The organism is Pseudomonas sp. NFXW11, from assembly GCF_049887815.1.
Lineage (GTDB): Bacteria > Pseudomonadota > Gammaproteobacteria > Pseudomonadales > Pseudomonadaceae > Aquipseudomonas.
In genome coordinates, this window is sequence record NZ_JAGEKI010000015.1 from 1 (window position 1) to 196,302 (window position 196,302).

At 63.8% G+C, this 196,302-nt stretch carries 183 protein-coding genes and 3 tRNA genes; 94 read left to right on the forward strand and 92 right to left on the reverse strand.

Annotated features, from left to right (window positions below; all coding sequences use genetic code 11):
- Positions 1-146: 146 nt before the first annotated feature.
- From J4P02_RS21475 to rpoE, 4 genes are all read right to left on the reverse strand, one after another.
- The gene (locus J4P02_RS21475) at positions 147-1,577 is read right to left on the reverse strand and encodes a DegQ family serine endoprotease (RefSeq protein ID WP_426193985.1); all 1,431 of its coding nucleotides are present in this window, start codon (positions 1,575-1,577) and stop codon (positions 147-149) included.
- 223 nt (positions 1,578-1,800) lie between these two features.
- On the reverse strand, positions 1,801-2,757 hold the full coding sequence (locus J4P02_RS21480) for a MucB/RseB C-terminal domain-containing protein (RefSeq protein WP_426193987.1): 957 nt from the start codon (positions 2,755-2,757) through the stop codon (positions 1,801-1,803).
- A gap of 8 nt (positions 2,758-2,765) precedes the next feature.
- Positions 2,766-3,353, reverse strand: coding sequence for a sigma-E factor negative regulatory protein (locus J4P02_RS21485; RefSeq protein ID WP_426193989.1), 588 nt, complete (start codon positions 3,351-3,353; stop codon positions 2,766-2,768).
- A gap of 31 nt (positions 3,354-3,384) precedes the next feature.
- Positions 3,385-3,966, reverse strand: a complete 582-nt coding sequence (rpoE, locus tag J4P02_RS21490) for an RNA polymerase sigma factor RpoE (protein WP_007930230.1) — start codon at positions 3,964-3,966, stop codon at positions 3,385-3,387.
- A 559-nt stretch (positions 3,967-4,525) separates the two neighbouring features.
- Between rpoE and nadB the strand changes: the two genes are divergently transcribed.
- Positions 4,526-6,139 (forward strand): L-aspartate oxidase, encoded by a 1,614-nt coding sequence (gene nadB, locus J4P02_RS21495; protein ID WP_426193992.1) that lies wholly within the window; start codon positions 4,526-4,528, stop codon positions 6,137-6,139.
- On the opposite strand, the gene J4P02_RS21500 is transcribed toward nadB, so the two are convergent.
- Positions 6,108-6,560, reverse strand: coding sequence for a protein YgfX (locus J4P02_RS21500; RefSeq protein ID WP_426193994.1), 453 nt, complete (start codon positions 6,558-6,560; stop codon positions 6,108-6,110). The genes nadB and J4P02_RS21500 overlap by 32 nt on opposite strands.
- Complete coding sequence (locus tag J4P02_RS21505) at positions 6,544-6,798, reverse strand: succinate dehydrogenase assembly factor 2 (protein WP_426193996.1); 255 nt, start codon at positions 6,796-6,798, stop codon at positions 6,544-6,546. The genes J4P02_RS21500 and J4P02_RS21505 overlap by 17 nt, the downstream gene beginning before the upstream one ends.
- Positions 6,799-6,947: 149 nt before the next feature.
- Between J4P02_RS21505 and J4P02_RS21510 the strand changes: the two genes are divergently transcribed.
- Both J4P02_RS21510 and J4P02_RS21515 read left to right on the forward strand, forming a co-directional pair.
- Positions 6,948-7,889, forward strand: coding sequence for a YgfZ/GcvT domain-containing protein (locus tag J4P02_RS21510; protein ID WP_426193998.1), 942 nt, complete (start codon positions 6,948-6,950; stop codon positions 7,887-7,889).
- A 37-nt stretch (positions 7,890-7,926) separates the two neighbouring features.
- Entirely contained in the window at positions 7,927-8,748 is an 822-nt protein-coding gene (locus J4P02_RS21515; protein ID WP_426194000.1) for an HDOD domain-containing protein, read from the forward strand.
- 4 nt (positions 8,749-8,752) lie between these two features.
- On the opposite strand, the gene J4P02_RS21520 is transcribed toward J4P02_RS21515, so the two are convergent.
- Both J4P02_RS21520 and J4P02_RS21525 read right to left on the reverse strand, forming a co-directional pair.
- Positions 8,753-10,138: a sensor histidine kinase gene (locus J4P02_RS21520; RefSeq protein WP_426194002.1), complete on the reverse strand. Its 1,386-nt coding sequence runs from the start codon at positions 10,136-10,138 to the stop codon at positions 8,753-8,755.
- Positions 10,131-10,802 (reverse strand): response regulator, encoded by a 672-nt coding sequence (locus tag J4P02_RS21525; RefSeq protein ID WP_346634912.1) that lies wholly within the window; start codon positions 10,800-10,802, stop codon positions 10,131-10,133. The genes J4P02_RS21520 and J4P02_RS21525 overlap by 8 nt, the downstream gene beginning before the upstream one ends.
- A gap of 234 nt (positions 10,803-11,036) precedes the next feature.
- Between J4P02_RS21525 and J4P02_RS21530 the strand changes: the two genes are divergently transcribed.
- The 5 genes from J4P02_RS21530 to J4P02_RS21550 all read left to right on the forward strand — a co-directional run bounded on the left by J4P02_RS21530 (position 11,037) and on the right by J4P02_RS21550 (position 16,436).
- Complete coding sequence (locus tag J4P02_RS21530; protein WP_426194005.1) at positions 11,037-12,329, forward strand: OprD family porin; 1,293 nt, start codon at positions 11,037-11,039, stop codon at positions 12,327-12,329.
- A gap of 69 nt (positions 12,330-12,398) precedes the next feature.
- Positions 12,399-13,385 (forward strand): Bug family tripartite tricarboxylate transporter substrate binding protein, encoded by a 987-nt coding sequence (locus tag J4P02_RS21535; protein WP_426194007.1) that lies wholly within the window; start codon positions 12,399-12,401, stop codon positions 13,383-13,385.
- 58 nt (positions 13,386-13,443) lie between these two features.
- Positions 13,444-13,902, forward strand: coding sequence for a tripartite tricarboxylate transporter TctB family protein (locus tag J4P02_RS21540; protein ID WP_426194009.1), 459 nt, complete (start codon positions 13,444-13,446; stop codon positions 13,900-13,902).
- A gap of 1 nt (position 13,903) precedes the next feature.
- On the forward strand, positions 13,904-15,418 hold the full coding sequence (locus J4P02_RS21545) for a tripartite tricarboxylate transporter permease (protein ID WP_426194011.1): 1,515 nt from the start codon (positions 13,904-13,906) through the stop codon (positions 15,416-15,418).
- The gene (locus tag J4P02_RS21550) at positions 15,411-16,436 is read left to right on the forward strand and encodes an AbrB family transcriptional regulator (RefSeq protein WP_426194013.1); all 1,026 of its coding nucleotides are present in this window, start codon (positions 15,411-15,413) and stop codon (positions 16,434-16,436) included. The genes J4P02_RS21545 and J4P02_RS21550 overlap by 8 nt, the downstream gene beginning before the upstream one ends.
- Before the next feature lie 37 nt (positions 16,437-16,473).
- On the opposite strand, the gene ung is transcribed toward J4P02_RS21550, so the two are convergent.
- Positions 16,474-17,166 carry a uracil-DNA glycosylase gene (gene ung, locus J4P02_RS21555; protein ID WP_426194015.1) on the reverse strand — a complete coding sequence of 231 codons (693 nt, stop codon included), beginning with the start codon at positions 17,164-17,166 and terminating at the stop codon, positions 16,474-16,476.
- A 132-nt stretch (positions 17,167-17,298) separates the two neighbouring features.
- On the opposite strand from ung, the gene J4P02_RS21560 reads away from it, so the two are divergent.
- Entirely contained in the window at positions 17,299-18,411 is a 1,113-nt protein-coding gene (locus J4P02_RS21560; RefSeq protein ID WP_426194017.1) for an enoyl-CoA hydratase/isomerase family protein, read from the forward strand.
- 70 nt (positions 18,412-18,481) lie between these two features.
- On the opposite strand, the gene J4P02_RS21565 is transcribed toward J4P02_RS21560, so the two are convergent.
- Positions 18,482-18,877, reverse strand: a complete 396-nt coding sequence (locus tag J4P02_RS21565) for a hypothetical protein (RefSeq protein WP_426194019.1) — start codon at positions 18,875-18,877, stop codon at positions 18,482-18,484.
- 335 nt (positions 18,878-19,212) lie between these two features.
- Here J4P02_RS21565 and J4P02_RS21570 point away from each other — a divergent pair, with 335 nt between their 5' ends.
- From J4P02_RS21570 to J4P02_RS21585, 4 genes are all read left to right on the forward strand, one after another.
- Positions 19,213-19,431: a cysteine-rich CWC family protein gene (locus J4P02_RS21570; RefSeq protein ID WP_426194021.1), complete on the forward strand. Its 219-nt coding sequence runs from the start codon at positions 19,213-19,215 to the stop codon at positions 19,429-19,431.
- A gap of 17 nt (positions 19,432-19,448) precedes the next feature.
- On the forward strand, positions 19,449-20,141 hold the full coding sequence (locus J4P02_RS21575) for a pseudouridine synthase (protein WP_426194023.1): 693 nt from the start codon (positions 19,449-19,451) through the stop codon (positions 20,139-20,141).
- Positions 20,142-20,467: 326 nt separating this feature from the next.
- Positions 20,468-21,352: an alpha/beta fold hydrolase gene (locus tag J4P02_RS21580; protein ID WP_426194025.1), complete on the forward strand. Its 885-nt coding sequence runs from the start codon at positions 20,468-20,470 to the stop codon at positions 21,350-21,352.
- A gap of 155 nt (positions 21,353-21,507) precedes the next feature.
- A tRNA-Gly gene (locus tag J4P02_RS21585) sits at positions 21,508-21,581 on the forward strand.
- Positions 21,582-21,676: 95 nt separating this feature from the next.
- On the opposite strand, the gene J4P02_RS21590 is transcribed toward J4P02_RS21585, so the two are convergent.
- Positions 21,677-22,771, reverse strand: a complete 1,095-nt coding sequence (locus J4P02_RS21590; RefSeq protein WP_426194027.1) for an alpha/beta hydrolase family protein — start codon at positions 22,769-22,771, stop codon at positions 21,677-21,679.
- 316 nt (positions 22,772-23,087) lie between these two features.
- Here J4P02_RS21590 and J4P02_RS21595 point away from each other — a divergent pair, with 316 nt between their 5' ends.
- A complete protein-coding gene (locus tag J4P02_RS21595; RefSeq protein WP_426194029.1) occupies positions 23,088-23,816 on the forward strand; it encodes a class I SAM-dependent methyltransferase in 729 nt (242 codons plus the stop codon).
- Positions 23,817-23,852: 36 nt separating this feature from the next.
- On the opposite strand, the gene J4P02_RS21600 is transcribed toward J4P02_RS21595, so the two are convergent.
- A complete protein-coding gene (locus J4P02_RS21600) occupies positions 23,853-25,631 on the reverse strand; it encodes an EAL domain-containing protein (protein ID WP_426194031.1) in 1,779 nt (592 codons plus the stop codon).
- A gap of 295 nt (positions 25,632-25,926) precedes the next feature.
- Between J4P02_RS21600 and J4P02_RS21605 the strand changes: the two genes are divergently transcribed.
- From J4P02_RS21605 to J4P02_RS21620, 4 genes are all read left to right on the forward strand, one after another.
- Positions 25,927-27,465, forward strand: a complete 1,539-nt coding sequence (locus J4P02_RS21605) for a DUF1800 domain-containing protein (protein ID WP_426194033.1) — start codon at positions 25,927-25,929, stop codon at positions 27,463-27,465.
- A 43-nt stretch (positions 27,466-27,508) separates the two neighbouring features.
- The gene (locus tag J4P02_RS21610; RefSeq protein ID WP_426194035.1) at positions 27,509-28,705 is read left to right on the forward strand and encodes a DUF1501 domain-containing protein; all 1,197 of its coding nucleotides are present in this window, start codon (positions 27,509-27,511) and stop codon (positions 28,703-28,705) included.
- 288 nt (positions 28,706-28,993) lie between these two features.
- Positions 28,994-29,281: a hypothetical protein gene (locus J4P02_RS21615; protein ID WP_426194037.1), complete on the forward strand. Its 288-nt coding sequence runs from the start codon at positions 28,994-28,996 to the stop codon at positions 29,279-29,281.
- 232 nt (positions 29,282-29,513) lie between these two features.
- Positions 29,514-29,888 carry a hypothetical protein gene (locus tag J4P02_RS21620; protein WP_426194039.1) on the forward strand — a complete coding sequence of 125 codons (375 nt, stop codon included), beginning with the start codon at positions 29,514-29,516 and terminating at the stop codon, positions 29,886-29,888.
- Between the two features lie 51 nt (positions 29,889-29,939).
- Here the strand turns inward: J4P02_RS21620 and J4P02_RS21625 are convergent, their stop codons facing one another.
- Positions 29,940-30,476: a GNAT family N-acetyltransferase gene (locus tag J4P02_RS21625; RefSeq protein WP_426194041.1), complete on the reverse strand. Its 537-nt coding sequence runs from the start codon at positions 30,474-30,476 to the stop codon at positions 29,940-29,942.
- Between the two features lie 215 nt (positions 30,477-30,691).
- Between J4P02_RS21625 and J4P02_RS21630 the strand changes: the two genes are divergently transcribed.
- Positions 30,692-32,869: a TonB-dependent receptor gene (locus J4P02_RS21630; RefSeq protein ID WP_426194044.1), complete on the forward strand. Its 2,178-nt coding sequence runs from the start codon at positions 30,692-30,694 to the stop codon at positions 32,867-32,869.
- 47 nt (positions 32,870-32,916) lie between these two features.
- Here the strand turns inward: J4P02_RS21630 and J4P02_RS21635 are convergent, their stop codons facing one another.
- The 4 genes from J4P02_RS21635 to J4P02_RS21650 all read right to left on the reverse strand — a co-directional run bounded on the left by J4P02_RS21635 (position 32,917) and on the right by J4P02_RS21650 (position 38,243).
- The gene (locus J4P02_RS21635; RefSeq protein WP_426194046.1) at positions 32,917-33,927 is read right to left on the reverse strand and encodes an Ldh family oxidoreductase; all 1,011 of its coding nucleotides are present in this window, start codon (positions 33,925-33,927) and stop codon (positions 32,917-32,919) included.
- Between the two features lie 77 nt (positions 33,928-34,004).
- Positions 34,005-35,579: an aldehyde dehydrogenase (NADP(+)) gene (locus J4P02_RS21640; protein WP_426194048.1), complete on the reverse strand. Its 1,575-nt coding sequence runs from the start codon at positions 35,577-35,579 to the stop codon at positions 34,005-34,007.
- Positions 35,569-37,182: an APC family permease gene (locus J4P02_RS21645; RefSeq protein ID WP_426194050.1), complete on the reverse strand. Its 1,614-nt coding sequence runs from the start codon at positions 37,180-37,182 to the stop codon at positions 35,569-35,571. Before J4P02_RS21645 ends, J4P02_RS21640 begins: the two co-directional genes overlap by 11 nt.
- A 140-nt stretch (positions 37,183-37,322) precedes the next feature.
- Positions 37,323-38,243 (reverse strand): dihydrodipicolinate synthase family protein, encoded by a 921-nt coding sequence (locus J4P02_RS21650; protein WP_426194052.1) that lies wholly within the window; start codon positions 38,241-38,243, stop codon positions 37,323-37,325.
- Positions 38,244-38,448: 205 nt separating this feature from the next.
- On the opposite strand from J4P02_RS21650, the gene J4P02_RS21655 reads away from it, so the two are divergent.
- The 5 genes from J4P02_RS21655 to J4P02_RS21675 all read left to right on the forward strand — a co-directional run bounded on the left by J4P02_RS21655 (position 38,449) and on the right by J4P02_RS21675 (position 42,849).
- A complete protein-coding gene (locus J4P02_RS21655; protein WP_426194054.1) occupies positions 38,449-39,381 on the forward strand; it encodes a 4-hydroxyproline epimerase in 933 nt (310 codons plus the stop codon).
- Positions 39,378-40,499 (forward strand): NAD(P)/FAD-dependent oxidoreductase, encoded by a 1,122-nt coding sequence (locus J4P02_RS21660; RefSeq protein WP_426194056.1) that lies wholly within the window; start codon positions 39,378-39,380, stop codon positions 40,497-40,499. The genes J4P02_RS21655 and J4P02_RS21660 overlap by 4 nt, the downstream gene beginning before the upstream one ends.
- Positions 40,496-40,729: a (2Fe-2S)-binding protein gene (locus J4P02_RS21665; RefSeq protein WP_426194058.1), complete on the forward strand. Its 234-nt coding sequence runs from the start codon at positions 40,496-40,498 to the stop codon at positions 40,727-40,729. Before J4P02_RS21660 ends, J4P02_RS21665 begins: the two co-directional genes overlap by 4 nt.
- Complete coding sequence (locus tag J4P02_RS21670) at positions 40,726-41,994, forward strand: FAD-dependent oxidoreductase (protein ID WP_426194060.1); 1,269 nt, start codon at positions 40,726-40,728, stop codon at positions 41,992-41,994. Before J4P02_RS21665 ends, J4P02_RS21670 begins: the two co-directional genes overlap by 4 nt.
- 78 nt (positions 41,995-42,072) lie before the next feature.
- Positions 42,073-42,849, forward strand: a complete 777-nt coding sequence (locus J4P02_RS21675) for a helix-turn-helix domain-containing protein (RefSeq protein ID WP_426194062.1) — start codon at positions 42,073-42,075, stop codon at positions 42,847-42,849.
- A gap of 24 nt (positions 42,850-42,873) precedes the next feature.
- Here J4P02_RS21675 and J4P02_RS21680 read toward each other — a convergent pair whose 3' ends face one another.
- The 7 genes from J4P02_RS21680 to J4P02_RS21710 all read right to left on the reverse strand — a co-directional run bounded on the left by J4P02_RS21680 (position 42,874) and on the right by J4P02_RS21710 (position 49,198).
- Positions 42,874-43,641: a GNAT family N-acetyltransferase gene (locus tag J4P02_RS21680; protein WP_426194064.1), complete on the reverse strand. Its 768-nt coding sequence runs from the start codon at positions 43,639-43,641 to the stop codon at positions 42,874-42,876.
- Between the two features lie 194 nt (positions 43,642-43,835).
- Positions 43,836-44,921, reverse strand: a complete 1,086-nt coding sequence (locus tag J4P02_RS21685; protein WP_426194066.1) for a type I restriction endonuclease — start codon at positions 44,919-44,921, stop codon at positions 43,836-43,838.
- Positions 44,922-45,179: 258 nt separating this feature from the next.
- Positions 45,180-45,692 carry a DUF4142 domain-containing protein gene (locus J4P02_RS21690; protein WP_426194068.1) on the reverse strand — a complete coding sequence of 171 codons (513 nt, stop codon included), beginning with the start codon at positions 45,690-45,692 and terminating at the stop codon, positions 45,180-45,182.
- Between the two features lie 131 nt (positions 45,693-45,823).
- Positions 45,824-47,173 carry a diguanylate cyclase domain-containing protein gene (locus J4P02_RS21695; protein WP_426194070.1) on the reverse strand — a complete coding sequence of 450 codons (1,350 nt, stop codon included), beginning with the start codon at positions 47,171-47,173 and terminating at the stop codon, positions 45,824-45,826.
- Between the two features lie 103 nt (positions 47,174-47,276).
- A complete protein-coding gene (locus tag J4P02_RS21700; protein ID WP_426194072.1) occupies positions 47,277-47,918 on the reverse strand; it encodes a LysE family translocator in 642 nt (213 codons plus the stop codon).
- Between the two features lie 125 nt (positions 47,919-48,043).
- Positions 48,044-48,460, reverse strand: coding sequence for a fosfomycin resistance glutathione transferase (gene fos, locus J4P02_RS21705; protein WP_426194074.1), 417 nt, complete (start codon positions 48,458-48,460; stop codon positions 48,044-48,046).
- A gap of 3 nt (positions 48,461-48,463) precedes the next feature.
- On the reverse strand, positions 48,464-49,198 hold the full coding sequence (locus tag J4P02_RS21710) for a hypothetical protein (protein WP_426194076.1): 735 nt from the start codon (positions 49,196-49,198) through the stop codon (positions 48,464-48,466).
- Between the two features lie 202 nt (positions 49,199-49,400).
- On the opposite strand from J4P02_RS21710, the gene J4P02_RS21715 reads away from it, so the two are divergent.
- Positions 49,401-49,640, forward strand: a complete 240-nt coding sequence (locus tag J4P02_RS21715) for a CopG family ribbon-helix-helix protein (RefSeq protein ID WP_426194078.1) — start codon at positions 49,401-49,403, stop codon at positions 49,638-49,640.
- Entirely contained in the window at positions 49,630-49,914 is a 285-nt protein-coding gene (locus J4P02_RS21720) for a type II toxin-antitoxin system RelE/ParE family toxin (protein ID WP_426194080.1), read from the forward strand. The genes J4P02_RS21715 and J4P02_RS21720 overlap by 11 nt, the downstream gene beginning before the upstream one ends.
- 18 nt (positions 49,915-49,932) lie before the next feature.
- On the opposite strand, the gene yiaY is transcribed toward J4P02_RS21720, so the two are convergent.
- Positions 49,933-51,081 carry an L-threonine dehydrogenase gene (gene yiaY / locus J4P02_RS21725; protein WP_426194082.1) on the reverse strand — a complete coding sequence of 383 codons (1,149 nt, stop codon included), beginning with the start codon at positions 51,079-51,081 and terminating at the stop codon, positions 49,933-49,935.
- Positions 51,082-51,238: 157 nt separating this feature from the next.
- Between yiaY and J4P02_RS21730 the strand changes: the two genes are divergently transcribed.
- Positions 51,239-52,258: a DUF4917 family protein gene (locus tag J4P02_RS21730; RefSeq protein WP_426194336.1), complete on the forward strand. Its 1,020-nt coding sequence runs from the start codon at positions 51,239-51,241 to the stop codon at positions 52,256-52,258.
- A gap of 30 nt (positions 52,259-52,288) precedes the next feature.
- Here J4P02_RS21730 and J4P02_RS21735 read toward each other — a convergent pair whose 3' ends face one another.
- Positions 52,289-52,831: a helix-turn-helix domain-containing protein gene (locus J4P02_RS21735; RefSeq protein ID WP_426194084.1), complete on the reverse strand. Its 543-nt coding sequence runs from the start codon at positions 52,829-52,831 to the stop codon at positions 52,289-52,291.
- Positions 52,832-52,992: 161 nt separating this feature from the next.
- Here J4P02_RS21735 and J4P02_RS21740 point away from each other — a divergent pair, with 161 nt between their 5' ends.
- Both J4P02_RS21740 and J4P02_RS21745 read left to right on the forward strand, forming a co-directional pair.
- Positions 52,993-53,775, forward strand: a complete 783-nt coding sequence (locus tag J4P02_RS21740; RefSeq protein WP_426194085.1) for an aldolase — start codon at positions 52,993-52,995, stop codon at positions 53,773-53,775.
- Positions 53,776-53,808: 33 nt separating this feature from the next.
- Complete coding sequence (locus J4P02_RS21745) at positions 53,809-54,696, forward strand: dihydrodipicolinate synthase family protein (RefSeq protein ID WP_426194087.1); 888 nt, start codon at positions 53,809-53,811, stop codon at positions 54,694-54,696.
- Between the two features lie 68 nt (positions 54,697-54,764).
- Here J4P02_RS21745 and J4P02_RS21750 read toward each other — a convergent pair whose 3' ends face one another.
- The 10 genes from J4P02_RS21750 to J4P02_RS21795 form a co-directional block, all read right to left on the reverse strand.
- Positions 54,765-55,298, reverse strand: coding sequence for a hypothetical protein (locus J4P02_RS21750; RefSeq protein ID WP_426194089.1), 534 nt, complete (start codon positions 55,296-55,298; stop codon positions 54,765-54,767).
- On the reverse strand, positions 55,298-55,942 hold the full coding sequence (locus tag J4P02_RS21755; protein ID WP_426194091.1) for a hypothetical protein: 645 nt from the start codon (positions 55,940-55,942) through the stop codon (positions 55,298-55,300). The genes J4P02_RS21750 and J4P02_RS21755 overlap by 1 nt, the downstream gene beginning before the upstream one ends.
- 272 nt (positions 55,943-56,214) lie before the next feature.
- Positions 56,215-56,553: a YegP family protein gene (locus J4P02_RS21760; protein WP_426194092.1), complete on the reverse strand. Its 339-nt coding sequence runs from the start codon at positions 56,551-56,553 to the stop codon at positions 56,215-56,217.
- A 63-nt stretch (positions 56,554-56,616) separates the two neighbouring features.
- The gene (locus J4P02_RS21765) at positions 56,617-57,969 is read right to left on the reverse strand and encodes an LLM class flavin-dependent oxidoreductase (RefSeq protein WP_426194094.1); all 1,353 of its coding nucleotides are present in this window, start codon (positions 57,967-57,969) and stop codon (positions 56,617-56,619) included.
- Positions 57,962-59,389, reverse strand: a complete 1,428-nt coding sequence (locus tag J4P02_RS21770; RefSeq protein WP_426194096.1) for an MFS transporter — start codon at positions 59,387-59,389, stop codon at positions 57,962-57,964. The genes J4P02_RS21765 and J4P02_RS21770 overlap by 8 nt, the downstream gene beginning before the upstream one ends.
- A gap of 45 nt (positions 59,390-59,434) precedes the next feature.
- The gene (locus J4P02_RS21775) at positions 59,435-60,184 is read right to left on the reverse strand and encodes a tRNA-dependent cyclodipeptide synthase (protein ID WP_426194098.1); all 750 of its coding nucleotides are present in this window, start codon (positions 60,182-60,184) and stop codon (positions 59,435-59,437) included.
- Between the two features lie 4 nt (positions 60,185-60,188).
- Positions 60,189-60,965, reverse strand: a complete 777-nt coding sequence (locus J4P02_RS21780) for a 2OG-Fe(II) oxygenase (RefSeq protein WP_426194100.1) — start codon at positions 60,963-60,965, stop codon at positions 60,189-60,191.
- A gap of 377 nt (positions 60,966-61,342) precedes the next feature.
- Complete coding sequence (locus J4P02_RS21785; RefSeq protein ID WP_426194102.1) at positions 61,343-63,811, reverse strand: TonB-dependent receptor plug domain-containing protein; 2,469 nt, start codon at positions 63,809-63,811, stop codon at positions 61,343-61,345.
- A gap of 25 nt (positions 63,812-63,836) precedes the next feature.
- Complete coding sequence (locus J4P02_RS21790) at positions 63,837-64,334, reverse strand: RidA family protein (protein WP_426194104.1); 498 nt, start codon at positions 64,332-64,334, stop codon at positions 63,837-63,839.
- 75 nt (positions 64,335-64,409) lie between these two features.
- Positions 64,410-65,987, reverse strand: coding sequence for a flavin monoamine oxidase family protein (locus J4P02_RS21795; protein ID WP_426194106.1), 1,578 nt, complete (start codon positions 65,985-65,987; stop codon positions 64,410-64,412).
- Between the two features lie 266 nt (positions 65,988-66,253).
- On the opposite strand from J4P02_RS21795, the gene J4P02_RS21800 reads away from it, so the two are divergent.
- Both J4P02_RS21800 and J4P02_RS21805 read left to right on the forward strand, forming a co-directional pair.
- Positions 66,254-67,330: a hypothetical protein gene (locus J4P02_RS21800; RefSeq protein WP_426194108.1), complete on the forward strand. Its 1,077-nt coding sequence runs from the start codon at positions 66,254-66,256 to the stop codon at positions 67,328-67,330.
- On the forward strand, positions 67,324-68,082 hold the full coding sequence (locus J4P02_RS21805; protein ID WP_426194110.1) for a hypothetical protein: 759 nt from the start codon (positions 67,324-67,326) through the stop codon (positions 68,080-68,082). The genes J4P02_RS21800 and J4P02_RS21805 overlap by 7 nt, the downstream gene beginning before the upstream one ends.
- Positions 68,083-68,091: 9 nt before the next feature.
- Here the strand turns inward: J4P02_RS21805 and J4P02_RS21810 are convergent, their stop codons facing one another.
- From J4P02_RS21810 to J4P02_RS21835, 6 genes are all read right to left on the reverse strand, one after another.
- Positions 68,092-69,285: a dipeptidase gene (locus J4P02_RS21810; protein WP_426194112.1), complete on the reverse strand. Its 1,194-nt coding sequence runs from the start codon at positions 69,283-69,285 to the stop codon at positions 68,092-68,094.
- A gap of 164 nt (positions 69,286-69,449) precedes the next feature.
- Complete coding sequence (locus tag J4P02_RS21815) at positions 69,450-70,412, reverse strand: ABC transporter substrate-binding protein (RefSeq protein WP_426194113.1); 963 nt, start codon at positions 70,410-70,412, stop codon at positions 69,450-69,452.
- Positions 70,413-70,424: 12 nt separating this feature from the next.
- A complete protein-coding gene (locus J4P02_RS21820) occupies positions 70,425-71,234 on the reverse strand; it encodes a class II aldolase/adducin family protein (RefSeq protein ID WP_426194115.1) in 810 nt (269 codons plus the stop codon).
- Between the two features lie 45 nt (positions 71,235-71,279).
- Complete coding sequence (locus J4P02_RS21825) at positions 71,280-72,218, reverse strand: D-isomer specific 2-hydroxyacid dehydrogenase family protein (protein WP_426194117.1); 939 nt, start codon at positions 72,216-72,218, stop codon at positions 71,280-71,282.
- Positions 72,215-73,420 (reverse strand): acyl-CoA dehydrogenase family protein, encoded by a 1,206-nt coding sequence (locus J4P02_RS21830; protein WP_426194119.1) that lies wholly within the window; start codon positions 73,418-73,420, stop codon positions 72,215-72,217. Before J4P02_RS21830 ends, J4P02_RS21825 begins: the two co-directional genes overlap by 4 nt.
- Before the next feature lie 309 nt (positions 73,421-73,729).
- Complete coding sequence (locus tag J4P02_RS21835) at positions 73,730-74,617, reverse strand: LysR family transcriptional regulator (protein ID WP_426194121.1); 888 nt, start codon at positions 74,615-74,617, stop codon at positions 73,730-73,732.
- Between the two features lie 106 nt (positions 74,618-74,723).
- Here J4P02_RS21835 and J4P02_RS21840 point away from each other — a divergent pair, with 106 nt between their 5' ends.
- The 7 genes from J4P02_RS21840 (at position 74,724) to J4P02_RS21870 (ending at position 82,452) form a co-directional block, all read left to right on the forward strand.
- Complete coding sequence (locus tag J4P02_RS21840) at positions 74,724-75,353, forward strand: cysteine dioxygenase (protein ID WP_426194123.1); 630 nt, start codon at positions 74,724-74,726, stop codon at positions 75,351-75,353.
- Positions 75,350-76,933 carry a rhodanese-related sulfurtransferase gene (locus tag J4P02_RS21845; protein ID WP_426194125.1) on the forward strand — a complete coding sequence of 528 codons (1,584 nt, stop codon included), beginning with the start codon at positions 75,350-75,352 and terminating at the stop codon, positions 76,931-76,933. Before J4P02_RS21840 ends, J4P02_RS21845 begins: the two co-directional genes overlap by 4 nt.
- A gap of 177 nt (positions 76,934-77,110) precedes the next feature.
- Positions 77,111-77,659 carry an RNA polymerase sigma factor gene (locus J4P02_RS21850; RefSeq protein WP_426194127.1) on the forward strand — a complete coding sequence of 183 codons (549 nt, stop codon included), beginning with the start codon at positions 77,111-77,113 and terminating at the stop codon, positions 77,657-77,659.
- A complete protein-coding gene (locus J4P02_RS21855) occupies positions 77,656-78,624 on the forward strand; it encodes a FecR family protein (protein ID WP_426194129.1) in 969 nt (322 codons plus the stop codon). The genes J4P02_RS21850 and J4P02_RS21855 overlap by 4 nt, the downstream gene beginning before the upstream one ends.
- Positions 78,625-78,745: 121 nt before the next feature.
- Positions 78,746-81,307: a TonB-dependent hemoglobin/transferrin/lactoferrin family receptor gene (locus J4P02_RS21860; RefSeq protein WP_426194131.1), complete on the forward strand. Its 2,562-nt coding sequence runs from the start codon at positions 78,746-78,748 to the stop codon at positions 81,305-81,307.
- Positions 81,308-81,531: 224 nt separating this feature from the next.
- A complete protein-coding gene (locus J4P02_RS21865; RefSeq protein ID WP_426194133.1) occupies positions 81,532-81,822 on the forward strand; it encodes a hypothetical protein in 291 nt (96 codons plus the stop codon).
- A gap of 9 nt (positions 81,823-81,831) precedes the next feature.
- Positions 81,832-82,452: a hypothetical protein gene (locus J4P02_RS21870; RefSeq protein ID WP_426194135.1), complete on the forward strand. Its 621-nt coding sequence runs from the start codon at positions 81,832-81,834 to the stop codon at positions 82,450-82,452.
- Between the two features lie 18 nt (positions 82,453-82,470).
- Here J4P02_RS21870 and J4P02_RS21875 read toward each other — a convergent pair whose 3' ends face one another.
- From J4P02_RS21875 to J4P02_RS21905, 7 genes are all read right to left on the reverse strand, one after another.
- On the reverse strand, positions 82,471-82,776 hold the full coding sequence (locus tag J4P02_RS21875) for a ribbon-helix-helix domain-containing protein (RefSeq protein ID WP_426194137.1): 306 nt from the start codon (positions 82,774-82,776) through the stop codon (positions 82,471-82,473).
- 14 nt (positions 82,777-82,790) lie between these two features.
- A complete protein-coding gene (locus J4P02_RS21880) occupies positions 82,791-83,372 on the reverse strand; it encodes a DJ-1/PfpI family protein (protein WP_426194139.1) in 582 nt (193 codons plus the stop codon).
- A 160-nt stretch (positions 83,373-83,532) separates the two neighbouring features.
- Positions 83,533-84,747 carry a class I SAM-dependent methyltransferase gene (locus J4P02_RS21885; protein ID WP_426194141.1) on the reverse strand — a complete coding sequence of 405 codons (1,215 nt, stop codon included), beginning with the start codon at positions 84,745-84,747 and terminating at the stop codon, positions 83,533-83,535.
- Between the two features lie 237 nt (positions 84,748-84,984).
- Entirely contained in the window at positions 84,985-85,602 is a 618-nt protein-coding gene (locus J4P02_RS21890) for a TPM domain-containing protein (RefSeq protein ID WP_426194143.1), read from the reverse strand.
- Positions 85,603-85,631: 29 nt separating this feature from the next.
- Positions 85,632-86,378 (reverse strand): TPM domain-containing protein, encoded by a 747-nt coding sequence (locus J4P02_RS21895; RefSeq protein WP_426194145.1) that lies wholly within the window; start codon positions 86,376-86,378, stop codon positions 85,632-85,634.
- A 33-nt stretch (positions 86,379-86,411) separates the two neighbouring features.
- The gene (locus J4P02_RS21900; protein ID WP_426194147.1) at positions 86,412-87,341 is read right to left on the reverse strand and encodes a TPM domain-containing protein; all 930 of its coding nucleotides are present in this window, start codon (positions 87,339-87,341) and stop codon (positions 86,412-86,414) included.
- Positions 87,341-87,949: a LemA family protein gene (locus J4P02_RS21905; RefSeq protein ID WP_426194149.1), complete on the reverse strand. Its 609-nt coding sequence runs from the start codon at positions 87,947-87,949 to the stop codon at positions 87,341-87,343. The genes J4P02_RS21900 and J4P02_RS21905 overlap by 1 nt, the downstream gene beginning before the upstream one ends.
- Positions 87,950-88,188: 239 nt before the next feature.
- Between J4P02_RS21905 and bglX the strand changes: the two genes are divergently transcribed.
- Positions 88,189-90,480 carry a beta-glucosidase BglX gene (bglX, locus tag J4P02_RS21910; RefSeq protein WP_426194151.1) on the forward strand — a complete coding sequence of 764 codons (2,292 nt, stop codon included), beginning with the start codon at positions 88,189-88,191 and terminating at the stop codon, positions 90,478-90,480.
- Positions 90,481-90,540: 60 nt separating this feature from the next.
- On the opposite strand, the gene J4P02_RS21915 is transcribed toward bglX, so the two are convergent.
- The 9 genes from J4P02_RS21915 to J4P02_RS21955 all read right to left on the reverse strand — a co-directional run bounded on the left by J4P02_RS21915 (position 90,541) and on the right by J4P02_RS21955 (position 99,950).
- A complete protein-coding gene (locus J4P02_RS21915) occupies positions 90,541-91,698 on the reverse strand; it encodes a phospholipase D-like domain-containing protein (RefSeq protein ID WP_426194153.1) in 1,158 nt (385 codons plus the stop codon).
- Position 91,699: 1 nt separating this feature from the next.
- A complete protein-coding gene (locus J4P02_RS21920) occupies positions 91,700-92,281 on the reverse strand; it encodes a YceI family protein (protein ID WP_426194155.1) in 582 nt (193 codons plus the stop codon).
- Positions 92,282-92,444: 163 nt separating this feature from the next.
- Positions 92,445-93,215, reverse strand: a complete 771-nt coding sequence (locus tag J4P02_RS21925) for an IclR family transcriptional regulator (protein WP_426194157.1) — start codon at positions 93,213-93,215, stop codon at positions 92,445-92,447.
- A gap of 84 nt (positions 93,216-93,299) precedes the next feature.
- Positions 93,300-94,763: an amidase gene (locus tag J4P02_RS21930; protein WP_426194159.1), complete on the reverse strand. Its 1,464-nt coding sequence runs from the start codon at positions 94,761-94,763 to the stop codon at positions 93,300-93,302.
- A complete protein-coding gene (locus tag J4P02_RS21935; protein ID WP_426194161.1) occupies positions 94,760-96,070 on the reverse strand; it encodes an MFS transporter in 1,311 nt (436 codons plus the stop codon). The genes J4P02_RS21930 and J4P02_RS21935 overlap by 4 nt, the downstream gene beginning before the upstream one ends.
- A gap of 97 nt (positions 96,071-96,167) precedes the next feature.
- Positions 96,168-97,343, reverse strand: a complete 1,176-nt coding sequence (locus tag J4P02_RS21940) for a M20 aminoacylase family protein (protein WP_426194163.1) — start codon at positions 97,341-97,343, stop codon at positions 96,168-96,170.
- Between the two features lie 161 nt (positions 97,344-97,504).
- Positions 97,505-97,834, reverse strand: coding sequence for an amidase (locus J4P02_RS21945; RefSeq protein WP_426194165.1), 330 nt, complete (start codon positions 97,832-97,834; stop codon positions 97,505-97,507).
- The gene (locus tag J4P02_RS21950; RefSeq protein WP_426194167.1) at positions 97,831-98,928 is read right to left on the reverse strand and encodes a serine hydrolase domain-containing protein; all 1,098 of its coding nucleotides are present in this window, start codon (positions 98,926-98,928) and stop codon (positions 97,831-97,833) included. Before J4P02_RS21950 ends, J4P02_RS21945 begins: the two co-directional genes overlap by 4 nt.
- Positions 98,929-99,071: 143 nt before the next feature.
- On the reverse strand, positions 99,072-99,950 hold the full coding sequence (locus tag J4P02_RS21955) for an acyl-CoA dehydrogenase (protein WP_426194169.1): 879 nt from the start codon (positions 99,948-99,950) through the stop codon (positions 99,072-99,074).
- Between the two features lie 140 nt (positions 99,951-100,090).
- Here J4P02_RS21955 and olsB point away from each other — a divergent pair, with 140 nt between their 5' ends.
- Positions 100,091-100,846, forward strand: coding sequence for an L-ornithine N(alpha)-acyltransferase (gene olsB, locus J4P02_RS21960; protein ID WP_426194171.1), 756 nt, complete (start codon positions 100,091-100,093; stop codon positions 100,844-100,846).
- Positions 100,846-101,640 (forward strand): lysophospholipid acyltransferase family protein, encoded by a 795-nt coding sequence (locus J4P02_RS21965; RefSeq protein WP_426194173.1) that lies wholly within the window; start codon positions 100,846-100,848, stop codon positions 101,638-101,640. Before olsB ends, J4P02_RS21965 begins: the two co-directional genes overlap by 1 nt.
- 219 nt (positions 101,641-101,859) lie before the next feature.
- Here J4P02_RS21965 and J4P02_RS21970 read toward each other — a convergent pair whose 3' ends face one another.
- Positions 101,860-102,450 (reverse strand): ACP phosphodiesterase, encoded by a 591-nt coding sequence (locus J4P02_RS21970; RefSeq protein ID WP_426194174.1) that lies wholly within the window; start codon positions 102,448-102,450, stop codon positions 101,860-101,862.
- 153 nt (positions 102,451-102,603) lie between these two features.
- Between J4P02_RS21970 and J4P02_RS21975 the strand changes: the two genes are divergently transcribed.
- Genes J4P02_RS21975 through J4P02_RS21985 form a run of 3 tightly spaced genes read left to right on the forward strand, consistent with a single transcriptional unit; the run spans position 102,604 to position 105,176 of the window.
- Complete coding sequence (locus tag J4P02_RS21975; protein WP_426194176.1) at positions 102,604-102,906, forward strand: ArsR/SmtB family transcription factor; 303 nt, start codon at positions 102,604-102,606, stop codon at positions 102,904-102,906.
- Positions 102,907-102,924: 18 nt separating this feature from the next.
- On the forward strand, positions 102,925-104,091 hold the full coding sequence (locus J4P02_RS21980) for an MFS transporter (RefSeq protein ID WP_426194178.1): 1,167 nt from the start codon (positions 102,925-102,927) through the stop codon (positions 104,089-104,091).
- A 35-nt stretch (positions 104,092-104,126) separates the two neighbouring features.
- Positions 104,127-105,176, forward strand: coding sequence for an alkene reductase (locus J4P02_RS21985; RefSeq protein ID WP_426194180.1), 1,050 nt, complete (start codon positions 104,127-104,129; stop codon positions 105,174-105,176).
- 311 nt (positions 105,177-105,487) lie between these two features.
- Here the strand turns inward: J4P02_RS21985 and emhR are convergent, their stop codons facing one another.
- A complete protein-coding gene (gene emhR, locus J4P02_RS21990; protein ID WP_426194182.1) occupies positions 105,488-106,120 on the reverse strand; it encodes an efflux system transcriptional repressor EmhR in 633 nt (210 codons plus the stop codon).
- A 265-nt stretch (positions 106,121-106,385) separates the two neighbouring features.
- Here emhR and emhA point away from each other — a divergent pair, with 265 nt between their 5' ends.
- The 4 genes from emhA to J4P02_RS22010 all read left to right on the forward strand — a co-directional run bounded on the left by emhA (position 106,386) and on the right by J4P02_RS22010 (position 113,709).
- A complete protein-coding gene (emhA, locus tag J4P02_RS21995) occupies positions 106,386-107,543 on the forward strand; it encodes an efflux RND transporter periplasmic adaptor subunit EmhA (RefSeq protein ID WP_426194184.1) in 1,158 nt (385 codons plus the stop codon).
- Between the two features lie 3 nt (positions 107,544-107,546).
- Positions 107,547-110,690, forward strand: a complete 3,144-nt coding sequence (locus J4P02_RS22000; protein WP_426194186.1) for an efflux RND transporter permease subunit — start codon at positions 107,547-107,549, stop codon at positions 110,688-110,690.
- Complete coding sequence (gene adeC, locus J4P02_RS22005) at positions 110,687-112,147, forward strand: AdeC/AdeK/OprM family multidrug efflux complex outer membrane factor (protein ID WP_426194188.1); 1,461 nt, start codon at positions 110,687-110,689, stop codon at positions 112,145-112,147. The genes J4P02_RS22000 and adeC overlap by 4 nt, the downstream gene beginning before the upstream one ends.
- A 299-nt stretch (positions 112,148-112,446) precedes the next feature.
- A complete protein-coding gene (locus J4P02_RS22010) occupies positions 112,447-113,709 on the forward strand; it encodes an OprD family porin (RefSeq protein WP_426194190.1) in 1,263 nt (420 codons plus the stop codon).
- 102 nt (positions 113,710-113,811) lie between these two features.
- Here the strand turns inward: J4P02_RS22010 and pcaC are convergent, their stop codons facing one another.
- From pcaC to pcaR, 9 genes are all read right to left on the reverse strand, one after another.
- Positions 113,812-114,204: a 4-carboxymuconolactone decarboxylase gene (gene pcaC / locus J4P02_RS22015; RefSeq protein WP_426194192.1), complete on the reverse strand. Its 393-nt coding sequence runs from the start codon at positions 114,202-114,204 to the stop codon at positions 113,812-113,814.
- A 23-nt stretch (positions 114,205-114,227) separates the two neighbouring features.
- A complete protein-coding gene (pcaD, locus tag J4P02_RS22020) occupies positions 114,228-115,016 on the reverse strand; it encodes a 3-oxoadipate enol-lactonase (protein ID WP_426194194.1) in 789 nt (262 codons plus the stop codon).
- Positions 115,017-115,027: 11 nt separating this feature from the next.
- On the reverse strand, positions 115,028-116,392 hold the full coding sequence (locus tag J4P02_RS22025) for a 3-carboxy-cis,cis-muconate cycloisomerase (RefSeq protein ID WP_426194196.1): 1,365 nt from the start codon (positions 116,390-116,392) through the stop codon (positions 115,028-115,030).
- A 48-nt stretch (positions 116,393-116,440) separates the two neighbouring features.
- Entirely contained in the window at positions 116,441-117,736 is a 1,296-nt protein-coding gene (locus J4P02_RS22030; protein ID WP_426194198.1) for an MFS family transporter, read from the reverse strand.
- Between the two features lie 115 nt (positions 117,737-117,851).
- The gene (gene pcaF / locus J4P02_RS22035) at positions 117,852-119,057 is read right to left on the reverse strand and encodes a 3-oxoadipyl-CoA thiolase (RefSeq protein ID WP_426194338.1); all 1,206 of its coding nucleotides are present in this window, start codon (positions 119,055-119,057) and stop codon (positions 117,852-117,854) included.
- Entirely contained in the window at positions 119,054-119,833 is a 780-nt protein-coding gene (locus J4P02_RS22040; protein WP_426194200.1) for a CoA-transferase subunit beta, read from the reverse strand. Before J4P02_RS22040 ends, pcaF begins: the two co-directional genes overlap by 4 nt.
- Positions 119,833-120,690, reverse strand: a complete 858-nt coding sequence (locus J4P02_RS22045; RefSeq protein WP_426194202.1) for a CoA transferase subunit A — start codon at positions 120,688-120,690, stop codon at positions 119,833-119,835. The genes J4P02_RS22040 and J4P02_RS22045 overlap by 1 nt, the downstream gene beginning before the upstream one ends.
- A 231-nt stretch (positions 120,691-120,921) precedes the next feature.
- A complete protein-coding gene (locus tag J4P02_RS22050) occupies positions 120,922-122,268 on the reverse strand; it encodes an MFS transporter (RefSeq protein ID WP_426194204.1) in 1,347 nt (448 codons plus the stop codon).
- A 288-nt stretch (positions 122,269-122,556) separates the two neighbouring features.
- Positions 122,557-123,399 (reverse strand): pca regulon transcriptional regulator PcaR, encoded by an 843-nt coding sequence (pcaR, locus tag J4P02_RS22055; RefSeq protein WP_426194206.1) that lies wholly within the window; start codon positions 123,397-123,399, stop codon positions 122,557-122,559.
- Positions 123,400-124,069: 670 nt separating this feature from the next.
- Between pcaR and J4P02_RS22060 the strand changes: the two genes are divergently transcribed.
- Together J4P02_RS22060 and J4P02_RS22065 are read left to right on the forward strand one after the other, a co-directional pair.
- Positions 124,070-124,276 (forward strand): hypothetical protein, encoded by a 207-nt coding sequence (locus tag J4P02_RS22060; protein WP_426194208.1) that lies wholly within the window; start codon positions 124,070-124,072, stop codon positions 124,274-124,276.
- A gap of 370 nt (positions 124,277-124,646) precedes the next feature.
- Positions 124,647-126,122: an inorganic phosphate transporter gene (locus tag J4P02_RS22065; protein ID WP_426194210.1), complete on the forward strand. Its 1,476-nt coding sequence runs from the start codon at positions 124,647-124,649 to the stop codon at positions 126,120-126,122.
- Between the two features lie 135 nt (positions 126,123-126,257).
- Here the strand turns inward: J4P02_RS22065 and ccoM are convergent, their stop codons facing one another.
- Together ccoM and J4P02_RS22075 are read right to left on the reverse strand one after the other, a co-directional pair.
- Positions 126,258-126,374, reverse strand: coding sequence for a cytochrome c oxidase subunit CcoM (gene ccoM / locus J4P02_RS22070; RefSeq protein WP_015634423.1), 117 nt, complete (start codon positions 126,372-126,374; stop codon positions 126,258-126,260).
- Between the two features lie 144 nt (positions 126,375-126,518).
- Positions 126,519-126,680, reverse strand: coding sequence for a hypothetical protein (locus tag J4P02_RS22075; RefSeq protein WP_426194212.1), 162 nt, complete (start codon positions 126,678-126,680; stop codon positions 126,519-126,521).
- 182 nt (positions 126,681-126,862) lie between these two features.
- Between J4P02_RS22075 and J4P02_RS22080 the strand changes: the two genes are divergently transcribed.
- The 3 genes from J4P02_RS22080 (at position 126,863) to J4P02_RS22090 (ending at position 129,485) form a co-directional block, all read left to right on the forward strand.
- Positions 126,863-127,735, forward strand: a complete 873-nt coding sequence (locus tag J4P02_RS22080; protein ID WP_426194214.1) for a LysR substrate-binding domain-containing protein — start codon at positions 126,863-126,865, stop codon at positions 127,733-127,735.
- 89 nt (positions 127,736-127,824) lie between these two features.
- The gene (locus J4P02_RS22085) at positions 127,825-128,295 is read left to right on the forward strand and encodes a RidA family protein (protein WP_426194216.1); all 471 of its coding nucleotides are present in this window, start codon (positions 127,825-127,827) and stop codon (positions 128,293-128,295) included.
- Entirely contained in the window at positions 128,292-129,485 is a 1,194-nt protein-coding gene (locus tag J4P02_RS22090; protein ID WP_426194218.1) for an aminotransferase class V-fold PLP-dependent enzyme, read from the forward strand. Before J4P02_RS22085 ends, J4P02_RS22090 begins: the two co-directional genes overlap by 4 nt.
- Before the next feature lie 9 nt (positions 129,486-129,494).
- Here the strand turns inward: J4P02_RS22090 and J4P02_RS22095 are convergent, their stop codons facing one another.
- Complete coding sequence (locus J4P02_RS22095; RefSeq protein WP_426194220.1) at positions 129,495-129,836, reverse strand: aspartate-semialdehyde dehydrogenase; 342 nt, start codon at positions 129,834-129,836, stop codon at positions 129,495-129,497.
- Between the two features lie 219 nt (positions 129,837-130,055).
- Here J4P02_RS22095 and rapA point away from each other — a divergent pair, with 219 nt between their 5' ends.
- The gene (gene rapA, locus J4P02_RS22100) at positions 130,056-132,905 is read left to right on the forward strand and encodes an RNA polymerase-associated protein RapA (protein WP_426194222.1); all 2,850 of its coding nucleotides are present in this window, start codon (positions 130,056-130,058) and stop codon (positions 132,903-132,905) included.
- Positions 132,906-132,986: 81 nt separating this feature from the next.
- On the opposite strand, the gene J4P02_RS22105 is transcribed toward rapA, so the two are convergent.
- Complete coding sequence (locus J4P02_RS22105) at positions 132,987-134,333, reverse strand: spinster family MFS transporter (RefSeq protein ID WP_426194225.1); 1,347 nt, start codon at positions 134,331-134,333, stop codon at positions 132,987-132,989.
- 312 nt (positions 134,334-134,645) lie between these two features.
- Between J4P02_RS22105 and J4P02_RS22110 the strand changes: the two genes are divergently transcribed.
- Together J4P02_RS22110 and J4P02_RS22115 are read left to right on the forward strand one after the other, a co-directional pair.
- On the forward strand, positions 134,646-135,014 hold the full coding sequence (locus tag J4P02_RS22110) for a YkgJ family cysteine cluster protein (RefSeq protein ID WP_426194227.1): 369 nt from the start codon (positions 134,646-134,648) through the stop codon (positions 135,012-135,014).
- Between the two features lie 142 nt (positions 135,015-135,156).
- Positions 135,157-137,439, forward strand: coding sequence for a putative bifunctional diguanylate cyclase/phosphodiesterase (locus J4P02_RS22115; RefSeq protein WP_426194229.1), 2,283 nt, complete (start codon positions 135,157-135,159; stop codon positions 137,437-137,439).
- On the opposite strand, the gene J4P02_RS22120 is transcribed toward J4P02_RS22115, so the two are convergent.
- Positions 137,330-138,226: an NAD(P)-dependent oxidoreductase gene (locus tag J4P02_RS22120; protein WP_426194231.1), complete on the reverse strand. Its 897-nt coding sequence runs from the start codon at positions 138,224-138,226 to the stop codon at positions 137,330-137,332. The genes J4P02_RS22115 and J4P02_RS22120 overlap by 110 nt on opposite strands.
- Positions 138,227-138,424: 198 nt before the next feature.
- Between J4P02_RS22120 and J4P02_RS22125 the strand changes: the two genes are divergently transcribed.
- Positions 138,425-140,608: a hypothetical protein gene (locus tag J4P02_RS22125; RefSeq protein WP_426194233.1), complete on the forward strand. Its 2,184-nt coding sequence runs from the start codon at positions 138,425-138,427 to the stop codon at positions 140,606-140,608.
- A gap of 275 nt (positions 140,609-140,883) precedes the next feature.
- Here J4P02_RS22125 and J4P02_RS22130 read toward each other — a convergent pair whose 3' ends face one another.
- A complete protein-coding gene (locus J4P02_RS22130) occupies positions 140,884-141,189 on the reverse strand; it encodes a DUF2288 domain-containing protein (protein WP_041116319.1) in 306 nt (101 codons plus the stop codon).
- Positions 141,190-141,527: 338 nt separating this feature from the next.
- Here J4P02_RS22130 and J4P02_RS22135 point away from each other — a divergent pair, with 338 nt between their 5' ends.
- From J4P02_RS22135 to J4P02_RS22175, 9 genes are all read left to right on the forward strand, one after another.
- The gene (locus J4P02_RS22135; RefSeq protein WP_426194235.1) at positions 141,528-142,655 is read left to right on the forward strand and encodes a branched-chain amino acid ABC transporter substrate-binding protein; all 1,128 of its coding nucleotides are present in this window, start codon (positions 141,528-141,530) and stop codon (positions 142,653-142,655) included.
- A 230-nt stretch (positions 142,656-142,885) separates the two neighbouring features.
- A complete protein-coding gene (gene livH, locus J4P02_RS22140; protein WP_426194237.1) occupies positions 142,886-143,809 on the forward strand; it encodes a high-affinity branched-chain amino acid ABC transporter permease LivH in 924 nt (307 codons plus the stop codon).
- Positions 143,806-145,062, forward strand: a complete 1,257-nt coding sequence (locus J4P02_RS22145) for a high-affinity branched-chain amino acid ABC transporter permease LivM (protein WP_426194239.1) — start codon at positions 143,806-143,808, stop codon at positions 145,060-145,062. The genes livH and J4P02_RS22145 overlap by 4 nt, the downstream gene beginning before the upstream one ends.
- A complete protein-coding gene (livG, locus tag J4P02_RS22150; RefSeq protein ID WP_426194241.1) occupies positions 145,059-145,826 on the forward strand; it encodes a high-affinity branched-chain amino acid ABC transporter ATP-binding protein LivG in 768 nt (255 codons plus the stop codon). Before J4P02_RS22145 ends, livG begins: the two co-directional genes overlap by 4 nt.
- Positions 145,827-146,528 (forward strand): ABC transporter ATP-binding protein, encoded by a 702-nt coding sequence (locus J4P02_RS22155; RefSeq protein WP_426194243.1) that lies wholly within the window; start codon positions 145,827-145,829, stop codon positions 146,526-146,528. It begins immediately after the preceding gene.
- 341 nt (positions 146,529-146,869) lie between these two features.
- On the forward strand, positions 146,870-147,172 hold the full coding sequence (locus tag J4P02_RS22160) for a DUF2282 domain-containing protein (RefSeq protein ID WP_426194245.1): 303 nt from the start codon (positions 146,870-146,872) through the stop codon (positions 147,170-147,172).
- A 25-nt stretch (positions 147,173-147,197) separates the two neighbouring features.
- A complete protein-coding gene (locus J4P02_RS22165; protein ID WP_426194247.1) occupies positions 147,198-148,085 on the forward strand; it encodes a DUF692 domain-containing protein in 888 nt (295 codons plus the stop codon).
- Positions 148,082-148,852 carry a putative DNA-binding domain-containing protein gene (locus tag J4P02_RS22170; protein ID WP_426194249.1) on the forward strand — a complete coding sequence of 257 codons (771 nt, stop codon included), beginning with the start codon at positions 148,082-148,084 and terminating at the stop codon, positions 148,850-148,852. The genes J4P02_RS22165 and J4P02_RS22170 overlap by 4 nt, the downstream gene beginning before the upstream one ends.
- A 2-nt stretch (positions 148,853-148,854) precedes the next feature.
- Entirely contained in the window at positions 148,855-149,355 is a 501-nt protein-coding gene (locus J4P02_RS22175) for a DoxX family protein (protein ID WP_426194251.1), read from the forward strand.
- Positions 149,356-149,359: 4 nt separating this feature from the next.
- Here the strand turns inward: J4P02_RS22175 and J4P02_RS22180 are convergent, their stop codons facing one another.
- The gene (locus J4P02_RS22180) at positions 149,360-150,268 is read right to left on the reverse strand and encodes a LysR family transcriptional regulator (RefSeq protein WP_426194253.1); all 909 of its coding nucleotides are present in this window, start codon (positions 150,266-150,268) and stop codon (positions 149,360-149,362) included.
- A gap of 106 nt (positions 150,269-150,374) precedes the next feature.
- On the opposite strand from J4P02_RS22180, the gene J4P02_RS22185 reads away from it, so the two are divergent.
- The 3 genes from J4P02_RS22185 (at position 150,375) to J4P02_RS22195 (ending at position 153,520) form a co-directional block, all read left to right on the forward strand.
- A complete protein-coding gene (locus tag J4P02_RS22185; protein ID WP_426194256.1) occupies positions 150,375-150,974 on the forward strand; it encodes a short chain dehydrogenase in 600 nt (199 codons plus the stop codon).
- Between the two features lie 151 nt (positions 150,975-151,125).
- A complete protein-coding gene (locus J4P02_RS22190) occupies positions 151,126-151,794 on the forward strand; it encodes a COG3650 family protein (RefSeq protein WP_426194257.1) in 669 nt (222 codons plus the stop codon).
- 112 nt (positions 151,795-151,906) lie between these two features.
- Positions 151,907-153,520 (forward strand): NAD(P)/FAD-dependent oxidoreductase, encoded by a 1,614-nt coding sequence (locus tag J4P02_RS22195; protein WP_426194259.1) that lies wholly within the window; start codon positions 151,907-151,909, stop codon positions 153,518-153,520.
- Between the two features lie 119 nt (positions 153,521-153,639).
- Here J4P02_RS22195 and J4P02_RS22200 read toward each other — a convergent pair whose 3' ends face one another.
- Positions 153,640-154,734, reverse strand: coding sequence for a PLP-dependent cysteine synthase family protein (locus J4P02_RS22200; RefSeq protein ID WP_426194262.1), 1,095 nt, complete (start codon positions 154,732-154,734; stop codon positions 153,640-153,642).
- A 293-nt stretch (positions 154,735-155,027) separates the two neighbouring features.
- Between J4P02_RS22200 and nhaA the strand changes: the two genes are divergently transcribed.
- The gene (nhaA, locus tag J4P02_RS22205; protein WP_426194264.1) at positions 155,028-156,215 is read left to right on the forward strand and encodes a Na+/H+ antiporter NhaA; all 1,188 of its coding nucleotides are present in this window, start codon (positions 155,028-155,030) and stop codon (positions 156,213-156,215) included.
- 76 nt (positions 156,216-156,291) lie between these two features.
- Here nhaA and J4P02_RS22210 read toward each other — a convergent pair whose 3' ends face one another.
- Positions 156,292-156,756, reverse strand: coding sequence for a glycine zipper 2TM domain-containing protein (locus tag J4P02_RS22210; RefSeq protein ID WP_426194266.1), 465 nt, complete (start codon positions 156,754-156,756; stop codon positions 156,292-156,294).
- Between the two features lie 174 nt (positions 156,757-156,930).
- Here J4P02_RS22210 and J4P02_RS22215 point away from each other — a divergent pair, with 174 nt between their 5' ends.
- The gene (locus tag J4P02_RS22215) at positions 156,931-157,167 is read left to right on the forward strand and encodes a hypothetical protein (RefSeq protein ID WP_426194268.1); all 237 of its coding nucleotides are present in this window, start codon (positions 156,931-156,933) and stop codon (positions 157,165-157,167) included.
- A gap of 10 nt (positions 157,168-157,177) precedes the next feature.
- On the opposite strand, the gene pdxH is transcribed toward J4P02_RS22215, so the two are convergent.
- The 5 genes from pdxH to dinG all read right to left on the reverse strand — a co-directional run bounded on the left by pdxH (position 157,178) and on the right by dinG (position 165,129).
- Positions 157,178-157,825, reverse strand: a complete 648-nt coding sequence (pdxH, locus tag J4P02_RS22220; protein ID WP_426194270.1) for a pyridoxamine 5'-phosphate oxidase — start codon at positions 157,823-157,825, stop codon at positions 157,178-157,180.
- A gap of 24 nt (positions 157,826-157,849) precedes the next feature.
- Complete coding sequence (locus tag J4P02_RS22225; RefSeq protein WP_426194272.1) at positions 157,850-159,112, reverse strand: OmpA family protein; 1,263 nt, start codon at positions 159,110-159,112, stop codon at positions 157,850-157,852.
- Between the two features lie 141 nt (positions 159,113-159,253).
- On the reverse strand, positions 159,254-160,399 hold the full coding sequence (locus tag J4P02_RS22230; RefSeq protein WP_426194274.1) for a serine hydrolase domain-containing protein: 1,146 nt from the start codon (positions 160,397-160,399) through the stop codon (positions 159,254-159,256).
- A gap of 112 nt (positions 160,400-160,511) precedes the next feature.
- Complete coding sequence (locus J4P02_RS22235; RefSeq protein WP_426194276.1) at positions 160,512-162,890, reverse strand: beta-galactosidase; 2,379 nt, start codon at positions 162,888-162,890, stop codon at positions 160,512-160,514.
- Between the two features lie 94 nt (positions 162,891-162,984).
- Positions 162,985-165,129, reverse strand: a complete 2,145-nt coding sequence (gene dinG, locus J4P02_RS22240; RefSeq protein ID WP_426194278.1) for an ATP-dependent DNA helicase DinG — start codon at positions 165,127-165,129, stop codon at positions 162,985-162,987.
- Between the two features lie 98 nt (positions 165,130-165,227).
- On the opposite strand from dinG, the gene J4P02_RS22245 reads away from it, so the two are divergent.
- Positions 165,228-165,692, forward strand: coding sequence for a CopD family protein (locus tag J4P02_RS22245; RefSeq protein ID WP_426194280.1), 465 nt, complete (start codon positions 165,228-165,230; stop codon positions 165,690-165,692).
- Positions 165,693-165,752: 60 nt separating this feature from the next.
- Here the strand turns inward: J4P02_RS22245 and J4P02_RS22250 are convergent, their stop codons facing one another.
- From J4P02_RS22250 to J4P02_RS22260, 3 genes are all read right to left on the reverse strand, one after another.
- Positions 165,753-166,511, reverse strand: a complete 759-nt coding sequence (locus J4P02_RS22250) for a collagen-like protein (protein WP_426194282.1) — start codon at positions 166,509-166,511, stop codon at positions 165,753-165,755.
- Positions 166,504-166,782: a DUF1145 domain-containing protein gene (locus tag J4P02_RS22255; protein ID WP_426194284.1), complete on the reverse strand. Its 279-nt coding sequence runs from the start codon at positions 166,780-166,782 to the stop codon at positions 166,504-166,506. The genes J4P02_RS22250 and J4P02_RS22255 overlap by 8 nt, the downstream gene beginning before the upstream one ends.
- Before the next feature lie 190 nt (positions 166,783-166,972).
- Positions 166,973-167,662: an OmpA family protein gene (locus J4P02_RS22260; protein WP_426194286.1), complete on the reverse strand. Its 690-nt coding sequence runs from the start codon at positions 167,660-167,662 to the stop codon at positions 166,973-166,975.
- A 190-nt stretch (positions 167,663-167,852) separates the two neighbouring features.
- On the opposite strand from J4P02_RS22260, the gene J4P02_RS22265 reads away from it, so the two are divergent.
- The 4 genes from J4P02_RS22265 (at position 167,853) to J4P02_RS22280 (ending at position 169,589) form a co-directional block, all read left to right on the forward strand.
- On the forward strand, positions 167,853-168,350 hold the full coding sequence (locus tag J4P02_RS22265) for a DUF6231 family protein (protein WP_426194288.1): 498 nt from the start codon (positions 167,853-167,855) through the stop codon (positions 168,348-168,350).
- 4 nt (positions 168,351-168,354) lie between these two features.
- Positions 168,355-168,831, forward strand: a complete 477-nt coding sequence (locus J4P02_RS22270) for a YchJ family protein (protein WP_426194290.1) — start codon at positions 168,355-168,357, stop codon at positions 168,829-168,831.
- 65 nt (positions 168,832-168,896) lie between these two features.
- Positions 168,897-169,382: an LEA type 2 family protein gene (locus J4P02_RS22275; protein WP_426194292.1), complete on the forward strand. Its 486-nt coding sequence runs from the start codon at positions 168,897-168,899 to the stop codon at positions 169,380-169,382.
- 6 nt (positions 169,383-169,388) lie between these two features.
- Entirely contained in the window at positions 169,389-169,589 is a 201-nt protein-coding gene (locus tag J4P02_RS22280; RefSeq protein WP_426194294.1) for an SEC-C metal-binding domain-containing protein, read from the forward strand.
- Positions 169,590-169,616: 27 nt separating this feature from the next.
- Here the strand turns inward: J4P02_RS22280 and J4P02_RS22285 are convergent, their stop codons facing one another.
- Positions 169,617-170,189 (reverse strand): cysteine hydrolase family protein, encoded by a 573-nt coding sequence (locus tag J4P02_RS22285; RefSeq protein WP_426194296.1) that lies wholly within the window; start codon positions 170,187-170,189, stop codon positions 169,617-169,619.
- Positions 170,190-170,334: 145 nt separating this feature from the next.
- On the opposite strand from J4P02_RS22285, the gene J4P02_RS22290 reads away from it, so the two are divergent.
- The 7 genes from J4P02_RS22290 (at position 170,335) to J4P02_RS22320 (ending at position 178,187) form a co-directional block, all read left to right on the forward strand.
- Complete coding sequence (locus J4P02_RS22290; RefSeq protein ID WP_426194298.1) at positions 170,335-170,976, forward strand: glutathione binding-like protein; 642 nt, start codon at positions 170,335-170,337, stop codon at positions 170,974-170,976.
- A 258-nt stretch (positions 170,977-171,234) separates the two neighbouring features.
- Entirely contained in the window at positions 171,235-173,664 is a 2,430-nt protein-coding gene (locus J4P02_RS22295; RefSeq protein WP_426194300.1) for a penicillin acylase family protein, read from the forward strand.
- A gap of 330 nt (positions 173,665-173,994) precedes the next feature.
- Positions 173,995-174,777 carry a transporter substrate-binding domain-containing protein gene (locus J4P02_RS22300; protein ID WP_426194302.1) on the forward strand — a complete coding sequence of 261 codons (783 nt, stop codon included), beginning with the start codon at positions 173,995-173,997 and terminating at the stop codon, positions 174,775-174,777.
- A 56-nt stretch (positions 174,778-174,833) separates the two neighbouring features.
- Positions 174,834-175,562: an ABC transporter permease gene (locus tag J4P02_RS22305; RefSeq protein WP_426194304.1), complete on the forward strand. Its 729-nt coding sequence runs from the start codon at positions 174,834-174,836 to the stop codon at positions 175,560-175,562.
- Positions 175,559-176,269: an ABC transporter permease gene (locus J4P02_RS22310; protein WP_426194306.1), complete on the forward strand. Its 711-nt coding sequence runs from the start codon at positions 175,559-175,561 to the stop codon at positions 176,267-176,269. The genes J4P02_RS22305 and J4P02_RS22310 overlap by 4 nt, the downstream gene beginning before the upstream one ends.
- Before the next feature lie 21 nt (positions 176,270-176,290).
- Entirely contained in the window at positions 176,291-177,409 is a 1,119-nt protein-coding gene (locus J4P02_RS22315) for a succinylglutamate desuccinylase/aspartoacylase family protein (RefSeq protein WP_426194308.1), read from the forward strand.
- A 13-nt stretch (positions 177,410-177,422) separates the two neighbouring features.
- Positions 177,423-178,187 carry an ABC transporter ATP-binding protein gene (locus tag J4P02_RS22320; RefSeq protein WP_426194310.1) on the forward strand — a complete coding sequence of 255 codons (765 nt, stop codon included), beginning with the start codon at positions 177,423-177,425 and terminating at the stop codon, positions 178,185-178,187.
- 55 nt (positions 178,188-178,242) lie between these two features.
- Here J4P02_RS22320 and J4P02_RS22325 read toward each other — a convergent pair whose 3' ends face one another.
- Positions 178,243-178,455: a hypothetical protein gene (locus tag J4P02_RS22325; RefSeq protein WP_426194312.1), complete on the reverse strand. Its 213-nt coding sequence runs from the start codon at positions 178,453-178,455 to the stop codon at positions 178,243-178,245.
- Positions 178,456-178,561: 106 nt separating this feature from the next.
- The gene (gene dcd / locus J4P02_RS22330) at positions 178,562-179,128 is read right to left on the reverse strand and encodes a dCTP deaminase (protein ID WP_426194314.1); all 567 of its coding nucleotides are present in this window, start codon (positions 179,126-179,128) and stop codon (positions 178,562-178,564) included.
- Between the two features lie 351 nt (positions 179,129-179,479).
- On the opposite strand from dcd, the gene J4P02_RS22335 reads away from it, so the two are divergent.
- Entirely contained in the window at positions 179,480-179,689 is a 210-nt protein-coding gene (locus J4P02_RS22335; RefSeq protein WP_010445013.1) for a cold-shock protein, read from the forward strand.
- An 89-nt stretch (positions 179,690-179,778) separates the two neighbouring features.
- On the opposite strand, the gene J4P02_RS22340 is transcribed toward J4P02_RS22335, so the two are convergent.
- The gene (locus tag J4P02_RS22340; RefSeq protein ID WP_426194316.1) at positions 179,779-180,786 is read right to left on the reverse strand and encodes a DUF481 domain-containing protein; all 1,008 of its coding nucleotides are present in this window, start codon (positions 180,784-180,786) and stop codon (positions 179,779-179,781) included.
- A 158-nt stretch (positions 180,787-180,944) separates the two neighbouring features.
- On the opposite strand from J4P02_RS22340, the gene J4P02_RS22345 reads away from it, so the two are divergent.
- From J4P02_RS22345 to J4P02_RS22360, 4 genes are all read left to right on the forward strand, one after another.
- On the forward strand, positions 180,945-181,298 hold the full coding sequence (locus tag J4P02_RS22345) for an MGMT family protein (protein WP_426194318.1): 354 nt from the start codon (positions 180,945-180,947) through the stop codon (positions 181,296-181,298).
- Between the two features lie 44 nt (positions 181,299-181,342).
- Positions 181,343-182,908, forward strand: coding sequence for an AmpG family muropeptide MFS transporter (locus tag J4P02_RS22350; RefSeq protein ID WP_426194320.1), 1,566 nt, complete (start codon positions 181,343-181,345; stop codon positions 182,906-182,908).
- Between the two features lie 129 nt (positions 182,909-183,037).
- Complete coding sequence (locus tag J4P02_RS22355) at positions 183,038-184,753, forward strand: proline--tRNA ligase (protein WP_426194322.1); 1,716 nt, start codon at positions 183,038-183,040, stop codon at positions 184,751-184,753.
- A gap of 17 nt (positions 184,754-184,770) precedes the next feature.
- Complete coding sequence (locus J4P02_RS22360; RefSeq protein WP_426194324.1) at positions 184,771-185,715, forward strand: hypothetical protein; 945 nt, start codon at positions 184,771-184,773, stop codon at positions 185,713-185,715.
- 76 nt (positions 185,716-185,791) lie between these two features.
- Here J4P02_RS22360 and dinB read toward each other — a convergent pair whose 3' ends face one another.
- On the reverse strand, positions 185,792-186,859 hold the full coding sequence (gene dinB / locus J4P02_RS22365; protein ID WP_426194326.1) for a DNA polymerase IV: 1,068 nt from the start codon (positions 186,857-186,859) through the stop codon (positions 185,792-185,794).
- Positions 186,860-187,155: 296 nt separating this feature from the next.
- On the opposite strand from dinB, the gene J4P02_RS22370 reads away from it, so the two are divergent.
- The 5 genes from J4P02_RS22370 to J4P02_RS22390 all read left to right on the forward strand — a co-directional run bounded on the left by J4P02_RS22370 (position 187,156) and on the right by J4P02_RS22390 (position 192,442).
- Positions 187,156-187,232: transfer RNA gene (locus tag J4P02_RS22370), tRNA-Met, on the forward strand.
- 200 nt (positions 187,233-187,432) lie between these two features.
- Positions 187,433-187,509, forward strand: a tRNA-Met gene (locus J4P02_RS22375).
- Between the two features lie 277 nt (positions 187,510-187,786).
- Positions 187,787-190,429, forward strand: a complete 2,643-nt coding sequence (gene mprF, locus J4P02_RS22380; protein WP_426194328.1) for a bifunctional lysylphosphatidylglycerol flippase/synthetase MprF — start codon at positions 187,787-187,789, stop codon at positions 190,427-190,429.
- Complete coding sequence (locus J4P02_RS22385; RefSeq protein WP_426194330.1) at positions 190,429-191,727, forward strand: virulence factor family protein; 1,299 nt, start codon at positions 190,429-190,431, stop codon at positions 191,725-191,727. Before mprF ends, J4P02_RS22385 begins: the two co-directional genes overlap by 1 nt.
- A gap of 439 nt (positions 191,728-192,166) precedes the next feature.
- Entirely contained in the window at positions 192,167-192,442 is a 276-nt protein-coding gene (locus J4P02_RS22390; RefSeq protein WP_426194332.1) for a DUF3077 domain-containing protein, read from the forward strand.
- A gap of 168 nt (positions 192,443-192,610) precedes the next feature.
- On the opposite strand, the gene J4P02_RS22395 is transcribed toward J4P02_RS22390, so the two are convergent.
- Positions 192,611-194,452 (reverse strand): potassium transporter Kup, encoded by a 1,842-nt coding sequence (locus J4P02_RS22395; RefSeq protein WP_426194340.1) that lies wholly within the window; start codon positions 194,450-194,452, stop codon positions 192,611-192,613.
- Between the two features lie 380 nt (positions 194,453-194,832).
- Here J4P02_RS22395 and rimO point away from each other — a divergent pair, with 380 nt between their 5' ends.
- The gene (gene rimO / locus J4P02_RS22400; RefSeq protein WP_426194334.1) at positions 194,833-196,170 is read left to right on the forward strand and encodes a 30S ribosomal protein S12 methylthiotransferase RimO; all 1,338 of its coding nucleotides are present in this window, start codon (positions 194,833-194,835) and stop codon (positions 196,168-196,170) included.
- Positions 196,171-196,302 lie beyond the last annotated feature (132 nt).

Genomic DNA, 196,302 nt, shown 5'->3' on the forward strand with positions numbered 1-196,302 from the left:
TGCAAATCTACAACACGGAGCGGCCTCACATGGCCCTGAAAAACAAAACGCCCGATGCGGTGCATCGGGCGTTTTGAGGCCTACTGGCCTACCTGTATAGGTGTAAACCTATTTCAGGACTAGACACGTGACTCGCGCCCGACGTATTACTCCGCCAGCTTGAAGGTGATGAAGCTGGCGCGCCCTTGACGCAGTACGCGCATGGACACCGAGCGATTCTTCGGCAGAGCCTTGGCAATTTCAGTGAACTCCTTGGCCGAGGTGATGGCCTGGTTGTTCAGGTGGGTGATCACGTCACCCGACTGCAGGCCGATCAGCGCCGCTGGGCCGTCCTGGACTTCCTTGATGACCACGCCGCCCTTGAGATCGAAGGCTTTCTTCTGCTCATCGTTGAGTTCGACCACGGCCACGCCAAGACGATTGCTGCTGCGCTCGACACCGGACTTGGGCAGTACGCTCAGGTCCTTGTCTTCCTCGGGAATGGCACCCACGGTCAGCTCGACGTTCTTGCGCTTGCCGTCGCGGATCACTTCCAGATTGGCCTTGGCGCCGGCTTTCAGCGCGCCCACCAGGTGCGGCAGGTCGGCGGACATGACAATCGGCTGGCCGTTGAGGCTCAGAATCACGTCACCCACTTGCAAGCCACCCTTGGCCGCAGGACCGTCATCCTGAATCTGCGCCACCAGGGCACCGGCCGGTTTTTCCAGGCCGAAGGATTCAGCCAGGTCCTTGTTGACCTCCTGGATCACCACGCCCAGCCAGCCGCGACTGACCTTGCCACCGGCCTTGAGCTGGCTGGAGACATCCATGGCCACGTCGATCGGGATCGCGAAGGACACCCCCATGAAGCCGCCGGAACGGGTGTAGATCTGCGAGTTGATACCCACCACTTCGCCGGCCAGGTTGAACAGCGGGCCACCGGAGTTGCCCGGGTTGATCGGCACGTCGGTCTGGATGAACGGCACGTAGTTCTCGTTCGGCAGGCTGCGGCCGATGGCACTGACGATGCCCTGGGTCACGGTGTGGTCAAAGCCGAACGGCGAGCCTATGGCCACCACCCATTGCCCGGCCTTGAGATCCTGGGACTTGCCCAGCTTCAGCACAGGCAGGTCCTTGCCGTCGATCTTCAGCAGCGCCACGTCGGAACGTGGGTCGGTGCCGATCAGCTTGGCCTTCAGTTCACTGCGGTCGGCCAGGCGCACGAGGATCTCGTCCGCATCGGCGATCACGTGGTTGTTGGTGAGGATGTAGCCATCCGGGGAAATGATGAAGCCCGAGCCCAGGGATTGCGCTTCGCGCTGGCGATCCCCACGCGGCGAGCGCTGCTGGGGCATGCCGCGTTCGAAGAACTCCCGCAGCATCGGCGGCAGGCCTTCCAGGTCGGGCATCTGTGCCGAGTTGGAAACTCGGCGATCAGGCAGTTTCTGCGTGGTACTGATGTTCACCACCGCGGGCGAGGCCTGCTCGACCAGTTGGGTGAAATCCGGCAACTCGGCCGCCTGGGCAGAGACAGCCTGCCCAAGCACCAGCACAGTGGCAAGAATGGTGAAGTAAGGCTTCAAGCGTGGTATCGACATACGGCTCCCGTTACGACGAGCGTGGTTAAGCGATATGGAGCAGGCAGCACCGAAACGACAGGGGCAGCACTGCTGTTCCAGGAACGACAAATAAGGTCAGAACCGAGGGGTTCTGACCTATAGAAAAACTCTGGAAATTTTGCAAATGAAATTGCTCACCAAACATTTCATCTTCTCGATTGCGCAGCAGCCTTTGGCAAACGCCTGCACAACCGACAAAGGCTCATTGCTTGACGACAGCATCAGACCGCATCGACAGCGCAATACGCTCTGCGGTGCCTATGGGAATCTCGCCAACCACGGTGACCATCATCTCGCCTTCGGGGGTGGTCAAGCGGCGTGATACCGCGACCGTCGGCCCCAACTGCGAACGGGTATCGGTGACTGTCTCACCGTTGAGCGGTTCGAGAAATACCGAAAACCGTGCCAAGCCGTCGTCATACAGCAGGCTGTTGACCAGTGTTTTGGTTTGCGGGTCTTTGCGGGCACTGCTACTGGTCAGCTCAAAACCCGGCGGCAGCCAGTCGGAATGCCAGGCCTGGGCGGACTTGACGGCCGAAGCCTTGTTGCTATCCAGGTTCACCGGCTTGCACTCGGCGCTGGGACGTAACTCCGCATCTCCCGGGACATCTGCCGTGTCCAGGCGAGTGAACTGGAAACGCTCCAGCAACTGGCCCTTCTCATTGAGCAGCAGGGATTTGAGCGGCAGACCGGTTTGCTGGTCCAGGTGCAATTCGAAGCCGTAGCGATGCTGATCTCGAGGCGTGACCGACACTATCACCGCCTGGCGCCCGGCCACACGGGAGTTGCCAATCACGGCAAGGTCATACCAGTTCTTGAGCTTTTGCGGGTCCAGGGCACGGGCTGCAGAATCCGGGGAGTCTCCCAGGCCTGCCACCAGCGTGCCGCTGACGCATTGGGTGCGACCATCGACGCGCACTACCTCTTGAGCGGAGCCATCTAGCTGGACCAGACGCTCACGGACATTGCCACCCTCAACTCGATGCCAGATGTTGTGGGTAGAAAAGCTGCCGTTACGTTCGTAGACGAAAGTACCCTGAAAGCTTTGCTGCTGTTCCGCTTGCCCAAGACGCTGCAACCAGTCCTGGGCTTCATCGGCATGGGCTGGAACCACAAACCAGCCACTGAGCAGAAGCGAGAGTAGAGGTATGGCGCGCATGATCCTCCTTAGCGGTTTTCCAAGCTTGCCGCACGGGCATAAGGCAATGCGCTTTCGGTGCCTTTGAGTGCAGCCTGCTGAGCATGTTGACGCAGATAGCTAGGCAGACGCTGGTCATGCCAGCCAGGCTGCCCTTGCAATACGCCATTGGCCATGGGGCCTGTGGCTTCCGAGCTTTCATTGTAGCCGGCCAATACCGCTGGCCCCTTGACTTGTGGCGTTGCCAGGGTTGGCTGGCCAGCCTGCTGGGCCAACTCGACACCAGCGATCTCGTCGTGGTTGTACAGACGTACACCGGCCAGCACGGCCACGGTCACCGAGGCGGCTACCGCCAGGCGGCCCAGGCTGCGCCAAGGTCCACGTGCGGCCTTGGCCGGCACGGCCTCGTCGGCCAGAGCTGCAGAAACCGCAGCGGCAATGTCCAGACGCGGAAGCAGCAACTCCTTGTGCATGGCTGCCCGGGCAATTTGATAACGAGCCCAAGTCTCACGGGTTTCTACTTCGTCGACGGCATTCAATACCCGACGCAGTTCCAATTCGTCCGCTTCGTTATCCATCACCGCGGACAGCGATTCCTGCAGGGCTTCACGACTCATGACGGTTCCTCTCTTGGCTGTCGCCGCTGTCTCAGGTTTCCTGCAACAACGGCTGCAGGGCTTTATCGATGGCTTCCCGAGCGCGGAAAATCCGGGAGCGCACGGTACCCACCGGACACTGCATGACGCTGGCAATGTCCTCGTAACTCAGACCATCGAATTCACGTAAAGTTAAGGCCGTACGCAAATCTTCCGGCAGTTGCTGAATGGTTCGATGGACAGTGCCTTCGATCTCATCCCGCAGCAATGCACGCTCCGGTGATTCCAGATCCTTCAGGCCATGATCGCCGTCATAGAACTCTGCATCCTCGGAACTGACATCGCTATCCGGCGGCCGACGGCCGCGTGAAACCAGATAGTTTTTCGCCGTGTTGATGGCGATACGGTACAACCAGGTGTAGAACGCACTGTCACCGCGAAAATTACCTAGTGCACGATAAGCCTTGATAAAGGCTTCTTGTGCGACATCCTGGGCTTCATGGGTGTCGTGCACGAAACGCACGATCAACCCGAGAATTTTGTGCTGGTATTTCAGCACGAGCAGATCGAACGCTCGCTTGTCGCCACGCTGTACGCGCTCGACCAGCTGCTGATCCTCTTCCTGGGTTAGCATGAACACTCCTCGATAAGCTCGGAGGAGGCTTGCATCACTAACCGATCAGGCTTGCAAACATAGACTCGGGCTTTTCGCAAAAGTTCTCCCCCTCCAAGCAAGTTTCCTGCGGGCTCTGATCCGGCACGCACGAAAAACGCAGCGCGGGCAAAAGCCGGCCGCGTGAATAATACTGTCGTCGTTTCCTGCCACAAGGGATGCACTGCAAACCTTGGATAGAGCCGACGCTGTCCCTTATTACAGGCAACCTTCTATTGAGTTTGGGGCCTTGGCAAAAGTTCCCAATCTTTATAGCTGTGCCGGACGAAGTTTGTGTAACGGTTGAAGAGAAAAACGGCCTGCATCTTCGATCGGCCCTTCCGGGGCCTGGACCGGCCCGAACCGCGGGCTGACCGAGAGCAAAGCCTTTGCCCAGCCGAAGTCGCACAATGCCATGAAAGCGCGACTATTGTGCCGATCCCCCCCTCTATATACTAGTGGGCTGTGTGGCTGCTTTGACTTGCCGATTCAGGCGTCTTGCGCCAACCCCTCCCGGGTCGCTTTGAGCGGAATCCTTCAAATGAGCCAACAGTTTCAACACGATGTTCTGGTGATTGGCAGCGGCGCCGCCGGCTTGAGCCTGGCCCTGATCCTGCCCGACCACCTGCGTATTGCCGTTCTGAGCAAAGGCAACCTGGCCAACGGCTCGACCTTCAGGGCCCAGGGTGGTGTCGCCGCCGTGCTGGACGATACCGACACCATCGAATCCCACGTCGACGACACCCTCAACGCCGGTGGCGGCCTGTGCCACGAAGATGCCGTGCGCTTCACCGTGGAGCACAGCCGCGAGGCCATCCAGTGGCTGATCGACCAGGGCGTACCCTTCACCCGCGACGATGGCACCAGCAACGAAGACGGCTTCAAGTTCCATCTGACCCGCGAAGGCGGCCACAGCCACCGACGGATCATCCACGCCGCAGACGCCACCGGCGCCGCCATCTTCAATACCTTGCTGGCCCAGGCTCGCCAGCACCCGAACATCGAGCTGCTGGAACAGCGGGTGGCCGTCGACCTGATCACCGAAAGACGCCTGGGCCTGGAAGGCGATCGCTGCCTGGGCGCCTACGTGCTCAACCGTGACAGCGGCGAAGTCGACACCTTCGGCGCGCGTTTCGTGATCCTCGCCACCGGCGGCGCGGCCAAGGTCTACCTCTATACCAGCAACCCCGACAGTGCCTGTGGCGACGGCATCGCCATGGCCTGGCGTTCGGGCTGCCGGGTGGCCAACCTGGAGTTCAACCAGTTCCACCCCACCTGCCTGTACCACCCGCAGGCCAAGAACTTCCTGGTCACCGAGGCCCTGCGTGGCGAAGGCGCCCACCTCAAGCTGCCCAACGGCGAACGCTTCATGCAGCGCTTCGACCCACGGGCCGAACTGGCGCCCCGGGACATAGTCGCCCGCGCCATCGACCACGAAATGAAGCGCCTGGGCATCGACTGCGTCTACCTGGACATCAGCCACAAGCCGGAAGCCTTCATCAAGAGCCACTTCCCGACCGTCTATGAGCGCTGCCTGGAGTTTTCCATCGACATCACCCGGCAGCCGATCCCGGTGGTGCCGGCAGCGCATTACACCTGTGGCGGGGTAATGGTCGACCAACACGGCCACACCGATGTGCCGGGCCTGTACGCCATCGGCGAAACCAGCTTCACCGGCCTGCACGGGGCCAATCGCATGGCCAGCAACTCGCTGCTGGAGTGTTTCGTCTACGCCCGTTCCGCAGCCACCGACATTCTCCGCCAACTGCCCCAGGTCTCGATCCCCATCGCCCTGCCCGCCTGGGACGCCAGCCAGGTCACCGACTCCGATGAAGACGTGATCATTGCCCACAACTGGGACGAACTGCGGCGCTTCATGTGGGACTACGTGGGCATAGTGCGCACCAACAAGCGCCTGCAACGGGCCCAGCACCGAGTGCGCCTGCTGCTGGACGAGATCGACGAGTTCTACAGCAACTACAAGGTCAGCCGCGATCTGATCGAGCTGCGCAACCTGGCCCAGGTCGCCGAGCTGATGATCCTCTCGGCCATGGCACGCAAGGAAAGCCGGGGCCTGCACTACACCCTCGACTACCCGCAGATGCTGCCCGAGGCGCGGGACACTATTCTGCTGCCGCCCACCTACGCCGGCTGAACTTGAGCCGCACCCGCAGGCGCCGATGCTCATCGGCGGCCTGCCCATCCCGCGGCACGCACAGCGAACGCACCCAGGGCTCGCCGCGCAGGCGAAAGCGCAAGATCACGATCAGCGGCAGCGCCAGGCTGTCGGGCCGCAGCTGCACGGCCTGCCAGCCCGCCGCACGGCTCCACAACTGCCAGCCCGCGGAGGAATGCCGCAAGCGCTGAAAGGCCCGGGGATGGCTCAGGAGAATCTGCCGTGGCAACACCCATGCGCCATGCAGCAGGCACGTCAAAGCCCCCAAGGCCTGGGCCGCAGGTGGAATCTGCAACAGGAAAACGGCACCCAGGGCGAATGCCTGGGCCAGCAGGTAGGCCGCCAGCAGGTGCCGTGAGGCATGCCAGCGGCTTTCGAACAGGCTACTTGGGTTGGACACGATCCAGAATCATGCGAACCATGCGCTGCAGCTCAGGGTCCTCGGATTCGCTACGCTCCATGAACCAGCCGAACATGTCCTGATCCTCGCACTCGAGCAGTTTGCGGTAGCACTCGCGATCCGTCTCGTTGAGATGCGCATACACCTCCTTGACGAACGGCACCAGCAACACGTCCAGCTCGAGCATGCCGCGACGGCTGTGCCAGTAGAGGCGATTCAGTTCAACGTCTTCAACCATGGAGCGCTCCTCAAATAGAGCGCAAGTATACAGCCCGAGGCACCCGAGAACAGTCGGCTTTGGTCGGTCACCGCCTATCCTTTGTGAACTATCCATTTCAGAGGCGCCCCCTTATCATGTGCCCCAGACTTTTTACCCTGCGATGAACCATGGCTGACTCCGCTTTTTTCTGCCCCCTGTCCCACGAAGGCGTACTCGCCGTCCGCGGCCCCGATGCCAGCAAGTTCCTGCAGGGGCAGTTGACCTGCAACCTCAACTACCTCAGCGACAGCCAATCCAGCCTGGGCGCCCGTTGCAACCAGAAAGGCCGTATGCAATCGAGTTTCCGCATTCTCCTGGAGGCCGACGGTTGCCTGCTGGCCATGGCCAGCGAACTGCTCGAACCGCAACTGGCAGACCTGAAGAAGTACGCGGTGTTCTCCAAGGCCAAGCTCAGCGACGACAGCGCCAACTGGGTGCGTTTCGGCCTTGAACAAGGCGATGCCGCACTGCGCAGCCTGGGCCTGGAACTGCCCGAGCAGGACGGCGCTGTAGCCCGTGCCGACGGCCTGATTGGCGTGCGCGTTTCCAGCCAGCGCGCCGAACTCTGGGTGCCGGCCGAACGGGCCCAGCAACTGAGCCAGCAACTGGCGGCGGCACTGCCCCAGGGCGAGCTGAACCAGTGGTTGCTGGGGCAGATCCGCGCCGGCCTGGGCCAGGTCATGGCGCAAACCCGCGAACTGTTCATCCCGCAGATGCTCAACCTGCAGGCCGTGGGCGGCGTCAGTTTCAAGAAAGGCTGCTACACCGGTCAGGAAATCGTCGCCCGCATGCAATACCTGGGCAAGCTCAAGCGACGCCTGTACCGCCTGGCATTGCCTGCCGGCGAACTTCCCGCCCCGGGCACCCCGCTGTTTTCACCAACCCACAACAGCTCGATAGGCGAAGTGGTGCTGGCTGCCCAGGCGCAAGATCAGGTGGAACTGCTGGCGGTGCTGCAGGCCGAGGCCGTGGAAGACGGCAACCTGCACCTGGGCGAACTACAAGGGCCGGCCCTGCAACTGCTGGACCTGCCGTACCAGCTGGACCGCGATCGCGAAATCCAACACTGATCACCCGCACTTTTTGGCAACACCCTAGAGAAATGAAATGACTGAGCTGGCGGATAAGGTCCAAGAGGATTTGGTGGAGGCCATCGACAACGATGACCTGGTTCTACCAACCCTGCCGGAGGTGGCCATGCAGATTCGCCAGGCCGCCGAAGACCCGGAAATCAGCGTCAGCACCCTGAGCAAAGTGATAGGCCGCGACACCGCCCTCTCGGCGCGGCTGATCAAGGTGGTCAACAGCCCATTGCTGCGGGCCACCCAAGAAGTCACCGACCTGCACACCGCGATCACCCGCCTGGGGGTCAACTACAGCAGCAACCTGGCCATCGGCCTGGTGATGGAGCAGATCTTCAACGCCCGCTCCGACGTGGTGGAACAGAAAATGCGCGATGTCTGGCGCCGCAGCCTGGAAGTGGCCGGGGTCAGCTACGCGCTGTGCCGCAGCTATACCCAGCTCAAGCCAGACCAGGCGGCCCTCGGCGGCCTGGTGCATCAGATTGGCGTGCTGCCGATCCTCACCTACGCCGAAGACCACTACGAACTGCTGTCCGATCCGGTCAGCCTCAACCATGTGATCGAGCGCATTCATCCGCTGCTGGGCGACAAGCTGCTGCGGGTCTGGGAATTCCCCGAGCAACTGCTGGAGATCCCCGGGGAGTACCTGAACTTCAAGCGCCAGTCCGCGGGCATCGACTACGTCGACCTGGTCCAGGTGGCGACCCTGTACTGCCACAAGGACACCGACCACCCGCTCTCGCGCATCGATGCCTTCAGCGTACCGGCCTTCAAGAAACTGGGTATCGACCCGGAAAACCAGGCCATGTGCAGCGATCTGCTGGCATCGCGCAGCATGCTCTACTAAAGCCTCAACCGCCGATAAAGCTCACCCGCACCTTGAGCCCCGAGGGCGCGCCGTCGTGCAGGCTGATCTGCGCCAGATGGGCGCGGCAGATTTCACCGACAATCGCCAGCCCCAGCCCCGAACCGGCCACCTGCTGATTGCGCCGGTAGAAACGCTCGAACACCCGATCGCGGTCCTCCAGGGGAATGCCCGGGCCGTCGTCCTCCACCTCCAGCACCCCCGGCGGCGTAACCCGCAACACCACATTGCCCCCCGGCGGCGTATGCGCCAGGGCATTGTCCACCAGGTTGCTCAGCAGCTCGTTGAGCAGGGTCGGCTCGCCCTTGAGCCACACAGGTTCGTCTGCCTCCAAGGCCAACGCCACACCCCGGGCGTGGGCCAGAGGCGCCATGGCCATGCCCAGTTCCCGGGCCAGCTGGCTCAGATCGAGCAATTGCGCGCCGCCTTCGGCAATCGCCCGGGCGCCGTTTTCCACCCGCGCCAGGGACAGCAACTGATTGGCCAGGTGCGTCAGGCGATCAGTGCCCTGGGCCGCGCTGTCCAGGGTCGAGCGCCAGTCCTGCGGCTCGCTGGAACGCAAGCCCAGCTCCAGGCGCGCCTTGAGGGCGGCCAATGGCGTGCGCAGTTCGTGGGCGGCTTCGGCGATAAACTGCGCCTGGCGCTCGAACTGGCCCCGCAGGCGCTCGGTAAAATGATTCAGCGCCCGTACCAGCGGCCATAGTTCGCGCTGCACCGCCACCAGCGGCAGCGGCCGCAGGTCATCCGGTTGGCGCTCTTCCACTGCGCTGCGCAAACGCTCCAGCGGACGCAGCGCGGCACTCACCGCGAACCACACCAGCAGCAGCGCACCGATTGCCAGCATGCCCAGGCGCAACAGGGTATCGGCCATCAGGCTGCGGGCCATGGCCACCCGCGCCTCATCAGTCTCGGCCACGCGGATTTCCGCCATGCCGTTCATGTTTGGCTCGCTGACCGCCTTGAGCAAGCTCACCACCCGCACGTTCTGCCCCTGGTACTGGGCGTCGTAGAACCGTGCCAAAGCCGGGTAATCGTCGGTGCGCGGGGTGCCCGGGGGCGGGCCCGGGAGGTTTTCGTAACCGGAAATCAGCTGCTGGTGGATATCGTTGACCTGGTAGTAGATACGCCCGGCACTGTCGTAGGCGAAGGTGTCCAGGGCCACATAAGGCACATTGGCGCTGAGGCTGCCGTCGCGCTGCGAGAGGCCGGCGGCAATGGTCCGCGCCGAGGCCAGCAGGGTCCGGTCATAGGCTGTATCGGCGGCCTCACGGCCGTTCCAGTAGGCACTCAGGCCGCTGGCCAGCATCAGCACCACCAGCAACAGCGCGAGGTTCCACAGCAATCGCCAGCGCAGGCTGCTGGGCTTATGCATCGCGGCTTTCCAGCAGGTAGCCCAGGCCGCGGAAGGTGACAATGGCCACCGCATGGCCGTCGAGCTTCTTGCGCAGGCGATGCACGTAGATCTCGATGGCGTCGGGGCTGGCTTCCTCGTCCAGGCCAAACACCTGGGACGCCAGCTGCTCTTTGCTCATGACCCGACCCGGGCGGGCAATCAGCGCCTCCAGCACCGCCTGCTCGCGGGAGGTCAGGGTCAGCAGTTCCTCGCCCAGGGTGAAGCGCCGGGTATCCAGGTCATAGGCCAGCACCCCGCAACGCTGCTGACGCTCGCCACCCAGCACGCTGCGCCGCAACAGGGCCTTGACCCGGGCTTCCAGCTCGGTCAGCTCGAAGGGCTTGGCCAGGTAATCGTCGGCCCCCAGGTTCAGGCCGTGCACCCGGTCCTTGACGTCGCTGCGGGCCGTGAGCATCAGCACCGGCAGGTTCTTGCCACGGGCGCGCAGGCGTGCCAGCACCTCGAAACCGTCCATACGCGGCAGGCCGACATCGAGGATCGCCATGGCGTATTCCTCACTGCCCAGGGCCAGGTCGGCAGCCACCCCATCGTGCAGCACATCCACGGTCAGGCCGGTGCTCTTGAGCGCCTGGGCGACGCTTTCGGCCAGTTGCAGATGGTCTTCGACAAGCAGCACGCGCATGGATGATTACCTCGTTGCAGGGGGATCGACGCCTCTCTTCGGCGCGGAGTGTACCGCCGCAACCGCCGCTGTGAAGCCCGAAAATCGTCAAAACACACTGAAAGGTTAGCGAAAGGTTGGGCCATTAGAGTCCTCTTACGGACAGCCTCGACTGCCCTGGCCACACAGGCCGCCGATACGCAAAACGCCTCGAAGCGTTTTCGAACAATAAGAACAATAACGGAGTACCCCAGGATGCCTTTCACGCACCCTCAGGCCGTCCAGCCTGCGCGTCTTTCCCGTCTTACCCCATGTGCACTGGCCGGTGTCAGCGCCTTGGCCTGTATGTCCCCGCCCAGCCAGGCGGCCTTCCTCGAAGACAGCAGCGGCACCTTCGAAACCCGCAACATGTACTTCAACCGCGACTTTCGCGACGGCACCAGCGCCCAGCAATCCAAGCGCGACGAATGGGCCCAGGGCTTCATGCTCAACCTGCAATCGGGTTACACCGAAGGCACCGTGGGCTTCGGCCTGGATGCCCTGGGCATGCTCGGGGTCAAGCTCGACTCCAGCCCCGACCGCACCGGCACCGGCCTGCTGCCAACCCATGATGACGGACGCGCAGCCAACCAGTACTCCAAGCTCGGCCTGACCGGCAAAGTGAAGATCTCCGCCACCGAGTTGAAGATCGGCAGCCTGATTCCCGAACTGCCAATCCTCAAGCCCAACGACGGGCGCATCCTGCCGCAGACCTTCGAAGGCGGCTTGCTGACCTCCAAGGAGATCAAGAACCTGACCTTCACCGGCGGCCGCCTGGACAAGGCCAAGGACCGCGACGACAGCAACTACGAAGACATCCGCCTCAACAACAAGAACAGCCGTTTCGCCGGCACCGTGGCCGGCAAGCACTTCAACTTCGGTGGCCTGGACTACAAGTTCACCGACAAAATCACCGGCAGCTACCACTTCGCCCAACTGGACGACGTCTACAACCAGCACTTCCTCGGCCTGGTGGCTGCCCGGCCGATGGGCCCGGGTACCTTCGCCGCCGACCTGCGCCTGGCCATCAGCGACGACCAGGGCCAGGCCCGCGGTGGCAAGATCGACAACCGCTCCCTCAATGGCCTGGTGAGCTATGCCCTCAATGGCCATAAACTCAGCGCCGGCTACCAGCATATGTCCGGTGACAGCGCCTTCCCCTACGTGGATGGCAGCGACCCCTACCTGGTGAACTTCGTGCAGATCAACGATTTCGCCGGGGCCGAGGAACGCTCCTGGCAGGCCCGCTACGACTACGACTTCGCCAAGCTCGGGGTGCCCGGCCTGAGCTTCATGACCCGCTACATCAGCGGCGACAATATCGCCCTGAAAAACGGCGACACCGGCAAGGAATGGGAACGCAACACCGAGATCAAGTACGTGGTGCAAAGCGGCACCTTCAAGGACGTCGCCGTGCGCCTGCGCAACGCCACCTACCGCTCCAACTATTCGGCCCGTGACGCCGACGAAGTGCGCCTGCTGGTGAGCTACGCCGTGGCCCTGTGGTAGCCCTCAGCCCCTTGAATACCGGGCCGGGACGGCCCGGACATACCGATAACAACTCCTGTGGAGACACTCATGGACCTTTCACTGCGTAAACTAGCCCTCGCCGCTGGCTGCCTGCTGTTCGCCGGCCAGTTGCTGGCGGCCTCAGCCGAGCCCAAGCGCCCGGAATGCATCGCCCCGGCCTCCCCTGGCGGCGGCTTCGACCTGACCTGCAAGCTGGCGCAAAGCGCCCTGGTCAACGAGAAAATCCTGACCAAGCCAATGCGCGTGACCTACATGCCCGGCGGCGTTGGCGCCGTGGCCTACAACGCGGTGGTGGCCCAGCGCCCGGCCGATGCCGGCACCCTGGTGGCCTGGTCCAGCGGCTCGTTGTTGAACCTGGCCCAGGGCAAGTTCGGTCGCTTCGATGAAAGCGCGGTGCGCTGGCTGGCGGCAGTGGGCACCAGCTACGGTGCCATCGCGGTGAAAAGCGATTCGCCCTACAAGACCCTGGACGACCTGGTCCAGGCGCTGAAGAAAGACCCGAGCAAGGTGGTGATAGGTTCCGGCGGCACCGTCGGCAGCCAGGACTGGATGCAGACCGCGCTGATCGCCAAGGCCGCCGGGATCAACCCGCGGGACCTGCGCTACGTGGCCCTGGAAGGCGGCGGCGAGATCGCCACTGCGTTGCTGGGCGGGCATATCCAGGTCGGCAGTACCGACATTTCCGACTCCATGCCGCACATCCTGGCCGGCGACATGCGGCTCTTGGCGGTGTTCTCCGAGCAGCGTCTGGACGAGCCGGAAATGAAGGACATCCCCACCGCCAAAGAACAGGGCTACGACATCGTCTGGCCGGTGGTGCGCGGTTTCTACCTGGGGCCGAAAGTCAGCGATGCAGAGTACGCCTGGTGGAAGGACGCCTTCGACAAGCTGCTGGCTTCCGACGAGTTCGCCAAGCTGCGCGATCAGCGCGAGCTGTTCCCCTTCGCCATGACCGGCACTGAGCTGGACACCTACGTGAAGAAACAGGTGGCCGACTACAAGACCCTGGCCAAAGAGTTCGGCCTGATCCAGTGACCGCCCCTTGCTGACGGCCCGGCCCTCGCGCATCGGGGGCCGCGCCCGGGAGTTAGCCATGCTCGTTCAACGTCTCTTCGCCGCGGTGTTGCTGCTGGCCTGTGCCGGTCTGGCACTGATGGCCTGGCCTTACCAGGCGGCCTTTTCCTACGAACCGGTGGGCCCGCGGGCCTTCCCTTTGCTGATGCTTGGGCTGATGGGCCTGGCCCTGGCGTACATGCTGTGGCGCCCGGCGCCCATCAAGCACAGCGAAGACGAACCGCCCCTGGACCGCGAGACCCTGCGCAAGATCGCCATCTGCGTGGTCCTGCTGCTGGTGTTCGCCGGCACCTTCGAACCCTTGGGCTTCATCCTCGCCAGCGCCTTGATCGGCGTGCCCATGGCGCGTTTGTACGGTGGCCGCTGGCTACCCAGCCTGATCGTCGTCAGCCTGATCAGCATCGGCCTGTACTGGCTGTTCGACCGGGTCATGGACGTGCCCCTGCCCCTTGGCCTGCTCGACGTTCTGGAGAATTGATATGGATACCCTGAGTTATCTGGGCCAGGGCTTCGGCGTTGCGCTGAGCCCCTACAACCTGGTCACCGCCCTGTCCGGCACCCTGATCGGCACCGTGGTCGGCCTGCTGCCGGGCCTGGGGCCGATCAACGGCGTGGCGCTGCTGATCCCCATCGCCTTCGCTCTGGGGCTGCCACCGGAGTCGGCGTTGATCCTGTTGGCCGCGGTGTACCTGGGTTGCGAATACGGCGGCCGCATCAGCTCGATCCTGCTGAACATTCCCGGCGAAGCCTCCACCGTGATGACTACCCTCGATGGCTACCCCATGGCACGCAAGGGCCTGGCGGGCGTGGCCCTGTCACTGTCGGCCTGGAGCTCGTTCATCGGTGCGTTGATCGCCACCTGCGGCATGGTGCTGTTCGCCCCGCTGCTGGCCAAATGGGCGATTGCCTTCGGCCCGGCGGAGTACTTCGTGCTGATGGTATTCGCCATTGTCTGCCTCGGCGGCATGGCCGGCGACCGACCACTGAAGACTTTTATCGCGGCGCTGATCGGGCTGTTCCTGTCGGCGGTCGGCATCGATGCCAACAGTGGCGTGTACCGCTTTACCGGGGACAACATCCACCTTACCGACGGCATCCAGTTCGTGGTGCTGGTGCTGGGCCTGTTCTCCATCAGCGAGATCCTCCTGCTGCTGGAAAAGACCCATCGCGGCCAGGAAGCGGTGAAGGCCACCGGACGCATGATGTTCAACCTCAAGGAAGCGGCCTCGGTGTTCGCGGTGAACATTCGCTGCGGCCTGCTGGGTTTCATCATGGGCGTACTGCCCGGTGCCGGCGCGACCCTGGCCAGCGCCGTGGCCTACATGACAGAAAAACGCATCGCCGGCGCCAGCGGCACCTTCGGCGAAGGCGACAAACGTGGCCTGGCGGCCCCGGAAACCGCCATCGGTGCCTCGGCCTGCGGCGCCCTGGTGCCCATGTTGACCCTGGGCGTGCCCGGTTCCGGCACTACCGCGGTGATGATCGGCGCCCTGTCGCTGTACAACATCACCCCCGGCCCGCTGTTGTTCCAGCAGCAGCCGGACATTGTCTGGGGCCTGATCGCCTCGCTGTTTATCGCCAACATCATGCTGGTGATCCTCAACATCCCGATGATCCGCGTGTTCACCCGCATCCTGGCGGTGCCGAACTGGGCCCTGGTGCCGGTAATCGCGATCATTACCGGGATCGGCGTCTACGCGGTGCATGCCACCACCTTCGACCTGTTCCTGATGGTTGGCATTGGCATCTTCGGCTACATCCTGCGCAAGCTGGACTTCCCGCTGTCGCCGGTGCTGCTGGGCTTCATTCTCGGCGGGCTGATGGAGCAGAACCTGCGCCGGGCGCTGTCGATTTCCAATGGCGCGATGGAGATCCTCTGGTCGAGCCCGATCACCGTCGGCGTCTGGGTGCTGACGGTGATCATGCTGCTGATGCCGCTGCTGCGTATCTGGCGCAAGCGTGCCGCCCAGCAGCGCGCCGTGGCCGATGTCTGAGGCCAGCCTCAAACACTGGTGGGGCACGCCCCTGGTAGGCCTGGCTGGCGGTTACCTGGCCAGCCAGGTCGGCTGGCCGCTGCCGTGGATGGTCGGCTCGTTGCTGGCGATCATCCTGGTGCGCTGCCTTTCGCCCTGGCAACTGGCGGAAATTCCCGGTGGGCGCAAATGCGGGCAATGGGTGGTGGGCATCGGCATCGGCCTGCACTTCACCCCGCAGGTGATGGAACAGGTCATGAGCCACTTCGGCCTGATCTTCTGCGGGGCCCTGGTCACCAGCCTGTCCAGTGTGGTGGGGGTCTGGATGTTGCGGCGCACCGGCGAGGACCGGGCCACCGCGTTCTTCTCCAGCATGCCCGGCGGCTCCGGGGAGATGGTCAACCTCGGCGCGCGCAACGGCGCGGTGCTCAGCCGCGTGGCAGCCGGCCAGAGCCTGCGGGTGCTGACGGTGGTGCTCTGTGTGCCGGCGGCGTTCAAGTACCTGCTGGGGGAAGGCAGCCCGGCCCTGCATGCCACCAGCGTCGACTGGCCATGGCTGGCCCTGCTGTTTCCGGCCGGGGCCCTGCTGGCCTGGCTCTGGCAACGGCTGCGGCAACCCAACCCCTGGCTGTTCGGCCCCTTGCTGCTCAGCGCCACGGCGAGCATCGCCTGGGACCTGCATACCGGCCTGCCCGATGGCGCCAGCCAACTGGGCCAGTGGCTGATCGGCAGCGGCCTGGGCTGTCACTTCAACCGGCAGTTCTTTCGTCGGGCGCCTTCATTCATGGGCCGGACCTTGATCGGTACGGCCCTGTGCATGCTGATCGCCGGCCTCGCGGCCCTGGCCCTGAGCCTGTTGACGCACCTGGACCTGCGCTCGCTGACCCTGGGCATGATGCCCGGCGGTATCGCGGAAATGAGCCTGACGGCCGAGGTCCTGCAGCTGTCGGTGCCGCTGGTAACGGCCATGCAGGTGATGCGGCTGTTGTTCGTGCTGTTCCTGGCGGAGCCGTTGTTTCGGTATTGGAACAGGGATTGAAAGCCGGTTCGCCGGCAAGCCGGCGAACCGGCTCGGATCAAACCGGCGGCAGGCGCCACTCGATGGGCGTTTCGCCGTTCTGTTCCAGGTACTTGTTGGTGCGGCTGAAATGCCCGCAGCCGAGAAAGCCGCGGTAGGCCGACAAGGGCGAAGGGTGCACCGAGGTCAGCACCAGATGCTTGGTGGCGTCGATCAGCTTCTGCTTGCTCTGGGCATGGGCGCCCCACAGCAGGAACACCAGGTGCGGCTGATGGGCACTGACCACCTCGATGATCCGGTCGGTGAAGAACTGCCAGCCCTTGCCCGCATGCGACGCGGCGTTGGCCCGCTCCACGGTCATGGTGGTGTTGAGCATCAGCACGCCCTGGTCGGCCCAGCTTTGCAGGTAGCCATGGTTGGGGATGTCGATGTTCAGGTCGCGCTTGAGCTCTTTATAGATGTTCACCAGCGACGGCGGCGCTGGCACCCCGGGTTGTACCGAGAAGCACAAACCGTGGGCCTGGCCCGGCCCGTGGTACGGGTCCTGACCGAGAATCACCACCTTGACCTGGTCCAGCGGGGTGGAATTCAAGGCATTGAAGATCATCGGGCCCGGTGGATAGATTTCCTTGCCGGCGGCGTGTTCCTGGCGCAGGAACTCCCGCAGCTCGGACATGTAGGGCTGCTCGAATTCGGCACGCAGCGCCTCCTTCCAGCTCGGTTCGAGTTTGATACGATCGTCAGCAGTCATGGCCATGCCCGTGAAAAAACAATGGCCGCACCCTAGGAAAGCCGACTTCGCTTGTCAATTGATCTGACACAGAACCGGCATTTTCCCTACCGACGATCATACTGATCGCTCATATTCTCCCACGAGGTCACGATGAACCTGCACGTCGAAGAACTCACCGGCACCGATGGCGCACGCATCGCCATCGCCACCCTGGATGCGGAAAAATCCCTCAACGCCCTGTCCCTGCCGATGATCCAGCAGTTGAGCGAGCGTCTCGAGGCCTGGGCCAAGGACCCACAGGTGGTCTGCGTACTGCTGCGAGGCCAGGGCGCCAAAGCCTTCTGTGCCGGGGGTGAAGTGCGCAGCCTGGCCCAGGCCTGCCTGGCGCAGCCCGGGGAAGTGCCGCCCCTGGCCGGGCACTTCTTCGCCGCGGAATACCGTCTCGACTATCGCTTGCACACCTACCCCAAGCCGCTGATCTGCTGGGGCCATGGTTATGTGCTCGGGGGCGGCATGGGCCTGTTGCAGGGCGCCGGTATCCGCATCGTCACCCCCAGCAGCCGCCTGGCGATGCCGGAAATCAGCATCGGCCTGTACCCCGATGTGGGCGCCAGCTGGTTCCTCTCGCGCATGCCGGGCAAGCTCGGGCTGTTCCTCGGCCTGACCGGCGCTCATATCAATGGTCGCGATGCCCTGGACCTGGACCTCGCCGACCGCTTCCTGCTGGATGAACAGCAAGAGGCGCTGATCGACGGCCTGTTGCAGTTGAACTGGCAGGAACAGACACCGCGACAACTCAACAGCCTGCTCAAGGCCCTGCAGCATGAAGCCCTGGCACAGTTGCCGGCGGCCCAGTGGCTGCCACGCCGGCAGCAGATCGACGAATGGCTGGATGTCAGTGACGTGACCTGCGCCTGGCGGGCCATCAGCCAATTGCACAATCACCCCGATGTTCTGTTTAGCCGGGCCGCCAAGACCCTGAGCCAAGGCTGCCCGCTGACTGCGCACCTGGTCTGGGAGCAGATTCGCCGGGCCCGCTACCTGTCCCTGGCCGAAGTGTTCCAGATGGAATACAGCCTGAGCCTGAACTGCTGCCGCTATCCGGAGTTCGCCGAAGGGGTGCGGGCGCGGCTGATCGACAAGGACAATCAGCCGCACTGGCACTGGGCGGATATCAACAGCGTGCCGGAAGCGGTGGTGGAGGCGCACTTCCACAAGGCCTGGGAAGGCCGCCACCCCCTGGCAGACCTGAGCGACTACTAAGAAAACGCCAGCCGCTGCTTCCCTCGCGGGGCAGCGGCTGGCGCCATGGATCAGGCCTGGAAGCTATCCATCAATGGCCGCGACCATCGCGACCGCGGTCACCACGGTTATGATCGCCCCGCCCGCCATGACCGCCCCAATCCCTGCCCCCATTGTTGTTCCAGTTGTTATTGCCCCAGTTGCCACGCCGCTCATGTCCGCCCCAGCCCTGGTTCGGGTACGAGCGATACACCGCCCGCGGCTGGTAGTAACGTGGCGCCGGTTGGTAGTAGCGCGGCGCTGGCTGGTAGTAGCGTGGTGAGTAATAGCCACCACCGGAATAATAGGAAGAGCCGCCGCCGTAGTAGATCGGTGCAGGGGAGCTATAAACCTCGGAGCTGTAATAGCTGGAACCTCCATCGTAATAAGGGACGCACGCAGAAAGACTCAAACCCAGCAATGCAAGAAGCAGAAGTCGACGGTACATGGCGGCCTCCTGGACCGCGAAGAAGCCACGCCAGCGACGCTGGCGGGCGGCAGTCGGCAATGGGCCGGCTGACGGAATATCTGACCGCGAAAACCCCCACTGGTGCGATTTTCGTAATACATTGATACAACTACCTCGAGCCTGGATCAGCCGTTCGCCGCGCCGTGCTGAAAAAGCACCGCCACGGCGCCGGGAGCGGGCTCGCACCAGGGCCGAAACATGAAATCCGTCGATATCGGCTTGACCACAAGGCGCGTGGAAGACACCCTGCCCGCCTCTGTGAAACCATGCCGAGCAGGCCCATCGCCCCCCTGTGGAAATAGCTCACTCCAGCCATGAATAAAGCTGACCTCTGTCCCGCCTGCGGTGCCCGCAACAACTGCACCCTGGCCGACCCGCGAACGGCGGACCGCGCCTGCTGGTGCTACAGCGTCAGCATCGACCCGGCCATTATCCAAGACCTGCCCGCGGAACTGCGCAACAGCGCCTGCCTGTGCCCGCGCTGCGCCGGGGTCGATGCGCAACTGCGTGCCGGTAACCGGCCGGACTCTTGAGAAGCACACTGACCACCATGCGCATCGATCGTTTTCTCAGCAACCTGCCACGCTTCAACCGCCAACAGGTGCGCCTGTTGCTGGCGCAGCGACGCATCCGCATCGACGGCCAGGCGGTGAGCGATCCCAAGGCCGAAGTCCGCGAATTCAGCCATGTACAGTTGGATGACGAAGTGCTGCAAGCCGGCAAGCCCGCGCGCTATTTCATGCTGCACAAACCCATGGGCTGCGTCAGTGCCACCCGCGATCCGCAACACAGGACCGTGCTCGACCTGCTGGACGAACCGCAGCCGCAAGACCTGCATATCGCCGGGCGCCTGGACTACAACACCACCGGCCTGATGCTGATCACCAACGACGGCAGCTGGTCACGACGCCTGACCCAGCCGCAGACCAAGTTGCCCAAGATCTATTACGTGGAGACCGAGCAACCGATCGGCCCCGAGTACATCGAGACCTTTGCCCGCGGCCTGTATTTCGCCTTCGAGGACCTCACCACCCTGCCCGCCCAGTTGGAGATCCTCGGTCCCCGCAGTGCCCGGCTGAGCATCGTCGAAGGCCGCTATCACCAGGTCAAGCGCATGTTCGGCCACTTCAACAACAAGGTGCTGCGCCTGCACCGTGAAAGCATGGGACCGCTGACGCTGGACCCAAGCCTGGCGCCCGGGGAATACCGGCCTCTGTCTGACAGCGAACTCAGCTTGATCTGAAGATATTCCCTGCTAGACGACCGCCTGGCAGAAGCTGTCGAACAATTTGTCCAATGCACTTGCAGGTTCGGGGATGCCCTGCTTGAATCAGTCCGTCGGCCGAAATGTGACCGACCAGTCACCAACAGACATCTAAGAAACCTTTTGCCGGACTGAGCCCTGCCTGCTCTGCATTCTTTCGGCGAATCGCCCGCCTAATAACAACAACCCGTCGACCTGCATTACTGGATCGACATGGGCTCCAATTCCAGGCGTATGCCTACCTGTCACATAGCACGTGCACACTCAATGTTGCGCGCATACCCGCTTGCCAGGAGTCTTATGACATGAGGCCAGAAATCGCTGTGCTGGATATACAAGGTCAGTATCGGGTTTACACGGAGTTCTATCGCGCAGATGCCGCAGACAAGACCATCATTCTGGTCAACGGCTCAATGGCCACCACTGCGTCATTTGCCCAGACCGTGCGAAATCTTCACCCGCAGTTCAACGTGGTGCTCTACGACCAGCCCTATGCGGGGCGCTCCAAGGCCCACAACAAACACGAGCGGATGCTCACCAAGGAAGTCGAGGGGCAGATCCTCCTGGAGCTGATCGAGCACTTCGCCGCCGAACATGTGCTGTCGTTCTCCTGGGGCGGCGCGGCAACGCTGCAAGCCTTGTCCCATGGGCCGCGACGCATCGAAAAGGCGGTGATCAGTTCCTTCTCGCCAGTGGTCAACGAACCGATGCGCGACTACCTGGAGCGCGGCGTCGACTACCTCGGCAACCTCGATCGCCATCGTGTCGGCCACCTGGTCAACGACACCATCGGCAAGCACCTGCCATCGCTGTTCAAGCGTTTCAACTATCGCCATGTCAGCAGCCTGGCGGAGCACGAATACGGGCAGATGCACTTCCATATCAGCCACGTGCTCAACGGCGACCGCCAGTGCTATATCAAGGCCGCGAAAAACATCCAGGTACCGGTGCTGTTCATCAATGGTGAATGGGACGAGTACACCTCGGCCAACGATGCCCGGCTGTTCGCCAACCATGTGCAGCACGCAAGCTTCAGTACCATCCAGGCCACTGGGCACTTTCTCGACATGGAGCACAAGGCAGCCTGCCAGGACTCGCGCCAGGCACTGCTGAAGTTCCTCAAGCCGGGTCAGTACGACAGCCGCACGCGATCCAGCCACCTCCCGGAGCAGCATGCACGAGCCATCTGAAAGTACCTCGCCACAGGCCGCCACCCGCCCATGAAAAACCGATTTTTCCTGGCGGGTGGCGCACCTGCGTGCGACAACCGCAGCACGCAAATGCAGGTCAGATAAAGAAAAACTTCAAATCCCCAAGCAGATCTGGTACAAAGTCAGCCGTTCGAGCGGGTGTCGTATAATGGCATTACTCCAGCTTCCCAAGCTGATAACGAGGGTTCGATTCCCTTCACCCGCTCCAAGTATTCAAGCCATCGACGTCAATCCAACCTGACGCGATAAGCAACAAGAAACCGGCCCGCAGGCCGGTTTTTTTGTGCTCGCCATTCGCTGCGGCTAGATGCGCCGCGCCACGTATCGGGCAAAGAACCCGCCAAGCTCCAGGCGCAATGTGCGCAATGCCAGATCCCGGTCGATAGGGCCGAACTGATCGCCCATGGCCTCCAGCGCCTTGGCCGAGAGTACCCAGCGGCCATCGGTGAAGTCATGATGACCGGCTTGTTTCAGCACCTTGCGTACACCCGGGCCCTGATGGGCCTGCCACAACTGCTCCATGCTCGGGTCCTGGGGATCGTTGCCCGCCGCATACAGCAGCAACGGTTTGACCCAGGGCCCCGCCAGGTCGCCCTGGATGCTGCCATCCAGATTCGCCGCCGCCCGCAGGCGCGAGTCCACCCGTGTGGCCTGCAACGCCGCCGAACCGCCAAAGGAATGCCCCAGGGCGCCGACGCGCGTCAGGTCCAGGTGCCCTTGCAGCAAGTGGCCCGGTTCCTGGTGGCGTTGCTGCAGCCAGTCGAGGGTCGAGCGCAGGTCGTCCACCACCACCTGGGCGGCGCTTGCAGTCAGGCGGTCATCGCTCTCCAGGGCCTTGAGCAGCGGAATCACTCGCCCACCCGGCAATACCGTCATCCCGGAGATATGCGGGTGATTGATCGCCACCACCACATAGCCGCGGCTGGCCAGGTCCTCCAGCAGGCCACTGTAGAACTCGGCCACCGCCCCCAGCCCGGGAGAAAACAGCAGCACCGGGTACTGGCGATTTTTTTCCATGGGCGCATCCCGCAGTGAGTGACTGGCGATGTGCACCTTGCCGTCGATCTCCTGCAACGCAGCCAGGGCCTCGGGCTCGGCGTATTCGGCGCGGGTCAGGCCCTGGCCGGGGTTGGCCACTGGATACCAGATCTTCAACGCCAGTTCCCGACGAGCCTCGGGCTCGGAAGCGAACGACTCGCGCCGTGCCGGGTCGAGCAGGACAAACCCGGCCTTGCCCACGCACCGGCTGCCACCTGGTGCGGGCAACTGCCGGACCTGTGGACCCAGCGGCGGCCACTCACAACTTCTCCCAGCCTGCGCTGGCAGCGTGGCATGGCTGGCACCGGCCAGGCCCAACATCAGCACGGCACCACTGGCCATGGCTTTGGCGGATTTCATCATGGGCAATCCCTTGAGCAATCTGATGGTAAGCGCAGCGGCACTAGCGCCACGCGCTGCAGATTCCAGCCTAAGCAGCAGTGCCAGGCAGCGTCGTCACTAAGTGTTCGGATTTTGTATAGAAAGGTTAAAGCTCGCGCCCGCAGCGAACAGCAGGCGGCAGACTCGCTAGAATCACTGGCGCATCCGCCTTTTTATCCTGCCCGGCCATCGACGATACCTGCGTCGTGCCCTCCGAGGGAGAAGCCCCTCAGCCGTTTCGCCTCACAAGTCCTGGCCCCAAGGACCCTACACGAACCAGCAAGAGCCTCCTCACATGACCCAGAACATCTACGACGACCCGACCTTTTTCCAGGCCTACAGCCAGATGGGCCGCTCCCTCGGTGGCCTCGCTGCGGCGCCGGAATGGCCGGCCCTGCAAGCCCTGCTACCGGCCATGAACGGCCTCAAGGTGGTGGACCTGGGCTGCGGCTACGGCTGGTTCAGCCGCTGGGCCAGCGAACAGGGGGCCCAGCAAGTGCTGGGCCTGGATGTTTCGGAAAAGATGCTGGCCACCGCCCGCGCCAGCACGTCGGCCAGCAATATCGACTATCAACGGGCCGACCTGGAACACCTGAGCCTGCCCAGCTGCAGTTTCGGCCTGGCCTACAGCTCCCTGGCCCTGCACTACATCAAGGACCTGCGCGGCCTGTTCGCCCAGGTCTACGCCGCCCTGGTGCCCGGGGCACGCCTGGTGTTCTCCATCGAGCACCCGATCTTCATGGCGCCGCGCAACCCCGGCTGGCGAGTGGACGCCGAGGGTCGCAAGTCCTGGCCGCTGGACAGCTACCAGCAGGAAGGCGAGCGCGTGACCCATTGGCTGGCCGAAGGGGTGATCAAGCAACACCGCACCCTCGGCACCCTGCTCAACAGCCTGATCGATACCGGCTTCACTATTCGCCATGTCGAGGAATGGGGGCCGACAGCCCAGCAAGTGCTAGAGCTACCGGCCCTGGAGGAAGAACAGGAACGACCGATGATGTTGCTGGTATCCGCTCAACGCTGAGCCCCACCGCCGCCCCGACAGGCGCGGCGGCCACCGCTAGAACCCCTGCTGCAAGGGAAAGCGCCCGGCTTCGCTGCGGGCCAGGAACTTTTCCTGGGCCATGGGCCGGGCCAGGAAATAGCCCTGGGCCTCGTCGCAGCCAAAGGTGCGCAACAGCTGCAGGCATTTGAAGCTCTCGATGCCCTCGGCCACGGTGCGGTACCCCAGTTCCCGGGCCAGGGCGATCACCGAACGGGTGATCTTCTGGTGCTGGGTGCTGCTCTCAAGGTCGGTGACCATGGACTTGTCGAGCTTCACCACATTGGCCGGAATCTGGTGCAGGTAGGCGAAGTTGCTGTAGCCGGTACCGAAATCGTCAATGGCCACATCCATGCCCAGGGCGCGGATCTTGCTCAACTGGTCCAGCACCCGGGGATTGGAGCGCAGCCAGGCGCCCTCGGTGATTTCTACCTCCAGGCGCCGGGGCTCGATGCCATGACGTCGGCAAGCGTCGCCGAGCACATCGGCGATGTCCTGGTCCTCGAAATCCTGGGGCGACAGGTTGATCGACAAGCGCCGCACATCGCTGGCACTCCAACTGCCCAGCCGATGCAGCACGGCATCTATCACCCAATGGGTCACCCGGTGGATCAAGGCATTGCGCTCCATCACCGGAATGAATTCCGCCGGGGAAATCGGCCCCAGCCAGGGATGATCCCAGCGAATCAGTGCCTCGGCGCTGACCTGGGCGCCGTCGGGCAGGGCGAAGCGCGGCTGGAACATCAGGTAGATCTGCCCCGTGTCGAGGGCTTCGCTGATGTCCGAGGCCAGGTTGAAGGCGCGCCGGTAGGCCTGGTCCCGTACCACGTCGTAGGGCGCCCAGGTGCTGCGTTCCAGGGCCGCCAGTTCCAGGGCGAACATGGCCTTGCGCAGCACGTCCGGCACGGCATCACGGTCCGTGGAGAACTCCACCGTGCCCGCGCATACGCCAGGAATCATCGGCAGTTCCAGGCCCGGTGGCTGGCGTCGCAAGCGCCGTACCAAACCTTCCAGAAAACGCTCGATGCCCGGCGCGGCAGGCAGCAGGAAGCCGAAACGCTTGACCGACACGTGATAGATCCGCACATGCCGTCCCAGGTAGGCCAGTAGTTGCTGGGCGAGAAAGCGCACTATGGTTTCGAACGGCGCCATGCCCATGGCCAGGGTCAACTCGTGGGCCACGCTCATGTCCACGGCGTCCACCAGCACCAACACCCGTCTCTCCCCTGGATGCTGCTCGGCCAGGTCGTACAGGTCGCTCTGAAACTGCTCGCGATTGGCCAGGCTACTGACCGGGTCGCGCCGGGTCAGGCGCTGGCGTTGCTCGATCTGATCCATCACCAGGGACGCCAGGTCGCGCAGTTGCTGACGTTCGGTGGCATTCAGCGACTGCGGCTGCTTGTCGATGACACACAGGCTGCCGATGGCATGCCCGGAGGAGGTGATCAGCGGCGCACCGGCATAGAAACCTATGCAGGGGTCATCGCCAGAAACCAGCGGATTGTGGTGGAAACGCACGTCCTGGCGGGCATTCTCCACCTCGAATACGTCGCTGGACTGGATCGTGTAGGCACAGAAGGACTGATCGATGGGGGTCTGCTCGGCAACGAAGCCCACCCGCGACTTGAACCACTGCCGATCCCGATCCACCAGGGTGATCAGCGCCGTGGGCACCTTGAAATACTCGGCGGCCAGGCGGCAAATGCGATCGAAACGCTCGCAACGGGCCGTGTCCAGCAATTCCAGGGCATACAGGGCAGCCAGACGCTGCTCCTCGGCCAACGCCTTATCGGGCATGCCGTGCCTCAGCCAGGATCAACACACTCATCAATAACCTATCTCGCCATCGCAGGGGGAAAACACCACCGGGGAAATGGGCCATGCCCAAGGTAGTGGCATTACGACATCCGTCGACAGCATGACGTACTGACTGGTGCTTGCCAATTCCATCCGTCGGACGAACGGTCGACGGCAACTGCTTCAAGGTTAAGTTGAAAGGCTTGATCCAGAGCGCTTTTCACCGATAGATAGGAAGATTGCGCGGTGGCCTGCGACGCAATGGCGCTGCCCCTTCCCCCCTGGAACTTTGCCCATGCAATGGTTTGACTCATGCAAACAGCACCTGCTCCTGAGCAGCCTTGTGCTGCTGTGCTTGCCGATACTGGCCCATGCCGCGGCGCCCACGCCCCTTGATACCGCGGATATTGCCTGGCTGCGCCGCGACGGTTTCGACCTGGACGCCGCCCAACTCCAGCGCCTGCGTACTCTGGGCCGCTCGGGGCTGCTGGACGCGCAACTGGCGGATCGGCTGAACGCACCATTGCCGCCAGCCATCGACGCCCTGCTACGCAGCTCCCCGGCGCTGAACAACTCGGCCCAGCGCTTGTTGGAGGATTTTCATCAGCGCCAACTGCAGATCAAGGCGATGCCCGACGGCGACGCCAGGAACGACGCCCGGAAGGCGGCCCGCCAGCAGGCCAAGGCCTACCTCGAGCAGACCCAGGCCAGCGTCCTGTTGCATGCCCTGTACGGCCCCAACCAGCTCAAGGAGCAACTGGTCCTGTTCTGGCTCAATCATTTCAGCGTGTTCCAGGGCAAGGGCCGGGTACGGCTGCTGGCCGCCGACTACGTGGAGAACGCCATCCGTCCCCACGCCCTGGGCCAGTTCAAGGACCTGTTGCTGGCCACCCTGAAAAGCCCGGCCATGCTCGAATACCTGGACAACGCGCACAATGCCAAGGGCCAGGTCAACGAGAACTACGCCCGCGAGCTGATGGAGTTGCACAGCCTCGGCGTCGGCGCCGGCTACAGCCAGGAAGATGTGCAACAACTGGCGCTGATTCTGACCGGAGCCGGCCTGGCACCTGTGGATGGACGACAGCAACGCTTTCCTCGAGCGCAGCAAGCGCTGGTGGTGGAACAGGGGCTGTTCCAGTTCAACCCCAAGCGCCACGACTTCAGCGATAAACAACTGCTGGGCCAGAGCATTCGCGGCAGTGGTTTCGACGAGATCACCCAGGCCGTCGAGCTCATCACCCGCCAACCGGCCTGCGCCCAGTTCATCTCCCGCAAGCTGGCCGAGTATTTCGTTGCCGACCACCCGCCACCAGCGCTTGTAGCACGCATGGCCAAGACCTTCAGCGACACGGATGGCGATATCGCCCAGGTGATGGGCACCCTGATGCGTTCGCCGGAACTGCTGCAAGGCGCCGCAGGCAAGTTCAAGGACCCGCAGCAGTTCGTGATCTCGGCCCTGCGCCTGGCCTACGACGGCAAGCCCCTGGCCAACCCGCGACCGCCGCTCAACTGGCTCAACCAGATGGGCCAGCCGCTGTTCGGCCGCATCACCCCGGACGGCTGGCCCTTGCAGTCCAGCGGCTGGTCCAGCTCCGGGCAGATGGCCAAGCGCTTCGAGATCGCCCGGGCCATCGGCCGTGGCGACAACCGCCTGTTCATTGCCGAAGGCAGCACCTTGCCAGGCCCGGGGTTCCCGCTGATCACCACGCCACTGTTCTACCAGGCCATTGCCCCGAAGCTTGCCGCCGCCACCCGCAATGCCCTGGAGCAGGCCGCCTCGCCCCAGGAATGGAACACCTACCTGCTGTCTTCGCCAGACTTCAACAACCGCTGAATCATTCCAGGAAGGCCGCCATGCCCTTGGCCCAGGAGTTGTCATGAATCGTCGTCAAGTGTTGCTGGCCGGCATGGCCGCTGCGCTCCTACCCAGCCTGAGTTTCTCCGCCCGGCTGTTCGCCGCCCCCGCCTCGGCCCCGCCTACCCTGCTGGTGTTCCTGCGCGGCGGTTATGACTGCAACAACCTGCTGGTGCCCTACACCAGTGATTTGTACTACGAGTCGCGGCCAACCCTGGCCATTGCTCGCCCCGATCCGCGTGACCCGCACAGCGCCATCGCCCTGGACAGCCACTGGGGCCTGAACCCGGTGTTGAAGGATTCGCTGTACCCGCTGTGGCAGCGCAAGCAGATCGCCTTTGTGCCGTTTGCCGGCACCGACGATCTGTCCCGCAGCCATTTCCAGACCCAGGACAATATCGAATCCGGCCAGCCGAGCCAGCAGCGCAGGCACTCTGCTTCCGGCTTCCTGGCGCGCCTGGCGCAGCAGGTACCCGGCAGCCAGCCAATTGCCTTCACCGACGCCCTGCCCCTGTGCTTCCAGGGCGGCCAGGACATTCCCAACCTGTCCCTGCGCGGTGCCGGCAAGGCCGCCTTCGACGAACGCCAGTCGGCCATCTTGTCCTCCATGTACCAGCACACCCCTCAAGCGGCAGCGGCCAGCGATGGCCTGGCCCTGCGCCGCAACGTCGCCAGGGACTTGCAGGATGAAATGCTCGCGGCCAATCGCGGCGCCGCCAATGCGCAGAATTTCGCCGCCCAGACCCGGCGCATGGCCAGCCTGATGCGCGAACAATATCGCTTGGGCTTTGTCGATGTCGGCGGCTGGGACACCCATATCAATCAGGGCAGCACCCAGGGCCAGTTGGCCAACAACCTGAGCAACCTCGGGCAGGGGCTGGCGGCCTTTGCCGAGGCCATGGGCGAACAGTGGAAGGACAGCCTGGTGATAGTGGTGTCGGAGTTCGGCCGGACCTTTCGCGAGAATGGCGCCAAGGGTACCGATCACGGCCACGGCACCGTGTATTGGGTCATGGGCGGACGGGTACAGGGCGGTCGCGTGGCGGGCGAGCAAGTGCCGGTCAACGCCCGGAACCTGCTGCAGGATCGCGACTATCCGGTACTCAACAACTACCGTGATCTGCTGGGCGGCCTGCTCCTCAACAGTTGGGGGCTGTCCGGCGCTCAGGTGCAGGCCGTGTTTCCCGGTTCCTGGCCCAATGCCCTGGGCCTGGTCTGAACAAGCGGCAAAAAAAAGAGCGATCCGCGGATCGCTCTTCAGGGTCACAACCTGCCTGAATGCCCGTGGCCTCGGTGGCCAAAGGGAAGCTGCTGTGACCATTGCCCCCTGTACAACACCCGGCTCCTACCGGGCGCCGATCTTTTTAACAGCCCGCGACTGTCAGTTGGCTGAACCAGGTCAAACCGCTCTCGACGCTCCCGAACCAGCCGCATCCGCAGCCAACCCTTGCCAAACCGAAGCAAACCCTGAACCATGCGCCGCCTTGTCCACGGAAGGCGCCCTGCCATGAAAAAACTCATCCTGCTGCTGGTCCTCGGCGTGCTGGTGGTCCTCAACGTCGGCTACTACACCGAGCTGGAAGAAGCCGAGACCCACACCCGCTGGTTTATCAAGAAGTCCCCGAGCCTGCGCCTGGAGTTCTTCAATATCCACGCCAACGACGGTGATTACCGGCGCGTGGAAAAGCTCACCAGCGAACAGCGGCAAATGATCATCGACTACTGCAAGTACCGCCTGGGCATCGAGACCCAGGTCACTACCCAGGCCGATGTGGAGCGCTGCGCGAAGCTCTGAGCGGCAGGCTTTGGTACCCGTCCCATTTTCGCGTCCACCGGGCTCGGCTAGAGTCGCAAGCACATTCCACACCATTGCGGGCCCGAGCACGTCTCCTCGGGCCCCGCAGTGCCCTGCGCCCTCTCCTGACTTCGGGGTGTTATGGTGGTCGGCTGCCCTGGATGCCGGGGCTCACTGGAGGAGCATCAGGCACAAGCCTGGTCGCGACGCTTGAGGAGGTCACTGAATAGCTATGTGCAACGCCAAAGATATTTACACCGCGGGTTGGATCCTGGTGGTCATGTCCGGGTTGGTGTCCCTGGTGATCCAGGTTTACCTGGGCTACTTCAAGATCGACGAGATGGTCAGGCACCTGGCCCGCTGCCGGGTCATCGCCATTCGCCTGCCGCTGTTGGGCAAGGACCCCTTGAGCCGCCTGTTCATGCTGGTGAGCATCGGTAGCCTGTTCGCCATGCCCCATCTCTTCCTGCGCAATGGCGGCATGGATGTGCGCGACTACAAGAACTTCCCCCTGGGCCTGAAATGGCTGATCAACCTGTTCCAGCTCTCCGCCCTGGCGGCGCTGATCGCCTTCCTGGTGCTGTGGTGGGTCAGCCGTCACCTCTAAGGCCTGAACTGCGGAGCGCCGGACAACGGCGCCCCGCTCCTTCACCCGGGTTCAGTCCGCCGCTTGCTGGCGCTGGAAATCCTCGCGGGTGATCTCGAAGAACCGGCTCGGCAAACCTTCGAACAAGGCATCGTGAGTAACCCGCAAACCAATCTTGCGCGCCACTGAAAGAGACGCGGCATTCTCGACATGGGCGTCGGCGATGACCCGCTGCACCTGCGGGTCGGCAAAGGCATGCTGGACAATCCGCCGCGCCGCCTCGGAGGCAATCCCCTTCCCCCAGGCCCGCCGCACCAGGCGCCAGCCCATCTCCAGCTCGGGCCCTACGGCATCGAAGGGAATGAACGAGACCCAACCCAGCAGCTCATCCGGAGCCGCCTTGGCAAAAATCGCCCAGTAGCCGCAACGCGGGCCGAAGTCCTGGGTCATGCGCGAACGCAGAAAGTCCCGGTGCCACTGGCCGCCGTCCCAGGTGCCCGGAATAAAGCGCGTGACCTCGGGGTCCTGGTCCATCTGCAGGCAGGCATCGAAGTGCTCCAGGGTGCGTGGGCGCAGCAACAGGCGAGGGGTTTCCAGGTGCAGGTTCATCCATGATCTCCAAGGGTGGTGGTCGCCCATGAAACAGCAGCCACCGGCAAAAGAAAACGCCTGGCAGAGAATAAGGTTTCCTGGAAATCACCCAGACCGTGGATTGCCTGACAGCGCCTATACACTTTCTGACGCACTTGTTCAGATAGCTCCGATTGAATGACATAAATTCGCAGATGAGAATCGCTTCCAAATAAAACGGAGGCTCTATCTCAATGTCCAGTCCTGCTCGTCCACAACCCTGGAAGTTGTGGTCCACCTCCCTCGGCCTGATGGCGCTCAGCGAAGCCAGCCTGGGAGCCACAGCCGAAGACACCGAACGCCGCCAGGCGGTGCCCGTCACCCTGGCCCCGACCCAGGTGCAGGGCGAACACCGGCCCGGCTACAAGCGCGATGTCTCCGACTCGGTGAAATTCACCGCACCGCTGCGGGAGACGCCAAAGTCGGTGACCATCATCACCGAGACGCTGATGCAGGAGCGCGCGGCATCGACCCTGGTGGACGCCCTGCGCACCACCCCGGGCATCACCTTCGGTGCCGGGGAAGGCGGCACGCCGCTGGGTGACAGGCCTTTTATCCGTGGCTTCGAGGCCAGCACCGACATCATGATCGACGGCATCCGCGACGTTGGCCGCATGACCCATGAAGCCTTCAACGTCGAGCAGATCGAAATCGTCAAAGGCCCGGGTTCGGTCTATTCCGGGCGCGGCTCCACTGGCGGTACCATCAACCTGGTGAGCAAGACCCCGAAGCAGGAAAGCTACGCCGCCGGCAGCCTGAGCCTGGGCAGCGATCAACTGCGCCGCACCACCCTCGACCTCAACCAGTACCTGCCGCAGCAGAACCTGGCCCTGCGCCTCAACGCCATGCAGCACGAAGCCGACACCCCGGGCCGGGATCAGGTCGAGGTGAGCCGCTGGGGCCTGGCGCCGAGCATTGCCTTCGGCGTGAACACCGACACCCGCGCCACCTTGAGCTACTACCACATGCAGACCGACGACATCCCCGACCAGGGGCACCCGGTATCGGCCATCAGCGGCAAGCCGGTGAAGGTCGATCGCGACAACTCCTATGGCTTTGCCAAGCGCGACTTCCGCAAGACCTCGGCCGACCTGGCCACCCTGCAACTGGAACATGACGTCAACGATCACCTGACCCTGCGCAACACCACCCGCCAGGGCCGCAGCATGCAGGACTACCTGATGAGCCGGCCGACCTTCGGCGCCGACCCGGCCAGCGTCAACAACGAGCTGGCCGGGGTGGTGCTGCGCGGCGCGGCGCGAGGGCGCAACGTGGTCAACAACTCACTGATCAACCAGAGCGACATCTTCGGCAAGTTCCACACCGGCAGCATCGGCCACAGCTACAGCGCGGGCCTGGAGTTCTCCCGCGAGCGCATCGAGGTGAAGAACCGCTATGCCCCGAAAAACAGCGAGACCGACCCGGCCGACCTGTATCACCCCAACCCCAAGGCCCCTTACGCTGCCGTACCACGGGGCAACGGCCAGCATGAGGTAACCCGGCACAACAACCGCGCACTCTATGTCATGGACACCCTGGCCCTGCACGAGCAATGGGACCTGAACCTGGGCACGCGCTTCGACAACTACCACGTACGCGACTCGGCGCAGAGCAACCGCAACAATATCTGGACCTACCAGGCCGGCCTGGTCTTCAAGCCCCTGCCCTACGGCAGCCTCTACCTGTCCTACGGCACCTCCTTCAACCCTTCGGGAGAAACCGCCGGGCAATCCGGTGGTGCCGATGGCGCCGCTGGCGGTCGGCTGATCAGCAACCTGGACCCGGAAAAGAGCCGCAGCCTGGAACTGGGCACCAAGTGGGACCTGCTCGATGAACGCCTGGCCTTGACCGCGGCGCTGTTCAAGACCGAGAAAAGCAATGCTCGCACCTACGACCCGATCAGCAACGAAGTGACCCTGGACGGCGAAGTCGAGGTCAAGGGCTTCGAGATGGGCGCCAGCGGGCACCTCAATGACCGCTGGGAAGTCATGGCCGGCTACACCTACCTGGATGCCCGCACGGTGAAGTACGCCTCCGGCAAGAACACCCGGTTCGACGGCAACCGCGCCAAGTTCATCGCCGCCAACAGCGGTTCGCTGTGGAACACCTACCTGCTCACTGACCGCCTGAAAGTCGGCGCCGGGGCCAACTACGTAGGCAAGCGCTACACCAACGATGCCAACAGCCGCAGCCTGGATGCCTACTGGCGCTACGACGCGATGCTGGCCTACCGGGTCAACAGCAACCTGGACCTGCAGCTCAACGTCCTCAACCTGACCGACCAGACCTACTACGACGCCTCCCACGTGGGGATGTTCGCCATCGTCGCTCCAGGCCGCTCCGCCGAACTGGCGGCCAGCCTGCGCTTCTGATCGGCCCCGGCGAGCCGGCTGCTACCACCGCAGCCGGCTCGCGGTGTCTAGAGCAAGCGCCGAATTTCCTCCAGCAACTCCCGCGGCACCTGTACCCCTTGCGCCAGGCTCCGCGCCCGCGCCTCGAAACGTCGCTGGGACGGCAACCGCGCGCCCTGCCGGGCGATCCCCCCGAACAACCGTTCCGCCCGCTCCAGCCCCGCCTGATAACCCTGCCCCAGAAACACCTTGGGGTCGAAGGCCAGCACCAGCTCGCCATGACAAGGCGTGGCCCCAACCCCCTCGTCAAAGGCCATGGATTCGACACTGGTCAGGTCACCGATCAGCGCCCCGGCCAGCAGTTCGATCATCGCCGCCAGGGCCGAGCCCTTGTGCCCGCCAAAGGTCTGCATGGCGCCTTGCAGTGCAGCCCGGGGGTCAGTGGTGGGCTGGCCCTCAGCATCGATCGCCCAATGCTCGGGAATCGGCGTACCCTGGCGCGCATGCAGCTCGATATCGCCCCGGGCAATGGCGCTGGTGGCGAAGTCGAAGACAAAGGGCTGGCCCTGCGGCCGAGGCCAGGCGAATGCCAGGGGGTTGGTGCCGAACACCGGGTGCCGGCCACCATGGGGCGCCACCCAGCTGTGGCTGGGGTTCATCGCCAGGCCCACCAGGCCCTTGGCGGCAATCGCCTCGACCTCGGGCCACAGCGCGGAAAAGTGGAAGCAGCGCTTGATCACCATCGCCGCCAGCCCCTGGCCCCGGGCCTTTTCCGCCAGCACCGGCAAGCCGCTGTAGAACCCCTGCAGGGAGTAGCCGTAATGCGCGTCCACCTCCAGTATTCCGGGGGAAACATGCCGCAGGCTGGGCTCGGCCCGAGGGTCGATCTTGCCCTCGCGCACCGAGCGCACGCAGCCCAGCAAGCGGTACAGGCCATGGGAGTGACACTCGTCGCGCTGGCCCTGGGTGATGACCTCGGCGATGGCCCGGGCATGGGCATCGGACAGGCCATGCCGGGTCAGGACCTGGAACGACAGCTTGTGCACTTCGTCCAGTGACAGGGTGATGGAAGTGGACATGGATAAGCCTCTTTATCAGGTGCAGGAATCACTCCTGTGGATGGCTGAAACACTACTCACGGCAGAGTACGGGCCCTTCAGCTCGGCCCCCAGCCGTCGATGGTTTGCGGGATGTGCAACGGATTGCCGTCGCGCAGTTCCTCGGGCAACAGCGCCTCGGGCAGGTCCTGGTAGCACACCGGACGCAGGAAACGCTGGATCGCCAGGCTGCCCACCGAGGTGCTGCGGCTGTCGCAAGTGGCCGGAAACGGCCCGCCATGGACCATGGCATGAGCCACCTCGACGCCGGTGCCAAAACCATTCACCAACAGGCGCCCGGCCTTGCGCTCCAACAACGGCAGCAGTTGCCGGGCCAGGGGCAGATCAGCGTCCCCCAGGTGCAGGGCCAGGGTCAGTTGGCCGTCCAGCCCACGCAGCAACAGCTCGAGGATTTCGCGGTCCGGACAACGGACGATCAGCGCCGCCGCACCGAAGACTTCCTCGTGCAAATCGGGAGCCTGCATAAAGGCCGCCGCCGAGGTGGCGAACAGCGCGCTCTGGGCCTGATTGCCCGCCCCAGGCCGGCCTCGAGCCAAGGTCTCGACCCGCGGATGGGCCGCCAGGGCGGCAACCCCCTGGCCATAGCGGCGGCCAATCTCCGGGGTCAGCATGGTCTGCGCCGCCGCCTGCCCCAGGGCCGTGGCGGCGGCACGCTCGAAGCGCTGCAAGGCCGCGCCGTCCACAGCCAGGATCAGCCCCGGATTGGTACAGAACTGCCCGGCGCCCAGGGTCAGGGAAGCGATAAAGGCCTGGGCGATGGCTTCCGCCCGTTCCTCCAGGGCCCCGGGCAACAGCAGCACCGGGTTGATCGCACTCATCTCGGCATACACCGGAATCGGTTCGGCCCGCGCGGCGGCGATCCGCAGCAACGCCAGGCCGCCACTGCGCGAGCCGGTAAAGCCCACCGCCTTGATCCGCGGATCGGCCACCAGCCCCTGGCCGATGGCATGGCCGCTGTCGAACAGCAGGGCAAACACCCCTTCGGGCATGCCCTGGCTGTGCGCCGCCCGGACAATCGCCTGGGCCACCAGCTCCGAGGTTCCGGGGTGCGCCGGGTGCGCCTTGACGATCACCGGGCAACCCGCCGCCAGGGCCGAGGCGGTATCGCCGCCGGCCACGGAAAACGCCAGGGGAAAGTTCGACGCACCAAACACCGCCACCGGCCCCAGGCCGATGTGCCTGAGACGCAGATCGGCCCTGGGCAGGGGCTGGCGCGCCGGTTGCGCCGGGTCGATGCGCACCCCGAGAAAGCCCCCCTCAGAGATCAGCTCGGCGAACCGCCGCAACTGGCCAACGGTGCGCCCACGCTCGTTTTCCAGGCGCCCCCGGGGCAAGCCGGTTTCCAGCTGGCAGCGCTCGATCAGCTCATCCCCCAGTTGCAGGATGTTGTCGGCAATGTTCAGCAAAAAGGCCGCCCGCTGTGCCAGCGGCAATTGCCGATAAGGCTCGAACGCGGCCTGGGCCAGGGCACAGGCCCGCTGCAGATCGGCACTACTGGCGCCACCGAATGCCGGCTGCAAGACCTCGCCGCTGGCTGCATCGATGCCATACAACCGGCCCTGGCTGCCGAACAGCCCCCGGCCACCGATCAGCATCCGTCCACTAAGGCTCATGAATCATCTCCCCTGCGGCAATCGCGCTCGGCTCTTCCACCTCGTCGCCATCGAGCACCAGCTTGGCGCTGCTGACCCCGGTATGGGCGCCCCAGTAGTAGATGCACAGGGCCATGCCACTGACGCTCAAGGTGTCGTAGGGATGCGCCAGCGCGCCAATGCCGCCAAAGCTGCCTAGGTAGGAAATACCGATGGTCAGGGCATAGAAGGCGATCAGCCACAGCGACGAGCGCACCTGTTGCCCCAGGCTCAGGTGCGCGGTGGGCACCAGGCGCTTGCACAGCAGGTAGATCACGAACATCAGGATTTGCAGCCCCAGCAGCCAGGACACCGTGCTCCAGCCGGACCAGTAGACAATCAGCGCGGCAATCACGAAGGACAGCGGCCCGAGCACGGCAAAGGCACTGACCCGGAATGGCCGCACCAGCTGCGGCGCGCTCTTGCGCAGCGCCGCGACACTGATCGGCGCCACCGCATAGCTCAGCACCAGCGCCGCCGAAACCACGTTAATCAGGGCTTCCCAGGAGGGGAACGGCAAGGTCCAGAACACCGACAGGCCGAAGGTCAGCCACAGGGCCGGACGCGGAATGCCGGAAGCCTCGTCGATCCGCGTGAACACCTTGAAGAAGGTCCCGGTACGGGCCCAGCCATAGACCACCCGGGGCGTGGCGTTCATGTAGATGTTGCCGCAGCCGCTGGGGGAGATCACCGCATCGGCCACCACCAGGTAGGCCAGCCAGCCGACCCCCAGGGTCAGGGCGATATCCCGGTAGGGCAGGGAGAATTCCTTGCTGATGCCGCTCCAGCCGTTGGCCAGCATCTCGGTGGGAATGCTGCCCAGGAAGGCCAGTTGCAGCAGGCCGTAGATCAGGGTCGAGAGCAGCACCGAGAGAATCAGCGCAATGGGGATGGTGCGCTGCGGATTGCGCACCTCGCTGGCCACGGAAATGATCGGCGTCAGCCCCAGGTAGGCGAAGATGATGCCCCCCGCGGAAACCGCCATCTCGATCCCCGACAGGCCGAACGGGGCAAAGCCCTGGACATGGAAGTTCTCGGGCTTGAAGAAGATGAACAGCACCGCGATCACCAGCAGCGGCACGATGAACTTGAACAGGCTGATGAAGTTGTTGGATTTGGCGAAGGTCTTGACGCTGTAGTAGTTGAGCCAGAAGAACAGGCACAGCAAGCCGAACTGCACCAGCCAGCCGAGCAGGGTCGGATTGCTGGAGCCTGCCTGGGTCAGGCTCGGGAACCAGGCCGCGGCGTATTGCCGGGCCGCCACCACCTCGATCGCCACCAGGCTGGAAAAGGCGATCAGGGTGATGAAGCCCATCAGGTAGCCCAGCAGCGGGCCATGGGAAAACACCGGATAGCGCACCACCCCGCCGGCCCGTGGCAGGGCCGCCCCCAGCTCGCAGTAGACGATGCCCAGCAACAGCACGGCAAAGCCGCCCAGCAGCCAGGAAAAGATCCCCGCAGGCCCGGCGATCGCCGCCACATGGCTGGCGGCGAACAGCCAGCCGGAACCGAAGATTGCACCCAGACCGATAAAGGTCAGGTCCACCAGAGAGAGTTGTTGCTTGAATTTGCCTTTGCCTGACATGGGGCTGCGCCTTTTTTTAGGTTATTGGAATAGGCAGATCGAATGTCACGCCGACGGGGCCGTCCGACGCTTGCAGCACTGCACCTGTGGGTGCCTGGGCAGGGTTGGGAACCGGGCGTCCCCCGACGCCCGGCGCGACCTCAGAGGCCCACGTCCGGCAACTGCGGCCGCGTGGCCAGGGCCTTGGCGACAATCGCCTGGACTTCGGCCAGGGTTTCCCCCTGCAAGGCCAGGCGCGGCGGCCGGGTGATGGACGAACCGCGCCCTACCAGTTCCTCGCAGAGCTTGATGCACTGCACCAGGTCCGGCCGAGCGTCCAGGTGCAGCAGCGGCATGAACCAGCGATACAGCGCCAGGGCCTCGTCGAAACGCCGCTGCCGGGCCAGGCGGAACAGGGTCTCGCCCTCCCGGGGGAAGGCCACCGACATGCCCGAGACCCAGCCTTCGGCGCCCACTGCGACACTTTCCAGCACCACGTCATCGAGGCCGGCGAACAGCACGAAGCGATCGCCCACTGCATTGCGCAGGTCGATAAAGCGCCGGGTGTCGCCGGAGGAATCCTTGAAGCAAACGATGTTCTCGCAGTCTTGCAGGGCGATCAGCACCTCGGGGGTGACATCGTTGCGGTAGATCGGCGGGTTGTTATAGACCATCACCGGCAAGTCGGTGCCGGTGGCCACGGCGCGAAAATGCGCGGCGGTTTCATGGGGCTTGGCCGAGTACACCAGGGCCGGCATCACCATCACCCCGTCGGCGCCAGCCCTGGCCGCCTCGCGCACGGTGTTGCGGGCAAACTCGGTGGTGAACTCCGCCACCCCGGCAATCACCGGCACCCGGCCGCCAGCGGCGTCCTTGGCGACCTCGATCACCGCCAGCTTCTCGGCCGTGCTCAGGGAGGTGTTCTCGCCCACGGTGCCGCACACCACCAGGCCCGAGACCCCATCGTCCACCAGCTTGCGCATGACCTGGTGGGTGGCCTGGGCATCGAGGGAAAAGTCGGCTTTGAACTGGGTGGTCACGGCGGGAAACACACCGCTCCACTGGATGTTTCTACGGCTCATGCTCGGGTCCTTGTAGGAAGTGGCTGACACTGACCAGAGTCGCCCTTTATCCCCGCCGCAGCTTGAAGCTTTTCACCCCGGGAAGAGACGAAATCGGCACATTGGCCACCCTGTGCCGATTTCGTCATTCGCACCGGCGAAAACCCACAAGCCGTGGCATCCACTGCGCGCCACTCTGTAGCGCCCTGCCCTTCAAGGTGCCGCCATGAACACAATCACCGTGATCGATTCCCATACCGGAGGCGAACCCACGCGCCTGGTCATCGACGGTTTTCCCGACCTGGGCCGGGGCTCCATGGCCGACCGCCTGGAACTGCTCCGGCGCGAGCACGACCACTGGCGCCGCGCCTGCGTGCTCGAACCCCGAGGCAGCGATGTGCTGGTGGGCGCCCTGCTGTGCCAGCCCCAGGCCAGCGATGCCTGTGCCGGGGTGATCTTCTTCAACAACAGTGGCTACCTGGGCATGTGCGGCCACGGCATCATCGGCCTGGTGCGCTCGCTTCACCACCTGGGTCGCATCGGCTGCGGCGTGCATCGCATCGAGACCCCGGTGGGCACGGTGACAGCCACCCTGCACGACGACCTTTCGGTGAGCGTGCGCAACGTCGAGGCCTATCGCTATCGCGCCCAGGTGGCGCTGCCAGTACCGGGGCACGGCACACTGCACGGCGATATCGCCTGGGGCGGCAACTGGTTCTTCCTGATCAGCGAGCACGGCCAGCGCATCGCCCTGGATAACGTCGAGGCCCTGACCCACTTCAGCTGGAGCGTGCGCCAAGCCCTGGAAAGCGCCGGCATCACCGGCACCGGGGGCGCGCTCATCGACCATATCGAGCTGTTCGCCGACGACCCGCACGCCGACAGCCGCAACTTCGTGCTCTGCCCGGGCAAGGCCTACGACCGCTCGCCCTGCGGCACCGGCACCAGCGCCAAGCTGGCCTGCCTGGCGGCGGACGGCAAGCTCGCCCCGGGCCAGGTCTGGCGCCAGGCCAGCGTTATCGGCAGCCAGTTCAGCGCTCACTACGAACTGGCCGGCGAGCGGATCATCCCCATCCTGCGCGGCAGCGCCCATATCAGCGCTGAAGCCACCCTGCTGCTGGACAGCAGCGACCCCTTCGCCTGGGGCATAGATTCATGAAGCCAGAGGCTGGGGCCGACGTGCTGGTGGTGGGTGCCGGGATCATCGGCGCCGCCTGCGCCCATGAGCTGGCGCGCCGCGGCCTGCGGGTGCAGGTGCTGGACGACGGCCATGGCGGCGCCACCGCGGCCGGCATGGGGCACCTGGTGGCGATGGACGACAACCCCGCGGAACTGGCCCTGAGTCACTACTCCATCGGCCTCTGGCGGCAGTTGCGCGAACACCTGCCCGAGGCCTGTGCCTACCGCAATTGCGGCACCCTGTGGCTGGCCGCCAACCCGGACGAAATGGACCTGGCGCGAGCCAAGCAGCACAACCTGGCGGTGCACGGCGTGGCCGGCGAACTGCTCGACGGCGCGACGCTGGCGGCCCTGGAACCTATGCTGCGGCCGAACCTGGGCGGTGCCCTGAAAATCCCCGGGGACGGCATTCTCTATGCCCCGGCCACTGCCCGCTGGCTGCTTGCCGAGAATGCCCTGATCAGCCACCGGAACGCCCGGGTGCGACACCTGGCCAGCGACCGCCTGGAACTCGACGACGGCCGTACCCTGCGCGCGCAACAGGTACTGCTGGCCAGCGGCCTGGGCGCCCGGGAATTGCTGCCCGAGCTGCCCCTGCGGGCGAAAAAGGGCCACCTGCTGATCACCGATCGCTATCCGCAGCGGGTCAGCCATCAGTTGGTGGAACTGGGCTATGCCGCCAGCGCCCACGCCAACCACGGCACCTCGCTGGCCTTCAATGTCCAGCCCAGGCCCACCGGCCAGTTGCTGATAGGGTCGTCGCGGCAGTTCGATACCTTGGAGCCCCAGGTCGAAACCGCGGTGCTGGCGCCCATGTTGCGCCGCGCAGTGGAGTATCTGCCGGAGCTGGCGCAGCTCAACGGCATCCGCGCCTGGACCGGCTTTCGCGCCGCCACCCCGGACGGCCTGCCGATCCTCGGCGAGCACCCGCAACAGCCGGGGCTGTGGCTGGCAGTCGGGCATGAGGGCCTGGGCGTGACCACCGCCCCCGGCAGCGCGCGGCTGCTGGTGGACCTGATGCTCGGCGAGCGCCCGGCCATCGACCCGCAGCCCTACCAACCCGGGCGTTTCCCCGGTTTGCAGAGAAGCCCGGCATGATCATCTACCTCGACCGCCAGCCCCTTCAGGTCCGCAGCGGCATCACTGTGGCCGCCGCCGTGGCCGCCAGCGGCGAGCCGCGCACCCGCACCTCCTGCAGTGGCCAGCCGCGATCGCCCTTGTGCGGCATGGGCATCTGCCAGGAGTGCCGGATGACCATCGATGGCCGCCGCCAACTGGCCTGCCAGACCCTGTGCCAGGACGGCATGCAGGTGGAGCGCGGCCCATGAGCCAACAATCGCTGCACTATCAGCTGGTGATTGTCGGCAGCGGCCCGGCCGGGCTGGCCGCTGCCCGGGCCGCCAGCCACAGCGCCCGCTCGATCCTGCTGATCGACGACAACCCGCGCCCCGGCGGGCAGATCTGGCGCCACGGTCCCGGGCACCCGCCCACGGCGGCCCTGAGCCAGGCCCTGGAGGTTCTCCGCCACCCGGCCGTGCGCTACCTCAGTGGCACGCGCATCCTCGGTGCTCTGGGCCCGCAATGCCTGCTGCTGGAAGATGACCGGCATGCCTGGCAGCTGCACTTCGAACAACTGATCCTGTGCTGCGGCGCCCAGGAACTGCTGCTGCCCTTTCCCGGCTGGACCCTGCCCGGGGTCACCGGCGCCGGTGGTCTGCAGGCCCTGCTGAAGAACGGCTTGCAGGTCAGCGGCAAATCCCTGGTGATCGCCGGCAGCGGCCCCCTGCTGCTGGCCAGCGCCGCCAGCGCGCGCCAGGCCGGGGCACGGGTGCTGCGGGTGCTGGAACAGGCACCGCTGAGCTCGCTGCTGGGGTTCGCCGGGCAGCTCTGGCGCTGGCCCGACAAGCTGGCCCAGGCCCTGCAACTGGCGACCACCGCCTACCGCTGCAATGCCCATGTGCTGGAGGCCCTGGGCCAACAGCAGGTGGAAGCGGTGCGTATCCGCCAGGGCCGGCGCACCGAGGAAATTCCCTGCGACCTGCTGGCCTGCGGCTTTGGCCTGGTGCCCAACAGCCGCCTGGCCAACCACCTGGGTTGCCGCCTGGAGCACGGCGCCATCGTCGTCGACTCAGAGCAGCGCAGCAGCCTGCCCCAGGTCTATGCCGCGGGCGAATGCACGGGCATTGGCGGCCGTGAGCTGGCCGAGATCGAAGGGCAAATTGCCGGCTTCGCCGCCAGCGGGCAACTGCAACGGGCCAGCGCGCTGATCCGTCAGCGCCGCCACTGGCAGGGTTTCGCCGCCCGCCTGCAGCGGCATTTCGAGCTGCAAGCGTCCGTGCTGCAACTGGCTCGGGCCGATACCCTGCTGTGCCGCTGCGAAGATGTCGCCTACGGCGCCGTGGCCAGCGCCGCCAACTGGACCACGGCCAAGCTGCAGCAGCGTTGCGGCATGGGTGCCTGCCAGGGGCGGGTCTGCGCCAACGCCGCGCAACGCCTGTTCGGCTGGGAACCGGCGCCACCGCGCCTGCCGCTGGTGCCGGCGCGAATCGCCAGCCTGATGCTCGACGGCGCCCCGCCTGACACCGCAGACTGACCCCAGCGTTCGCCCGCACGGCGCGGTTACGCCGATTAGCTTCATCATCCCCCAAGCCCCCGCAGAGAGAGGCCGACGATGATCAATAGCGCACAGTTGCACCACTTGCCCAGGGTCTTGGCCGCCCAGTTCCCCGGTGACCTCGACGGCCTGCTAGCCAACATGGCGCCCCTCGCGCCGCTGCTGGACTGCATTCCCAGTGCAGTGTTCTTTATCAAGGACCTGCAGGCACGCTACCTGATCGCCAACCTGACCCTGGCCCAGCGCTGTGGCTTCAAGAGCGTGCGGCCGCTGCTGGGCAAAACCTCCGCCGAGGTCTTTCCGGCGCTGCTGGGCCCGGTCTACACCGAGCAGGACCAGCGCGTGCTACGCCAGGGCATCAGCATCAAGGGCCAGCTGGAATTGCACCTGTACGGCAGCCGCGAACCGGGCTGGTGCCTGACCCACAAACTGCCGTTGTACGGCGGCGACGGGCAGATCATCGGCATGGCCGGCATCTCCCTCGACCTGCAGGCCGCCCACGACACCCACCCGGCCTATGAACGCCTGGCCGCAGTGGACCGGCATATTCGCGAGCACTACAACGAGGCCATCCGCCTGGAGGACCTGACCCGCATCGCTCATCTGTCCACGGCCCAGCTGGAACGCTACTGCAAGCGCATCTTCCACCTCACCCCACGCCAGATGATCCACAAGGCACGCCTGGAACAGGCCTCGCGGCTGCTGCTGACCCAGGAGCCGATCACCGAGGTGGCGCTGCAATGCGGCTACACCGATCACAGCGCCTTCAGCCGCCAGTTCAAGGCGCTGACCGGGCTCAGCCCGAGCCAGTTCCGGCAGAACGCCTCGGCCTAGGCAGGCTCACTCCTGGCAGCCGGCTCAGGCCTGACAAAAGGTGCGGTAGTCAAACAGTGCGGTGAAGCCGATCTTGCGGTAGATCGACAGCCCTTCGAGGGAGGCCTCCAGAACGCAGAGCTGCGCTCCCTGGCCCTGGGCAGAACTCAGCGCGGCCTGGATCAGGGTCGTGGCATAACCCCGGCCCTGGCAGCCCTGCACCGTGCCGATATCATCCAGGCGCGCCACCCCGGGGCCCAGGGACAGGGTCAGGGCGCTCACCGGGCGCTGCTCGACATACAGGGTGAAATGCCGCAACGCTCGACCGGCCTGCAGCGCGGCCCGATGCCGCGCCAGGTACTGCTCTATCCCTCCCCCCGCCGACTCGAAGGCACTCTCCACCGGCAGCCCCCAATCCTCCAGGCGCTGATCGGTGCAGCGCACATCGGCCAAGGGCGTCGGCACCGCGGCATGGCTCTGCAGATCGAGGAACATGCAAGTGGTCTTGTCCGCCACCAGCAACTGCCGCTCCTGCAACAACGGGCTGACCCGCACCACCTGACTCTCCGGCACCACCACGCAGAACGGCATCCCGGTGCGTTGCAGGAACGCCACACCCTCGGCCAGTGGCTCGGCGTAGTCGCCAGCACTGTCGCGCAGCATCAACAGATTTAGGCTGCTGGCCTCGACCCCGGTGCAATAGGCACTCAAATCACGGCCAAAACGGCGGTAGAACTGGGAAATGGAAACGAAGAAATAGTCTTCTGCCTGGTGATACCGCTCGATCAGCGAAGCGCTGGGTGCCTGCGCCATATACGGCCTCCTTGAACTTCAGGGCATCCTGCGGGACGCCCGACCCCGGCCACGTTAAGCCCGGGATCGCCGAGGTTCCAGCACAATCCTGTTTAATTCTGCGAAGCAATGTACCGCTCTGTAAGCAACCCGCCCCTACCGCAAGAAACCACTGTGGCGAGGGAGCTCGCTCCCTCGCCACAGCATCAAGGACCTTAGGCGTAGTAGCCCACGGTTTGCTTCAACTGCTCGGAGTATTCGTAAATCTCGTCGACAGAACCGATCGGATGCCGAGTCTCGACCTTGTCCTGATCGAAAATGCCGATGTACTTCTGGGCTCGATTGAAATGCAGGCGGCAAATGGGCTTGCGATTGTTATCGTCGAGCAAAATACCGAAATAGCTCTGGGTATCGCGCTGGACGATACGCTTGGCATCGACCACCGAACGCACCACCGCGCGCACAATGTGATACCCCTCGATCTCTTCCAGTGTGGTGAATATCTTGTCGTCCTGATCCTCCTTCTCGGGAGACTCCGAATCATCGTTGATCGCTGTCGGATGCTGATTGACCAGTACCTGACTGGCACCGCTCATGGCCGACTTGAGACGATCATTGATCTGGTCATTGAGAAACTGCCCGATCGCCTTACGAGTCAGCTCATAAAACTGATCCCGTACCTTCTGGGTAATCACCCCCTCATAGACTCGAGAGGCAAACACCTTCACAAAGTCGTCATCCGGTTTGCTGACCTGGGAGGCGATTACCTTCTTGATCTGGCTGAGGTATTTCAACTCACCTGCAGCACTCAGAACCGAGTCGACGTCAAATGCCGACTTGGTCAACTTGATCAACTCCGGAACCGAGTACTCGTCAATATCCAACAGATCGAGCTCAAGGAAAGGCTTCTCATCCATCTTGTTCGGCGCATCCAGGTCGGTGAAGAACTTGTAGACCTGGCCATTGGTGAGAATGGAAATCCGTGCGCTGGTGACATGAAAGTAACGGAACAACTGAGACGCATGATTGAGATGCAGTGGCTCACCGATTTTCTTGCACTCGATCAGCATCTGCACCTCACCGTCCTTGACGATCGCGTAATCGATTTTCTCGCCTTTCTTGGTCCCCACGTCGCAGATGAACTCCGGGGTTACCTCCATAGGATCGAAAACGTCATATCCCAGGACCGTGCTGATGAAGGGCATGACGAAAGCATTTTTCGTCGCCTCTTCAGTTTGGATGGCCGCTCCTTGCAAACGCACCTTGGCAGCGAGACTGGTTAGTTTTTCGAGAAATTCCATGGGTGACCTCTGACTGATTCCGATCCGTGAAAAACGCGTACTGGCACTTTGAACGCCATTGATACTAGTCACAAACGGTCACAAAGAAAGGTCATGCCCAAACAACGCGGAGGGTTCGGCCCGTCATGGCAGAGGCCGGAACCTGTATTTGCCAGGGGGGCGTAGCGAGGGAGCTCGCTCCCGCTGGGCCGCAACGCGGCCCCCAGAATCGGTCGTCGAGCTTAGCCAAGCACAGGTTGCAATGGCTGCCGCGAGCCCTCAGCCGTCCAGGCGTCCGGCCTGCAGGGCCCTGGCCATCTGCAAGTGCTGCTCCAGCTTGGGCAGGGTTTCCTCGGCAAAGGCCTTGAACTCCGGCAGCTCGCTGGCTTGCGCCTGTTGCCGGATTTGCTGGATGGCCGCTGCGCTGGCCTGGATCTGGCTGGCGGCGTAAGCGCGATCGAAATCCGCGCCCCGGGCCAGTTGCGGCATGCGCGCTCTGGCTTGCGCCAGCAAGCGTTCCCGAGGCGTCACCGGCAGGCCCAGGCGCTTGGCGATCCTGGCCAGGTGCTGATTGGCCGTGGTGCGGTCGTTGATCACCTGGATGCTGAATTCCTTGACCGCCTGCGACGAGGTCTGCTGGTGCGCCAGGCGGCTGGTCTCGATATCGGCCATGCCCTTGGCCGAGGCATCGTCGATAAAGGCTGCTGGGGACTGGGCCAGGGCGTTGCCGGCGCCCAGGCCCAGCAGCAGCGCCAGGCCGGCGCGGCCGATGACAGTGGCCAGTGGGTTCATAGAGGTTTCTCCCATTGCAAGTGAGTCCGGCGAGAGCCGCAGCTTCCGCCTGCATAGGGAAACCCCAGGGCCGCAAAGGTTTAGAAAAACCACCGCCAGCACGACGAACGGGCCGTCGCTGGCCCCGGGACTCAAGCGTTGGAGGGACTTCTACGGGCCCGCTTGGCGGCGTACATGGCCTCGTCGGCGTGCTTGAACAATTGCTGCTCCTCCAGGCCGTGCTCGGGGTACAGGCCAATGCCGATGCTCGGCATGATGCTCAACGAATGGCCGTCCAGGCGCAGCGGCTCGCCCAGTGCTGCGCGGATCTTGTCTGCCACGCGCTGGGCATCCTCGGTGTGCTGCACGTTCTCCAGCAAGATCACGAACTCGTCGCCGCCGATGCGCGCCACGGTGTCGCTTTCCCGCACGCTGCCCTTGAGACGGTTGGCCACCGCCTGCAGCAGCATGTCGCCCACCGCGTGCCCGCAGGTATCGTTGACCTCCTTGAACTTGTCCAGGTCGACATACAACAACGCCATGCGCCCCGACTCGCGCCGGGCCCGGGCCAGCGCCGAACGCAGGCGCTCGCGCAACAGCTCACGGTTGGGCAGATGGGTCAGCTGGTCGTATTCGGCCATATAGTGCAGCCGCGCATGCAACTGCTTGCGCTCGATGGCGGTGGCCAGCTGCGCACTGACGTACTGCAGCAGTTCCTGGTCCTGTTCGCTGTAGCCCAGGGCCCCCGGCGCACTCTTGACCATCAGCACGCCGATGGTGCCCTTCTGCGAATTGAGCGGCACCCCCAGCCAGCAGCGCGGTCCCTGGAGCGCCGCGAACTCGCTCCAGATCGCCTGGTTCACCGGGCACTCGGGCGCCAGCAACAAGGGTTGGCCCCGTTGCAGCACCTCGACGCAAAAGCGTTCGATCAGGGTGCCGGACTGCTCCGGGCTGCCTTCGCAATCATCCACATGGTAGGGAAAGCTCAGGCTGTTGCTGCGCTCGTCGTACAGCGCCAGGGAACAGTTCAGGGCCGGCAGCCACTCGCCGATGATCCGGTGCACATGCTTGAACAGTGCCAGCAGGTCCTCGGTGGCATGGGCCGCTTCGGAAATGGCATACAGTGCCGCCTGGCGGGATTCGGCCTGCTTGCGCTCGGTGATGTCGCGGGCCACGGCGATGCGCAACTGGTCGACCTCCGACCAGCGCGCCGACCAGAGGATGTGCGCCACTCGCCCATCCTTGCGCAGGTAGCGGTTCTCGAAATTCGGCTTGGGCACCCCGCCCATGATTTCCCGGGCGGCTTGCAGGGTGCGTTCGCGGTCGGCCGGGTGCACCAGGTCGATCATCGGGCGACCGATCAGCTCGTCGGCGGTATAGCCGAAGACCCGCTCGCAGGCAGCGCTGACGAAGACGAAGCGACCCTGCTCATCCACTGCGCACACGGCGTCCAGGAGCAGATCGATAAAACTGGCCAGAGGCGCGGAGTACTTGCTTGCCATCAGAGAGAGCTGCTACCCATGAAAAATGCCTTGAGTACCCATCCCTGAGCCCGATCCGGCGACCTCGGCCACCGGTTGCACACCGTCGCGATCCGCGCGGCGCTTACCCCTTGTTGTTGCCGACCAGCCCCGGTACCGAATGCAGCAGGGCATTGATCGCGAAACCGATGAACATCACCCCGCACACCCGGGTGATCGCCAGCTCGTGGCGCTGATACCAGTTGCGCACCTGACGCGCGCCAACAACGCCGATGAGAATAGCGTATGCCGCCACCCCGCCAAGGAAACTCAAGCCGATCAGCCCGGGCAACATCGACCAGCTGAGCAGCTCGGCACGGTTGGACAGCAGCGCGGTGAAGGTCGCCACCGCCACCGGGTAGGCCTTGGGATTGGTCAGGCCGAACAGCACGCCGTGCCAGAACGGGTTGCGCGCCGGGCCCTGGGGCAGGTCGCCGTTGCTGCCGCGACTGCGGATCGCCCGCAGCCCCAGCCAGAACAGGTACAGGCCACTGAGCAGGCCAAGGATGTTGAAGGCCTCACTGCCGATCACCCGGGCACCGACAATCGCGATCAGCGCGGTGCTGCACCAGACCACGTCGCCCAGCATATGCCCGCAGAGAAACCCGGCGCCGGCCTGACGACCACGGGCCGCACCAATACCGAACACCGCCAGGACCCCGGGCCCCGGGGTGATGGCGTAAATGAAACCCGAGGCGATAACGGCCAGCCACAGCGATGAGGTCATCAGGCAACTCCAGGACGATGTACCTCGGACAACCGCCAGGCACAGGAAAATTCTGACGGATTCTGCCCGATCCGATCCCCCGTCCACCAGCGACTTTCGTCAGTTGTGGAACAGCTCGCAGCGGCTCAATCCGGGGAGTGGAAGCGCATCCCCCCATAGGGACGCTGGCGACAGGCCAGTAATCGCGAGGCCAGGTCGCCGACATGGGCTTCGAGGCGGTGCCCGTCGGGGTCGAGAAAATACAGCGAATCGCCTTCGCTGCGGTTGTCCCGCCATTCGCCCACCCCGGCCTCGCGCAGGCGCTGGACGAAGGCGGCAAAATCGCCACGGCCGATGCTGAAGGCGTAATGGGTGTAGTCGGCCTGCACCGGTGCCTGGCGCTGTGGGTCCAGGGACAGGCACAGCCACAAGCCCGGCAGCGACAGGTAGGCCCCGGCATCCCAGCTGGCCTCCAGGCGCAGTTGCAGCAGCGAGTGATAGAAATCCAGGCTGCGGGGCAGATCGCTGACCGCCAGGGTCAGGTGGTTGAGGCCGGTCAGCATGCTTCAGGCTCCTTTCAGCGACTTGGGCAGGGGGTAACGCCGACCGTCGTAGTGCAACGTCACCGCACTGTTGTTCGGTGCCAGCTCGCGACTGTCACAGCCCTCGGGGCCCTTGAAATGCTCGGTGCGCACTTCCCGGGTGCGCACAATCAGGTCGGCGAATCCCTGGCCCTGGCCGCGACCGATCTCCAGGGTCCGATGCAGGCTCCGGGAATGGCCGACGCACTCGCCGCCCCAACCGAACTCGCCGGCGCGTTCATCCACCAGCAAGCCCTCGAGCAACACCAGCACTTCCTTGTCGCGCTGGCGGTACAGGTTGAGCACGGTCTTTTCATAGGGAATGGCGCTGGAGCTGTGCTGATATTGCACCCGCAGGCCGAAGGCCCACTGCTCCTGGTTCAAGCGATAACGCGCGGTATCGATCTGCAATCCCTGCAGGGCCACGGCATCGGAAAACAGCGCCGAATCCTGGTAGTTGCTGGCCAGGGTCCAGCCGTTCTCGATGTCTTGCAACGACACATCCAGGCTGTAGCTGTCGACGCCATCGGCACGGCTCCCGGGCATCGGCGTGGCCCGGGCGCTGATGCTCAACTCAGGTTGCGCCGGCCAGGCTTTGCAGACGTAAAGTTCCCCGGGGATGGCCGTAGGGTTATCGCACAGGGCCAGGGCCGGGGCGGCAAGGCCCAGCGACAACCCCAGGCCGCCCAGCAGCGCGACCAGGAGAGAGGGACGAATCATGCACGCATCCTTGTGACGAGGCGGGATCAGGGCCGCAACTATCCTCTGCATCGCCCAGGCTTTCAACGCTGCTATGCCTTGCCGGTGCTCGGGCGAAACGGCTCTTGGCCAAGCAGCAGTCCGAGCCTGACCAATGGCCTGTCCCGAGCCAACGCATGACGAGGTAGTATGTTGTATTACACATCACTACAGCGAGCTAACCATGTCTGTCATGTCCCTGCGCTTGCCCGATGAACTCGCAGCAACCCTCACCCTGCTGGCGAAGGCCACCGGACGCAGCAAATCCTTTCTGGCGGTGGACGCGCTGCGCGAATACCTGGCCCGGGAAGCCTGGCAAATCGAGGAAATACAGAAGGCACTGCAAGAGGCCGATGCCGGAGATTTCGCCAGCGCTGAAGACGTCGCGGCGGTCACCGACAAATGGCTGAACCATGCAGGTTGAATGGCTGCGTACAGCCCTGAAAAACCTTGATGAGCAAGCGCGCTACCTGGCGCAGGACAACCCCCGGGCGGCAGGGGATTTCGTCAGGGCGATACTGGCCAGTGTCGAACAACTGGCGCAGTTTCCCGCCAGTGGCCGCGTAGGTCGCCTGCCCGGCACCCGGGAATGGCCGGTGCCCGGGCAGCCTTACCTGATCCCTTACCGAGTGCGTGGCCAGCGGCTGCAGATCTTGCGTATATTCCACACCCGCCGCCAGCCCCCGCAGGGTGGGTGATGCCTAGCGGCCTGTGGCTCAGAAGGCGTTGCGGAAAATCTCCTCGATCTGCCGCTGCTCCGCCGGGCGCGGGTTGGTGAAACCGCAGGCGTCCTTCAGGGCATTGGCCGCCAGCACCGGGATGTCCTGCAACTTGGCTCCCAGCTCACGCAGCCCGGCGGGAATCTCCACATCCCGAGCCAGGGCACGAATCGCCGCGATCGCCGCCTGGGCCCCCTCTTCCGGGCTGAAACCACGGATATCCGCCCCCAGGGCGTGGGCCACGTCGGTCAGGCGCTGGGCGCAGACACTGGCGTTGAAGCTCTGCACATGGGGCAGCAACACGGCGTTGCACACGCCATGGGGCAGGTCATAGAAACCGCCCAGCTGGTGAGCCATGGCATGCACATAGCCCAAGGAAGCGTTGTTGAACGCCATGCCGGCGAGGAACTGGGCGTAGGCCATGTTCTCCCGCGCCACCAGATCCTGGCCGTCGTGCACCGCCTGGCGCAGATTGGCGCTGATCATCTCCATCGCTTTCAGCGCGCAGGCATCGGTGATCGGATTGGCAGCGGTAGAGACATAGGCCTCGATCGCATGCGTCAGGGCATCCATGCCGGTGGCCGCGGTCAGGCCCTTGGGCATGGCCGCCATCAGCGCCGGGTCGTTGACCGACAGCAACGGGGTGACGTTGCGATCGACAATGGCCATTTTCACGTGGCGCGACTCGTCGGTGATGATGCAGAAGCGGGTCATCTCGCTGGCGGTGCCGGCGGTGGTGTTGATGGCGATCAGCGGCAGTTGCGGCTTGCTTGAACGGTCGACTCCTTCGTAATCGCCGATCTGCCCGCCATTGGTGGCGCACAGGGCAATGCCCTTGGCGCAGTCATGGGGCGAACCGCCGCCCAGGGAAATCACGCAGTCGCACTGGGCCGCCTGCAACTGGGCCAGCCCCTGCTCGACATTGGTGATGCTCGGGTTGGGCTTGGCGCCGTCGAAGATCACCGAGTCGATGTCCTGCATGGCCAGTTTCTCGGCAATCATGCCGGCCACCCCAGCCTTGGCCAGGCCGCTGTCGGTGACGATCAGTGCCTTGCGAAAACCATGGTTGCGGATGGCGTTCATGGCCTCGTCCAGGCAGTCGATGCCCATGATGTTGACGGCGGGAATAAAGAAGGTGCTGCTCATCAGGAGGTCTCCAGGCGGATGCCGAATGCAGGGTGTCGATTCAGTGTTTGTCCAACAGGATCGACCCATAGGTCACGGGCGATCTTGATCTGGCTCAAGGGTCGGTCGTGATAAAGTCGCCGCCCTGTCCCCCTTCGCCTTGAGAGCCATGACCGCAATGACGGATTTCCAGGAATTTGACGCCGCCCTTGAAGACTGGAACGCCCTGGGCACAAGCCTGCCTTTTAGTGGCCTGCTGATCGGCAATGGCGCCAGTCGCGCCGTGTGGGAGGATTTCGCCTACGACTCGCTGTTCGAAAACGCCCGCACTGTGGAAGAAAAGCCCCTGGGCGCCTCCGAGCTCAGTGTGTTCGACGCCCTGCAAACCCGCAGCTTCGAACAGGTGCTGGGGGCCCTGAAGACCACCAGCCGGGTCAACAAGGCCCTGGCGGTCAGCTCGGCGGCGCCGCGCAACCGCTACTACGCCATCAAGGAAGCGCTGATCAACAGCGTGCACGCGCTGCATATCCCCTGGCGCCTGGTGCAGGCCCAGAGCCTGGCGACCATCAACCAGGAGCTGCGGCGCTACCCCACGGTGTTCACCAGCAACTACGACCTGCTCAACTACTGGGCGATACAACACGCCCCTGAAGGCCTCGACGACCTGTTCCAGGGTGCCGAACCGGCCTTCGACCTCGGCGCCGCGCGCACCTCACGGACCCGCATCCTCTACCTGCACGGCGGCCTGCACCTGGTGCGCAACCTGGATGGCAGCGCGCGCAAGATGACCTCCACCGAAGGCACCCTGCTGGGCAACTTCGCCATCAACAACACCCTGAAGACCCTGGACGACGTACCGCTGTTCGTCAGCGAAGGGCCGGTGGCGGAAAAGCTCAAGACCATCCGCAGCTCGGACTACCTGTCGTTCTGCTACCAGCAATTGCTCGATCACCAGGGTGCCCTGTGCATCTTCGGCCACAACCTCGGCCCCCAGGACCAGCACCTGGTGCAAGCGATTCGCCAATCGGCGAGCAGTACCCTGGCGATCTCCATCTACCCGCGCAGCGCGGCGTTTATCCAGCACCAGAAACGCCACTACGCCAAGCTGTTCGACGGCCTGGACCTGGAGCTGCGCTTCTTCGATGCCAAGACCCACGCCCTGGGCCAACCGGCGCTGGCGGTGCCGGTGGAGCGTTGATCACCCCCGGAGAATGAGCGCGCCCGGCGCTCACTCCTCGGCGCTGTGCACCACCACCAGCAACTGCGCCTGCTGATCCCCCAGGGAACGGATGCGGTGAGGCTTCTGCGCATTGAAATGCAGCGCATCGCCGCGGTTGAGAATCACCCGCTCGTTCATGAAGTCCACCTCCACCTGCCCCTCGTGGACAAACAGGAACTCCTCCCCCAGGTGCTCCTTGAAGGTCTTGTCGCTGAACTCCCTGGCCGGGTAGATGATGAACGGCAGCAGGTGGCGCTCGCTGACCTGATGGGCCAGCACCGCGTAACCCGGTACCTGGTCATTGGCCGCCAGCGACTGGCGCTCGTCACTGCGCACCAGGCTGTAGCTGTCGAGGCTGATGCTGTCCTCGGCGAACAGTTCCTCGACCTTGACGTTCAATGCCTTGGCCAGTTTCAGCGCTGCGGCGATCGATGGCGTGTTCAAGCCGCGCTCGACCTTCGACAGATAACTCTTGGTCATCGCGGATTTCTCGGCCAGCGCCTCCAGGCTCAAACCGAGTTTTTTTCTCAGTAATTTCAAACGGATAGACATGTAGAACGATTGATCCATGCAGGAGACAACGATTGGCGCTTGCCAATGACACAAAGTGTCATATAGCATCTTTAGTGTCATTAGCATTCACCGGGCAACCTCGCAAGCAGCCGGTGAAACGCAGATCCGACATCCCTTGCACCTTCACCAAGGACACCGATATGGCCAAGACATTAGCATTGCCCAAGGAGCAACTGGTCAAGCAGGCGCTGACCCAGATGCAAAATACTCTGGCGGATAATACGTGGACCGTGCGGCAAAAGCTGGCCCTGACCTGCCGCATTCTGTTCGAGCACGGCCACGACTCGGGCCTGGCCGGGCAGATCACCGCCCGCGGCCCCGAGCCGGGCACCTACTACACCCAGCAACTGGGCCTGGGCTTCGATGAAATCAGCGCCGGCAACCTGTTGCTGGTCAACGAGGACCTGGAAGTGCTCGAAGGCCACGGCATGCCCAACCCGGCCAACCGTTTCCACAGTTGGGTGTACCGCGCCCGTCCCGATGTGAACTGCATCATCCACACCCACCCGACCCACGTCGCCGCGCTGTCGATGCTCGAAGTGCCGCTTCAGGTGTCGCATATGGACCTCTGCCCGCTGTACGAAGACTGCGCGTTCCTCGAGGCCTGGCCCGGGGTGCCAGTGGGCAACGAGGAAGGTGAAACCATCTCCGCGGCCCTGGGCGACAAGCGCGCCATCCTGCTCTCCCACCACGGCCAGCTGTCCACCGGGGCGAATATCGAGGAAGCCTGCGTGATCGCCCAGCTGATCGAGCGCGCGGCCAAGCTGCAACTGCTGGCCATGGCCGCCGGCCACATCAAGCCGATCCTCCCGGAGCTGGGCCGCGAAGCCCACGACTGGATCTCCAAGCCCAAGCGCCATGGCGCCGCCTTCAACTACTACGCTCGGCAAATTCTCAAACAACACGCCGACTGCCTGAACTGATCCACCCCCTTTTTGCCTTGCAGGAGTTGCAGCATGTCCACACCCAAGATCCACGGCATCATCGGCTACACCGTCACCCCCTTCGGCCCCCGGGGCGAAGGCCTGGACCTGGACGCCCTCGGGCGCTCCATCGACCGCATGCTCGACTCCGGCGTGCACGCCATCGCGCCCCTGGGCAGCACCGGTGAAGGCGCCTACCTCAGCGATGCGGAGTGGGACCAGGTCGCCGAATTCAGCATCCAGCGCGTGGCCCGCCGCGTGCCGACCATCGTCAGCGTCTCCGACCTGACCACCGCCAAGGCCATTCGCCGCGCGCGCTTTGCCGAAGCCCAGGGCGCCGACGTGGTGATGGTGCTGCCCGCCTCCTACTGGAAGCTCAGCGAAGCCGAGATCCTCGCCCACTACCAGGCCATTGGGGACAGCATCGGCGTGCCGATCATGCTCTACAACAACCCGGCCACCAGCGGCACCGATATGTCGGTGGAGCTGATCCTGAAGATCTTCCACAGCGTGGAGAACGTCACCCTGGTCAAGGAAAGCACCGGCGATATCCAGCGCATGCACAAGCTGCAGCTGTTGGGCGAAGGCCAGGTGCCGTTCTACAACGGCTGCAACCCCCTGGCCCTGGAGGCCTTCGCCGCCGGTGCCAGCGGCTGGTGCACAGCGGCGGCGAACCTGATCCCGCAGCTCAACCTCGAGCTCTACCAGGCCGTGCTGAACAACGACCTGCAAGGAGCCCGGGAGCTGTTCTACCGCCAGCTGCCGCTGCTGGATTTCATCCTCAAGGGCGGCTTGCCGGCCACGGTCAAGGCCGGGCTGGAGCTGGGCGGACTGGCCAGCGGCGAGCCGCGTCGGCCGGTGTTCCCCTTGAGTGAAGCCGGGCGCAGCCAACTGCAGGCGTTGCTGCATAGCCTGGGTTGAGCCCCCAATGAAAAAGCCCGGGCAGATCACACTGTCCGGGCTTTGACGGGTTCATGCGGCGCTATCGTTCAGTGCTCGCTCAAGGCCGCCGGGGCCTTGGCCTGGAACTGCGGATCGCGCAGCATCTGCGCGATAAAGTCGTCGGTGATGAGCTGCACATGCTGGTACTGACCACCATCGAGGTTGACCCAGCCGCGCCAGGAACGGGTGTGATTGCTGACCCGGTACTTGGCCACAGGCTGGTCACCGCGGCTGACATGGAACATCACCTGGCTGTCCCAGGTGGCCCGGGCCGGCACGATGAAAAAGGTCAGCGCGCTGAGCAGCCCCATGGGAATGTTCTGCCAGCCGAAATAATCACTGTCAGCCATCACGATCACGTTGTAGCCATCGGCACTGAAGCCCTGCTGTACCTGCTCGAAAGTACCTCGACGGCGCAGTTCGTTACGGATCAGGGCGCCGGGAATAGGCCCCATGGTACTCACGCTGATGGCCGGCAACGCCTGCTGGTAATCCACCTCGGCCGGTTTGAGACTATGGCTGGTCTGGCAGCCGCCAAGCGCCAGCATCAGCACCAGCGATAACCAGAATCGAGCACGCATCAGAGTTCTCCCGAGAGCATGGCCTTGAGCATCGACGCCTTGGGCCCCTGCTCCTTGACGATCAATGGCGTCAACTCTTCCATCTTCTCCAGGTCGACCCGCTGTAGGCTCGGCACCTGCGGGTACTTGGCACGCACCAGGGCGGCGTCGCGCTCCAGGTGGTCACTGTGCAGAAACACGCATTTGGCCCCGCTCGCCGACAGGCAGCCCGCGCGGAAATCACCGAGGTAATAGGCCTTGCCGGCTTCCAGTTCCAGGGGGATGGAGAAGTCTTCGCGGCTCCAGGAGGTGGCGTTGCCGCGATCGAAATGCAGGTTGTAGATCTCGTAGCGCCCGGGCTTGAGCGGCATCACGAACAGGCTGCCGATGCCGTGCCAGGTCTCGCGCACGTCCCGCGGAGTACGGCCGTAGATCTCGTTGTACAAACGTGCCGAGGCGAACCCGTCACCGCCCCGTGGGCGAATCATCAGCATCTGTTCCTTGGCGGTGTGCACTGCCTTGGGCCAGATACCGACCACGCCCACGACATAGGCCACCCCCGACTGGGGGTCGGGGCTCATGCTCTCGGCAATTTTCGTGGAAGACAGGCTGTAGCAACCGCTCAGGGCCAGCAGCGCGGCGAGTAATACGAGAGGGCGAATCATGAGGTCGCAGATCCCTTGGACAATGATCGATAACGTCAATCAGAGCGCCAGGCATGCCAGCCGCCCTGTGACGGGCGCGGAGGTTAATACAAACGATGGCATTTCGCCATAATAGCGTCGCCAATCGACTGGCACCTGCAAGCGCATCGAACCAGGGCTCGCCGCCCGGCCTCTGGGGCAAGTGCTTGGTGCTTGCGCAACAACCGCTGAACGCACAAAGCCCGAACGCCGCCATGGCGTTCGGGCTTTGTGCTGTAGAGGTTTTGCCGAGCCTAAAGGGCGCTCAGGTCCTTGATATTGTGGCTCGGGCCATTGGCCTTGACGCTGGCGATGCCCTTGTCCCGGGCGGCTTCCGAGGAATAGGTCTCGCTGCTGCCGATGGTCTGCCCATTGGCCGCCTTGAGGTTGAAATAGGGTTTGCCGTCCTTGGCGCTCTTGCGCTCGTAGCGTCCGTCCAGCGGGCTGTTGACCTGCACCGAGGCGATGCCGCTCTCGGCCGACGCGCGGCTGCTGTAGTGCTCGCTGCTGAGAATGACCTCGGCATTGGCCGCCTTGAGCACGAAATGAAACTGGCCGCTGCTGTTTTTCTTCAACTCATACCATCCGGACATACTCTTGCTCCTTGCATTGGTCGATGGGCATTGCGCCTTGAGAGTTAAGCCTGTTTCGGCGATTCAACCATGGCTGCGCTGGCTGAAAAACCGATTCTCCACCCGTGCCAGCCCCAGGTGCTCCCGCAAGCTATGCCCGCTGTAGCGCTGGCGAAATAACCCCCGGCGTTGGAGCTCGGGGGTGATCCATTGCACGAAATCCTCGATGGCCCCCGGCAAATGAGTGAACAGCACATTGAAGCCATCGGCGGCGTATTCCTCATACCAGGTGGCCAACTCGTCGACTATCTGCCCCGGCGTGCCCACCAGCACCTTGTGCCCGCTGGCCGACAGGCTGCGCAGCAATTGCGCCAGGGTCGGCCGCTCCCGGCGGACCAATTCCACCACCAGTTGCCGACGGCTCTTGTGGCGCTCGGTGGGCGCCTCGTCCGCCAGCAGCGGTACCCGGGCATCCAGGGGCAGGCTCGACAGGTCGATGCCCAGGTCCAGCAGGTAGGACAGAGCCTTGAGCTGGGCTTGCGGGTCCTGCAACTCCTGCAACTGCTGGTACTTCTCTTCGGCCTCGTTCAGGGTTCGGCCCACCGTGGGGGCTATTCCCGGGAAGATCTTCAACTGCCCGGCGTGCCGGCCGTAATGGGGAAGTTGTTCCTTGAGCCCGGCGTAGAAGTCCTTGGCCTGCTGCAAGTCGCTCTGGGCGGTGAACACCAGTTCGGCGCAGCGCGCCGCCAGCGCCTGCCCCGGCCCTGATGAGCCGGCCTGGGCAATCACCGGCCAGCCCTGCAGCGGCCGCGGCGCATTCAACGGCCCCTGCACCTGGAAATGCCGGCCCCGGTGCTGCAACAGGTGCATGCGTTCCGGGCGCAGCCACTGGCCACTGGCCGGGTCCCGGGGGAAAGCATCGTCGGCCCAGCTGTCCCACAGGCCGCTGACCACATCGAAGCACTCCTCGGCCCGGGCATAGCGTTCGGCATGGCTGGGGGGCTGGAGGTGATTGAAATTTTCGCCGCCAATCAACCCGGTCACCAGGTTCCAACCGGCCCGCCCGCCACTCAGGTGATCCAGTGACGCGAATTTGCGCGCCAGGTGGTAAGGCTCGTTGTAGGAAGTGCTGGCGGTGGCGATCAGGCCGATATGCCGGGTCACCACCGCGAGCGCCGGCAGCAGGGTCAGCGGGTCCCAGCGCAGGCTGTAGCTACTGTGGGCCAGCACCCGGGGGTCGAGGTCCCCCACCGCCAGGTTGTCATTGAGAAACAGCGCATCGAAACAGCCCCGCTCCAGGGTCTGCGCATAGTGCTGGTAACGCTGGAAATTCAGTGAAGCATCGGCGTCCGCCCGAGGATGGCGCCAACTGCCGCCGTGGGCACCGGAGCCGGAAAGAAAGGCCCCCAGCCCCATCTGCCCACCGCGCTCAGCCATGGCTGGGGCCCTCTTCGGTCGTCGCCAGGGCCGCCGGCACGGCACGCAGCAGCAGGCTTACGGCGGCCCACACCAGCAAGGTCGTCAGCGCCAGAAAGCCCATCACGGCTTGGTAGCCATTGAGAAATGCGCCCTGGGCATCGTCCAGCGGCGTGGCGGAAAAGTGATGGAACAACCCCACCCCCACCGCCAGCCCGATACCACCGCCGACATTGTGCAGGGTCATCAGCGAACCCATGGCCACCGAGCCCACCTCCTGGGGCACCGAGGAAATCCCCAGCACCGTCGAGGGCCCGAGAATGCTTGCCCAGCCCAGGCCCATGATGACGAAGGCGCTCAGCAGATAGGCCAGTGATGTCTGGCGTTCGAAGCCGGCCTGCAACAGCGCCGAGAGCACGAACAACAGCAACCCGGCCTTGACCAGCAGCGCCGGGCCCTTGCGGTCCACCAGCCGCCCTACCAGTGGCGACAGCACGGCCACCCCGAGGGTGGTGGGCAGCAGCAAAAGGCCGCTGGCCTGCAGGCTTTCCCCGCGGATCTGCGCCAGGTACAGCGGCATCACGAAGAACGCCACGCAATAGAACAGCGCCAGGCCGAAGCTGGCGGCCACCGCGGCAACAAAGCGTCGGTTGGCGAACAGCCCAAGGTCGATGATCGGCGCCGCCACCCGCTTCTCCAGCACCAGGAAGGCTCCCAATGCCAGCAGCGCCACAGCCAGCAGGCCCAAGGTCAGGCCCGAACCCCAGCCCCAGCTCGCGCCCTGGACAATCACCAGCACCAGGCTCGGCAGGCCGATCAGCAGCAGCAAGGCGCCCCCTGCATCCAGCCGCGTCCCGGCCTCGGCCCCGCGGGATTCCTTCACGCTGAAACTGCAGATGCCCAGGCTCAGGAGCACGAAAGGCACATTGATCAGGAAGATCCACTGCCAGCCGAAGGCACTGGTAATCAGCCCGCCGAGCACTGGCCCCACCGCCAGCCCCACGCCATTGACCCCGAACAGCACGCCAAAGGCGCGACCCTGCTCGTGGCTGTCGAAGGTGCTGGAGACAATCGCCCCCGAGGCGGTGTAGAGCACCGCGCAGGCCAGGCCCTGGAGCACCCGGGCAGCGATCAGGGTATCGATCTCTGTCGCCAGCCCGGCCGCCAGGGAAGCCAGGCCAAACACCGCCAGGCCGATGAACAGCACCCGCTTGCGGCCATGCAGGTCGGCCAGCCGCCCCACCAGCACCATGAAACTCGACAGCGCCAGGATAAAGCCGTTGATCACCCATTGCAGGCCATCCACCGAGGCCCCCAGATCGGCCTGCAGGGCCGGTAGCGCAGTGTTGACGATGGTGAAGTCCACACAGCCGAGAAAACTGGCGATGCTCACCCCGAGCAATGCCCACCACTTGCGTTGCTGTTGCGCAAAAACGCTCATGGAAACTCCTTGTCAGTGATAGAAACCGCCCCGCAGGGCGGGGCATCAGATGGCAATCGCGCCACTGGTCCAGTTCGGGTGCACGGCACCGGGCAAGGTGAAGGGAATCGGAATCCCGCGCTTCTTGAACTTCAGCGGCAGCCAGCGCACCCGGTCCGGGCTGTGGGGCTCGATCAGCAGCTCGCGACTGGTGGCCATGGCCGTGGTCATCTGCTGCGGATAGAGCACGTAGTGGTAACCCTCGTCGGCCCACAGCGGCAGGATGATCGGGATTTCCTCGAGGATGTATTCCCGGCACTGGGCCGCCGCCCGCTCGATGTCCGCGTGCTCGTCACGCAGGCGCAGGCGCTCGGTGAACACGCCAATGGTGCTGTCGATGGCCTCGCGCAACTCGCTGCGCTGCTGGTACACCTGGTTCAGCTGCTGGCGCAGCTCGGCGTAGCGGTCGCTGGCCAGTTCCTGGTTCCAGCGGGTGATGTGATAAGGCACCCGCAAGCCATCGAGAATGCTCTGGTTGCGCGCCAGCCAGGCATCGCCTTCGCGGATCGCCGCCGACAGCGCCTCCCCCGGCGACTTGCCGTGCTTGTTGTGGCGTTGCAGGGTGTCGGCCACCACCACCTTGACGTGGCGAAAGCCCGACTGGTTGATCAGGTGGATGGTGGAACGCAGCTTCTGGTCTTCGTGATATTCCTGACCGACGCTGACCGCCAGGACCACGCGCTTGCCGTCGAATTCGTGCTCCTCGCCGCCCTTGTTGAAATAGGCCTTGAGGTTGATTTCCTGCACCTGGCTCATGGGTTCAGCTCCAGTAGGTCAAAGGCTGGTGTGGGCCGTGGTAGCCGATAAACACCCCGAGGGTGACCCGGGTGCTGCTGGCCGAAGGACGCACCGCGTGGATCAGCCGCGGGTTGAGCAGAATCAGGTCGCCGGGCTCGGGCTTGACCACAAAATCCGGCGGCGGCAGCAGATGGCGCTCGATGCCGTAGGCCCGCTCGCCGCGCAGGCGGTTGTACTCCTGCTCATCCGGCTCGATGCCCCAGATCTCCAGTTCGCCACCGTCCTCGGGGATCTCCAGGTAGATATTGGTCGACAGCTGGGTCAGCAGTTGCGGGCTGTGGCCCTCGGGCGCGTTGCGTTCGAGCTTGTCGGTGTGGGGAGTGAGATCGACCCCCGAACCCTGAAAGCGGGCGATGCCGACAAAGCACTTCTGCCCGTCCACCTGCAGCAGGTGCGCACCCTGGGGCCAGACTTCATCCAGCAGCAGGCGCAGCTCGTCGATGGGCGAGGCCAGGGGCCGGAACAGGTTGCGGATCTTGCGGATGTTAGGCAGGGCCAGGGCGTGGTATTCGGCCCGGCTCTGCTCATCCTGGATCTCGATATAGGCCTTGCCGATGCGGACGAACTCCTGCTGCTGGCTGAAGGCACTGCGCAGTTCCTGGCGGTACAGATGATCCCGCGCCACCTGCAGGGTATCCGGCAGGCAGAACCCCTTGAGCTGGACCCCGTAAGAGCGTTTTTCCACAACATCGATAATGTGCCGTGCTTCAAGTTTGTCGGCAGTAGTGACTGTAAACATGCAAGCTCCCTTATTCCCTGGAAGTAGCGCTGAAGTGCATCTCGGGGACAACGTAATAATTTGTTTCAAGGCCACCTTAGGCAGTGGCCAATGCCTTGTGAAATACCCTTTTTCTCTAATCTCCTAACTTAAAAATGTATCGAAAATCAGGCAAATAGCGGCCACCACAGACACTTTCAACAGTGCTGCGCAGAATGATTAAATTTACTGACATTCAACTTAAAAGATGCACATCTTGAATAAACCGCTTATTCGATCCTCCCCAGTCTTGTTAATTAAAATGCCATATTCCATGCAACTTCTTTGCAGGCTGCATGCATAAAACCGAGCACCGGCGGGCCTACCCACCCCGCCGCTACCGGCACCCCGCCTGCCCCTCAGAACGCCAGGCTGACGCGGCTGTAGTAGTAGCCGCCGCCCAGGCCATAGGGCGAGAACATCCCGTATTCATAGGTGCCGGCCCAGGCCTTGAGGCCGATCTTGTCCGGGTACACATCGAACAGGTTGTTAGCCCCCACCGCCACGGTGAGGTTCTGGGTCACGTCATAGGCCACGTCCAGGTCGGTGATCCACTTGGCGCTGTAAGTGCGGTCGTTGGCCGGAAGGTTCGAGCCTTCGGTGTATTCGCCAAAGCGGGTCAGCTGCAAGTTGGTGGTCCAGGCGCCGACCTTGTAGTTGCTGGAGAGAATCCACTTGTCCTTGGGCGTGGAGCGGGTCAGGTCGATCTGCTGCTGGCGATCAAACAGCACATAACCGGCCCCCAGGCGCGACAGGGCTGCGGGGGTGTCCGCCAGGTCGCGGATGGTGGTCTTGTTGTGGTTGTAGGCCAGGCTCCATTTCGCCGTACCGTATTCGCCGAACGACTGGCTGTAGTCCGCCACCAGGTCCACGCCCTTGGTCCGGGTATCGGCCGCGTTGGTGTAGTACTGCCCGGCCAGGTTCGGCGACAGGCCGTTCTCCACCAAAATCTGCGACACCGCCGGGCCCTTGAGGACGCCGGTCTGGAGGATGCGCTTGTCGATGTCGATCAGGTAGAAGTCGGCGGTCAGGCGCAAGCGTTCGGCCGGTTCGGCGGTGAACCCCAGGCTGTAGTTGCGCGAGGTTTCCGGCTCCAGGTCCCGGGCCCCCAGGGCGATGGCTTCCGGCGAGTTGGGACGCATCTGCTTGGTGCGCACCGAGGCGGTGGTGCCGCCGGCGCCGAACTGGGTCACGGTGCTGGTGGTGGAAAACACGCTCTGGGCCAGGGACGGCGCGCGAAAGCCATTGCTCACCGAGGCTCGCACCGCGTAGCCGGGCAGGAACTCATAGCGGGTGCTGAGCTTGCCGCTGGTGGTGTCGCCCACCCCGAGGTTGTATTTCTCATAGCGTGCCGCCGCGCCCACATACCAGTTGGGGGTGATATTCAGGCCGAAGTCGACATAGGCCGCCTCGCTATGACGCTTGAGGCTGTAGGCATCTTCCGGGGTGGTGCCGTTGACCGAGAACAGCCCCGGGTCCGGCACCACGCCGGCAAAGGGGCCGGTGGCGGGGATATAGCTGCCCTGGTTGTAGGAGTTGCCCTCGCCTTCCTCCAGCGCGTACTTCTCCCAGCGGTATTCCAGGCCGAAGGAGGTTTCCAGCGGGCTGCTCCAGCCGATGTCCAGGGCCCGGGAAAAGTCCAGGTTGTTGGTCCACTGGTCGAACACCAGGTTGCCCAGGTGGAAGTCGTGCTGGCCGTAGGGGCCATTGGAGATGTTCAGGTTGTTGGCGGTGTCCAGCACCCCGCGATCCTTGCCGTAGGTGCTCGACAGGTCCCAGTCCCAGCCACCGAGCAGGCCCTTGGCGCCGCCGGCGACCTGGAAATCGGTCTCGCGGATCTCCCGCCGGGCCTGGCCGCCATTGGGGTACGGGGCATTGGGCACTCCCGCCAGGCTGGTGATGTCGGTGGGCTTGCGGTGCCCCAGGTTCTTGTTGCTGTTGCGGTAGCTCAGGGTCGAAAACGAATACAGCTTGAGCCCGTCGTCCAGGGGCAACTCGGCGTTGTAGGCCAGGCTGGTGGTGCGGTCGCGGCCCAGGCCGTACTCGGTGCCCCAGCCCTGGCGGTTGCCTTCCCGCGGGTCGGGGGAGCCGTCGGGCTGGTTGAAATACAGCTGGCCGCTGGCGGCGCTGGAACGCTCGTAGGGCTCCTGCAGCTTGGCGTCCCAGGACAGGTTGATAAAGCCACCGTTGTCCCCCAGTTTGTTGCCCCAGTTGAAGGCTTCATGGCCCGTGGTGCCGTCGCCGTCGTAGTACTGGCCCAGGGTGGTGTCCGAGGTCAGGCCCTCGGCATTGCGCTTGAGGATGATATTGATCACCCCGGCAATGGCGTCCGAACCGTACTGCGCCGCCGCGCCGTCGCGCAGCACTTCGATACGCTCGATGGCGGCGGTGGGAATCAGGTCCAGGTCCACCGGCACCGAGGCATTGCCGACCCGCGCACCGTTGTTGATCAGCGCCGAGTTGTGCCGGCGCTTGCCATTGATCAGCACCAGCACCTGGTCACCACCGAGGCCACGCATGCTCACCCCGCGCACCAGGAAGGCGGTGCCGCCGCCGTTGATGGTGGGCACGTTGAACGACGGCAGCAGGCGCCCGAGCATTTCTTTCAAGCCGTTCTGGCCGATGCTGCGCAGCTGCTCGCTGTCGATCACATCGATAGGGGCCGGGCTGTCGGTGACGGTGCGCTGCTGGCTGCCGCGCACCCCGGTGACCACCACGGTGCCCAGGGTTTCATCGGCGGCCTGCACCTCCAGAGGGGCTGCCAGGCTCAGCAGGCCCAGGCTCAGGGGCGCGGCGCCGAGGACGATTCTATGCAAGGAAACACTCATGACTGCAGATCCTTCAAAGGGGCGCTCAGCGCGTGCGGGCAGCGACGGTTTCGACTTCGATCAGGGCGCCGGGCAATACCAGCCCCGCCACCTGTACCGTGGTGCGAGCCGGTTTCAGCGGTTGTTGCGCGGTGCCGAAGAATTCGCGGAAGGCCACTTGCAGGCCATCGAAATCCAGCTTGCCGCCCAGGGCCGGGTCCCCCACCAGGTAGATCCGCAGTTGCACCACATCCCCCAGGCTCAGGCCCTGGCTGGCGAGGATCGTCTGCACCTTGCCCAGCACCGCCCGGGCCTGGGTCTCGGTGTTGCCCACGGCGTGGATCTGCGCCTTGGGCGCCTTGGGGTCCAGCGGGTCCGGCAGCAGGCCGGAGAGGTAGGTCAGCTCGCTGTTGGCGGGCAGGGTCACCGATTGCAGGATCGGCGAATTGGGGTAGCTGGACGGTACCCGCTGGATTCCCGCGGCCCAGCTGCTGCCGGCGGCGAACAGCAGCCCCAGCCCCACGACGGTATTTTTCAAAGACATGCAAAGACGCTCCCAAGGTTATGAGTGCCAGCCTCGGAGGTCCGCTACCCGGCTTTTTATGATTGAACGGCCGGCTCAGGCCGTTTGTTGCAGCGTTGCGCCTTGCGCTCGCTGGAAAAGTTGCCGCACCACCCGCCGCGCCGCGCCGGCGGCCGCTTCCTGCCAGATGCCCACGCCGCTGTGGGCCAGGCCGTCGCTGGTCAGGTAGACCCGGCCCTGGGGCTGGTTGAGCAGGCCATAGTCGGGCTCGGCCACTTCGTGGCTGATCCAGGGGCCGAAGTTGTAGGGAATCCGGTTCCAGGCGATCACCAGCGGGTGGCGCAGTTCATGGCCATGGCCGGGGTGCAGCAGCTCCACCGCCTGGCGGGAAATCTCGATCTGCTGGGCCTGGCTCTTCTCGGCAAAGCGGCGTGCGGTCTCGCCATTGTTGTAGGCCGCCACCAGCACCCCTTCGGCCTGGTTGAACCCGCCGCTGGGGTACCACAGCCCCGAGGCTTCCTGGTTGATAAAGGACAGCCCGCCATAGATCTGGTACTGGCTTTCCCAGAAGCGCCGGGACTGCCAGGCCACCTTGTTGGCGTAACCGAACTGCACCGCGCCCAGGGCCTGGCGCACCGGGGCGCTGAAGTTGTTCTCGACCCTGGCCAACAGCGGCAGCGGCAGGGAACTGATCAGGTAGTCGGCCTTGAGGCTGTGGCTCTGGCCGCTGCGCCGATCCAGGTAGAGCACCTCGACCCTGTCGTTGTGGTTGCTGATGGAACGCACTTCGCTGTGCAGGCGCAACTGCCCCTGCAGATGCCGGGCAAAGGCCTGGGGAATGCGGTCCATGCCGCCCACCGGCTGGAACATGGTGGGCGAGAACTCCGGGTATTCATCGATCATCAGCGCCGTGGTCAGCGCCGGGTTGAGCAGGGTCTGCAAGGGCAGCGGGTCGTTCTTCTGCGCCAGCTGGTCGCCGGCGCCGGGCCAGACCTTGTAGCCGGAACGGGCCGAACCCAGGTACTCCAGCTTGTCCGAAAGATCGCCCCAGGTTTTCAGAAAGCGCAGCAGGTTGCTGCGATCCTCGGCGCTCAGCTCCTGGTCCAGGGCATGGCGATTGACCGCCTTGGCCAGCAGTGCGGAGAAATGCCCGCGGCTGTCGTTGACTGCCTGGCGGATCTGCAACGCCGGCTGGTTCAGGTCCGGGCGCACCAGGGCGTTGCGGCTGGTATTGACCAGCACCTCCAGCTCCACCCCCAGCTCGCGGCAGTAGCCGAGCATCAACTGGTGATGGCTGGGCAGGCGCCCGGCCCCGGCATTGAGATAGAAGCCCTGGTCAAAACGGGCGATCTGCACATTGCCATCGCTGTGCTCCACCCGATCGCCACCGCGCACCGTCCAGTTGCGCCCGCCCACCCGGTCCCGGGCTTCCAGCAGGGTCACCTTGAACCCGGCCTTGTGCAGCTCGTAGGCACTGACCAGGCCACCGATCCCGGCGCCTATCACCACCACCGAGGCGCCCTTGCCGACGGCCGCGGTGGGCAGCGAGGCATAGTTCTCCTCATAGGCCTCGGCATTGCCGACGGCGCCGAACAGGCCCATGACCGCACTCGCCGCCTGGACCCCGCCGACGGCGGCGATACGGGCGATCAATTGTCTTCTGGTCAGTGACATGCCAGCGCTCCCTGCTGCGGATGGATAGTGCATTCGGTTATAGCCCGGCGACTTATGCAGTCACTTGGGTCTATGTGAAGCCATCCTAGGGGCGCTTATTTAATAAGAGAAATACATTTTAAGCATATGCAAATATTACTTTGTTTCATATTCAAGCAAGCAGATGCTGCGTAACACGCATACAGACGACAACCGCTGCACAGTGAGTTTTCAACGACAGCTAGAGACAGGTTTCAAGCCATTAAAATACAGCTATAACGTATTTATTGAACGATAACATCACCGATGATACCGTTCTTAAATCATGTTATTCGAGCCCCCTCATGAATCCCGAACTGCATCGAGTGGAACAGTATCTACCTGGGCTGGCCTCTTATATCGAGACCGTGCTCGGTGACATCCCGTCCTTCAGCGCCTGGGAGCAGACTTCCAGCCTGCCCTATTACCTCAACAACACCTATTGCCTGCTGCAGATGACCCTGCTGGGACAGACCTGCCTGGTGCTGATGGAAAACCCGCAACGTTCGGTCAGCCTCCCCGATGTGAAAAAGCATATGGACACGCTGCGCAAACTCACCCAGATGCCCATGCTGTTTGTGACCGCAACCCTGGCCTCCTATGAGCGCAAGCGACTGATTGAAAAAGGCATCCAGTTCATCGTCCCGGGCAACCAATTGTTCATCCCGGAACTTGGCCTCGATCTACGGGAGTATTTCCGCGCTCGCCAGGAAACAGTCGAGTTCATCAGCCCGGCAACCCAGGCCATGCTGATTCACCTGCTGATGAATGACTGGAAGCACTCCTTGCAACTGTCCCAGGCGACGCTGGGCCAGCATTTCACCTACTCGAAAATGACCATTTCGCGTGCGGTCAAAGAGCTCAAGGGGCTGGGATTGATCGCCCTGGGCGCAGATAGGCAGCAACAGATCGAAATCCGCACTTCAGCGCGACAGCTCTGGCAGAACGCCAGGAAGCACATGCGCTCGCCGTTGAAGAAGAGCCTGTGGTTAAACGCAGTTCCCCTGCTCGATGGCAACCCACTGCTGCTGGCCGGAGAGTCGGCCCTGGCCCAACAAACCCTGCTGAGCGAGCCCCGGCTGCCGGTCTATGCCTGCTCGAGCGAAACCCTGAGCGCGCTTCTTCTGCAAGCATCGGACTTCCTCAGCGAAGTGGCTGCCGAAGATGCCGCCTGCGAATTGCAGATCTGGACCTACGACCCCTGCGTCTATGCTTCAGTGGTTCCCTATGTCGATCCTTTTTCGCTGATCCTGAGCTTGCAGGACAGCAAGGATGAACGGATCCAGATCGGCTTGAGCCAGCTGGAAGGAGACCTGAAATGGTAAAGGGGCTGGACCGCTTCCGTGACTACTTTGCCGACTACACCGACCGCTACGTGATGATCGGGGGTGTGGCCGCCTTCCTGAGCATGGAAGACGCCGGCCTGCCATTCAGGGCGACCAGGGATCTGGATATAGTCCTGATCATCGAAGCCCTGGACAGTTCGTTTGCCGGCCGATTCTGGGAGTTCATACAGGCGGGTGGCTACCAGATCAGGCAACGCACCAACCAACAGCCAATCTTCTACCGTTTCACCTCCCCCACAGATACCCGCTTCCCTGCACAGATCGAGCTCTTCTCCCGCAGCCCCGAGGGCATTGAACTGGTTGCAGGCGCGACCCTGGCCCCTATTCCCATCGACGAAGCCGTTTCCAGCCTGTCGGCGATCTTGCTCGACGATGACTACTACGATTTCTTGATCGCCGGCATGCAGCAGATCGACTCCATTACCCACATCGGGGCAGATCGGTTGATTCCACTAAAAGCCCACGCATGGCTGAATCTGAACGAACGACAAGACAAGGGGGAACAGATCGACAGCAAGAACATACGCAAACACCGCGATGACATATTGAGGCTCTCGGTTCTACTCACACCAAACTCAACCACTCTGTCCCAACAAATAGCCGAAGACCTGCAACTGTTCCTGGACCGCTTGATCGAACAACAGATGGACCCCACGACCATTGGCCTGACAGAGGACCTGCAACAGCTGGTGTCGCGTATCCGAGAAGCCTTCCATCTCGCCTCAAGCTGACACGCCTCTCTACGGAACAGCCCCAGCCTGAGCCGCCGCCAACACCCGCAGCAGATTACCGCCCCAGATCTTCTCCAGGTCCACTTCGCCATAACCCGCCGCCAGCAGGCGTTCGGTGATGCGCGGCAGTTGCGTCACGTCCTCCAGCCCCTGCACCCCGCCGCCGCCGTCCCAGTCGGCGCCTATGCCCACATGCTCGGGGCCCACCACCTCAAGGATATGCAGCAGGTGGCGCATATAGTCGTCCAGGGTCGCTTGCGCTTGCGGGTAGCGGGCCTCCGTTTGGCGAATGCGTTCGGCCAGGTCTGCCACTTGCGCTGGGCTCAAGCTGGCGGCCAGGCGGAACTCGCGGTACAGCGGCGCCAGGGCCTTGGCGCGCTCGGGGTTGGGTGGGTTGTCCAGCAGGTCGCTGGCAAAGCTGTTGACCTGCACCACCCCGCCCCTGGCCGCCAGCGCCCGCAGGCGTCGGTCGTCGAGGTTGCGCGGGTGCCGGGTGATGGCCCGGCTGCTGGAGTGGGAGGCGATGATCGGCGCCCGGGACAGCGCCAGCACCTGGTCGAACACCTGGTCCGAGGCGTGGGACACATCCAGCAGGATGCCCAGGCGATTGGCTTCCACCACCAGCTCGCGGCCCGCCGGGCTCAGGCCTTGCCACTGCGGCAAGGCCGTGGCCGAGTCGGCGAAGGCGTTGTTGGCCGAGTGCACCAGCCCGAGCATGCGCAGGCCCTGGCGGTAATAGGTATGCAGGCGCCCGGGGTCGGCGGCCAGGGGCTCGGCATTTTCCATGCTGATCAACACCACCCGCTGGCCACGACTGACGATGGCCGGCACATCGGCGGCGCTCAGGGCCAGGGCGAAGTCCTGGGGGTGGGCGGCGATCAGGTCGCGGATCCGCGCCAGTACCGCCAGGCCATGTTCGCTGGCCAGGGTGCGACCTTCTGCGGTGAGTGGCCCCTGGGGGGTGAAGATGGCCCAGAAGCCACCGTCCAGGCCGCCCTCCTTCATCCGTGGCAGGTCCACCTGGGACAGATCGTCCTGATAGCGATGGCGCTGGCGGATGTCCCAGCCGGGGCGGGCCAGTTGCATGGGGGTATCCAGATGGCTGTCGAGCACCGTGAGGCGCTGGTGCAGGTCTGCGCCAGCGCTGGCGGCGACGGCCCAGGGGCTGGCCAGTGCCAGTAGCAATAAGGTGCGAGTGAACATTCAGGCCTCCATGGCCGATCAACTACTGTGGCGAGGGAGCTTGCTCCCGCTGGGTGGTGCAACCACCCCAATGGCAGCCATCACCCACCACTGGGAAATTGTGGGGTGTAGCGGTTGCCGGCACGGCCAAGCGGGAGCAAGCTCCCTCGCCACGACAGCGCTAGTCAGCCCCAGTGGAAGCTGCGGTCCCAGAGCCCGGAAACATCCAGCTGCTGGGGCAGCACTCCGGCTTCATAGAACAGGTCGGCAACATCCTGCTGGGACTTCACCGCCGCCTCGTCCACCGGCTGCAACAAGCGCGGACCGCTCTGGGCGCGGTACTGGGCAAGGAACACCTCGCGCGGCATGCCGAGAATCTGCGCGCTCTTGGTCGCCCATTCCTCGGGGTGGCTGGCGATCCACTGCCAGGAGCGGTACTCGCGCAGGATGTAGTCGGTGATCGCCGCATGCTTGAGCGGATCGGCAATGCTCTGCTGGTTGGCGGCGATCACATAGTTGCCGGACAAGTAGCCCTGGCCGGTCTTCAGCACCCGGGCTCCGGCCCGCAACTGCGCCAGCTGGATGAAGTAGCCGAAGCTCACCCAGGCATCCAGGGCGCCGTGCTGCAAGGCGGCGAAACCGTCCTGGGGGGTCAGCGCCATGGGCACTATGTCGGCAAAGCCCAGGCCCTGCTCCTTCAGCACCTTGAGCAAGAAGTAGTGGGAACTGGTGGAGCGGATATAGCCAATGCGCTTGCCCTTGAGCTCGGCCAGCGACTGCACCTCGGAGCCCTTGGGCAGAACGAAGGCCTGGTTGTTGACATCGCCGGTGAGCACCGCGATCAGCCTCACCGGGGCCTGGTTCTTGATGCCGAAGATCGGTGGTATCTCGCTCATCGGCGAAATATCCAGGGTGCCGCTGACCAGGGCCTCGTAGCTCAGGTTGCCGCCGGTGAACTCGGCGTAGCGCACCTTGTAAGGCGGTGGTTCGATACCCGCCTCGGCAAAGAAGCCCGGGGCCGCGCCCTTGTAGGTGGCGACATTCAGGGTGACCTCGGACAGTTCCGGCACGGCGCCCAGGCCCAGTCGTGGCAGGGCACCGGCCAGGCCGGCCAAGGCGGACAGTTGCAGAAAGCGACGACGCTGCATGATGGCGGGTCCTTATTCGAGAAAATCGGCTTCTTCGCGCAGCACCCGTTCGCGGTAGGGCTGGAAACTGAACCAGCCGCCAAACTCGGTGCCAACCTGGCGCGCCGTATGCCGCGCCACTTCATGGGGAATCGGTCGTGGGGTGCCGGCCGCTTCTGCCAGCAATTGCGCCTGGGCGGCATTGTCCATGGCGATAAAACGCCAGGCCGCGGCCTCCACGGTGGCGCCCACGGTGAGCAGGCCATGGTTCTGCAGAATCAGCGCCTGATGGCCCTGCAACGCGGCGGCGATCCGTGCGCCCTCACTGGCCTCCAGCACCACCCCGGAAAAGTTGTCGAACAGCCCGTGCTTCTCATAGAAGGCGCAGGCGTCCTGGGTCAGCGGGTCGAGCAGGCGACCCAGGGTCGACCAGGCCTTGCCATGCAGCGAATGGGCGTGGGCCGCGGCCACCACCCGGGGATGGGCCTCATGCAGCGCCGCATGGATGGCGAAAGCCGCCAGGTTCAAGGCGCCCTGCCCTTCGACTATGGCGCCCTCGGGGTTGACCAGCAGCAGGTCGGAAACCCGCACATGGCCGAAATACACCCCCACCGGATTGACCCAGAAATGGTCCGTGCGCTCGGGGTCGCGCACCGTGATATGCCCGGCGCCGCCCATATCGAAACCCAGCCGGGCAAACACCCGGAACGCCGCCGCCAGGCTCTGCTTACGCTGCAAGCGTTCCAGCTCGACACTGGCCTGCTGCGGCGGCTGCTGCCAGCGCAGCACGGTGTGGCCGTCCCGGGGCAAGTCATACACCGCGGGGCGAAAATGCGCCGTCATGGTGGCTCTCCTTCTATAGGTTGTGAGTTGCGGCACTGCTCGCCGCTAATGACCAGGCTCGATCGCCACTGGGTTTTCCAGTGGCCGCCCGGCCTGCCAGCGCTGCAGATTGCGCTCCAGCAAACGGGCGACATTCAGATACACCCGGGGCGAATTGGCCGAGGTATGGGGCGACAGGCGAATGCGCGGATGGCGGTAGAACGGGTGGCCATCGGGCAAGGGTTCGGGGTCGGCCACATCCAGGCTGGCCAGGCTCAGTTGCCCACTGTCCAGGGCCTGCAACAGGGCCGGCTGATGGATCAGGCCGCCCCGGGCGATATTGATCAGGTGCAGCCCGGGCTTGGCCGCGGCCAACACGTGGGCGTCGATGATGTGCCGGGTTTGCGCGGTCAACGGCGCCGCCAGCAGCAGATGATCGGCCCGGGCGAACAGCTCCTGCAGATCAGCCGCCGGCAACACACCGGGCACCTCGAAGGGCGTTGCCGAACGCCGCAGCGCCAGCACCTGCATGCCCAGGGCCTGGGCCTTGGGTGCCAGCTCGCGGGCGATATGGCCAAAGCCGAACAGCCCCAGGGTGCTGCCGGCCACCGCGCCCAGCGGCCGCTGTCGCCAATGCTCGGCGCCATCGATCCACAACTCCGGCAGATGCTTGGCGGCGGCAAAGATCGCCGCCAGGGCGAACTCGGCGATGCTCTCGGCGGTGCAACCCCGGGCACTGGCCACCGGCAAGCGCTCGAACAGCCAGGGCGGGAAGTAATCCAGGCCCGAGCTCACCAGTTGCACGAACCCCAGGCCAAAGGGCCAGCCGGCAGGCGGCTCGGGGGCATCGCGAAAATCGGCGTGAGGCGCTGCCAGCAACACCCGCACATCTTGCGGCAGATCCACCGGCAGGCCCCGCGGCAGGCTCAGCACCTCGACCCCGGGCAGCCACTGGCGCAATTGCCGGTTGAAGCCCGCGTCGAGCTGGCTGGCGATCCGCGTCACACCTGGGCTCCCCGACTGGGCAAGGCAAAGGCGGCGCGGCCCACGGCGCCGAGAATCGCATCGTTCTGCGGCGTATGAATGCGGCTGCACAGCACATCGCGGTAATGCCGCTCGATGGGGTTGCCCCGGGCCAGCGCCGGGTTGCCGATGGCCTCGAGCCCCAGCTCCACGGCGCTGATGGCATTGCTGGTGACCAGGTACTTGACCTGGGTCGCCTCGCCGGGAGCGATGCGCCCTTCGGCAGCGGCATCCAGCAGTACTCTATTGCTCAGCAGCAAGGCATCGATACGCCCGATCAATTCCTGGAAGCGCGGCAAGCTCGACAGTGGCGCCCCCAGGTTGGCCGGGGTGCGCTGGGCCAGCCAGCCCAGCAGCCAGTCGCGAGCGGCCCGGGCCACCCCGTCGTAGATCGCCGACAACAGCACGGCAAGCCAGAGCACGCCCTTGCTGTCCAGCTCCGAGGGGCGCGGGACATCGGCCGGTTGGATATCCACCGCCTGCTCCAGGGGCACCCATACCTGGTCGAAGATCACGTCGTGGCTGCCGGTGGCGCGCATGCCCAGGTGATCCCAGGTTTCCTCGATGCGGATGCCCGGGCTGTCGCGATGCACCAGCCAGGTGCCGACCCGAGGCTCGGGCTCGTCGCTACGGGCCCAGACCGCCAGCCAGGTGAGCCCTGGAATGCCGGTGGAATAGATCTTGCGCCCGCTGAGCAGCCAGCCGTTATCCACCCGCTGTGCAACTGTCGCCGGCAAGCCGCCACGAGCCGGAGTGCCCAGCTCCGGCTCGACCCGCAAGGCATTGATCAGCGCGCCCTGCGCCACTGCTTCGCGAGCCAGTTGCTGGCGCAGGTGCAGGGGCCAGGCCTGATTCTGTTGCAGGCGGCTGTGTTGCAGGTACTGCATCACCAGCACCAGCGCGGTGGAAGGCTCGCCCCGGGCCACGGCGCCAATCACCCGCCGCGCCTGGGCCAGGGTCGCCTCGCTGCCGCCCAGGGCCCGGGGCACCGTCAGCGCCAACAGGCCATGCTCATGCAGGCGCCGCAGATTGGCATGGGGAAACTCGCTGTGGCGATCGTAATGGGCCGCCGTGGCGGCGAACTCCTCGCTCAGTTGCTGCAACAGATCGGCGAACTCGGCGGATTCCGGATCGAGCGCGCCACGCGTTGTGGCGCCAGGCGCCTGCACTGTGGAAAGGCTCATGGGCGGGCCGCCTGGTTCAAGGGGCGACCAACAAGGTTCGACGCAAGGCCGTGGAAAAACAGGTTCAGCAGGGCGTGCGCAGGCATTTCAATGTCCCTATTTCAGCGCGTTGAAGCCCATGCTAACTGCATGAAAAACGTCCGTGAAATTCGTTTTTCTTCTAACTTAATATACAAAAATTGCATTCAAGCAAATGCATTAAATGCAAAACAATGATTAAAAAGGTAGAAGCCGGCTTGCCGGCGAACTGACCCGCATGCCTGCTCTCCCCCCTCAATCACACCTAGACATGACGCCTGCTCTCCCGACCTAGCCGACCCGGGCCGCGACCATTTCGCCGAACAGGCTGACCGGTTCCTGCAGGTTGCCGAGAAAGCGCGGGTGGATCAGCCACAGGTCGATCACCGGTTTGAAATCACTGACCGGGACTATCTCCAGCTTGTCACGGTGGCTGCTGTTCTCCAGCAAGGGCAGCGGCACCAGGCCATAACCCAGGCCGTTGGCGATCAGCCCCAGCTGCAGCTCGGTGCCGAAGGTTTCCAGGTTGATCTGCAACGACAGGCCCTGGGCGCTCAGGGCCCGTTGCAGGCCGGCGCGGAAACCGCAGCCGTCGGGGTTGAGCACCCAGCCGCGCTGGTAACAATCGGCCAGCTTGCAGGAACGCTTGCGCACCTCGCCACGGGCCGCCACCACCACCAGGTTCATGCTGCCCAGGGAGCGCCCCACCACACCTTCGGGAAACACCTTGCCGGAGGGAAACAGCGCCGCCACCACATCCAGCTCGCCATTCTCGACCTTGCTCAGCAGGTGGCTGCCCCAGCCGGTGGCCACCGAGGTCTGCAACTGCGGGTAGAGGTTCTTCAACTGGCTCAGGGCGTCGAGCAGTACCACATCGCCGATGGTCTGCGGCACGCCGATGCGCAGGGCGCCGCTGGGGGCGCCGTCATTGGCCACCAGCTCGTTGAGGGCATCGATGCTGCGTAGCACTTCCAGGCACTGGCCATACACCCGCAAGCCCATGCTGGTGGGCTTGAGCGGCTTGGTGTTGCGGTCCAGCAATTCCACCCCCAGGGCTTCCTCGAAATTCTGCACGCGACGGGTGATGGCCGGCTGGGTCAGTTGCAGGGCATCGGCGGCCTGGCTGATGGTCTGGCAGCGGATCACGGCCACGAAGGCATTCAGATCATCTATCTTCATTCTTTTTTCGCATAATGAATGACTGGAAAAATGTTCGATAAGAATAATATCTTTTAGCTCGGCCGTGTAGTTCGCGGCGTTTTTCCTGTGTCCACGGAGGGAGCCCATGCCCCACAACGCCCCAAGCCCAGCCATCGAATCGCCTAACTTCGCCCGCCTGCGGGACTTTATCGCCGCCCTGGCCGAGCTGCTCGACAGCCACCCCGACGAGGCCCGAGTCCTGGATCAGGGGGCCACGCTGCTACAGCGCCTGGTGACCCAGGACGACTGGCTGCCCGCAGCCTTCGCCCAGCCCGACCCGCAGCGCTATCAGCAATTTCTGCTGCATGCCGACTCGCGCCAGCGCTTCTCCATCGTCAGCTTTGTCTGGGGCCCGGGGCAGCGCACGCCGATCCACGATCACCGGGTCTGGGGGCTGATCGGCATGCTCCGCGGCGCCGAGGATTCCCAGGGCTTCGAGCGCCTGGCCGACGGTCGCCTGCAGCCTGCGGGGGCGCCGATACGCTTGGTGCCGGGGCAGGTGGAAGCGGTGTCGCCGCGCATTGGCGATATCCACCAGGTGAGCAATGCCCACAGCGATCGGGTGTCGGTCAGCATCCATGTCTATGGCGCCAATATCGGTGCGGTACGGCGTGCGGTATATGACCCGGACGGCCATGAAAAACCCTTTGTCTCCGGTTACTCCAACCCTTTATTGCCCAACCTCTGGGACCTGTCGAAGGAGCCCCTGCAATGACCGACTTCCCCACTCGCAGCCCGGCACAGATCCGCCAGGCCCTGCTCGACCGCCAGGAACTGGCCCTGCTCGATGTGCGCGAGGAAGCGCCCTTCGCCGAGGCCCATCCGCTGTTCGCGGCGAATATCCCGCTGTCGAAACTGGAGCTGGAGCTGTATGCGCGGATTCCCCGCCGCGACACCCCCATCACTGTCTATGACCAGGGTGAAGGCCTGGCCCTGCGTGCCGCGCAGCGCCTGCGCCTACTGGGCTACAGCGATGTCGCCCTGCTCGAAGGCGGCCTGCAGGGCTGGCGCGCCGCCGGTGGCGAACTGTTCAAGGACGTCAATGTGCCGAGCAAGGCCTTTGGCGAACTGGTGGAAGCCGAGCGCCACACCCCGTCACTGGCCGCCGAGGAACTGCAGGCCCTGCTCGACCAGCAGGCCGACCTGGTGGTGCTGGACGCCCGGCGCTACGACGAATACCAGACCATGAGCATTCCCGGCAGCACCAGCGTGCCCGGCGCCGAGCTGGTGCTGCGGGTACGCGAACTGGCCCCCGACCCGCGCACCCGGGTGGTGGTCAACTGCGCCGGGCGCACCCGCAGCATCATCGGCACCCAGTCCCTGGTCAACGCCGGTATTCCCAACCCGGTGGCGGCACTGCGCAATGGCACCATCGGCTGGACCCTGGCCGGGCAGAAGCTCGAACACGGCCAGAGCCGACGCTTCAAGGCGGTGGATGAAGCCCGGCGGACAGAGGCCCAGGTGGCGGCCCGGGCGGTGGCCGACCGCGCCGATGTGGCGCGCATCGACCTGGCCCAGTGGCGGCGCTGGCAGGCCGAGGCCAAGCGCACCAGCTATCTGTTCGATGTGCGCACCCCAGAGGAATTCGCCGCTGGCCACCTGCCCGGCGCGCGCTCCACCCCGGGGGGCCAGCTGGTGCAGGAAACCGACCACTTCGCCAGCGTGCGTGGCGCACGCCTGGTGCTGGTGGACGATGACGGCGTACGGGCCAATATGAGCGCCTCCTGGCTGGCACAGATGGGCTGGCAGGTGGCGGTGCTCGACGGCCTGCGCGCCAGTGATTTCAGTGTGCGCGGCCCCTGGCAGCAGCCCCTGCCGGATGTTGCGCCAACCGAGGAGATCAGCCCGCAGACCCTCGCCGGCTGGCTGCAGGAGCCCGGCACCCTGGTGCTGGATGTCACCGCCAGTGCCCACTATGTGCAGCGCCATATCCCCGGCGCCTGGTGGGCGTTGCCCAGCCAGCTGGAGGACTCCCTGGCGCAACTGCCGCAACCGCAGCGCTATGTGCTGACCTGCGGCAGCAGCCTGCTGGCGCGCTTCGTGGCGCCGCAGTTGCAGGCCCTGACCCAGCGCCCGGTGTTTGTCCTGAGCGGCGGCACGGCGGCCTGGATCGAGGCCGGCCTGCCCCTGGAGGAAAGCCGCCAGCAACTGGCCGCGCCACGAATCGACCGCTACCGTCGCCCCTATGAAGGCACCGACAATCCCAAGGAGGCGATGCAGGGCTACCTGGACTGGGAATTCGGCCTGGTGGCGCAGCTGGGCCGGGATGGCACCCATGGGTTTTTCGTGATCTGAATCGGCTGCCGGCGAAGGCGCTCTTGAGGGCCTCTTCGCTGGCAAGCCAGCGCCTACAGGGGAGATTGGCCCGGGAAAACAGGGATTGCGGGTCTTTCATCGGCAAAGTGACAAATAGCAATAATTCTCGATATCATTCGCGACCTTGTGCTCAACGCGTCGTCAAGAAGGATATCCATGTCTCGCTCCAAGCCCGACTCCAGGTCGCTGGAGGCTGTCCGCGGGTTCTATGCGGACATCCTGCATTTCCTGCGTAAACGCACGGACAACGCCAGCGACGCGGCGGACATGACCCAGGATGTGTTCACCCAATGGCTCGACTACCGCGACCGGGCCCAGGTGGAACAGCCCCGGGCCTTTCTGTTCCAGATGGCACGCAATCTGCTGCGCGATCATTGGCGGCACCAGCAGGTGCGTTCCAAGGTGCATCAGCACGCCCACCCCGAGCACAGCTTCGACAGCGAACCCCTGGCCGACGAACGCCACGAGCCGCTGCCCGCCGCCCAGCGCCTGCAACGCCTGGAACAATTGAAAGAAGTCCTCGCCGAGCTCTCGCCGCGCCGCCGCGAAGCCCTTATGCTGCACCGCTTCGAAGGGCTGAGCCAGGCGCAGATCGCCGAACGCATGGGAATTTCCGTAAGCATGGTGGAGAAACACATCGCCTTTGCCCTGCTGCACTGCAAGCAGCACCTACAACGAGAAAATGGCAAGGAGCAGCCTGAATGACCCGCTTTCCCGGCCTCCACGACGACCCCGAGCACGAGCAGATCGATGCCCAGGCCGCCAGTTGGTTCGCCCGCAACCGCAATGACCCGGACCGCGCCAGCCGCAAGGCTTTCGACCTCTGGGTCAGCGAACCGGCCCACGCCCGGGCCTACGCCGAGTTCGAACAGCTGTGGGTCGACCTGGCCCAGTTGCAGCAACTGAGCCGCCCGCTGCCCCTGCCCTTGCCCCAGCGCAAGACTCCGCGCTGGCGACCGGCCCTGGCCGTGGCCGCCGCCGTGCTCTGCGCGCTGCTGGCGGTCAACCTGGGGACGCCGCAAGGCCCCTATGTGCAGCAGATTGCGGCCCAGGAGCAAGGTGCCCGGGCCTTCAAGCTGCCCGACGGCAGCACCTTGTACGTCAACGCCAATACCCAGGTAAAAATCGATTTCAGTGCCCAGCAGCGGGATATCTACCTGCAGCAGGGCCAGCTGTACCTGGAAGTCGCCGCCGACAAGGAGCGCCCGCTGTGGGTGCACAGCGGCGCGGCCAAGGTGCGGGTGGTGGGCACCGCCTTCGATGTGCGCCGTGGCCAGCGCCAGCTGGTGGTCAGCGTGGCTCATGGCCTGGTGGCCTTCAGTCCTGATGGCAAGCCGGGGGATCTGACACTCTTGGGCGCCCGCCAGCAGGCCACCTACGACCTGCATAAAGGCACCCTGCGCCAGCAGGCCTTGGACCGCGATGAAGTGGCCGACTGGCGCAGCGGGCGCCTGGCGTTTCGCAACCGCGAGCTGGCCAGCCTGGTGGACGAGTTGAACCTCTACCGCCACCAGCCGGTGCAGTTGGCCGAGGGCTCGCTGGGGGCCTACAAGGTCTCGGGCAACCTCGACGTCAATGATCCGGACGCCCTGATCAAGGCCCTGCCGGCGCTGATCCCGGTCAAGACCCGGGTCCAGGCCAACGGTCAGTTGAAGATCGAAGCCCGTTGAAATCAATACATGAGAATATTTTGCATTCGCATATGAGGTTTTCTTGCACTGCCCCGTCTTCCTCCTGTCCGCGCTTTGTGTGCAGCGCTTTTTTGGCCTTTGAGCCGCCTTGGGGGAAGTCATGTTTCGCGCGTTCTTGCCTGTACCGTTAGTCCGTACCCGCCCGACCCTGCTCGCCGCCTGCCTGGCATTCAGCCTGCAGGCGCATGCCGGGCCGCTGCATTTCCAACTGCCGGCGCAGCCCCTGGCCGCCTCCCTGAGCCAGATTGCCCAACAGGCGAAGATCCAGTTGCTGTTCGATGAACAACTGCTGCGCAATGCCAAGGCGCCGGCGCTGCAAGGCGACTTCAGCCCGGAAGAGGCGATCCGCAATCTGCTCCGGGACGGCCAGTTCAACCTGCTCAAGGTCGACAACACCTACATAGTGCGGCCCGCCGAAACCACCGTTAGCAGCGGTTCGGCCTTGCAACTGGGGGCCATGAGCGTGATCGGCAACGGCACCGAGGTGGACTCCTCCAGTGTTGGCCGCTCGACCCTGAACCAGGCGGAAATCGATCGTCACCAGGCCACCAACGTCGCCAGCCTGATCGACACCTTGCCCGGCGTGAGCCTGGGCGGTTCGCTGAAACCCGGTGGCCAGACCATCAATATCTGGGGCCTGGGGGATGCCGAGGACGTGCCACTGAGCGTCGATGGCGCCACCAAGAGCGGCTTCGAGCGCTACCAGCAGGGTTCGATCTTCATCGAGCCGGAAATGATCAAGCGCATCGTGGTGGAAAAGGGCCCGCACTCGCCCGAGACCGGCAACGGCGGTTTCGGCGGCACCGTGCACATGGAGACCAAGGACGCCCCTGACTTGCTGCAGGACGGCCGCAACACCGGCGCCATGGTCAAGTACGGCTACAGCAGCAACAGCCATGAGCAGGCCTACACCGGCGCGGTGTACGGACGCACCGACGACCATCGCTTCGATGCCCTGGCCTACTGGACCAAACGCGATGGCGACGACATGAAACTGGCCAGCGCCCAGCCCGACCCGCGCAATGAATACCCGATCAACCCCAAGCGCCTGCCCAATACTGCCCAGGACCTGGAAGGCGAGCTGTTCAAGCTGAACATGCAGTTGACCGACGAGCATCGCCTGGGCTTCACCTACATGCGCTCCGACAGCAACATCTGGGCGCCCTTCTCGGCCAAGAGCTACCCGACGCCGCCAAAGCTCGGCGACATCATCAAGTACGGCTATGAAGGTGCCAGCCAACGCTACCTGGCCCAGCGCAACACCATCGACACCACCTGGCTGGCCAAATATCAGTACACCCCGGTGGACAACCCCTGGATCGACTTCGAAGCCCAGTATTCCAACTCCGACACCGACCAGACCGACGAGCGCGGTGCGACCTCCTTCATCCAGCCGTCCTCGGGCGGACGCAAGATCACCGTGGGTTATGAGGACAAGATCCTCTCCCTGAAAAACACCAGCCGCTTCAGCACCGGCCCGCTGGACCATGCCCTGACCAATGGCATCCAGATCCGCAAACATACCCGCGAAGTGGACATGTGGATGCCGGGCAAGTCCTATGAAGTGCCCAAGTACAACTACGGCCACTACCAACCGGGCTTCATGCCCCACGGCAAGGTCGACAACAACGCGTTCTACATCCAGGACGCCATTACCCTGGGCGACTTCACCCTGACCCCGTCGCTGCGCTACGACCATGTGCGCAACCGTGGCGAGAAAAACGACGCGCCGGTCTACAACAGCCCCGACCCGGTGGTGGGCCACGACTATGGCGACAAGACCTACACCGGCTGGTCGCCACGGCTGTCGGCATACTGGAACGTCACCCCGCAGTTCGCCCTGTTCGCCGACTACAGCAAGACCTGGCGTGCGCCGGTGATCGACGAACAATATGAAGTGCAGTCGGCCGGCACCACCCGCTCGTCCACCAGCCGCAACCTTGACCCGGAACGCATCACCGCGCTGCGCGCCGGTAACATCACCAGTTTCTCCGACGTGCTGGCCAAGTCCGACAGCGTGCAGATCCGTACCACGGTGTTCCGCAACGACATCAAGAACGAAATCATGAAGAACCTGGGGATCGGTTGCGCCGAGCAGTTGAGCACCGGCAAGAGCATCGGTGATACCTGCAACCAGCCGACGATCGGGGTCTACCGCAATGTCGGCGACCTGACCATCAAGGGTTTCGAAGTCGAGAGTTTCTACGATTCCACCTACCTGTTCGGCTCGCTGTCCTACTCCTGGATCACCGGCAAGCATCAAGGCGCCTACACCAACCCCTGGGGCCCGAACGTCTGGGCCCGGGACATTCCGCCGCGCAAGTGGGTCGCCACCCTGGGGGTGAAGATTCCGCAGTGGGATGCCCAAGTGGGCTGGCAGGGCCAGTGGGTGCGCCAGACCGACCGCGTGCCCAGCGACATCTACCCGAGCGGCCCGGCCAGCGCCGCGGGCGACTCCTACTGGGACCAGTACGAAAACGACCGCTACAACGTGCACGGCCTGTTCGCCAACTGGAAACCCCAGCAGGCCTACCTCAAGGGCACCGAAGTCAATTTCACCCTGGATAACATGTTCAACCGCGACTACCGCCCACCGCTGAGCGGTGAGAACGCCTCCAGCCTGGGGCGCAACGCCAAGATCAGCGTGACCCGGTTCTTCTAATCGCCCTCGCCCGCGGTGCACCCACTGCACCGCGGCATGCCCTGTGCTCGGTGCCCGCCGAGGCTCGCCACAGATCTGTTGCAAGCCTTTAACCCGGCCTCGCCGCCCCCTCTTTCCGGGCTAGGATCGAGCTCCCCCTTGATCACCACTGAAATGCCTTCGGGCACTTTCAGTGGTTTCCTCATTGAATTCGTACGACGGATATCGTACAAACAGAGGGCATCATGGACAGAGGCTTCAGGCGGGTCAGGCGGCAACTGATCAACGCCCTGCAAACGGGAAACTACCTGCACGCGACACGTGGCTCGATCGACATCAAGAACCTGCTGGCCACTGGCGAGATCTCGGCCCGGCAACTGATCGAAATAGTGCTTGCTTGCCGGGGCGGCGATCACAGTTGCAGCCCACACCACAGCGTCCCGCAGATTGCCGTCCATGTGCTCAAGCGAGCCGGCTGGTACATCAAGTTCTATTTTATCGAGCCAGAGACGTGGTTCATCAGCGTTCACCGATGAGGGCAATCCATGAAACTGTATCTGCAAGGCGACCGTGGCAAGGCGCTCTGCGAGCATTGCCAACAGGTCGTTGGCATCACCTACCTGCGCCGCGACCTGCCGTTCAGCGATGGCCAGGGCCAGGCCCGGGACATCCTGGTGGGGGTCTGCGACCTATGCGCCAGCGCGGTGGCGATTCCGCCGCAGTCGACCCCGGCGATCAAGGAAGCGCGCAAGCATCAGCTGACCTCCATCGAGGCCCGGCTGCCGGCGGTCTATCTCGATGTGCTGGACGCCGCCATGCACTCGGTGGCCGAGGACGCCGGGGTGCAGATGCGCAAGCTGTTCTTCGGTTATTACCTGAGTGCCCAGAGCGGGCTGGACCTGGCGCAGGTACACGGCGGGTTCACCGCCTACCTGGAGCAACAGGTCAGGGCCCGCGGGCTGCCGGCCAGCCAGCCGATGAAACGCCTGTCGCTGAAAGTGAATCACTATGTGGCCGAGGATCTGGCCCGCCTGCTGCAAGCAACCCGGATGAGCCAGACCGAACTGCTGAAATCCCTGATCGCGCAGATCCGCGAGGACGTGCTCGAAGGCGCCAACCCCGCGGTAATCGCCGACCTGCGCCGGCTCATGCGCCTGGCTCTGTAGCCATTCGGCCCCTGCCTGCTACTGGGTTTGCCGACGCACCAGGCTCAGGTCCGGGGCGCCACTGCGGCGCTGGCTCAGGTAGCGGGTGCAACTGACCCGCAGGAAGGAGGCGAAATTCACCACCTCGCCGCGGTAGTCCATGACCTCTTCATACAGCTTGGCGATCAACTGGTTGGTGGTCATGCCGTCCACCTCGGCGATCTCGCTGAGGATGTCCCAGAACTGATTTTCCAGGCGCAGGGTGGTGACCACGCCACAGATGCGCAACGAACGCGAACGGGATTCGTAGAGAATCGGGTCGGCCTTGACGTACAGCTCGCACATGGCGTGGCCCTCGCTTACAGGCTGATCCTGGTGCCCAGCAGGCCAAGGAAACCCGCCAGCCAGCTAGGGTGCGCCGGCCAGGCCGGAGCGGTGGCCAGGTTGCCCTGGACGTGGCCGGCAGTCACCGGAATATCGATATAGGTGCCGCCCGCCAGGCGCACTTCCGGGGCACAGGCCGGGTAGGCGCTGCACTCGCGGCCTTCAAGAATTCCCGCCGCCGCCAGCAGTTGCGCGCCGTGGCACACCGCGGCAATCGGCTTGGCCGCCTGGTCGAATTCCCTGACCAATTGCACCACCTGTTCGTTCAGCCGCAGGTACTCCGGCGCCCGGCCACCGGGGATCAGTAGCGCGTCGTAATCGCTGGACTTGACCTTGGCGAAATCGAAATTCAGGGCGAACAGATGGCCCGGCTTTTCACTGTAGGTCTGGTCGCCCTCGAAGTCGTGGATCGCCGTGCGCACCGTCTGCCCGGCGCTCTTGTCCGGGCACACCGCATGCACCGTATGACCGACCATCTGCAATGCCTGGAAGGGCACCATCACTTCGTAGTCTTCGACGTAATCGCCAACCAGCATGAGGATCTTTTTCGCGGCCATGGAGTGGACTCCCTTCAAGGAAACACGTGGACAGAAGAAGTACTCAAGGTAGTCGCAATCGGCCGGGCCGGGTAATAGCCAGTTACTACAGCGGCAAGCTACAAGCTACAAGCTGCAAGTGGGTACTAGAGCTCCTGGCTTGCAGCTAGCCACTTGCCGCTTACAGCTGCTTGTCTGCTTTGAGCAGGGTTTCCAGGCAGTGTTCGCTGATCTGGTAGAACGCCTTGAGTTCCTCGATCCGCGCCAGCAGCGGGCCCGGGGCCTGGGGCTCGGCGCGCTTGACCGCGAGGATCATCTTGTTCTTGTTGGTGTGTTCCAGGGAGATGAATTCGAAGACCTTGGTTTCATAACCGCAGGCTTCGAGGAACAGGGCCCGCAGGCTGTCGGTGACCATCTCCGCCTGCTGCCCCAGGTGCAGGCCGTATTGCAGCATGGGCTTGAGCAGCGCCGGGCTCTGGATCTGCTGGCGGATCTGCTTGTGGCAGCACGGCGAGCACATGATGATCGACGCGCCGGAGCGAATGCCGGTGTGGATCGCGTAGTCGGTGGCGATATCGCAGGCGTGCAGGGCGATCATCACCTCCAGTTCGCTGGGGGCCACGCTGCGCACATCGCCGCACTTGAACACCAGCCCCGGATGCTCCAGGCGCTGCGCGGCGGCGTTGCACAGGCTGACCATATCCTCGCGCAGCTCGACCCCGGTGACTTCGCCCTGGGCCTTGAGGCTGTTGCGCAGGTAGTCGTGGATGGCGAAGGTCAGGTAACCCTTGCCGGAGCCGAAGTCCGCCACCCGCACCGGCTGTTGCAGATCGATCGACGAACTGCCCAGGGCGTGGCTGAACACCTCGATGAACTTGTTGATCTGCTTCCACTTGCGCGACATCGCCGGAATCAGCTCGTGCTGCTTGTTGGTCACCCCCAGGTCGGCAAGGAACGGCCGGCGGAGGTCGAGAAAGCGATTCTTCTCCCGGTTGTGCTCGGCAGACGGCACATCACGCTGGGTTTGCGGCTTGCCCTTGAACAGCGAGCTCTTGCCCTTCTTGCTGTACTCAAGCTGCACTTCATCGGTAAGGGTCAGCAGGTGAGCGTTCTTGAACGAAGCCGGCAGCAGCTCGGCGATCAGCGCCTGGCCCTCGGCCAGGGGCAGGTTCTTGGTGATGTCGCGGGTCTTGTAGCGATAGACGAAGGACAGGCAGGGCTGCTCCTTGACCGTCAGCTGCTTGATGATCAGCCGTTGCAGGTCGGCTTCGCTGCCCACGTGCTTGGCCAGTACCAGCTTGATAAAAGCGTTTTGCGCGAGGCTGGTGTCCAGCAACTGCAGAAAATCGGCGTGGTGATCCGGCGCCGGGCGAGCGGAAGGAGCGGTGACAGACATGGGAGCAGGTGCCTCGGGCAATGCGCGGTGTGAATCAGGAAATGGCGGCTATTTTAGGGGGGATGGCTCGCCGGGGCACGGAGTTATTGCCCCGACGGCAAAAAATCGTCGCACGGGAACACCGCCCCCGTAGGAGCTGGCCGGGCGGCGTTCCGCTTGCCAGCGAAGGCGCCCCCCAGGGCGATGCAAGGCTCTGGGGCCTCTTCGCCGGCAAGCCGGCTCCTACAGGGAGGTGGGTCAGTTGAGCACCACCAGGCGATTGGGCAACTCGTTGCGCGCCTGGGTCAGGGGCACATGCTGCTTGAGCAATTCGCCGCTGGCCTCGATGCAGTCAAGAAAACCCTGCAGGGTCTGGCCGCGCTTCACCTGCTGGGTGAACGCCCGGACAATGCCGTCCCAGTGCTTGTCTTCCAGGCGCCTGGAGATGCCTTCGTCCACCAGGATCTCCACATAACGTTCGGCTTCGCTGACAAAGATCAGCACCCCGGTGCTACCTACCGTGTGGTGCAGGTTCTGCTCGAGAAACTGCCGCCGGGCCAGGTTGGAAGCCCGCCAGTGCCGCACCGAACGCGGGATCAGCCGGGTGGTGACCCGCGGCAGGCGAAAGATCAGGCACAGCAGGATAAAGGTGGCCCATTGCGCCAGCAGCAACAGGTGCATGTTCAGCCAGCCAGTGGCGTAGTGCACCAGCCCCGGCACCACCAGCGCCAGCAGGCTGGCCCAGAGCAGCGGGATATAGGCGTAGTCGTCGGCCCGGGCGGCCAGTACCGTCACCAGCTCGGCGTCGGTCTGCTGTTCGACCCGGGCGATGGCTTCGGCCACTTGCCGTTGTTCGTATTCACTGAGTAATGCCATGTCGTTGGATTTCCGCTTTTTATTTTGAGTTACCAGCTGCCGGAGGAACCGCCGCCGCCAAAACTGCCGCCACCGCCGCTGAAACCACCACCGCCGCCAGACCCGCCACCAAAACCACCGCCGCTCGAACCGCCGCGCCCACCACCGCTGGGCAGGATACCGAGCATCTGCGCCACCATCATGCAGAGGATGAACAGCATCACCAGGAAGATGAACAGCAAGGGGTGACGCTCGACAAAGTCGCGCTGCTCGCCACCCTCGCCACCGCCGTAGGCGCTGGCCGGTTGATCCAGTGGCGTGCCACCGAGCACCTGCAGTATGGCCGACACCCCGTCGCGGATGCCCTGGCTGAACTGGCCCTGCTTGAACGCCGGGGTGATCACCTGATTGATGATCACTGCAGCCTGGGCATCGGTCAGGCGATCCTCCAGGCCGTAGCCCACCTCGATGCGCAGCTTGCGCTCAGCGCGGGCAATGATCAGCAACGCGCCATTGTTCTTGTCCTTCTGGCCAATGCCCCAGTAGCGCCCCAACTGATAGCCGAAATCCTCGATGCTGGCGCCTTGCAGGTCTGGCAGGGTCACCACCACCAACTGTTCGCCGCTGGCTTGCTCGTGGGCCTGCAGTTCCTGGGTCAGCTGGGCGCGGGTGGCTGGTTCCAGCAACTGCGCGTTGTCCACCACCCGACCGCTGAGGGCCGGGAATTTCAGTTCGGCCTGGGCCGAGACCGCAAAGACCCAGAGCAACAGCACCAGGCCGATTTTGTAGAGTCGCATCAGCACCTCGTCCTTAATGATTGTGCGCTGGCACTACCAACTGCCAGACGCCCCGCCGCCGCCAAAACTGCCGCCGCCCCCTCTGAAGCTGTCCGAATCCGAGCTTGAGCTCGAACTGGAGCTGGAACTGCTGGACTCGAACCAGTCGAATGAGCTGCTGCTCGAACTGCTGTCGCGCTCGGCCCTGGGTTCGCGCTTGGGCGAGTCGTCGCTGCTGTAGGGCCGACCATCGCCTGCCGATTCATCACCGTCGCGCCAGGAGACCAAGAACCCGGCCAGGGGCACGCCGACAAACACCGAGAAAAACACCAGTTTGAACCACCACATCCATTCGATCTGCTGGTACCAGCTTTGCTCCACCGAACGGTGCACCAGCATCCGGCTGCTGCCCGGCTCCAGCAAGCGCACGATGGAGGTGGTGCCGGCGATGATCCCGGAGGAATACAGCTCATCCTTGAAATAGGGAACGATCGAGCCGTCGATGATGAGGTGGGCCCAGATGTCGTTGATCCGCCCTTCCAGGCCGTAGCCCACTTCGATTCGCACCTTGCGATCGTCCTTGGCCACCAGCAACAGCACGCCGTTGTTCTTGTCCTTCTGGCCGATACCCCAGTGGCGACCCAGTTGCAGGCCGAACTCCTCGATGCTGTAGCCGCCCAGGCTCGGCACCGTGACCACTACCACCTGGTCGGTGGTGCTCTGCTCCAGGCGCTGGAGCATCTGCGTCAGGTACACCTGGGCAGAAGGCGTGAGCATCTGCGCACTGTCCACTACGCGCCCGGTCAAGGCCGGGAACAGGCTCTCAATCGGCACCGTCGCCGTACTGGCCGCTCCGGGTGTGGCCTGGCTCGACGCCGGCCCATCCGTGGGCGCTACTACCGCGGGCTGCGCCAACAGGGCGCCGCCGCTCACCAGCCACAACGACAGCAACGCACCTCGCAGTGCGCGCTGTAAGCCCCCCATCAGAATTTGACTTGCGGGGCTTTGTCGGCGCCGGCACTGGTGGCCTCGAACGACTCACGCACCGGCATATCGCTGTACATCAGGCTGTGCCACAGGCGACCGGGGAAGGTGCGGATCTCGGTGTTGTATTTCTGCACCGCCAGGATGAAGTCGCGACGGGCCACGGCGATGCGGTTTTCGGTGCCTTCAAGCTGGGACTGCAAGGCCAGGAAGTTCTGGTTGGCCTTGAGGTCCGGGTAGCGCTCGGACACCACCATCAGGCGGCTCAGGGCACCGCTCAACTGGTCCTGGGCCTGCTGGAACTGCTTGAGCTTTTCCGGGTTGTCCAGGGTGTTGGCATCGACCTGGATCGAGGTGGCCTTGGCCCGCGCCTCGACCACCGCGGTGAGGGTGTCTTCCTCGTGCTTGGCGTAGCCCTTGACGGTTTCCACCAGGTTGGGAATCAGGTCGGCGCGGCGCTGGTACTGGTTCTGCACCTGGCCCCAGTCGGCCTTGACCTGCTCGTCCAGGGTCGGAATGTTGTTGATGCCGCAACCCGCCAGCAGGCTGGTAAGCAGCAACAGGGCGGCGACCGGCCAGCTCGCACGCAGGCGTTGGGTAATGTTCATGGGTGGGGCTCCTTGCACAACCTGATGGAATGAATCTTCTGCCCGGTTTCACACATCCTGTAGGCAAAATCTGCCATCGCCACTGGAATGCGTCGGGCTGATGGGCTAAAAGATGCCCAGCGCGAAAAAGAGTTCAGAAGTGTGCTGGATTTATCTGCACAACAATAGTCGCCCCTTAAATTTTGGCTGCTGGATGCGTACCCCAAAGCATCTGTCTTGAGCCCTTGAGAACAATATTCATGAAGAAGCTGTGTTTGCTGGGCCTGCTGGTCAGCCTGGCCAGTCACCCGGTGTTGGCCGAGAGCGCCTCGGTTCCCCTGGAAAACAAAGAAGCCTTTATCAACGACCTGCTCAAGCGCATGACCCTGGAAGAGAAGATCGGCCAGTTACGCCTGATCAGCATCGGCCCGGAAATGCCCCGCGAGCAGATCCGCAAGGAGATCGCCGCGGGCAATATCGGCGGCACCTTCAACTCCATCACCCGCCCGGAAAACCGGCCGATGCAGTATGCGGCCATGCGCAGCCGGCTGAAGATCCCGATGTTCTTCGCCTATGACGTGATCCACGGCCACCGGACCATCTTCCCCATCAGCCTGGCCCTGGCTTCCAGCTGGGACATGGACGCCATCGGCCGCTCCGGGCGCATCGCCGCCAAGGAAGCCAGCGCCGACAGCCTGGACATCACCTTCGCACCCATGGTGGATATCTCCCGCGATGCGCGCTGGGGCCGCACCTCCGAAGGCTTCGGCGAAGACACCTACCTGGTTTCCCGTATTGCCAAGGTGATGGTCAAGGCCTACCAGGGCCAGAGCCCGGCCCTGCCGGACAGCATCATGGCCAGCGTCAAGCACTTCGCCCTGTACGGTGCGGTGGAAGGCGGTCGCGACTACAACATCGTCGACATGAGCCCGGTGAAGATGTACCAGGACTACCTGCCGCCCTACCGCGCGGCCATCGACGCCGGCGCCGGCGGGGTGATGGTGGCCCTGAACTCGATCAATGGCGTGCCCGCCACCTCCAACACCTGGCTGATGAACGACCTGCTGCGCAAGGAGTGGGGCTTCAAGGGCCTGGCAGTGAGCGACCACGGGGCGATCGTCGAGCTGATCCGCCATGGCGTCGCCAAGGACGGTCGCGAGGCGGCCAAGCTGGCGATCAAGGCCGGCATCGACATGAGCATGAACGACTCGCTGTACGCCAAGGAGCTGCCGGGGCTGCTCAAGTCCGGCGAGGTCGAGCAGAAGGACATCGACAACGCGGTGCGTGAAGTGCTGGCGGCCAAGTACGACATGGGCCTGTTCAAGGACCCTTATGTGCGCATCGGCAAGGCCGAGGACGACCCGGCCGACACCAACGCCGAAAGCCGCCTGCACCGCAGCGACGCCCGGGATATCGCCCGCCGCAGCCTGGTGCTGCTGAAGAACCAGAACGACACCCTGCCGCTGCAGAAGACCGCCAGGATCGCCCTGGTCGGGCCGCTGGCCAAGGCGCCGATCGACATGATGGGCAGTTGGGCCGCCGCCGGGGTGCCGGCGCAATCGGTGACCCTCTACGACGGCATGCGCAATGTGCTGGGCGACAAGGCCCAGCTGGTGTACGCCCGGGGTTCCAACATCACTGCCGACAAGAAGGTGGTGGACTACCTGAACTTCCTCAACTTCGATGCCCCGGAAGTGGTGGACGACCCGCGCCCGGCGCAGCAGATGATCGACGAAGCGGTGCAAGCGGCCCAGCAGTCGGACGTGATTGTCGCCGCAGTGGGTGAGTCGCGAGGCATGTCCCACGAATCCTCGAGCCGCACCGACCTGCAGATACCCGCCAGCCAGCGCGAGCTGATCAAGGCCCTCAAGGCCACCGGCAAGCCCCTGGTACTGGTGTTGATGAATGGCCGGCCGCTGTCGCTGCTGGACGAGAATCAGCAGGCCGACGCCATTCTGGAAACCTGGTTCAGCGGCACCGAAGGCGGCAACGCCATCGCCGACGTGCTGTTCGGCGACTACAACCCGTCGGGCAAGCTGCCGATCACCTTCCCCCGTTCCGTGGGGCAGATCCCCACCTACTACAACCACCTGACCATTGGCCGGCCGTTCACCCCGGGCAAGCCGGGCAACTACACCTCGCAGTACTTCGACGACACCACCGGCCCGCTGTTTCCGTTCGGCTACGGCCTGAGCTACACCCGCTTCAGCCTGTCGGACATGGCGCTGTCGGCCACCACCCTGAACAAGGGCGGCAAGCTCGAGGCCAGCGTGACCCTGAAGAACACCGGCAAGCGTGACGGCGAAACCGTGGTGCAGCTGTATATCCAGGATGTGGCCGGCTCGATGATCCGCCCGATCAAGGAGCTGAAGAACTTCCAGAAGGTGCTGCTCAAGGCCGGGGAACAGAAGGTCATCCGTTTCAGCATCAGCGAGGACGACCTGAAGTTCTACAACGCCCAGCTCAAGTACGCTGCAGAACCGGGCGACTTCAACGTGCAGATCGGCCTGGATTCCCAGGACGTCAAGCAACAGAGTTTCGAACTGCTCTGAGCCCCTGTGCCTGGCCGGCGCCCAAGCAGCGCCGGCCGGCTACAGCCCTTCCCCTGACGACTAGCCGCGACGATCCAGCAGGTTGACCACCAGGCGGTCGACCCAGCCCCAGATCCGCTGCTTGATCCGCCGCCACAACGGCCGGTTGCGCCACTGCGCCAGGCTGACTTCTTCGCTCTGGGCAAAATCCGTCTCGAAGCTCGCTTGCACCGCCCGGGTCAGCTGCGGGTCCAGGGCTTCCAGGTTGGCTTCCAGGTTGAAGCGCAGGTTCCAGTGATCGAAGTTGCACGAGCCGACACTCACCCAGTCGTCCACCAGGGCCATCTTCAGGTGCAGGAAACGCGGCTGGTACTCGAAGATCCGCACCCCGGCCTTGAGCAGGCGCGGGTAATAACGGTGCCCGGCATAGCGCACCGCCGGATGATCGGTACGGGGCCCGGTGAGCAGCAGGCGCACATCGAGGCCCCGGGCCGCGGCCTTGCGCAAGGAACGACGCACCGACCAGGTGGGCAGGAAATACGGGGTAGCCAGCCACACCCGTCGCTGGCCGCTGTGTAGGGCACGGATCAATGAATGCAGGATGTCGCGATGCTGGCGGGCATCGGCATAGGCCACCCGACCCAGGCCTTCGCCGGTGTCCGGCAGACGCGGCAGGCGTGGCAGGCCAAAATCGGCATGGGGCCTCCAGGCGCCACGGTGCAGGTTGGCGCTCCACTGGCGGTCGAACAGCATCTGCCAGTCACGCACCATGGGCCCGGCAATTTCCACCATCACTTCATGCCAGTCGCAACTGTTGCGTTCGGGCTGCCAGAACTCGTCGGTAACCCCGGTGCCGCCCACCACCGCCAGGCACTGGTCCACCAGCAGCAGCTTGCGATGGTCGCGGTACAGATTGAGCAAACCCAGGCGCCAGCACAGACGGTTATAGAAGCGCAGCTCGACACCGGCGTCGGTCAAACTGCGGCGCAGGGCCTGGGTGAAGGCCAGGCTGCCGTAGTCATCGAACAGGCAGCGTACCCGCACCCCGCGCTCGGCGGCCTGCACCAGCGCCTGGACCATGGCTTGGGCACAACTGCCCGCCTCCACCAGGTACAGCTCCAGCTCCACCTGTTGCCGAGCTCGAGCGATGGCCACCAGCATGCGCGGAAAGAACTCCGGGCCGTCGATCAGCAACTCGAAGCGGTTGCCTTCGCGCCAGGGAAATACCGCACCGCGCATATCAGCGCGCCGTGAAGATCAGCACCGCACCCACCGGCACCGAGAAACTGATGGCCGACAGGCCCGCCATCTTGCGCAGGCTGTCCAGGCCCGGCGCCAGGTTGAAGTCTTCGGCATTGAGCACCAGAGGCTCCAGGGTCACCACCTGGAAACGCCGGTCATCCAGGCGGGTGGCCAGCAATTCGGCGTTGTAGCTGTGTTCCTGGCCATGCAGGGCCACGGTGACCGGCAACAGCAGCTCGATCTGCGCCCCGGGGGCCAGATCATTGATCGGCCGCAGGTTGAGCTGGGCGGTGATCAGGGCTTCAGGAAACTGCTGGATCTGGAACAGCTCCTGGCGCATGCGCTCATCACGCAGGGGGATGCTGCTGTTGATCGACTCCAACTCGATCTGCACCTGGGCCTGGCCCTTGGCATCGACCTTGCCATGCAGCACCAGAAAGCGCTGGACCTCGGCAATGCTGGCGTTCTTGGTGCTGACGAAGGACACGCGGGAGGACTCGTTATCCAGGTACCAGTCGGCCTGCACCGGCAGGGCCAGTACCCCGAGCAGGCTGAGAAAAAGGCGGATCGGCGTACGCATGCAAGCTCCAGGGCAACAGAAGGCGCCACCTTAACCGCCCGCCAGGGGGCTGGCAAACATCGCGGTGGCGACGCCTTCAGGTAGAGCACGAAGCGCTAGGTATAGTTCAGCCGCCGGGTTTCAGCGCATCCACAGGTGACGGGGGCCAGCAGCAGAAGGTGGCTCAGACGAGGGTTTTCTGCAGTTGCTCGACGGTTTCGGCCAGGCGCCCGAGGTGGCGCTTGCGCACCTGCTCGACACAGGCCAGGTCCATCGGCCAGTGCAGGGCAATGCTGCCGATCACCCGGCCTTCGGCGCGCAGCGGCAAGGCCACGGCGCGGATCAGGAACGGCAGGCGCACCGGATACTCCCAATGGCCCTCGGTACGCTGGCCAAAACCCAACTGCCGGGATTGCGCGCAGAGCCGCTGCCGGTCTTCGGCGGCGACCCGTTCGCGCAGGGCCAGGCGTTCGACTTCGTCGCCATTCAGCGCCCCCAGGCAGGCCTTGCCCATGGCCGAATGGAACAGGCTGGCATGCTGGCCGACGATCCGGCTGTCGTGGGGGTAGCGCTTGCGCAGCACCTCGGGCACCGCGCTTTCCAGCACCTCGAGGTGTTCGCCATCAAACCCCGACAGGTCGCTCACCAGCCCGGTGCGAGCGCTGAGCTCCAGCAGCCAGGGCCGCGCCTGTTCCGCCAGGCGGTGCTTGCAGCGTTGTCGGCTGTCGCCGAACAGGCTGCGGGCACTCAGGCGATAACGCCGGTCGCTGAGGCCGCGGTAGATCCAGCGCTGCTCCTGCAGGGTCAGCAACATGCGCGACACCGTGGCCTTGGGCAGGCCGGTCAGGTAGTGCAACTCCTCCAGGCCTAGGGCCTGGTGCTGGCCCAGCAGCTCGATTATGGCCAGGGCCCGCTCCACTGAACGTACGTTGCCGGTCTCCACCTTGCTGGCCATGGGCCGAACTCCCTGTCTGAGAATGGGTAAGGCTTTACCCAGCAAGATGCGGGCCTCGGCACCCTATCAGCGATGCCTGCTTGGTTACAGCAGATTGCCCGGCGGCCGCCGTTTCACCCATTGCGTCAGTTGTTCGTGGGCATGGGCCAGTTGCAGCACGCCATGGTCGGCCTGGGGCGGACCGATAATCTGCAGGCCCATGGGCAGCCCCGCCGGGTTGAAGCCCACCGGAACGCTGATACAGGGCAGGCCGGCCAGGGTCGGGCCGATCACCACCTCCATCCAGCGGTGATAAGTGTCCATTTCCTGCCCATCGATCTGCCGTGGCCAGGCCTGCCGTGCATCGAAAGGGAACACTTGGGCACTGGGCAACAGCAGGAAGTCGTAACGCTCGAACAACTGCAGCAAGGCGCGATACCACTGGCTACGACTCTGGGAGGCACGGTACACATCGGCCGCGCCGAGCTTCGCCGCGCCCTCCACTTCCCAGCGCGCCTCGGGCTTGAGCCAGCGACGCTTGCTGGGGTCGTCATACAAGGCGCCCAAGGTGCCCTGCACCAGCCAATGCCGATGCACCAGCCAGCAGTCCCACAGCTGTGCCAGGGAAAACTCCGGCTGGCAGCCTTGCACCTCGCAGCCCAGCTGGCTGAAGTCGGCCAGGGCCTGTTCGCACAGGCTCAGCACGCCCGGTTCCATGGCCAGGTAAGCGTTGTAGTCCCCCAGCCAGCCCAGGCGCAGGCCGCGCACATCCCGCTGCAGGGAAGCCTCGAGCAGCGCCGGGTCGGCCTTGAGTGACAGCGGCGCCCGTGCATCGTAACCGGCCTGGGTGGCCAGCAACCGCGCCACATCCGCCACGCTGCGCCCCATGGGCCCTTCGGTCGCCAGTTGCTGCACGAACAGCTCGGGGGTCGGGCCGAACGGCACCCGGCCCAGAGAGGGCCGCATGCCGAACACATTGTTGAAGGCCGCCGGATTGCGCAGCGAACCCATCATGTCGCTGCCATCGGCCACCGGCAGCATGCGCAGGGCCAGGGCCACCGCCGCCCCGCCACTGCTGCCGCCAGCGCTCAGGCTCGGGTCATAGGCATTGCCGGTGGTGCCGAACAGCTGGTTATAGGTATGGGAACCCAGGCCGAACTCCGGCACGTTGCTCTTGCCGATGACGATGGCGCCACTGGCCCGCACCCGCGCCACGCTGATGGCATCCTCCTGGGGCACGTGCTCGGCGAACAGTGGCGAGCCCAGGCTGGTGGTCAGCCCGGCGGTGGCCGCCAGGTCCTTGATCGCCTGGGGCATGCCGTGCATCCAGCCCATGGATTGCCCCCGCTGCAACTGGCGGTCGCGCTGGTCGGCCTGGGCCAGCAGAGTTTCGGGCGCCACCCGAGATACCAGGGCGTTGACCTGTGGATTGCAGCGCTCGATCTGCGCCAGGTAGGCCTGCATCACCTCGCGACAGGACAGCTCGCGGGCATGGATAGCCCGGGACAGCGCCAGGGCATCCAGGGTGACGATGGCATCGCTGGCCAAAGGGTCAGGGTGGTTGATCACAACTCACCTCCCAGAGGCATGGAAAGCGCTTTGCTGTCCCTCACCGCGTCATGCATGTAGTAGATGCCCAGCAGGCTGACGAGGGAGGTCAGCAGCACATAGAAGGACGGCGCCACCGGCGTGGCCATGGCCTTGCTCAGCCAGGTCACGATCAACGGGGCAAAGCCGCCGAACAGCATCACCGTGACGTTATAGGCCACCGACACGCCGGTGGAGCGCACCTCGATCGGAAACTGCTCGGCCAGGGCGGTGGGGCCGGGGCCGAAGTAACCGCCGATGGCACTGCACAGCAGGATCTGCATCAACAGCAGGCGCTCGATGGACGGCGCCGCGGCGACCCACACATACAGCGGGTAGACCATGATGAAGAACACCAGGGTGAAGCCCATCAGCACCGGACGCCGGCCCAGGCGATCGGACAGCGCGCCGGCAAAGGGAATCACCAGGGTCATCAGGGCCACGGCGAACATCTGCACCAGCAGCACCTGGTCCAGGGGCAGGCCGAGGTTGCTGTGGGCGAAGGTCGGCATGCTCACCAGCACCACATAGAAGGACACGGTGCCGCCGCAGCACAGGCCCATGGACACCAGAATCGCCCGCCGGTAGGTCGACACCACCTGCCACAGCCCCGGGCCATTGCCGCGCACCTGCCTGCGGGCCTCGACAAAGGCTTGCGGCTCCTCCATGTATTTGCGGATCCACAGGCCCAGCGGGCCTATCAGCAGGCCGAACACGAACGGCAGGCGCCAGCCCCAGAGTTCCAGGGTTTGCGGCGCGAAGAAGTGGGTTACCGCCGCCGCCATTGCCGCGCCGCAGAACACCGCCAGGCATTGCCCCACCAGTTGCCAGGAACCGTACAGGCCCTTCTTGTGGGCCGGGGCGCTCTCCACCAGAAAGGCCGTGGAGCTGGCGTACTCGCCGCCGGTGGCAAAGCCCTGGAGCATGCGCGCCACCACGATCAGCAGCGGCGCGCCGAGGCCGATGGCGGCGTAGTTGGGGGCGAACACAATCATCGCGATCGCCAGGGTCATCAGCTGGATGATCACCAGCATCGCCGCCTTGCGGCCCTTGCGGTCGGCATAGACGCCCAGCAGCACGCCGCCCACCGGACGCATGAAAAAGCCCACGCCAAAGGTGGCCAGGGCCATCAGCAGCGAGGTGTATTCGTCTTCCGCCGGAAAGAACTGGCGGGCAATAAAACCGGCGAGAAAGCCGTAGACGATGAAGTCGTACCATTCCAGGGCGTTGCCGACCACGGCGGCAACCACCTGCCGGGTCTTGGAGACAGCGAGAGTCGAGGGGCTCATGGGAAAGTCCTTGAGTACTTTTGAGCCTTCTGGCGGGCTCGGTAAAGTGCCGGGCGTGGATCACGCCCGGGGCTTTCAGGGATACGGGAAGGGGGGCTCAGGACGGCCTGAGCCAGCTTTCCGCCAGGGCGCTCCAGTAGGCCGCGCCGGTGAGCAGGATGTCGTCGTTGAAGTCGTAACCCGGGTTATGCACCATCGGCTGCGCCAGCCCATTGCCGATGAACAGGTAGCTGCCGGGGCAGCGTTGCAGCATCCAGCCAAAATCCTCGCTGCCCATCAGTTTCGGCGTGTTGCCGTTGACCGCCTCGGCCCCCACCAGCTCGACGCCCACCTGCAGGGCGAACTCGGTTTCTTCCGCGCTGTTGACCAGCACCGGATAGGCCGGGCGGTGGTCGATGCTGACCGTGCAACCGAAGCTTTCGGCCTGGGTGCGGATAATCGCCTTGACCCGCTCCAGCATCCGCTCGCGCACCGGCGCGTCGAGGGCCCGCAAGCTCAAGCGCAACAGCGCCTGCTGGGGAATCACGTTGGCCGCCTCGCCCGCCTGCAGGGCCCCGACCGTGACCACCGCGGCCTCCTGGGTATCGATATTGCGCGCCACCACTGTCTGCAAGGCCATGACCATGCTGGCGGCGGCCACCAGAGGGTCCACCGCCAGGTGCGGCATCGAGCCATGGCCGCCAACCCCCTCGACAATCACCTCCAGCAGATCCTGGGAGGCCATCATCGGCCCCTGGCGAAAGCCCAGGTGCCCGGCTGGCAGGCCCGGCATGTTGTGCAGGCTGAACAGCGCATCACAGGGGAAGCGCTCCAGCAGGCCATCGGCAAGCATGGCTTCGGCACCGCCCTGGCCTTCCTCGGCGGGCTGGAAGATCAGGTTCAGGGTGCCGTCGAACTGGCGAGTGGCCGCCAGGTAGCGGGCGGCGCCCAGCAGGATGGTGGTATGGCCGTCATGCCCGCAGGCATGCATGCAACCGCTGTAGCGGCTGCTGTAGGGCACCCCGCTGTTCTCGATGATCGGCAGGGCGTCCATGTCGGCCCGCAGGCCCAGGGTGCGCGAGCCGGTGCCGTTGCGCAGCACGCCCACCACCCCGGTGCGGCCGATGCCGGTATGCACTTCGTAGCCCCACTCCTCCAGGCAGCGGGCCACCAGGGCCGAGGTGCGCTGCTCTTCGAAACCCAGTTCGGGGTGGGCATGGATATCCTGGCGGATGCTGCGCAGGTCGCTGGCGATGTCGTCCAGCCAGGCCAGGATGTGCTGGTGTCGGGTCATGGTGTATCTCCTCTGGGCCGGGTGGCTTGCCGTTCTTGTTGTTGGAGCGCGGCACGAGGTGCAGGGGCGTGCTCAAGGCTCCGGGTCAGCTAACCGCGAGCCCGGGCACAGGACAATCGAATGTGGTTCCACTGGATGGAACAGATGCAGCCGGGGCCGGCTCAGGGATCGAGGCGGCATCCTTCCCGAGGCCCCAGCCAGAGCGCGCTGTGGGTGCGGCCCAGGGCGCTGGCGGTGACTCGCCGGGCCCGCGCATCATCCAGCAGGCTGCTCAGTGGCAGGTACTGGCGCACATAGCCACGGCAGTAGTCGGCGGGGTGTTGCATCACGTAGCGGCAGGAACAGTACTCCTTGGCGGAGTAGGCGCCGAGGATGTCCGGGAACGCCTGCAAGGCCACCCGCTGCTGCCAGGCCCAGCCCAGCAGCAGCGCCAGCCCGAGCCACAGCAGGCTGAGCAGCGGACGTCGACGGATAAAGGCCAGGGGCTTCATGGCTGCCCCGGCGTGGCGAAGGCGGCCAGCACCCGCTTGAGCAGTTCATTGTGCTGATAGCGGCCGTCGCGGTCGTCGCCATAACGCACTATCACCAGGCGCTCCGCCGGCAGCACATACAGCGCCTGGCCCCAGTGCCCCAGCGCCGCGTAGGTATCCGCCGGGGCATCCGGCCAGGGTCGTGGCGCCCCATCAATCTCGCGGTTGAGCCACCAGTGCCCACCGGCCACGGCCACATCCTGATTGGCCCGGTAACCGGCGAAGGGCGTGCGACAGAACTCGACCCAGGACTTGGGCAGCAGCTGGCGATCGCCCCAGCGGCCGTCGCGCTGCATCAGCAGGCCGACCCGGCCCAGGTCGCGAGCGGTCAGATAGAGGTAGGACGAGGCGACGAAGGTGCCGGCGGCGTCCCGTTCCCATGTCGCCTGGGTGATGCCCAGTGGCTCGAACAGAGCCTGCCAGGGGTAATCGGCGTAGCGCTCGTCCCCCAGCATGCCGCGCAGGCTGGCAGCCAGCAGGTTGCTGTCGCCGCTGGAATAGCGAAACGCCTGGCCCGGTGCAGCGGAAGCGGCCTGTTGCGCGGTAAAGGCCGCCATGTCCCGGTGCCCGCGGGTGTAGAGCATGGCCACCACCGAGGAATTGAGCGGGGCGTATTCGTAGTCTTCCTGCCAGTCAAGGCCCGAGGCCCAGTGCAGCAGGTCGGCCAGGGTAATGGCCGGATGTGCTTGCAGTGGCGGGTAGTACTTCGCCGCCGGGTCCTGCAGTTGGAAGCGCCCTTCGCCAAAGGCCACCCCCAGCAGCACTGAGAGCAGGCTCTTGCTGGCGGACCAGATCAGGTGGGGAGTCTGGGCATCGGTGGTTCCGGCGTAGCGCTCGTAGAGCAGTTGGCCGTCGCGGATCACCAGCAGGGCATCGGTGCGAATGCCCTGACGAGTCTCGTCATCCCGCGGCGCGAAGGCGTAATCCTCCAGGGCCTGGAGCGCCGGGCCGCTGGCGGCGGGGCCACGGCTCCATTGCTGCGCCGGCCAGTCTTCGGCCTGGGCCGGCAGCCAGATCAACAGCAATAGCGCCAGCAGCAGCGGGGCTTTGGGCATGGGTGACACTCAAGGGACGTCAACCGCCGAGCCTAGTCGAGGCGGATGACAGTTTCACTGCAAGCCGCGCCCTTGGTTGCCCGCGAAGGCGTGCGCCAGAACCCTGCAAGGCTCAAGGGCCCCATTCGCCGGCAAGCCGGCTCCTACATTTGGGCCAGGGCTTTGGCCAGGCGTTGCTCGCGGGCGCTGGAGGCCAGGTCCAACAGGGCCTGGTCACGGGTCCACTGAGTGCGCCAAAGCTCGGGGCCCAGGGTGAAGGCCGCGTCGATATCGGCCCGCATGGCCTGGAACTGGGCAAACAATCCGCCCAGCAGGATATGCCCACTGCTCAGGCTGGGGCTTTGCCGGCTGGCCTCGGCGCACCCGGCAAGCAACCCCAGCAGGCGCAGTTGCAAGGACTGCGGCCAGGCGCTGTCCTGCCCTACCCCGTACAACCAGGCAAGCATGGCGCTCAGCACATAGATGTCTTCCAGGGTGCGGAACGGCTTGACGTAGGCGTCCCAGCCATCGCCGGCCAGCAGCTCGCAGATGGCGTTATCCAGGTGCAGGCAGCCATGGCTGATTTCCGGCATCAGGCCCAGGGCCGGCAGAGTCTGGACCTTGACCCCGGGTTCCCCGCTATAGACCACGGTCAGGCGCAGGGCCGGACGCTCCCCCGGGGCCTCGCTGCGGGCGGCCACCAGCAACCAGTCGGCGGCGTCGCCCGCAGTGACGAAATCCTTGCGCCCGTGCAGGCGCAGGTCGTCGATACGGGTTTGCATGTCCGCCGGGCGCAGGCTGCGGCGTTCGGTCGCGCACAAAGCACCCAGGCTGAGGGGCGCGCTGGGCCACAACATGCGCAATGCCGCCTGGTAACCCACCAGGAAGGCCAGCCCCGGAGAACTCATCAGGCGCCCGCCGAGCACCGCCAACTCGAAGGGCGTGACACTGCCCAAATGTGCCAGCAAAGCCCCGTAGCCCTCGGCCAGATCGGGGTTGGCGGGCAGTCGTTCACGGCTCTCGAGCAGGGCTTGCCAGGGCATTCGAAGGTCCTCAGGGGCTGTCATATAAGCATCACCAAAGCTTCATGGCGATGACACCGGGGCTACATAGCCTGACTTTGCACAACAAAGTCGATTGGCTGCAACCCAAGGCGGGTCGCTGGCCCGCACGGAGATTCACGATGACTCAGATCGCCCGCATCAGCGACACCGGGACTGAACGCCGCCTGCAGGCTGAACGCCTGATCGGCGCCAAGGCCCTGCAGGAAGCCCAGGCCCTGCGTTTCCAGGTTTTCAGTGGCGAGTTCAACGCCAAGCTCAAGGGCGCGGAACTGGGTCTGGACATGGACGACTACGATGTTCACTGCAGCCATATCGGCGTGCGCGACCTGAACACCGGGCGCCTGGTGGCCACCACTCGCCTGCTGGATCACCAGGCCGCCAGCAGCCTGGGGCGGTTCTACAGTGAAGAGGAATTCAGCCTGCACGGCCTGGCGCACCTCAAGGGTCCGATTCTCGAAATCGGCCGTACCTGCGTCGATCCGGCCTATCGCAATGGCGGCACCATCGCCGTGCTCTGGGGTGAGTTGGCGGAAGTGCTCAACCAGGGCGGCTACAGCTACCTGATGGGTTGCGCCAGCATCCCGATGCAGGACGGCGGCATCCAGGCCCAGGCGATCATGCAACGCCTGCGCGAGCGCTACCTGTGCACCGAACACCTGCGCGCCGAGCCGAAGCTCCCGCTGCCAAGCCTGGATATCCCGTCCAATGTGATCGCCGAGATGCCGCCGCTGCTCAAGGCCTACATGCGCCTGGGGGCGAAGATCTGCGGTGAGCCCTGCTGGGACCAGGACTTCCAGGTGGCCGATGTGTTCATCCTGCTCAAGCGCGACGAGTTGTGCCCACGCTACGCCCGGCACTTCAAGGCGGCGGTCTGATGGGCCGGCTGCGGGTCTACGGGCGCATCGCCCGAGTGCTGCTGGTGGTGGCGCTGGGCTTGTGCATGGCCAGTGTCTTCGGGGTGTTGGAGCGCCTGGGGGTGGCCAACTCGATGCTCCGGCGCCAGCGCTGGTCGCGGTTCTTCATGGCGCGCCTGAGCAATGCCCTGCCGTTCCGGGTGCGGGTGCATGGCGACTTGCCGCGCCAGCCGATGCTCTGGGTCAGCAATCATGTGTCCTGGACCGATATTCCGTTGCTGGGCATGCTCACGCCGTTGTCCTTCCTGTCCAAGGCCGAAGTCCGTACCTGGCCGGTGGCCGGCTGGCTGGCGGCCAAGGCCGGTAGCCTGTTTATCCGACGTGGCGCCGGCGACAGCCAGCTGATCCGCAAGCAGATGACCCGTCACCTGCAGGAACAGCACCCACTGCTGCTGTTCCCGGAAGGCACCACCACCGATGGCCGTGGCCTGCGCACCTTCCACGGGCGCCTGCTGGCCAGCGCCATCGACGCCGAAGTGGCCCTGCAACCGGTGGCGATTCGTTATCTGCGCGATGGTCAGGTCGATACCCTGGCGCCCTTTATTGGCGACGACGATCTGCTCTCCCATCTGCTGCGGCTGTTCGCCAATGACCAGGGCCAGGTGGAAATCCACTTGCTCAAGCCCATTGCCTGTCAGGGTCAGGAGCGCGCGGCGCTGGCCTTCCAGGCCCAGCAGGCGGTGCACAAGGCACTGTTCGGCGATGTAGCCGAGCCGGCCGAACCCCGTCGCAGCGGCGAACTGGTCGCTGCCTGAGCCCCTCCCTGTAGGAGCCGGCTTGCCGGCGAAGAGGCCCTTGAGCCTTGCGCAATCGCGGATGACGCCTTCGCTGGCAAGCCAGCTCCTACGGCGGCTTTGATGCCTGATTGGTAAACACCAATACCCTCTGTAGGAGCCGGCTTGCCGGCGAAGAGGCCCTTGAGCCTTGCGCAGTCGCGGATGACGCCTTCGCTGGCAAGCCAGCTCCTACGGCGGCTATTCGGCCGCTGCAGGCCTGGTGTGCTGGGCGGCGAAGCCCTGCAGTTGCGGGTAGAAGGCCCGGAAATCCTCGCTCAAGGGCTGATACAGCCGCTCCAGCTCGGCCATCGCCGCGGTCAGTTCCTCGGGCCGCGACAGGCGCCGGGCGATCCCACGCAACACCTGCTCCAGCACGGCAAATTCGCGATAGGAACCCAGCCAGTCATCGGCCGCCATGTAAGGCGCAATCTGCGCCAGGCGCCCCGGCAGCACCGGCTCGGCCGCCAGCGCCCGGTACACCTCGGCAGTGAACTGGGGCAAGGGCCGGTTGGCGTACTGGTTCCAGTCCCGGGCCAGGCAATGGTCGAAGAACACATCGATAACGATGCCGGCATAGCGGCGCCGGGTCTGGGAAAAACGCGCCAGCGACGCCAACACCAGCGGGTGACTGTCGGTGTAGGTATCGATGCGCCGGTGCAGCAGGATTGCCGCCTCGATTTCGGGGCTGAACTGCCCTTGCAGGCGACCTTTGACGAAGTCGCCGTACAGGCTGCCGAGTAATTGACCCGGGCGCTGGCCGCCAAGGTGCAGATGTGCGAGATAATTCATCCGCGCAGCTTAGCACTGCGCGCAACGTATCGTTATAACCCGATATACCGATAAGTAATGATTTAAGATCAAAATTATATTGGTATATCGCGAAATAACGATTTAAATTTCGCCTCATCGCGATACAACGTTTTATGGAAAACGAGCACCGCCATGTCCCTCGACCTCGACGAAATAATAAAAGCCCTGGCTCATCCGGTACGCAGGGACATCCTGCACTGGCTGAAAGACCCGACTGTCGAATTCCCCGATCAGGCTCACAGCAATGAGCACGGCGTCTGTGCCGGACAGATCGATCAACGCTGCGGCCTGTCGCAGTCGACCGTGTCCGCCCACCTCGCCACCCTGCAACGGGCAGGCCTGATCAGTAGCCGGAAAGTCGGCCAATGGCATTTTTTCAAACGCAATGAGGAAACCATCCAGCAGTTCCTCACGCAAATGAGCCAAGAGCTCTGATCTGACAAGGACCCGATAATGCCCCTTTCACTGCTCATCCTGGCCTTGAGTGCCTTCGCCATCGGCACCACCGAGTTCGTCATCATGGGCCTGCTGCCCGATGTGGCGGCGGACCTCGGGGTGTCGATCCCGGGTGCCGGCTGGCTGGTCACCGGCTATGCCCTGGGGGTTGCCATCGGCGCGCCGTTCATGGCCCTGGCCACCGCCCGGCTACCGCGCAAGGCGGCCCTGGTGACGCTGATGGGGATTTTCATTATCGGCAACCTGCTGTGTGCACTGGCCAGTGATTACAACGTGCTGATGCTGGCTCGGGTGATCACCGCGTTGTGCCACGGTGCCTTCTTCGGCATAGGTTCAGTGGTGGCTGCCGGCCTGGTGCCGGCCAACAAGCGCGCCTCGGCCGTGGCCCTGATGTTCACCGGCCTGACCCTGGCCAATGTGCTTGGCGTGCCCCTGGGTACTGCCCTGGGCCAGGAAGCCGGCTGGCGCTCGACTTTCTGGGCGGTGACGGTGATTGGCGTGGTGGCGCTGTTCGGCCTGGTGCGTTTCCTGCCGGCCAAGCGGGACGAGGAAAAGCTCGATATGCGCTCGGAACTGGCAGCCCTCAAGGGCGCGGGGATCTGGCTGTCCCTGAGCATGACCGCACTGTTCGCGGCCTCGATGTTCACCCTCTTCACCTACGTGGCGCCGCTGCTCGGTGACGTCACCGGCGTTTCGCCCAAGGGCGTGACCTGGACCCTGCTGCTGATCGGCCTGGGCCTGACCCTGGGCAACATCATCGGCGGCAAGCTGGCGGACAAGCGCCTGGCCGCCACCCTGATCGGTGTGTTCGCCGCCATGGCCGTGGTCTCCACCGTGCTGAGCTGGACCAGCGTGGCGCTGATCCCCACCGAGATCACCCTGTTCCTCTGGGCCACCGCCTCGTTTGCCGCGGTGCCGGCCCTGCAAGTGAATGTGGTGACCTTCGGCAAGGCCGCGCCGAACCTGGTGTCGACCCTAAACATCGGCGCCTTCAACGTCGGCAATGCCCTGGGGGCCTGGGTCGGCGGCAGCGTCATCGCCCACGGCTTCGGCCTGACCAGCGTGCCATTGGCGGCCGCCGCCCTGGCGATCCTGGCCCTGCTGGTGACGCTGATTACCTTTCGCCAGGGCGGCAACGCCGAACTGGCTCCTGCGACCCACTGATCCGTTCCTCTCCTCTATATAGAAGGCAGCATTTCATGACCACGATCTTCGATCCGATCAAGCTCGGCGACCTCCAATTGTCCAACCGCATCATCATGGCACCGCTGACCCGCTGCCGCGCCGATGCCGGGCGGGTGCCCAATGCCCTGATGGCCGAGTACTACGTGCAACGGGCCTCCGCCGGTCTGATCCTCAGTGAGGCCACCTCGGTGACGCCGATGGGCGTTGGCTACCCGGACACCCCCGGCATCTGGTCCAACGACCAGGTGCGTGGCTGGGCCAACGTGACCAAGGCGGTGCACGGCGCCGGTGGCAAGATCTTCCTGCAGCTGTGGCACGTAGGAAGGATTTCCCATCCGTCCTACCTGGACGGCGAAGCCCCGGTGGCACCGAGCGCCATCCAGCCCAAGGGCCATGTCAGCCTAGTGCGTCCACTGGCCGACTTCCCCACCCCGCGGGCCCTGGAAACCGCCGAGATCGCCGACGTCGTCGACGCTTACCGGATAGGTTCGGAGAATGCCAAGGCCGCCGGTTTCGACGGGGTGGAGATCCATGCGGCCAACGGCTACCTGCTGGATCAGTTCCTGCAAAGCAGCACCAACCAGCGCAATGACCAGTACGGCGGCTCCCTGGAAAACCGTGCGCGCCTGCTGCTGGAAGTCACCGACGCGGCGATCGAGATCTGGGGCGCCGGCCGAGTGGGCGTGCACCTGTCACCCCGCGCAGACCTGCACGACATGGGCGACAGCAACCTGGCGGAAACCTTCACCTATGTGGCTCGGGAACTGGGCAAGCGCGGCATCGCCTTTATCTGCGCCCGGGAGAAAGAAGGCGCCGACAGCCTGGGCCCGCAATTGAAGGAAGCCTTCGGCGGCCCTTACATCGCCAATGAGCGCTTCACCAAGGACAGCGCCAATGCCTGGCTGGCCGGCGGCAAGGCCGACGCCGTGGCCTTCGGTGTGCCCTTTATCGCCAACCCCGACCTGCCGGCTCGCCTCAAGGCCGATGCAGACCTGAACGAACCCCATCCGGAAACCTTCTACGCCAAGGGCCCAGTGGGCTACATCGACTACCCGACGCTGTAACAGCCCAGCCGCAAGCGGCAAGTGGTAAGCGACAAGCAAAAGCCCCGGCTCGTTTGAGCCGGGGCTTTTTTATTGTCTGCGTATTAGCGCTCGGGATCGGCAAGGATGCCGATGCATGAGATGACGATGGTGCAGGGCTCACACTCGTTCACACACCCGCAACAAAATCCCTACAAAATACGTAGCTCGCTATCTATCAAGATGCCGCCCGCCCGTATATAAAAGCACTCCGGCGGCTCAGGGACGGCCGATGGCGTGAAGCACGCCCGCCATAAGTGTTGACACAACTGGACTCAATTACGCATTTTGTCTTAATGACGAAGGCTCGGGCTCAGGCGCAGCATGTCCAGCCCGATGTCGATCCAGCGCTCTGCCTCGGTATGCAGGGCGAAGCTTTCCGGGGCCAGCAGCCATTGGTAAAGAATGCCGTCGATATAGGCATGCAGGGAGATCGCCGCCCTGGCCGTGTCGAGATTCTCGGGCAACTGCCCACGATTCACGGCATTGCGCAACGCCAGTTCGATATGGGCGTTGCAGTCCAGGCTGGCCGTGCGACGCTGGCGCCGCAGATCGCACATTTCATCGGTGAATTCGCACTTATGAAACAGGATTTCATTGATGCGTCGGGTTTTCGGGTCCAGGGCAACTTGATGAAACAAATGAATGAGCAGTTTGCGAATCCAGCCCAGTGGGTCCATTTCATCTACATTTTCGCTAGCGGCCGCCATCTCATCCAACGGCTCGCGCAGGCTGTCGAGCATGGCCTGCACCAGATCGGCCTTGTTGCTGAAATGCCAGTAGATGGCACCCCGCGTCACTCCCGCCAGAGCAGCGATGTCGGCCAGGGTAGTACGCGCCACACCCCGCTCGTAAAAGGCTTTTTCGGCCGCTTCGAGTATCTGCTTGCGGGTTTCTTGTGCTTCTTCTTTGGTACGACGGACCATGGCAGTAAAACCTCGATCAGGATCTTTCAGCGATGCATGAAGACCTTCTGAATAAATATGGAACGGCCTCTCGAGGGCCTTTTGCCCAGCCTACAATTCACCACCTATGGGGGCTTTTGTAACCGGATGGGTACGCGGCCAGGGTATTTACAAACAACCGTGAACGTAAGTATATTCCTTAGCAAGCTACTTATCCACTCAGCCAACTCTTTTTACCCTTCCACTTTTCTTGTGCGCATCTTGCGTGCCTGACCCGAGGATCTTCATGCAACTCAAGCCAGCTGTTACCGCTCTGGTCACTGCCGTCGCCCTGGCATCGCTGCTCAGCGGATGTAAAAAGGAAGAGGCGGCGCCCGCCCCTCAAGCCCCTCAGGTCGGTGTCGTCACCCTGCAACCACAAGCCTTTACCTTGACTTCCGAACTCCCGGGACGGACCACCGCGTACCGCATCGCCGAAGTTCGCCCACAGGTAAACGGGATTATTCTCAAGCGCCTGTTCAAGGAAGGCGGAGATGTTAAGGAAGGTCAGCAGCTCTATCAGATCGATCCGTCGATCTATGAGGCAACGCTAAAGAGTGCTCAGGCGAATCTGCAATCCACTCAGTCGATTTCCGACCGCTACAAGCAGCTGGTGAATGAGCAGGCCGTAAGCCGCCAGGAATACGACACCGCCGTGGCCAACCGCCTGCAATCGGAAGCCGCCCTGCAAAACGCCCAGATCAACCTGCGCTATACCAAGGTGCTGTCGCCCCTGACCGGCCGTATCGGTCGCTCCTCGGTGACCGAAGGCGCCCTGGTGAGCAACGGTCAAGCCACCGCCATGGCGGTGATCCAGCAGTTGGACCCGATCTATGTCGACGTGACCCAGTCCTCCGTGGAGCTGCTGGAACTGCGTCGCGAGCTGGAAAGCGGGCGCCTGCAGAAAGTCGGCGACAACGCCGCCAAGGTCAAACTGACCCTGGAAGACGGCAGCCAGTACAAGCTCGACGGCAAGCTGGAGTTCTCCGAAGTCTCGGTGGATGAAACCACCGGTTCGGTGACCCTGCGCGCAGTGTTCCCCAACCCCCAGCACACTCTGCTGCCAGGCATGTTCGTGCATGCCCAGCTGCAAGCCGGGGTCAACAGCGCCGCCATCCTCGCGCCTCAGCAAGGCGTGACCCGCGACCTCAAGGGCACCCCCACCGCCCTGGTGGTTGGCCCGGACAACAAGGTCGAACTGCGTCAACTCAAGGCCAGCCGCACCGTCGGCAGCCAGTGGTTGGTGGAAGATGGCCTGAAAGCCGGCGACCGACTGATCACCGAAGGCCTGCAGTTCGTCAAGCCCGGCATCGAGGTCAAGGCCAGCGAAGCCACCAACGTAGCAGCGAAGAACCCGGCCCCTGCACAGGCAACTGACAAAGCTGCAGGCGGCAAAGGGGAGTAAACCATGTCGAAATTCTTTATCGACCGTCCGATCTTCGCCTGGGTAATAGCCCTGGTGATCATGTTGGTCGGGGCTCTATCGATCCTCAAATTGCCGATCAACCAGTACCCGAGCATCGCCCCGCCGGCGATCGCCATCTCGGTCACCTACCCAGGTGCTTCCGCACAGACCGTGCAGGACACCGTGGTCCAGGTGATCGAGCAGCAGCTCAACGGTATCGACAACCTGCGTTACGTGTCCTCGGAAAGTAACTCCGACGGCAGCATGACCATCACCGCGACCTTCGAGCAGGGCACCAACTCGGACACCGCGCAGGTTCAGGTACAGAACAAGCTCAACCTGGCCACCCCGCTGCTGCCGCAAGAAGTGCAGCAACAGGGTATCCGCGTGACCAAGGCGGTGAAGAACTTCCTGCTGGTGATCGGCGTGGTGTCCGAGGACGGCAGCATGTCCAAGGACGACTTGTCGAACTACATCGTGTCGAACATGCAGGACCCGATCTCGCGGACCGCGGGCGTCGGTGACTTCCAGGTGTTCGGTGCCCAGTACGCCATGCGGATCTGGCTCGACCCGGCCAAGCTGAACAACTACAACTTGACCCCAGTGGACGTGAAGACCGCGGTAGCGGCGCAGAACGTCCAGGTTTCGTCCGGTCAGTTGGGTGGCTTGCCTGCCCTGCCCGGCACCCAGCTCAACGCCACCATCATCGGCAAGACCCGCCTGCAGACTGCCGAGCAGTTCAAGGCGATTCTGCTCAAGGTCAACAAGGACGGCTCCCAGGTGCGCCTGGGTGACGTCGCCGACGTCGGCCTGGGTGGCGAGAACTACGCCATCAGCGCCCAGTTCAACGGCAGCCCCGCATCCGGCCTGGCGGTGAAACTGGCCAACGGCGCCAACGCCCTGGATACCGCCAAGGCGCTGCGCAAGACCATCAACGACCTGCAACCCTTCTTCCCGCAAGGCATGCGGGTGGTATTCCCCTACGACACCACGCCGGTGGTGACCGAATCCATCAAGGGTGTGGTCGAGACCCTGGTGGAAGCGATCGTCCTGGTGTTCCTGGTGATGTTCCTGTTCCTGCAGAACTTCCGCGCCACGGTGATCACCACCATGACGGTGCCGGTGGTACTGCTGGGTACTTTCGGCATCCTCGCGGCGGCCGGCTTCAGCATCAACACCCTGACCATGTTCGGCATGGTGCTGGCCATCGGCTTGCTGGTGGACGACGCCATCGTGGTGGTGGAAAACGTCGAGCGGGTGATGCACGAGGAAGGCCTGTCACCCAAGGAAGCGACGAAAAAGTCCATGGGGCAGATCCAGGGCGCACTGGTGGGCATTGCCCTGGTGCTGTCTGCGGTACTGCTGCCGATGGCGTTCTTCAGCGGCTCTACCGGGGTGATCTACAAGCAGTTCTCGATCACCGTGGTTTCGGCCATGGCCCTGTCGGTGCTGGTGGCCCTGATCTTCACCCCGGCATTGTGCGCCACCATGCTCAAGCCTGTGGTTCCCGGCCAGCATCACGAGAAGCGCGGCTTCTTCGGCTGGTTCAACCGCACTTTCGATCGCAGCGTGAGAAGCTACGAGCGCGGCGTTGGCAACATGCTGCGCCACAAGGTGCCGTACCTGCTGGCCTATGCGCTGATCGTGCTCGGCATGATCTGGCTGTTCACCCGCATCCCCACCGCGTTCCTGCCGGAAGAAGACCAGGGCGTATTGTTCGCCCAGGTACAGACCCCGGCCGGCTCCAGTGCCGAGCGCACCCAGGTGGTGGTGGATGAAATGCGTTCCTACCTGCTGGACAAGGAGAAGGACACCGTCGCCTCGGTGTTCACCGTCACCGGCTTCAACTTCGCCGGTCGCGGCCAGAGCTCGGGCATGGCCTTCATCATGCTCAAGCCTTGGCATGAACGCTCGGCGCAGGACAGCGTGTTCAACCTGGCGGCCCGCGCCCAGCAACACTTCTTCAGCTTCCGTGACGCGATGGTGTTCGCCTTCGCCCCGCCAGCGGTACTGGAGCTGGGTAACGCCACCGGTTTCGACGTGTTCCTCCAGGACCGCGCCGGCATCGGCCACGAAAAACTGATGGCTGCGCGCAACCAGTTCCTCGGCATGGCGGCCCAGAGCAAGGTGCTGTCCCAGGTGCGTCCGAACGGCCTGAATGATGAGCCGCAATACCAGCTGGAAATCGATGACGAGAAGGCCAGCGCCCTGGGCGTGACCCTGACCGACATCAACAACACCCTGTCGATCGGCCTGGGCAGTAGCTACGTCAACGACTTCATCGACCGCGGTCGAGTGAAGAAGGTCTACATCCAGGGTCAGCCCGGTGCTCGCATGAGCCCCGAAGACCTGAAGAAGTGGTACGTACGCAACAGCGCCGGAACCATGGTGCCGTTCTCCGCCTTCGCCAAGGGCACCTGGGTCTACGGTTCGCCGAAACTGGCCCGTTACAACGGTGTGGAAGCGGTGGAAGTGCTGGGTGCCCCGGCCCCTGGCTACAGCACCGGCGAGGCCATGGCCGAAGTCGAAGCCCTGGCCGCCAAGCTGCCGCCGGGTGTGGGCATCTCCTGGACCGGTCTGTCCTACGAGGAACGTCTGTCGGGCTCCCAGGCACCTGCGCTATACGCCTTGTCCCTGCTGATGGTGTTCCTGTGTCTGGCGGCGCTGTATGAAAGCTGGTCGATTCCGATCGCGGTGATGCTGGTGGTGCCCCTGGGGATCATCGGTGCGCTGATGGCCACCAGCCTGCGGGGTCTGTCCAACGACGTGTACTTCCAGGTGGGCCTGCTGGTGACCATCGGTCTTGCGGCGAAAAACGCCATTCTGATCGTCGAGTTCGCCAAGGAACTGCATGAGCAGGGCCGCAGTCTGGTGGACGCGGCGATCGAGGCGTGCCGCATGCGTCTGCGTCCGATCATCATGACCTCCCTGGCCTTCGTCCTCGGTGTGGTGCCATTGGCCATCTCCACCGGCGCAGGTTCAGGCAGCCAGCATGCGATCGGCACCGGGGTCATCGGCGGTATGCTCACCGCTACCATCCTGGCGATCTTCTGGGTACCGTTGTTCTTCGTCACCGTATCGTCCATGGGCCGCAGGAAAGCGGACCTGTCAGAAACTACTGCAACTCCTAAAGAGGCTGGCCAATGAGCAAGTCGCTACTCTCCCTGGCAATCACCGCCATCGCGCTAAGTGGTTGCTCGCTGATACCGGATTATCAGCGACCGGAAGCGCCGGTGGCGGCGCAATTCCCCCAAGGCCCTGCCTACTCGCCCAAGGAGGCCGCCAACGTGGCGGCCGCCGAACAGGGCTGGCGGCAGTTCTTCCACGACCCGGCGCTGCAGCAACTGATCCAGACCGCGCTGGAAAACAACCGCGACCTCAAGGTCGCGGCACTCAACATCGACGCCTACGCCGCGCAATACCAGATCCAGCGGGCCGACCTGTTCCCCGCGGTTTCGGCCAATGCCAGCGGCAGCCGCCAACGCACCCCGGCGCGCATGTCGCAGACCGGCGAAGCCGGCATCACCAGCCAGTACTCGGCCACCGTGGGCGTCAGCGCCTACGAGCTGGACCTGTTCGGCCGGGTGCGCAGCCTGAGCGAGCAGGCGTTGCAAACCTACTTCTCCAGTGAAGAGGCGCGACGCAGCACGCAAATCAGCCTGGTGGCCAGCGTGGCCAACGCCTACATGACCTGGCAGGCCGACAAGGAACTGCTGAAGCTGACCCAGGACACTCTGGGTGCCTACGAGGAAAGCTACCGGCTGACCTCGCGCAGCAACGAAGTGGGCGTGGCCTCGGCCCTGGACCTGAGCCAGTCGCGCACCTCGGTGGAAAACGCCCGGGTGCAACTGGCGCGCTATACCCGCCAGGTGGCCCAGGACGAAAACAGCCTGACCCTGCTGCTGGGCGCGGCGATTCCGAGCAACCTGCCAAAAGCCCAGCCGTTGTCGGCCGAACTGTTGAGCGAACTGCCGGCCGGCCTGCCGTCGGAGCTGCTGCAACGGCGCCCGGATATCCTCGAGGCCGAGTACAAGCTCAAGGCGGCCAATGCCAACATCGGCGCAGCGCGGGCAGCGTTCTTCCCGAGCATCAGCCTGACCGCCAACGCCGGCTCCCTGAGCCCGGATCTCTCGGGGCTGTTCAAGGGCGGCTCGGGCACCTGGCTGTTCCAACCGCAGATCAACCTGCCGATCTTCAACGCCGGCAACCTGCGGGCCAGCCTGGACTACTCCAAGATCCAGAAAGACATCAGCGTGGCGCAGTACGAAAAGTCCATCCAGACCGCCTTCCAGGAAGTCTCCGATGGCCTGGCCGCACGCCAGACCTACAACCAGCAGTTGCAGGCCCAGCGAGATTTCGTCAACGCCAACCAGGACTACTACCGCCTGGCCGAGCGCCGCTACCGCATCGGGGTCGACAGCAACCTGACCTTCCTCGATGCCCAGCGCTCGCTGTTCAGTGCGCAACAGGCGCTGATCACCGATCGCCTGGCGCAGCTCACCAGCGAGGTCAACCTGTACAAGTCCCTGGGCGGTGGCTGGAGCGAGCAAAGCGCGAAGAACCAGCCCCTGGCAGAAAAAGCCCCGGCGCTGCATCTGTTCTGAGGCCTGTCCGAGCTGAATGAAAAACCCACCGCAAGGTGGGTTTTTTTATGGGTATGGAGCGGGCCATTTGTGTTCGATCATCGCCCACAAAGCGCCCCAGCCAATTGCCTGCCCCCTGACCCGCGACGCACCATTCCCGGCACCCGAACACTCCAATAACAACAGGTTCGCTGCCATGCCCCCACGCCCTGCCCGCTCCGGCTGATTTCGCCAGCCCCACCCTGCACACCTCGGACCCTGCCGCAGCAGCTTTTGCGGCAGTGCATCGCTGCACCCCTAACAATTAGAGAGACCGAAGAATGAAGCCACTCGCCCACCCACAACACCTTCTGCCCAGCGTCCTGGCCGTGGCGCTGAGCAGCCTCGCCTGGCCGGTGCTGGCCGCGGAGTCGGGCTTTGTCGAAGACGCCCAGGCCAACCTCAACCTGCGCAACTTCTACATCAACCGCAACTTCACCAACCCGAGCAAGGCCCAGGGCAAGGCCGAGGAATGGACCCAGAGTTTCATCCTCGATGCCAAGTCCGGGTTCACCCAGGGCACTGTGGGGTTCGGCATGGACGTGCTGGGGCTGTACTCGCTGAAGCTCGATGGCGGCAAGGGCACTGGCGGCACCCAATTGCTGCCCCTGGACCACGACGGCCGCCCGGCGGACAACTTCGGTCGCCTGGGGGTGGCCTTCAAGGCGCGGCTGTCGCAGACCGAGATCAAGGTGGGCGAGTGGATGCCGGTGCTGCCAATCCTGCGCTCGGACGATGGTCGTTCGCTGCCGCAGACCTTCCGCGGCGGCCAGATCACCTCGAAGGAAATCGCCGGCCTGACCCTCTACGGTGGCCAGTTCCGCGGCAACAGCCCGCGTGACGACAGCAGCATGAGCGACATGACGATGTTCGGCAAAGCGGCCTTCACGTCCGACCGCTTCAACTTCCAGGGGGCGGAATATGCCTTTAACGACAAGCGCACCCAGGTCGGCCTGTGGAATGCCCAGCTCAAGGACATCTACCGCCAGCAGTTCGTCAACCTCACCCATAGCCAGCCCCTGGGCGACTGGACCCTGGGCGCCAACCTGGGCTTTTTCTACGGCAAGGAAGACGGCAGCGCCCGCGCCGGCAACCTGGACAACCGCACCTGGTCCGGCCTGCTCTCGGCCAGGTACGGCGGCAACACCTTCTATGTCGGCCTGCAGAAGCTCACCGGCAACAGCGCCTGGATGCGGGTCAACGGCACCAGCGGCGGCACCCTGGCCAACGACAGCTACAACTCCAGTTATGACAATGCCCAGGAGAAATCCTGGCAACTGCGCCATGACTACAACTTCGCCGCCCTCGGGGTGCCTGGCCTGACCTTGATGAACCGCTACATCAGCGGCAGCAACGTGCACACCACCACGGTCAGCGACGGCAAGGAATGGGGTCGGGAAAGCGAGCTGGGCTACACGGTGCAGAGCGGCACCCTGAAGAACCTCAACCTGAAATGGCGCAACTCCAGCATGCGCCGGGACTTCAGCAACAACGAGTTCGACGAGAACCGCCTGATCGTCAGCTATCCCTTGAGCCTGCTGTGACAGCTCCCGGCTGACGGGCCACTTCGCCGGCAAGTCCGCTTCTTTGTAGGAGCGAGCTTGCTCGCGAACGAGGACCACGCCGCCCAAGCGACAGGCCCCTTGTTACAGACGTGACTCCGTGCCCAGCTCGTCCCACACCGATTCGGCCAAATGAAAGGTGGCATTGGCCGCCGGTATGCCGCAGTAGATGGCGCTCTGCATGATCACTTCCTTGATCTCGCCACGGCTCACGCCATTATTGGCCGCCGCTCGCAGATGCAACTTGAGCTCTTCATTGCGGTTCATGCCAATCAGCATGGCGATGGTGATCAGGCTGCGGGTATGCCGCGGCAAGCCCGGGCGAGTCCAGATATCGCCCCAGGCATGCCGGGTGATCATTTCCTGGAACTCCGAGTTGAACTCGTTCAGGGCATTCAGGCTGCGGTCCACATGGGCATCGCCCAGTACTGCGCGGCGTACCTGCATGCCTTCGGCATAACGTTGTTTCTCGTCCACGAAAAAGCTCCTTGAAGCGACAGTCAGGCCAGCAGGAAATCCACCACCCGCTCGCTGAAAGCGTCGCCGGACTGGACATTGGACAGGTGCGCGGCATAGAACTCGGCGTACTCGGCCCCCACCACCCGCTGCTGGATAAAATGCCCACCGGAAGGCGGGGTTACGGCGTCGTCGCTACCGGAAATCACCAGGGTCGGCACCTGGATCGCCCCCAGTTGCTGGCGAAAATCCGCATCGCGCACCGCCGCGCAGTTGGCGGCATAACCTTGCGGTGAAGTGGCGGCGAGCATATCGGTGATCTGCGTGACCTGGTCCGGATGGGCGGCGGAATAGTCGGGGGTGAACCAGCGCTCAATGGAGGCATCGCGCAGCGCCAGCATGGCCGCCTGGCCATCGCGCAACACGGTCTCGATCCGCGGGTTCCACCCCGATGGGTCGCCGATCTTCGCCGCGGTGTTGCACAGCACCAGCTTGTGCAGGCGCGCGCCGGCGTTGATCCCCAACCACTGGCCAATCATGCCGCCCATGGACAGGCCGCAGAAATGCGCACGCTGGATATCCAAGGCATCAAGCAGCGCCAGCACATCCCGGCCCAGTTGCTCGATGCTGTAGGGCCCAGCGCTGACCAGGGAGCGGCCATGGCCGCGGGTGTCCATGCGCAGCACCCGGAAATGCCGGGTGAAGGCCGGCATCTGCGGGTCCCACATATGCAGATCGGTGCCCAGGGAGTTGGACAGCACCAGTACCGGCGCACCCTCTGGGCCTTCAAGTTGATAGTGCAGATCGCCCTCGGCGAGTTTTACCAATCCCACAGCAGTCTCCTTCAGCTCTTCAAGGCAAAATGTTCGGCCACCGCGCGCTCGACCCAGGTTCGGGCCTGACCGAGGTAATGCGCCGGGTCCAGCAGGCGTTCCCGCTGCGCCGCCGACAATTCGGCGCAGACCTGGGGCTCGTCCGCCAATACTTCACGCAGGTGGCGCTGTTCGGCCACCGCGCGCTTGCAACAATGTTCCAGCAGGTGATGGGCAGTTTCCCGTCCCAGGCGCTGGGCCAGGGCAATGCTCACGGCTTCGGCCTGTACCAGGCCCTGGGTCAGGTCGAGATTGCGCGCCATGCGCGCACTGTCCACCTCCAGCCCTTCAACCAGGAGCAAGGCCTGTTGCAGGGCACCGGACACCAGGCAGCAGATCTCCGGCAGGGTTTCCCATTCGGCGTGCCACAACCCCAGGCTGCGCTCATGCTCCTGGGGCATGGCGGCGAACAGGGTGGACACCAGCCCCGGTACCCGGGTCGCGGCGCTGATCAGTACCGCCGCGCCCACCGGATTGCGCTTGTGCGGCATGGTGGAGGAACCGCCCTTGCCCGCCGCTGCAGGCTCGAAGACTTCCGCCACCTCGGTCTGCATCAGCAGGCTGATATCCCGCCCCAGCTTGCCCAGGCTGCCGGCCACCAAGCCCAGCACCGAAGCGAACTCCACCAGGCGATCGCGCTGGGTGTGCCAGGGCTGTTCCGGCAGGCTCAGTTGCAGCTCCTCGGCCAGGGCCTGGGCAACTGGCAGCGCCTGTTGCCCCAGCGCCGCCAGGGTTCCAGAAGCGCCGCCGAACTGCAGCACCAGCAGGCGCGGCTTGAGTTGCTGCAAGCGCTCGCGGCTGCGACTGAGCGCGCCGAGCCAGCCGGCGATCTTCATGCCCAGGGTCACTGGCGTGGCATGTTGCAACCAGGTACGGCCGGCCAGCGGCGTATCGGCGTAACGCTGGGCCTGGGTCGCGAGGATTTCTCCCAGGCGCTGCAGGTCATGCTCCAGCAACTCCAGGGCGCGGCGCAGTTGCAGCACCAGCCCGCTGTCCATCACATCCTGGCTGGTGGCCCCCAGGTGCACATGGCGCTCGGCCTCGGCATCGCTCTTGGCGATCTCCCGGCCCAGGGCCTTGACCAGGGGAATCGCCGAGTTGCCGGCAGTGGCGATGGCCTGGCCCAGGGCCTGGAAATCGTAGAGCTCGGCACGACAGGCGGCCTCGATCGACGCCACCGCGCTCGGTGGAATCAGCCCGACTCGCGCCTCGGCCCGGGCCAGGGCTGCTTCGAAGTCGAGCATGCCCTGGAGCCGGCCCCGGTCGCAGAACACCTCGCGCATGGGCCGGGCCGTAAAGTAGGCATCGAACAACTGGTTGCTCGCAGCTTGGGTCATTAAGAGTCCTTAGCCAGCCGGCGCCCGCAATGGGCGCCAGCCGACGGATCAAAGATCGTGATGCAGGTACGCCGCCTGCTTCGGCAGGCGCAGGCTGAACAGAAAGGCAATCGCCATCATCACCGTGACATACCAGTAGAAGGTGTTTTCCATGCCCATGTTCTTGAAGTTCAGGGCCACCCACTCCGCCGAACCACCGAAGATCGCATTGGCCACCGCATAGGCCAAGCCCACCCCCAGCGCACGCACCTGCGGCGGGAACATCTCGGCCTTCACCAGGCCGCTGATGGAGGTGTAGAAACTGACGATGGACAGCGCCAGGGTAATCAGCACGAAGGCCAGGAACGGGCTGGTAACGGTCTTCAGTGTCAGCAGGATCGGCACGGTGAACAGGGTGCCCAGGGCACCGAACCAGAGCATGGAACTGCGCCGGCCGATCTTGTCCGCCAGCATGCCGAACAGCGGCTGCATGCACATATAGAGGAACAACGCGCCGGTCATCACATAGCTGGCGGTCTTGGCGTGCATGCCCGCGGTGTTCACCAGGTACTTCTGCATATAGGTGGTGAAGGTGTAGAAAATCAGCGAACCGCCGGCGGTGTAGCCCAGCACCGTGATAAAGGCCGCCGAGTGATGCTTGAACAGCGCGGCGATGCTGCCGGCATCCTTGTCCTCGCGGGTTTCCCGGCTGGTGGTTTCCTTCAGCGAACGCCGCAGCAGCAGGGAGATCACAGCGGCGATGGCACCGATCACGAACGGAATGCGCCAGCCCCAGGCCTTGAGCTCGGCCTCATCGAGAAACTGCTGGAGGATCACCAGCACCAGCACCGCCAGCAACTGCCCGCCGATCAGGGTCACGTACTGGAAGGAAGCAAAGAAACCGCGCTGGCCCTTGAGCGCCACTTCGCTCATGTAGGTGGCGGTGGTGCCGTACTCGCCGCCCACCGACAAGCCCTGGAACAGCCGCGCCACCAGTAGCAGGAACGGTGCCCAGGCACCAATGCTGGCGTAGGTCGGCAGGAAGGCGATGACCAGCGAGCCGGCGCACATCATCAGCACCGAGATCATCATCGAGTTCTTGCGCCCATGGCGGTCGGCAACCCGGCCGAACAGCCAGCCACCGATGGGCCGCATCAGGAAGCCGGCGGCGAACACCCCGGCGGTATTGAGCAGCTGTACCGTGGGGTCGTCCGAGGGAAAGAAGGCCGGGGCGAAGTAGATGGCGCAAAAGGCATAGACATAGAAGTCGAACCATTCCACCAGGTTGCCGGACGATGCACCGACAATCGCAAAGATCCTTTTGCTGCGTTCCTCTCCGGTGTAGTGACTTGTAGTTGTTGTCATGGTTTTTCACTCGTGGGGGACAGTGTGAGTCTAGACACACTTGGCAACATTCCCGTTCCGCAGTCCGCGCAACGGGGCCCCGCAAACGCCGTGGCGCTTGCAGGGCAAACCATCATCAAACCCGTTCGATGGCCAGGGCCAGGCCTTGGCCAACCCCCACGCACAGGGTGGTCAGGGCTTTTCTGCCGCCGCTCTTCTCCAATTGATGCAAGGCCGTGAGCACCAGGCGTGCGCCACTCATGCCCAGGGGATGGCCCAGGGCGATGGCTCCGCCATTGGGGTTGACCTGGGGCGCGTCGTCCGCCAGCCCCAGCTCGCGCAGCACCGCCAGGCCCTGGCTGGCGAAGGCTTCATTGAGCTCGATCACGTCGAAGTCGCCGATGACAAGCTCCAGGCGCGCCATCAATTTGCGCACCGCCGGCACCGGGCCGATGCCCATCACCCGTGGCGCCACACCGGCACTGGCCATGCCCAGGACTCGCCCACGCGGGGTCAAGCCGTGTTTCTGCACCGCCTCGGCCGATGCCAGGATCAGCGCTGCGGCGCCGTCGTTGACCCCCGAGGCATTGCCGGCAGTGACGGTCTTACCTGCGCCATTGACCGGCTTGAGCCTGGCCAGAGCTTCCAGGCTGCTGTCGGCACGAGGGTGTTCGTCCCGCTCCACCAGGCTCTCGCCCTTCTTGTGGGCGATGCGCACCGGGACTATTTCCTCGGCGAAGAAGCCGGCGGCCTGGGCTGCGGCGGTGCGCTGCTGGCTGCGCAGGGCGAAGGCGTCCTGGTCGGCGCGGGACACTTGGTAGTCATCCGCCACGTTGTCGGCGGTCTGCGGCATGGCGTCCACGCCGTACTGGGCCTTCATCAGCGGGTTGATGAAACGCCAGCCGATGGTGGTGTCTTCCAGTTGCATGTTGCGCGAGAAGGCGGCATCCGCCTTGCCCATGACAAAGGGCGCGCGGGACATGGATTCGACGCCGCCGGCAATCGCCAGCTCCATCTCGCCACTGGCGATGGCGCGGAACGCCGTGCCGATGGCCTCCATGCCCGAGGCACAGAGACGGTTCAGGGTCACCCCCGGCACGCTGTCCGGCAGGCCCGCAAGCAACAGCGCCATGCGCGCCACATTGCGGTTGTCCTCACCGGCCTGGTTGGCGCAACCGAGGAACACCTCATCCACCGCGCTCCAGTCCACCGACGGGTTACGCGCCATCAGGGCCTTGATTGGCAGCGCCGCCAGATCGTCGGCGCGCACTGTCGCCAGGCCACCGCCAAAGCGGCCGATGGGGGTACGGATGGCATCACAGATAAACACGTCGCGCATCAGGCTTCTCCCGGGGCTTGGCCGTGGGCTGCGGCGGTGCGCGCTTCCAGGTCACGCAAGGCGCGCAGTTCGATCGCGGTCGGTGCCGCAGTCTCGGTCACTTGCTCGGCAAAGCGAATCGGCCAGCCGGTGGCGGCCACCACCTGCTCGCGGGTCACCCCTGGGTGCAGTGCGGTGACGATGAATTCATGGCTGCCGGCTTCCGGCTCCATGATGCACAGGTCGGTGATGATCCCCACCGGGCCGGCGCCGGGCAGGCCCAGGCGCTTGCGTGAGTCGCCGCCTTCGCCATGGCCGACCGAGGTGATGAAGTCCAGCTTGTCGACGAAGGAACGCGAGGACTGCTTGAGGATGATCAGCACGCTTTTCGCCGAGCCGGCAATTTCCGGCGCACCGCCGGCCCCCGGCAGGCGCACCTTGGGCCGGTGGTAATCGCCGACCACGGTGGTGTTGATATTGCCGAAACGGTCGACCTGGGCCGCGCCAAGGAAGCCCACGTCAATGCGCCCGCCCTGCAGCCAGTAGCGGAAGATCTCGCCGGTGGGCACCACGCTGTCGGCGGTTTCCGCCAGTTCGCCATCGCCGATGGACAGTGGCAGCACGCTGGGCTTGGCGCCAATCGGCCCGGATTCGTAGATCAGCACCACATCCGGCGACGAGGTCAGGCGCGCCAGGTTGGCGGCCTTGGACGGCAGGCCGATGCCGACAAAGCACACCGCGCCGTTCTGCAGGCGGCGGGCGGCGGCCACGGTCATCATTTCACTGGTGGAATAGGTCATTACTGGGCCTCCGAAGCTGCGGCCAGCTTGGCCTGGAATTCGCTGAAATCGGCGCTGCCATGGATGTATTCATTGATCCAGGCGGTGAAGGTTTCACGGTCGCGGGCGATTGGGTCCCAGGCCTGGTAGAAGCGGTTGTCGCGCTCGGAATAGCCGTGGGCGTAGGACGGGTGGGCGCCACCGGGCACATGGCAGACCGCGCTCAGGGCCCAGGTCGGTAATACGCAGGCGTTCATCGGCGCATTCAACTCGTCGACGATTTCCTCCACCGTGACGATGCAGCGCTTGGCGGCCAAAGCGGCCTCTTTCTGCACCCCGAGAATGCCCCACAACAGCACGTTGCCCTTGCGATCGGCCTTCTGTGCGTGGATCACCGTGACATCCGGGCGTACCGAAGGCACTGCCGCCAGCACTTCACCGGTGAAGGGACAGGTGACGCTCTTGATCAGCGGGTTGACCTTGGGCAGGTCGGAGCCGGCATAGGCCCGCAACACGGCAAAGGGCAGACCCGAAGCGCCGGCGACATAGGCATTGGCCAGGTCGGCGTGGCTGTGCTCCTCGATCTCCAGAGGCTGCGGCCACTGCTTTTCCACCGCGTCGCGCAGGCGATGCAGGGAACCCACCCCCGGGTTGCCGCCCCAGGAGAAAATCAGCTTGCGCGCGCAACCGGCCCCTATCAACTGGTCGTAGATCAGGTCAGGCGTCATGCGTACCAAGGTCAGGTCTTTCTTGCCCTGGCGAATGATTTCATGACCTGCAGCGGTAGGAATCAGGTGGGTGAAGCCTTCGAGCGCGACGGTGTCGCCGTCGTTGATGAACTGCTTCACCGCCTCGTGCAGCGAAAGGATTGCAGCCATGGGTGGGGTCTCCCGGTGGTTGTTCAGCGACTGGAGAAAAGGCGCTCTGGGCGCGCCGCAGTGACTGAAGATTAAGCCGCGGCAAAACCCCAAACAATCCGATAATCGACTAAGCGTTCGATAATCGAACGCATTGTTGCAGGGCTATCGATCTGCTCCTTTCCGCGCAAAACGGCTCCTGTAGCCGCAGCCAAAGGCTTGCAGCTACAGACTTGCCGCTTGCCACTGCCCTCAGGTTGCATCCGCATGGCTGACCATGCCCTTGATCACCACCGCGGTGGTGGCCAGTGCCGCCGGAATCACCAGGGCGCTGAGCACCTGCTCGAAGTTCCAGCCCAGGCCCAGCAAGGTCGCCCCCATCCAGGCGCCGAGAATGGCGCCGAAACGGCCGATGCCGAGCATCCAGGACACGCCGGTGGCGCGCCCCTGGGTCGGGTAGAAACGCGCGGCCAAGGAGGGCATCGCCGATTGCGCGCCGTTGACGCACATGCCGGCGATCAGCACCAAGGTGGTCAGGAGGGTGATATTGCCCAGGCTCTGCCCCACGGCGTAGGCAAAGACCCCGGCCAGCAGGTAGAAACAGCCGATCACCTTGTGCGGATTGAAACGGTCCATGGCCCAGCCCACCCCGACCGCGCTGAGCACCCCGCCAAACTGGAACAGCGCGCCGATAAACGCCGCTTGCTCCATGCTGGCGCCGCTGTCGCGCATCAGGGTCGGCAGCCAGCTGGTGAGCAGGTAGACGATGACCAGGCCCATGAAATAGGTCAGCCAGAGCAACAGGGTGCCGAGGCTGTAGGTGCCGGAGAAGATCACCGCAAATACATTGCGCGCCTTCACCGTCTTCTGCTCCGGCACGCTGAAGCTGCCGGCCTCGCCCACCAGGGCCGGGGCGATGGGGGCCAGGGTCTTGCGCACCTTGTCCGTGCCACGGTTGCGCACCACCAGGTAGCGCGCCGATTCCGGCAGCCAGAGCACCAGCACCAGGGCCAGGATCAACGGCAGAATGCCGCCGATCAGCAACAGGCTGTGCCAACCGAAGGCCGGGATCAGCTTGGCGGAAATAAAGCCGCCGCCGGCCATGCCCAGGTTGAAGCCGCAGAACATGCTGGTGACCAGCAGCGACTTGTGGCGCTCGGGGGTGTATTCCGAGAGCAAGGTGGTGGCGTTGGGCATACCCGCCCCCAGCCCCAGGCCGGTGAGAAACCGCAGCACCAGCAACTGGTCGACATTGCTGCTGTAGGCCGAAGCCAGGCTGAAGGCGCCAAACAGCAGCACCGCCCACACCAGCACCACCTTGCGGCCGAAGCGGTCGGCCAGGGGCCCGGAACCCAGGGCGCCAAATACCATGCCGATCAGCGCGGCGCTCATCACCGGGCCGAGGCTGGCGCGGTCGATGCCCCAGTCCTGGGACAGCGCCGGGGCGATAAAGCCCATGGCGGCGGTGTCCAGGCCATCGAGGAAGACGATCAGGAAACACAGGATCACCACCCGCCACTGATAGCTGGAAAGCGGCTGGCCATTGATCAAGGACTGCACATCGAGGCAGTTCCCTACAGCGGATTGAGGCTGGTTCATTATTTTTATATCCACACTAAAACGCAGGCGAGCAGAGGCCGCCAAGGGTTGGTCAGATCGGGAGCAAGCGTGGTGGAGTCAGGCGATTCGAGCGGGACGGCAGGAACGGTCGCGGCAACGACACAGGGGGAAAACGCTCATGGGCTGGCCTCTTCTTTATTATGGGTCGGGCCATCGACTGCGGGCGGGCAATGCCCGTTCGCCGCCGATGACGCTGCCGCGACATTAAAGAGCCAAGGGAAACAGCGTCAATTCGGCAACGGCGGATCTGTGCGTTTATCGAACAGCTTAAGCGAACAGCTGGGCGCTCAGGTCGCGGCTGGCGCTTAGCAACCCGGGCAGAAAGCGCTGTTCCAGCTCGGCGCGGCTGACCCGGCCGGCATGGGTGCTGACGTTCAGCGCCGCCAGCACCTGGCCCGAGGCGTCGTACACCGGTACGGCGATGGAACGCAGGCCCTGTTCCAGTTCCTGGTCGACGATGCACCAACCCTGCTGACGCACTTGCTGCAGGCATTCAAGCAGGGCCTCTGGCGTGTGCAGGGTACGGCTGGTCTTGGCCTGCAGGTCGGCATGTTCGAGGTATTCCTGCAGCGAGGAATCGTCCAGGGCGGCCAGCAGGATGCGGCCCATGGAAGTGCAATAGGCCGGCAACCGGCCGCCGACCGAAAGGTCCACCGAGATCAGCCGCTGCGTGGTGGCAGAACGAGCGATATAGAGAATGTCATCGCCCTCCAGGGTGGCCATGTTGCAGGCTTCATGGAGCTGTTCGCTCATGCGGTCCAGGTAGGGTTGCGCAGAAACCGCCAAGGGCGTCGACGACAGGTAGGCATGGCCCAGGGTCAACACCTTGGGCAACAGCGAATAGGTACGCCCGTCGGTGGTGGCGTAACCCAGCTTGATCAGGGTGTGCAGGCAGCGCCGCACCGCTGCCCGGGGAATTTCCGTGCGGTGGCTGATCTGCGCGATGGTCAGGTGACGCTTGCGCTCCTGGAAGGCCTGGACCACGGCCAGCCCGCGAGCCAGGGAGGTCATGAAGTCGGGGTCGCCCGTCAGTGCCTGAATCCTCTTCGCCGCGGAGGCCACGATGGGCGGCGCCACTGAGGTAAAGGAATTACGCATCTGATCGTTCATGGGTGCTTCTCTGCGACGGAGTTCTGCCGTATTACAAGCCCTGCGGGAGACACAGCACAAGCCGCTGGCTACAACTTCGGGCGATTATCGAACCGGCGACCGATAATCGCAATCCGCTGGCGAGGTATCGTCCTACGTCCTTTATTGCAAAAACTCATAGGAATAATCGCAATCGGCAAGAGGGTTAAAGCAGAGTTTCTTACACTCACTTGCATCAAGAACTACATATCCCCTCAATGGAGTTGCAGCGATCGTTGGCAAGACGGCAAGCTCCCCAGGCAAAAGCCTCAAACTTGCCTGAAACAAAAGCCTCACACTAAAGACGCCTGTTTCTAACTTGTCGCCAATAGAGTTATTCTCTGCCGCGGCTATACTGACCCAGTGGAAAATCAACAGGCAGTTTCTCTGCACCCGACCCGGGTGAATGGAACGGCAATCGATCACCAGCCGCAAGCGCTTGACCTCAAAGCAGATCCTGCCTATCCACTTGCATTAACGAACACTGTAGCTACGACAGTGACTTGCATCCGGTGACGTGGCCGCATGCATCAAGAGGCAACCCTCAAAGAAGCGGAACCAGAACCTAGGAAGGTTATGACCCCGACTTTTCAGAGTTGCCTGCAGGCAATGCGTTACACCGGAATGAACCTTCATTCAATTAGGTAACACTGTGACGAAAGACGAACTGCGCGTGGAACTTGAGCGCCAGGAACAACGTTACAAGGATGTTTACGGCGGCGAGATCACCCTTTATGCCGCGCAACCTGAACCCGAACGCAAACCCTGGCGCAAACGCGCGAGCGTTCGTGATCAGGCATTCAATCAAGAACTGCAAAAGATGGAAAAAGAGCTCCGGCCGGAGCAGCCAGAAGGCTGACGACCTGACCTTGAATGGGCTTGCTCTGTGGTCCGCGCGGTAACCCCGGCGGCCAGGCAGAACCTTGCTGCTCGCTATCCCGGGCTCATCACCGCCTCGTGCTACCGGCCACGAGGACAGGTACCCGGCAGGCCCTTTCGTTGAAATTTCATACGCTTGTTTGAAGCACCCCAATCCCCGACAGCCAGCCTGCCCATCGGGCTTTGGCCCAATAAACTCAATGGCTTGCCCTCGGCAAGGGGGATCGGCAGAAACTCTGCTCCCGGTCAGCTTTTTCGTTGAAGAATGTTACCGACCAGCACCTTGTGCGTTGATTACCAGGGTTTTCTGGCATAATCGCGCCCCCTTATGACCGGGTCAGAAAACCTTCATGATCGATTTATTCAGCGGACTGGATGCTTGGGTGCTTGTGAGCCTCTTGCTCGCCCTGGCTTTTGTCCTTGCCTACGAGTTCATCAACGGCTTTCATGACACCGCCAATGCGGTTGCCACTGTTATCTACACCAAGGCCATGCCGCCGCACCTGGCCGTGTTCTTTTCCGGTGTGTTCAATTTCCTCGGGGTGCTGCTGGGCGGCGTCGGCGTGGCCTATGCCATCGTCCACCTGCTGCCGGTCGAGCTGCTGATCAATGTCAACACCGGCCATGGCCTGGCCATGGTCTTCTCGTTGCTGGCCGCGGCCATCGCCTGGAACCTGGGCACCTGGTATTTCGGCATTCCGGCTTCCAGTTCCCATACCCTGATCGGTTCGATCCTCGGTGTCGGCCTGGCCAACGCCCTGCTCAATGACATTCCCCTGGCCGATGGCGTGAACTGGCAGAAGGCGATCGATATCGGTGCCTCCCTGGTGTTCTCGCCGATGGCCGGCTTCCTGATTGCCGCCCTGGTGCTGATCGGCCTGAAGTGGTGGCGGCCGATTTCCAAGATGCACAAGACCCCGGAACAACGCCGCAAGGTCGACGACAAGAAGCATCCGCCCTTCTGGAACCGCCTGGTGCTGGTGATCTCGGCCATGGCCGTGAGCTTTGTCCACGGTTCCAACGACGGTCAGAAAGGTATCGGCCTGATCATGCTGGTGCTGATCGGTATCGTCCCCGCGCAATTCGTGCTGGATCTCAACAGCACCACCTATCAGATCGAGCGGACTCGCGACGCCACCCTGCACCTGAGCCAGTTCTACCAGCGCAACCACGACTCCCTGGGCGAGTTCCTGGCCCTGGGCAAAAGCGTGAAAGACGACCTGCCGGGCAAGTTCCGCTGCAACCCGCAGCAGACCGAACCCACCATCGCCGCCCTGCTGGGCAGCCTCAAGGGTGTTTCCGACTACCATTCGCTGCCGCAGGAAAGCCGCATCGAAGTGCGCCGCTACCTCTTGTGCCTGGACGACACGGCGAAGAAGGTCGGCAAGCTGCCTGGCCTCGCCGCCCGTGAGAAGGCCGACCTGGACAAGCTGCGCAAGGACCTGACCGCCACCACCGAATACGCCCCCTTCTGGGTGATCCTGGCCGTCGCCCTGGCGCTGGGCCTGGGCACCATGATCGGTTGGAAGCGCGTGGTGCAAACCATCGGCGAGAAGATCGGCAAGCAAGGCATGACCTATGCCCAGGGCATGTCGGCACAGATCACCGCCGCCGGCCTGATCGGCCTGGCCAACATCTTCAGCCTGCCGGTGTCGACTACCCACGTGCTCTCCTCCGGCGTGGCCGGCACCATGGTCGCCAACAAGAGCGGCCTGCAGGGCGGCACGGTGAAGACCATCCTGCTGGCCTGGGTGCTGACCCTGCCGGCCACCGTGGCCCTGTCGGCCGGCCTGTTCTGGCTGGCGTCCAAGGCCCTGGGAACCTGATACCCAGCCTGGCAATAAAAAAGGTGCGGCCCTAGGGACGCACCTTTTTTTATGCCTGCGAACTTTTCTGCGGGCAAAAAAAAGGGCAACCGAAGTTGCCCAAAATGCCTTGCGTGCTCGTTGCCCTGGAGAGACTTAGGGTTTTTTCCGTTTATTTGCGTCTTTCCAGATAAAGAATCCAAACCCTGCGAAAAACAGAACCATGAGGCCGACTGTCAGCACTCCGGCGATCACCACATTGTCGAAAAACATGACTGGCCTCCTGCTCTTGCCCTGTTGCGATGGGGCTAAGTTAACCAAAGAGGCGGGGTGGGAAATTGACCGGGGTCAATGTCGCCCATGGCTGGGCGCGAGGAAGGGGGAATAACTGACCTGTATCAACAGAAAGCGCCCGATTCAGCGCTTTTTCGGTTTGTTTTTCGGCTTTTTCTTGGCTTTGCCCAAGGGCATGGCTTGCTCGAAAGCCTGGCGTACTTCGTTCAGGCGTTTCTCGTTCAGGTCATGCACGCGCTTGCTGCGCTCGGCGTTCAGGTCGATCAGCTTGGTGTCTTGGCTCATGGTTCGTATCACTGGGTTCGATGGCAATAGGTTGCGCGTGAAGCCGCGCCCTGGCGAATGGACCAATAATGCGGCGTGCGGCCGCACCTGACCAGTGATCAGACTCGCCAGCGCGCAATAAAGTCGCTGCCGGAAACTTTTTTTATCCGCACAATGGGCCTTTGCCCCACAGGAACCCGCCAGTGGAAATGCCCAAGCACCTGCCGCCGCTATTGGCCCTGCGCGCGTTCGAAGCCGTGGCCCGGCACCTGAGCTTCATCAAGGCGGCCCAGGAACTGTGCGTGAGCCAGAGCGCCATCAGCCATCAGGTACAGAAGCTCGAACAGCACCTGGGGCAACGCCTGTTCGTGCGGCGCACCCGCGCCATCGACCTGACCGCCAGCGGCGCCCGCTATTACCAGGAAATCCGCCCGGCCCTGGAGCAGATCGCCCAAGCCACCCAGGCACTGCTGGCCCCGACCTCAGGCAGCGTGCTGCGCGTCGGCCTGCTGGCCTCCTTCGCCACCTTGTGGCTGGCGCCGCGCCTGGCAGACTTTCGTCGCCGCTACCCGCAGATCGAGCTGCAATTGCACCCGGACATCAACCTGGCCGACGTCGCCGGGGCCGAAGTCGACCTGGCCATCCGCTACGGCAAGGGCCACTGGCCGCAGGTGCAGGCCCAACGCTTTCTCGGCGAGCGGTTGTCGCCGGTGTGCAGCCCCGACTTCAAGGCCCGAGCCCTGGCCCAGGGCCCGCTGCTGATGTCCCATGCCCAGCAGCCCTTCGAATGGAACGACTGGGGCAAGCATCAGGCCATCGACCTTGGCACCTACCCCAGCCTGATGCTCCACGACTACAACATAGTGGTCGAAGCGGCGGTGGCCGGTCAGGGCATCGCCATGGGCCGAGGCCGGCTGATCCAGCGTCATCTGGCCCAGGGCAGCCTGGTGGACGCCTTCGACCTGCCGCCCCTGTGCGGCGACATCGGCTACTGGCTGGTGACCGCCGAAGGGCCACGGAACCCGGCGCTGGAATGCCTGGTGCAATGGCTGCTGGAGCAGGGTCGCGACCCATGAGAAATTCAGATACGTCGGATTAGATCTATCCGTTTGTCGCTCGCGGGGCGAAGGCCGAAGCTGCCAGCCTTCCCCTTCGAGGACCTGCCATGCACCACTCCCTGCAACAGCGCCTGCAGCAACTGGGCCTGGAACTGCCGCCGCCCAGCCAACCCGTCGCCAATTACCTCAACCATGTGGTCAGCCAGAACCTGCTGTTTATCTCCGGGCAGATTCCGCTGCTTGCGGGGCAACCGGCGCTGCTCGGCCGGCTTGGTGAAGAGCTGTCGCCGGAACAAGGCGCCCAGGCCGCGGAACTGGCGGCCCTGGGCCTGCTGGCACAGCTGGGGACGGCCCTGGATGACGACCTGTCGCGCCTGCGCCGGATCAGCCGGCTCGGTGTGTTTATCGCCGCCAACGCCGAGTTCACCAGCCACGCCAGCGTGGCCAATGGTGCGTCGAACCTGCTGGTCAAGGTTCTGGGCGACAAAGGCCGGCATGCACGCACCGCGGTGGGCGTCGCCAGCCTGCCTGCGGGAGTGGCGGTGGAGGTCGACGCCATCTTCGAGCTGCAGCCATGAACAGCCTGGGCCCTGAGCATGTGGCCCGGTTGCGGGCGGTGACCCCGGGTTGCGCCCAGGTCTGCCACTTCAATCATGCCGGTGCTTCGTTGCCCAGCCAGGGCACCCTGGACGCGATGCTCGGGCAGTTGCAGCGCGAGGCTAGCCAAGGACCCATGGAAGCGGCTATCGGCGGCGCCCAACTGCAGGAGCAGGCGCGCCAAGCCGCGGCCCGCCTGCTCAATACCGAAGCTGCGGCGATTGCCTTCGCCAGCAGCGGCTCGGCGGCCTGGGGCATGGCCTTCAACGCCCTGGGCCCCTGGCAGGCCGGCGAGCGGATTCTGGTCGGGCGCCACGAATGGGGCGGCAATCTGGCCTGCATGGCCCCGGCCGTGGCCGCTGGCGCGCAGCTGGAAGTGATTCCCTGCGACCGTCACGGCGCAGTGTGCGTGGAGGCTTTGCAAGCCATGCTCGATTCGCGTGTGCGGCTGATCGCCCTGACCTGGCTACCGGCCAATGGCGGGCTGATCAATCCGGCCGCCGCCATTGGGCGCCTGGCCCGGCAATGGTGCATTCCCTACTTTATCGACGCCGGCCAGGCCCTGGGGCAGATTTCCTGCGATGTCCAGGCCCTGCACTGCGATGTGCTCAAGGGTGCCGGGCGCAAATACCTGCGCGGCCCGCGCGGCACCGCCCTGCTCTATATCAGGCCGGGCTTTCTTGACCAACTGAGCCCACCGCCACGGGATGTCTTGTCTGCGCCCTGGAACGGCCAGGGCTTCAGCCTGCGCGAAGATGCCCGGCGCTTTGAAACCAGCGAGGTGTCGCTGGTGTTGCTGGCCGGCCTGGGCCAGGCCCTGGAGGAATTGCTGGAAATTGGCCTGCCGGCCATCGAGCAGCGGATCGCCCTGCTGGCCAACAGGGTCCGCCAGGGCCTCGAGCGTCTACCGGGCGTACAGCTTCAAGACCTGGGCAGCAGCACCGGCAAATCCGCGCTGATCGCCTTTACCCTGGAGGGCTGGGATGGCTTTGCATTGAAGACGGAGCTGGCCCGGCGTGGGATCAATATCGGCGCCAATGGCGTCGCCTACACCCCGCTAGACATGCAGGCCAGGGGGCTTGAGAGCATCGCGCGGATTGCCCTGAGTTACTTCAACACGGAAGCGGAAGTCGAACGCCTGCTGCAGACGCTCGCGGAACTGGCGGGATAGGCCCCGGGGCTAGACTTCGACGTCCACCCACAGGCCCTGGCGCGGGGCGCCTTCGATCAGTGGCGCCACCGGCACCGTATTGTCGGCGTTGAGTTCGTCGCCGGGCACGGCCAGGTGCTGTTCGGGGTCGTCCTCGGCCTCGCGCTGGCGACGCTGACGTTCCTGCTGGCGCTGCTGCTCCTCGCGCAGCAACAGGGCCGATTGCTCGGCGTCGCGCTTTTGCAGGTCGATGGTGCTTTCGCTGGAGCTTTCCTGCACCGGCACTACCGGCGGGATATCCGGGCGCTGCCGGATCGGGTCCTGCTGGGCGGTGATGGGCACGGCACTCAAGGGAAGCATCGGTGGCAGCATGTTATAGGTCTCCTGTCAGCAGGCTGTCGGCTGCGGCATGGGCGACTTGAGCCATCGGTCGCAAAACTGTGACCCGGTCGTCAGCCGATGGTGCCCTGCGCCCCGACGAACGTCGTGGGTGCGCTACCTTTTTATCCAGGGGTTTTTATCAGAGTTCTTTGGACTGCAAGCTTCGTTCCGTTAAGATAGCCGGCTTTTTCAAGGCGGGAGTCAGGCAGCATGGCGCAGCAGTATCAACCGGGGCAACGCTGGATCAGTGACAGCGAAGCCGAGCTAGGCCTAGGCACCGTTCTGGCACAGGACGGCCGCTTGCTGACCGTGCTCTATCCGGCCACTGGCGACACCCGCCAGTACGCGCTACGGAATGCGCCCCTGACCCGCGTGAGGTTCTCGCCGGGCGATAGCATCACCCACTTCGAAGGCTGGAAGATGACCGTCCAGGAAGTCGATGACGTCGACGGCCTGCTGGTCTACCACGGGCTCAACGGGCAGAACGAAGCCGTGACCCTGCCGGAAACCCAGCTCTCGAACTTCATCCAGTTCCGCCTGGCCAGCGACCGTCTGTTCGCCGGGCAGATCGACCCGCTGGCCTGGTTCTCGCTGCGCTACCACACCCTGGAGCACACCAGCCGTCAGTTGCAGTCCTCGCTCTGGGGCCTGGGCGGCGTGCGCGCCCAGCCTATCGCTCACCAGTTGCACATTGCCCGTGAAGTCGCTGATCGCATCGCGCCGCGGGTCTTGCTGGCGGACGAAGTGGGCCTGGGCAAGACCATCGAGGCCGGCCTGGTGATCCATCGCCAGCTGCTCTCGGGCCGTGCCAGCCGGGTGCTGATCCTGGTTCCGGAAAACCTCCAGCACCAATGGCTGGTGGAAATGCGTCGGCGCTTCAACCTGCAAGTGGCGCTGTTCGATGAAGAACGCTTTATCGAAAGCGATGCCAGCAACCCCTTCGAAGACACCCAGCTGGCCCTGGTGGCCCTGGAGTGGCTGGTGGACGACGAAAAGGCCCAAGACGCGCTGTTCGCCGCCGGCTGGGACCTGATGGTAGTGGACGAAGCCCACCACCTGGTGTGGCACGAAGACCAGGTCAGCCCGGAATACGCCCTGGTGGAACAGCTGGCCGAGACCATCCCCGGCGTGCTGCTGTTGACCGCCACTCCCGAGCAACTGGGCCAGGACAGCCACTTCGCCCGTCTGCGCCTGCTCGACCCGAACCGTTTCCACGACCTCGCGGCGTTCCGCGCCGAGAGCGACAACTACCGCCCGGTGGCCGAAGCCGTGCAGGAGCTGCTGGACCAGGGTCGCCTGTCGCCCAAGGCGCAGCAGACCATCCAGGGTTTCCTCGGTGCTGAAGGCGAAACCCTGCTGGCCGCAGTCAACGACGGCGACAGCGAGGCCAGCGCGCGCCTGGTGCGCGAGCTGCTGGACCGCCACGGCACTGGCCGCGTGCTGTTCCGCAATACCCGCGCCGCGGTCCAGGGTTTCCCCGAGCGCCAGCTGCACGCCTACCCGCTGCCCTGCCCCGATGAATACCTGGAGCTGCCCCTGGGCGAACACGCCGAGCTGTACCCGGAAGTCAGCTTCCAGGCCCAGCCCGAGGCCGGCGATGAAGAACAGCGCTGGTGGAAATTCGACCCGCGGGTCGAGTGGCTGATCGACCAGCTGAAAATGCTCAAGCGCACCAAGGTCCTGGTGATCTGCGCCCACGCGGAAACCGCCATGGACCTGGAAGACGCCCTGCGCGTGCGTTCCGGGATTCCGGCCACGGTGTTCCACGAAGGCATGAACATCCTCGAGCGTGACCGCGCCGCGGCCTATTTCGCCGATGAAGAGTTCGGCGCCCAGGTGCTGATCTGCTCGGAAATCGGCAGTGAAGGCCGCAACTTCCAGTTCGCCCACCACCTGGTGCTGTTCGACCTGCCGTCGCACCCGGACCTGCTGGAGCAGCGGATCGGTCGTCTCGACCGGATCGGCCAGAAGCACACCATCCAGCTGCATGTGCCGTACCTGGAAACCAGCCCGCAAGAGCGTCTGTTCCAGTGGTACAGCGAAGCGCTGAACGCCTTCCTCAACACCTGCCCCACCGGCAACGCTTTGCAGCACCAGTTCGGCCCGCGCCTGCTGCCGTTGCTGGAAAACGCCGACGACGGCGAGTGGCAAGCCCTGATCGACGAAGCCCGTGGCGAGCGTGAACGCCTGGAAGCCGAGCTGCATACCGGCCGCGACCGCCTGCTGGAGCTCAACTCCGGCGGCGCCGGCGAAGGCGAGGCACTGGTGGAAGCGATTCTCGAACAGGATGACCAGTTCGCCCTGCCGATCTACATGGAAACCCTGTTCGACGCCTTTGGCATCGACAGCGAAGACCATTCGGAAAACGCCCTGATCCTCAAGCCCAGCGAGAAGATGCTCGACGCCAGCTTCCCCCTGGGCGACGACGAAGGGGTGACCATCACCTACGACCGCAACCAGGCACTGTCCCGCGAGGACATGCAGTTCATCACCTGGGAGCACCCGATGGTGCAAGGCGGCATGGACCTGGTGCTGTCCGGTTCCATGGGCAACACCGCCGTGGCGCTGATCAAGAACAAGGCGTTGAAGCCCGGCACCGTGTTGCTGGAGCTGCTGTACGTCAGTGAAGTGGTGGCCCCGCGCTCCCTGCAACTGGGCCGCTACCTGCCGCCGGCCGCCCTGCGCTGCCTGCTGGACGCCAATGGCAACGACCTGTCGGCACGGGTGGCGTTCGAAACCCTCAACGACCAGCTGGAAAGCGTGCCCAAGGCCAGCGCCAACAAGTTCATCCAGGCCCAGCGCGACCAGCTGGCGCCGAAGATCAACGCCGGTGAAGCCAAGGTTGCGCCACGTCACGCCGAGCGTGTGGCAGAAGCGCAACGCCGCCTGGCCGCCGACACCGATGAAGAGCTGGCACGCCTGACCGCGTTGCAGGCGGTCAACCCGACCGTGCGCGACAGCGAGCTGGTGGCCCTGCGCAAGCAACAGGAACAAGGCCTGGCCATGCTGGAAAAAGCCGCCCTGCGCCTGGAAGCGATCCGGGTACTGGTAGCGGGCTGACGCCCGGTAACAAGCGCCCGATAAAAGGCCCGCATGTTGCGGGCCTTTTTTTATCCGCCATTTGTAGGAGCGGCGTTTCGATCAAAGCGCCAATGCCGCCCCCTCAGGCTCGGCCTGCGCCAGCCCCTCCTTCATGCGCTGGGCATCGCGCACAAAGCAACGGGAGGCCTGGAACAGGAACAGCAGGGTCAGGAACAGCGCCACCGGAATCAGGTACATGGCGTCATGCAGGCCGATGGCCTTGAACTCCTCGGTCATCACTTCGGCGCCAGCGGCATACATCGCCGAATGCGCGAAGTGATCCGACAACGCGCCCACCACCACCGGCCCCAGGCCGCCACCCAACAGGTACAGCCCGGCGAAGAACAGGGCCATGGCGGTGGCCCGCAAACGCGGTTCTACCACGTCCTGCAAGGCGGTGTAGACGCAGGTGTAGAAGTTGTAGGCAAACAGCCAGCCAAGGCTGAACACACCGACAAACACCCCGACCTCTACACGCCCGGCATGCAGCGCCCAGGCGGTGGCCAAGGTCGAGATCATCAAGCTGCTGGCGGCAAACAGCAGGCGGCCGTTGGCGATCCGCTGATGGATCTTGTCGGCGAACCAGCCGCCCAGGGTCAGCCCCACCAGGCCGGTGACCCCGACAATCAGCCCGGCGGCCATCGCCGCCTCCTGCAAGGGCATCAGGAAGTAACGCTGCAGCATCGGCACCAGGAACGAGTTGCAGGCGTAGGTGGCGAAGTTGAAGCTGAGCCCGGCCAGGGTCAGCCAGAGAAAGGTCGGAATCGCCAACACTCGACGCAGCGGCCGGTCGATGGGCACCTGCGCCACCTTCACCGCCTCCGCCGCCCCGCGCTGGGGCTCCTTGATAAAGAACATGAACACCGCCAGCACCAGCCCCGGCACCGCGGCAATGAAGAAGGGTGCGCGCCAGCTGTCGAAGGCCTTGACCATGGCGCCAATGCTGAAGAACGCCAGCACCAGCCCCAGGGGCAGGCCGAGCATGAAGAAGCCCATGGCCCGGGCCCGACGGTGGGCCGGGAACAGGTCGCCGATCAGCGAGTTGGCCGCAGGTGCGTAGCTGGCTTCGCCAATGCCCACGCCCATGCGCACCAGGAGGAAGGCCCAGAAGCTGCCAACCATGCCGTTGACTGCGGTCAACCCGCTCCACACCGCCAGGCCCCAGCCCATCAGCTTGCTGCGCGAGCCGGTATCGGCCAGGCGCCCCAGCGGCAGGCCGGCGATGGCATAGACGAGGGTGAAGGCGGTGCCGATGATCCCCAGCTGGAAGTCGCTCAGGTGCCACTCCATGCGGATCGGTTCGATGATGATGGCGGGGATGGTGCGATCGAAGAAATTGAACAGGTTTGCCAGAAACAACAGGAACAGAATGCGCCAGGCATTTGCCGCTTGAGTCGAGTTATCCATGGATCGATCTCTTTTTATTGTTGTTCGGCCAGACGCGAGCGAGCCTGGAACCTGCAATCTAGTGCGCCCCGCGCAGGCTGTCTGTAATGATTCGTAAGCCTGATGCCTGGCCATTGCAGCCAGGTTGGGCTTTTCCACGTGCGCCGAGCAAGGCGCCACAGGCCCCGGCATCCGGGCCTTTGCCAGCCTTTTCAAGGGCTTGGCAAGGGCTGAAAAAATACCTGGCGCGCCCCCTTCCCAAGGCCGATGCGAAGCCTAGAATAGCCGCCTTGCCAGACCCCCTTATCAACCCCCTCCCCTTTGAATACGCCCATGTCCGAAGCCAGTCCGTGTCTGAATTGCGGTGCCTGCTGTTCACACTTTCGTGTGTCTTTTTTCTGGGGTGAATGCGCCTCATCCGGGGGGACAGTGCCCGACGAGCTGGTGGCCAGCATCAGCCCCAGCCGGGTGGCGATGCTCGGCACCGATTGCAAATCACCGCGCTGCACGGCCCTGGAGGGCGAAGTGGGCCAGGGCGTGAGTTGCTCCATCTACGAGCAGCGCTCCAGCACCTGCCGGGAGTTCGACGCCTCCTGGACCGATGGCCAGCACAACAGCGACTGCGATGCTGCCCGCGCCGCCTTCGGCCTGGCGCCACTGGAGCCGGCCAGCAACGAAGACTGGTACGAGCAAAGCGCTTAGCGCGATTGGCGATAGAGCCCATAAGCAAATCATTAGAGCCAAAATGCCATCCCCGATTGCAGCCAACAGGTGCCTTCTATACTCCAGGCACTTGTCGGTGCATGAATCCGCCGACCCCAGATGACTCTGAGATAGGCACGCTATGGATTGGCTGGGTCTGCATTTCATTACCGAGTTGCCCCACAGCGGGCAGGTGATAGTCCACTGCAGCCACAACCCGGTACTGGTGCTGCTGGCCTACCTGGTAGCCTGCGCCGCCAGCTTCGCCACCCTGGACATGGCCGAACGTGTCAGCCACGTCGAACGGCCGGCCAGCCAGCGGTTGTGGCGCTGGGTCGGCGCCTGTTGCCTGGCCGGCGGCATCTGGGCCATGCACTTTATCGCCATGCTGGCCTTCGAGGCGCCGCTGGAGATTCACTACAACCTGCCGCAGACCCTGCTTTCACTGCTGATCGCCCTGATCGCCGCCTGGCTGGCGATGAATACCCTGAGCCGCGCCCAACTGCCGCTGTGGCGCTATGCCGTGGCCTCGCTGTGGATCGGCCTGGGCATTGGCGCCATGCACTACGTGGGCATGACGGCGATGCGCTCCAGCGCCACCCTGTACCACGACCCCAGGCTGATGGGGCTGTCGCTGCTGCTGGCCATCGCTTGCAGCCTGGCGGCGCTGCTGCTGTCCCGGCACCTGCGCGATGGCAGCGGGATGTTCCACCAGTTGCTCAAGTACGCCAGCAGCCTGGTGCTGGGCGGCGCCATAGTGCTGATGCACTTCACCGGCATCTGGGCCGTGACCCTGGTGCTGCCCGCCGACTCCCTGCCGCTGGCACCGGCGCCCAACGGCAACCTGCAACTGGGCCTGACCGTCAGCGTGATCATGCTGCTGATCATCGGCAGCGGCATCAGCGCGGCCCTGGCGGACAAGAAACTGCAACACAAGGAACACGACCTGCGGCGGGTCAACGCCCTGCTTTCGCAACTGGACCAGGCCCGAGTGTCGTTGCAGCAAGTGGCCCACTACGACGCCCTGACCAACCTGATCAACCGCCGCGGCTTCAACCAGCTGTTCGCGGAAAAACTCATGGAGAAGACCACCTTCGGCGGCATGCTGGCGGTGATGTTCCTCGATATCGACCACTTCAAGCGGATCAACGACAGCCTCGGCCACGATGCCGGGGACGAGTTGCTCAAGGTCATTGCCGGGCATATCAAAGGCTCCACCCGCAGCCATGAAGACGTGGTGGCGCGCCTGGGCGGCGACGAATTCTGCATCCTGATCAACCTCTACGACCGCGAAGAGGCCCGGCACCTGGCCCAGCGCATCATGCAGAAGATGAAGGAACCGATCGAACTGGGCGGACGGCGCATGGTAATGACCACCAGCATCGGCATCAGCCTGTTCCCCGACGACGGCAGAACCTGCGAGGAGCTGCTGAAGAACGCCGACCTGGCGCTCTATCAATCCAAGGATGCCGGGCGCAACAACCTGCATTTCTTCAGCTCCAACCTCAAGACTCGCGCCACCCTGGAACTGCAACTGGAAGAGGAACTGCGCAACGCCCTGCGCGACGACCAGGGGCTGCAACTCTATTACCAGCCGATCTACGACCTCAGGAGCGCCAGGGTCACCAAGCTCGAGGCCCTGGTGCGCTGGCAGCATCCGCAGCACGGGCTGCTGGCGCCGGACCGCTTCATCAATATCGCCGAAGCCAATGGCATGATCGCCGAGCTGGATAACTGGGTGCTGCGCAAGGCCTGCGAGGACCTGGCCCATCTGTCGCGCAATGGCCGTGGCGAGCTGCGTATCGCGGTCAACTGCTCGGCCTTGAACCTGACCCGCGAAGAGCTGGCCGAGGAAATCGAGGACGCCCTGCGCCAGGCCCAGGTGGCGCCCCAGCGGCTGGAGCTGGAAGTCACGGAAAATGCCCTGATGGGCAATATCGCCAGCACCCTGGCGCTGCTCCAGCGGATTCGCGGCCTGGGCGTGTCGCTGTCGATCGACGACTTCGGCACCGGCTATTCATCCCTGGCCTACCTCAAGCGCCTGCCGCTCAACACATTGAAGATCGATCGCTCGTTTATCCAGGACACCCCCAAGTCGACCCAGGACATGGAAATCGTCCAGGCGATCATCGTCATGGCCCATACCCTGCACCTGCAGGTGGTCACCGAGGGGGTCGAGACCCCGGAGCAGCAGCAGTTCCTCGAGCGCTTCGGTTGCGACTACCTGCAGGGCTACCTGATCAGTCGCCCGGTGCCGCTGCGGGAGCTGCACAGGGTGCTGGACGAACTCGACCGCTGCCACGCCACGGGCGGCTTCACGGCTCGTGCGGCGGCTCGCGATAGAGACGAATCAGGGTCGCTGGATCTTTTTCCAGATAGCCCTGAGCCCCATGCAGACGCATCAACTGCGCAGCTAAGCCGCTGATCGGCGTCGCCGAACCCTGCTCCCTGGACAGCTTGACCGCGCCGTCCAGGTCCTTGAGCAGGGTGCGTACATGCCATTGCACCGGTTCGAAGCGGCTCTCGGCCATCTGCGGGGCGAGGATCTGCAACGGTTTCGAGTCGGCAAAACCGCCGGCCAGGGCCTCGGCCAGCAGCCGCGCATCGACCCCAGAACGCTCCGCCAGGGCCACCACCTCGGCAATCACCAGGGCATTGCAGGCCACGATCATCTGGTTGCAGGCCTTGGTCACCTGCCCCGCCCCCACCGCGCCCATATGGGTAACCCGTTGCCCCAGGGCCAACAATACCGGGCGCACCCGCTCGATATCCGCCGCCGCGCCGCCAGCCATGATCGCCAGGCTGCCAGCCTCGGCGCCCGCGGTGCCACCAGACACTGGCGCATCGACCCAGGCCATGCCACGGCTGCGCGCCAGTTCGGCGGCCATCTCACGGGTGGCCGCCGGCTCCAGGCTCGACAAATCCAGCAGCAATTGCCCGGCCCGCGCGCCTTCGGCGATGCCCCCGGCACCGAACACCACCTCGCGCACCACCTCGGTATTGGCCAGGCACAACAGCAGTACATCCGCGTGCTCGCAGAGCTGCGCCGGTGCGGCTACTTGTCGCGCCCCGGCGGCCACCAATGGTGCGCATTTCTCCGGGTTGCGGTTCCACACCGTCAGCTGATAGCCCGCCGCCAGCAGGCGCCGGCACATGGGCAAGCCCATCAGGCCGATTCCGGCGAATCCCAGGGAAGGTAACGCTGCCATCATCTTGCCTCCTTTTGATTAAAGATCATCGAATACTGGCCGATTCATCATGATTCAGGAAAGGATTCCCCCGAGCGACGCTCAGGTAAAAACCCTGGCGCCCTGGGCATAATTCGCGCTTTACACAGCGGCGAGGTCCCATTCCGTGATGGTTCGCAGACAGCTGTCCACGAGCCAACCTGACCAGGCATATGGCGCACAATGACTTCTAAAAATACCCCTGCCAACGCAGTCTCCGAGATGACGCTGACCTCCCCGATCCCAAGCCCCTCAGAAACGAAGCCATTGTCCAGTTCACGCCCCCTGTCGACCCAGCAATACCTGTACTTCACCGAAACCAATACCGACCGCATCCTCGATAACCTCGATGGCCTGCGCGACACCGTGTTCCCCCGTCCCCCGCACCTGGAGGACGAGCCGGAGAACCGCCGCGACCAGGAATTCCCTTCGGTGTGCCTGATCGGCCTCGGCCGCTGCGGCTCCAACATCGCCCTGGATGTGGCCGAGCTGGTGTACAACGCGCGCAAGTTCTACCTCAACGAATTCAACAACGAAGACAAGTCCTACGAGGGCGGTGGCTACAGCCCCGGCCAATGGATTCGCCAGAACCTGCGCCTGGGTCAGCACAAGGCCAGCAAGCCGGTGTTCCTGGTGGAACCGCTGGTGATGCTCGGCGACCTGGACAAGGACATCGCCGGGCGTATCCGTTTCTCGCGCAAGGGCGAGAAAAGCGGCTTTATCCGCGACTACAGCAAGATGAAGATCATGGACCTGTCCGAGGTGCACGCCGGCGGCGCCGGTAACGCGCCGATCCTCGGCCAGTACCTGGCCAAGATCATCCTCAACAAGGACACCCAGCGCTTCTCCAGCCCCGAGTGGAAAATGATCCACTCGTACCTGATCGATTCCTGCGGCATCAAGGCCAACCAGTCGCGCCTGTACTTCTCGATCTTCAGCGCCGGCGGCGGTACCGGCTCGGGCATGGCCTCGGAGTTCGGCCTGGCCCAGCAGTACTCGTACATGAACAAGACCTTCGACACCAAGCCGATGGACGAGCACGACAGCAAGAGCGGGCACTCCTTCGTCTTCGAGCCGATCTTCACCAGCGGTATCTGCGTGCTGCCGAACATTTCCGACCATCGCAGCGAAATGTCCGAAGCCCTGCATATCAACGCCGGCCGCCTGCTGTGCAAATACCTGTCGGAAGAGTGGGACTTCTCCTACAACTTCGACAATGAAGACAGCAGCGAAGCCAGTGTCATGGGGCGGATCCGCCCCTGGAACGCAATGATGCTGATCTCCAACGACATCATGCGTTACGCCGAAGAAAGCGATGACGGCAATATCCAGAACATCGACGTCAACGCCATGGAGAAGCACGCCAACCAGTACATCTCCCAGCAGATCTTCAACATCCTCACCGCCCAGGCAGTGACCACCGACTACGACCAGAACTACTTCCGTCGCGCCGGCATCGATATTGGCGAAACCATCCGCCTGGACGCCAACGACCTGTTCATGAGCCTGGCCGGCCCGGTGGCCATCGCCTACGCCGAATCCGTGGTGCCGGAACAGCCAGTGCCCACCGGCGACAAGTTCAAGGTGTTCGACAAAGAGCCGCAACGCCTGAATATCGACGACCTGTTCTTCCGCTCCATCGACCTGCCGCACTTCAACAAGCAGACCCAGGCCATCGAGGGCATCAGCCTGCTGCCGATCGAGTCCAAGCGCTACCGTGCGGCCCTGGAGCAGTACAAGGCCTCGGGCTACGACGCCGCGGCACTGCACGACCTGCACTTCTTCAAGAACTGCTCGTCGGTGGTGTCGATCGTCTCCCTGCCCAAGGACTACAAGCTGTCCTACATGGACCTGAACCGGCTCAAGACTCACCTCAACAGCCTGTTCCCCAACACCACCCTCAAGCGCTATGCGCTGGTGATCGGTGCCTCGGCCAACCTCTCGCTGACCACCCTGATCGCCAAGAGCCCGTGCCTGTCGGATGACTTCCTGACCCTGATCGTGGCCTTTATCAAGCGTTGCTTCGCGCGCAACCCGTACCGCTTCGATGACACCCTGGACAACTCGGTGCTGGAGTTCATCACCAGCGACGAGTTCGAAGAGGAGCGCATCGACGACCTGCTCAACGAGTTCGAGAACCCGGCGAAAATCCTGGATACCAACTGGTATGCGATCAAGCCGATGTACGAGAAGAAATACCGCGAGCTGATCAACGACAAGGACAAGTTCGTGTCGATCAACGACATCCGCCTGTCCCGCGATTGCGTGAAGAAAGCCATCAAGTACCTGCGGGAAATCTACCGTCACCGCATCGGCAAGACCCGGGTCATTTCCCTCAACAGCCACACCGGCAAGACGGCCTATTAAGAAGAGCTTCGCCGGCGAGCCGGCTCCTACGAGACAGGGAATTACCCGCTGTTTCTGTAGGAGCCGGCTTGCCGGCGAACAGGCGTTTTGCTCACATCGCGAAACAATTAAACAGCTCGTCGGCTCAACTTGAAACTGTGCCCCTTCCGTGAACGTCACCCTGGCTGAAAGCCTTGTGGGGCCTTTCTCTACGGCAAGATGCCAGCATCGGATTCACGGTTACTCGGCTACACACTTTTGTCCGACAAAAGCTCGCACCAAATCGGCGCACGCCTTCAGCGCGATGCCCTTTCCTGGATCAGGATCCAGGGTGATACCACCACCGCCCACAGCGTCGGATCACGCTCCAGCAGATCGGATGCCCGCGTCGCAGACAGCTTTTCAACCTTCCCCTCGGCCAGCCAGGCCGCGACTTTTTCCGCCTGGTTCTCAGCCACGGCCTGGGCCGCCTCGATCAGATCCAGGTCGGCCTCGACCCACAATAGGGCACCCTTGGCAAAGAACGGTTCCAGTTCCTTCCAACTGATAGATGCGGTCTCACCAAGCAGCTTGGCATAGAGGGTGCTAGGTTCTTGAGTCATGGGACTGTCCAGAAATGAAATCGGCGCAATCATAGCCTCGGTGCCCTGGCAGAAAAACCCAGAAGCAAATGCATCACCGATCGAGAAGCTCAGAAGCGCCAGGGAATGACGCCGAACCGGGCGCAAGCCATGCCGCAATTCTGTCTTTTTCTTTCAACCAAGCGACACCCCGCGTTTTTGCCCCCAGCCGCCAGCTTTTCAAGCGAACAACCGGCGCTCTACACTGTACCGGTACAGTTGCCAGGGGCATTTCCGACGGATATCGCGTTATATCTGATTCGGTTCTGCGACCCAGGCCGCCGGAACTATAAAAATTACAACAGTAAGAGTGGAGCACTATGAATAAGGCTACTAAGCAGATTTCCAAACTGTTTGCCGCTATGGTCCTGGCCGGTGTTGCCAGCCATTCGTTCGCAGCTGACACCATCAAGATCGGTATCGCCGGCCCCAAGACCGGCCCTGTAGCCCAGTACGGCGACATGCAGTTCAGCGGCGCGAAAATGGCCATCGAACAGATCAACGCCAAGGGCGGCGTCAACGGCAAGAAACTCGAAGCTGTTGAATACGACGACGCCTGTGATCCGAAACAAGCCGTGGCCGTAGCCAACAAAGTGGTCAACGATGGCGTCAAGTTCGTGGTCGGCCACCTCTGCTCCAGCTCCACCCAACCGGCTTCCGACATCTACGAAGACGAAGGCGTGGTGATGATCACCCCCGCCGCCACCAGCCCCGACATCACCGCCCGTGGCTACAAGATGGTGTTCCGCACCATCGGCCTGGACAGCGCCCAGGGCCCAGCCGCCGGCAACTACATCGCCGACCACGTGAAGCCGAAAATCGTCGCCGTGCTCCACGACAAGCAGCAGTACGGTGAAGGCATCGCCACCGCCGTGAAGCAGACCCTGGAGAAGAAAGGCACCAAGGTGGCCGTGTTCGAAGGCATCAACGCCGGCGACAAGGACTTCTCCTCGATGATCGCCAAGCTCAAGCAAGCCAACGTCGACTTCGTCTACTACGGCGGCTACCACCCGGAGCTGGGCCTGATCCTGCGCCAATCCCAGGAGAAGGGCCTGAAGGCCAAGTTCATGGGTCCGGAAGGCGTGGGTAACGACTCCATCTCGCAGATCGCCAAGGACGCTTCCGAAGGCCTGCTGGTAACCCTGCCGAAATCCTTCGACCAGGATCCGGCCAACGTGGCCCTGGCCGATGCGTTCAAGGCCAAGAAAGAAGACCCGAGCGGTCCTTTCGTATTCCCTTCCTACTCCGCAGTTGAAGTCATCGCCGGCGCCATCACCAACGCCAAGAGCGAAGACGCAGGCAAGGTGGCCGAAGCCATCCACGCCGGCACCTTCAAGACCCCGACCGGCGACCTGGCATTCGACGCCAAGGGCGACCTGAAAGACTTCAAGTTCGTGGTCTACGAGTGGCACTTCGGCAAACCTAAAACCGAAGTTTCCCCTCAGTAAGGCGCGGCCTGACTGACTGCCAATAAAGCCCACGGCTCGCCGTGGGCTTTGTTTTACGAATTTCTGGGCCTGTGTTCCGTGATCCGGGATCCCGCCCACCTGAAAATCTCAAAACCGTCATCAGCGGTTCGCTGGCAAAGCCCAGCCCGAAGTGGGTGCAGATCCACGGGGTGTGGGTGGGAAAATGACTCCACCAGTGAAATGCGTATCAGGTTTTTAGGAGCGTTGTAATGCCTGACCTCTATCACTTTTTCCAACAGCTGGTTAACGGTCTCACCGTTGGCAGCACGTATGCCTTGATCGCCATCGGCTATACGATGGTTTACGGCATCATTGGAATGATCAACTTCGCCCACGGCGAGGTCTACATGATCGGTTCCTACGTGGCGTTCATCGCCATCGCCGGGCTGGCCATGATGGGACTCGACAGCGTCCCGCTACTGATGACCGCAGCCTTTATCGCGAGCATCGTCGTCACCAGTGCCTACGGCTACAGCATCGAACGGATCGCCTACCGCCCCTTGCGTGGCAGTAACCGCCTGATCCCGCTGATCTCCGCCATCGGCATGTCGATCTTCCTGCAGAACACCGTGCTGCTGGCGCAAGACTCCAAGGACAAGTCCATCCCCAACCTGATCCCGGGCAGCATCTCCATCGGGCCAGGTGGCGCACATGAAGTGCTGATTTCCTATATGCAGATCGTGGTATTCGTGGTGACCCTCATCGCCATGCTCGGCCTGACACTGTTCATCTCCCGTTCTCGCCTGGGCCGCGCCTGCCGCGCCTGTGCCGAAGACATCAAGATGGCCAACCTGCTGGGCATCAATACCAACAACATCATCGCCCTGACCTTCGTGATCGGCGCTGCACTGGCGGCCATCGCGGCCGTGCTGCTGAGCATGCAATACGGGGTGATCAACCCCAACGCCGGCTTCCTGGTGGGCCTCAAGGCCTTCACCGCGGCGGTTCTGGGCGGCATCGGCAGTATCCCGGGCGCGATGCTCGGCGGGCTGGTGCTGGGGGTGGCCGAAGCCTTTGGTGCCGACGTGTTCGGCGACCAGTACAAGGACGTTGTGGCGTTCGGCCTGTTGGTTCTGGTGCTGTTGTTCCGTCCGACCGGCATTCTGGGCCGTCCGGAGGTTGAGAAAGTATGACTAGGAATCTTAAATCGGCGCTGTTCAGCGCCCTGTTGGTCTGGGCCGTGGCGTACCCGGTACTGGGCCTGAAGCTGACCATCGTCGGCATCAACCTGGAAGTTCACAACACCAGCCCGGCGATCCTCGCCACCATCGCCGTGTGTTCGGTCCTGATGTTCCTGCGGGTGCTGTTCCATCGACAGATCAGTGCCTTGTGGAAGTCCTCGCCCAGCATGCCGCTGATCCCGGCCAAGGCCAGCAACTTCCTGACCCTGCCGGGCACTCAGCGCTGGATCATCCTGGCACTGATCCTCGGTGCCCTGGTCTGGCCGTTCTTCGGCTCTCGCGGCGCGGTGGACATCGCCACGCTGATCCTGATCTACGTGATGCTGGGCCTGGGCCTGAACATCGTGGTGGGTCTGGCCGGCCTGCTGGACCTGGGCTACGTGGGCTTCTACGCCGTTGGCGCCTACAGCTACGCGCTGCTGTCGCACTACTTCGGCCTGAGCTTCTGGATCTGCCTGCCGATCGCCGGGATGATGTCCGCCACCTTCGGTTTCCTGCTGGGCTTCCCGGTACTGCGCCTGCGCGGTGACTACCTGGCGATCGTGACCCTGGGCTTCGGTGAAATCATCCGCCTGCTGCTACGCAACATGACCGACCTCACCGGCGGCCCGAACGGCATCAGCAATATCGAGAAGCCGACCTTCTTCGGCCTGACGTTCGAGCGCAAGGCCGCGGAAGGCATGCAGACCTTCCACGAGTTCTTCGGCCTGGAATACAACTCGATCAACAAGGTGATCTTCCTCTACCTGGTGGCCCTGCTGCTGGCGCTGGGAGCGCTGTTCGTCATCAACCGCCTGCTGCGTATGCCGATCGGCCGCGCCTGGGAAGCCTTGCGCGAGGACGAGATCGCCTGTCGCGCCCTGGGCCTGAACCCCACCGTGATCAAGCTCTCGGCCTTCACCCTGGGCGCCGCGTTCGCCGGTTTCGCCGGCAGCTTCTTCGCCGCGCGCCAAGGCCTGGTGACCCCGGAGTCCTTCACCTTCATCGAGTCGGCGATCATTCTCGCCATCGTCGTGCTGGGTGGCATGGGCTCGCAGTTGGGGGTGATCCTGGCCGCCATCGTGATGATCCTTCTGCCTGAACTGATGCGTGAATTCAGCGAATACCGGATGTTGATGTTCGGCGCCATGATGGTGCTGATGATGATCTGGCGTCCTCAAGGTCTGCTGCCCATGCAACGTCCTCACATGGAGCTGCGCAAATGAGCCGCGAGATCCTTAAAGTAACCGACCTGTCCATGCGTTTCGGCGGCCTGCTGGCGGTCAACGGCGTGGCCCTGACCGTCAAGGAAAAACAAGTGGTGGCGCTGATCGGCCCGAACGGCGCCGGCAAGACCACGGTGTTCAACTGCCTGACCGGTTTCTACCAGCCCAGCGCCGGCACCATCCTCCTGGACGGCGAGCCGATCCAGGGCCTGCCAGGCCACAAGATCGCCCACAAGGGCGTGGTGCGCACCTTCCAGAACGTGCGGCTGTTCAAGGACATGACCGCGGTCGAGAACCTGTTGATCGCCCAGCATCGTCACCTGAACACCAACTTCCTTTCCGGGCTGTTCAAGACGCCAGCGTTCCGCAAGAGCGAGCGCGAGGCCATGGAATATGCCGGCTACTGGCTGGACAAGGTCAACCTGCGGGAATTCGCCAACCGTCCCGCCGGCACCCTGGCCTATGGTCAGCAACGACGCCTGGAAATCGCCCGCTGCATGATGACCCGTCCGCGGATCCTCATGCTCGACGAGCCGGCCGCCGGCCTCAACCCCAAGGAAACCGAGGATCTCAAGGCGCTGATCAGCGTGCTACGTGAAGAGCACAACGTCACCGTGCTGCTGATCGAACACGACATGAAACTGGTCATGAGCATTTCCGACCATATCGTGGTGATCAACCAGGGCACGCCCCTGGCCGACGGCACGCCGGAACAGATCCGCGACAATCCCGAAGTGATCAAAGCCTACCTGGGGGAAGCGTAAATGCTGCAGTTCGACAACGTTTCGACCTTCTACGGCAAGATCCAGGCGCTGCACAGCGTCAACGTCGAGATCCGCCAGGGCGAGATCGTCACCCTGATCGGCGCCAACGGTGCCGGCAAATCCACCCTGCTGATGACCCTCTGCGGCTCGCCCCAGGCCCACAGCGGCAGCATCCGCTACCTGGGCGAGGAACTGGTGGGGCAAAGCTCGTCGCAGATCATGCGCAAGAGCATTGCCGTGGTGCCGGAAGGCCGCCGGGTGTTCGCCCGCCTGACCGTGGAAGAGAACCTGGCCATGGGCGGGTTCTTCACCGACAAGGGCGACTACCAGGAGCAGATGGACAAGGTGCTGGAGCTGTTCCCGCGGCTCAAGGAGCGCTTCACTCAGCGTGGCGGCACCATGTCCGGCGGTGAGCAGCAGATGCTCGCCATCGGCCGTGCGCTGATGAGCAAGCCCAAGCTGCTGCTGCTCGACGAACCGTCCCTGGGCCTGGCGCCGATCATCATCCAGCAGATCTTCGACATCATCGAGCAGTTGCGCCGCGACGGCGTGACCGTGTTCCTGGTGGAGCAGAACGCCAACCAGGCGCTGAAGATCGCCGACCGCGCCTATGTGCTGGAAAACGGCCGGGTGGTGATGCAGGGCACCGGCGAAGCCCTGCTGACCGACCCCAAGGTGCGCGACGCCTACCTGGGCGGCTAAGCGCCTGCTGTACCGAAAACGGCCCTGCGGGGCTAATGCCAGTCAGTTAAGGGCAAGCACTGTACTTGTGGCGAGGGAGCTTGCTCCCGTGGGATCGGCCGGCGCTCCGGTGCGTAGCAGTCCCATTTTTTGGGGTGCTTCGCGCCCCAGCGGGAGCAAGCTCCCTCGCCACAGGTCATTTTTGCTCGCTCTAGCCCTTAACTGATCGGCATTACCCTGCGGGGCCGTTTTTTTATGCCGGCAAAAAAATCCCCGGGGCGCTGTAACGCATCGCCCTGTGCCTTCTCTAGAGGGGTAAGCAAGCAGCATTGCTTCCTTGACCACCCATCTGGAGAAACACCATGAGCACCACTCGCACCCTGTCCGCTACCGCCCTGGTCCTGGCCCTGGGCTCGGCCCTGAGCGTCGCCGCCCTGCCCACCACCGCCCATGCCGCCGACGACATGGAGAAATGCTTCGGCGTGGCCATGAAGGGCAAGAACGATTGCGCCGCCGGCGCCGGCACCACCTGTGCCGGGACCTCCAAGGTCAACGACCAGGCCAACGCCTGGAAGCTGGTGCCCAAGGGCACTTGCGAGAAAACCGCCAGCAGCACCTCGCCCACCGGCTTCGGCCAACTGGCGGCCTTCAAGGCCAAGTCCTGATCCCCTGCCCGCCTGAGTATCGATGATGAACAGCGCACCGCTCCCCACCCGCGCCGGCTATCAGGCGCCAGCCAGCAGCCTGCCGCCCCGCGCCGGGCTGGGGCTCAAGAGCGAGCACTTCAAGCAAGTGCTCGAACAGGCTCCCGACCTGGGCTTCTTCGAGGTCCATGCCGAGAACTACATGGTGGCGGGCGGGCCCTTTCATCATTACCTGGGGTTGATCCGCGAACGCTACCCGCTGTCGCTGCACGGCGTGGGCCTGTCCATCGGCGGCGAAGGCCCCCTGGACAGCGCCCACCTGGAGCGCCTGGCGGCGCTGAACGAACGCTATCAACCCCAGGCCTTTTCCGAACACCTGGCCTGGTCCAGCCATGGCCCGGTGTTCCTCAACGACCTGCTGCCCCTGGCCTACGATAAGCCGACCCTGCAGCGGGTCTGCGAGCATATCGACCAGGTGCAGAACCGCCTGGGACGCAGCATGTTGCTGGAGAACCCCGCCACCTACCTGCAGTTCCAGCGCTCGACCCTGGACGAGGCCGAGTTTATCGCCGAGGTGGTGCAGCGCAGCGGCTGCGGCCTGCTGCTGGATGTCAGCAACCTGTACCTGTCCTGCATCAACCACCAGCGCGATCCCCTGGCCTATCTGCAGGCATTGCCGTTGCAGGCGGTGGGGGAAATCCACCTGGCGGGCTTTGCCGAAGACCGCGACAGCCTCGGTGACCGGCTGCTGATCGACGATCATGGCGCGGCGGTGGACGCTGCCGTGTGGGCCCTGTACCGGCAGGTACTGCAACGCATCGGCCCGATGCCCACCCTGATCGAACGGGACAACCAGGTGCCGGCCTTCGCCGTGCTCCAGGCCGAAGCCGCCCAGGCTGAGGCACTCTTGCGCGCGGCTCGGGTGCAGCCATGAGTGGCCAGGGCGAATTCGCCAAGGCGCTGCTAAGCGCTGACTGGCGCTGCCCAACGGGGCTGTTCAGCCGCAATGGCGCCGCTCCGGCCAGCCGCTTCGCGGTCTATCGCAATAATGTGCAGGGCTCGCTGATCAATGCCCTGAGGGATGCCTACCCGGTGGTGGCGCAACTGGTGGGCGAGGAGTTCTTCAGCGCCATGGCCGCGCTGTATGTGCAGGACTTTGCCCCCCGCAGCCCCCTGCTCAACGACTACGGCCAGGACCTGGGGGACTTTATCCAGGGCTTCGGCCCCGCCGGCGGCCTGCCCTACCTGGCCGATATGGCGCGCCTGGAACGCCTGCGAGTGGAGGCCTACCACGCCGCCGATGCCCGCCCCATCGAACCGGCGCGGCTGCTGGCGGCCATGAACCGGCCAGACAGCCTCGGCCAGTCGCAACTGCTGTTGCATCCGTCCCTGCGCACCCTGCGCTCCAGCTACGCGGTGGTGAGCCTGTGGGCCGCGCACCAGAGCGAGCAGCCATGGCCGGCCTTCGACCTGCACCAGGGGCAGAACGCCCTGGTGCTGCGCAACGCCCTGGAGGTCGAGGTGATCGCCCTGGACGCTGCAGCCATCAGCTTCATTGACGCCCTGCGCAATCACTGGCCGCTGGAAATCGCCGCGGCCTATGCCCTGGATGCCCAGGCCGACTTCGACCTGGGCCAGTGCCTGGGCCTGCTGCTCGGCCACGGCGCCCTTATCGACCTGCAACCCCAGAAGAAGGCCTGACCATGAACACCCAGACACAAACGCCCATTGCCGGACTGGTGAATCGGATCATTCAAGGGTTTGAGCGCATTCCCTACAGCCTGATCGCCTTTGTCGCGCGCTTTTCCATTGCCGCGGTGTTCTGGAAATCCGGCCAGACCAAGGTCGAGGGGCTGGCCATCGACCTGGTCTCCGGCACCTTCGAGCTGGGCTGGCCGCGCCTGGCGGATTCGACCATTCCCCTGTTCCAGAGCGAATACCACGTGCCCCTGCTGGCACCGGAAGTGGCGGCGCACCTGGCGGCCTTTGCCGAGCACTTTTTCCCGGTATTGATTCTGCTGGGCCTGGCCACGCGCTTTTCCGCCCTGGCGCTGCTGGGCATGACCCTGACCATCCAGCTGTTCGTCTACCCGGACGCCTACCCGACCCATGGCACCTGGCTGGCGATCTTCCTGCTGCTGATGGCCCGTGGTCCGGGCGTGTTGTCCCTCGATCACTTGCTGGCCCGGCGCTTTCGCCACTGAAGCGCTACAGGCGATCGAGGACTTCGCCGCTGCGGCGAAACCAGTCCATCAGGTAGTCGGCCAGCACCTGGGTACGCCGTGGCAGGCCGCCCTGGTAGGGGTGGACCAGGTACATCGGCATGCTGCGGGTCTGGTAGTCCCGCAGCAGCCAGCGCAGGCGACCGTCCGCCAGTTCCGCCGGCAGCACGTAGGACGGCAGCCGGGCAATCCCGGCGCCCGCCAGGGCGGCCTTTTTCAGCAGGTTGTAGTGATTGCTGGCGAAGGGCCCGGAAACCCGCACCCGAAGCAGTTCGTGGCGCTGGTGATAAAGCCATTCCTCGCGCCCGCTGTAGTGGCTGTTGAGCAGGCAACGGTGCTCGGCCAGCTCCCCGGGGGTTTGCGGTTCACCGTACTGCTCCAGATAGGCCGGGCTGGCACAGGTCATTTCATGCCAGGCCAGCAGCGGCCGGGCCACTAGGCGCTGATCATCGGCCACCTGGGAGCGTACGGCCAGGTCGAAGCCCTCCCGGGCCAGGTCGCGGTAGCTGTTGCTCAGGTCCAGTTCGATCTGCACCTTGGGGTAGTGCCGGGCAAACTCCAGCAACAGGCCATCGAAGAAGGTCTCGCCCAAGGACACCGGCACTGTCAGCCGCACCGGCCCGACCATGTCGTCCTTGAGCCGGGCCAGGGCCTGGCGCGCCCGCTCCACCTGCACCAGCAGGGCCTGGGCCTGGGGCAGCAGCGCGGCACCGGCGGCGGTCAGGTCCAGGCGCCGGGTGGTGCGTTGCAAAAGCACCACGGCAAAGCGTTCCTCCAGGGCGCTGATGCGCTTGGACAACTGACCCTTGCTGCAGCCCAGTTGCTGGGCCGCCAGGGTGAAGCTGCCCGCCTCCACCAACACCGCAAAGGCCGCCAGATCGTCCATTTCACTCATGGATTGTTTCCATTTGAAAACCAAAGGTTGCCTATTAGCGCGTTAATCCATGGAAAAAACCACTCTAGACTGAACACCTCTTGCTCATTCATTCGAGGAACAGCCCATGAAGATTCTGTTGATCGGCGCCAGCGGCACCATTGGTTCGGCGGTAGACCGGGAACTGGCGCAGCGTCACGAGATCGTGCGTATCGGTCGCAACAGCGGCGATTTGCAGGTGGATATCAGCGATATCCAGTCGATCCGCGCCCTGTTCGAAAAGACCGGGCGTTTCGATGCGCTGATCTGCGCCGCCGGCAATGTGACCTTCGCCCCGCTGGCAGAGATGAGCGCCGTGCACTTCAGCCTGGGCCTGGCGGACAAGCTGATGGGCCAGGTCAACCTGCTGCTGATCGGCCGCGAGTACGCCAATGACGGCGCCTCCTTCACCTTCACCAGCGGCGTGCTCAGCCACGACCCGATCCGCAGCGGCGCTTCGGCGGCCCTGGTCAACGGCGCCATCGACAGCTTTGTGCGGGCCGCCGCCATCGAACTGCCCCGCGGCCTGCGGATCAACTCCGTAAGCCCCACCGTGCTGGTGGAAGCCATGGACGCCTACGGCCCCTACTTCCGCGGCTACAAGCCCGTGCCCGGGGCCGATGTGGCCCTGGCCTACGCCAAGAGCGTGGAAGGCCTGCAGACCGGCCAGACCTTTCATGTGCTGTAAATCGCAAGTGCAGGGGCTGGCTTGCGAGCCCATTCGCCGGCAAGCCGGTTCCTACGGTTGATGGCGCCAGTAGTGGCCCATCCCTTCAATCCGGGGTTGTGGTGATCGGGCCGGCTGCGTAACGTGTCGGCTTCCGCCTGGAGGCCCCCTAATGCGCACCGCCCGTTCCCTGCTCTGCTTCGCCCTGCTGCCACTGTTCGCCGGCTGCCAGATGCTGCCGCTGTTCAACCCACAGCCCCAGGCCCCGTCCATGGCCGGGCTGACCCGGATGCAGGGTGAACTGAGCGCGGCGGACGGCAAGCTGCTGTTCAAGCCCTGCACCGAGGACCGGCGCTACGTGGTCAACGACAACGGCGGCACCAGCGTGCTGCAGCAGGCGGCCAGCCTGGCGGAGAAGAAAGGCACGCTGTTCGCCGACCTGCGGGGCAAGCTCTCCGCCGCCGACGGCCAGCTCGACATGCGCCAGCTGTATCGCATCGAGCGTTCCGCCAGCGCCTGCAATGATCCGAATTTCCAGCGCCTGATCCTCCGGGCCGGCAGCCAGAACCCGGCATGGAGCGTGGATGTCAGCGCCAAGGGCATGAAGATCGAGCGCGCCGGGCAGCCGACCCTGGCCCTGCCCTATCTGGAAGAACAGCTGGGGGACGGACGCTTCAACCTCAGCAGCGAAGCCAACCACCAACGTGTGGAGCTCTGGGTGGCGCCGCAGCGTTGCGTCGATGGCGCCACCGGCAGCGTCCAGCACCTGACCGCCGAGCTGCGCATCGATGGCCAGGTGCAGCGTGGCTGCGGCTATTTCGGCGCTTCGCGCAACGACTGAGCCGACCAGCAGCGGTTTTAACCTCACGGCTAGGCGGGATTGCGGCTTATAATCGCCGGTTTGTGCAGAACCAGCCGGCGCACTGTCGCGCACCGCCTACCCGGACCCAGTCATGTTACGAATCACCGAACTCAAGTTGCCCCTCGACCATCCCGATGAAGACCTGCGCACCGCCATCGTGCAGCGCCTGGGCATCGCCAACGAGGACCTGCTCGACTTCACCCTGTTCAAACGCAGCTACGATGCGCGCAAGAAGTCTTCCGAGCTGCTGTTCATCTACACCATCGACCTCAGCGTGCGCGACGAAGCGGCGGTGCTGCGCAAGTTCGCCGATGACCGTAATGTCGGCCCGGCCCCGGATGTCAGCTACAAGGTGGTGGGCCAGGCTCCGGCCGACCTCAGCCAACGGCCCATCGTGGTGGGTTTCGGCCCTTGCGGGATCTTCGCCGGCCTGCTGCTGGCGCAGATGGGCTTCAAGCCGATCATCCTCGAGCGCGGCAAGGAAGTGCGCCAGCGCACCAAGGACACCTGGGGCCTGTGGCGCAAGAGTGTGCTCAACCCTGAGTCCAACGTGCAGTTCGGCGAGGGCGGTGCCGGGACCTTCTCCGACGGCAAGCTCTACAGCCAGATCAAGGACCCGCAGCACCACGGCCGCAAGGTGCTCCACGAGTTCGTCAAGGCCGGCGCGCCGGAAGAGATCCTGTATGTCAACAAACCGCATATCGGCACCTTCCGCCTGACCGGGATGGTGGAGAACATGCGCCAGGAAATCATCGCCCTGGGCGGTGAGGTGCGCTTCGAGCAGCGGGTCAGCGACCTGCTGATCGAGGACGGCCAGTTGCAGGGCGTGGAACTGGCCAGCGGCGAACAGCTGTTCTCCCGGCACGTGATCCTGGCCCTGGGCCACAGCGCCCGCGACACCTTCCGCATGCTTCACAGCCGTGGCGTGTACATGGAGGCCAAGCCGTTCTCGGTGGGTTTCCGCATCGAGCACCCGCAATCGCTGATCGACGCCGCGCGCCTGGGCAAGTACGCCGGCCACCCGAAACTCGGCGCCGCCGACTACAAGCTGGTGCACCACGCCAAGAATGGCCGTTCGGTCTACAGCTTCTGCATGTGCCCGGGCGGCACCGTGGTAGCCGCCACCTCCGAGCCGAACCGGGTGGTGACCAACGGCATGAGCCAGTACTCGCGCAACGAGCGCAATGCCAACTCCGGAATAGTGGTGGGCATCACCCCGGAAGTGGATTACCCGGGCGGCCCGCTGGCCGGTATCGAGCTGCAGGAGCGCCTGGAGTCCCATGCCTTTGTCCTGGGTGGCAGCAACTACCAGGCCCCGGCGCAGCTGGTGGGCGACTTTATCGCCGGCAAGCCCACCACGGCCCTGGGCAGTGTCGAGCCGTCCTATAAACCGGGGGTTAGCCTGGGTGATCTGGCGCTGGCGCTGCCGGAGTTTGCCATCGAGGCCATTCGTGAAGCCCTGCCGGCCTTCGACCGCCAGATCAAGGGCTATTCGCTGCACGATGCGGTGCTGACCGGCATCGAGACCCGCACCTCTTCGCCGCTGCGCATCACCCGCGACGCCTCGCTGCAGAGCCTGAACCTCAAGGGGCTGTTCCCGGCCGGTGAAGGCGCGGGTTACGCCGGGGGGATTCTTTCCGCCGGGGTCGACGGCATTCGCATTGCCGAAGCCGTGGCCCGGGACATTCTCGGCATCCAGGCCTGAGTTTCGCAGGCAGCCGGCCCCTACCACTCGCGTAGGAGCTGGCTTGCCAGCGAAAGCGATTTCCAGAACGACTCAGGGCTCAAGGGCCTCTTCGCCGGCAAGCCGGCTCCTGCATCAGGTCAGATGCCGGCGCGCAATACGCTGGCGGGCAGCGCCTCACCACGCTCGACACTGGCCGCTACTGCGTCGATCAAGCCGCTCAATGCGTACCCCTGCTCTGCCAGCCACTGCTCATCGTAGTAAGTGGTGGCATAGCGCTCGCCGCCATCACAGAGAATCGCCACGATCGAGCCGGTCTCGCCTGCCGCGGCCATCTGCTGTGCGGCCATCAGCGCGCCGATCAGGTTGGTGCCACTGGAACCGCCCACCCGCCGCCCCAGGCGCCCGGCCAGGTAGTGCATGGCCGCCAGGGACAGGACATCCGGCACCTTGACCATGGCGTCGATCACCTTGGGCAGGAACGAAGCTTCTACCCGCGGCCGGCCGATACCCTCGATGCGTGAACCGCAGTCCAGGCGCAGGCTGGCATCGCCACTCTGGTAGTAGTCGAAGAACACCGAGCGCTCGGCATCGGCGCACAGCACCTTGGTGCAGTGCTGGCGATAGCGCACATAGCGCCCCAGGGTCGCGGTGGTACCGCCAGTGCCGGGGCTGGAAATCAGCCAGCTGGGCTCCGGATAACGCTCGAAGCGCAGTTGCTGGAAGATCGATTCGGCGATGTTGTTGTTGGCCCGCCAGTCGGTGGCGCGCTCGGCGTAGGTGAACTGATCCATGAAGTGCCCGCCGCTTTCCCGTGCCAGGCGCTCGGATTCGGCGTAGATCTGCGTCGGGTCCTGCACCAGGTGGCTCTTGCCGCCGTAGAAGGCGATCTGGGCAATCTTTTCCTGGGAGGTGCTGGCGGGCATCACGGCAATAAACGGCAGCCCCAGCAAGCGGGCGAAATAGGCCTCGGAAATCGCCGTGGAGCCACTGGAGGCCTCGATCACCGGCGCGCCGGGCTTGAGCCAGCCGTTGCACAGGGCATAGAGAAACAGCGAGCGAGCCAGGCGGTGCTTGAGGCTGCCGGTGGGATGGCTGGACTCATCCTTGAAATACAGCTCGATGCCTGGCAGCCCGGGAAGCGCCAAGGGGATCAGGTGGGTGTCGGCGCTGCGCTGGAAGTCGGCTTCGATGATACGGATGGCCTCGCGGGCCCACTGGCGATTGTCGCTCATGTTCTGTTCTCGTCGGATCGAACGCCATACCGGCGCAAGAAAATGAAATGCACCCGGGGTACTTTTCGCAGGCAAACGCCATTGCGGGCCCCAGGGGACAGACATGTTAGGAAATATCCTGGCCCCCTGACAGGTACAGCTGGGAAGCAATTGGAAACACAACGGCTGAAAGGTTTTTTCAGCAGGCCGCTTGTGCGCTACTTATAACAAAAAAGAATATAACTTTTGTTTTAACAACTAACTGTACGGGTTAGGGTGTGCCACCTTTTTACCGTTTTGAATGGAGAGCGACCTTGCCTCTGCGTAGCACTTTCACTCGTTTCTTTGCCATGGAAGCTGCCAGCGGTCTGTTATTGATTGCTGCTGCCATCCTCGCCTTGATCATCAACAACTCGTCCCTGTCGTGGCTGTACAACGGCCTGCTGGAAACCCCAGTGGTGGTCCAGGTGGGCGCGCTGAAGATCGCCAAGCCCCTGCTGCTATGGATCAACGACGGCCTGATGGCGCTGTTCTTCCTGCTGATAGGCCTGGAGGTCAAGCGCGAAGTCCTCGAGGGGCAGCTGTCCAAGCCGTCGCAGATCGTCCTGCCCGGCGCCGCGGCGATTGGCGGCATGCTGGTACCGGCGCTGATCTACTGGTTCATCAACCGCGACAACCCGGCGGCCCTCAGTGGCTGGGCGATTCCCACCGCCACCGACATCGCCTTCGCCCTCGGCGTGCTGGCGCTGCTGGGCAAGCGGGTGCCCACCTCGCTGAAGCTGTTCCTGATGACCCTGGCGATCATTGATGACCTGGGGGCGATCGTGATCATCGCGATCTTCTATTCCGGCACCCTGTCGACCCTGTCGCTGATGCTGGCCGCGGCCTGCATCGCCGCCCTGGTGGCGATGAACCGCATGGGGGTGGTGAAGCTCGGGCCCTACTTGATCATTGGCCTGATTCTCTGGGTCTGCGTGCTCAAGAGCGGGGTGCATGCCACCCTGGCCGGCGTGACCCTGGCCTTCTGCATTCCCCTGCGCACCCGCAATGCCGAGCCTTCGCCAGTGCAGACGCTGGAGCATGCGCTGCACCCCTGGGTATCGTTCGGCATCCTGCCGCTGTTCGCCTTCGCCAACGCCGGCTTGTCCCTGAGCGGCGTGACCCTGGAAAGCTTCACCCACCACGTGCCCCTGGGCATCGCCATCGGCCTGCTGCTGGGCAAGACCCTCGGCGTGTTCGGCCTGACCTGGATGGCGGTCAAGAGTGGCCTGGCGGCCTTGCCGAGCGGGGCCAACTGGGGCCAGGTGTTCGGCGTGGCGATTCTCTGCGGGATCGGCTTCACCATGAGCCTGTTCGTCGGCTCCCTGGCCTTCGTGCCCGGCAGCAGCGAATACGCCGGCATGGACCGCATGGGGATTCTTACCGGCTCGCTGTTCGCCGCCCTGATCGGCTACGCCGTGACCGCCGCGGCCAGCCGCAAGAACAGCGCCCCCGGCACCTGAGCTGCAAACCTGCCGGCCTGAAAACACAAAACCCCGACCAGTTGCCTGGCCGGGGTTTTGTTTTATCGCCGAACAATCAGCGGGTAACGCGGCTGGTGCCGTTGACCGTCATGATGCGCACGCGGTCGCCAACACGGAACACTTCGTTCTCTTGCACCTGCTGCACATAGGCACGCATGCCGCCGTCGTCTTCACGTACGGTGATTTCCACGCCCTGGGTACGGGTCAGGCCTTCTTCGGTGGCCGAACCCAGCAGGCCGCCGGCGACTGCGCCGATCACTGCGGTCACGATGCTGCCACGGCCACCGCCGATGGCGCTGCCGCCCACACCACCGATCACCGCACCGGCAGCACCGCCGATTGGGGTCTTGGTGCCTTCGATTTTCACCGGGCGCAGGGACTCGATGGTGCCCATGCGTACCGATTGCACACGACGCGCTTCATCACGGGAATAGGAGTCACCGGTCAGGTTGGAGGCACAGCCGCCGAGCAACATTGCCATCGTGGTGAAGGATGCAACCAGCAAAACAGACTTACGCATAGGATCAACTCCAAAGGACAGAAAATCATTAGACTCCGCAGCTTGACGCCTGTCACGGCGCAGCGCGGATAAAATTGCTTTCATTCAGCCTGAGTACAGACTGTACAAACGCTAAGCCTTCTCAATACGGTAACGCCGATTTCCAGCGTAGCGCCACCGAATAAAGGATTTTCCATGGATTACTTCATCATCTTCGTGGTCACGGTCGCCGGCCTGTATTTCCACTGGTGGCTGTATGTACGCATCAAGCGCTGGACCGACCGCGACCTGGCCCTGTCGCTCGCCGGAAGCGATGCGCAGAAGAAGCAATTCATGTTGCAACAACTGGCCGAAGCCCAGCGCCAGAAAGTAAAACGCCGGGACCTGCCGCAATGGCTGGAAGCCGCTGCGGCCGGTTACCCCGGCGAGTGACCCGCGCGGTTCAGGGCGCCAGGCGTTCGCGAAGCCACTGCCCCGCCTGCAGGCGGTAGTTCAAACGGTCATGCAAGCGGCTGGCACGGCCCTGCCAGAACTCGATGCGCTCGGGCAACAGGCGATAACCGCCCCAGTGCTCCGGGCAATCGGGCTGGCTGTCGCTGAAACGCGCTTGCGTGGCCTTGAGCAATTCCTGCAACTCGTCACGATCAGCGATCACCCGGCTCTGTGGTGAAGCCCAGGCTCCCAGCCGGCTGCCCAAGGGCCGTACCTGATAGTAGGCATCGGACTCCTCGGGGCTGACCTTGACCACCTGCCCCTCGATCCGCACCTGGCGCTCCAGGGTTGGCCAGAAGAAGGTCATGGCGGCAAAGGGCCGCGCCGCCAGTTGCTGGCCCTTGGCACTCTCGTAGTTGGTGAAGAAGGTGAACCCCTGTTCATCCAACCCCTTGAGCAAGAGGATGCGGCAGTGCGGGCGGCCGTCGCTATCGACGGTCGCCAGGGTCATGGCATTGGCTTCCACCGGCGGCTGCTCGGTCTGTACCGCATCGGCAAACCACTGGTGGAACAGCGCAAAGGGTTCGGCCGGGGCCTGGGCCTCGGACAAACCATCGCGGGTGTAATCGCGGCGCATATCAGCCAGAGACTGAGTCATGCCTGCTTCCTTTTCCTGGAAAAATCAGTTCTTGGCCTGAGCAGTGTTGGCAGCCGCTACTTTCTTCGCTGGAGCAGCGGCCTTTTTCGCCGGAGCCTTCTTGGCCGCAGGTTTCTTCGCCACGGTGGATTTCTTCGCGGGTGCCGCGGCCTTCTTGCTAGCTGCGGCGGCCACTGGCGGCTTGGCGTCCTGCACGGCAACCATTTCGCCCTCGGGCGGGGTTGGCTGGTTGTACTTGCTCAGCAGGCCAAGCAGGGTGCTGCGCTGGGTCAGCATGATTTCCACCCGACGGTTCAGCGAACGGCCCTGGGGGCTGTCGTTGGCCGCACGCGGCATCACGCCACCCATGCCACGCAGCATCAGGCGATCCTGCTTCAGGCCGCTGAGGCTGAAAATTGCCGCAACGGACTGGGCACGGTCGCGGCTCAGTTTCTGGTTGGCCAGGCTCGGGCCGGTGGCATCGGCGTGGCCGAGAATCAGCACGGCAGTCTTGGAGTCGCCTTCAACCGCCTTGGCAACGCGGGTGAACGGGCCCAGGGTTACCGGCAGCAGCATGGCCGGGCGATCCGGGTTGAACGAGGCATCTACCAGGGCGGTGACCACCAGCACGTTTTCCCGACGTTCCACTTGCAACTTGCTGTCCTTCACCGCTTCACGCAGGCGTGGCTCGTAGTCGTCCAGCCAGGCCTGGGTGATTTTCGGGTCGGGCATCGGCACGTCCGCCACGGCGGCGGCCTTGCTCAGGGACTTGGGCTCGCTCTTGGCGAACGGCCACCACCAGTGCGTCTCGGAATCGGCGGCCTTGGCCACGACTGGCGCTGGCGCAGGAGTTGGCTCGGCCTTCTTGGCTTCGGCCACGGGCTTGTCGGCGGAGTCCTTGGAGGAGAACGGCCACCACCAACTGCCGCTTTCGGCCTTGGCAGCGGCTGGGGCTGCGGCGACAGGGGCTGGAGCGGCGACTGGAGCCGGCTCCGCTGCGGCAACGGTTGGTTTGGCCGCCACGGGTGCCTTGCCAGCAGGAGCAGCCGGCTTGGCGGCGGCGGTGTTCTTGGCGGCAGCAGCCGGTGCAGCTGGCTTGGCTGCTACGGTCGGCTTGGTGGCGGCAGGTGCTGCCGGTGCAGCTTCGGCGGCAACGGGCTTGTCCGCGGCTTGCGGCGCTTCCTTGCTGCTGGCCTTATCGGACCCGAACGACCACCAGTGGCCGCCATCCGCTTCATTTTGTGGGGTTTGTGCACAACCGGTAACGGTCAGGCAGATGGCCAAGGCTAGAGACTTGTTCGACGACATGGGATATCCACAAAATGAGATAAAAAAATCGGTCTAAATAACCGCGGCAAATAGACGCTTGGAAATTATAAAAGCCACAGGGTTCAACCCAGCAGCTTTCCAAGCATGTTTAAGCAAAAAAAGTTCTTAACAGCAACTTTTTTACAGACAATCCGACAAAACCCGCACCAGCTTCTGTGCCCTTGGGTCCATCAATACATAGGGCCCCAGGGTATTGGTCACAAAGCCGAACGCCACATCATGTTGCGGATCAGCAAAACCTATGGAGCCCCCGGCTCCCGGATGGCCAAATGCCCGCGCGCCCAGGCCGTAGGTGGCATTGGCCACTTCGGGCTGGTCGAGCATGCAGCCGAGGCCGAAACGGGTCTGGGTCAGCAGGGTCTTGTCCATGCCCAGGCTGTGCTCACGGGTCAGCTCTTCGAGCATATCGGCCTCCAGCAGACTGCCATCGAGCAAGCCACTGTAGAACCCGGCCAGGCTGCGAGCGTTGCCATGGCCGTTGGCCGCCGGCTGCTGCATGCGCCGCCACTCGGGTTTATTGGTGCTGGTGAGGATAGACGGTGGATTGGTAAAAGCCCGGGTGGTCATGGCCGTTGGCTCACGCATGGTCACTTGCAGCAGGCGCTGGGCCGCGGCATCACCGAAATTGCCCTTGCCCCGGGCGATATGCGCCACCCGGTGGAACTCTGTGTCGGCCAGGCCGATATGGAAGTCCAGCCCCAGGGGCCGGGCCACCCGCGCCACTATGGATTCACCCGGGCCTCGGCCATCGGCACGACGGATCAACTCCCCCACCAACCAGCCATAGGTGATGGCGGCGTAACCATGGCCATCACCGGGCGTCCACCAGGGCTGCTCGGCGGCCAGGGCATCGACCATGGTCTGCCAGTCATAGAGCGCCTCGGCCGGCAGCAGCTCGCGCAGCGCCGGTAGGCCGGCCTGGTGGCAAAGCAGTTGGCGCAGGGTAATGGCGCCCTTGCCCGCCGCGGCGAATTCCGGCCAGTAGTCGGCCACCGGGGCATCGAGCTTGAGCTTGCCCTCGGCCACCAGCTGCAGCGCGGCCACCGCGGTAAAGGCCTTGGTGCAGGAGAACAGGTTGGCGATGGTATCGCTGTACCAGGCCTCGGCGCCGTCCTTGTCGGCGGTGCCGGCCCAGAGATCGATCACGGTTTCCCCGCCGACCTGGATGCACAGCGCCGCTCCGCGCTCCTGAGGATCGTCGAACAGCGCCGCGAAAGCCTCGCGTACCGCTTCGAACTTGAGTTCGTAATGACCTTGAATCTGCACCCCTGACTCCCCCGCGACAATGCTCGACAACGTGGCGCGCATTGTTCCAGCACGCAACGGATTTGGATACAGCCGACAGGCCTCAGTTCAGCGCCACAGAGCCCTGCGCCGATTAATGGCCCTTGGCGGAATGGCCACCCGGCCCCTTGGCCGCATGCGCCTTGCCACCCTCCCCGGCACCGCGATCAGTGGCGGCCGCCTGCTGTGCCTGGCTCCGAGCCTTGGCCGCGGCCTGGTCGAGCTGCTCCAGGGCCAGCAGGTTGCTCTTGCGCACCGTGTCGACAAAACCCTGGAAAGGAATGTCGGTGATGCCCACCAGGCCGAAATGACCGTTCTCACCGTCCAGCAAGCGACCGGTCACCGGTTGATCGAGGTACTGGAACCAGTGCACCCCGACAATCGCCGGTTCACTCAAGGCCTGCTTGAGGAAATCGGCATAGGCCGGGCCACGGTCCTCTTCCCGGGCCAGCTCGGTCACCCCGCCCCAGAACGGCCCGCGATCCCGGGAACCGAAGTTGAATTCGCTCACCAGCACCGGCTTGTCGAGGCTGTGCAGGTAGGCGAAGTCATAACCGTCCTGGGGCTTGAGGCTGTACATATTGAAGCTCAGCACATCGCAATAGCGGGCGCAGGCGGCCACCGCCTCGGGGTTGCTGACGGCAAAGCGACCGCCCAGCAGCAGGTGGTTGGGCGCATGCCACTTCAGGGAATCGGCAATGGTCTTGAAGTAGGTTTCGGCAAAGACCTTCTGGAAATACTTGAAGTCGGCCTCGATTTCCGGGTGCTCGGGGTTGGGCAGCGGCGGCTCGAAACCCGGGTCCTCCATCAGTTCCCAGGCCGGCAGCTCGATGCCCCAGGCTTTCGACAGGCCTTCCTGGTTGCGGTACTTGTCCCGCAGTTGCTTGAGGAAGGCGCGCTTGGCCGGCACGTCGGTGGTCAGGCGCAGGGTGCCGTAGGCCAGGGCATAACGGGATTTGGCATCCTCTGCCGGGCCGGCCCAGGCCAGTTCGTTGTCGGCGAAATAGCCGATCAGCCAGGGATCGTCCCGATGATCGCGGGCGGCGATGGCCACCGCGCGTTCGGTGGCCATGGCAAAGCGCGGGTCGAAAGGGTCGGGCATGCCGCCCCACCAATCGCTGCCGGTGCTGATGCTGGCGTAGTCACCAACAATGGACAGCGGCAAGGTGTAGGCCACGCGATCGGCCTGGCCCAAGGCCTGCGCGCTCCAGTTGCCGATGGTGTTGAAACCCCAGGCCTGGAGGCGGTCCAGGGTGTGATGCACCCAGCGTTGTTGATCGAACCCCGGCTTGGCGCAAGGCACAGCCTCGGGTTCGGCTGACAACGCTGGCTCGCCAGCCGCAGCCGGCGCTGGCCCGGCAGTCACACAGGGCTGGCCATAGGTGCGTTGCAGGTTGGCCTGATAGAAGTCGTACCAGCGCCCGGCGTTATAGCCGCGGCCCTGGTCTGCGCCATTGCCGCCACGGTTGTCGCCTTCGCCGTAATAGGCCGCCTGGGGCTCGCTGCTATTGGGCAAGGCACTGAACATCCACTCGCGCTCGCTGACATAGGTCTGGCTGTTGTCAGGCGCCACGGTATTGACCCCCAGGGAGTAGAACGGATGCCCCTCCGGCGTCACCAGGAACCAGCGGCCATCGCGTTTTTCCGTGCGAAAGAAACCGCTGGCCTTGAAACTCGGGCCCTGGCTCCAGCCGCCGTACGGGTCCAGCCCGGCCTTTTCCCGCTCCCCCAGCCAGCCCTTGAGCTGTTGCTGCTCCTTGGCGTCGGCGGCCTTGAGCTGCTCGTCGCTGCTGATCTTTTCCGGCCAGCGGGCGCGGGTCGACTGGCCGTAGCCATCCACCAGCGCAGCATAGGCCGCCTTGACCACGCCCTCGCCGTCCTGCACGCCAAAACGCTCCAGCAGAATGCTCTGGGCCGCCTGGGGGTTGTCCAGGGACAGGGTCACCGACACCACCTGGCGCAGGTCCAGTTGGCCTGCGCTGCTGGCCAGCAGAATGCGCTGGCCATCCAGGGTCATGGGCATCGGCGGCGCGGCTTTCATGCCCTGGCTCAAGGGCCCGCTGGCCACCAATGGCACCAGCAGGGTCTGGGCCGGGCCGGGGGGCAGGTCGACGCGGCTGACCAGGGTCTTGCCGTCGTTGCTCTGGATGCTGACGTAGAGGGTCAGGGCCCAGTTCATCGCGCTCTGGATGCGCAGGCTCATCATCCCCGACTGCGACCAGTCCCAGGCGCCGCTCTGCGGGCTGAGGGTCAGGCTGGGGCGGCTCGCCGGGTTGAAGTTGATTCGCCGCAGCACTTCGCCTTCCGCCGTTTGCTCTGCGTTGGACTGCGGCAGCCCGGCATCCTGTGTCGCCACCTGCACCACCGCGGCAGGCCGGACAAAGTTGAACAGCGTCTGCTGCCCGGCAGGTGCCGCCAGTAGCGGCGTGGTGAACAACAGGGCGAGTACGGCGGGCAACGAACGGCGAATCATAGGAACCTGGCTCTCCTTGAAAGGCCGCTGCGCGGCCACTGCTCAAGCATGGGTGGGGGATAGACAGCAGGCCACGCCCATTGGCGGGCGCGGCTCAAGATATTTCCCGGCGGAACGGCGGCAAGGCATTGAGAATAGCCTTGCCATAGCGCTGAGTGACCAGGCGCCGGTCCAGCAGGGTGATGGTGCCGCGGTCCTGCTCGGTACGCAGCAAACGGCCACAGGCCTGCACCAGCTTGAGGGAGGCATCCGGCACGGCGATTTCCATGAACGGATTGCCCCCCCGGGCTTCGATCCATTCCGCCAGCGCCGCTTCCACCGGGTCGTCCGGCACCGAGAAGGGAATCTTGGCGATCACCACGTGCTCGCAATAGGCACCGGGCAAGTCCACCCCTTCGGCGAAACTGGCCAGGCCGAACAGCACGCTGGAATCACCGCCATCGACCCGGGCCTTGTGCTTGTTGAGGGTTTCCTGCTTGGACAGGTTGCCCTGGATGAACACCTGCTTGCGCCAGTCGCGATCCAGGCCGTCGAACACGTCCTGCATCTGCTTGCGCGAGGAAAACAGCACCAGCGAACCACGGGAGCCTTGCACCAGTTCCGGCAGGTCACGAATGATCGCCGCCGTGTGCGCCGGCGCATCCCGTGGGTCGGCGCGCAGGTCGGGCACCCGCAGCACCCCGGCATCGGCGTGATGAAAGGGGCTGGGCACCACTGCGGTCACGGCCTTTTTCGGCAGGCCAGCGCGCATGCGAAAACGATCGAAGGTGCCCAGGGCAGTCAGGGTGGCCGAGGTCACCAGGGAGCCGTAGGCCACGTTCCACAGATTGCGCCGGAGCATTTCCGCCGCCAGGATCGGGCTGGCATTGACCTCGATATCGAACAGCGAGCCGCTTTCCGCCAGGGTCAGCCAGCGGGCCATGGGCGGGTTGTCTTCCGGGTCCTCGACGGTGAACGCAGTCCACAATTCCCAGTTGCCCGAAGCCCGGGCCAGCAGGCTGCCGAACAGCGGATACCACTCTTCGGCCTGGTTGCTGGCGATGCCGATATTGACCTCGCCATCCATGCCTTCCTTGAGAAGGTCGGTCAGCCGGGTGAACAGGTCGGTCAGTCGGGAAAAGCCCTTCTTCAGCTCGATGCCCATCTCGCGCATATGCTCGGGGATCAGCCCGCCAACGAAACGATGCCGTGGTCGCTCGCGGCCTTCCATGTCTTCGCCGGTCTGGAAGTCGGCGATCTGCTCGCAGGCGGTGAACATGAACTGCTGCTGGGTCTTGATCTCCCGCGCCAGCTCCGGCACCTGCTCGATCAAGCGCCCCAGGTCACCCGGCAGCGGGTTCTGGGCCAGCAGCTTGGCCAGGTTCTTGGCGGTTTGTTCGAGCCAGTCGGCGGTGGAGCGCAGGCGGGTGTAATGGGCGAAATGGCCGATGGCCTTGTCCGGCAGGTGGTGGCCTTCGTCGAACACGTAGAGGGTGTCGCGCGGGTCCGGCAGCACGGCGCCGCCGCCCAGGGCCAGGTCGGCCAGGACCATGTCGTGGTTGGTGACAATCACGTCCACCTTGCCCATGCCTTCCCGGGCCTTGTAGAAGGCGCACTGGCCGAAGTTCGGGCAATGGCGGTTGGTGCACTGGCTGTGATCGGTGGTCAGGCGAGCCCAGTCGGCGTCTTCCAGGGCCATGGGCCAGCTGTCGCGGTCGCCGTCCCACTTATTCCCGGCAAGCTTCTCGATCATGCTGGTGAACAGTTTCTGGCTGGCTTCATCCACTTCGATCTTGAAGCCTTCTTCCTCGAACAACTGGGCCGTGGCGGTCTGCGCATGGCCTTCCTGGAGCAGTTGGTCGAGCTTGGACAGGCACAGGTAGCGACCGCGGCCCTTGGCCAGGGCAAAGGTGAAATTCAGCCCGCTATTGCGCATCAGGTCGGGCAGATCCTTGTGCACGATCTGTTCCTGCAGGGCGACGGTGGCGGTGGCGATCACCAGGCGCTTGCCGGCGGCCTTGGCCGTGGGAATCGCCGCCAGGCTGTAGGCCACGGTCTTGCCGGTACCGGTGCCGGCTTCCACCGCCACCACCGCCGGCTCGCCACTGCGCCGGCCTTCGTCGTCGGTGTCGATATCACCCAGGACCTTGGCCACTTCGGCGATCATCAGGCGCTGGCCATAACGTGGCTTGAGGCTCTTGGCTTCGAGAAAACGCGAATAGGCGCCCTGGATCGTGGTTTTGAGTTCGTTGCTGAGCATGGTTTTTCGGGCGCACAAACGCTGGATAAATTTTCAGTGGTTCGGATCGGCCGCTATCATACCCCGCTAATTCATCCTGCGCCGAACGGAGTACCCCAATGACCCTCTTTGCCCTTGCCTATAGCCTGCATGTCCTGGCCGCCCTGGTCTGGGTCGGTGGCATGTTCTTCGCCTGGATGGTGCTGCGGCCGGCGGCGGTGGCGGCCCTGGAAGGCCCGGCCCGGCTGAAGTTGTGGGCCCAGGTGTTTCCGCGATTCTTTGTCTGGGTGTGGGTCGCGGTGGTGCTTTTGCCGATCAGCGGTATCGGTCTGTTACAGATGCGCTTCAACGGTTTCGAAACCGCGCCGCGTTATGTCCAGGCCATGATGGGCCTGTACCTGGTGATGACTGCGCTGTTTATCCGCATCCAGGCCCTGCAACTGCCGGAACTGCACAAGGCGGTGGCGGCCGAAGACTGGCCGGCGGGGGCCGCGGTGCTGGGGAAGATTCGTCGCCTGGTGGGCAGCAACCTGATCATCGGCCTGCTGCTGGTGGCCCTGGCCGCGGCCCGGCCGAGCTTCTAAAACGACTCCGCCCGCGACAGGAGCGGGCGGTGTTTACAGCACGGCGTAATGCGCTGCCGGTTACAGGCGCTGAAGCGTCACAGTGCCGGCCGCTCCCGCGGGCCCGGCTTGGCCCTGTGCCCCGGCACGCCCGCCTTTGCCGCCATCGGCGCGATACACCAGGCAGCCCTTGGATTTGCCCCCCGCCCCCGGCTTGCCGCCAGCACCCGCCAAGCCACCGGCGCCACCATCCACCAGCACCTTGATCCGCTCACCGGGGAAGTCCCGCGGCAACTCCAGACGCACCTGGCCGCCCGTCGCGCCCGGACGTCCATCACCACCGTTGTCACCATCGGCGCCACGTCCGGCCTGGCCCCAGGTGCAACCCGGCTCCTGGCCATTGGCGCCATCCAGGCCGACATAACCCGGGGCACCGGTGCCGCCACGGGCATCCACCGCCAGTTGCTCGGCATTCAGGGATTCGATCCGCAGGTTCAGGTTACGCCCCGGCTTGGCGGCCTTTTCATAGCTGCCCGGTGCGCCCCGTGAAGTGATCTGGCTGCCGGCATCCAGCTGCGCGCGGCGCACACTCAATTGCAGGCTTTGCTCGGTGGGCACTATGGCGATCCGCGCCTCGCGTCCCAGGTGCAGGTCCTCGACCTTGAGCTCGGTGACATTGGCCGGAATCTGCAAGGTGGCATGGTCGGCCACTTCCAGGCGCTGCAATTGCAGGCTGCTGGCGGTATTGGGCAAGCGCATGAAGGAATGGGTTTCGACCTTGACCTCCTGGGCCATGGCCAGGGGGGAGCACAACAGTGCCAGCAAGCAGTACTTACGCATGGTCGGCCTCGACAACAGCAGGAGCGGGAAGGTCTTGCAGGTGGAAGATCCCCAACAAGAGGATGTGCAGCCGGTCACGCCAGGGATGGGCGCGGCCCTTGAGGCTGCCATTGAACAGCAGCAGTTCCAGCAGATGGGTCAGCAGCAACAGGCTGCCCGCCAGATTGACCAGCAGGTGCAACGGGTTGACCAGAGGCCTGGCCAGGTTGATCAGCACCACCAGCCAAAAGACCAAGGTCAGTAATTTCCCCAACCCCCATAAGACCTTCATACGCTCCCCTCGTGAATTATTCTTTGCGCGCACAGTAACGATTTATCCCGGGGATAAGCCAGAGGGCGACGAAAATTCTTCACGAGCTAGCGACTTAGCCGCTGGTTCGACGAGGATCGCCACGCCGCTCCCTGGCCTGTGGCAGTTGAAGCTGCCCTGTGCCGCTCCCCGGCCGCGCAGGGCAGAAAGCTCAGCGATTGATCTGGATCTCGGTCCGACGGTTCATGGCCCGACCTTCTGCGGTCTTGTTGTCCGCCACAGGCTTGCTTTCACCGGCACCGGTCACCGACACGAAGCTGGCACGTGGAATGCCGCTGCTGATCAGGTATTCCACCACCGAGTGGGCGCGTTTATCCGAGAGTTTCTGGTTGTAGGCGTCGCTGCCGACACTGTCGGTATGGCCGGTCACCCGCAGTTGGGCGCTCGGTGCTTCCTGCTTCAGGCGGCTGACGATGGTGTTGAGCTTGCTCTTGTCGGCTTCGGTCAGCTTGGCCGAGTCAAAGTGGAAGTACACATCGCGAATGACGATGGTTTCTTCCTTGACCACCACCACTTCCTCTACCACCGGTGGCGGCAATGGGCAGCCAGTGGCATCGACCTGCACGCCTTTTGGGGTATGCGGGCACTTGTCGCGGCTGTCCGGCACACCATCGCCGTCTTCGTCGCCATCGCCTTTGGCCCAACAGTAGGCGCCCGCCAGGCCACCCACCAACAGTGCGCCACCGCCCGCCCACGAGGAGCTTTCGGTGGCGCCCAGCGCCGCGCCCGTGACACCGCCCACCGCTGCACAGATTGGCCAATCGGTTTTCTGCAAACCTGCACAACCAGTCAACACACTGGTTATCAGAACCAAGGGTACTGCCGTGCGAATGATGCTCATCTGGTTTCTCCTGAAAGGATCGGCTCGAGGCCGATTCGAGGAGTAAAGACCGCGCCTTTCAACTGCGCCAGCAGCGTGCAATCACAGTTCTACCCCGTAAATCCGGGGATTTCGCCGATTAACCGGCCAACCGCTCTAGGCCCGCAGATGCCGGCACGTTAGTCTTTAGCGTTCTGATCGAGGAGCGAAAATGAGCGCCGGCATTTCTACCCGTACCCCGCAGCAGGCCCTGGCGGCCTTGCTGGATCGCTACGCCCCGAAACAGCTGCTGCTGATCGGCGCCAGCGACTTCCCGGCCCTGGCCGCTTTCCAGCAGGCCCACCCCGACACCCAGGTGGCCCAGGCCGCCCCGGGCCCGTTGCCAGCGGAACTGGCAGCGCGGCGTTTCGACCTGGCCCTGGCGGTGGATTGCCTGGAGCACCTGGCCAAGCGCGATGGCCTGAACCTGCTGGGTGGCATCCGCAACCTTAATGCCAGCCGCATCGCGGTGCTGGCCGACCTCGATGCCTGCGGCTGGCAGGAAACCGACTTCTTCTCCCTGGCCCTGCAGGCCAGCGAACGCTTCCAGCGGGACGCGCAGGTGCTGACCCTGTTCACCTACGATCTGCTTGAATACAAGCAAGTGCCCGATTGGCTCAACTCACGCTTCTGGGCAAACCCGGAAAATTTTGGAAAGTACTGGTGGTAACACGATGAGCGCCTCAATTTGTCCCTGCGGTAGCGGCAACCTGCTGGACGCCTGCTGCGGCCACTACCACTCCGGCCATCCCGCGCCCTGCGCCGAAGCCCTGATGCGTTCGCGCTACAGCGCCTATGTACTGGGCCAGGTGGACTACCTGCTGGCCACTACCCTGCCGGCGCAGCAGGCCGGCCTGGACCGTCAATCCATCAGCGACTGGAGCGCGCAGAGCACCTGGCTGGGGCTGGAGGTGGAAAGCTCGGAAGTCTTCGGCGGCCAGCCCGAGCACGCCTTCGTCACCTTCACCGCCCGCTGGCACGACAGCCAGGGCGAACACAGCCACCGCGAACGTTCCTCCTTCGTGCAGAACCAGGGGCGCTGGTATTTCATCGACCCCACGGTGCCGCTCAAGTCCGGGCGCAATGATGCCTGCCCCTGCGGCAGCGGGCAGAAATTCAAGAAATGCTGCGCCAGCTACTTCAGCCACTAAGCTCGGGTTGAGTGAAGTCACCCCTGGCCCAGGATGGGCGCCGGGGATGCACAGGGAGTCCTGCAATGATCGCTGCGCTGCGCCTGTTACCCATTCTCTGCCTGCTGGGGCTGCTCGGCCTGTCGGGCTGCCGGTCCTGGTCCGGCAGCGAGGAGCGGGACCCCACGGTGCACCTGGCCAGGGTGGAAGTGGTCAAGGCCAACCTGCTGGAACAGCGCTTCACCCTGCACCTGCGGGTGGACAACCCCAACGACAGCGAGCTGACCGTGCGCCGCCTGACCTACAAGGTCTATCTGGAACAGTTACTGCTCAGCGAGGGCGAGCATGAGCACTGGTTCAGCGTTTCGCCCCACAGCAGCCGCCTGTTCAAGGTGCCGGTACGGACCAACCTGTGGCCCCAGGTGCGGGAGGTGGTGAAACTGCTACGCAAGCCGCAGCGGCCAATCCCCTATCGCCTGGAAGGTGAGCTGGAAGTCGGATTATTCATCGGTCGGGACGTGCACCTGAAGCGCAATGGCGTGATAATTCCCGGCGATTTTATCCCGGAGTAACCCGCAATGACCCAGCAACCCCATGTTCATGGCCCTGACTGCAACCACGATCATGACCACCACGATCACGACCATGGCCATGTCCACGGCCCGCACTGCAACCACGCCCCCCAGGAGCCGGTGCGCAATGCCCTGAAAGACGTCGGTCGCAACGATCCTTGCCCATGTGGCAGCAGCAAGAAGTACAAGAAGTGCCACGGCGCTTGAGCTGATGCCGAGAACCGACTGCCTGGGCTAGTTCACCGCGCAGTCGGTTCCAGCAAGCAACTGCGCCGCCGTCAGCACGGTGGCGTACTCGCCATGCAGGTTGGCCAGCGACATATTATGCACCTCTGCCGCCGTACGGGGCCGCCCGGCAAAGTCGGGCTTGTCGAAGGTGAAACAGGCGTCGGCCACCACCCACACCGCAAAACCCAGGTTGCCGGCAGTTCGCGCCGTCGACTCCACCGAGTTGTTGGTGGCAACGCCGACAATCACCAACTGTTCTATCCCCTTCTGGCGCAAGTCCGCCTCCAGTGCGTTGCCGCAAAAGGCATCCGGCACCTGCTTCTGAATCAGCCATTCCCCTGCTTGCGGGCGAAAGCGCGGCTGAAACTCCACCCCGGCCTGCCCGGGCCAGAACACCGAGTCGTTTGAGCGCGACAGATGCTGCACATGGATCACCGGCCAGCCCCGTGCCCGCCACAGGGCCAGCAACTCGAGCATGCGCTCCTCGGCCTGGGGGTTGTTTCGTGGACCGAGCCGGGGATACAGGATGCCTTGCTGTTGATCGATGATGATCAGCGCGGTTTCAGCCGGAATGGGCATGCAGAATTCTCTGTTGAAGAGGCATTGAATTTTTCCGACTTCAACATTACCTGCTGTTACAGGCAAGCCATCGATTGCACACAGGACGACCTATTGCCGGAGTTAGCTGCCGCTTGACCAGGACCTAGCCCATTTGGAGCGCCCCATGATCGACCTGTATTACTGGACCACCCCCAACGGCCACAAGATCACCCTGTTTCTGGAAGAAACCGGCCTGCTCTACAACCTGTACCCGGTGAATATCGGCCAGGGTGAGCAGTTCAACCCCGAATTCCTCAAGATCGCCCCCAATAACCGCATCCCGGCCATAGTCGACCAGCAGCCGGCCGATGGCGGCGCCCCGCTGTCGTTGTTCGAATCCGGGGCGATCCTGTTGTACCTGGCGGAAAAGACCGGGCAATTCCTGCCCCAAGACCTGCGCGGCCGACAGGAAACCCTGCAATGGCTGTTCTGGCAGATGGGCGGCCTGGGGCCGATGGCCGGGCAGAATCACCACTTCAACCACACGGCTCCCGAGCGCGTGCCCTATGCCATCAAGCGCTATGTGGATGAGACGGCGCGACTGTACGGTGTGCTCGACCGGCGCCTGGCCGACCGGCCGTTTGTCGCCGGCGATACCTACAGCATTGCCGACATGGCCATCTATCCGTGGATCGCTTCGTACAAAAAGCAGAGCCAGAAACTCGAGGACTTCCCGCACCTGCAGCGCTGGTTCAACAGCATCCTCGACCGCCCGGCTACCGAACGCGCATACGCCCTGGTCGAACGAGTGAATCCCGCGTCATAGAAGCCTCGCCCACAGGCCATCTCCTGCAGCGTTTCACGCAGGAGCTGGCTTGCCAGCGAAGAGGCCCGCAAGAACACCGCACGCCGCAAAACCTCTTCGCCACCCAGCCAACCGCCAAAGGCTCCAGCCGCTCACAAGGCTCCGGCGACAGCTATTTGCACACCCCCCAATAAATACCTCCTGCCCCGGCTTGCGCGGCACACGCCCGCTCACTAACGTAGCGCCTTTATCGACGTTACCCCCCGCAGGAGCTTTGCCATGGCCTCGCCAGCCCTCTCACATTTTCTTCCCCGGTTCGGCGTAGCCGCGGCGGTGGCCGGTGCCCTGAGCCTGGCCGGTTGCCAATCCTGGAATGCCCAGAACAGCCTGCCACCCACCTCGGGCGTGCAGCCCCTCAAGGGCCTGGCACAGAATGTTTCGGTGCGACGCAACGCAGTCGGCGTGCCATTGATCGAAAGCAGCAGCTTCCACGACGCGCTGTTCAGCCTGGGCTACCTGCACGCCAGCGACCGCATCGACGAGATGGTGACCCTGCGCCTGCTGGCCCAGGGCCGGCTGGCGGAGATGTCCGGCGCCGAGGTGCTGGATCTCGACCGCCTGATGCGCGCGGTGAACCTGAAGAAAAGCGCCGACGAGCTGTACAAGGCCTCGTCGCCACGGATCAAGCGCTTCTTCGAGGTCTATGCGCGGGGCGTCAACGCCTACCTGTTCCGCTATCGCGACAAGCTGCCGCCAGACCTGGCCGCCCGCGGCTACACCCCGGAGTACTGGAAGGCCGAGGATTCGGCGCTGATCTTCTGCCTGTTGAATTTCGGCCAATCGGCCAACCTGCTGGAAGAAATCAATGCCCTGGTGCTGGCGCAGAAGGTCGGCAGCGACAAACTGCCCTGGCTGACGCCGAGCTACCCCGACGAACCCCTGCCCACGGCCGAGGCCGACAAGCTCAAGGGCCTGAACCTGAATGTGCCCGGCCTGAGCGAAATCAGCCGCGCCGCCAATCAGTTGGCCCGGCTCAACGCCCTGGGTGTCAGCGGCGCCAGCAACCTGGCCGTCGCCCCGCAGCGCAGCCGCGGTGGCCGCAGCCTACTGGCCGCCGACAGCCAGATGACGGCCTGGTACTACGCTCAGTTGCGCGCGCCAAAATACCAGGCGGCCGGCGCTTCGATCGCCGGCCTGCCGATGATTCTCCAGGGCTTCAACGGCAAGCTGGCCTGGAGCCTGAGTTCGGTGACGGGCGACAACCAGGACCTGTTCCTGGAAAAACTCAAGCGCCAGGGCAATGCCCTGTACTACCAGAACAACGGCAAGTGGCAGCCGGTGACCGTGCGCAACGAAACCTATTTCGTCAAAGGCCAGCGCTCGATTCGCGAAGCGGTGTACGAAACCCGCCACGGCCCGCTGCTCAACAGCGCCCTGGGCATCGCCCAGGGCAATGGCCTGGGCCTGGCCCTGCAAACCCCGGAGCTCAAGGACGATCGATCCCTGGATGCGTTCTTCGACCTGTCCCGGGCACAGAACGTCGAGAAGGCCTCGGACGCCAGCCGCGAGATCCGCGCCATCGCCCTGAACATGGTCTATGCCGACGCCAGCACTATCGGCTGGCAGGTCACCGGCCGCTTCCCCAACCGTCGCGAAGGCCAAGGCCTGCTGCCGTCTCCCGGCTGGGACGGGCGCTATGACTGGGACGGCTATGCCGACCCGATGCTCCACCCCTACGACCAGGACCCGGCCCAGGGCTGGATCGCCACGGCCAATCAGCGGGTGATTTCCCGTGGCTATGGCATGCAGCTGTCCAACACTTGGGACGCACCGGAGCGCGCCGAACGCATCGGCCAACTGCTGTCCGCCGGCAAGCAGGACAGCCGCAGCCTGATCGCCCTGCAATACGACCAGAGCACCTTGTTCGCCGCCAAGCTCAATCAGATGTTCGAAGCGCCGGGCATGGCCCAGCCGCTGAAACAGGCGATCGAAGCCCTGCCCGACGCCGACCGCGCCAAGGCCCGGGAAGCCTACAGCCGCCTGATGGCCTTCGACGGCAAGCTCAGCGCCGGATCGGCCGACGCGGCGCTCTATGAGCTGTTCCTCCAGGAAAGCGCCAAGCAGATTTTCCTCACGACCCTCGGCCCGCAATCCAGCCCAGCCTGGCAAGCCTTCGTAGCCAATGCCGGCCTGTCCTATTCAGCCCAGGCCGACCATCTGCTGGGCCGTGAAGACAGCCCATTCTGGGGTGACTCGCGCACTGGGCAAAAAGACGACAAGCCAGCGGTCCTGGCCCGTAGCCTGGCAGCCGCGGTCAGCGCCGGCGAGCAACAGCTGGGCAGCGACCGCAAGGCCTGGCAATGGGGCAAGTTGCACAGCTACCGCTGGAGCAACAGCAGCGGCCAGAGTATCCGCGGCCCGGTGCAGGCTGGAGGCGACCACAACAGCATCAACAGCGCCGGCTACTCCTGGGGCCAGGACTTCAGCGTCAGCCATGCCCCGGCGCTGCGGTTTGTCGTCGACTTCTCCCAGAGCGAGCCGCTGATGGGCCTCAACAGCAGCGGCCAGTCCGCCAACCCGGTGAGCCCGAACTACGCCAACGGCATCGATGGCTGGCTCAAGGCCCAGTACCTGAGCTTGCCGATGCAGCCGCAGAACTTCGACCGCAGCTATGGCAAGACCCGCCTGACCCTGGTCCCGGGCAAGTAACAACCGCCCCACACCCGCTTGCGCCCCGGCGCAGGCGGGCCTGCCCCAATTCAGATCCCCGCGCCAGCGCCCATCGCCCCCTCGGCCTCGCGTCAATCCTCTATCCAGCGGCCCACCGCTGGCCCCGGCCCCCATGCACCCAAGTGGCGCCGAGGAAAATTCGTGCCCCATTGGCGCGCATCCAGCGGCTTGCCGCCCCCCTACAGAAGGCTTTTAAAACACCTGTTCGGGACTCTGGTTCGGAAATTGCTACTTTCAATAAGTCTTATGCGTTCCAGTAACAGTACTCATGCGCCACAAGCGCCCATATTGGTTCTTAGGGATTGAATAATGAAAAAAGCATTGCTGACCCTTTCCGCACTGGCACTCTGCATGGCCGCCGGCTCCGCGCTGGCCAAGGAATACAAGGAACTGCGCTTTGGCGTCGACCCGTCCTATGCCCCCTTCGAGTCCAAGGCCGCCGACGGCAGCCTGGTGGGCTTCGACATCGACCTGGGCAATGCCATCTGTGCCGAGCTGAAGGTCAAGTGCAAGTGGGTTGAAAGTGACTTCGACGGCATGATTCCCGGCCTCAAGGCCAATAAATTCGACGGTGTGATCTCGTCCATGACCGTGACCCCGGCCCGGGAAAAGGTCATCGACTTCTCCAGCGAGCTGTTCTCCGGCCCCACTTCCTTCGTGTTCAAGAAAGGCTCGGGGCTGAGCACCGACATCGCCTCGCTCAAGGGCAAGACCGTTGGCTACGAGCAGGGCACCATCCAGGAAGCCTATGCCAAGGCCGTGTTGGACAAGGCCGGGATCAAGACCCAGGCCTATCAGAACCAGGACCAGGTGTATGCCGACCTGACTTCCGGGCGCCTCGACGCCTCGATCCAGGACATGCTGCAAGCCGAACTGGGCTTCCTCAAGTCGCCACAGGGCGCGGACTACGAAGTCAGCCAGCCGGTGGATGACCCGCTGCTGCCAGCCAAGACGGCGGTGGGTATCTCGAAAGGTAACAAAGAGCTGAAAGCCCTTCTGGATAAAGGTATCAAAGCGTTACACGATGATGGCACCTACGCCACCATCCAGAAAAAACACTTCGGTGACCTGAACCTCTACAGCGGTAAATAACCTGCCGGCGCCCATCTTCGATGGGCGCCTTTTTTATCGCCACGGATCACTGATCGATGCTTGAAGAACTTCTAACAAACCTGGGGCTTTCTGCCTTCAGCCTGAAGGGTTTCGGCCCGCTGCTGCTGGAAGGTACCTGGATGACCGTCAAGTTGTCGGTGTTGTCGCTACTGGTCAGCGTGTTGCTCGGCCTGATCGGCGCCAGCGCCAAACTTTCCAGCCTTGTTCTGCTGCGGGTTCCGGCCCAGCTCTACACTACCCTGATCCGCGGCGTGCCAGACCTGGTGCTGATGCTGCTGATCTTCTACAGCCTGCAGACCTGGCTGACCTCCTTCACCGATTTCATGGAATGGGAATATATCGAGATCAACCCCTTCAGCGCCGGGGTGATCACCCTGGGCTTTATCTATGGCGCCTATTTCACCGAAACCTTCCGTGGGGCGATCCTCGCCGTGCCCCGAGGCCAGGTGGAAGCGGCCACGGCCTACGGCCTCAAGCGCGGTCAGCGCTTTCGCTTCGTGGTCTTCCCGCAAATGATGCGTTTCGCCCTGCCGGGCATCGGCAACAACTGGATGGTGATGCTCAAGGCCACGGCCCTGGTGTCGATCATCGGCCTGGCCGACCTGGTCAAGGCGGCCCAGGATGCCGGCAAGAGCACCTACCAGCTGTTCTATTTCCTGGTGCTGGCGGCCTTGATCTACCTGCTGATCACCAGCGCCTCCAACTTTGTCCTGCGTCGGCTTGAACGGCGCTATGCCGCGGGTGCCCGGGAGGCCGTGCGATGATCGAACTCCTGCAGGAATACTGGCGGCCCTTCCTTTATAGCGACGGCTACCACATCACCGGCCTGGCCATGACCCTGTGGCTGCTCACGGCCTCCATCGGCATCGGCTTCCTGGTGTCGATCCCGCTGTCCATCGCCCGGGTTTCGCCGCGGCGCGCCATTCGCTGGCCGGTGCAGTTCTACACCTACCTGTTCCGTGGCACACCGCTCTATATCCAACTGCTGATCTGCTACACCGGGATCTACAGCATCGCCGCGGTGCGCGCCCAGCCCATGCTGGATGCGTTCTTTCGCGATGCGATGAACTGCACCATCCTGGCCTTCGCCCTGAACACCTGCGCCTACACCACGGAGATTTTCGCCGGGGCGATCCGCAGCATGGCCCACGGTGAAGTGGAAGCGGCCAAGGCCTACGGCTTGAGCGGCTGGAAGCTGTATGCCTACGTGATCATGCCCTCGGCCCTGCGCCGCTCGCTGCCGTACTACAGCAACGAAGTGATCCTGATGCTGCACTCCACCACGGTGGCCTTCACCGCGACCGTTCCCGACATCCTGAAAATCGCCCGGGACGCCAACTCGGCGACTTTCCTGACCTTTCAGTCGTTCGGTATTGCGGCCATCATCTACCTGTGCGTGACCTTCACTCTGGTGGGCCTGTTCCGTCTTGCCGAACGCCGCTGGCTGGCGTTCCTCGGCCCGACCCACTAGCACCTGCAGCAGGAATACTTCATGCGCCACGAGATACACGACCTGCTCGCACCGCTGCCGGGCACCGCGCGCCAGGTCCACAGTTTTCATTTCGGCCCGCCTCAGGGCCTGGGCAAGATCTACATCCAGGCGTCGCTGCACGCCGACGAACTGCCGGGCATGCTGGTGGCCTGGCACCTCAAGCAGCGCCTGGCGGAGCTGGAAGCCGCCGGTCGCCTGCGCCAGCAGATTGTGCTGGTGCCAGTGGCCAACCCGGTGGGCCTGGAACAGGTGCTGATGGACGTACCCCTGGGCCGCTACGATCTGGAAAGCGGGCAGAACTTCAATCGCTGGTTCAGCGATCTTGGCGAGGAGGTCGGCAACGCCGTCGAAGGCCTGCTCAATGCCGACCCGCAGCACAACCTCGAGCTGATCCGCCGGCACCTGGCCGATGCCCTGGCCCGCCAGCGCCCGGACACTCAATTGCAATCCCTGCGCCTGACCCTGCAACGCCTGGCCTGCGACGCCGATAGGGTGCTGGACCTACACTGCGACTTCGAATCGGTGATGCACCTGTACACCACCCCCGAAGCCTGGCCCCAGGTCGAGCCCCTGGCCCGCTACCTCGGTGCCCAGGCCAGCCTGCTGGCCAGCGACTCCGGCGGCCAGTCGTTCGACGAGTGCTTCACCCTGCTCTGGCGGCAGTTGCAGCAGCGCTTCGGCGATCGCTTCGCCATTCCTGCGGGCAGCCTTGCCGTAACTGTCGAGCTGCGCGGCCAGGGGGATGTCGAGCACGAACTGGCCAGCCGCGATTGCCAGGCCGTGCTCGACTACCTGAGCCACTTCGGCGCCATCGAGGGCCAGGCTCCGCCACTGCCCGAACTGCCGTTCCCGGCCACGCCCCTGGCCGGGGTCGAGCCACTGGCGACACCGGTGGGCGGCCTGCTGGTGTTCTGCGCCCTGCCGGGGCAATACCTGGAGGCCGGGCAACGGGTGGCCGAAATCATCGACCCGATCAGCGACCGGGTTACCCCCATCCATTGCACCCACGCCGGGCTGATGTACGCCCGCTCGCTGCGACGCATGGCCACCGCCGGCATGGTGATCGCCCATATCGCCGGCCGCGAGGCCTATCGCAGCGGTTATCTACTTTCGCCTTGAGGATGCACGCCCCATGTACAAATTGACCGTTGAAGGCCTGCATAAATGCTATGGCGACAATGAAGTGCTCAAAGGAGTCTCGCTCAAGGCCAAGACCGGTGACGTGATCAGCCTGATCGGCGCCAGCGGCTCGGGCAAGAGCACCTTCCTGCGCTGCATCAACTTTCTCGAAACCCCGGACGATGGCGCCATGAGCCTGGATGGCCAGGCGATCCGCATGGTCAAAGACCGCCATGGCATGCATGTGGCCGACCCGGCCGAACTGCAGCGGATTCGCACCCGGTTGGCGATGGTGTTCCAGCATTTCAACCTGTGGAGCCATATGACCGTGCTGGAAAACATCACCATGGCTCCGCGCCGGGTGCTGGGGGTGAGCCACAAGGACGCCGAGGAACGTGCCCGACGCTACCTGGACAAGGTTGGCTTGCCGGCGCGGGTCGCCGGCCAGTATCCGGCGTTTCTCTCCGGCGGCCAGCAGCAGCGGGTGGCCATCGCCCGGGCCCTGGCCATGGAACCCGAAGTGATGCTGTTCGACGAACCGACCTCGGCCCTGGACCCGGAACTGGTGGGGGAAGTGCTCAAGGTGATCCAGGGCCTGGCCGAAGAAGGCCGGACCATGATCATGGTCACCCATGAGATGAGTTTTGCGCGCAAGGTGTCGAGCCAGGTGCTGTTTCTGCACAAGGGCCTGGTGGAAGAGGAAGGCGCGCCGGAAGAGGTGCTTGGCAATCCGCAGAGCGAGCGCCTGCAGCAGTTTCTCAGCGGCAATCTGAAATAGGGCCAGCGGCGGCCCGTTGCCTTTTCGGGCAGCGGGCTGCTTGGAGCATCAAGGCTCAGGCCATCGGCACGGGAGGCGGCTCGTCCGGCAGGGTCGGTTCGCCAGGCTCGGAGGGCTCTTGAGGTTGCGGAGTGTCGGGATCGGGCTGACCGGGAATGCCTCCGGCCATGCTGACGCCAGGCTGTGCCAGCAGGCTCCAGGCCAGCAGGCCAACCTGATTGGGTTCCAGGCTGGCCAAGGTGGCGCTGATTCGCGGATCTATCTTCATGGGGGCACTCCTGAGCTGTGCCCGGCACGCCTTGCGCATGCCGGAATACCTCTACATAGAGTGTTGGTCCGCCGAGGAATTCCCGCTGTTCGTCAGACGGACGGGATCAGGTGCGGGGCAGGGTCACGCCGCGCTGGCCCTGGTACTTACCACCACGGTCCTTGTAGGACACTTCACACTCTTCATCGGACTCCAGGAACAGCATCTGCGCCACGCCTTCATTGGCGTAGATCTTCGCCGGCAAGGTGGTGGTGTTGGAGAATTCCAGGGTCACGTGGCCTTCCCACTCGGGTTCCAGCGGGGTCACGTTGACGATGATGCCGCAACGGGCGTAGGTGCTCTTGCCCAGGCAGATGGTCAGTACATTGCGCGGAATGCGGAAGTATTCGACGGTGCGGGCCAAGGCGAAGGAGTTCGGCGGGATGATGCAGACGTCACTCTTGACGTCGACAAAGCTCTTTTCATCGAAGTTCTTCGGATCGACAGTGGCCGAGTTGATATTGGTGAACACCTTGAATTCATCGGCGCAACGCACGTCGTAGCCGTAGCTCGAGACCCCGAAGGAGATCAGCCGATCCGGGCCTTCGCCACGCATCTGGCGCTCTACGAAGGGCTCGATCATGCCGTGCTCTTGCGCCATGCGGCGAATCCACTTGTCCGATTTGATGCTCATGGCGGGTGTCCTGAAATAGCGAGGTGAAAAAATCTGTCCGGCATCTTACCGGGGCGCGTGGCTGGGTTCAAAGTCTGGGGCGTTTTTCTCGCCTCACACCGCTGTTTACAAGGGCTCGACCCTCGGTGCCCCGCCGTCAGTCACGAAAACCGAGAAACCTTCGCAATGACCATTGGCACGTTCAGGAAAAAGGGTTAAGGTGGCGCCACTGTGCTGCTTGTGTCACTGAGAATCTCTACACGATGTTGAATTTCGATCCAACCATCTCCAAGAATTTTTCCTGCTCTTTGCACTCAGTCTCGGCCAGGGCTTTTCCTGAGTCGCAGTTAACTTTGTCCAAGGAGATACACCATGTCTAATCGCCAAACCGGTACCGTTAAGTGGTTCAACGATGAAAAAGGCTTCGGCTTCATCACTCCACAATCCGGTGACGATCTGTTCGTACACTTCAAAGCCATCCAAGCTGACGGTTTCAAAACCCTGAAAGAAGGCCAACAGGTTTCTTTCGTCGCTACCCGCGGTCAGAAAGGCATGCAAGCTGAAGAAGTACAAGTTATCTAACTTGCACTGATCCAGTAAAAAAAGCCCCGCCCTCAACAGCGGGGCTTTTTTGTGCCCGCAGGTTTACCCTCGGGCTGCAGCGCCCGGGCTTACCAGGTCACGCCAAAGCCCACGGTGTAACGGGTCTTGTCCAGATCGCTGCCTTCTGTGCCGCGGATCAGGTCCTTCTCCGCCTTGAGGTTCAGTGAAGCCCAGTCGGTGACCTTGTAGCGCAAGCCCATCTCGGCATCCAGCGCATAGTCGGCCACCCCGGAAAACGGCCGGCCCACCTCGCCATTGGTGAAGAACTCCACCCGCTTGCCAATCAGGTAGCGGTTGTAGTCCCACTTCATGGCCAGGGAGTAGAAATTGTCCTTGCCGCCATCGGCGTACTCGTAGTCGGTGCGGTTGAGCAGCGACCCCAGGGAAAAGGCGCCCAGCTCGTCGTCCCAGAACTGATAGCCGGGGCCCGTACCCAGCACTCGCTGGCGCTCCAGGTCCTCGACCTTGTCGCGCTTGTAGGTCAGCCGCCCTTCCCAGAACCATTTGTCGGTAATGAAGCGGTCCAGGGCGTACTCGGCGCTCCAGTTATCGGTGGTCACCACATTATTCTGGAACTCGCGGTTGTATTCGCCCTGGGCGTTGTGCCGCCAGGCGCCATGCCGCGCCGAGGTCTTGAAGTCGATGTCGTAGTCGTCGGTTTTCTTTTCCGCACGCTTGTAGTCCATGGCCACATCGACATTGCCCTTCCACACCATATCTTCCACCAAGGGCTTGGGCTTCATGATCTGCTGGATGCTGGCCAGCTCCACGGTCTTGGGTGCATCGCCATTGGCCAGGGTAACCTTGCCCGCCTCCGCGGCCTGCAGCGACTTGGCCTTTTCGCCGCTGTAGGCATCCTGCTTGACCAGCAGTTCCTGAGCGCTTTCCAGGGTCTTGACCTGTTTCCAGTCGATACTGATAACGCCGCCATAATCGGTCTGGATCAGCAGCTTGCCACCATCGAACAGCTTGATCTTGCCGCTGAGCCGATCGCCGTTCTGCAACCAGACGGTATCGGCCAGGGCAGGCTGGGAGGCGCTGAGCACCGCGAAACACAACAAGGTTCTGGAAAACATAGGTAATACAGGGCTCGATCTTGCGAAAAAAACGGCATTATTCCGACTGGAACAGCCTCAGTCACGACTGACCCGGGTATTGCGACTGAGTTCAATACTCATCCGCCCTTGGCGCCGATGACCGACGGGCGTCCCTTCATCTATCTGGAACCGCGAATGTGACCGAACAGGCTGAAGACCCGCAAAGCCCCGCGCAGATCCGACGCACGGCACTGTACCTGACCCTGGCCCAGGTGCCCGCCGGCAAGGTGGTGAGCTATGGCCAACTGGCCGAGATGGCCGGCCTGGGACGTGCCGCCCGCTGGGTCGGGCGCACCCTCAGCCAGTTGCCTGCCGACACCGGCCTGCCCTGGCACCGGGTGCTGGGGGCCGGTGGTCGCATCAGCCTGCCCCTCGGCAGCCCGTCGGGCGACGAACAACGCGCCAGGCTGCGCAGCGAAGGTGTCTCTATCCTGAACAATCGAGTGGATATTCAGCGCCATGGCTGGCGTCCGGTAGAGCACAGCGGTTAGAGTGCGCGCTTTGTTTCCGTCATCCTTGAGGCAGACTTCAGCCCATGCCCCGTAAAACCTGGCGCGCCGCGCTTGCCGCCTATGCCAGCCCCTCGACGCTCGTGCTGTTGCTGCTTGGTTTCGCTGCCGGCATGCCTTACATGCTGGTGTTCTCGACTCTCTCGGTATGGTTGCGTGAAGCCGGTGTGGCCCGCGAAACCATCGGCTACGCCAGCCTGATTGGCCTGGCCTATGCCTTTAAATGGGTCTGGTCGCCGCTGCTCGACCAATGGCGCCTGCCCCTGCTGGGCAAGCTCGGGCGTCGTCGTTCCTGGCTGGTACTGGCTCAGACCCTGGTGATTCTCGGCCTGATCGGCATGGGTTTCTGTGATCCACAGAAGCATCTGTCCTGGCTGATTGCCATTGCGGTGGTGGTGGCCTTCGCCTCGGCCACCCAGGACATCGCCATCGACGCCTACCGTCTGGAAATCGCCGACGACAGCCGCCAGGCCGCCCTGGCCGCCAGCTACATGTCCGGTTATCGAGTAGCGGTGCTGCTGGCCACCGCCGGCGCCCTGTTCTTCGCCGAAGGCTTCGGCTCCACCGGGTTCAGCTATAAACACTCGGCCTGGACCGGCACCTACCTGCTGTTCGGCGTGCTGATGGTTCCGGCACTGATCACCACCCTGCTGATGCGCGAGCCGCCGGTGCCGCTGCGCACTCAGTTGTCTGCTGGGCGTTACAGCTTCGTCCATCAGTTGGTTTCGGTATTCGTGCTGATCGTGCTGCTGGTTTCGGTTCCAGCCTCATTCACCCAGCTGTACAACACCGACTTTGCCAGCGTGATCTTCGACGGCGTGAGCCCGCTGGACCTGCTGCTGGAAGACCGCGCCTTCCTGCGCGCCATCCTCTACATCACCCTCAGCACCCTGTGCCTCTCCGCCATGGGCCGTCGCGGCCTGGCGCCAGTGCTGACCCCGGTCAACGACTTCATCCTGCGCTACCGCTGGCAGGCCTTCCTGCTGCTGGGGCTGATCGCCACCTACCGCATGTCGGACACGGTGATGGGCGTCATGGCCAACGTGTTCTATATCGACCAGGGCTTCACCAAGGACCAGATTGCCGGGGTGAGCAAGATCTTCGGCCTGATCATGACCCTGATCGGTGCCGGCATGGGCGGCCTGCTGATCGTGCGTTTCGGTATCCTGCCGATCCTGTTTATCGGCGGTGCGGCCTCCGCCGGGACCAACCTGCTGTTCCTCATGCTCGCGGACATGGGCCCGAACCTGAAGATGCTGATTGTCACCATTTCCCTGGACAACTTCAGTTCGGGCATGGCCACCTCGGCGTTCGTCGCCTACCTGTCGAGCCTGACCAACCTCAAGTTCTCCGCCACCCAGTACGCCCTGCTCAGCTCCATCATGCTGTTGCTGCCGCGCCTGATCGGCGGCTATTCCGGGGTCATGGTGGAGAAATTCGGCTATCACGATTTCTTCCTGATTACCGCGATACTCGGAGTGCCGACCCTGATCCTGATCGCCCTGCACTGGTTCCAGGAAAGCCGCCGCGCCGGGCCGAAACCCGAGCCGGAAACAGCCGGCAACGGCAGCGCAGTCGGCGAAGAATCCTAGAAATTCCCGGAGGTTGCGGACTTTTCCGCACCTCCCCTACCCCCTCCAAGCACAATCCTGTACGCCAGCGGAACTCGCCCGTACAATGCTCCGTCACTTCCAGTCTTCAGCAACCGACAACGGCCTACCATGCGTACCAGTCAATACTTGCTCGCCACACAGAAAGAAACGCCTTCCGACGCGGTCGTGATCAGCCATCAGCTGATGCTGCGCGCCGGCATGATCCGCAAACTGGCCTCGGGCCTGTACACCTGGCTGCCGATGGGCCTGCGGGTGATGCGCAAGGTCGAAGCCATCGTTCGCGAAGAGATGAACGCTGCGGGCGCGCTGGAAGTGTTGATGCCGGGTATCCAGCCGGCTGAGCTGTGGCAGGAATCCGGTCGCTGGGAACAGTACGGCCCCGAGCTGCTGCGCCTGAAGGATCGCCATAACCGCGACTTCTGCGCCGGCCCGACCCACGAAGAAGTGATCACCGACCTGGCCCGCAATGAGCTGAGCAGCTACAAGCAGTTGCCGCTGAACCTGTACCAGATCCAGACCAAATTCCGTGACGAGATCCGCCCACGCTTTGGCCTGATGCGCGGCCGCGAATTCATCATGAAGGACGCCTACTCCTTCCATGCCGACCTGGCATCGCTGCAGGTCACCTATGACCGCATGCACCTGGCCTACTGCAACATCTTCACTCGCCTGGGCCTGAAGTTCCGCCCGGTTGAAGCCGACAACGGCTCCATCGGCGGAGCCGGTTCCCATGAATTCCACGTGCTGGCCGAATCCGGCGAAGACGACATCGTCTTCAGCAACGGCTCCGACTACGCGGCGAACATCGAGAAGGCCGAGGCCGTGCCGCGCGAAACTTCGCGCCCTGCGCCAACCGAAGCCATGCGCCTGGTGGACACCCCTGACGCGAAAACCATCGCCCAGCTGGTGGAAGGCTACAACCTGCCGATCGAGAAGACCGTCAAGACCTTGGTGGTACACGCCGAGGAAGCAGGCAAGCTGATCGCCCTGATCATTCGTGGCGACCACGAGCTGAATGAAATCAAGGCCGCCAACCAGCCTGGCGTGGCCAGCCCGCTGGTAATGGCTTCCGAAGCCGAACTGCGCGACGCCATTGGCGCCGGTGCGGGCTCCCTGGGCCCGGTGAACCTGTCGCTGCCGATCATCATCGACCGCTCGGTAGCGCTGATGAGCGACTTCGGCGTCGGCGCCAACATCGACGACAAGCACTACTTTGGCGTCAACTGGGAGCGCGACCTGCCGGTGCCTACCGTGGCCGACCTGCGCAACGTGGTGGCCGGCGACCCAAGCCCGGACGGCAAGGGCACCCTGGAAATCAAGCGCGGCATCGAAGTCGGGCACATCTTCCAGCTGGGCAACAAGTACAGCCAGGCCATGAAATGCGAAGTGCTGGGCGAGAACGGCAAGCCGGTAACCCTGGAAATGGGCTGCTACGGCATTGGCGTGTCCCGCGTGGTGGCCGCGGCCATCGAACAGAACTACGACGACAAGGGCATCATCTGGAGTGACACCCTGGCGCCGTTCCAGATCGCCCTGGTGCCTCTGCGCTACGAAACCGAGCTGGTTCGCGAAGCCACCGACAAGCTCTACGCGGAACTCACCGCCGCCGGCTTCGAAGTGCTGCTGGACGATCGTGACAAGAAGACCAGCCCCGGCATCAAGTTCGCGGACATGGAGCTAATCGGCATTCCACATCGGATCGTGGTCAGCGACCGCGGCCTCGCCGAAGGCAACCTGGAATACAAGAGCCGTACCGAAGCCGAGGCACAAGCGCTGCCGGTGGCCGACGTACTGTCCTTCCTCCAAGCCCGTATCCGTCGCTGAAACCAGATAGAGAAGTCATGTTCAAGCGAAACACCTTAGGCCTCGGCGCCCTGTGCGGCGCCCTGCTGGTCAGCGGCTGTGCCAACCAGATGTCCCAGCGCAGCGAGCATGAGGAGCGGGTCGAGCGCAAGTTGCTCGACCACAGCCTGCAGATCGATGTCGGTGAGCCCAAGGTGCTCGAACTGCCGCAACGCCGGGTACGCATCCACGAGCAGAAGACCTTCGAAGTCACCGAGTTCGAGGTCACCCGCCACTACGATCGCTACACGCCCTACCAACCCTGGCGGGAGATCTACGAGATCCCCCTGGGTGCGGTGGCGCTGGTGGCCGGTATTGGCGCCAATGTGGTCAATGTGTTCGCCCTGGGCAACCTGCCGGACAGCGTCACCAAGGACTGGGTCAGCTATGGCGTGTCCGGGCTCAACCCGTTCATGAACATGCCGTCCCATGGCCGCGCCCAGCAGAACCTGTCAGCCATCGATGAAGTCCAGCGCGACAAGCGCCTGGAGTATTCGAGCCTGCCGTGGAGCGAGCGCCCGGTGCAGGTCAAGGCCGGTAAGGAAACCTACGACCTGAGCACCGATCGCAATGGCGTGCTGCTCCTGAACCTGCTGGACAACCCGTTCTCGGAACAGGACCTGAACCATATCGGCAAGTTGCAGATCAGTGTCGAGGACGCTCAGGACGAAGTGCACTCCGACTCTTCCCTGAGCATCAGCAGCCACCTGCGCAGCAAGTTGCTGGAAGCCCATGCCCTGATTTACGACGACCTGGAAGATGACGAGGTGAGCCAGTGGGTACACCGGGTCAAGCGCCTGTCGGAACTGGGCCTGGAAGAGGAAGCCAGCGAGCTGGAACAGAGCCTGATCGAGCTGACCCGCAACGATCCGGAACTGCAAAGCGAGTTTCTCAAGTCCCTGACCAAGAACGCCGGCCGCCTGGTGGCCGACCCCGGTCACTGATTCCTGCAGGAGCCGGCTTGTCGGCACAAGCGCTAGCGCGGTGAAATAATCGCGCGGTTCGCTGGCAAGCCAGCTCCTACAACCCGCCCTGGAACAGCTCCAGCTGTTCATGGCGCCCACGCAGATCCTGCAGGCGCACGCCTATTCCCAACAGCCGCACCGGCTTGCCTCCACGCTTGAAGGCCTGGGTCAGCAGCTGCTGATAGCTCGAAAGATCCCGCCCCGCCCCCGCCTGCTCCAGAGTGGTCTGGGTGAAGTCATGGAACTTCACTTTGACGAAGGGTTTGCCCGGCCGATAACTGCTGTCGATACGCTCGATGCGCCCGGCCAGGGTTGCCATCAGCTCAGGGAGTTTTTCCAGGCAGCTTTGCAGGTCCGGCAGGTCAACGTCATAGGTGTTTTCCACACTGATGGATTGCCGCCGGCTGTCATTCTGCACTGGCCGTTCATCGATACCCTGGGCCAGGCTCCACAGGCGCTCGCCAAAACTGCCGAACTCACGCACCAGCGCCAGCTTGCTCCAGTCTCGCAGTTGCAGACAGTCGACTATGCCCAGCCGCCCGAGCTTGTCGGCGGTGACCTTGCCCACCCCATGCAACTTGCTCACCGGCAGCCCGGAAACGAAATCTTGCACCTGATCCGGGGTAATCACGAACAGCCCATTGGGCTTTTTCCAGTCGCTGGCGATCTTGGCCAGGAACTTGTTGGGCGCAACACCGGCCGACACGGTGATATGCAACTGATTGGAAACCCGGCGGCGGATGTCCTGGGCGATGCGGGTGGCACTGCCAGCAAAGTTCGGGCTGTCGGAAACATCCAGGTAGGCCTCGTCCAGCGACAAGGGTTCGATCAGGTCGGTGTAGTCGCGGAAGATCGTGTGGATCTCCTTCGAGGCTTCACGGTAGGCATCCATTCGCGGCTTGACGATCGTCAGGTCCGGACACAGGGCCAGGGCATGCCGCGACGACATGGCCGAACGCACGCCAAAGGCCCGCGCCTCGTAATTGCAGGTGGCGATCACTCCCCGTCGATCCGCAGAGCCGCCCACCGCCAGAGGCTTGCCGGCCAGTTGCGGGTCATCGCGCATTTCAATGGCGGCGTAGAAGCAATCACAGTCGATGTGGATGATTTTGCGCTGCATCATATAAAGGCAGAGATCATGAAAGGCGTAAGCCGGCGGAAAACAGGCTGCCAGTATCTACCGACACCTGTATATAGCACCAGTACCTTGCATCATCGAACAACGCAGTGGATGCCCCGCGGGGAATTTATTGAATCAATCAAAACGAAACCGCCAATAGAGCTGGAAGCCCCGTACCGCCTAGGCCGGAGGCCGTTTATAAGCGCCAGCAGCAGTGCTAAGCGATTGAACCGGAAGCAATTTTTTAAATTTAATGATTGACAGATTCCTGCAGCTCTGTAGAATTCGGCCACATCAGACGCGGGATGGAGCAGCCTGGTAGCTCGTCGGGCTCATAACCCGAAGGTCGTCGGTTCAAATCCGGCTCCCGCAACCAGATATAGAAAAAGGCCACTTCGAAAGAAGTGGCCTTTTTTGTGCGCGTCCGTTTTATCTTCTCCCCTTCCCTAGCGCTCAGATAATTTCCTTGCCGATCCATGACTTAAGCCGGGAAACGGCCTGCTCGACGGTTATTTGACCATTTGCATCAATAACGGTTGACACTGCTCGGTGCGCCTGTAGAATGCCGCCCACAGACGCGGGATGGAGCAGTCTGGTAGCTCGTCGGGCTCATAACCCGAAGGTCGTCGGTTCAAATCCGGCTCCCGCAACCAAACATCAAAAAAGGCTGCTCGAAAGAGTGGCCTTTTTTGTACCTGTTGAAAAAGTCCTTTCGCAACAATGGCCTGGCAAATTGTTGCGAACCTTTAGCGATACTTCGAGCCTTATAGATGCGAGCTATGCTCTGTCTCAAGCAGCCGCCCTGAACTGATCGCCCAGGGTCGCCTGGCCGGGGTGAGACGCGTTAATATTTCAAACTATTTTTTCTACAGGGATTGGTAACTTGGCTGGATACCCCCATCCTGTCGCGCACAATCCACGAGGTGATTGATGCGCGCCAATACGTCTGATTCACAAGACACCGATACCGCAACTCAAGCTATTACAGTCACCCGTCTGCGCTGGCTGGACCTGTTGAGCAAATATCGCCAACCCCTGGGTTTGGTCGTGACCCTTCTGCTCTTCGCCATTGCCCTGATCGCCTGCCGCCATTTGCTCAGCGAGCTGGACTTCTACGCCCTGCACGACTCGATACTCGAGGTGCCCAAGCCGGCGCTGCTTGGCGCTCTGGGCGCAACCATAGTCGGCTTCATCATTCTGCTGGGCTATGAGTGGTCCGCCAGCCGCTACGCCGGCGTCAGCCTGCCCGGCCGCACCCTGGCCCTGGGCGGCTTCACTGCCTTCGCCATTGGCAATGCCATCGGCCTGTCGCTGCTCTCCGGCGGTTCGGTGCGCTACCGGCTCTATGCCCGCCATGGGCTAGGGGCCAGCGACGTAGCCCATATGACCCTGTTCGCCAGCCTGTCCCTGGGCTGCGCGCTGCCGCCGCTGGCGGCCCTGGCCACCCTGAGCAATCTGCCGGCGGCCTCGGTGGCGCTGCGCCTGCCCGAAAGCCTGCTGGCCGGTGTAGCCATTGCTGTACTCTTGCTGGGCGCCGTACTGGCCATCGGCATCTACCGTCGCCGCCTGCCGGAACAGCCGCTGCAAGACAACCTGCTGGTGCGGGTCGGACGTCGCACCCTGCGCCTGCCAGGACGTCGCCTGACCTTCCTGCAACTGATCATCACCGCCCTGGACGTCGCCGCAGCCGCGACCGTGCTCTACCTGCTGCTACCCGAAGCGCCACCCTTCGGCGCCTTCCTGCTGGTGTACCTGCTGGCCCTGGCGGCCGGGGTGCTGAGCCATGTGCCCGGTGGCGTCGGGGTATTCGAGGCCATCCTGCTGGCGGCCTTCGCCGACAAGCTTGGCGCCGCGCCGCTAGCCGCCGCCCTGCTGCTGTATCGCCTGATCTATGTAGTGCTGCCGATGCTGGTGGCCTGCGTGCTGCTGCTGATCAACGAAGCGCAACGCCTGTTCCAGACCCGGCAATCGCTGCGGGTGGCTTCCGGCCTGGCAGCGCCGATCCTCGCGGTGCTGGTGTTCCTCTCCGGTGTGGTGCTGCTGTTCTCCGGCGCCACCCCGGAAATCGATACCCGCCTGCAGCACGTCGGCTTCCTGATTCCTCATCGCCTGGTGGATGCCTCGCACTTCGGCGCCAGCCTGATCGGCGTGCTCTGCCTGCTGCTGGCCCAGGGCCTGCGCCGACGCCTGTCGGCGGCCTGGATGCTCACCACCATCTTGTTGCTGGTGGGCGCACTGCTGTCGCTGCTCAAGGGGTTCGACTGGGAGGAAGCCAGCCTGATGACCCTCACCGCCAGCCTGCTGGCGGTGTTCCGTCGCTCCTTCTATCGCCCCAGCCGTCTCACCGAGCTGCCCTTCTCGCCGCTGTACCTGGTGGCCAGCGTCTGCGTGCTCGGCGCCTCCATCTGGCTGCTGCTGTTCGCCTACCAGGACGTGCCCTACAGCCATCAGCTGTGGTGGCAGTTCACCCTCGATGCCGACGCCCCACGGGGCCTGCGCTCGCTGCTGGGTGCCGCGGTGCTGCTGTTGGTGGTGTCCCTGACCTGGCTGCTGCGCACCGCGCGCCCGGTGATCCACCTGCCCACCGTTGAGGAGCTGGACAAGGCGGCGACGATTCTCATGGCCTCGTCCCAACCCGACGGCGGCCTGGCCCTGACCGGCGACAAGGCGCTGCTGTTCCACCCCAACGACGATGCCTTTTTGATGTACGCCCGCCGTGGCCGCAGCCTGGTGGCGCTTTACGACCCCATCGGCCCGACCCAGCAGCGGGCGGAGATGATCTGGCAGTTCCGCGACCTGTGCGACGTGCACCACGCGCGCCCGGTGTTCTACCAGGTGCGGGCGGAAAACCTGCCCTACTACATGGACATCGGCCTGACCGCGATCAAGCTCGGCGAGGAAGCCCGGGTCGATCTCAAGCGCTTCGACCTGGAAGCCAAGGGCAAGGAGATGAAGGACCTGCGCTACACCTGGAACCGTGGCACCCGCGACGGCCTGTCGCTGGAGATCCACGAGCCCGGGCAAGCGCCCATGGATGAACTGAAGGTGATCTCCGATGCCTGGCTCACCGGCAAGAACGTCCGGGAGAAAGGCTTCTCCCTGGGCCGCTTCAGCGACGACTACCTGAAGCACTTCCGTATCGCGATCATTCGTTTTGAAGGGCGCCCGGTGGCGTTCGCCAACCTGCTCGAGACCTACAGCCACGACCTGGCCAGCCTCGACCTGATGCGCGCACACCCGGACGCACCGAAGCTGACCATGGAATTCATGATGGTCGGCCTGATCCAGCATTATAAAAATCATGGATATGCGCGCTTCAGCCTGGGCATGGTGCCGTTGTCGGGCCTGCAGCCTCGCCGTGGCGCGCCACTGACTCAACGCCTGGGCTCGATGGTTTTCCGCCGTGGCGAGCAACTGTATAACTTCCAGGGCTTGCGCCGCTTCAAGGACAAGTTCCAACCCGACTGGGAACCCCGTTATATGGCCGTACCCGCCGGGCTCGACCCGCTGGTAGCCCTGGCCGACACCGCCGCCCTGATTGCGGGCGGCCTGACTGGATTGGTGAAACGCTGATGATTCAACGCTCTTGGCGGTATCTGCTGGCCACACTGGTGGTGCTGGCTCTGATGGCAGGCGGTGGTTACTGGTGGTGGAACCGCCCCGCCCCTGAACCCACCCTGGAACAACTGACCCAGACCGACGGCTCGACCCTGACCCGCGTGACCCCGGGCACCCAGGCCAAAGCCCGGGTGGTGGTGGCGGTGCTGCCCGACGCCACCCTGAGCGACAAGCAACTGCTGGCCCTGAGCCGCAGCGGCGCGGCGCAGATCGTCCAGGTGGTCCTGCCCAAGGATGACTGCAAGCTGCAGGAACAAGCGCTACAAAATGCCCTGCCGCAGCTCGCCGGCCCGGCGACCCTGGTCAGCGGCATCGGCCCGGGCGCGGCCCTGGCCTGGCGCTGGATCGCCTCCCAGAGCGACGACAAGGCCCAAGCCGTGTCGGTGGGCTTCACCATCAACCCGGCACCGGGCTGCACCGATCCCCTGCCCAAGACCCTGGCCCACGGCCATTGGCTGGTGGCCTGGAACGACAACCCGGACGATGAAAGCGCCGGCTTCGTGCGTGACACTCCCAATGCCACCACCAGCATCAGCGACTACGACATCCACCTGCCGCAAGTGCTGAACAACGAACTGCGCAAGCTGCTGGTGGGCTCGGAAAACGGCGGCCTGAACATTCCGGTGGTGGAAGTGCCGGCCGGCCAGGCCAAGGACACCGTGACCCTGTTCCTCTCCGGTGACGGCGGCTGGCGCGACCTGGATCGCGACGTGGCCGGCGAAATGGCCAAGATCGGCTACCCGGTGGTGGGCATCGACACCCTGCGCTACTACTGGCAGCACAAAACCCCGGAACAAAGCGCCGTCGACCTCACCGAGCTGATGCAGCACTACCGGCAGAAATGGGGCACCAAGCGCTTCGTGCTGACCGGCTACTCCTTCGGCGCCGACGTGTTGCCAGCCATCTACAACCGCCTGCCGGAAGCCGAGCAGCAACGCGTGGACGCCATTATCCTGCTGGCCTTCGCCCGCACCGGCAGCTTCGAGATCGAAGTCGAAGGCTGGCTCGGCAACGCCGGCAAGGAAGCCGCCACCGGCCCGGAAATGGCCAAGCTGCCAGCGGCCAAGGTGGTGTGCATCTACGGCGTGGAAGAGGTCGACGAAAGTGGTTGCACCGACAAGACCGCCGTCGGTGAAGCCATGAAGCTGCCTGGGGGCCATCACTTCGACGAGAACTACCCGGCACTGGCCAAACGCCTGGTGGACGCCATAGAGAAGCGTCAGGCCAAGGATCAGGCCACGGCTCAAGAGTGAGCTGAACCTCGCCAGACAATAGCCCTCGCAGCCTCAGGTTGCGGGGGCTTTTTTTATGGCCTTGTTTGAGCAGGGTTCGCTTGGGGCGGCGCTTTATCGGATGACTACCGCACAGGTTGTAGGCACACTCCGAGAATTGTGAAGGGGGTGCGTTTTGGGCTGTTTGCCACCTTGTTGGCCTGCAACTCAGCGGGCTAGGCTCCGGATGCCGCTGACCTTTCAGCGGCCGGGCTTGGAAACCCGAAGAGTCTGGGCAACTAGCACCCCATAGTGATTACAGGCGAATTTCGCACCTGCAATCCATCAGTTATGGCGGCTGTGCGTGGGAGACCTTCGGGTCTGCCGGTTTCCTGGATTCCCGGTTTTCCAACCTGCGTACAGCTGCCACCCATTCGCTTGGAAACGAACGTGGTAGCTCCTCGAATTCAGGAGTTGGACCATGAACAATGCGAACCCGCCTCAACTTTCAAACCTGACAACAGTCGGTTGTACCCCATTTATCTACCGCTCGGAACACCCACTGTTCCAGGTCAGCCCCGGCGTCCCGATTGGCGACGCCCTGGCCCAAGCCTCCGATCTGCTGTCCCTGGCCAAGTCCTTTGCCGAGGACGCCGCCTACAGCAAGGACAGTGACCGCAACGCCTGGGCCGCGTACTACCTGACCACCATGGGCAAGGCGGTGGTGGACGATGTGGTGCAGGCGCTCACCGCGTAAGGACTGGCAGCGATCTCACGGCCAGAGGGCTTCGGGATAGAAGTTTCAGTCTTCAGCATCGATGCTGATTGACAGTCCGCTATCGCGAGCAAGCTCGCTCCTACAGGGGGCGTGAAATGAAAAAGCCCCCGCTGCCGCAAGGCAACGGGGGCTTTCGTTTGGCAGGGCTTACATCTCGACCTGGGTCCCCAGTTCGATCACCCGGTTCACCGGCAGCTTGAAGAAGCGCAGGTTGCCGTTGGCGTTCTTCAACATGAAGGCGAACAGCGCTTCGCGCCAACGGGCCATGCCTTCCAGCTTGGAGGCGATCACCGTCTCGCGGCTGAGGAAGTAGGTGGTGCGCATCGGGCTGAAGTCCAGTTCATCCAGGTGGCACAGCTTCAGGGCCTCGGGCACATCCGGCTCGTCGGTGAAGCCAAAATGCAGGATCACCCGGAAAAAGCCCTCGCCATAGGCGTCCACCTCGAAGCGCCGCTGCGCCGGCACCCGTGGAATGTCTTCATAGACCACGGTCAGCAGCACCACCTGCTCATGCAGCACCTGGTTGTGCAGCAGGTTGTGCAACAGCGCATGGGGCACGGCGTCCGGGCGGGCGGTAAGGAACACTGCGGTGCCCTGCACACGATGCGGCGGCTGCACGCGGATGCTGCTGATAAAGATCGGCAGCGGCAGCCCGCCTTCGTCGAGGCGATCCACCAGCAGCTCCTTGCCGCGCTTCCAGGTGGTCATGAGGATAAACAGGGCGATCCCTGCCAATACCGGGAAGGCACCGCCCTGGAAGATCTTCGGCACGTTGGCGGCGAAGAACAGCCCATCCACCAGCAGGAAGCCCACCAGGATCGGCACTGTCAGTACCGGTGGCCATTTCCACAGCAGCAGCATCACCGCCGACACCAGGATGCTGGTGATCAGCATGGTGCCGGTCACCGCCACGCCGTAGGCCGAGGCCAGGGCACCGGAGGACTCGAACCCCAGCACCAGCAGGATCACGCCCACCATCAGCGACCAGTTCACCGCGCCGATGTAGATCTGCCCCTGCTCGGCGCTGGAGGTGTGCTGGATGTACATGCGTGGGATATAGCCCAGCTGGATCGCCTGGCGGGTCAGGGAGAAGGCCCCGGAAATCACCGCCTGGGAGGCAATCACCGTGGCCAGGGTGGCCAGGCCCACCAGCGGGATCAGGGCCCAGCCCGGCGCCAGCAGGTAGAAGGGGTTGCGCGCCGCTTCCGGATTTTCCAGCAGCAAGGCGCCCTGGCCGAAATAGTTGAGCACCAGGGCCGGCAGCACCAGGGCGAACCAGGCCCGGGCAATCGGCTTGCGGCCAAAGTGGCCCATATCGGCATACAGGGCTTCGGCGCCGGTCAGGGCCAGCACCACCGCCCCGAGAATCGCCACGCCCATGCCCGGGTGGGAGATAAAGAAGCGCACGCCCCACACCGGGTTCAGCGCCTGCAATACCTCAGGGTGTTGAAGGATACCGTGCACCCCCAGCCCGCCCAGCACCAGGAACCAGGCCACCATCACCGGGCCGAACAGCTTGCCGATGCGATCAGTACCGTGTTTCTGGATCAGGAACAGCGCCACCAGCACCACCAGCGCCATCGGCACCACCCAGTGCTCCAGGCCGCTGAAGGCCAGTTCCAGGCCTTCCACTGCCGAAAGTACCGAGATGGCCGGGGTGATCATGCTGTCGCCATAGAACAGCGAGGCGCCGATTAGGCCGAGAATCACCAGCACCGAACGCAGGCGCGGATAGGACGCCGATGCCCGCCGAGCCAGCGCGGTCAGGGCCATGATGCCGCCCTCGCCCTGGTTGTCGGCGCGCAGAATGAACAGTACGTATTTGATCGATACCACCCAGACCAAGGACCAGAAGATCAGGGCCAGGATGCCGAACACCCCGTCGTGGTTGACCTGAACCCCGTAACTGCCGGAAAACACCTCTTTGAGGGTATAGAGCGGGCTGGTACCGATATCGCCATACACCACCCCGACCGCCGCCACCAGCATTCCCAGAGGCTTGACCCCGGAGTGCTCGCCACTCGCTGCCTGACTACTTGCCTGACCCATCAATGACTCCTACTACCAAGACCGGGGCTTCTTATATAGGAAGCGCAAGGTTATACAAGCGCTATTCTCTAAAATTGCGCAGTTTGCCATGGGACTCAGGCTTTTTTTATTACCTGCACGGCTCAGCGCAGGGGGCTATGAAAACAGCCGGGCATAACGGGACGAAGCATAGTCCAGCGCTCGTCGTATTTCCGCCGCATAAAGCTGGTCAAGCGCCGCGACCATCGCTAGAATTGCGCACTTTTTGATCAGAGGCGCAGCCAGCGCCCAAGCGTCGCACTTGCCCCCCAAGTGATTCGACACCTATACCGAGGTTAGACATGTCCACCCCTACCACGCCAGCCAACCCCAAGGTCGGCTTCGTATCCCTGGGTTGCCCAAAAGCTCTGGTCGACTCCGAGCGCATCCTTACCCAACTGCGCATGGAAGGCTATGACGTGGTGTCCACCTACCAGGACGCCGATGTTGTGGTGGTCAACACCTGCGGCTTTATCGACTCGGCCAAGGCCGAATCCCTGGAAGTTATCGGCGAAGCCATCAAGGAAAACGGCAAGGTCATCGTTACCGGCTGCATGGGCGTGGAAGAAGGCAATATCCGTGACGTGCACCCTAGCGTGCTGGCCGTTACTGGCCCACAGCAGTACGAGCAAGTGGTCAGCGCGGTGCACGAAGTGGTGCCGCCCAAGAAAGACCACAACCCACTGATCGACCTGGTGCCGCCACAAGGCATCAAGCTGACCCCGCGGCACTACGCCTACCTGAAGATTTCCGAAGGCTGCAACCACAGCTGCAGCTTCTGCATCATTCCGTCGATGCGCGGCAAGCTGGTCAGCCGTCCGGTGGGCGACGTGCTCGATGAGGCCCAGCGCCTGGTCAAGTCCGGGGTCAAGGAACTGCTGGTGATCTCCCAGGACACCAGCGCCTATGGCGTGGACGTCAAGTACCGCACCGGTTTCTGGAACGGCGCGCCGGTGAAAACCCGCATGACCGAGCTCTGCGAAGCCTTGAGCAGCCTGGGCGTGTGGGTGCGCCTGCACTACGTCTACCCCTACCCGCACGTTGACGAGCTGATTCCGCTGATGGCCGCCGGCAAGATCCTGCCGTACCTGGACATCCCCTTCCAGCACGCCAGCCCGAAAGTCCTCAAGTCGATGAAACGCCCGGCCTTCGAAGACAAGACCCTGGCGCGGATCAAGGCCTGGCGCGAGATCTGCCCCGAGCTGATCATCCGTTCGACCTTTATCGTCGGCTTCCCCGGCGAAACCGAGGAAGACTTCCAGTACCTGCTGGATTGGCTGACCGAGGCCCAGCTGGACCGCGTCGGCTGCTTCCAGTACTCGCCAGTGGAAGGCGCCCCGGCCAACGACCTGGATCTGGACGTGGTGCCGGACGAGGTCAAGCAGGACCGTTGGGAGCGTTTCATGGCGCACCAGCAGGAAATCAGCTCGGCACGCCTGCAACAGCGCGTCGGCAAGGAAATCGAAGTGCTGATCGACGAAGTCGACGAAAACGGCGCGGTGGGCCGCTGCTTCTTCGATGCCCCGGAAATCGACGGCAACGTGTTTATCGATGGCGCCGGCGACCTGAAGCCAGGTGACAAGGTCTGGTGCCGGGTCACCGATGCCGACGAATACGACCTCTGGGCCGAACGCGTCTAAGCGGTAAAAAAAAGGTTCTTCACGGAATCCCGGGAAACTCAGAAACAAAAACGCCGATTTGATAGATGATGTTCGTGCGAGCAAACAGATCTAAAAAACCGGCGTTCTTATGCGTGATATTAATACTTTCCT

What these genes read in the sequence shown, in the direction of transcription:
- J4P02_RS21625 (WP_426194041.1), bottom strand. Translation starts at nt 30,476, where the DNA reads ATGAACCTGCACCTGGAAACCCCTCGCCTGTTGCTGCGCCCACGCACC.
- J4P02_RS22180 (WP_426194253.1), bottom strand. Translation starts at nt 150,268, where the DNA reads ATGAGTGAAATGGACGATCTGGCGGCCTTTGCGGTGTTGGTGGAGGCG.
- J4P02_RS22360 (WP_426194324.1), top strand. Translation starts at nt 184,771, where the DNA reads ATGTTCAAGCGAAACACCTTAGGCCTCGGCGCCCTGTGCGGCGCCCTG.
- adeC (WP_426194188.1), top strand. Translation starts at nt 110,687, where the DNA reads ATGAGCAAGTCGCTACTCTCCCTGGCAATCACCGCCATCGCGCTAAGT.
- J4P02_RS21615 (WP_426194037.1), top strand. Translation starts at nt 28,994, where the DNA reads ATGAAAAAACTCATCCTGCTGCTGGTCCTCGGCGTGCTGGTGGTCCTC.
- J4P02_RS21815 (WP_426194113.1), bottom strand. Translation starts at nt 70,412, where the DNA reads ATGCAGCGTCGTCGCTTTCTGCAACTGTCCGCCTTGGCCGGCCTGGCC.
- J4P02_RS21545 (WP_426194011.1), top strand. Translation starts at nt 13,904, where the DNA reads ATGGATACCCTGAGTTATCTGGGCCAGGGCTTCGGCGTTGCGCTGAGC.
- J4P02_RS22130 (WP_041116319.1), bottom strand. Translation starts at nt 141,189, where the DNA reads ATGACTCAAGAACCTAGCACCCTCTATGCCAAGCTGCTTGGTGAGACC.
- J4P02_RS21570 (WP_426194021.1), top strand. Translation starts at nt 19,213, where the DNA reads ATGAATAAAGCTGACCTCTGTCCCGCCTGCGGTGCCCGCAACAACTGC.
- J4P02_RS22255 (WP_426194284.1), bottom strand. Translation starts at nt 166,782, where the DNA reads ATGAAGGTCTTATGGGGGTTGGGGAAATTACTGACCTTGGTCTTTTGG.
- J4P02_RS21885 (WP_426194141.1), bottom strand. Translation starts at nt 84,747, where the DNA reads ATGTCTGTCACCGCTCCTTCCGCTCGCCCGGCGCCGGATCACCACGCC.
- J4P02_RS22185 (WP_426194256.1), top strand. Translation starts at nt 150,375, where the DNA reads ATGAAGATTCTGTTGATCGGCGCCAGCGGCACCATTGGTTCGGCGGTA.
- J4P02_RS22135 (WP_426194235.1), top strand. Translation starts at nt 141,528, where the DNA reads ATGAATAAGGCTACTAAGCAGATTTCCAAACTGTTTGCCGCTATGGTC.
- J4P02_RS21985 (WP_426194180.1), top strand. Translation starts at nt 104,127, where the DNA reads ATGACCACGATCTTCGATCCGATCAAGCTCGGCGACCTCCAATTGTCC.
- J4P02_RS21925 (WP_426194157.1), bottom strand. Translation starts at nt 93,215, where the DNA reads ATGGCCAGCAAGGTGGAGACCGGCAACGTACGTTCAGTGGAGCGGGCC.
- J4P02_RS21950 (WP_426194167.1), bottom strand. Translation starts at nt 98,928, where the DNA reads ATGCCCAAAGCCCCGCTGCTGCTGGCGCTATTGCTGTTGATCTGGCTG.
- J4P02_RS22145 (WP_426194239.1), top strand. Translation starts at nt 143,806, where the DNA reads ATGACTAGGAATCTTAAATCGGCGCTGTTCAGCGCCCTGTTGGTCTGG.
- J4P02_RS21945 (WP_426194165.1), bottom strand. Translation starts at nt 97,834, where the DNA reads ATGAAGCCCCTGGCCTTTATCCGTCGACGTCCGCTGCTCAGCCTGCTG.
- J4P02_RS21795 (WP_426194106.1), bottom strand. Translation starts at nt 65,987, where the DNA reads ATGTCACTGACCAGAAGACAATTGATCGCCCGTATCGCCGCCGTCGGC.
- J4P02_RS21875 (WP_426194137.1), bottom strand. Translation starts at nt 82,776, where the DNA reads ATGTGCGAGCTGTACGTCAAGGCCGACCCGATTCTCTACGAATCCCGT.
- J4P02_RS21635 (WP_426194046.1), bottom strand. Translation starts at nt 33,927, where the DNA reads ATGTCCACTTCCATCACCCTGTCACTGGACGAAGTGCACAAGCTGTCG.
- J4P02_RS21530 (WP_426194005.1), top strand. Translation starts at nt 11,037, where the DNA reads ATGCCTTTCACGCACCCTCAGGCCGTCCAGCCTGCGCGTCTTTCCCGT.
- J4P02_RS21505 (WP_426193996.1), bottom strand. Translation starts at nt 6,798, where the DNA reads ATGGTTGAAGACGTTGAACTGAATCGCCTCTACTGGCACAGCCGTCGC.
- J4P02_RS21845 (WP_426194125.1), top strand. Translation starts at nt 75,350, where the DNA reads ATGACCGACTTCCCCACTCGCAGCCCGGCACAGATCCGCCAGGCCCTG.
- J4P02_RS21755 (WP_426194091.1), bottom strand. Translation starts at nt 55,942, where the DNA reads ATGATTCGCCCTCTCGTATTACTCGCCGCGCTGCTGGCCCTGAGCGGT.
- J4P02_RS22200 (WP_426194262.1), bottom strand. Translation starts at nt 154,734, where the DNA reads ATGAGCGACAATCGCCAGTGGGCCCGCGAGGCCATCCGTATCATCGAA.
- J4P02_RS22340 (WP_426194316.1), bottom strand. Translation starts at nt 180,786, where the DNA reads ATGTTTTCCAGAACCTTGTTGTGTTTCGCGGTGCTCAGCGCCTCCCAG.
- emhR (WP_426194182.1), bottom strand. Translation starts at nt 106,120, where the DNA reads ATGGTCCGTCGTACCAAAGAAGAAGCACAAGAAACCCGCAAGCAGATA.
- J4P02_RS21640 (WP_426194048.1), bottom strand. Translation starts at nt 35,579, where the DNA reads ATGAGCCTTAGTGGACGGATGCTGATCGGTGGCCGGGGGCTGTTCGGC.
- J4P02_RS22300 (WP_426194302.1), top strand. Translation starts at nt 173,995, where the DNA reads ATGAAAAAAGCATTGCTGACCCTTTCCGCACTGGCACTCTGCATGGCC.
- J4P02_RS22175 (WP_426194251.1), top strand. Translation starts at nt 148,855, where the DNA reads ATGAACACCCAGACACAAACGCCCATTGCCGGACTGGTGAATCGGATC.
- J4P02_RS21830 (WP_426194119.1), bottom strand. Translation starts at nt 73,420, where the DNA reads ATGAGCCTTTCCACAGTGCAGGCGCCTGGCGCCACAACGCGTGGCGCG.
- J4P02_RS21630 (WP_426194044.1), top strand. Translation starts at nt 30,692, where the DNA reads ATGTCCAGTCCTGCTCGTCCACAACCCTGGAAGTTGTGGTCCACCTCC.
- J4P02_RS21860 (WP_426194131.1), top strand. Translation starts at nt 78,746, where the DNA reads ATGTTTCGCGCGTTCTTGCCTGTACCGTTAGTCCGTACCCGCCCGACC.
- J4P02_RS21940 (WP_426194163.1), bottom strand. Translation starts at nt 97,343, where the DNA reads ATGACCCGACACCAGCACATCCTGGCCTGGCTGGACGACATCGCCAGC.
- J4P02_RS21655 (WP_426194054.1), top strand. Translation starts at nt 38,449, where the DNA reads ATGAACACAATCACCGTGATCGATTCCCATACCGGAGGCGAACCCACG.
- J4P02_RS22270 (WP_426194290.1), top strand. Translation starts at nt 168,355, where the DNA reads ATGAGCGCCTCAATTTGTCCCTGCGGTAGCGGCAACCTGCTGGACGCC.
- J4P02_RS22395 (WP_426194340.1), bottom strand. Translation starts at nt 194,452, where the DNA reads ATGCTGGTGGCGGCGGTCGGGGTGGTGTATGGCGATATCGGTACCAGC.
- J4P02_RS22165 (WP_426194247.1), top strand. Translation starts at nt 147,198, where the DNA reads ATGAACAGCGCACCGCTCCCCACCCGCGCCGGCTATCAGGCGCCAGCC.
- J4P02_RS22160 (WP_426194245.1), top strand. Translation starts at nt 146,870, where the DNA reads ATGAGCACCACTCGCACCCTGTCCGCTACCGCCCTGGTCCTGGCCCTG.
- J4P02_RS21575 (WP_426194023.1), top strand. Translation starts at nt 19,449, where the DNA reads ATGCGCATCGATCGTTTTCTCAGCAACCTGCCACGCTTCAACCGCCAA.
- J4P02_RS21865 (WP_426194133.1), top strand. Translation starts at nt 81,532, where the DNA reads ATGGACAGAGGCTTCAGGCGGGTCAGGCGGCAACTGATCAACGCCCTG.
- J4P02_RS21760 (WP_426194092.1), bottom strand. Translation starts at nt 56,553, where the DNA reads ATGTCCGGATGGTATGAGTTGAAGAAAAACAGCAGCGGCCAGTTTCAT.
- J4P02_RS22320 (WP_426194310.1), top strand. Translation starts at nt 177,423, where the DNA reads ATGTACAAATTGACCGTTGAAGGCCTGCATAAATGCTATGGCGACAAT.
- J4P02_RS21765 (WP_426194094.1), bottom strand. Translation starts at nt 57,969, where the DNA reads ATGGCTGAGCGCGGTGGGCAGATGGGGCTGGGGGCCTTTCTTTCCGGC.
- J4P02_RS22295 (WP_426194300.1), top strand. Translation starts at nt 171,235, where the DNA reads ATGGCCTCGCCAGCCCTCTCACATTTTCTTCCCCGGTTCGGCGTAGCC.
- J4P02_RS22325 (WP_426194312.1), bottom strand. Translation starts at nt 178,455, where the DNA reads ATGAAGATAGATCCGCGAATCAGCGCCACCTTGGCCAGCCTGGAACCC.
- J4P02_RS21670 (WP_426194060.1), top strand. Translation starts at nt 40,726, where the DNA reads ATGAGCCAACAATCGCTGCACTATCAGCTGGTGATTGTCGGCAGCGGC.
- dinG (WP_426194278.1), bottom strand. Translation starts at nt 165,129, where the DNA reads ATGCTCAGCAACGAACTCAAAACCACGATCCAGGGCGCCTATTCGCGT.
- J4P02_RS22305 (WP_426194304.1), top strand. Translation starts at nt 174,834, where the DNA reads ATGCTTGAAGAACTTCTAACAAACCTGGGGCTTTCTGCCTTCAGCCTG.
- J4P02_RS21700 (WP_426194072.1), bottom strand. Translation starts at nt 47,918, where the DNA reads ATGACCTCATCGCTGTGGCTGGCCGTTATCGCCTCGGGTTTCATTTAC.
- J4P02_RS21715 (WP_426194078.1), top strand. Translation starts at nt 49,401, where the DNA reads ATGTCTGTCATGTCCCTGCGCTTGCCCGATGAACTCGCAGCAACCCTC.
- ung (WP_426194015.1), bottom strand. Translation starts at nt 17,166, where the DNA reads ATGACTGCTGACGATCGTATCAAACTCGAACCGAGCTGGAAGGAGGCG.
- J4P02_RS21665 (WP_426194058.1), top strand. Translation starts at nt 40,496, where the DNA reads ATGATCATCTACCTCGACCGCCAGCCCCTTCAGGTCCGCAGCGGCATC.
- J4P02_RS22210 (WP_426194266.1), bottom strand. Translation starts at nt 156,756, where the DNA reads ATGCGTAAGTCTGTTTTGCTGGTTGCATCCTTCACCACGATGGCAATG.
- J4P02_RS21730 (WP_426194336.1), top strand. Translation starts at nt 51,239, where the DNA reads ATGACGGATTTCCAGGAATTTGACGCCGCCCTTGAAGACTGGAACGCC.
- J4P02_RS21660 (WP_426194056.1), top strand. Translation starts at nt 39,378, where the DNA reads ATGAAGCCAGAGGCTGGGGCCGACGTGCTGGTGGTGGGTGCCGGGATC.
- J4P02_RS21735 (WP_426194084.1), bottom strand. Translation starts at nt 52,831, where the DNA reads ATGTCTATCCGTTTGAAATTACTGAGAAAAAAACTCGGTTTGAGCCTG.
- J4P02_RS22385 (WP_426194330.1), top strand. Translation starts at nt 190,429, where the DNA reads ATGATTCAACGCTCTTGGCGGTATCTGCTGGCCACACTGGTGGTGCTG.
- J4P02_RS22110 (WP_426194227.1), top strand. Translation starts at nt 134,646, where the DNA reads ATGTCCGAAGCCAGTCCGTGTCTGAATTGCGGTGCCTGCTGTTCACAC.
- livH (WP_426194237.1), top strand. Translation starts at nt 142,886, where the DNA reads ATGCCTGACCTCTATCACTTTTTCCAACAGCTGGTTAACGGTCTCACC.
- mprF (WP_426194328.1), top strand. Translation starts at nt 187,787, where the DNA reads ATGCGCGCCAATACGTCTGATTCACAAGACACCGATACCGCAACTCAA.
- J4P02_RS21695 (WP_426194070.1), bottom strand. Translation starts at nt 47,173, where the DNA reads ATGGCAAGCAAGTACTCCGCGCCTCTGGCCAGTTTTATCGATCTGCTC.
- J4P02_RS21550 (WP_426194013.1), top strand. Translation starts at nt 15,411, where the DNA reads ATGTCTGAGGCCAGCCTCAAACACTGGTGGGGCACGCCCCTGGTAGGC.
- J4P02_RS22105 (WP_426194225.1), bottom strand. Translation starts at nt 134,333, where the DNA reads ATGGATAACTCGACTCAAGCGGCAAATGCCTGGCGCATTCTGTTCCTG.
- J4P02_RS21560 (WP_426194017.1), top strand. Translation starts at nt 17,299, where the DNA reads ATGAACCTGCACGTCGAAGAACTCACCGGCACCGATGGCGCACGCATC.
- J4P02_RS22095 (WP_426194220.1), bottom strand. Translation starts at nt 129,836, where the DNA reads ATGCTGCCACCGATGCTTCCCTTGAGTGCCGTGCCCATCACCGCCCAG.
- J4P02_RS21780 (WP_426194100.1), bottom strand. Translation starts at nt 60,965, where the DNA reads ATGTTTACAGTCACTACTGCCGACAAACTTGAAGCACGGCACATTATC.
- J4P02_RS21980 (WP_426194178.1), top strand. Translation starts at nt 102,925, where the DNA reads ATGCCCCTTTCACTGCTCATCCTGGCCTTGAGTGCCTTCGCCATCGGC.
- J4P02_RS22275 (WP_426194292.1), top strand. Translation starts at nt 168,897, where the DNA reads ATGATCGCTGCGCTGCGCCTGTTACCCATTCTCTGCCTGCTGGGGCTG.
- J4P02_RS22390 (WP_426194332.1), top strand. Translation starts at nt 192,167, where the DNA reads ATGAACAATGCGAACCCGCCTCAACTTTCAAACCTGACAACAGTCGGT.
- J4P02_RS21835 (WP_426194121.1), bottom strand. Translation starts at nt 74,617, where the DNA reads ATGAAGATAGATGATCTGAATGCCTTCGTGGCCGTGATCCGCTGCCAG.
- olsB (WP_426194171.1), top strand. Translation starts at nt 100,091, where the DNA reads ATGACTCAGATCGCCCGCATCAGCGACACCGGGACTGAACGCCGCCTG.
- J4P02_RS22030 (WP_426194198.1), bottom strand. Translation starts at nt 117,736, where the DNA reads ATGACAACAACTACAAGTCACTACACCGGAGAGGAACGCAGCAAAAGG.
- dcd (WP_426194314.1), bottom strand. Translation starts at nt 179,128, where the DNA reads ATGAGCATCAAATCGGACAAGTGGATTCGCCGCATGGCGCAAGAGCAC.
- J4P02_RS22000 (WP_426194186.1), top strand. Translation starts at nt 107,547, where the DNA reads ATGTCGAAATTCTTTATCGACCGTCCGATCTTCGCCTGGGTAATAGCC.
- J4P02_RS22285 (WP_426194296.1), bottom strand. Translation starts at nt 170,189, where the DNA reads ATGCCCATTCCGGCTGAAACCGCGCTGATCATCATCGATCAACAGCAA.
- J4P02_RS21975 (WP_426194176.1), top strand. Translation starts at nt 102,604, where the DNA reads ATGTCCCTCGACCTCGACGAAATAATAAAAGCCCTGGCTCATCCGGTA.
- J4P02_RS21620 (WP_426194039.1), top strand. Translation starts at nt 29,514, where the DNA reads ATGTGCAACGCCAAAGATATTTACACCGCGGGTTGGATCCTGGTGGTC.
- J4P02_RS22120 (WP_426194231.1), bottom strand. Translation starts at nt 138,226, where the DNA reads ATGATGGCAGCGTTACCTTCCCTGGGATTCGCCGGAATCGGCCTGATG.
- J4P02_RS21515 (WP_426194000.1), top strand. Translation starts at nt 7,927, where the DNA reads ATGACTGAGCTGGCGGATAAGGTCCAAGAGGATTTGGTGGAGGCCATC.
- J4P02_RS22195 (WP_426194259.1), top strand. Translation starts at nt 151,907, where the DNA reads ATGTTACGAATCACCGAACTCAAGTTGCCCCTCGACCATCCCGATGAA.
- fos (WP_426194074.1), bottom strand. Translation starts at nt 48,460, where the DNA reads ATGCTGACCGGCCTCAACCACCTGACCCTGGCGGTCAGCGATCTGCCC.
- rpoE (WP_007930230.1), bottom strand. Translation starts at nt 3,966, where the DNA reads ATGCTAACCCAGGAAGAGGATCAGCAGCTGGTCGAGCGCGTACAGCGT.
- J4P02_RS21710 (WP_426194076.1), bottom strand. Translation starts at nt 49,198, where the DNA reads ATGATTCGTCCCTCTCTCCTGGTCGCGCTGCTGGGCGGCCTGGGGTTG.
- J4P02_RS22090 (WP_426194218.1), top strand. Translation starts at nt 128,292, where the DNA reads ATGAACAGCCTGGGCCCTGAGCATGTGGCCCGGTTGCGGGCGGTGACC.
- J4P02_RS21920 (WP_426194155.1), bottom strand. Translation starts at nt 92,281, where the DNA reads ATGCGTACGCCGATCCGCCTTTTTCTCAGCCTGCTCGGGGTACTGGCC.
- J4P02_RS22075 (WP_426194212.1), bottom strand. Translation starts at nt 126,680, where the DNA reads ATGAGCCAAGACACCAAGCTGATCGACCTGAACGCCGAGCGCAGCAAG.
- J4P02_RS22050 (WP_426194204.1), bottom strand. Translation starts at nt 122,268, where the DNA reads ATGAACCAGCCTCAATCCGCTGTAGGGAACTGCCTCGATGTGCAGTCC.
- ccoM (WP_015634423.1), bottom strand. Translation starts at nt 126,374, where the DNA reads ATGTTTTTCGACAATGTGGTGATCGCCGGAGTGCTGACAGTCGGCCTC.
- J4P02_RS21680 (WP_426194064.1), bottom strand. Translation starts at nt 43,641, where the DNA reads ATGGCGCAGGCACCCAGCGCTTCGCTGATCGAGCGGTATCACCAGGCA.
- J4P02_RS21895 (WP_426194145.1), bottom strand. Translation starts at nt 86,378, where the DNA reads ATGCGACTCTACAAAATCGGCCTGGTGCTGTTGCTCTGGGTCTTTGCG.
- J4P02_RS21935 (WP_426194161.1), bottom strand. Translation starts at nt 96,070, where the DNA reads ATGAGCCCCTCGACTCTCGCTGTCTCCAAGACCCGGCAGGTGGTTGCC.
- bglX (WP_426194151.1), top strand. Translation starts at nt 88,189, where the DNA reads ATGAAGAAGCTGTGTTTGCTGGGCCTGCTGGTCAGCCTGGCCAGTCAC.
- J4P02_RS22260 (WP_426194286.1), bottom strand. Translation starts at nt 167,662, where the DNA reads ATGAGCATCATTCGCACGGCAGTACCCTTGGTTCTGATAACCAGTGTG.
- J4P02_RS21870 (WP_426194135.1), top strand. Translation starts at nt 81,832, where the DNA reads ATGAAACTGTATCTGCAAGGCGACCGTGGCAAGGCGCTCTGCGAGCAT.
- J4P02_RS21600 (WP_426194031.1), bottom strand. Translation starts at nt 25,631, where the DNA reads ATGCCCGATAAGGCGTTGGCCGAGGAGCAGCGTCTGGCTGCCCTGTAT.
- J4P02_RS22190 (WP_426194257.1), top strand. Translation starts at nt 151,126, where the DNA reads ATGCGCACCGCCCGTTCCCTGCTCTGCTTCGCCCTGCTGCCACTGTTC.
- J4P02_RS21770 (WP_426194096.1), bottom strand. Translation starts at nt 59,389, where the DNA reads ATGAGCGTTTTTGCGCAACAGCAACGCAAGTGGTGGGCATTGCTCGGG.
- J4P02_RS21565 (WP_426194019.1), bottom strand. Translation starts at nt 18,877, where the DNA reads ATGTACCGTCGACTTCTGCTTCTTGCATTGCTGGGTTTGAGTCTTTCT.
- J4P02_RS21580 (WP_426194025.1), top strand. Translation starts at nt 20,468, where the DNA reads ATGAGGCCAGAAATCGCTGTGCTGGATATACAAGGTCAGTATCGGGTT.
- J4P02_RS21775 (WP_426194098.1), bottom strand. Translation starts at nt 60,184, where the DNA reads ATGAGCCAGGTGCAGGAAATCAACCTCAAGGCCTATTTCAACAAGGGC.
- J4P02_RS21675 (WP_426194062.1), top strand. Translation starts at nt 42,073, where the DNA reads ATGATCAATAGCGCACAGTTGCACCACTTGCCCAGGGTCTTGGCCGCC.
- rimO (WP_426194334.1), top strand. Translation starts at nt 194,833, where the DNA reads ATGTCCACCCCTACCACGCCAGCCAACCCCAAGGTCGGCTTCGTATCC.
- J4P02_RS21965 (WP_426194173.1), top strand. Translation starts at nt 100,846, where the DNA reads ATGGGCCGGCTGCGGGTCTACGGGCGCATCGCCCGAGTGCTGCTGGTG.
- livG (WP_426194241.1), top strand. Translation starts at nt 145,059, where the DNA reads ATGAGCCGCGAGATCCTTAAAGTAACCGACCTGTCCATGCGTTTCGGC.
- J4P02_RS21605 (WP_426194033.1), top strand. Translation starts at nt 25,927, where the DNA reads ATGCAATGGTTTGACTCATGCAAACAGCACCTGCTCCTGAGCAGCCTT.
- J4P02_RS21540 (WP_426194009.1), top strand. Translation starts at nt 13,444, where the DNA reads ATGCTCGTTCAACGTCTCTTCGCCGCGGTGTTGCTGCTGGCCTGTGCC.
- J4P02_RS22245 (WP_426194280.1), top strand. Translation starts at nt 165,228, where the DNA reads ATGACCCTCTTTGCCCTTGCCTATAGCCTGCATGTCCTGGCCGCCCTG.
- J4P02_RS21890 (WP_426194143.1), bottom strand. Translation starts at nt 85,602, where the DNA reads ATGGCATTACTCAGTGAATACGAACAACGGCAAGTGGCCGAAGCCATC.
- J4P02_RS22045 (WP_426194202.1), bottom strand. Translation starts at nt 120,690, where the DNA reads ATGGCTGCAATCCTTTCGCTGCACGAGGCGGTGAAGCAGTTCATCAAC.
- J4P02_RS22215 (WP_426194268.1), top strand. Translation starts at nt 156,931, where the DNA reads ATGGATTACTTCATCATCTTCGTGGTCACGGTCGCCGGCCTGTATTTC.
- J4P02_RS22065 (WP_426194210.1), top strand. Translation starts at nt 124,647, where the DNA reads ATGATCGATTTATTCAGCGGACTGGATGCTTGGGTGCTTGTGAGCCTC.
- nadB (WP_426193992.1), top strand. Translation starts at nt 4,526, where the DNA reads ATGAGCCAACAGTTTCAACACGATGTTCTGGTGATTGGCAGCGGCGCC.
- J4P02_RS22310 (WP_426194306.1), top strand. Translation starts at nt 175,559, where the DNA reads ATGATCGAACTCCTGCAGGAATACTGGCGGCCCTTCCTTTATAGCGAC.
- J4P02_RS21720 (WP_426194080.1), top strand. Translation starts at nt 49,630, where the DNA reads ATGCAGGTTGAATGGCTGCGTACAGCCCTGAAAAACCTTGATGAGCAA.
- emhA (WP_426194184.1), top strand. Translation starts at nt 106,386, where the DNA reads ATGCAACTCAAGCCAGCTGTTACCGCTCTGGTCACTGCCGTCGCCCTG.
- J4P02_RS21745 (WP_426194087.1), top strand. Translation starts at nt 53,809, where the DNA reads ATGTCCACACCCAAGATCCACGGCATCATCGGCTACACCGTCACCCCC.
- J4P02_RS22040 (WP_426194200.1), bottom strand. Translation starts at nt 119,833, where the DNA reads ATGACCTATTCCACCAGTGAAATGATGACCGTGGCCGCCGCCCGCCGC.
- J4P02_RS22315 (WP_426194308.1), top strand. Translation starts at nt 176,291, where the DNA reads ATGCGCCACGAGATACACGACCTGCTCGCACCGCTGCCGGGCACCGCG.
- J4P02_RS22155 (WP_426194243.1), top strand. Translation starts at nt 145,827, where the DNA reads ATGCTGCAGTTCGACAACGTTTCGACCTTCTACGGCAAGATCCAGGCG.
- J4P02_RS21905 (WP_426194149.1), bottom strand. Translation starts at nt 87,949, where the DNA reads ATGAACATTACCCAACGCCTGCGTGCGAGCTGGCCGGTCGCCGCCCTG.
- J4P02_RS21750 (WP_426194089.1), bottom strand. Translation starts at nt 55,298, where the DNA reads ATGCGTGCTCGATTCTGGTTATCGCTGGTGCTGATGCTGGCGCTTGGC.
- dinB (WP_426194326.1), bottom strand. Translation starts at nt 186,859, where the DNA reads ATGATGCAGCGCAAAATCATCCACATCGACTGTGATTGCTTCTACGCC.
- J4P02_RS21740 (WP_426194085.1), top strand. Translation starts at nt 52,993, where the DNA reads ATGGCCAAGACATTAGCATTGCCCAAGGAGCAACTGGTCAAGCAGGCG.
- J4P02_RS21525 (WP_346634912.1), bottom strand. Translation starts at nt 10,802, where the DNA reads ATGCGCGTGCTGCTTGTCGAAGACCATCTGCAACTGGCCGAAAGCGTC.
- J4P02_RS21840 (WP_426194123.1), top strand. Translation starts at nt 74,724, where the DNA reads ATGCCCCACAACGCCCCAAGCCCAGCCATCGAATCGCCTAACTTCGCC.
- J4P02_RS21805 (WP_426194110.1), top strand. Translation starts at nt 67,324, where the DNA reads ATGGTAAAGGGGCTGGACCGCTTCCGTGACTACTTTGCCGACTACACC.
- J4P02_RS21485 (WP_426193989.1), bottom strand. Translation starts at nt 3,353, where the DNA reads ATGAGTCGTGAAGCCCTGCAGGAATCGCTGTCCGCGGTGATGGATAAC.
- J4P02_RS21685 (WP_426194066.1), bottom strand. Translation starts at nt 44,921, where the DNA reads ATGGAATTTCTCGAAAAACTAACCAGTCTCGCTGCCAAGGTGCGTTTG.
- J4P02_RS21645 (WP_426194050.1), bottom strand. Translation starts at nt 37,182, where the DNA reads ATGTCAGGCAAAGGCAAATTCAAGCAACAACTCTCTCTGGTGGACCTG.
- pdxH (WP_426194270.1), bottom strand. Translation starts at nt 157,825, where the DNA reads ATGACTCAGTCTCTGGCTGATATGCGCCGCGATTACACCCGCGATGGT.
- J4P02_RS22335 (WP_010445013.1), top strand. Translation starts at nt 179,480, where the DNA reads ATGTCTAATCGCCAAACCGGTACCGTTAAGTGGTTCAACGATGAAAAA.
- J4P02_RS22235 (WP_426194276.1), bottom strand. Translation starts at nt 162,890, where the DNA reads ATGATTCGCCGTTCGTTGCCCGCCGTACTCGCCCTGTTGTTCACCACG.
- J4P02_RS22280 (WP_426194294.1), top strand. Translation starts at nt 169,389, where the DNA reads ATGACCCAGCAACCCCATGTTCATGGCCCTGACTGCAACCACGATCAT.
- rapA (WP_426194222.1), top strand. Translation starts at nt 130,056, where the DNA reads ATGGCGCAGCAGTATCAACCGGGGCAACGCTGGATCAGTGACAGCGAA.
- J4P02_RS21785 (WP_426194102.1), bottom strand. Translation starts at nt 63,811, where the DNA reads ATGAGTGTTTCCTTGCATAGAATCGTCCTCGGCGCCGCGCCCCTGAGC.
- J4P02_RS22225 (WP_426194272.1), bottom strand. Translation starts at nt 159,112, where the DNA reads ATGTCGTCGAACAAGTCTCTAGCCTTGGCCATCTGCCTGACCGTTACC.
- J4P02_RS21880 (WP_426194139.1), bottom strand. Translation starts at nt 83,372, where the DNA reads ATGGCCGCGAAAAAGATCCTCATGCTGGTTGGCGATTACGTCGAAGAC.
- J4P02_RS22010 (WP_426194190.1), top strand. Translation starts at nt 112,447, where the DNA reads ATGAAGCCACTCGCCCACCCACAACACCTTCTGCCCAGCGTCCTGGCC.
- J4P02_RS22290 (WP_426194298.1), top strand. Translation starts at nt 170,335, where the DNA reads ATGATCGACCTGTATTACTGGACCACCCCCAACGGCCACAAGATCACC.
- J4P02_RS21510 (WP_426193998.1), top strand. Translation starts at nt 6,948, where the DNA reads ATGGCTGACTCCGCTTTTTTCTGCCCCCTGTCCCACGAAGGCGTACTC.
- J4P02_RS21650 (WP_426194052.1), bottom strand. Translation starts at nt 38,243, where the DNA reads ATGAGCCGTAGAAACATCCAGTGGAGCGGTGTGTTTCCCGCCGTGACC.
- J4P02_RS22265 (WP_426194288.1), top strand. Translation starts at nt 167,853, where the DNA reads ATGAGCGCCGGCATTTCTACCCGTACCCCGCAGCAGGCCCTGGCGGCC.
- J4P02_RS21970 (WP_426194174.1), bottom strand. Translation starts at nt 102,450, where the DNA reads ATGAATTATCTCGCACATCTGCACCTTGGCGGCCAGCGCCCGGGTCAA.
- J4P02_RS22025 (WP_426194196.1), bottom strand. Translation starts at nt 116,392, where the DNA reads ATGACCCAAGCTGCGAGCAACCAGTTGTTCGATGCCTACTTTACGGCC.
- J4P02_RS22250 (WP_426194282.1), bottom strand. Translation starts at nt 166,511, where the DNA reads ATGCGTAAGTACTGCTTGCTGGCACTGTTGTGCTCCCCCCTGGCCATG.
- J4P02_RS22115 (WP_426194229.1), top strand. Translation starts at nt 135,157, where the DNA reads ATGGATTGGCTGGGTCTGCATTTCATTACCGAGTTGCCCCACAGCGGG.
- J4P02_RS21850 (WP_426194127.1), top strand. Translation starts at nt 77,111, where the DNA reads ATGTCTCGCTCCAAGCCCGACTCCAGGTCGCTGGAGGCTGTCCGCGGG.
- J4P02_RS22085 (WP_426194216.1), top strand. Translation starts at nt 127,825, where the DNA reads ATGCACCACTCCCTGCAACAGCGCCTGCAGCAACTGGGCCTGGAACTG.
- J4P02_RS21790 (WP_426194104.1), bottom strand. Translation starts at nt 64,334, where the DNA reads ATGTCTTTGAAAAATACCGTCGTGGGGCTGGGGCTGCTGTTCGCCGCC.
- J4P02_RS21690 (WP_426194068.1), bottom strand. Translation starts at nt 45,692, where the DNA reads ATGAACCCACTGGCCACTGTCATCGGCCGCGCCGGCCTGGCGCTGCTG.
- J4P02_RS21855 (WP_426194129.1), top strand. Translation starts at nt 77,656, where the DNA reads ATGACCCGCTTTCCCGGCCTCCACGACGACCCCGAGCACGAGCAGATC.
- J4P02_RS21900 (WP_426194147.1), bottom strand. Translation starts at nt 87,341, where the DNA reads ATGGGGGGCTTACAGCGCGCACTGCGAGGTGCGTTGCTGTCGTTGTGG.
- J4P02_RS21810 (WP_426194112.1), bottom strand. Translation starts at nt 69,285, where the DNA reads ATGTTCACTCGCACCTTATTGCTACTGGCACTGGCCAGCCCCTGGGCC.
- J4P02_RS21820 (WP_426194115.1), bottom strand. Translation starts at nt 71,234, where the DNA reads ATGACGGCGCATTTTCGCCCCGCGGTGTATGACTTGCCCCGGGACGGC.
- J4P02_RS21520 (WP_426194002.1), bottom strand. Translation starts at nt 10,138, where the DNA reads ATGCATAAGCCCAGCAGCCTGCGCTGGCGATTGCTGTGGAACCTCGCG.
- J4P02_RS21955 (WP_426194169.1), bottom strand. Translation starts at nt 99,950, where the DNA reads ATGCCCTGGCAAGCCCTGCTCGAGAGCCGTGAACGACTGCCCGCCAAC.
- J4P02_RS21590 (WP_426194027.1), bottom strand. Translation starts at nt 22,771, where the DNA reads ATGAAATCCGCCAAAGCCATGGCCAGTGGTGCCGTGCTGATGTTGGGC.
- yiaY (WP_426194082.1), bottom strand. Translation starts at nt 51,081, where the DNA reads ATGAGCAGCACCTTCTTTATTCCCGCCGTCAACATCATGGGCATCGAC.
- J4P02_RS21535 (WP_426194007.1), top strand. Translation starts at nt 12,399, where the DNA reads ATGGACCTTTCACTGCGTAAACTAGCCCTCGCCGCTGGCTGCCTGCTG.
- J4P02_RS22170 (WP_426194249.1), top strand. Translation starts at nt 148,082, where the DNA reads ATGAGTGGCCAGGGCGAATTCGCCAAGGCGCTGCTAAGCGCTGACTGG.
- J4P02_RS21915 (WP_426194153.1), bottom strand. Translation starts at nt 91,698, where the DNA reads ATGCGCGGTGCGGTATTTCCCTGGCGCGAAGGCAACCGCTTCGAGTTG.
- J4P02_RS21595 (WP_426194029.1), top strand. Translation starts at nt 23,088, where the DNA reads ATGACCCAGAACATCTACGACGACCCGACCTTTTTCCAGGCCTACAGC.
- pcaR (WP_426194206.1), bottom strand. Translation starts at nt 123,399, where the DNA reads ATGAACGATCAGATGCGTAATTCCTTTACCTCAGTGGCGCCGCCCATC.
- J4P02_RS22125 (WP_426194233.1), top strand. Translation starts at nt 138,425, where the DNA reads ATGACTTCTAAAAATACCCCTGCCAACGCAGTCTCCGAGATGACGCTG.
- J4P02_RS22350 (WP_426194320.1), top strand. Translation starts at nt 181,343, where the DNA reads ATGCCCCGTAAAACCTGGCGCGCCGCGCTTGCCGCCTATGCCAGCCCC.
- J4P02_RS21475 (WP_426193985.1), bottom strand. Translation starts at nt 1,577, where the DNA reads ATGTCGATACCACGCTTGAAGCCTTACTTCACCATTCTTGCCACTGTG.
- J4P02_RS22355 (WP_426194322.1), top strand. Translation starts at nt 183,038, where the DNA reads ATGCGTACCAGTCAATACTTGCTCGCCACACAGAAAGAAACGCCTTCC.
- J4P02_RS21610 (WP_426194035.1), top strand. Translation starts at nt 27,509, where the DNA reads ATGAATCGTCGTCAAGTGTTGCTGGCCGGCATGGCCGCTGCGCTCCTA.
- J4P02_RS21480 (WP_426193987.1), bottom strand. Translation starts at nt 2,757, where the DNA reads ATGCGCGCCATACCTCTACTCTCGCTTCTGCTCAGTGGCTGGTTTGTG.